This is a genomic window from Paenibacillus woosongensis, from assembly GCF_030122845.1.
GTDB classification, from domain to species: domain Bacteria; phylum Bacillota; class Bacilli; order Paenibacillales; family Paenibacillaceae; genus Fontibacillus; species Fontibacillus woosongensis_A.
The window spans coordinates 633681-864366 of the sequence record NZ_CP126084.1 but is presented as its reverse complement, the minus strand read 5'-3'; the positions used below and the strand labels follow the sequence as shown (position 1 = coordinate 864366).

Sequence of the window (230686 nt, the reverse complement as noted above, 5' to 3'; positions counted from 1 at the left end):
AAATTTTATTGCGGCCTTCTAACGTTGCCTTCTCCGGTTCATGGGGGAGCTTGTTTGTAGCTTGCTCTGCATGAAGAGTGGTCATGCTTCTGCCCCCTTCCCATCGATTTCTTCTGGTTCAATATGCCATCCCGCATCGTCGTACAGGGAATGAACGATCATCGAGCCGAAGGTGATACCTAAACCGATAATAACTACGATGTAGTTGTTGAACAAGAAATTCAGGAAGCTATTGCCGAAATCATCCGTCGTAAACATGAAGCCAAGGCCGGCAATGAACAGACCTACGGACATGACAAACGGAATAATCGTCGGCGATGGCATATGAATCGAACCTACCGGTTCAGCAGGAGTCATCTCCTTATGTCCAGCCATCTTCTCTTTCCAATATGCATCAATACCGCGGACAAGCGGAAGCTGCTTGAAGTTGTACTCCGGCGGCGGCGACGGAATGGCCCATTCCAGGGTACGGCCGTCTCCCCAAGGATCATTTTCAACTCCGACAGGCTTTCTTGCCGTAATCACGACATTGACCAGGAATAGGATAACCCCTACACCCATCAGGAACGCACCAACTGTACTCAGCATGTTCATCAGATCAAAGCCCTGGTTAGGCAAGTATGTGAATACGCGGCGCTGCATTCCGACCAAGCCTAGGAAATGCTGCAGGAAGAAGGTCAAGTGGAACCCGATAATAAACGTCCAGAATTCGATTTTTCCAAGCGTTTCGTTCAATACCCGACCAAACATTTTCGGCCACCAGTAATGCAGGCCAGAGAACAATCCTAGAACAAGTCCCCCTACGATAACGTAGTGGAAATGCGCTACGACAAAATAAGTATCGTGGAACTGATAATCCGCTGGCGCAGAACCAAGCATAACCCCGGTTACTCCACCCATGACGAAGGTTGGAACAAATCCGATGGCGAACAAGCTCGCCGTGTTGAACGTAATTTGTCCGCCCCACATCGTAAACAGCCAGTTAAAGATCTTGATTCCTGTAGGAACCGCGATCAGCATCGTCGCAATAGCGAACAATGCGTTAGCTACCGGTCCCATACCTGTCGTAAACATATGGTGCGCCCATACCATGAAGCCCAGGAAGGCAATCAGGATGGTCGCGAATACCATCGAGCTGTATCCGAACAGGCGCTTGCGCGAAAATGTACTCACGACTTCAGAAATAATCCCGAACGCAGGCAGAATGAGGATATAAACCTCAGGGTGCCCGAAGATCCAGAATATATGCTGCCAGAGAACAGGGTTACCCCCGCCTGCAACGTTAAAGAAGTTAGCTCCCAAAATCCGGTCGAAGCTGAGAAGTACTAAACCGACTGCAATCGCCGGGAAAGCAAACAAAATCATTGCCGATGTAACGAATGTCGTCCAGGTAAACATCGGCATGCGCATGAAGGACATGCCTGGCGCACGCATGGTAATGATCGTTGCGAGGAAGTTAATCCCCCCGATCAGCGTACCGAGACCGGCAATTTGCAGACCAATGGTATAGAAGTCGACGCCGTGCGTTGTACTGTATGTCGTTGAGGATAGAGGGGCATAAGCCGTCCATCCTCCGTCCGGAGCGCCTCCCATAAACCAGCTGAGGTTAAGCAGCAATCCCCCGAACAGGAATGTCCAAAAGCCGAGCGAGTTCAAGAATGGGAACGCGACGTCGCGAGCCCCGATTTGCAGCGGGATTACCGCATTCATGATCGCAAAAATAATCGGCATTACCCCAAGGAAAATCATTGTTGTTCCGTGCATCGTGATCAATTCGTTGAACTGCTGAGCAGTTACAAACGTATTCATTGGCTTCCATAACTGGACGCGGATCAATAGCGCTTCGATCCCGCCTATTCCAAAGAAGAAGCCCCCTGCAATCAAATACAGAATGGCTATTTTCTTATGGTCAACCGTTGTCAACCAATCCATCAAACCCTTGTGCCGCTTGACACTGTGAGCGTGAGCCAAGGTTTGTACCCCCTTTAAAGTCCTGTGCATCAATGCCGTCTGATAATCTGAAAATTAGTAATTCAGCTTAACGTTAGCCAAATACTCCGCAATTCCTTCAATTTCTTCGTCCGTCAGCCCAAGGTCTTCCTTCGGAGAAGGCATATGGTTGCCCGGCTTGACTTCTTGCGGGTTGGTCAACCATTCGATCAAATTGTCTTTGACCGGCTTGCCCGGGAACGGTTTGTTCGAACCTTCTTCGTTGATCAGGATGCCCGCGACCGTCTCGCGGTTTCCGATACCCGTCAAGTTCGGCCCCATCGGCCCGCCTTGATCCCCTACCGCATGGCAGCTCAGACATTGCGTCTTGAACACTTCTGCAAGCGCAGGATCCTGGATCGGCTCGACCGGCTGCTTAATTGCGGCTACCCAATTATCAAACGATTCCTGGCTTACCGCCTTCACCTTAAATTCCATCAAGGCATGGGACGGTCCGCACAGCTCCGCACACTTCCCGAGGTAAACGCCTTCTTTCTCAGCCTCTAGCCAAGCTGTGTTAATCGTTCCCTCGGTATTCGTATCCGTCTTTCCTCCAAGTGAAGGTACCCAGAAGGAGTGAATGACGTCTGCCGTTTTCAATTGAAATGCGATTTTCTTATTCGTAGGAATAATCAAATCCTGAGCCGTCGTAATGTCGTAATCCGGATAATTGAACTCCCACCAGAACAGATGCGAGGTTACCTTTACCCGAATGGCATCCTTATCCTCCCAATAGTTCTCCCCATAAGCGAACACTTTCTGAACCGTCGCTACAGCAAGGACGAGAACCAGAATCAGCGGAATCCCTGTCCAGATGATCTCCAGCAGGTGATTTCCTTCCACTTGCTTCGGCATCTCCTTATCCCCTGGCTTGCGACGGAACTTAATCAGTACATAGGCCGCAATACCGAATACAATTACGAGCACGGAGAGCATGATCGTAATCGCCAGCTTCATCAAATCGAATTGTCCTTGTGCTACCGGGCCTTGTGGTCTGAGTGCAGACAAGTCTTCGCGACCGCAAGCGGACAGTAAGAACGTCAGCCCAACAAACAAAGGAACAAGCCTTTTCCCAGCCTTCCACCGTTTCATCATTGATCTACCCCACTTTTACGTATTCTTCCGATGATTACAGGCTTTTTCCCTTGCCCGGGGAAAAACTTTCCTGCCCTAGCACGGAAACTGCAATCCTGTCAATTAAAACAATCACTTATTAAATATAAGAGTGAACCCCTCTTTTGTCAATGAGATCAAGGGAGTTCACAAATTGTTCAAATGTCTGAAAAAGCCCGCCATAACAAGGTTTGCGAGCGTTTCCACCCTTCTGTTTCCCCCTGCGCCTCGTTTCTTGCCGCTAGACTGTGAGAGGCGCTTTCCCATTTTGCCCTCGGCCAAATCATTTTGAATCATTTTCGACATTTCAGCGAATTTCTTGTCACAATTGATCAGAAAAACTCCAAGCCTCTGGCTAGCGAACAATTACCGCTGGCAGCAAGTGGAAAACTGCGCTGCCGAACCTCCGTGCTCCCGTGATTGTGGCTAGACGGGGGATTTGACCGAGATCGGGATGTGAAGCGGAATGCGGGATCTAGATCGGGATTCGGGATCGGGGCTCGAGAGCGCGATCGGGATGGGATCAGGATGGGACACGCGGCACGGGCTCAGGTCGTGAATCGAGAACAAGACACGAACGAAAGTGCGATCGGAACGAGAACGTAAGGCCTTGAACGAGGCACGGGACACGAACGATAGTCGACCGGAACGAGATGAGGCGTGCGGTCGGGTCACCGGACATGCAGCGCTAAGCCGGAGTGTGAGATCGGACACGAGGTACCCGGCCGGTCGTGAGATCGGAATACGAAACACGAGGTGCTATGTCTGAAATACGGGACGTGGCATTCTAACGAATCTCACGAGCACTATTTACCTAAAAAGAGCCACCGTTAAAATGTAACGAAGCTATGTAACGTTATTTCATGCTTAACCACCTCAATAAGAAAATAAACCGCAAATAAGGTGACTGAGATTCGTTAGATTTAAATTAATAGCTAATATGTACAAATAAAGCTAATGAGATTCGTTAGATTCGGGCTATCCGTCGCAGGTCTCTTTCGAAGTACATGATGGGTCCGAATGGGCTCATCACCCGACCTTATCACTGCAGCACTTAGCAAATGATCGAATAAGGATCAGCGACGAAAAGTAACAGCCACAAATCAAAAAAAAACGACATCTCTGCCGTTTGGGTTAGATTGTTGTGATATCCAGGAGATATTCTAATCTGCAATCCCATTCTATTTGCTACTGATGGCGACTCGACGAGAGGACAATTTTAGTTGTATCTATGCCTGTACTTGTCTCCACACTTGAAACTGTACTTGAGACTTCCCCGTACTTGTATCCATCTCCGCCAACATCTCCATCACAATCCCCTTCGCTCCCTGCGTGCGGTCCGCCCCCTGGATTCCGCCTTCCCTCCCATTTTGCCTGAGGCCTGTTGGCCTTCGGGAAGCCAACATATAAGGCAAACATTCTCGACGTAAATTCAAGGAAGACAGACCGCAAACCACTGTTTGACGCTAGTTTATCTTCGCGTAAAGGGTAATGAGGAACCGAATTGGATACGGAGACCTAGTTATACTTGAGAAAAAAGCCCCGCCATCGCACGTCCTCTTCACAAGGAAGTAAGGACGACGGGCTCTCCTTTTGTTATCGCTATTGTATGTTCATAATGCCCGCCCAAGCTTCCGTCGGCCGTACGGATCGTCCACCCGTCATCGTCCCACAGGACGGCACCCGTGTCGCCGGAGGTCAGGATCGGTTCTACCGTGATGACCATCCCCTCCCGCAGGAGCGGTCCGGTATGGGCGCGCCCAAAGTTTGGCACATCCGGCGGCTCGTGCATGGACCGGCCGATGCCATGCCCGATCAGCGGCTTTACGATGCCGATGCCTGCTTCTCTCGCTACCCCTTGGACCGCCGCGCTGATGTCTCCCACACGATTGCCCGCCACGGCCTGCGCGATGCCTTTCTCCAGGGCTTTATGCGTGATGGTCAGCAGCCGGTCGGCTTCTTCGCTAACCTCTCCGATGCGGTAAGACCAGGCGGAATCGGCGAGCCAGCCATTCTTATTCACGACGATGTCAATGGTGACGATATCGCCGTTCTGGAGCTGGCGATGGTTCGGGAAGCCATGGCAGACGACATTGTTCACCGAAGCACAGGTTGCAAACGGATACCCCCGGTACCCCTTTTGCTCCGGCGTTGCTTTTCTGCCAGCCAAGTACTGCTCCACCCATTCGTCGATTTCCAGTGTCGTCATTCCCGGGCGGATCCGGCTGGCAAGCTCGCCGTGGCACTCGGCAAGGATTTTGCCGGCTTCCCGGATTTTTAATATTTCTTCCTTCGTCTTCAGGTTGATTTTCAATATTTCCGTCCCCTCTCGAGAGCTTTAACACCCCGTTAATAAGCGTTGTTATAATATATGTAGGAACAAGCAGAAAAAAACCGCCCTGCGGCATGACGCTGCAAGACGGATATCCATTGTTCCTCATTAAATGAACGAATGCAAGTGCTTGACACACGGCAGGAAGGGTCAAGATACGGACGAGTTGACTGAATTTAGCTTGCCCATTTCATGTTCAACCAGGTCCGTTAATTCCTCTTCATAGCCGCCCATGATACGATATTTCCGGACGTATTCCTTTACGAATTTTTTCGGGTCTTTCGGCTTATATATCCGGGTCATCTCCCGCAGACTTTCCTTTACTTCATTGTGACCTTTCGTTGCCATACATATTCCCTCCCAGAACGCTTGTAATTAATGCTCCGATTTCGAGAACGCCGAAAAGTGATGTTGATTCATGAAGTCTTAGGCTGCATTACGCCTTCTCGGCAGGCACCTGACACTATTACATACCCATAGAAATTCCTGTTTAATCAAGCTGGCAACCACACATGTCCGAGTAGTCCGGACAAACCGCAGACTTGATGGAATAACCTCCTATCTCTTATATTGTAACATATTCAGCTCGGGCCTTACAGCTTTCTTCCATACGCACACTTTTTTTGAAAAATATCAGAACCCTGCTACTTATACAATCGGCAAAATTATTGCTCATCCTTAATTCTGGTTACATTAAATATATAAGACTGAGTAAAGGAGAAAATGACATGCAGTCCATCCGCAGCATTACCGCTCCTTCTGCCAAGGCTCACACCGCAGGCTTACATTGCACTCCCCCTGCTCCAAGCAAGGAGGCTGCCAGCCTGTTTCGTGCCGCGGACGAAGAAATCATCCAACGGTTCCCTAAAATGAACAGCTTCATCGTAGCCCGGCAGGATGCCGTCCTCACCGAGCGTTATTATAACGGATTTGAGACGAACGACCTTCATGATTTAAGGTCGGCCACCAAATCGATCCTTTCGCTTCTGCTGGGCGTTGCCAGTTACCGGGGAGACCTTCCGCAGCTGGATGAACCCATCGCCGCACATTTGCGGAAATACGCTGACCGGAAGCTGGACCCGCTTTGGGAACAATTAACCTTGCGTCATTTGCTCACAATGACCTCTGGATTTCATTGGAAAACCGGTGTTAAAATGGGAGAAGCGCTCATCCACCGCTTGCACCAGAGCCGAAATTGGACAAAATACATTATGCAGCTCCCCATCGAGCAGCATAAAATCGGGACCTTTCAATACTGTAGTGTAGATAGCCATCTTCTCTCCGTATTGCTGACGGAATGGACAGGGCTAAGCGCGGCGGAGTACGCCGGGAAATACTTGTTCGGTCCGCTCGGCATTGAAGATGTTTCGTGGAGCGCCAGTCCCGAAGGCCATTCGATGGGTCATATCGGACTTCATTTAACGGCACGGGACATGGCGAAGATCGGCCTGCTCTGCCTGCAGGGCGGCGTATGGGAAAACGAGCGGCTTCTCTCCGCAGAGTGGCTGACCCGCTCAATGACTCCTTTAGCCCCGGAGAGTCCCGGCTATGGCCGTTACGGCTATCATTGGTGGACGACCAAAGCAAACGGGATTCCATTCGCCTATGCCCATGGGCATGGAGGACAGCAAATCAATGTGATTCCTTCGCTCGATGCCGTTGTCGTATTTACGGCGGCCAGCGATCTGAACCGCTGGAAGAACCCCAGGCCGCTGCTGGAAAAGTTCATTATGCCTGCATTGAAGCACAGCTAACCGCAATAACTAGAATTCTTTATTTTCTGAATAACCAATTCTTAAGTTCATCGGGAGGGATTTAGCTATGCTCTCAGGCTCGCCCAAAGTATTGATTATGTATGCCAGCTATGGCGAGGGTCATTATCAGGCTTCCAAAGCCCTTGAAGCAAGCTTTCATCGGTCGGGGATTACGGATGTCGAACTGCTGGACTTGATGGCAGAGGCGCATCCTCTGCTGAACGAAATGACCAAGTTCGTATATATACAGAGCTTCAAAACGATGCCAATGCTCTATGGCTGGGTCTACAATGCCACAAAGGACCTGCAGCCGGATACATCTTTGTTGAGCGTACTCAATTCCCTCGGTATGAGGAAGCTTGAGCAGGCCATCTCCAGCATCGAGCCAGACCTTATCATTCATACTTTTCCCCAGTTGGCCATGCCGAAATTGCTGAAAAAAACGGGACTGAAGCTCCCCCTAATCAACATCGTTACCGATTTTGACCTGCACGGACGCTGGGTTCACCCTGGCGTGGATCGTTATTACGTAGCTACGGAGGAATTGCTGCAGGATCTCGTAAGACGCGGCATTCCGGCGGAACGGGTGCTGGTCAGCGGGATTCCGCTAAAGCCTGATTTCGGTCGAAGTCCCAGCATGGCAACAGAGCAGTTCTGCCGGCTCGATCCCTCTAGGCGAACGATTCTGATCATGGCCGGGGCGTTCGGCGTCATGCAGGGCATCCGCGATATTTGCGAGACGCTGCTCGCTAAAGACAACTATCAGGTCATCGCCGTCTGCGGAAGGAACAAAGAGCTCCACCGCAAGCTGGATCAGGAGCTGGGACAGCACCCGCACTTCCACCTGTTCGGCTATATTAGCGAAATAGCCCAGCTCATGCAGCTGAGCCATTGTATTGTGACGAAGCCGGGCGGAATTACGCTCTCAGAAGCGCTTGTCAGCCGTCTTCCCATTTTCGTGTACCGCCCTGTACCAGGCCAGGAGCTGAATAACGCCCTGTATTTGGAGAGCAAAGGAATCGCCCATATTGCGAACGATCCGGGCACCCTGATCCGCCAAATCGATGGGCTTCTCTTAAACGAGGAGCGGTTAGCCCATGTTTACGGGGAGATCGATCTTGTGCGCAGACCCGAGGCGGCCAAAACGATCGTCAGCGACATTATCGAGCAGTGGTTCACACCTGCCTCCTCGCTGGCCGGCAGCACGTCGATCTCCCTGCTGTAAGCAAAACAACCATATCGTTAATATCATCAATTGTTTCGCATGAAAATAAACTTCTGGCCGATAAGGCCAACGATGAACAACCCCAGGCTTACCCATGGCGCTGCTTCAATAACAGGCAGCTTATCGTGCAAATAGACTGCCGCTAATATGACTGCCGCCAGATAGACGCCATAAATCGCGGCAATCTTCAGGCTGAAGCCTCGCCCTTTGCCGACCGGTTTGACGCTATCGCGCTTCAGCACCCTCAACACCAATTCAATTACAGCAATCGAGGCAAAGACTAGCATTAACACAGAAAACAGGCTGATCCGGTTGAAGGCACCCGTCTTGTTCCCAAATCCCATGGCGATGAAGCCGAACAAGGCCTGCACCGCAAACATCCAGGTTAAGGCGATCCACGGGATCATCGCATACTCCGATACCGCCTCCCGCAGGCTTCTCTTAGGCAAGTGTTCCAGCAGCTCTCGGAAGTACTGCTCCGGATCCTCTCCAAATACCTCCGCAGCAGTCTTCCCATGCCGCTGGGCCTCGAGCATGTGCTGAGCCGTCTCTAGAAGCAGCTCTTCTGCCTTAGCCTGATCGACTCGGCTTGAGCGTAAATAAACAACCATATTATCAAAATAGGCCTCATTCTCTTGTGTCATTTGCGCTCTCAGCCGGTTATTCTCCTCTGCCATCTGATTAATCTTCATGTCCGCCAGCTCCTTTCGTCAGTACGTGATCCACGCTTTGCCGCAGCCCATTCCAGGACTTCCGAAACTGCCGCAGCGACTGCACGCCTTCATCCGTTAATCGGTAATATTTCCGGGGCGGTCCGCCGGACACCCCGTCCTGCCGCAGCTCACCGCAGATCAGCCCTTCCTTCTGCATCCGCAGCAGCAGCGGGTAGATGCTCCCTTCACTTACAAACGACAAGCCCGATTGCTCCAGCAATGTCGTAAGCTCATACCCATAAACCTCTTTACTCTCCATCAAGGCCAATATGCAGCCCTCTAGAATGCCCTTTAGCATTTGGCTGTAGGTCGTCATGTATCATTTCTCCATTCCGGTTAGCTCAACCATTCCAGTCAGCTTGACTTTATAATTCGGCAGTTCGGCAGCTCGGCAATTTTTTAGAAATCCAACTAACTTGTTAAGCAAGATAGTTGAGAATAACGTACTATGCTGCAAGGTAAGTCATTGAGTTCAAGTTCATAACATGTCTCGAACTATCTTGCATTGTAATATAGTATATGCCAATCCTATTTTTAATGTCAATCCGTTCTGTGAACAGCAGGCTCGTCATACAATGTCTATTGAGACAGGGAACAAGTCCCATTCCCTTTATTTGACTGACAGAAAGAAGGTAGATGCTCATGTCCCCTTTCAAATCCTCAACGGGTCTGTATGAAAATGTAGCAGCCTTTTTCTGCTATCTGTTCGCTTTTGTCGGCGGCGTCGTATTCCTGGCGGTAGAGAAAAGAAGCCGCTTCGTTCTTTTTCACGCGCTTCAATCCGTGATGCTGTTCGCCGGGCTCATGATCGCCCATGCCGCTGCCGGTTTCCTGCCGTTGATCGGCATCGTAGTGGGGCTGCTGCTAAGCGCGCTTGGAATCGCGCTCTGGCTCCTGCTGATGCTGACGTCTCTGCAAGGCAAGTGGCTTAAGCTGCCGTGGATCGGCGAGCTTGCCGAGAAGCAGTTGAACCGGATGTAGGAGCAGCGCCGAACTGTTTTAAGATCATGACCGAGATCAAAAAATGACCAAGCCTTCACAGGCTTGGTCATTCTCTTACATTTGCCGGAACAAACATGCCCCGTGCTAATAGGCGTTATAATGCCGACCCGGAAGCAGCTTCATCAGCCGCCGTCGGCTGCTGTCCTGGTGCAGATGCCGATTTGGCTTGATGCCCCCGGAAGCCGTTAAACAACAGATTCAGCACGATGGCGGTGAAGCTGCCGGCGACAATACCGTTGTCGACAAGAATGCGAAGCCAATCCGGCACGCGCTGGAAAATTTCCGGCACGACGGTAACACCGAGGCCCATGCCTACAGAACAGGCGATGATGAGCAAATTCTCATGACGGTTAAGATCCACCTGATCCCCCAGCATGCGTACGCCCGAGGACAGCACCAGTCCAAACAACGCGATCATCGCTCCGCCAAGAACGGAAGACGGAACAAGCTGGGTCAATGCGGCGATTTTCGGCACGAAGCCGATCAAGACGAGCAAACCGCCGGCAACCACGATCACATCGCGTGTTTTGACCCGGCTCATTTGAATGAGACCAACGTTCTGGGAATATGTCGTGTATGGGAAGGAGTTGAACAATCCGCCCAGAACGATCGCCAATCCCTCGGCCCGGTAACCGCGGGCCAAATCCTTCGATGTAATATCTTTATCCACGATTTTGCCAAGCGCCATAAATACGCCGGTCGATTCGGCAACGCTAACGATCGCAACCAGAACCATCGTCAGAATGGCTGACGCGTGAAATGTCGGCGCCCCGAAATAGAACATTTGGGGCATATGGAACCAGCTCGCTTCTTGAAGCGGCTTGAGATTCACACCGCCCGCAAGCGCGGAAACAATCGTGCCGGCAATGAGGCCGAGCAGGACGGAAATGGAACGCAGAAACCCTTTGGCAAAGCGGTTCATCAGAATAATGAATAGCAGCACGCCAAAGCCCAGCGACAGGTTCAGGGGGCTTCCAAATTCGGGATTCGTCCCCGGATTGCCGCCTCCCAGGTCCGTCAATGCTACCGGAATCAAGGTCACCCCGATAATCGTCACCACGGAGCCTGTAACCACTGGAGGGAACAAGGCGATCAATTTACCGAACAATCCGGAAAACAGGAACACGAACAGCCCGGAAGCGATAATCGCCCCATAGATGGCCGATACGCCCATCCCGTCGGTCAAACCGATGGCGATCATCGGCGACACGGCCTGAAACGCACAGCCTAGCATAACCGGCAGCCCGATCCCGAAGATGCGGTTGCCCCACACCTGGAGAAGCGTAGCTACGCCGCAGGCCAGAAGATCGATAGCGATCAAATACGTAAGCTGTTCATGGCTGAGCTGCAGCGCATTGCCGACAATCAGCGGCACGATAACCGCACCCGCATACATCGCCAGCACATGCTGAATGCCTAGCGATAGGGTTTTGAATGGATGTCTATTTCTTTGAAAAATGGCTTCCCGCTCCATAAAAATATCTTTTCCTCCCCATATCGTATCTGGTCTATTTATTTAATCCACAAAAGAAACGGCACCGTTCTCCAATGACGCGATGCGCACCAGGGACTCAACCCGGTATCCAGCCTTATTGAGCAGTCCTGCCCCAGGCTGGAACGATTTCTCAATGACGATGCCAATACCGACTACGCTGGCGCCAACCTGCTCCACAATCCGGGCAAGGCCAAAGGCGGCCTCCCCATTAGCCAGGAAATCATCAATAATGAGCACGCGGTCCTCCGAGCTCAGAAACTTCTTCGACACGGTAATCTCGTTGCTCTCTTTTTTCGTAAAAGAGTAGACCTTCTCGACCAGAATATTGTCCCGCAGCGTAAGGGATTTATGTTTGCGGGCAAAGATCATCGGCACCCCCAGCTCCAGAGATGTCATAATCGCTGGCGCAATGCCCGAGGATTCAATCGTCAGCACCTTCGTAATCCGTTCATCACCAAATCTCCGTGTAAACTCGGCGCCAACCTCCTTCATCAGCACCGGATCCATCTGATGATTCAGAAAAGAATCCACCTTCAGCACCTGATCGCTCAGGACGATCCCTTCCGCCATCACCTTATCTTTGAGCAGCTTCATCTCTCTTCCTCCTTAAGTTATCTTGGCTTCCTATCCTCTTCATCATGTCGTTACCGTTAACCGGAATAAAAAAAAGCCCAGTTCCCAAAGGCTGGGAAATGGACCTCCTGGCAGAATTCGCCCTAATGCAGGGATGACATACCAGACTGCGGTCAAAGTATGGGTCAGGAACACCTCAAATAACCGCCCTTGGCACGGCAATACGAATTCTCCCCGTAGTCCGATCATTTCCGGTGATCGGGTAGAAACATGCAGGCCGATTCCTGCACATATACGAGAAGCTAATGAAGAATCTTGTCGAAAACTATCTCTACAATGATTAGTAGTATAACTCATACAATCGATAGAAATAAAGAGGTATTTCGTGGATTGGTCAAATATTTTACAGATAAGCCGCTTTCGAGACGCTTGGCGCCGCTTAGATGGGGCGCGTATCCTTTGGAAGCAGATTCGATATGATCGATTTCAGCTCTCCGTCCGTCTGATAGTTCTCTTCTCCGGTATCCAGCCGGCGGATCCTGATTTTCTGGTATTCCGCACTCGGCTCGGTCGGCAAAAATACCAAGTTCTCTTGGTCGGCAAGCCGAAGCCTGTACCCCATATCCCCGAACATCGATATAAAATCCTGCTCCGTTGGCGTTTTGCCCTTATCGAGGAAAATAAGTCCGCGAAGCTCTTTGGTCTTTTGCTTGTATTCCACTTCAAAATGAACGATACATTCCATGGTGTCCACACTCCTAAAAGTATCATAGTAAACGAAAGGCGCAGTTACAGCTTTCCCTGCAGCTGCCGTCCCCATCCGGACTGGCGCTTACTATTTACTACGGTTCAAATGTCCCTGCAGCAGGCATCATTTATAACAACTCGGTGAACTTTTGGCCAGACGGCCAGTCCCGGATTGCTTAAATTTGCTCTGAGCCGCAGTGCGGACACCATTTCGTTCCCTTTACCAGCGTCGCCGAACATATTTGGCAGCTCGCCTCGCCTCGCAGAGATTCCTTCGCCGCCGAGACATGCTCCGTCAGCTTCACATTCTCTTTCCATGTTCTGATCCGGCGATCCAGCTCCTCCTGGCGCTCGCGCTCCCGCTCCAGCTCCCGCAGCCGCCGTTCTTCCTCCTCGGGATCAATCGGCTCGGCCTCTTCATACCGGGCAGGTTCTTCTTGACCGAGATGACGACTGAACAGCGCACCCTCTTCCAGCAGGGCGAGCGGATCGCTGAGCCGCTCGCTTTTGGCCTCAGACTCCTCCTCGTCCGCTTCCATACGAACCTGCGCCGGCTTATTCGCCTTCCCCAGTTTATGTCCGCAGTATTGGCAGAATAGCGCCTCTTCCGTAACCACTTTGCCGCAGGAAGAGCACAGGCGCTCGTTTCTGAGCTCGGCGATTTTGCCCCGGATCTCATCCCGTTCTTCGGCGAGCAGATCGCAGGTTTTCGCTAGATCCATCATTTCCTTCTCCGCTAACGACATGTCTTTATTACGGTATCCTTCGTAGAAGACTTCGCCCATTCTTTGAAAATATAAGCCCATTTCACGCTCAATATTATTGATCTGCGTGTTAAAGCGTCCGATTTCGACCGCGTTCTGCGCCTTATCGGTTACCTTGCCCGCACCATCTTTAATCCGCTGTAAAAATTTCATGACATACTCCTCCTGTGTTCCCCGACTCCTTGATGTAGTTGTGCTATATTGTCCCGTTCGCCGGGAATGCTTGGATGTTTCTTCTCAGTAATTAAACAGCTTGCTGACTGCGCAATCTGTGAAATCGTAATTATCATAACAGATTTGGCGGCCCAGTGAAAATCCCAACCCTCCTTTTGATTCAGCTGCAGAACCGTTGTGTATAAAGACATTAATTGAATGAAAAATGAGGTTGGAGGGGAATTTCGGATGAAAACAGGAAGAAAGCCCTATGATGTGTCCGTCGCTCACCGCAGCATCCAGGAAGCGCCTAACCAGGACTCCACGGAATTCAGAGTGCTGCTGGACGAAGAAGATTTCGCCAAGCTAAGCGACAAAATTGCGGAGCTGTCTGAAGAGGATATTTATACGTTCAGGCGCGCACCGGCCCCTTATAAATCCGCGGATCATGACGATGCTACAGAACAATTTAACGCTCGGATGATAGAGGTCTATACGCTGCTATACCAGTACGGCGATGAACAAACCCGTCGGTCCATCATCGGTTTGGGCGTCCTTGGCAAGCTGCACAACTCTGATTATGACGATCCCGGCTATCACGGAAAAAGTCCCCTAAACAAATGATTCGCTTTGATTTTGCCAGGGCGTTCAAGGTACAATAAGGGAGCAGTACGAAACGTACGAAACCATTTTTTAGCTTAGGAGTAGATTATCCTGGACAGAGTAGATGCAAACGATAAAGGCGCCCTGTTAAATCAGCTGGATTTACGGGAGTTGTATCAATGGGAAATCGGAGACGACCAGCTGCGCAAGCTGGAGGAGTGGAAGAAGCTTCCTACGCTGTATCAGCTCGCACTGGATGAATTGAAGAACAAGATCAAGCTGATTCAGACCGAGTGGAAAATTTTGAACGGGTACAGCCCGATCGAACATATCAAGACGCGGATCAAGGAACCGAAGAGCATACTCGACAAGCTGGAACGCAAGGGTCTCGAAATGACCGTTGATAATATGGTGAACAAAATTCACGATATCGCCGGCATGCGTATCGTCTTTTCGTTCGTGAAGGACATTTACAAGCTGCTGGATCATCTGCGCCATCGCGACGATCTTACGATCATTGAGATCAAGGACTATATCGCTAAGCCGAAGCCGAACGGATACCAGAGCCTCCATGTGATCGTTGCTGTACCGCTAACGCTGTTCGAGGGACAGCGCTGGATGAAGGTGGAGATTCAAATGCGCACGCTGGCTATGGATTTCTGGGCCAGCATGGAGCATATTCTGTTCTACAAATACGACAAGCAGGTGCCGCCGCACGTCGTTCAAGAGCTGACGGAAGCGGCCAAAGCCGCCGATGCGCTCGACAAGAAGATGCACGGCCTGCGCAGGGAGATCATGGGCGCCGCCGAAGCGTCTCTTCCCGAGCCCGGGGTAAGCCGGGATATATAACAGGACAGCCGTCAAGGAGTGGAACCTTGACGGCTGTCCTGTTTTGCTGGCGCGTAAGGGGGCTTGCGGCCAGCCTTGGCTATGGCTAGCGAGGCTTATGCCGCAGCTGGCGCGCCAGCTCCTCGGCCCGCTGCATGACGCCCTCGCGCACAAGGCCGAGGCCTTTAGCTGCGCCCCGCACGCCAGGGAGCAGCTTGGCCAGGGCCTCGGCATCCGCGTCCGGGGGCGGGGCTTCCGCGGCGTCCAGCTGGATCTGGACGTCGTGGAACTGCGGGCCGGGGGCATGCAGGCCGCCCTGCTCCGCCATGTCCGCGAGCCACTCGGCGATGCTCGGCCCGCCCGCACGGGCGCGGGCCTCCTCCTGCTGAGGCCCCAGCGCCGCGCGCAGGGCCTCGGCGGCATCGGGCAGGGGCTCCGCCTCCGCCCACGCCGCCAGCACCGCCGCGAGCAGCGTCTCGCGCGTCCAGCCGAGCAGCGTTAGCCGCTGCTCGGGCGTGGCCGCGCGCCATGCTGCCGCGCCCGCGCGTGCGGCCTGCGCAGCATGGCCGCACGGCTCTTCCGCGCAGCAGCTGCAGCTGCTGCGCGGGGGCCCTCCGCCGGCTGCCACGGCGGAGTCTTGGGCAGGAGGCCGGCGATCGCCGTTGCGCCGGCCTCCTGCAGCGCAGCCAGCTTGAGCGGCTGCTGCGCGAGAGCCTGGAGCAGACGCCGGCCTGGGCCGGGCGCGTCTGCTTCCAGCAGCAGCACAGAACAAGCGGGCTGTTCTGTGCCTTCCCCGGCGGCTGGAATCGTGATTCTCCAGCCGCCCGGCTCCGGCTCGATCTGCACATCGGCCGCCACAACCTTGTTGTCCATAGGCTGTTCCATCGTCCTGCACGCCCCTCCTCGCAGATTTAATGCTGCAGCTCAATCAGATGCTGCAGCTCCCCGTTCGACATCTCCGTCAGCCACTGCTCGCCGGAGCCGACGACCTGCTCTGACAGCGATTTTTTGCGCTCGATCAGCTCGTCAATCCGCTCCTCCAGCGTCCCTTGGCAAATCAGCTTATGAACCTCGACATTCCGCTTCTGTCCGATGCGGAACACCCGGTCGGTCGCCTGATTCTCCACAGCCGGGTTCCACCAGCGGTCATAATGAATCACATGATTGGCCCGCGTCAGATTCAGGCCAACCCCTCCAGCCTTGAGCGACAGTACGAAGAACGGGGAACCGCCTCCCTGCTGGAAATCCTCTACCATGCGGTCCCGCTCCGCCTTGCTGATTCCGCCGTGAAGAAAAGCGGGAGCCATGCCGTACTTCTGTTCAAGCGCCTCGCACAGCAGCTTGCCCATTTGCACATACTGCGTAAAAATAAGCGCGGCCTCGTTATTGTCGATAATCAAATCCAGCAGCTCGAGCAGGCGCTCCATTTTGCCGGATGCCTCTGCCTTTGGCCTTGTTTCCTTTGCGCCGGTCACCAGCAGCGGATGATCGCAAATTTGCTTCAGACGGGTAAGCGTAGACAGCACGATCCCTTTGCGGGCTATGCCGGTGCTGCCCGCGATCCGCCCAAGCAAGTCCTCCGTCGCTTCCCGGTACAGCTCGGCTTGCGCCGGCATAAGCGGGCAATAGGACTTCAATTCAATTTTATCCGGCAAATCCTTGCGGATGTCCGGATCACTCTTCAGCCGGCGCAGCAGAAACGGCGCAATCAGCTGGCGAAGCCTCGCCAGCTCTGCTGGCTGCTGCTCGCTGCTCCCGGCATATTTCGACTTGAAAGAGGAATGGCCGCCCAGATAGCCGGGATTCAGGAACTGAAAGATGGACCACAGCTCGCTGAGCCGATTCTCAACCGGCGTTCCCGTCATTGCAATCCGATGCGGGGCGTTCAGCTTCATTACGCTCTGTGCCTGCTTGGTACCGTAATTTTTAATGTACTGCGCCTCATCAAGCACAATCGACGCCCATTCAACCGACTGCAGCTCCTTCATATCCCGCCCGGCCAGCGGGTAAGTCGTCAGCACAACCTGCTGCCTGGCGCATTCCTCCCGGAATTCCTCTCCGTGCAGCCGGCCGCTGCCATGGTGAATGTGCAGCTTCAGCTCCGGCGCGAACCTCGACAGCTCCTTCTGCCAGTTGCCCAGCAGCGACGTCGGACAGATGATCAGCACCGTTCCAGCCTCGATTCCATCAAGCAGCGCCGCAATGACCTGTACCGTCTTGCCCAGTCCCATATCATCGGCGAGCAGAGCCCCGAAGCCGAGCTGCCGCATCATGACCAGCCAGCGATAGCCCCGCTCCTGATAGGGCCGCAAGGTCCCTCGCAGCAAGCGGGGGACCGGCCTGTCATCCATGCCGCGCACCGAATGCCCCTCCAGCAGCAGCGACAGCAGGCCTGCGGTCTCCACCTGCTCAATCGGCAGGCCGTCCCAATAGCTGCCTTCTTCCTGCACGGTCAGATGCATCAGCTCACGGAAGCTCATCTCTCCGGTCTTATAGCGCTTCATGAATTTCAGCACCTGGCGGATTTCCTTCACATCGATCTCAACCCATTCCCCGCGAAAAAAAACGAGAGGCGACTTGGACGCAGCCAGTTCGTTAAGCTCCTCTTCGGACAAGGGGCTTCCGCCGAATACCACCTCCGCCTCGTAAGCAACAAGCTGCTCGACTCCCAGCCGCGGCGTACTACCTGCCCCTTGCCCGGATTCCGAAGGCGTTCCCCACTGTTCCGTCCGCAGTCTGATCCCGGCAGTCCGGCGCCCCTCCTTCGTCCAGCGGGAGGGCATCTGCACCGTAATGCCATGCCTGCGAAGCTGGGCTACCTCCTTGCTTAGCAAGGAGAATACCTCTTCCGGCTGAAGCAGCGTGCCCTCCGGGCGCGGGCATTCCATCGCTTTCCTTACTCCCCGGGAGAGCCTGGCTGCCTTGCCAAGCCGGTGCAAAAGCTGCTCGCCGGCACCATGATATACCCTGCCGCGAATCTCGATATCCCGCTCCGGATAGCTCCATATCAGCCCATAGGGCAGCAGAACGCCAGGATCCTCCACGCCTTCAGCCCACAATGACAGGCGCCAGGCGGGCATTGCCGCCTCCTCTTCTTCCGGTTCGAGCCGCAAGCATAAACGGAATGTTCCCGGGCTCCGCCCTTCATCATCCTCGTGCTGAACTTTCGGCTCGCCTCCGCCAGTATCCCTGATGCCCTCAGCGAGCTCCGCCAGCTCCGAGACCGTACCCTGCATGTCCCCGTGCGGCACGGCGGCGAGCAGGCCGTTCCACCATAGCTCCGCCAGCGGAGAGGTGCCCCGGCGATAATCAGCCCGGCTCGCATTCAGCTTTCTTCCCAATCCGCCGACAGCTTTGCGAACCTCATGGTCAAGAACAGCGCTCATAAATGAGTAGAGCACGGCAATTTGCCTTGCCTCGACGTCCTCCTCCTGCATTCCCCCAAACTGGACGGCAGCCAGGCAGATCGGCGGCATGCTTCCAGCCAACAGCCTGAACCGTTCTTCATCCACAGGATCGCCAAGCTTTGGCCCCCATAGCGCTTTTGCCGAAGCTTGGCCTTTCGGCCGCCGGTTCCCGGTCAGAAGAACCTCTGCCATGCCGGGGGCTATCCGCCCTTTCATCATGAGTTCAAGCGCAAATTTTGCCGCCTTGCTCCAATAATCCAGCTCTTGCCCAGGCAAAAATCCCTGCGCCTCTATCTGGGCTTCGTTCCAGCCCAGCAGCAGCGGCCATGCGTCTTGAACAGGCAGAGCGAGCCCTTCCAGCGTTCGCCCTATCAGTCCCCTCCGTTCGCCGGATTTAAAGGCGCTTCTTCCAGCGGAAGCTGGATAACGCACTTCGGCGAGCCGAAGCGCGGCCTGCTGAAATGGCCGCTTCCCTTCTGCCGTCTCCAGTCTGCGCAGCGAGGCTGCCCAGGCATCAATCTTAGATTCGGATGTTTCACCCGAGAAACAGAACAATACCTCTCCCAGCCATATCGCATAAAGACGTTGATTCATGGTGATCTCCCGTCGTTTCTATTCCATTTTCCTCTGATCCATTTTGCCCATAACCCGGCCATTCTCAAACGCTTCACCAGGTGATCGGCATCCAATGAATATGATAACACACCGCCTGATATCATTCGCTCTAATTGGGTATATTCATATCATAAACACTACTTGGTTACATCCTTGGTTCATTTCTAAATCAAGCATCGCAGGAGGTATATATATGTTTCGTAACAATGCCTTCCGCTGGTGGAATGCGCTGTTCTATGCGGCCGTCCTCGGCGTCAATTATTTGGCCATGGCGATTCCGATGGGCGGGATGACCACCGGGCAATTGTCCGACAAGTATCATACCCCCATCACGCCGGCCGGATACGCGTTTATGATCTGGGCGCTAATCTATCTATTGCTCGCCGGATATATCGTATATCAGCTGCGAAGAAATACCGGAAGTCAGGATTCCGTGCTGGCCATTTCCTATTGGTTCATCCTGTCCTGTATTTTTAATATGGCCTGGGTATTCTTATGGCAGTATCAATATATCGCATTGTCCTTTGCCGCCATGATCGCCCTGCTTCTATCGCTTGCCGTCATCTATGCCAAGACTCGCTACGTCTATACGCCAACTTCCGGAGAGACTTGGCTGCTCCGGCTGCCATTCAGCATTTATTTTGGATGGATTTGCGTGGCCACGCTGGTTAATCTCGCTGTTATTCTCTTACATGAAGGTCTCGGGATAAGCCTGAATCCCAAAACAGCAGGGATTATCCTGCTATCCGCAGGTACCGCTGCTGCTATCGGAATAACCCTCCGCCCCCGCGATGGTGTGCTGCCGCTGGTATTCGTCTGGGCTTATGCGGCCATTGCCATTGAACAGAAAAGCATCCCTGGACTCAGCATGACCGCTGCCGTCCTCGCCTTCATTTTATTGCTGTATGCGCTATGGATTGGACTTATGCGTTCGCGAGAGCGGGATTGACCGGCATTTTTCAAAAAAGGCCACTTACATCCCTTGCGATAACCCAGGTAATGTACGTGACCTTTGGACAGGCGACGGTATCCGGCCTGCCTGTTTCAGTATTACTTCAGTGCAATAACTTCGATCTCGACCAAGCCGTCCTTCGGAAGACGGGCAACCTCAACCGCGCTGCGTGCCGGATAAGGCTCGGCAAAAAACGAGCCGTAGATTTCATTTACTTTTACGAAATCATTCATATCTTTTAAGAATACCGTCGTTTTCACGACCTTGTCCAGGCCGCTTCCCGCCGCCTCAAGAATCGCCTTCACATTGTTCAGCGCTTGAGCCGTCTGAGCTTCCACGCCCTCTGCGAATTGTCCGGTCTCCGGAACGAGGCCAAGCTGCCCGGAGGTATATATGACATCGCCGATGACTATTCCCTGCGAATACGGCCCGATCGCTCCAGGTGCTGCCGTTGTCGATAACACTTGCTTTTCCATCATCTATTCCAACCTTTCTCATTGATCTAGTATAAATATTAACCGGATATGCCGCGTCCGGCAAACATCGCTTTTTCCTCGGCAGCTGGAGGCAAACCGGATGCTTGCACATGCGGAGACATAGGCAGGTAGAGTATAAAGGCGCTTCCTTCGCCTTCTTGGCTCTCCACATCGATCCATCCGCCCAACAGACAAGCCAAATGCTTGCTGATCGGCAAACCAAGCCCTGTCCCCCCATACTTGCGGCTGATGGAGCCGTCCCCCTGATGGAACGGTTCAAAGATGACCTTCCGCTTGTCCGGCGGAATCCCGATCCCGGTGTCCTTCACAGCAAACGCGATATATTCGCCTCTGCTCCGTGCATTCGCTTGTACCTTGTATATCTCCATCCTGACATTGCCTTCATCCGTAAATTTAAAAGCGTTGGAGAGCAGGTTGCGTAATATTTGCCCGATTCGTTGGGGATCAGAGATGATCATAGCCGGCAAATCGGAAGCTGTGCTGATGTCGAAGCCTACTCCCTTCTGCCGGGCCGTCTGTTCGAACTGTAAATAGAGCAGCTGCGGCAGCTCCTTGACGTTTACTTCCTCCTGGACGATTTCCAGCCGTCCCGCCTCCACCTTCGACAAATCAAGAATATCATTAATAATCTGCAGCAGCTCCTGCCCCGATCTGTAGATGATTCGTCCATAATCCGCAGAGCCTGAATCTTTCTCAGGATAATTCTCCGAGATCATCTGCGCCAAGTTGATAATACTGTTGAGCGGTGTCCTTAACTCATGGGACATGTTCGCCAGAAATTCCGACTTATATTGGGAAGCGAGTGCAAGCTGCTGTGCCCGTTCCTCCAGCGCCAGCTTCGCTTTCTGCAGCTCCTCCGTCTGGCTCTGCAGCAGTTCGTTCGCATGCTTAAGCTCAATCGAGCGGCGGCGGTCCAGCTGGAAATCACGCAGCATCATGGCGAATACGATGCTTAATACGATGCCGAGCGGCAGTACGACGGGCATAATTTCCAGCATGTACTTTCGGAATGGAATTACGCCGAATACAGCTATGTTAATCGTATTTACCGCATTGACGATCAGTATGGCGATCGCGCCTTTAATAACGAAGCGAAAATGGCTTCTCTGCATCCATATGTTGATTCCGGCGCACAAGATACCCAGAATCGTCAAATTTAAAAATCCGGCGAGGGCAGCCTCAGTCACGCCAAACGTGAACCGGACCAAGCCGATTCCAAAGCCGATGACCACCAGTGTAAGTGGCTGCTAATATACGGCCGTAGCGATCAGGAGGGGCACGAACCTCAGATCGAAGATGACATTGTCGCTTAGCTTGAAGCCAAACCTCATGCAAATCCAACCGGAAAAAATCATAAGCAGCACGGATAATACGTAATTCATCCTGCGCGGCGTTTTCAAAAACCAATACTTATATAAAACATTCGCTAAATAAGCGACAGTAACCAGCATAGCCAAATTCATCAAGAACGAATTTCCAAGACCCATCTGATTTCCACCCGCTTTGTTCAAAGTTAAAAGGTATTGGAACTTTCTGCATTTCTATGTTCATACCATATTAACATGAAGCGGCATCAGGAATCATCAAGACGTTTGCTTCTCGTAATACGCCTGTACGAATAATCCGACAAAATAAGGGTCCCATTGCGTTCCCTTGCCCTTCTCCAGAATGCAAATCGCCGTTGCTGCATCCATGCCTTTGCGGTAAGGGCGGTCAGAGGTCATCGCATCAAAGGCATCGGCAACGGCAATAATTCTGCCGAAGAGCGGAATCTCTTCTCCCTTTAAGCCATCCGGGTAGCCCGCGCCATCATAGCGTTCATGATGGGAGCGGACGCCCGGCAGAAATGCCGCCATCTCATCGGCTGGCTCAATCTGCTTCAGGATGGCCTCCCCCAATACGGGATGAGCCTTGATCTGTTCCCATTCCTCCTCGCTGAGCTGTCCTTCCTTCAGCAATACGGCGTCAGGTATGCCGATCTTTCCAATGTCATGGAGCAGAGCCGCTTTGCGGAGCTGATCGACCACATGCTTCGGGAGCCTGGCCAAATTGCCGATCTGGACCGCATATTCGGCGACCCTTAAGGAATGTCCGGCCGTATATGGATCGCGGGCATCCAACGCTGCGGCGAGCGTCGCAAAATAGCTCTCCACCAGCTGATCATTGCGTGCCGTCTGGATTCGTACTCCTCGCAGCATATGATTGAAGCCGGAGACGAGCCGGGAGAACTCGTCGGAGAACAGATCGCTGGCCTCCGTCCGCAGGTATCCGACCTTGACCTCGGCCATTCTTTCGTACAAATGCTGAATCGGCGTCTCCAGTTCCCGGGTCAGCAGCCGCGATCCGAAGAAGGCAAAGCCAAGCCCGATCAGAAGAACAATGCCAGCCCATTTCCAATAGGCGGAATGGTCGACATTCCAATCTCCCAGCCTGAATTGAACAGCGAGATTGTATAACAGAAGCGGAAAAGCCCCGATCAGAAAAAAACTCCATCTTAACTTGCGTTTGATTGAGATAAGCACACGGCCGCCGAGCGTCAACTCCCTGCCGAACAGCTGCAAGGATTGGAACTGCATCTCTTCCAGTACGGGCCGGATAAAATGAGAGGTGAGATAGAATTCAATCAGTGCATGCATGCCGGCTAGAAAAGCACCTCCAAGCAACGCCAGCAGCACATAATAAGGCGGAATTGATAGTTGTCCCGCGGACACGAGCCATAGCGACAAGCTGGCCGCAGGAACGGCCAGCCCGAATAAATGGGGCCCGATAATTCTTTTGACGGTCAGCGCGGGCAGACGGTGGGTCTTTAAATATATCGACTGCATATCAGTGAAGGTGCCGACAGGTTCATGGAACGCCTGGCGGATCGGCCTGATTTGCCTGGAGAATACCGCCCACTCCAACCCAAGCATGGCGGCAATGGAGACGAACATGACTGCAAGCATCCAGGCATACTCGTTCCTCGGGCTCTCCTTAAAGGCGAAGATGATAAGACTGGCGATGGAAATGACGGCGGCAAGCGAGCCTGCGATATAGTTCAGCAATAAGCGTGAATAAAACGTCTTATACACCGACAATGAAATGCTCATTCCTTCCGTTTAGCACAAATAATGGATGTTGCCTTGTATATACATTATCGGTTCAAAAGTATGAAGAATTGACACCTTTTTCCGTTTTAACCGGAGCTTGAGAACTATAAATCATCAGAAAGATTTCGCAATATATTTTAAAAAATAAATTCTAAAATATAAGTAACCGCTTTTATTCGCTCTGCATCAGGCCTCCTGCCTCTTGCTGGTCTAGGGAAGATGTTTTTTATCACATGATAAGTGATTTATTTCACATATATGCTTTTTTTTATATGCTAAACTTTCCTCAAACAAAGGATTTCCAGCCTTTTTCAACATTCAATTCCATAGTTCAACTTGTATAAATGGATTTATTGCAGCTAGTTTCGGCGACAAGGAAGGGAAGGCAGATTTAAATGTATTTCATGTCATTAAAAGAGGGGAGATGGCCATCCTGGGCTGGATTCTTGATTTTAGGTGCATAAAATCCATTTAATCCCTTGAAACATGCGTTTTGGGCTGAGTTAGATACATGAATTCCATCTATTATATGACACCGCTTAATGGCTCACTGCTTAGTGGCACGCAGCTTATATAAGCTGAACTATAGATTGGTACAGGCGAACCTAAATCATCCAAAAAATCTGGGAACAGCCGCGTTCATAGGTATTTGCTTGCTTGTTTGTCCTGGACACCTGAATTTCCTTATTAAATATCCCCCATGTTATTAAAATGGTTCACATTTTAATATATACAATTTTATTATTTGGAGGTCATTTAACATGAAAAAAGCATCCATTCTACTATGCAGCGCTTTACTGCTAGGACTTCTTGCAGGGTGCGGGGCCAAAAATGAAGCTAATACGGCGGAGCCGGCCAACAACGCTCCAGCTGCCGAGAACAGCTCTACTAACACTGCTGCCGAGGCTCCTGCTGCGGAAGGCAAGTATCAAGACGGTCTGTACTTCGCACTAGACAAAGAAGATCCAAAAACCGGCTGGCAATATTTCGTGAAGCTGCAGGTTGAAGGCGGCAAAATCACCGATGTGGAATGGAACGGCACCAACGCAACCGTTCCGGTAGACAAAGTCACTTACTCCGAGCAAGGCAAATATGGCATGAAGGAAAAAGGGAATGCACAAGCAGAATGGCACGAGCAAGCAGCCAAAGCGATCGCTTTCCTCATTGAAAAGCAGGATACAAAAGCTGTAACGCTTGACGATGAAGGCAGAACAGACGCTATTTCCGGCGTATCCATCCATGTTAACGAATTGTTCGATCTGGCCGACAAGGCACTTGCTGCTGGTCCAATCCAGCCAGGACCTTATAAAGACGGCAACTACCACGCTGAAGCTGACAAGTTCGCCGAGAAATCCGGCTGGAAAGAAACCGTTGATGTCATCGTATCCGCTGGGAACATCGTCCGAGTGAACTTCAGCGGTGTGAACGAAGCTGGTGAAGACAAAAGACAAAACTCCATCGACGGCAAATACGGTATGGTAGCTAACGGCGGCGCGCAAGCGGAATGGCACGAGCAAGCAGCCAAAGCCGAGCAATACCTGGTTGAGAAACAAGATCCAGCTGCGGTTAGCTTCAATGACGAAGGCAAAACAGATGCCATCTCCGGCGTATCGATCAGCTTGAAATCGTACTACGATCTTGCTGCAAAAGCACTGGAACAAGCGAAATAATACTAATTCATTCGCTATATAAGATGAACTAAAGAATGAGATGCGGGCAAGGGAGAAAAATGAACATTTTACGTACTTGCCCCACATCGAATTCAACAGTTCAACTTATATAGCAACACATCTCCACGATTACCAGCCTAAAGTAAGAAGGTGAATATGTTGAAGAAAATAGTCGTTCTTGGCGGCGGTTACGGTGGTGTCGTCACGTCGAAGCACCTAGCCAAATTGTTCAAAAAAGACAAAGACGTCGAAATCCAGCTGATTGACAAGAACCCGTACCATACGCTGCTGACGGAATTGCACGAAGTCGCGGCAAACCGGGCACCCGAGGATTCCATTCAAATTGATTTGAAGAAGATTTTCGCGGGACAGAAAGTGGATGTCGTCCTGGACTACATCGACAACATTGATTTTAAAGCGAAAGAGCTTCGCTCCAAAAAACAAACTTACAAGTACGATTATCTCGTTATCGGTTCCGGCTGTAAGCCAACGTTCTTCGGCATTCCAGGCGCCGAGGAGCATGCGATGACCTTATGGTCCTATGAGGACGCCGTTAAATTGAAAATACAGGTTCGCCGCATGTTCAGCGAAGCTGCCAAGGAAACGGATCCGGCGATCCGCAAGAAGAAGCTTTCCTTCGTCGTCGTCGGAGCAGGCTTTACCGGCGTAGAGCTCGTTGGCGAGCTTGCCGAATTCCGCGATGAGCTGTGCAAGGAATTCTACATCGATCCGAGCGAGGTTCGCCTCGTCGTGGCGGATATGGCGCCAAAAATTCTGCCGATTCTCCCTGACAAACTGATCGGCAAGGCGGTCAAACGCCTGAACAAAATGAACGTCGAAATCGTAACGAGCGCCAAAATTACCGGCGTTACCAAATCGAGCGTCCTGCTCGGAGAGAAGGAGCTTGAAGCGGCGACAATCGTCTGGACGGCGGGTGTTGAAGGCTCCGACCTCGTCGGCAAGCTCGACGTGCAGCAGGAAGGCCGCAAGCGGATCGTAACCAACGATAAGCTGCAAAGCGTGGATCATGAGGATGTGTACATCGTTGGGGACAACATTTTCTACATCCCTGAAGGCGAGACGCGTCCAGTTCCGCAAATGGTTGAGAACGCCGAGCAAGCGGGTCCGCTCATTGCCCATAACATCTATGCTGACGTCAAGGGCAAGCCGAAAAAATCCTACAAGCCGGGCTTCCACGGTACGATGGTCTGCATCGGCAGCCGCTACGGCGTAGCGAATGTCGGATTGCCGAATAAGATGTTCATGGTCAGCGGATTCATGGCGATGCTCTTCAAGCACTTGATTAATATGTACTATCTGTTTACGGTGGTAGGCTTCAATAAAGTATGGACTTATATGATGCATGAATTTTTCCACGTGAACAATCGCCGAAGCTTCGTAGGCGGCCATTTCTCTAAGCGTTCGCCTAACTTCTGGCTGCTGCCGCTCCGGGTATTCGTCGGCTACAAATGGCTGCAGGAAGGTCTCGACAAGCTGCCTAAAGTGCTCAAGAACCCTTCCGATATCTTCCTGATCCCGGCAGCTCCAAATGCCGGCGACGCGATCTCGGCAGCAAGCGAAGCGGCTCAGGCCGTAACAACAACCGTTGACGCTCAAACGGCCGCATCCGCAGTAGAAAGTGCATCCACCGCTGTTACGGCACTTCCGGTACCCGGATTTGTCACGAATACGGTGAACTGGTTTATGGGTCTCTTCTTCTATACTTCCGACGGCGGATATACCGGACTTGCGACCGTATTCCAGACCGGGATGGTATTTGCAGAAATCATTATCGGTCTCCTGCTCATTGTCGGCCTGTTCACCGCAGTGTCCTCCATTGTCACGGTTGGACTGGGCATCATGATCTGGTCCTCAAGCATGGCATCGGGCGAAATGCTCTGGTACATGACGGCTGGCGTAGCGCTGATCGGCGGATCGGGCAGCATGTTTGGACTTGACTACTACGTACTGCCTTGGCTCAAGAAGCATTGGAAGAGAATACCGCTCGTTCGCAGATGGTATCTTTATACGGATTAAGCATTACAACTGCACACAGTTATGCCCCTTATTCCAGAGTAATGTGCGGTTGCCGCGCATTACTCTGATTTTTAACCAAGAACTTTCGTTAGTGGATATGAAACCGCCGATATCGGTGCGAAATCCCCTGCAAACCCTACCTGCTTGTTAAGGAGTGTTTCTTATGATTACTGCTCTCGTTCAAGATGCTTGTCATTTATTGCAGGGCGACATCTCGCCCGACACCGGCATTATCCTTGATTTGAGACGTGAGGATGCGCTGCCTGTTGCCCATCTTCTCATACAATATGATTTGCCGGCAGAGCGGCAAATTCGCTTGCTCTCCATTTACATCGCAATTAAGCTCGCACTCCAGCGCCATCGGGATTGCAATTTGCTTGAGCCCGGCGACGAGCTCACCCGCAAAGTGCTGGACGGCGATTATTTATACAGCTTCTATGTGCAGCAATGCCTGCGCTATGAGGAATTCAATCTCCTCACCCATTTGGCCCCTACGGTCAAACAAATTCAAATCAAGCGCGTCGAGGAACGTCCGGAAGATGAACGGTTGGCGACAGCCTTTGAAGTATTCCTCCGCCTGGAGCATCATCGCAACACTACCCGAAAGGCGATTTAGCGATTTAACGGTTGGGCGACTATGTTATTTTAGCGGTGACTTACAACGAGGAGGGGAACAGGATGAACCTGCATGAACAGCTCGGCATCTCCCTTAGAGCGGTAGATAAGGAAATCGAGAATATGGTGAAGTTTGACAAGGATGTTCCCCGCTCCTCGGAGCTGGCCCGCAGCATCCTCGAACTAATCCGCTCGGGCGGCAAGCGTGTACGTCCTCTAATGGTGATCGTAGGAAGCCGCTTCGGCCCCGCGCCTGACGAACGCAAGACATGGCGATTGGCCGCTGCCGCCGAATTCATTCATGCCGCTTCTCTGATCCATGACGACGTCATCGACGACTCTCCTGTTCGGCGGGGCGACAAAGCGATGCATATCAAGCTTGGGATCAACCGCGCGATCCACGTCGGCAATTATATGTCGGCCCGGGTAATCGAGCTGATCTCCGCCTATTCCGCAGAACGCGAACGCTATGCTTACGAACTGTCTTCCCTGGTTACGACGCAGCTCTGCCTGGGTGAATATCAGCAATTATCCCATCTGTTTGATTACGACGTAACGATTGAGCAATACTTGGAAAAATCAAAAAATAAAACCGCCCAGCTCATGGCCGCCTGCCTGCGGATCGGAGCGCTGTCTGCCAGTGCAGACGAGGAAACGGCTGGCCTGCTGTACAGCTTCGGGGAGAAGCTGGGCATGTCCTTCCAAATTCGCGACGATATTCTGGATTTCACCCAGTCCTCGGCGAAGCTGGGCAAACCTGCGGGCAGCGACCTGCGCAGCGGCCAAGTGACGCTCCCCGTCCTGTTCGCACTGCAAAATGAAGGGCTTGCACCTAGAATCCGGGCGATTGGCGCTCATACGCCGGCCGAGTATACGAACGAAGTCATTGCCGCAATTCAAAGCTGCGGGGCGCTCCAGCAAACCGAGGCGTTAAGCCAGCAGTATTTGGACGAGGCGCAGCAAATCATCGATCAATTAAGCAGCTATCCGGCCCACCGGGATTTACAGGCGCTGCTCAGCTTCTTTGGGGGCCGGGATAAATAAGTCGCAGGTTCTGTTATATTCAATAGAAGACACCTCTCGTCATCATTGAGGTGTCTTCTTCTATTTTTCTTCTTCTATTTTCTATGAACTATTGAAATGAATGTGGGGCAATTACGTAAATATTCCTTATATCGCTGCGTGCACTAAGCTGTGTCTCACACTAGATGGAATTCATGTAGCTAATTATGCTCTATGCGCATGTTTCAGGGGATTAGATGGATCTTATGCACCTAAAATCAAGAATCCAGTCCATAATGGCTATCTTCCTTATTAATGACATGAAATACATTTAAATCTACTTCCCCTTTCTTGACGCAGTAACTAACTGCTAAAAATCCATTTAAATTAAGGTGAACCTATGGAATGAATGCGGACAAATGCGTAAAATGCTGCTGCAATCCCAGCTGTTCCCAAATTTTCTGGACGATATAGGTTCGAAGCTTTGCTCTCCTTGCCTGCAGCCGCCTTTAGTTCATCAGTATAGTTTCTATTTTTCTATCTTTTTATCGTGATCTCCCAAAAATTTAACGGCAGCTTAACCCCACGTTGATGCCATGTTAATTCCCCCTGTCTAAACTAGGGATGATCTTTGTACGCTAGTCAAGGAGGGAACCGCTATGAACACCACCGTCCGAAACGCACCAGCTCCTGCTGCAGTCGCCGCTCGCTCCTATAAGTCTGCTCATCGGAGAGGGTTAACGGCAAGCTTGAAGGAGCATGCGCTGGCTTATCTTTTTCTCGCTCCGTCCATCGTAATTTTCGGCCTTTTTCTCTTATATCCCCTCGTTAAATCGGTATACCTCAGCTTCTTCCTGACCGATCCGCGGGGCAAGATCGCGGCTTACGTCGGACTGGACAATTTCAGGCAGCTCCTGGGCTCGGCCCAGTTCTGGAACAGCCTGGAGGTTACTGGAAAGTTTGTGCTGCTCACCGTTCCGGGCGGGCTTGCCCTCGGCCTGATCATGGCTGCGCTCGCCCATTCCCGCCTCAAAGGGATGCGCCTGTTTCAGTTTATATTCTCTCTTCCTCTCGCCGTCTCGGTCAGCACCTCGGCGGTCATCTGGATGATGCTGTTCCATCCTACGCTGGGGATGTTCAATTATTTCCTCGATCTGGCGGGGCTTCCCGCGGTACAATGGCTGACCGATTCGCGCTGGGCGCTGATATCGATTTCCGTCATGACAATCTGGATGAATTCCGGCTTTAATTTCATCGTATTGCTCAGCGGCCTGCAAGGCATTCCTGAGGATATGTACGACAGCGCCAAGGTAGACGGAGCGGGATCCATTCGCACGTTTATCCGCATCATTTTGCCTTTATTGTCGCCTACGCTCTTCTTTCTGCTGATCGTCTCGGTCATCGGTTCATTTCAGGCGTTTGGGCAAATGCATATTTTGACGAAAGGCGGCCCTGCAGGCTCAACTGAAGTGTTCGTCTATTCCATTTACAAGGAAGCCTTCGTCAATTACCAATTCGGTACGGGCAGCGCCATGGCCATCATCCTGTTTCTGCTTATTCTGGCCTTGACGCTCATTCAGTTCACCATTTTGGAAAAGAAGGTGCATTATCAATGACACTGTTCCGTCCGCTGCTGCGCCACGGCACAGTATATTTCTTCCTGTGCTTGCTGTCGCTGTTCATTATCTATCCGCTGCTGTACACCTTTCTCTCGGTTTTCATGACGCCGGAAGAGACGAGCCAGTTCCCTCCGGCCCTCTTCCCGTCCAGTTTGTATTGGGGCAGCCTGGAAGCCGTGGTCCGGATGATCCCGGTGTTTCGCTTCATCGCGAACAGCTTCCTCGTCTCGACGCTCGTCATGCTGGGGCAGCTCGTTACGGCCAGCCTGGCCGCCTATGCCTTCGCTTTCATCACTTTTCGCGGCAAGGCGTTCTGGTTCGCGGTCTTTCTATCAACGATGATGATTCCTTGGGAAGTGACGATGATCCCGAATTTCCTCTTGATCAAATCATGGAACTGGCTCGATTCTTATCCCGGGCTCGCCTTCCCTTTCCTTGCATCCGCTTTTGGCGTATTCCTGCTGCGGCAATTTTTTCTGCAGCTGCCCCGGGAGCTGTTCGAAGCGGCACGCATCGACGGTTGCGGTCATACGCGCTACTTCGCCGGCATCGTTCTGCCGCTGGCCAGGCCGGGCCTCGCGACGCTGGCCGTATACGTGTTCCTGAACACCTGGAATAGTTATTTATGGCCGCTGCTCATTACGAACACCGCCAATATGCGCACCGTGCAAATCGGCATCAGCATGCTGCAGTTTGAGGAAATGACCGCCTGGAACGTTGTTCTTGCCGGAGTTGCACTCGTGCTGCTGCCTTCCCTGCTGCTCATCGTCCTCGGGCTAAAGCAGCTTGTTCGCGGGTTAACGGCCGGGGCGATCAAGGGATAGCTTTTCTATACAGCAACTCCCGTCCTGACGGGCGGATGATTATAAATGATTCTAATGCAGATCAAAAGGGAGAGAAGAAACCAAATGAAACCGAAACCGTTCAAGCTTAAGCGCTCATTTTTGCTGATCACGATTTTGCTGCTGTCCATGCTCGCATCCGCCTGCGGCGGAGCCGGGGGAAATTCAGGAACCGGCACGGGCGGAGAAGCCTCGGCCAGCAATGCGGCTGGTTCCGGCAGCGCAAAAAGCGGCGGTAATGCGGCACCAGCGGGCAAAACGAAGGTCGTATGGTGGCACTCGATGGGCGGCGAGCTTGGCACTGCCGCAGATCAGCTAGTGGCTGATTTCAATGCTTCCCAGGACAAGGTGGAGGTTGAAGCGATCTTCCAGGGCACTTACGACGAGAGCTTGAATAAAATGAAAGCCTCGATGGATTCCAAATCGGGCCCGTCCCTCATCCAGGTGTATGAGATCGGCTCCCGCTTCATGATCGATTCCGGTGCCATTACCCCGGTACAGCAATTCATCGATGCAGAGAATTACGATCTCAGCCATTTGGAAGAAAATATTATGAATTACTATACGTTCGATGGCAAGCAGTATTCCATGCCCTTTAATACTTCGAACCCGATTCTGTACTACAACAAGGACTTGTTCAAAGCCGCAGGCCTTGATCCCGACAAAGCACCAGCCACTTATGAGGAGTTGAAAAAAGCAGCCGAAGCGCTGAGCAAAAACGGAGCCCCCGCCTCCTTTGCCATTTACGGCTGGTTTATGGAGCAGTTTTTCGCGAATCAAGGGGCTGAGTACGTCGACAACGGCAACGGCCGCAGCGCTGCGGCAACCCAGTCTCTCGTCAACGAAGAGGCCGGCGTAAAAACACTGGAATGGTGGAAGAGCCTCATCGACAGCCAGGCCGCTATTAATCTTGGACGTAAAACCGATGACACAAAGAAAGCCTTTGTTGCCGGACAGGTCAGCATGACGCTCGACTCCACGGCAGGGCTGCGGGGTATCGTAGACAGCGTAGGCGACAAGTTCGAGGTAGGCACTGCGTTCCTTCCTAAGCCGGACGGCAGCTCTGATGGAGGCGTCATTATCGGCGGAGCAAGCTTATGGGTATTAAATAATAAGCCGGAAGAAGAGCAGCAGGCTGCCTGGGAGTTCATCAAGTTCCTCGCCGAGCCGCAGACGCAAGCCAAATGGCACATCGCGACTGGATACTTCCCGATCACAAAGAAGGCTTACGACGAGCAGATCGTGAAGGACAATCTGGCCAAATATCCGCAATTCCAGACGGCGGTCGACCAGCTTCATGCCAGCAAGCCTAGCCTGGCCACACAGGGTGCGGTCATGGGCGTATTCCCGGAGGCCCGCCAAATCGTAGAAAGCGCCATCGAAGAAGCGCTCGACGGCAGCAAATCCACCAAGCAGGCGCTGGACGACGCCGCCAAAGCGATTACAGATAAGATTGGCAACTATAATAAAACGGTGAAAAAATAGTTGCATACAGCGGCAGCTCCCCTTCGGTATTGGAGGGGAGCTGTTGTTATGGCAGGCGATTTTTTTTATCCCAGATAAAAATCAATTAATGTCATGAATAAAATCACCATGCTAATCACCTGATTCAGATTGTAAGAGGCAATCTTCATGACTTGCCGGTTGCCCGGCTTAATGATGCGATGTTCCGTGAGCAGGAGAACGACGGCGACGCCGATGCCAATGCCATACGTCCAGCCGAGCCCCCGCAGCGGGATCAGGGCGAGCAGCAGCAGGACCATCAGCAGATGGAGCGCCGCGGCGATGCGCAGGCCGTTCTTCAGGCCAAAATAGCTGGGAATCGACCATAATCCGTGCTTGCGGTCGAATTCGATGTCCTGCGAGCCGTAGATGATGTCAAAGCCCGCGATCCACAGCATGACGATCGTTCCGAGCACAAATGGCGTAAACGCGAATTTGCCGGTCACCGCAAACCAGGCGCCGATCGGCGCGGAAGCAATCGTAAATCCCAGATACAAGTGGCTCAAATAGGTAAACCGCTTTGTATAGGAGTACGACGAGATCAGGAAAATCGCCACCGGAGACAGCAGGAAGCATAGCGGATTCAGCATCGCCGAGGCGGCGATAAAGATGCCGTAGTTAATAACGACGAACAGCAGCACCTCCTTCGCCTCCAGCAATTGCTGTGGCAAATGGCGGTGTGCCGTGCGCGGGTTCTGAGCATCGTATATCCGATCCACGACCCGGTTAAAGGCGTTGGCTCCATTGCGCGCAGCCACCAGGGCCATCAGGCCCCAGATCATCACATGCGCGGACGGCAGTCCGTTCGCCGCCCAGACCATCGAAATGATGGCGAAGGGCAGCGAGAACAGCGTATGCGAGAACATGACCAGCTCGCTATACAGCTTGATTTTGGACCCGACTTTGCGGGCGTATTCCATAGCTTCCACACTCCTTGGCACAGTAGGCAGCGGACGCTATTCCGCCCACGAGACGGGTTGCTTCCGCCCTATTCTATTGATAATGACGCAATATATTGAGAAAAATCGTTCATTTCATTTGGGCTCATATTAAGGAGCGCAGCGTCTCCTCCAAGGCGGTGAGCATGCCCGCAATATCCTCCTCCGTGATGACTAGCGGCGGTTGAAAGGCCAGGACGTTGCGATCCACACCGTTTTTGCCGATAATGAATCCTCTGTCCTTCATCTGTTCCAATACGTCGTCTACCAGTACTGCACCACGCGGCGGATCTTCTCCGCACAGCTCGGCGCCGATCATCAGACCCGCTCCGCGTACCTCCGTGATGGCTTGCGGGTAACGAGCGGCCAGACTCCGCAGGCCTTCCTGCAGGATGCCCCCAAGCTGCTTGGATCGCTGCACCAGCCGGTGGGATTCGATGTAGTCCAGCACCGCCAGGGCGGTCACGGCCGATACCGGGTTGCCGCCAAACGTGGACGCCGAAGGCCGATTGAAGCTGGCGGCGATCTCGTCGGTCGTGGCGAATGCGGCAACCGGCACGCCGTTGCCGAGCGCTTTCGCCATCGTGACGATGTCCGGCTGCACGCCGTAGTGCTCGATCGCGAACATCTCCCCCGTCCGGCCGAAGCCGGTCTGGATTTCGTCCGCGATGAAGAGCACATCGTGCTGCGCCAGCAGCGCCTTCACTTCGGCGAAATACCCCGCTGGCGGCACGATGATGCCCGCATTGCCCTGTATCGGCTCGGCGATCATGGCGGCGATTTCGCCGCCCTTCTCTTCGAGCACCTTCCTCAGGGTAGCGAGGGAGCGCTGTGCCGCCTCGTCATCGCTCATTCCCCGTTCATAAGGCCGGGGAATGAACGTCACGTCCCGATCCGCCTCCAGCTGCGGATCGGTCCGCCACATGCGCAGGCCCGTCACGCTCATCGTCAAATAGGTGCGGCCGTGCAGGCCTTGCTCCAGCGCGATGAAGCCTCTTTTTCCCGTATGCAGACGGGCCAGCAGCAGAGCACCTTCATTGGCCTCTGAACCACTGTTCACGAAGAAGCTACGCTTCAATGTTCCTGGCAGCACCTCCGCCATACGCTGCGCCAAGTCGGCGTTCGGCTGGGTCAAATATATGGTGCACGTATGCTGGAGTGTTCTCAGCTGCTCCTCCGTGCGTCTAACGATGTCGGGGTTGCAATGGCCGCAAGCAACGACGGATACCCCCGCAAAAAAATCCGTATACCTCCGGTTCTCGTGATCGTACAGGTATTGCATCTCCCCTTTGACGATTTGCGGCGGAGTCCGGTAAAAATGACTCGTGCACGGGTAAAAATGCTGCTGCCGTTGTTGTAGGATGTGATCTGGTCCGCTGTATTGCGCCATTTTCGTTTCCGCTCCTTTTTATTGACGATAGAGTGGGATGTAAAAATACTAACTGTATTTTAGGTATCTAAAGATGGGCTATTTCGCATGTTCGCCTCACTAAGTGGATTTCTTGAAGTTAAAAACCGGGCTCCCGCTAGATAGGAATGATATATCCCGGTTTAAATGCAGGAAATCCAGTTAATCTCGCCTAAATCGTAGAAGTTTCATAAATAACTGCATGAAATGCAGTTATTTTATCGTGTCTGGGGCCAGACAGCTTTTGCCCGTTCCTGTCTTTACACCTACTCTTACACTTGTACTTGTACCTGTACCTGTACTTGTACTTGCTTCTACTTCTACTTCTACTTCTACTTCTACTCTTGCGCTTGCACCTGCATTTACACTTGCTTGCAACTCGTTCCTACTCTACTCCTCCTGCTACTCTTACTCTTTACTCTGCACTACACCCACTATCTACACCTTCACCTAAACCTGTATATTGCACTTCCACCTACATCCGCACCTGCACTCGTTCTTTCTCCTGCTTCCCTTCACAAGCTCCGTCCACTGCTTCGACTTGACCCGGCGCACCGCCGTCGAACTGCAGCGCTCCCAGCGTATATCCCGCGTAGACTGGGGTCATTCCGGCAAACAGCTCACCGGCAGTTTCTGGTCTCTCTATCGCCGCCTTATACGTACTAACAATCGACCGCAACTGCTCTGGCTGATAGGTCGCGCCTTCGATCCGGCAGACAGACAGTCCGGCATCCTGCAGCTGATTCATTACGGGCAGCAGACACAGCTCCTTGGCCAGCATCAAATGGCAGCGGCCATGGGCGTCGCGGTAGACCGGGTTCTCTCCCTTGTCGGTCATCAGCACCAGAATGCGGTTATCGACGTACCGGTTCTCCTCTTCGGCTATCGGCTCAAAAACTTCTGTGTTCTCGTACAAATCATGCTCCATGTACATCAGGGCAGGCGAGCCATGCACCACGACCTCCATAGGTACTGCCGCATTCCCCAGCAGCTTGGCCAAATCATGGAGCGGCAGCTCGATGGAAGCCGTAAACCGCTCTACACCAAGCTTTGCATACATACCTGCCGCCAAATGATTAAATATATTTAAATTGATGTCGCCCACGAGCGGATACCCCTTAGAGGCGAATTTATGGATCGCGCCGAGGTTCGTCACGAGTATGCCGTCGATTGGCAGGCGCTCACCTGACAGCAGCCCGTCGTATATTTCGAAGTGCAGCTCGTTCATCATGCGCGGCAAACCTAAATACAGCTTGGCGTTCCCTTTGATCGCTGCCAGCTGTTTAATTTCCTGCTTCGTGAATGGACGATCCGGCTCGAACACATCGCCCGACAGGTAAACATGATCCGCCCCAGCCTCAAACGCTGCTTGCGCTTGGGCCGCATTGTTCACATGCACGGACAGTTCCATTCGGTTGTTTTGGTTTCCTCGTTCGGTCTGTTCACCTGGATCGGTTGGTTTGTTCCAATTGTTCCGCTCGCCCTCTTGCCCCCCCGCTTTGCTGCTTGCTGCAGCCTCGGCGAGATAAGCCGCAACCTCACCCAACCGTTTCTCCCCGAGTCTCCGCTCTTCCGTCGGCGTGCTGAACACCTTGCCTGTACTATAAAATTTGCCTGTCCCCTCATAACGTTTATTAATATAGGACAGCCCCGGACGGCCAAACGCATAACCGGTGGACAAATCGCGCTTGCGGTTGTCGTACAGCAGCTGGGTATCCCGGCTCCGTTCAAAGCCCACAGGATCATCGATATACCGGTCAATCGCGTCTCCATACGCATTGACCAGCATCAGCACAAACTCGGTGTCGCGCATGCGTCCTTCGATTTTAAAAGACGTCACTCCGCCATGAATCAGCTCGGGAATATGCTCGTACATGAACATATCCTTCACAGCCAGCGGATATTCGGAAGGATATACGAAGCCGCCCTTCTTCACCCGGTAGTCCCAGCGGCATGGCTTCAGGCATTTACCCCGATTGCTGCTCATTCCGAACACAAGGGAGCTGAAATAGCAATTCGCCCCATGCACCGAGCACATATCGCCGTGAATGAAGTATTCCAGCTCCATGCCGGTCGTCTCCCGCAAATACCGCGTGGTCAGCAAATCCATCTCCCGGGATGTCACGACCCGAGTGACACCCATCTGGCTTAGCGCCTCGATCATCTCACGGTTATGCACATTCATCATGACCGAGGAGTGCACGGGAAGCTTCAAGCCCATGTCCTGAATGAGCGCCAGCACAGCGAAATCCTGCACGATGATGGCATCCGGCCCCGCCTGCTCCAGAAAGCGCAAATATTCCCGCGCCTCTTCGATCTCCCCTTCGTTAAGCAGGTTGTTTACCGTGACGTAGACTTTTTTGTCCAAGCTATGGGCTAGCTGGATCGCCTCCACCATCTCCGGCCGGCTGAAATTATATCCTTTGCGCATCATGCGCATATTGAGGCTCGGTCCCCCGAAATAAACAGCATCGCAATTGGCGCGGATCACTTTCTTGAAGATTTCAAACGTTCCCGCTGGCGCAAGCAGCTCCACTTCTTTTCCATTAAAATAACGTGCCACAGCGTTTCTCCCCTTCCTGCCTCAATCAACTAAGCTGTACTAGCAGTCTATATTGATAAAGTTAAGTTTATTGTGATATTCTTCACTGTGCATTTGTCATTCCAAACAGCCCTGTGTTGCCGTGCACGCGATGAATCCCTCGTCCCCATGCTTTTTTTACATCAAAATCCTATACGTCAGCACGCTGGCAGCCAGGATTGCAAATGATAAAATGAACCAGGTGTCCCGGCGCTTCCAGACGAGCAAGTGATATTCCGAGCGCGGCGCACCGATCCGATAGCCTCTCGATTCCATAGACAGCACCAGCTCCTCCGCCCGGCGAAAAGCCCCTACCGTCACCGGAACGAGCAAAGATACCAGCATCTTCCCTTTCTCTTTCCACGGCAGCTCGCGCAAATCGGCGCCCCGGGCGGCCTGCGCCTTCACGATCTTCTGCGACTCGTCGAGAATCGTCGGGATGAACCGCAGGGCAATGCTCATCATTAAGGTCAGGCGCTGCGCGGATAATCCAATGGCTTCAAACGGCTTCAACACACCGGCCATTCCTTGATTCAGCAGCCCGGGCGTTGTCGTGAAGGTCAGTATCGCGGTAAAAGATACGAGCAGCGCCATCCGCGAAGCCGAGATCAGCCCGAGGCTGACTCCTCCGGAATACAGCGTCCATGAACCGATCTGCCACAGCGCCGTTCCCTCGGTCACCGTAAAGCACTGGACGGCGAAGATAAACACCATCAACACCCAGAGAGGCTTCGCCGCCTTGACGTAATACTTGAGCGGAATCTTCGTTGCCGTCATATAAGTGAGGGAAAAAACGGCGGCAACGCCAAGCGCAGGCCATGAGCCCACGGCGACTATTGCAATGAGATACAGCACCATAGCCGTCAGCTTCGCCCGCGGGTCGAGGCCGTGAACCCATGAACCGGTATCGATGCTCCGGCCAATCAGCAGTTTTCCCCGCATGCCCATCTCCCCTCTCTGTCTCTTAATGTTCCTCCCCCCGAGAACACCTCGGCGAGACGTTCAGCCAATGATTCCGGCGTTAAGCACGGCTTCTCCGCCTCCAGCCCGTACTCGGCCGCCAGCCTATTCCAGAGCATGATGCAATCCGGAAGGGCCAGCCCCTCCTGTTCCAGGAAGGCGGCTTCTCTGACCATGGCATCCGTCGGCCCCTGAAACAGCGTCCGGCCGCCCTTCATCACGATCCAGCCGTCCACATAGGGCAGCAGTTCCTCCATCCGGTGCGTCACGACGATGACCGTCTTCCCTTGCTCCCGGTGCAGCTTCGACAGCAGCGCAGCCAGCTCGGCCCGGCTCTGTGGATCAAGGGTCGCTGTCGGCTCGTCTAGGGCAATGACCTCCGGGTCCATGGCCAGAACGGAAGCAATGGCTACCTTGCGCATTTGGCCGCCGCTGAGCTGGAAAGGATTCCTCTGCAGAATCGATTCATCCAGCCCAAGCAGGGACAAGGCCCATTTCGCCCGCTCCTTCGCTTCCGCGAGAGACATTCCGAAGTTGAGCGGTCCGAAGCAAATATCCTTCTCCACCGTATCCTCGAACAGCTGCTGTTCAGGAAATTGAAACACGAGTCCGACCCGCCTGCGCAGCTCGCGCATTTTTGGTGCCTTCTCCTGGGCGCCTATCAGCACATCTAAGACCCGCACACGCCCTGCGGTCGGCTTCAGGATGCCGTTGAAATGCTGCAGCAGCGTCGACTTGCCGGAGCCCGTCGTCCCGGCAATTCCCGTGAATGTTCCAGGCTGTATATGGAGATTGACACCCTCCAGCGCCCCGCTCCGCCATAAGCTGCGGTCATCGTATGCATAGCTGACTTCCTCGAATGTAATAGCCATAGTGTCACCGCCTCCTCGTTTGCCAGCCAGGGAGAATGCCTTCTCCACACAGCCCCCGCTTCCGCAATTCCTGCACCAGCCTGACCCGGTAAGGCGCGATCAAGCGGCAAGCCTGCAGCAGCTCCTCATCCTCGAACAGCTCCGCCGGAGCTGCATCAGCAGCAATGGCCCCGCCCCGGAGCACGATCGCCCGGTCCGAAGCCATAATCTCTTCTGCGTCATGCGTAATCGAGATGAGCGTGTAATCACCGCTGCTGCGCATGTCCTGCCAGATATGCAGCAGTTCGCCGCGCGCCTTCTCATCCAGCATGGAGGAGGCTTCATCGAAAATCACGATGCCCGGCTCCATCGCCAGGATCGCAGCGATCGCTACCCGCTGCTTCTGCCCCCCGGACAGCACCGCCGGGTGCTTGTTTAGCAGATGGCTAATTTCCAGCTTCTCGGCGTAACGCGTTACCCGATCGATCATTTCCTCGCGGGAGAGGCAGCGCCCTTCCAATCCAAAGGCGATATCCTCCTCCACCGTGGAGCCGATAAACTGGTTATCCGGATTCTGGAACACCATGCCGATCCGTGGACGGATCTCCCAAACCGAATCCTGGGTCAGCTCGCGGCCTTCTACCATGATCGTACCGCTATTCGCGGCCAGCAATCCGCCCAGCAGCTTGGCAAGGGTCGATTTGCCGCAGCCATTAGGGCCGACGATCGAGACCCAGCTTCCGGAAGCTATGCGAAGCGTTACCTCATCCAGAACCGGGGCATCCGGCGCATATGCGAAGGAAACGCCGTTCAATTCGTAAGCGAATGTTGCTGCAGCCATCTCCTCACCCCCTTAATCCGCCAAAAAAGATTCAAACAACGACAACCTGGAAAGCGCAGGAATCAAATAGCGAACCGCAATCCCGACCGCAATCCCCGTCAGCACCCCTGTAATAAGCAGCATCGGCAAGTAATAGAATATTTTCGTCGTCAGAAAATACAGCGATGCCGCAGTAAGCTGTCCGATGTTATGGGCAATCCCCCCGACGATGCTAATGCCGATCATACTTAGTCTCTTGCGTCCTGCCAGGAGCAGGAACCACATTGCCGCAAAGCTGAACAGCGCGCCCATAATGCTGAAGAGGAAGCTGGAGAATGTACCGAAAATAAAAGCAGTAAGCAGTGTTTTCAGCAGCACCATCATCAAGGCGTCCCTCGCCCGCAGAAAATAAAGGCAGGTCAGCACCATAATATTCGCCAGCCCCAGCTTGGCGCCAGGCACGCCCATATTGATCGGTATCAGCGATTCAATCAGGCTCAGCACGACCGCAACCGCAGCGAAAATCGCGACGATGACCGTTCTTTTCAATATGAGAGTGGATGACTCTCCCCCAAGCGTTCTCGGTGTGACTGGTTTATTTAACGACGGCATCGATCTCATCTCCTTCCCCGGAAGCTCCTTCAATTTCTACGATCATTTTGTGCGGGAGACAGACGATCGTGCCTCCGTTGCGCTGCACAAACCCGAAGGTCAGGCACAGCTGGTCGGGACAATCCGCCTCAATCATTTCTATGCCATAATCATGCACCTTCAAAATGTTGAGGCCGTCCTCCGTTTTGATTTCAATAATTTGCTCCTCTTCCGTGAGCTCCACGGATCGGACCAGCTTTCCATCGACCTTGATATTTGCGACAAGCGGATTGTCATTGTGATTGTTTTCACTTAAATTGTCAAAAAACCACCTTGGAACCAGAAATGCCAGAGCAATGACGACAATCAAGCCGGTCAGCAGGATATCTCCACGTTTCATAGAGAAAACTCCCTTATTTTTTGATTATATAAATCTTAGATGATCTCATTATACCCCCTGTTCAATGACTAACCTGTGCGATTTCTCTCATTTTCCTAGTTGTCACAAATCCCTCACTTTAAAAGGATTTTAATGGAATAATCATTACTTTGTGAAAAAAAGTACTTTAAACGTTTTCCCACTCTTGATACAATAAATTTGAATGAATCAATTTAGAAGCAAATGAAATGAGGCGGCGTAAAATGAAGCACAATAGACTAATTACCCTAGGAATAACGCTACTACTATCAACGGCTTTATTGGCTGGCTGCGGCACAGATCCGGGCCTGTCCCAGGACTCCGGAGCATCCAGCGATAAGACGGCAAATTCGCATGAGACCGCGAAGCCGATGGGAGAAACGTTCTTCATATTCGACACCGTCGTCAACGTAAAAATATACGATGATCGCGCCTCACGTCAGCATTTTAACGAAATTGAAGCCTTGCTAAATGACATCGATGGCAAAATTAGCCGCACACTGGAAAGCAGCGAAATCTACCAGGTGAACAGCCAATCCGGCAAGTCGCCCGTAAAGGTCTCCCTTGAGACGTTCGAGCTGGTTGAAAAAGCTCTCGACTACGCGAAGCGGACGGATGGAAAGTTCAATCCCGCCATCGGCAACCTGGTCACGCTGTGGAACATCGGCCATGAAGGCGCCAAGGTGCCGGACGCCGATCTGATCGAAGCCGCCAAAGCGCTTAGCGATTATCAGCTTATAGATATGAATAAGGATACGCACGAAATCTATTTGCAAAAAGAAGGCATGGCCATTGACCTCGGCTCCATCGGTAAAGGTTATGCGGCAGACGCGATCTACGAGTATCTGGAGGCGCAAGGCTTCAGCAGTGCGATCATCGATCTCGGCGGCAACATTTATGCTATGGGCAATAAGCCGGGCGGCAAGCTGTGGAACATCGGCATCCAGGACCCGGGCAAAGAACGCGGCAATGCCATCGGCACAATTCAGGTGGCCGACAAGACGGTCGTCACCTCCGGTATTTATGAGCGCTTTTTTATTGAGGACGGCAAGCTCTATCAGCATATTCTCGATCCCGGAACCGGTTATCCGGTAGATAACGGCATCAGCAGCGTCACCATCGTGACGAAGCATTCTACCGATGCGGATGCCCTGTCCACGTCGCTGTTCGTACTCGGCATCGAGGACGGATTGAAGTTCATCGAGGATACACCGGACACAGAGGCCTTGTTCATTTCCAAAGAGCAGAAGCTGTACGCTACTTCTGGATTCAAGGACATGTTGAGTAAAACGAACGACAGCTATACCTTTGCCAACTAGGCGTGAGTGCCTCGATGATAGACTCGCAATACCCATGCTCAGTCTGCGGCGTCGACAGACCATCGTCATACAGCATACGCAGTCTACAGTGACCGGGGAGCGGAATGCCTGCACCCCACTTCCCGCTTCAGTCATGCACTGGAGCGGGATTTTATTTTCACGAAACACTCTTGCTTAAACGATCGAACTATAGTATAATGTTAATTTGAGTTGCAAACCGCTTTAAAATGTAGTTCCTCACAAGATTATAGCCCTCCTATACCTGACCAGGTATGAAAATTCCTATTTGAATGACCCAAGAGTAAGAATTTAATGTATTTCTGATTCACACTGGCGCGGTCATCGGAGCCGCAAGGACAAAAGAGAGGCAGGGCTTTTGTTGTTTTAGAAAATGATTGTGGTTGTAGTCTGAGCAGGAACCAAAATTGTTCTTCCCGTGTACAGGAGAACAGTAAATATATAAAGCACAAACGCCCGTTTCCACATTAGCCGTGGTAACGGGCGTTTTGGTTGTGTAAATTTCTCATTAAGCCTGGTTCATCATCCTATGACTAATCTCCTCCCTCGTGCCACAGCTCCAACGGCAGGCCGACCAGCGCTTTTCCGATCCATTCCCTTGCAATGTTATTGGAGGGCCCCATCGCGATTCCCGCCCGCGCGTCCCGGAACAATCTTTCGAAGATGCCTCTTTTGTAACCGTAGCCTCCCGTCACGTCAAGAGCAGCCTTCGTCGCTTTGTTGGCTACCTCAGCCGCATGGATTTTGAATTCCACCAAGGGGAGGAGCAGTTCCACCTGCGGACGTCCCTGCACCTGCAGCTCATCCAGCTTCTTCGCGAGCGAAATTTGCCACGGCTTCAAGCTTTCGACCAGTACTTTTACTTCCGCCAGCTGCTGGCGAATAATCTGATAGTCCGCCAGCCGCTTGTTGAAATCACGGTGAACCATTCCTTTTACGTAGTTGACCGAGGCTTCGAGTGCGGCTTCCGCGACCCCAAGCCAAGTCGAGCCCAGCCCGATCAGGTATACCGGAGAGACGCCGCTTTCCAAAATTTCGCGGCCCTGCCCTTCCGTTCCAAGCTTATCCTCGGGAGAGACCCGAACCCCTTCGTACGTAATCGGTCCGCTGTGGTTGCCGCGCACGCCGAGCGCTTCCCAAACCCCCGGCTTAATTCCCGGAAGCTTGCTATCGACGATAAAAAAACTGACATCCGTCGGTGTTTTCGCCCCCGGAGATCTCGTTTGAAATACATAGAAATCCGCCTGACCGGAACTGGTCGTGAACGACTTTTCCGCATTCAGAATATAGTCTTCACCGTCCCGCGAAGCTTCGCTGAAATTAAACCACCAATGTCCGCCCGAAGCTCGTTCGCTGGTCGAATAAGTACCGATCGAGCCTGCCCGGACAGGCCCCAGCCAGCGTTCTTTCTGGTCTTCATTGCCGTATAAGGCTATGGTTTGCACGGCCCCGACATGCATGACATAGACCAGCGAAGTCGAGGGGCAGCCTTTGCCGATTTCCTCCGCGGCGATCGCAAAGGCAACATGATCCAGACCTCTTCCCCCAAAACGCACGGGAATGAGGACACCGTTCCAGCCGGCCTCCGCCAGCGCCTCCAGATTTTCTCTCGGGAATTTCCCCTCCCGGTCGATTTCCTCCGCGCGAGGCTTGATGACCCCGTCTACGATCGTTCGGATTTCACCGCGAAGCTGTTCATAATCCGGCTGAATGCCGCTTGCGCCGGTTTGACGAAGATGCGTGCTCATACATTAACTCCTCCTAATCATTTATTTTTGCTAAAAAGCTCAGGTAGCCGACGCACTAAGCAAAGCCGCTTCCTTCTCCCTCACGAGTGGAAGGACCTTTTCTCCAAACGCCTTGATATCTTCATCGTAGTGCAGGAAGGCGGTAAGAATGAGATCGACGCCGGCCTTTTTAAGCTCGATGATGCGGTCCGCCACCTGTTCAGCCGTTCCGATCAGCCCGGTCTTGAACCCGTCATTGTACTGGACCAGATCATCGAAATTCGAGTTCGCCCACATGCCCTCCCTTTCCGGGGAAGCTTTGCCCGCGAATTGCACCTGACTGCGGAAGCCCTCGACCGCCTCGGGATCGGCATGGGCGATAATTTCGCGCAAAACCTGACGCGCTTCCTCCTCCGTATCCCTAACGATGACGAAGGCGTTCGCGCCGAAATTCAGCTTGCGATTTCGTGCGGCAGCCAAACGATTCACCTCCTCCATCTGGCTGCGGAATCCTTCAAGCGTGTTGCCGTTCATGAAGTACCAGTCCGACACACTGGCCGCCATCTGGCGGGCCGCTGCGGAATTTCCGCCCTGAAACACCGGGGGGACGACATGCGGTTTGGGCTTGTGAGGAGCCGACCTGATCCGGTAAAAATCTCCCTGAAAGTTCGTTTCCTCCTCGGTCCACAGCTCTTTCAGCACGCGGATAAATTCCTCCGACCTGCGGTACCGCTCATCGTGATCAAGCCAAGGCTCGCCGAAACCATGGAATTCGCCTTTGAACCAGCCGCTGACGATATTCACGGCCGCTCTTCCTTTACTGATCTGGTCGATCGTAGATATCGCCTTGGCAATCGTTCCGGGATGCCATAGGCCCGGCAGGACGGCCGCAATCAGCTTCAGCTTCGTCGTGACCGGAGCCAGCGCCGACGCGAGTGCGATGGCTTCCAGCTGGTTCTCTGCCCCATAGCTGGCGATAAATCGGGTCTGAAGCAGCGCATATTCAAAACCCGCCTGCTCGGCCAACTGCGCGTACCTCGCATTGTCTTCGAAGGACCAGCCCGTTTTTTGCGGAATTTTAGAAATGACCAAGCCCCCGCTTACGTTCGGTACCCAATAAGCAAACTTTAAAGACATGACGAATCACCTCTCCTTTGGATTAAAAATGATAGACAAGGGCACCGGCCCTGTTCTAACAAAGTGGAAAAGAATAAGAAAAGACACCTGACCGTCTTGCTTCAGGTGCCTTTAGTGGACTAATCGGCATAGGATATTACTAGATCATCAAACTGCCCTTGCTGTTGGCTTTCAGCAGCTTCCAGATCGGATCGGTCAACGCCTCCTTGTCGAAGCGGTTGTAATGATTGGCCAAGCCCCGAACCGGATCTCCGGCATAAAACTTTTCGTACAAAAGATGCCTCGTCCCGAGCGGACTGCCGATCAGATCCCAAGCCAGCTTGAACAGCTCGACCTTTTTCTCCGCACTCACGCTCGCTCCTTCGAAGTAAAGATGCATCAGCTCCGAGATCGGGCCGTAAAAATCTTCGATCCCCGACGGAGTTTGGACAAAGCCGCCGCCTCCCACTTGCTGCAGAATTTCGATCGCTCTCGGATAATACTTGGTCCCCAGGCTTCTGGCGGTTTCGATATAGGACAAATCCGGTACCAATACCCCTGATTCATCCGGCACCGCCTTCGCTTCAGACGCAATAGTCAGCGCCTTGATCGCATCGATCTGCGTGAGCAGTTCCCCCAGCTTCTCCTGGATATGGAGAAATCCCGTAACCCCGATGGCTTCCGCGATTGCGAACGTGATGCCGGTGACAAACTCCAGCTTGGCGACAAAACGCACGACATTTTGGTGAAAAGCCAGTCCGTTAGCCGTCCGATTGGCCCGAAGGGCAAGCACTTTCTCCGGGTCACCGTACAGCAGCACCCTTTCCCATGGAATGAGCACATCGTCGAAAAATAGCACCGCATCCATTTCATCGTACCGATAGCTAAGCGGATGATTTTGTTCGCGCTCATCGGCGAAGGATTCCCGGCAGACGATATGCAATCCCGGCGAGTTCGCCGGCACGATCAAGACATGGGCATGTTGCTGGTGCTCGGCTTGAAACTGCAGGAAGGAAAAGATGACGAAATCATGTGTATATGGCGCTCCCGTTGCGATCATCTTGGCTCCCCGGACCACGATGCCTTCCGAAGTTTCCCGGACGACATGCAGGAATCTCTCGGCAATGCGGTGATCGTCGAGCCCGCTTGAGCGGTCGATCTGCGGATCGATGATCGCCGTCGTCAAAAACAAATCACGGTCCCTCGCTCCCTCGTAGTACGCCGAAATTTTCACCGCGAACGCCGGGTCCAACGCGGAAAGCTGTTCCCGTGCCGCGTACCATCCCGTAACAAGAGACCGCGCATAATCGGACAATCGGCTCATCATGCCGTTCGTTTCCGCCGACCAGCAAGAGAAGGAACGGCTTCTCTGCTGCAGTTCCTGCTGCGTATACGGAACGAGGAACGCACTGTGGGCATACCGCTCTTTTTCAGGGACCCAATAACCTACTTTATCCCGCTGTGAAGGATCATCCAGCATATTAAACAAGGTTTTAATGGTGGACAACGTCCCTTTGAAGGCCGAGTGCTCGGGAACGTGAGCGATTTGCTTGCCCTCCAGCCACACGCTGCGTCCGTCATAGAGGCTCTCTATAAACTGATCTCCCCGCAAATGAACCCTCCTTTCTTTTTTAAACTTAATTATTCCGATTGATTTTTACGTATTTATTGATTATTATAGCTATCATCCAATTTCTATCAATAATCAGTATTTCTGGATTTGACGGTTACCGAACAGATATCGGCATTCCGTCGGTTTTCGCCCCAATAATCCACAATTCGGTGCAAAGTGGGGCCGCGGGTCAAAAAAAACTAAACTGTTGTCTATGAGGTGATTGGGATGAGTAGTCTTCGGGCGGGGGATCGGAGGATTATCCGTACAAGGATGATGATTTATGAGGCGTTCTTGCGTTTGCTGCATAGGAAGGCGTATGAGGAAATCAGTGTGATCGATATTGCGGAAAAAGCGGATATCAACCGGTCGACGTTCTACTCCCACTTCGTTGACAAAGCGGACCTGCTGCAAAAAATGATAGCGGATAAGCTGGATCGGCTCACCGAATCCATTAGAAGCTGCGCGGCTCCTTCCGCAATTGCTCCGTCGTTTCATGCGCCCGATCCGATTTTCTTGACTCTTTTCGAGCACGTATCCGAACATGACTACTTCTATCGGGTCATGCTGTCGAAATCTCCCGCTGGCGATTTTCGGAGCAAATTCATCGAAACTATCCGCGAAGGTTTTTTTGAGCGGCTGTCGAAGCTGGATCTGGATCAGAAGCTGCAGGTGCCGCTTGATCTTTTGCTCGATTATATCAGCCTGTCCACCGGCGGCATTATGGAAAAATGGTTATCGGACGATAAAATCTACTCACCGCACCATATGGCGCTTCAGCTCACCCGAATGGGCGCGCTTGGCATTTATAAATCGATGGGATTGCCAGAATCCCAGCGCTCTTGAGGGGCAAATTTACGGCAAAAAGCCTGTCCCAAGTTCGACTCTTGGGGCAGGCTTTTCGCTCGCATCAGTATTATTCTTTTGAAGTACTCACAACAACCGTGTTTGCTGATGAATCCCGTGATAAACATCGCCAAGCTGATAGTTCTATCTTGCTAGAATGCATTTTTAAGAGCTAATCCAATACCAATGCTCATTCATTTGTATAATATTACTGTAATCGTCTAAAACTTCTTCAATGTTGTTCACATTTTTATCAACTACAAATATAAAACCATTATAATTATCAAGAATTCCCCTATAAGAATAAAAGAAAAATATCGTTTTTGATGGATTAATAATAATCTCTCCACCATCTGAAAGATAACGAAACTTTGGCGGTAATAACAATAATTCACCATCTGTTTTTTCGGTACTCTTTTTCCAGATCGCCTTGCTTAATTATATTAATAACTTCATTACGTTTAGATTCATACATCTTAAATTAAATCCATGCCTGGATCCGATATGGGAAGACAACGGAGTAAGCCTTCTATCAGTGAACTGAGTTTGCGAAGCTCAATCGTGATGCATGTTTGCGCAGAGAAATCATCCTTGAAGCTTTTTGGAAGTGGTTAAAAATGGACATATAACTTAGGGAAAACAATATATAAACGGTGGGGGTATCAGGAGCACACCCCTGACAAGCAAATTTGGAAGGCCAAATTCAGTGCTTTCTACAACGAGACAGTTGTCCCGTGTTGCTTTTAACATTCACCTGGCCGAGAAAAAGGGGAGCGAATGGCAGCTCACCTTCAGCGTTACCCATCTTTCGGAAGATGGACTGAAAGCTCCCCCTGCATTCGTTCCCCATAATCAAAATATCACTTAGTTACCATACATCATCATTTCTCTAGCAATCGCCCGAGCAAAGGACTTGTCTTGGAAGTGAACAGTAAGCTGTTCCTCCAAGTCGCTTTGCTGCTTTACTCTGGTGTATCCCTTGGCAAATTGCCTCATATCGCGTTGAAAGACAAGCTCAGCAAATGCATATGGTTCAATTTCCTTTAACCATCTTAGACGGGAACGCGCCGCTGTGTGCATTTCCATTGAGTTTTCAATTTCATAGCAATGATAGCGGTAGATTATCCCGTCTGAATCAACAACTGTTAATATGTCGCTATTGTCATCATAATGACATGCTCGAAGCTGAATTAGGAACTAGTTCCTCTCTGTTGCTCATTACCTCGATGAGCAAGTTCGCTCCAAGCTTGAATCCATGGAGAAAGGCAGCTTCTACATGCATACTATCTACACTGTCGCACAGGTCAAAATATTCCTCTAGCTCACGAAATACTTCCTCACCTAATCGCTCACGCCATTGCTCCGTCTGTGCAGCCACCTGATGGCTTACAGTACGGTATTCCGGCTGAGACGGAACAATCACCTCATCGGGGTGAATTTGACCACGGTACATGGCTTCCAAAATGGTTTTCATGTTCATCCTCCCATTAATTCATCGCATCGCTTGAATGAGATTCCTGCACATGGTAGGATATTTATGCAGTCTGCTTATTTAAGCGGTTGCGGGATAGGAAGTAGCGGTGTTCTTCTCGGGATGCTCGCTGCTTCCTTCTTTATTTTTGGAGCTCGTCATACACCTTTTCAATCCCTTTGCGGACAATTGCAGATCGTGACGTATTCAACTTTTCGGCAGAAGCATCAAGCTTGCTCATAGTTTCCTGATCGACACGTATCTCAATCGTTTTGTTTTTGGGTTTGTCAGATGGAGGACGCCCCATCTTTTTGGAGGACATCGCTTCACCTCACTTTTTGTCCTGACAATAATATATTATTGTCAGGACAAAAAGTCAACGTAATCATTCTCGTTAACCGTTTTTTTTTCGGCAAGTTAAGTATTTGCTATATAGCACTGTTTTCTCGTATTGTAGCAAGCACTGAATATGGCTGGCCATATTCGTTTTTTGGGGGCCTGCCCCTAAGTCCATTGTTTAGAGTTTGTAGTTGCTGCTCGTAAAAAACTGAAAATTGGTATTCAGCAGATTAATCTCATAACTGGCAGTAGAAGCAAACTTCGTAACAAAGCTAAACACATGAAAAAAACATTTGAAAAGTGCAACTAGTTTAATAAATTTCTTCAGTGCTTCTCCTATTCAATTATGTCAAAACTACAAAATTATTTAAATTAAATTCACTCTGTCCAATAGCATCTTACAAACTCCTCCACTTTTGGTTCCTCCCACTCGGAAATGGCTTGATTCAATTCTGTCCAAGAAGCCCTTTCATAACGTGGAAGCAAGGTATTATTAGAATGATCCAAAGGGGTACTTAACTCCAAGCCAAAGGCTGACTTAATAATGTCGATTAGTCCGAGAGGTAACTCACCAATTGATTTAGGATTTATGTATTCATAAGCTGAGAATGATTTTGAAGAACCTTTCTCATAATCGTGTGGCATTTCGGCTTCAAAAGTATGTTGAAATACAAATCGACCATTATTTCTTAACCCCGCTAAATATTCCAGCTTGTGATTGATAGTTAGAACAGCTTTCAGCGCAGCAGGACTTCTTCTATCTCCTTTTGCATTTACTTCAGTAATGTCAAAATCATGTATGACGGTATACTTAACTCCAAAATTATTAAGTACATTCATTACTACATACATTGTTGGTTTTCCAGAGCAATTTACTACGGTTGTTCTATTAAATACATCTAAGTCTAAATATCCTTCTTGTGCAAGTTTCTCTCCAATAAGCCGTAGCGTCACAACTTCAGTATCGCCTTCAACTAAAATAACTTGATCAGCAAAAAATGCTTCATTCACATGTGGGTTAAATTTTAAAAGCGCTTGAAATCTTGATTTTTCATCATCTGGCAAACCATAAATGTCTGAATCCACTTGATGAATACAAACTATCTTGTCACTATTTAGCGATACTTTAGCTAAAGTTCTATTAGGCTTAGAAAGATCAATAAAATTGGGAGAGTGTGAAGTAGCGATAACCTGGAAGTAATTATCATCGGCTAATGAATATAGAGTATCTTTAAAAATCCTTGCAATCTGGGGATGCAAATATAACTCAGGTTCTTCAATCGCAATAATTAATTGCCGTCTGAACAAGGCCTGTTCTTTAGTCTCAGTAGCATATTTGCTTTTGTATTTACGAAAACCCTTCAAAATCGAAACAATAAAAGTTCTTTGGACTCCATTACCTTGAAAATCAAGTTCCGTCTCAATTCCATTATAATTAAATAATGGATTGACAGATGTACTGACAAACTCAGCAAGAGGCTGAACGTTGACTTTGAAATTTACCTTAGTTGACGTAACATCTGTTAAAAAACTTTGGATTTCGGACTCGAAATAATTTATTTTCTCATTATCATGCTGATTGATCTTGTCTTGTAGCGCCTTTGTTTTTGTTTCTGCTTCTGTGTACTCCTCTAATGAATGAATAACCTCTTTATAGAGTGTGGTTAATGTTTTAATATTATCTGATGTGGCTTTTATTTCATCGCTAGCATTTTTTACAGCAGGAATGTAAATTACCTCAGGGAAAGCTGAGTGGAAAGGCCACCTTCGTTTTTTTACTTTCGAAGGTGGCCTTTCATGCCAATTGCTGATCCCCATGTTTTTAAGTTTACCTCGTAAAAAAACATAATACCGGATTATTCCCTACATAAGTATACAAGTTCTGGCTTAACGGGTTAGTAATGTGCCTCTCATAGCTATCCTTTGACGAATCTTATCCCATTCGGGTCATACCAACGGAACGAAGGTATTGCAAATCCGTTAATTATCCCAATACTCTCCGATTAGCGGAATGTTCGGTACCAAATCTTACTGAAGCTCCGGGTTGCCCCAAATACCGTAGCCAACCAATAGAATAGCCTATACGGGCTATTCTATTGGTTTGAATATTTTATCAATTTTATCTCTATCAAATTCTAATATCCATTCATTGTGGATCGTGTAAATATCCTTTAATATTTTTAAATCATTTGAGATTATATCCATACCTCTAATATCATACGGATGAATTATAACTTTCTTTGTTTCATTGATTATAAAAAAATCTCCTAATGCTGTTTGCTCCCCAGTTCCAGAAAATACAGAAATAAATTTTTTTACATCAAAATCAATATTCATTACTTTGATGCAATAACGAAAGGTTTTAACTTCATCCGTGTCATCTGGATCAGGATATCTGTAATCTTGTTTCAATAAAGATACATTATCAGTATCTTTATTAAATAGTGTATTATACAATTCTGCTATATCTTTTTCAAAAGCCGATTGAGGATTGCCTTTCCAGCAATCAATAAACACTATAAAATAAATCAAATCTGATGATTTATTAATAGCTTCCCAAATTTTAAGAAATCTATGTTCAATTTGTGTAGTCCGTAGTACTTTATCTTCAATATCTGAGGCTAGGTCAAATCTTATACCAGTTGGATAATTATAGAAAAGCGGACTTTTTAAGTCAACATTTTCAAAGAAGGTATTTAAAAAATTATTTAGTTGTTCATTAGAATCCATTTTTACTCCTTTCTTTAACAAAGAAAATGTTATTATTTAATTTTAATAGTAGTTCCCGATTGGCCTTTATGCTTATCTGTTATAAAATTCCCATATTTATCTGCATCCGATATCCAATGGAGCTCATTCCCCTTTTTTTCAAAAACTTTAAAAGCTGAATTCCCATGGCCCGTTAAGTCTTTAGCCCACCAATATCCATTACTATCCTGGTATGCTGTAACTTTTTGATTGTTGAATGTGTACGTAAGTTTGGCTACTGCATTAGTCTTTATATCCCACAAAATTGTTTGATTTTTTGTGTTCGTACCAGATATAGCACCCGAACTCATACTGCCAATAGTAGCTGCGATGGCAATAGTTTTATCATTAGCTCCATAATAGAAATAATCATCTAATTGAACAATAGCCCATTTTGAAACTTGATAATTGCTTCTGTCATTATCTGTTGCTAATTTAAATAAATACTCAAATTGATTTCTAGTCATGCCCCCCGAATCATTTCCAAAAAAACCATACTTATATTCCCTGATTAACTGTTTTAATAATTTATCTTTTGTTTCCTTATCGGCAGATCTGGCTGCAATAATTTGATCAGTAGCATTTGTGAATGAAAGATTATATAACGGATTTCCTCCGCCTCCACCACCGGCCTCCATTCGATGCCCACTCGGGTCAACATATATCAAAGGATTATTATGCACATACGTATACAAGTTCTGGCTTAGCGGGTTAGTAATGTCCCCTTCATAGCTATCCTTCGACACGAATCTTCCCGCGTTCGGGTCATACCAGCGGGCTCGGAGATACTGCAAATCCGTCGTTGCGTCCCAATACTCGCCGGAGTAGCGGAAGATATTTGGAACGGTCTCTTCCTCATGCTCCGGGTTGCCCCAAATGTCGTAAGTGTAGCTGTTCAGCTGGTTCCCCGCGCTATCGACCAGACCTACTACATCGCCATGTCCGTTAAATTGATAATACTGGACTTCTCCGGTTGCTTGATCCACCCGGGACCATAGCCGGCCGGCTAAATCGTAGATATAGGTGTAGGTTATACTTGGTGAACCATTGCTTACGTCCGCTTCTGCAATCAGTTTCGCTTGTTCGTCATAGTAATAGCGGGTTCGCTCGGATCCTTCAGCCCGCTCGTACAGCAAGCCGTCGCCGTTATAGCTGTAGCTGACTGTTGTACCGTCTTCACCTGTAGAAAAAGCTGATTTACAAAAATAAAAATGCTCCGATCTTTGGGAGATAGTATTTACATACACAATATCTCCAAAAGAAGGGGAGCACTTTTAAATCAAGATTATTTGTAAACCTCATCTTTAAGTCTAATAAACCTCAATAATTTTAAATTCCTCAAATTCGTTCCTGTTATGCAAGGGAGGGAGAACGCCTATTGTGCATATCGCTCTCCTAAAAGCATAAACTCCCTCTATAAGTTTATATTTTAGCTATCTCAATCATTTTATTACTAAAATGTATGAGTATTTTAGAGCCTGAAGAAAAAAGAATTTCGTGAGATAGAATATCCTCGTTTACATCTAGTATTTCCTCATACCCCCAATCTCCAAAGCCTTGAGATCTAAATAGAGTATCATCCTCAGAATAATCAACTTGAAGTTTGATAATCTTCTTATAAATAATGCGCCAACAATACTCTCCGTCCGTAAATGTTATTTCTACATTCATCGGTCTATTAATGCTTGTATCTAGTTGATTAATTTTAACTTCAATCAGATTTGAATCATGAAAACTCCTAGAGTTATATAAATCAAATACTTGCCCAGGCAATTTATCTTTCAACTTTTGAAATCGCTGGTGGTATAGAGCTTCGTTTTTATCCCATTTGCGGTTCGCTTCGTTTCGCTCTTCTTCATCTTCACTGTTTATCTTAGACCACAATTCGTCTGTAAAATACTGCATCTTAATCACCTCTGTTATCAGATAGGCTGTAGAGTTTTTGAGCCTTATAAAATAATTTTTCTTTCAGCTTTCTATCATTTTCTTGAGTGCTTGGTTTGTGAATTTTAAGTAAGCCATCATTAGAAACTGCATGCTGATCTATCGCAAATTCAAGCGATGTATGCGCACGGTACTTTAATAGTGTTACGACCTGTTCCTTGTCAAGGATTCCTCCATTTCGGACAATTTCTCTATGCTTAAAAGCAACCGTTTACGGGAGTGATCTCTTTGATCCACCTGTTTCTATTTTTCTTCATACGGATAAGCGAAGCCACAAATACAAAAATGAACATAACACCTATCGACCCATTAACCATCATCCAACCAAACAAAGTAATGTGATTGATCAATAAAAAACCAAACAGATTAAAAAGTAGATATAAGATCCATTTTTCGTTGAAAATTTGCAGTTGATCCAAAAATGAAACGCCCGATACAATCGGCACTAAGTGGGGATAAAATGCCTTGAAAATTGCCGCTCTCAAGGTCTTAACCTTATTGAAAAACAATATAAAACAAGAATGCTTTTTTGCTTACAGTTGAAGAGAGTAGATAGTATACGAATGAATCTTTTTTATCTTCTCTCACATAGAATGTCGAATTATACTCTATAAATCTTACTAAAGAGACGAAAATGATTTTACACGCATTTAAGTTAAACTCTTTTAATTTAATCACAATATTATAGTGATCATCATTATAATTAATAGATGAGTCTACGATATTATCCTGTCCTTCAAAGAAATCCGTTGTCTCTAACTCCAACAATTGGATCCTGCTTAAGTAAGGCCTGTTCTAATTTTTCATGATGTTCATTCCCGTGTATTCTCGATAGTATTTAAAACACAAAAACCCGTAAGTGGTCACTTTTTTCAAAGTATCCATCTTACGGGTTACAGTCCACACCCACATGTGGCACTATTAGTTTTGAATACTATTTATTCCAGTTTTCTCGAAGTTCTTGTTGCAATATCAATTTCAAACTTTTCCTCTGGTATGCCAAGTTCTTTTGTAGTAATAAGGATATAATGAGATACATTATCCGTTGGCTCAAGTTTTATCCAATGATTAACCTCACCAATCGCAAGGGTTTTAATTTTGCGAACCTGAATTTCAGTTGAGATATATGTTTCCTCTCCTGTGCTAACATTTTTAAGATATAATCGTGCAGAACCGTTTCTTTGGAACACATTAATTAAATCTACTCGATATTCATATTTTCCATCTGCTGATATTTTTAATGCGTCACTCCTTATCTTTTCATTCGCCCAACCGTGGGTATTAACACTTTGAATCAGCGCAGCAGAGAGTAGTATTGATAACCCCATCCCTACACAAATTCCAACATAATCTACTCCACTTGTTGGAGTCCATTCTTTAATTAGTAATATAGTAAACACTACAGCGAACAATAGAACTGGAACACCTGCTCCCCATAAATAGGTTGTTCCAATAATATCCATACCCCTTTGAAAATATGCTGTTGAACCAAAAAGAAACCATACAAATGAGAAAACACTAAATATTACTATTCCTATCAATAAAAGCCTAGACCATATCGGCATATTCGCCCCCCTTTAAATTGATTAAACTTTTATTATCTCAACTAAAATGATCCTCTAGCACCTGAACTCGAACGAGGGCCTAATTTTAATATCGGCTCAATGTATTTTTTCCAAATGTCCACATTGCTGTGCATGGTTGAATGAGCTTGAATTCTTGTGCCTGTCTCTCCATCTTTCGCTCGCACATTATCTGCACCTTTAAATTTCCTTGTAAATGTAGACCCTGCCCACCACCAACTCCCTCCCATATCGCCTTGGACAATATCTCTATTATTATACATATGAATATGTTGTCCGACCTCTGTCTCCAACTTATATTCCCTAACGGGAGTCGCTACTGTAATTAATGTCTCCACTTTCATCCCTTTTTCCTCCAGAAGGTTAGCTAACATGATTGCCACATTTCCTCCATGACTATGCCCTACTAATCTAATAGGTTCGTCAGGATTCTTACTGTGCCATTCATATACTGTGTTTACAAAACCCTTAGCCGCATCAGAACGTGCACCTTTGCTATTTTCGCCTGTCCACTCTAGCGCTGTACTTGATTCATTAAACAGACCCTCCACATATTTCACAAAATCCGGAGTCCATGTAGTCGGATCTGAGAAAGTACCATGAATCAACCATACTTTATGCCCACTAGGATCCATATATATCAAAGGATTATTATGCACATACGTATACAAGTTCTGGCTCAGCGGGTTAGTAATGTCCCCTTCATACGTATCTTTCGATACGAATCTTCCCGCGTTCGGGTCATACCAGCGGGCTCGGAGATACTGCAAATCCGTCGTTTTGTCCCAGTACTCTCCAGAGTAGCGGAAGATATTCGGAACGGTCTCTTCCTCATGCTCCGGGTTGCCCCAAATGTCGTAAGTGTAGCTGTTCAGCTGGTTCCCTGCGCTATCGACCAGACCTACTACATCGCCATGACCGTTAAATTGATAATACTGGACTGCTCCGGTTGCTTGATCCACCCGGGACCATAGCCGGCCGGCTAAATCGTAGATGTAGGTGTAGGTTAAGCTTGGTGTGCCATTGCTTACGTTCGCTTCTGCAATCAGTTGCGCTTGTTCGTTATAGTAATAGCGGGTACGCTTGGTTCCTTCAGCCCGCTCGTATAGCAAGCCGTCGCCGTTATAGCTATAGCTGACTTCTGAACCTCCTTCGCCTGTTACCTTTGTTAAACGGTTGAGGCTATCGAAGGTGAATTCGGCATTCGTCATGCCCCGAACCTGCTGGCCCTCTACTTCGAGGCGATTGCCACGCTCATCGTAGACGTACTTCTTGCTGATGTCCTGCCCATTCTCCTCTTGGATTCGATTCAACGAATCATAAGCAAAGGTATCGGCAGCTCCGTCCTGGCTGCGGGAAATGATGTTCTTGTTGTCGTCGTATTGATAAGTAAACTGTAAGCCCGCAGCACGTTGTACTTCTGCATTCTCACTCATCTCGCTCATAAGAGCTGCTGAGCCGCTTCTGAGCGTTCTGCCTGCCGCCCCAGGCGCGAGCGTCATCGCCGTCAAATCATAGCCTTCATACGTGTATGAGGTGCTTAGTCCATTACTGGAAGACTGGATCTGCAGCAGTCCGTTCGCTTGGTAGTCAAAGGTCATCCGATCGACGGGCGACCCGGACCCGGCAGCAAAAGCCGCCATTCTTCCATTGCCTGAGGCATCATGGACTACATCCAGAGCGCTAACCCGGTTCATGGCATCCAATGTATACTGAGCGCCTGTCGTTTTACCGGAAGCATCCTTCAGTGTGTATCCCGTCCGCATCTGCTTGTTATAGGAATATTCGATTTGAATGCCGTCAGGATAGGCGATCTTCGTTAGCAACCCGCTTTGCGGATCATAGGTATACGTCGTATTCCCTATAGCATCGGTCATTCCCGTGCGGCGCCCCATCGCATCGTAACTATATTTTATCTGCTGGCCAGGCGCTTTGATCAGGGTAAGCAAGTTATCGCTATTATACTCGTATTCCGTAAATTGACTCGCGTGATCCAGCGACCTGATCAGGTTGCCCCGTGAATCGTAAAAGAAAGCCTCAACGAGCCGTTCCTCATTCATTTGCCGGATCAGGTTGCCTGCCTGGTTGTATTCCTTCTCCACATACGTATTATCCGGATATTGAATTTTGGTCAGATCGCCTGCCAAGCTGTACGTATAACGCGTCGAACGCTGCTCAGGATCGGTGACTGATATCATCCGTCCAAGCGCATCATATTCATATCGGGTCTGTCCGCCATTTCCGTCCGTGACGATCACCGGATGGCCTTCCAAATCGTAGACCGTCTGCTCCAGAGGAATATAAACCCCGTTTCTCGATTCCTCGAACGACAATACATTTCCAAGCAGATCCGTCTTCTCCTGATGCTTCACGCCAGCAGGGTCGGTGTAAGTCGTCGTGCGGCCAACCATATCATACTCGACTCTGTCCTGAGAACCGTCTGCAAAGATAGTGCCCGTAAGGCGATTGAAGCCGTCATAGACATAACTGGTTTTATTTCGCTCGGCGTCTATAGACTCCTTCATATTCCCTTCTTGGTCATATACGTATTGGAAAAGAGCGTCATCTACCTTCTCCTGAACGAGCAGTCCAAGCGGGTTAAATTTTTCGACGATGACGATGCCTTCCGTGCCCGTAGTCGTGACCGTGTTCAGCTCATCCTCATATCTCACCGTCTTCTTGGTCCGATCACTGTAAAGTGTTTCGATCAGGCGGCCAATTGCATCATAAGTATATGAGGTCACCGCTCCCGACGCATCTTCTGCCGATTTTATTTCACCCGCTGAAGTATATTCATAACGTTGGCTAACTTCAGTATAAAAACCATCCACGGAATGAACGACCATCGAGCGTTTTGTCGGCAAATGTTTCCCATAAGGAGATTGGTACGCATAGTTCACCGTATTCGTTCTTTTATCATCCTTAACATTAGAGGAGGCGATATTTCCATAAGCATCGTATGTGAAATCGGTTTGCGCCAATAGCTTGCCGCTTGCGCTATTCTCTCTAACGCTGGATTGCAGCACGCTCCCCTGGTTATTGTACTGATATTGCTCCACCCTTGACTGATTACTGCTGAGCTTGGTGCTGATTTTGCTTGGCAGCACCCAGTAGAACGGAGCAGCAGATACAGCATATTCATAGGTGATCTCCTGTCCCGTACTCCAATTTTCCGCCGTCACCAGTCCCTCATCATTGTATTGATAATTAACAGAAAAAGGATCTGAAGCACTGCCTCCCTGCATGTAACTTTCGGCGATCTGAACAGGAGCATTCCAGCCCTTCGTTTCATCGTAAGTGAATTGCTGCTTGTACTGCGTGCTCCCTTCTTCGCTGCGCTGCTCGCTTAAGTAATGGATATCCGGCTTGCTGCTCGATTGAAAAATTTTATTAAAAACTCGCGTATCCTTGGAACGCGAAGCTTCCATCGTCGTCGTCCAGGCTGCAGCTTCTCCGTAGCTGTTCAAATCCTCACCGGAATATCGGAATGTTACCGGGTGTAGAACTTCGTCGCCAGCCGTAGTAGAGTATGAGTCCTGGCGAGAACTGACTTTAAATACAAAGTCAGTGGCGAAATCCCCGATCTGCTTCCGTACCGGAGTGTAATCGAAGTCGGTCATCCCGGAACCCGGACGAACAATCCTGAGCAGCAGCGCAGATGATTTGACTGGCTGAAGTTCCTCCTGGTGGGTTAGCCAGGGCAAAAAATTAAATCGGGACTCCGGGTAGGAATAGTAATATTTCGTGCTGCGTCCGGCGGCGTCTTTTGCCTCGCTGAGAACCTTCTGGCCGTACTCTTCCTTTTGAAAATATTCCATTTTTCGATTCGTACCGGATTGGGTTACTGTCACTTGGTCTCCCAAATAAGAGAAGACCAATTCATTGCCGTCGCTATTGACGATTCGTGACAAAACTGTACCGTCGCCCTGCGCAGCGTAGTGAAAATATACTTTATTCCCGTAATTGTCCGCAGTCAGGATTAGATGCCCTGAAGAATTGAAAAAATATTGATTTCCATTGCGGACAGACAGCTTTATTTCGCTTGTAGAGTTTCCAACTGTTTGCGTGAGGTCTGTTGTCAATCTAAGATCGTTCCATAAGTAGCCTTCCAGCTGCATATCTTCAGACAGCTTGTAACGGCCTACTCCGGGGAAATCCAGAATCCGTGAACCGCCATAGGTATCAATATACGGAATTTCCCATCTCCATCCTCGGCCAATAGCCGTGTCCAGCTCATCCCTGCGAATGCGGGTTTCATTGATGTAGGCCCCATTCTCGAGCCTAACGCCGATTTCATCATTAGCTCTGGCACTGTCATATACACGAACCAATGGAAAGGACAGAGCTCCCGGCAGCGAGAAGTCCAAATAACGAAGCTTCATTTCCCCGGTCGCCGTAGAAATTGAATCCGTCCCATACCCTACTTCATATAAAGAGGAATCATCCTGCAAGGAATAATGCTCAACTGCCGCTTGATCATACTCCTGGGATTGGGCAGCCGCTGAAAAATCATGGACTAGCGCAGAGTAAGTATGGTTGGCGCTTACCTCCGTTTGCGGCGCAAGTAGGTCTGCTTCCTCAATCCCACGCGTTACGTCATAACGGGAAATAGCCGTCTCATAACCCGCTTTTCCCCCTTGCAAAGCCGTGTAAATTTGGTACAGCGTATAACCTTTAGACAACTGTTCATCCAGCCAATCCTCGCTGACATCAAATTGCCGGAGAATCCCGGAAACCGTCAATATACTTCCACTAGCGGACTCGACTTCAACTGCAGATATATTGCTTGGTTCCCATGCTCCATATACGACAGTTTCCAGCAGACTCGCGCTGATCAAGGTCAAGCACAGAACGAAACATATTATTCTTTTCATGATTTCACCTCAGTTTTTCTCTTAAAAGGCCTTAAACCTTAAAACGGATATATTTTCTTCGTTCTTTGCTTCAAATTGCCCTTGGAATCGTAGTCGTAAAGAAGAATATCCCCTGACGGATAAATGATTTGAGTCAGCCGTCCATCCGGTCTATATCGAAAAGACGCCTCAGGTTTGATCTCCATCAGAGCCACCATGATTTGAAATTCGAATGGCTGCGAATTTTTCTCAGTTAGCTTCAAGTAGTAGGGCTTCCCACCCTCTAAGTCGAATTCCCATACCGTGTAATCCACTCCAAATTCCTGTTCGCTATCCTCTAGCGGCAATATCGGCGTTGTCAGCTCTGGCTGATCATATAATGTCAATTCCGGCTGCTGGGAGAAGTTCCGCAATTCCTTGGTGGCGAAGCGATATTGTCCTGTTTCGGGTGCGACAAAACGGTAATAGCCGTTTTGGCCGGCTGCTTTGTACACGTATGCCACTTGCCGATGCAGAAGTTCTTCAAAGTGATACTCCTGTACGTCGACCGTTTCAAACGTCCGGTAAGGAGCCGCAAAGGTAACCGGGTTCCCGAGTGCCGTCTTCACCTGAATGGTTCCGCCAGCAGGGATCGGATAAGATACGGTCGCCTTCTCACCCTCCCTGATCACCGTCCCGTTTGAATCTAAGATCGTATAATCAAAGGAACGATTTCCCGATGTACTCGCATTTGTAGTCAACTTCGCGGCAAAGCTGCCTATATTCTTAAATCCTGCGCTCTGATTTGTGGACAATGTGCTTTTCAGTAACGCTTGCTCCAGACTTGGCACTGCCTGGAAGGATTGCCCGTACGTAAACGTGACGGATTGATCCGTTACTACCGTTACGACCACTTCTGCCCCGCCAGGAACGGAAAGGCTGCCTTGCTGATCGAACTCAGCATCCAGCGGCTCTCCATTTGCAGCGTATATAGCGTAATCAAACATAGACAGCCTGTTATTAGATGCGTCGCTGGTTAGGGTTTGCGATGATGACTGCAAATTCACAAATAAGTAGCTTTCATTTTTAGATAGGGTCACTTTGTTGACCGCAGGGTTTTCCCCAGGCACTCCCGTAAAGGACGTATAGACCCCTCCAAAGGTGATGGCCTCCGTTAATGGTGCAACTGTAATAGAATGCTCTGCAGGAACTGAGACGGGAGTGTAGCGGCTTGGATTGTCTCCCCGAATCGTTCCATCTGGCCGTCTTAGGACATATGCAAATTCCTTTGAAGAGGTTGCATCGCTGTACAAGTATTCCGACTGACCGCTAATGTTCACATAAGTATAGGAATTACCTGGCAGTACAGTAGCCCGCAGCATCGCAGGATATGCCGACGGATCGGATGTAAAAGAGTCGGTGTAAGAGAATGTTACCGGGTTCACAGATTGCCCTGTGACAATCGCATAACCTCCGGCAGGTATCAATACGCTGCCTTTTTCATCAAAACCTCCCCGGTCTACGCTTCCGTCATTGTTGTATATCGCGACGTCAAATTTTCCGCCGCTTTGAGCCGTATCACTAGTAATCGCTCTTGACCTGGATCCGATATTTGTGAACAGGTACGACTCCCCGTTATGCACGATTTGCTTGGAAATGGCCACGCCTTCCTTGTCCTTCCAATCAAACAAGCGGTATATGGCGCCAAACGTAACCGGAATATCGGACACCGCGGTCACAACGATACTGTTACCTTTTGCAACCTGCGGATTAGTATAGGTGTTAGCTCTCCTCCCTTGCTGCGTGCCATCCGGGTAGTATTCCGCCCAGTCGAAGCGGCTGCTGGAAGAAGCAATGCTGTACAAATATCTGGCAGTGGAGCTGATATTTCTAAACTCAAAGCTCTCTCCCCTGGATAGAGTCACCCTGAAGTGTGAAGGCTCATCGCTAACTTCTGCCGAGAAATCATCGGCGTACTCGAAGGTAACCGGAGCGCTGTCCCGAACCGTAAAAATGACGATAGATCCGGGAGAAAGGGTTGGTGTACCCAAAGAGTTAAAGCCTTGAGAAACATAATCTCCATTGACGTCGTATACGACGTAATCGTATCGGCCTTTCACTGCTCTAGCATCATTCTTAACGCCATTCCGCAGCGTACCGTTATTCGTGAAGATATAAGAGTCCCCTGGCGATACAGTAACCCTGCTGAGCGCCTCATCTCTGCGATTTTCTCTCATAAAGGAGCGATATGGAGCGCCGACGCGAACCGGGTTCTCCGTAACCAAAGTAATAGCTACACGTCTTCCTACCGCTACCAACGGTAAAGTGGTCGTATTCGTGCCCCTGGAAACTTCTGAGCCATCCGGCGAGTAGACGACATAATCAAATTTATCTTTGGAGGTTCCCGCATGCTCCGGACGATCGGACTTCGTCCCAACATTGGTAAACTCATGGCTTTCTCCGGGATATAATAAGAGGCTATCGTATGCCGACTCGTCCGTTTCATAACCATAGAAGCCTTCGTACGGAACGGCTACGGTAACCGGTATGTCAGAAGCTCCCGTAAGTACAATCGTATCTCCTACACTAAAAGAAGGCTTGGAATAGGCATCAAAACTTGACTTTTCTAAAGAACCATCGCTTTTATAGACGGCAAAGTCATAGCGCATCCCGTTGGAGGAAGTTGCGTCGCTTATGATGCTTCTCGCAGCAAGCGATTCGTTAGAGAATAAATAACTCTCACCACGGTGCAATGTTGTTTTAAGCAAAGCGGGAACCGGTACGTAAGAATAAGTAAGTACGTCATTAAAGGTTACCGTTACCGGGTAACCGTAATCCGCAGAAACGACAGTATATCCCCCTTTAGAGTAAACAAGCGGATTACCCGTGTACGCCATGTCATCCGACACGACCTTCCCATCCGCATTATAGGAAACATAATCAACGCGAATATTATTCGTTGACTTGGCATCTGTCGTTAAGGTCGTTGTGGTGGATGTCTCATTCGTAAACTGGACGCTTTCCCCGGGATATATGACCAAGCTAACCTTTGCAGCAGCGAGCATAAACATATAGGTGCTGTCCGTCACCGTTAGTTCTTCCGGGGACAGTGGCGTATCATCAATTTCTATAGTGTCGATATCAGGCACCCATTCATCTAAAGATGGGGAAGCGTCATTTATCCGCTGGTGACCTCGCACCTCTACAGGCAGTACTTCTCCTTCGGCAAATGTTGATACAGGCCCAAAACTTCCTAGAAGCAGCAGGACAGTCAAGGCAAGCAAAACTAATTTTCTAAGATTCAACTCATTTCCTCCATTTCCCAAATTTATGAATATGTATCATCTTTATCGGCTAACTTACATTTGATCCTGTATAGTCATAAAGTCCCTTATCTGGTTGAATTAACAAAAAAAACCACCCCCAACATCACGTTGAAGGCAGCTTTCAGCTTGTAGTTTCTATTCATTTTCCAGCCTAAGCCACGCTCATATTATCCCAGCTCGGCTGAATTGGGTCGTATATCTCGGCTTCGTGATTTTGTCGCTCACTGCCTGAATTCCTCTTACCCTTTCACAGCTCCGCCAACGATCCCCTCTACGATTTGCTTCTGCATGGCGATAAAGAATACAAACACAGGAGCAAGGGTAATGACCGTCATCGTCATGAACATGGGCCAATTGACCGCGAACTCTCCTTTAGCTTTATAAATCTCCAGAACGAGCGTTGTATTCTCCCGGGAGCTAAGGAACAGCATCGGGGACAGGAAATCGTTCCAAATCCACATCGTTTGCAGCACAGCACAGGTTACGGTAATCGGCTGCAGCAAAGGCAGGATGATCTTCCAGAATATGCCCCAGATGGAGCAGCCATCGATAATGGCTGCCTCCGACAGATCCTTCGGAATGGTCTTCATATACCCCAGGATCAGGAAGAAGACAAACACCGAGCCCCCTAAGTACATGGTCGTTAATCCATACAGCTTATCCACCAGCTTCAAGTTGGTCATCAACTGGAACAGCGGCACCAGCAGCGTCTGAAATGGAACCATGAACCCGAGCAGCAAATATCCCATAATGACCCGGTTTACGCGAGTCCGGTTATACACGATTGGATACGCTGCCATGGCTCCGATCAGCACCATCAGGATAACGGCTGTTACGGTCAGAAACAAGCTGTTGCCGAAGCTGCGCAGTATCGGCGTCTCCTCAAAGACTCTGGCATAATTCGAGAAGTTCCAGCTTGTAGGCAAGCTGACCGGCTTCGTTGCCGTCTCGAATTCGCTTTTAAATGTGTTGACGATAATAATGTAAAAAGGGAAAAAGGTGAGCAGTCCGAAAGGAAGCATAAGAACATCCAGTATCCATAATTTCCGTTTGGATCCTATCATTGCATGCGTTCCTCCCTTTTCTGCATCAGGTTGAATTGGACGAAGCCAATCACTAGCACGATAAGGAAGAAGATGACCGAAATCGCAGACGCGAGTCCGAACTGAGCTTCGGAAATCCCCCGGAGCACGATCACCTGCGTAATCGTATGCGTCTCAAAACCAGGTCCGCCGTTCGTTAATGCAAACGGGATCTCATAAACCTTCAAGCCGTTAGTGATTAAGAGCAGCACGCTCACCGTCATCGCCGGAGCCAGCAGCGGAATGGTAATGTAGCGGATCTGCTGCCACTTGTTGGCGCCATCGATCGCCGCTGCCTCGAAGAAGTCCTTGGAAATCGACTGAAGGAAGGCCAGATAAATGACTGCGTGCCAACCGGTCGTGGCCCAAACAGCGACGACAATCGTCGAAATCTTGGCCAGCACAGGATCGGATAACCATGGCTGTGCCGACATCCCGAACAGTTCGCGCAGGAATGTGTTCAGAATCCCCGACGGGATCGGCGCGAAGATAAAGCCCCAGATAAAGGCCAACAGCAGGCCGCTCGGAATGGACGGGAAGAAAAAGACCGCCCGCAGTACATTTTTGCTGAAAAAATTCTGATCCAGAACAAGCGCTAGCGGAATCGCAAGTAAAGTGACCAGCACCGTTGTTGCGACCGCAAACAATATCGTAAATGATATTCCCGATACGATCGCATTGTCGGCGAACAAGCGCACATAATTTTTCAAGCCGATAAAGTCATAGTTCGTTGAATACCCGTTAAAATTAGTCAGGCTGAGCATAAATGAGCGAATTAACGGGTAAATCGTAAACAAGGTATAGATGATCAGAATCGGAATCAGAAACACCTGGTATTGCAGCTGTCGCATAAATTTACCCAAGATTGATCTTCCTTTCAGTGAGCTAGACCTTAGTAACTCTCCATCTCAATGAATTTCTTATCAATGGCTTGAACAGCTTCCTCCGGCGTAATCTTACCTACAGCCATATCCTGGGTCGAAACCACGAATTGGTTTCTGAGCGCTTCCTGGTATCTTGGCCAAGTTACCATAGGTAAATAGATTCTGCCTTGCATCAGGCCTTCCTCATATGCGTTTTGCAGGGCAGGATGCACTTCCGCCTCGAAGCCTTTAGCCGTCATGATTAAATTCGTGCCCTCATAGAACAGCTGCAGGCCTTCTTCACTGCTCAGGTACTCCAGGAACAGCAGCGCTTCCTCTTTGTTTTTCGTCTTGCTATTCACCGCAAACCCTACGCCTGGCGCCCCGACATAGTAGCTCTGGCCCTTCTCGAATCCAGGCAGACCCATCACTCCGAAATCCAGATCCGGCACCTGCGTCAATTTATCCATCACCCACGGGCCGCTGAAGAACATCGCGACATTGCCAAGTGCAAACTCGCTTTCGACTTGATCTCCAGTCAGGCCAATCATGTCGGAGGTCAAAATTTTCGTATCGATCAAATCTCTTTTCCACACTTTAAACACTTCTGTCCATCCATCGGCAAATGTTTTTTCGCCCGCAAAGATCTTCTCGTCAAAATCAGGGTCTTGGGACAGCACCATGTTCCCATATAGAGCAGAATGGATTTGCGTCAAATCCTGCATGGTATCATAAATCGGGACAATTCCTGCCTCTTTCAGCTTCAAGCACACGGCGATGAATTCATCCCAGGTTTCAGGGAGCTCCGTAATACCTGCTTTCTCAAATAGCGCCTTATTGTAGAACCAACCGCCTACCCAGCCGTTTTGCGTAAAGGCGTAGGTTCTTCCATCCTTGCTCAGCATCGGTTTATTGCTATCGAGCATCACATCCATGAACGGATAGTCCGTCAGATCGATCGCGTGTCCGCCGTCGATAATTTCATTGCGGTTCTCGGCAGCGATCATAAAAATATCCGTCGCAGAATCCGACAGCAGCATCGTCTGCAATTTCGAAATATAGTCTTTGACTGGCGGAGCAAATTGGAAATCGAAAGAAATATGCGGGTATTTCTTCTGGAAACCTTCCAGCACCGGCTTCATTTCGGACTCATTGTTCCAGGCTAGAATGCTCAGCTTCACCTTTTGCTTGCTTTGCCCGCCCTCGGCGCCGCTGACTGCGCTTTCAGAACTGTCTTTGCCTCCGCAGGCGCTCAGCACCATCGTGACGATCATAACCATAACCAACAGCAGTGACTTCCTTTTCACGTTTAGTTCCCCCTTATTTCAACATTGTAAGCACTTACACTCATTTCAAAGCTTACTCCGGTTCCTTTCGCGGCGGAATTCATATTGTTGCGCAACTTCTTGTATTTCGTTGCACGGCTTAATGTTTCTCGCCTCGATGGAGCTGACGGTATTGCTTGGGGGACACGTCATAGTATTTTTTAAACGTCCTGCTGAAGTGACTCTCATCCACAAATCCGGTCACGGAAGCGATCACACTGTTCTTCTCCTCCGTGCGGAGCAACAATTCGGCGGCCTTCTCCATCCTAATCTGAATCACATAATTCCAATAGTTCACATTCATTTCCTGTTTGAACAGCCTGCTTAACTGAAAGCGGTCTACGCCAAACCGGTCCGCCACCATCTGCAGAGACAAATCCTCCCCATAGTTGAGGTCGACATATTGCTTCACTCTCATAACCATATCCTCCGTCAGGTTCGGGCCTTTCATGATGCTGGCGATATGATCGATTAAGCTCATAAATAAGAGCTCCAGCTCCCGGATATTACGATAGCTCCTAAGGTCATCCATGGTGATGTTATCGAGCTTCGTACTTGACCTGCCCATAGACGGAATCGACTGGGCAATGACGTATAGAAAATGAAGAACTAGAGAATAGACATCCTCCGGCGGAATCCGCGAGCTGCGGAAATAATCGAACATTTCTGCGGTCAGCTTCCTGGCAGCCTCCGGAGCGAATTCGCGGACAACCATTTCCCGATAGGCCTGCTCGTAGCTCTGAAAATGCTGCATGCCCCATGCATCGTTAAATGCTTCCTCCTGGTAAGCATTCACGGGTTCACAGGTATAGAAGCTCAGCCTGCCGGCTTCCTCGCTCTGCTCCAGCAGCTCCGGCAGCTTGTCAGCATGGCATCCGTTCATCATGCGGCTTGCTCCAATGCTCACTGCAGATTCAGGTATATGGGCTTGGATACGGGATAACGTCTCCTGGCACAGCTCCAGCAACCTGGCTTCCGGCATTGAAGCGGTTATTCCCAGCAGGCAGCTGTATTTATCCCGGCTCTTTCGGTAAACTACCGGAATCAGCGACGGCTCTGCCTGCAGCAGCCATTCCGCAAGCATCGGCTCGCTCAGGCTCTCTCCTTCGATCTGGAGGACGGCGCATTGCTGGAGCTTCAGCAAGACGCAGGCCCGCTCGACGACGACGAGGCTATTGGCATACGCAGACCTGGAGTGCACCAGCTTCCCGAATTCATGAGCCAGAACGGATTGCTGCTCTGCATGTATGGCGGATGTAAGCTCAAGAATGGTTTTCTTCAGCAATACGACATCCACGGGCTTCAGCAAATACTGATAGACATCTAGACGCAGCGCTTCCCGCGCATAGGTGAATTCATCGTGAGCGCTTACAATGACCGTTTTCGGCTTCTTTATGGAATGATCCAACTGCTGCAAGGTTTCGATCCCGCTCATAAATGGCATCTGAATGTCCAGTAAGACGATATCCGGCAGGAACTCGCCAAGCTGCTGCAGCGTTTCCCGGCCGTCATAAGCATGTTTGATTTCCGTAATCCCTAAGGCTGTCCAGTCCATCGTTTTATCCAAAAAAGTGTGCAGGGAAGTTTGGTCATCCGCTATTAGCAATTTCATGGCATGTCCCCCTCGTAAAGGCGAGCTTATTCGATCCTCGGCACAACTAAATATACGCAAGTGCCGGCATTTTTTGTGCTGCGAACCCGGATTCCGAAATCCTGCCCGAAGTTCAGCTTAATCCTGTGATTGATATTATAAAGTCCGATATTGCCGTTTTTCTCATCCGGCTTGTCCAGCTGCCGTCTCAGCCGTTTGAGCTCATCTGCCTCCATCCCTTTGCCGCTGTCACAAATGGCGATAAGCAGACCTCTCTTCACTGTGGTGACGCTGATGCGGATCGCACCCTCCCGCCGATCCTCGCCGAATCCATGCCGGATACAGTTCTCCACGACAGGCTGCAGCAATAGCTTAGGTATTCTGCACGGCAATACGCGCTGATCTGGAATGTACTCGTCGACCTGCAAGCGGTCATCGTATTTTTTATTCATAATATAAAGATAATTCCGTACGTGCTCCAGCTCCGTTCTAAGCTCCACCAGCTCACCCGACTGTCTCATCGAATAACGGAACATGTGGCTTAAGGAAAGCACGATGTGATTGGAGGACTCGATGTTACCGCATACAATTTCCGTCTGCAGCAGCTGCAGCGTATTGAACAGAAAATGAGGATTGATCTGGGCCTGCAGCGCCTTCAGCTCTTCTTCTTTCAGCGCGATCTGAGTCAAATAGTTTTGCTGAATGAGCAGGTCGATCCGGTCCATAAGCTCTTTGAACTTCATGCCGATCTGATTGATTTCGTGATACTGGTAGTTTTTATCGCGAATGTACAGCATGTCGTCCGTCCCGATTTTGTCCAGCGTCTTCAGCAGGCCCTGCATCGGCCGGGAAATGCGAAAGGTGACCGCCAGGCTGATCAGCACATTTAGAATCAGGCACAGGTAAAGAATTCGCGCCAGGTTCGACTTTAGCGGGGCCGATTGGCTCGTGATTTCACTCATCGGCACGGCGGAGATCATCATCCAGCCTTCAACCGCCGTTGGCTGATAAATAATCAAATGCTCCTCCCCGTACAATGGCGTGCGGAAATTGCCCGACTTCTGTTCGTATATCTCGTCGATTCCGTCAATGTCCATGATCTGGCCGATTTCTTCGTTGTTCTGGTGAACGATGATTCTCCTATTCTCGTCGATCAGAAAGATGCTCCCTTTGTTCTGATAGTTGTTGCGCTCGAACATGCTGTTTACTTTCTGCAAATCCAGGTTGGCAATGACCGAGCCGATGACCTCGCGGCGAAAGCCTTTGACCTGCATCGCTACGGACAAGGTAGGACGTCCATATCGAGAAATGTCTGAGCTCAAATAATAATCCTGATGATGTATGCCCAGGCTAAAAAAATAATCTCCTTGCCGGGGCTGAAAGGATTCCTGTGCCCACGGCTGCGCCCCGAAGGAATATTCCCACCAAAGCGAGCTCCGCCCGTTCAAATTGTTGATATACCCGTTTTTTCCCAGAATGAGAACATCGCTGATTAACGACTGATACGTATTGATGCTCTGCGTAATTTCGGAAATATTTCGTTCATGCTGCAGCAAATAGGCCATGTCAGGCACTTCAGCATGCCGCATGATTGCGCCGACGGATTGATTGCTTGCCAGCACGAGCAGCGAACGCTTCGTCTCCTCCAGGTTGAAGCTTAAGCCTTGAGCAGCCTGCTCCATCACCTTGTTGCTTGACCGGATCACCTCTTCCGTAATCATCCGGGTCGAATCGCGAATGGATAACATCCCAAGCAGCACGAGCAGCAGCAGGTTACCGAGCAAATAGTAAACGAGGAATGTCCGATAAATCGTTTTTTGCAGCATGAAACGGCGTAAAAATCGCAGTATTCTGTTCATACATAGCTCCCTCAATAGCTGATCATTCTCCCTATTCATCCTAATGCATTTTAGCAAAAGAACAAAGCAGATGGATAGACTCCCCTCATTTTTGCCCCAAAAAAAGAAGCGTTGATAGATTGCCATCAACGCTTCTGAGCCTGCCTATTCCACGCTCAAATTGTCCCAGTTCTGCTGGAACTGCTCGTACATCTCGGGTTTCGTGATTTTGCCGCCGATGTAGGCCTGAATGCTGCTGGCGAATTCGCCCGACATGCCGCTTGGGAACCGGAACCAGTTCCAGGTCAGCGCTTGGCCTGCATCGGTGTATTTCAGCACCTCGATGCCGAGCGCCCCGAGATCCTCTTCTTTGCCTTCGATGCTGTCAAAGGCCGGAATGAACTGAAATTCCTCGGTAATATACCTCCTACCTGTCTCGGAGGAAACCAGCCAATTGAGGAAGGTCTTCGCTTCCTCTTTGACAGGAGAATTCTTGTTGATGACCCAGTTGTTCGGCACCCCGGCGAACAGTACGTCATTATCCTCGGACGTATCGTCGATCGGCATGGGCAGTAGGCCTAGGTCAAGATCCGGATCGATCCCATCGAGCTGCCCCTGCGTCCAGTTGCCCTGCTGCATCATCGCGGCCTGGCCGCTGGCAAACAGGATCACCTGGGTGTTGTAATCCGTGGTGAGCGGGTTAGGATTGCTGTATTCCAGCGTCAGCTCCAAGAGATCGGACCACTGCTGTACGACCGGGTCAGCCGCGAACTTCGCCGACCCTTCGTTTAACTGCTGGATGAATGCCGCAGGGTCTTGCTGACAGGCAAATGCGGCATTAATGTTATGCGCTGTCTCCATCACATCTCCACCTCCTTGCGCTTTGTGGCCCATACTTGAAGCATGGAGATGACCGCCACAATAAGGAAGAACAGGATCGCTTTCGCGGAGCCCATGCCGAACCGGCTGATGTTGAAGGCTTCATTATTAAACTGCCAGATAAAACCGAGCAGCAAGTAGGCGAGGATAAATGCTGTAATGTTCGTTAGAAGGAGGCTGCTATTCCAATGCTGCCCGCACCTATGCGGATGTCTCGCCCGCCTGCCCTTTGCCCTGTCTCCGGTGATGCAGCGCATAGTACAGCAAGGTGGTGAAAGCGACAACCATCGCACCGACGAAATACATCGTGCCGTAGCTGGTCAACGCGGCTACCACGCCAAGGACATAGGAACCCACGCCATAGCCTGCGTCAAAAAAGACAAAGTAGGTGCTCGTAGCCAGCCCGCTGCGCTGGATCGGCGCCGACTTGATCGCAACCGCCTGAAAACTGGGCAACAAAGCGCCGTACCCGAGACCGATTACGCCGCCAGCCGCAAGGAAGGCAAAGGTGCTATCGGCCTGACTGAGCCAGATCATGCCGACAACGAAGAAGAGCAGGCCTGGATATACCAGCACATGCTCGCCTCTACGGTCGAACAATCTCCCGGTGAAAGGCCGAGAAATGAGAATAAGGGCAGCGAACACGATAAAGAAATAGCTGGCGAATGGCTCCATCCCCAGGCTTTTGGCATAAACCGAAATGAACGTAGAAATCGCGCCGTAGGAGAAAGCGAGCATAAAGCCGGAAATGGAAATCGGAATCGCCTTCGTCTCGATGAAGTTGCTCCAATGCCAGGATGAGGCAGCGCCAGACTTCTTGGGTTCCGGCTCGCCAGGGATTTGCAGCAGCAGACCGCAGGCCAAAGAGAGCGCCGAGAATATAAGACACATGATGAATAGCAAGGGGAAACTAAAGTGGGTAATGATGGTCAGTCCAAGAAACGGCCCGAAGACCATCGCCAGGCTCATGAAGAGCGTAAAGTAGCCGATCCCCTCTCCTTTGCGCTTCTCCGGGATAAGCTTGACTGCAATCGCCGAGGTGGTCGTCGCCGCAACGCCAAAGGCCGCCCCGTGAATGACGCGCAGGACGAGCAGTGGCGCAAAGCCGTGCACAATCAAATATAAGGCGCTGCAGACCGCAAACAGAATGAGTGAGACATTCATGATTTTGCGGTTGTCCAGCTCATTCAGCCACTTGCCGGCTAACGGGCGGAAAATGACCGCCGCGATAACGAACACTGTTGTTACGAGGCCGATTCCCTTCTGGCTGCCATGCAGCGATTCCAGCACAAAGGTCGGCAGCGTTACCGCCAAAATATAAAAGGTCATAAACACAAAAAAACTGCTGAAGCAAATCAGCAAGAAGTTCTTATTCCATAAGCTGGTTTCTCTCAAATCGTATTCCTGCTTTCTATGTTGAATTTGGAGAATAGACGCTCCGCAGGGTCTATAGACGTTCATTTATTTTTTGAAAAACCTGGCGCAGCAGCGCAAGCTCTTCTACGGTCAAATCCTTTAAGTACGACTGCGTAAACTCTGCCTCGATCGGCAGAAGCTTCTGACTTAAGCTTCTACCGCTCTCTGTGACATGGATCAGATAGGATCGCCGATCCTCCTTGTTGGCTCCTCTGCGTATGAATTCCTTCCTCTCCAATTGGTCAAGAATACGAGTGACGTTGGTTGGGTCTTTCTCGGTGCGCCGGGACAGCTCTGCTTGCGTGATGCCTTCTTCCTCCGCCAGTGTCTGCAGCACGCCCCACTGCTCGGATGTGATGCCAAATTCATGGAATCTCTGGGTTAAATGCTGGGTGATTTTACGTCCGGTGTTCGTAATGATATAGCCAAGGGAATCCTTGATCCGCAACGCTGAACGCCTCCTCGCGCGATTAATTGTATGTATAACAATTATAGATATAGCAACTATATATTGTCAATCCTATGCATAATTTGCATCTGGACGAATCAGAATAACGTTGTCTTTCCAACTGAATCCAAAGGAGTGTTATGCATGCGTGAAGGTCTGATTCCTACTGTTCTTGGAGCCGTAGTATCCGCTTCAGCCGTCTCACTGCTTCGGAGCAAGTATAAGCTTGCCGCCACCGGCGCTCTTGGCTTTGGCCTGGCCCACATCGTGCTCGGAGCCATCGACCTCGTCGAGCATCGGTAGCTGATCAGGAAAGATCGCCCGGGGAGTAAACCTTCCCGGGTTTTAGTTTTCGCTCCTTTCGATGGGCTAACGCCCATACGGCGAACTAGTCATTCGCATAGAATGCCGTATCATTTGAAATGGGAGTGAATCACTTGAATCATTATTATCCAATGCATCATCATCATCACATGCCACATCACGGGGGTCATGGGCATCATCATCCTCTGGCGGTAACTCTGGTCGACCCGTGCGTAGTCGATGCACTGAAAGCCAATATCGGCAACTATGTAGTGCTGGAGACGACCCGCGGAGGAATCGACGGCTGTATAGCAGACGTCAAACCGGATCATGTCGTGCTGGATGCACGCGGTAAAAAATTCTTGGTTCGTATCTGCGAAATCGTCTGGATTATGCCCAAATAACAGGGATAAAGAAAGGGATACTTGGAAGGCTGCGACTTCGCAGTCTTCTTTGCTATTACAAACGTCCTTTACAAACAACGTCTGCCGTGCTAATATAGACCCTGATTTAAATATTCAAAATTTCAGATATATGAATATATGAAACCAAGGAGATATTTTTCGATATGGACAAAGGCATACAGCAGTTCAAGGCCGATTTTTTTAAGGCGCTTGCTCACCCGATGAGAATCCGCATTTTGGAAATACTGAGCCAGGGAGCACGCAACGTGAACGAGCTACAGACGATGCTGGAATCGGAAGGCTCGGCGGTATCTCAGCAGTTGGCCGTGCTCCGCGCCAAGAACCTGGTTAACACGGTTAAGGAAGGAACCACCGTCATTTACTCGCTTCGCGATCCGTTGATCAGCGACCTGCTCGCGGTAGCCAGGCAAATATTCAATAACCATTTAGTAGAATCCATCTCTCTGCTGGAGGATATCCATAAACAAATTTAACTCATTAGAAAAGAAGGGCAAAGAAAATGAACTGGATAGGACGATTTAATGGTTACTCGGCACATGCGTTTCGCAAGGATTTAGTATCGGGCTGTATCGTCGGAATTGTCGCCATTCCTTTAGGGATGGCTTTTGCCATTGCTTCGGGGGTCAAGCCCGAGTATGGGCTGTACACGACGATCATTGCGGGAATTCTGATTTCCCTGCTCGGCGGATCTAAATTTCAAATCGGCGGTCCGACCGGAGCATTCATTCCGATTCTGCTGGCAATCGTGATGCAGTACGGATACGAAAATCTGTTAATCGCTGGATTTCTTGCAGGCGTATTCCTTGTCCTGATAGGGCTGCTCCGGCTAGGATCGCTAATTAAGTTCATTCCAAAGCCGGTCACCATCGGGTTTACCTCCGGGATCGCCGTCATTATTTTCAGTGGACAAATCGCTAATTTTCTCGGGCTTCAAGGCGTAGAGCGTCATGAGTATTTTTTCTATAACATGAAGGAATTATTCTTGCGGATATCCTCTTTGAACGGATACAGCGTACTCATTGCCGGCATATGCTTGGCTTGTCTTATTCTGACTCCTAAATTTCTGCCGAAGGTTCCCGGCTCTCTCGTAGGTATCATTATCTCCACCTTGATTGCTGCCTGGCTGTTTCCCGGCAAAGTAACGACGATTGGCTCCGCCTATGGGCCTATTCCTGCAGGCTTGCCGAACTTTGCTCCGCTCGATTTCACTTGGGATCGCATCCTCCTGATGCTGCAGCCCGCTTTGATCATCGCTATGCTGGGGAGCATTGAATCGCTGTTGTCCGCCGTCGTCGCCGATGAAATGACCGGAACCCGGCATAACAGCAACCGGGAATTGATCGGTCAAGGGGTAGCCAATATGGCGGCGCCGCTATTCGGAGGCATCCCCGCTACTGGCGCAATTGCCCGGACAGCAACGAACATCAAGAACGGTGCGGCTTCCCCGCTATCCGGGGTCATTCATGGTATCGTCGTTCTGCTGATCGTTGTCTTGTTCGCGCCTTACGCTTCCAGCATTCCGCTGGCCAGCATGGCTCCTATATTAATGGTCGTAGCCTGGAACATGAGCGAATACAAGAACTTTACCCATATGCTCAAAATGCGGACAGGGGATTCGCTGATCCTGCTCGTTACTTTTGTGCTGACGGTATTTACGACCTTGACAGTCGCTGTTCAAGCGGGACTGGCCCTGGCGGTCATTCTATTCATCAAGCGGATGAGCGGTATGGCTACGGTGAATAAAATGCTGCCTGACCACACCTCGGGCAAAGAGAAGGTGCAGGCGCATGTGGTAGCCGAAGAGAGAAATTGTCCACAACTCGGCATTTATACCGTCGAAGGAACGCTTTTCTTCGGGGCCACCCATGTCCTGGAGAAATTGGAGGAGAAGCTGCTCGGTGACCCCGACCTGCGGGTTGTGCTGCTGCGTATGGGCAGAGTCCCCTTCATGGACACCACGGGGGAGACCAATTTTATCAGCCTGATTCAGCGTCTGATGCAGCGCGGGGTTGTTGTCATCGTTTCCGGGATGAAGCCGCAGCCCCAAGAGCTTCTTGTTAAGACAGGCGGCTATGAGATGATCGGAGAGGACCGTTTCTTCGAGCATACGGGAGAGGCGCTGAATTATGCCCTGGAACATCTGCAGTTCCATAAATGCCTCGGCTGTAAGCAGTTCGCCTTTCGGGAATGCACCACGCTCAGCAGCACCGGCAGCCTGCGCCAGCATATTTCTTGAACTAAAAAGACAAAGCCTCGGTCGTTTTAACCGAGGCTTTGTTATTATCTCCTTAGTAAGCCGTCCAGCCAGCGTCAGCCGAGATCACCGTACCGTTTACGAAGCTGGAATCCTCAGAAGCAAGGAACAAAGCTACCTTGGCAATTTCCTCGGCTTTTCCCGTACGCGGATTGATGGGCATGCCAAGCTGCTGCCTTGAAGCTCCAAATTGATTGATGCCGGTCATCGAAGCGCCGATATTCGTTTCTACTCCGCCTGGAGCAATCGCGTTGCAGCGAATCCCTTGCGTTGCGTACATGAAGCCCGTATTTTTGGTAAACCCAATGACCGCATGCTTGGAGGCCGTATACGCTACCCCTGCCCGCGCTCCCTGCAGCCCGCCAACCGAAGCCACGTTGACGATGACTCCCTTCCGCTTTTCAAGGAAAACCGGCAGCACCTTACGAGTCGAGCGCATGACGCTAGTTGTGTTTACGGCAAAAATCCGGTCCCACTGCTCGTCTGTTACATCGCCTGCGGGCTCCATATTGTCCATAATTCCCGCATTATTAACCAGTACATCGACCGTTCCATAGGTTTTGACCGTAGTATCGACCAGATTTTGAATATCCTCTTCCACAGCAACATTCGTTTTAATCGCAAAAGCGGTCCCGCCCTGTGAAGTAATTTCTTCGACCGTAGCGTTTGCCCCATCTAAATTCAAATCAGACACGGCCACTTTCGCGCCCTCTTTCGCGAATAGCAATGCGATTTGTTTTCCCATCCCCGACGCTGCCCCGGTTACGATCGCTACTTGATTCTGAAGCTTCACCATAATCCCTCCCGAATGTTCATACCCTGATAGATTGCGACTATAGCTGCGGCAATATTCATGATTTCGTTTCGATTAATGGTATTTCTATGTCACGGGCGGAATCAAAATATCGATAAAATCCCGGGTTTAGCTCCAATGTTTCCGATATATTCAGATTTTCGTACCGTTCAACTTTTTTGCCCGAGCCGTTCGGGCCGGAAGCAGCCATTTTAGGATAGATTTCTTCCCCTGCTGTACGCAGCATCGTCTGGCTGATTCCTTTAAATTGAGGGTCGTCCGATTTCGATTCCACAATAAGATCTTTACCGTCCATATAATATGTGAATTGAACATGGAAATCCTCGACTTTTATCTCCACATACTGCTTTTCCTTGTTCGGTTGAGGCAGCCTAACCCAGTTCCGGGATGTATCACGCTTTGTAACGACCGCATCCTGAAGAATCAATTTTAGCGAAGCGTCAGACCAATCTTTATACCACTCTGGCGAATTGAATTGGTAAACATGCTGATAATTGTTCGGATCGTCCCCCAGAAGATTGAAGCTGCCGTCGATTTCTTTGCCGTCCACCATAAGCCGAACCGAGTCATACCAAACCGAGCCCTCTTTCATACGGTCCATCGACTGATCTTCCTGATAAGCGATTCTAATTTCCAACGGCGTAATCACTAACTGCTGCAAAGTTTTTCCTGTTATGCGTTCAAATTCAGCATTGTTTAGGAGCTTGCGGGATAAGAGAGCCTCCGCCGCCTTCTTGCCATCCGCCTCAAAATCAATTTGCCAGCTGCCCTGGACTCGGCTCGCCTCGCGCAAATAGCTGAAATCGAACTCCGCTTCTGCCCATTCCTGCTCAGAAAGCTCAAACTCCTGCTGGATCAGTAATCCGGAACCCTCATGAGGAAGAATCGTCCGTACGCCCTGGTCAGCTCCTCCCTTGTTGGTTTTAAGAATCAGATGCGGATCCCAGCGCTCCGCGTTCGCTTCAGAAGCCTTAACATTGTAGCGGACAATGAATTGTCCATCCGATCGCTGTACTGATTCGAAGCCGAGACTTGGATAACGACTTGTATCCGTAACAATTGTCTGTCCCGTCTGAGGGATGGCTTTTAGAGGAACCTCTGCATATTGATAAAAAACGAGATTATCAGCCGATAGCACATATTGTTTTCGCCCTTTTAGCTCATTCGGCGCTTCATAAATGCCAAGCAGTTTGCCGCTTTGCTCATCATATTGGAGATGGCCCTGCAGCGGCACCTCTTTGCCGGAGGCCTCAGCAAGTTGGATATGTTCAAATCCAACCGTATCGAATACCGTACCATTTGGATCTGGATCCATCGAAACAAGAAGCTTCATTTTTTTATCGTCCGCCACGACGCCATGAAGGCCCATGGTTACCCCTTCGCTTAGCGCCTGCTTGTCATATTGCTGGCCATACCCCTGGTTTAAAGCTGCCGTTATGCTTTTCCCGCCGCTTAAACCGTCCCAACTGAGCGCCACGCTTGCAAACACGGGCACCCCAATGATCAGGAAACAACTAGCCATGACGGCTGCAGAAATCCATTGCTTCCTTGATCTCCCTGAGCTATTCGGCGTTTGCTCCAATTTCCGTTTGTAAACTTCCTGCTCGATCCCCGTCCACATCGCATCGTAATTCGGCCGCGGTTCTTCCTGCAAATGCTGCTTTATTTGGCGTTCACGGAATTGCTCCATTCCAAATCCTCTCCTTTTCTCTTTTGCTTTTCAATCGGCCCCAGCTTGTTTCGCAGCAATCCCAATCCCCGATTGAGTCTGGATTTGACGGTTCCTTCCGGGATTTCGATCACCTTGGAGATTTCCGGGACCGTCAGCTCGTTGGCAAAACGCAGAATGACGACGATTCGGATTTTATCCGGCAGACTGCTGATCAGCCCATGGAAGGCTGTCCTGGTTTCCCGTTGATCATAGCTCTCTTCGACGGGATTGAAGATTTGCGGACGGGAGAGAATATATGCTAACGTTTCTTTGGTCCAGCCTTTCCTGCGTCTTCTTAGCAGACTGTTGCACTCGTTTGCGGCTATTCTGAGGAGCCATGGCCTGAGCTCGCGAATTTGCGACCTGTCCGCAAGGATCGCTTTCACGAAAACTTCCTGGCAAACATCCTCAGCATCCCCGCGATTTTGCAGCATGTAGTAGCAGAGACGATACACTTGTTCCTTGAAAGCCTCAAACAGCTCGCGGTCATTCACCTTCATACACACCTCCTTGCTTAGCTTTCGATAACTATGACTGTTATGAGACCCAAATCGTTCATTATATCGCCCATTTGATTTCATTTTTCAAATATTTTGAAATATCCTGTCCACCAAAAATATAGTATAATGGACTAGAAACAAACGTTCTCTATTTTTTCTGAAAAGATGGGGATAAAAATTAGTGAGGTGCGAGCTCATGATTGACCAGAAGCTAGATCTCATCTTAGGTGAACTTAAGGAAATCAAAGCAGTACAAGCCAGCCAAGCCGAGCAGCTAAAAAGCCAAAGCAAGCAGCTCAAGGAAATTCGAGGAAAGCTCAATGAGCACGACCAACAATTCAAAGAAATCCGAGGACAGTTACAAAGCCACAATGAGCAACTAAACAGTCATGGCGAGCACATTCAACAATTAATTCATATCGTTGCTGCCACAAATACAAAGGTAGAAGAACTAACGGATCACATGAATCAAGTCCGTGAGGATGTATCTGTACTTAAAACTAACCAGCAAACCGTTCTCCAAACCCAGCAGGAGCATGAGAAATTACTCGAAAGATTGTCCATCCGCTCCGTTTCACATGAAGCCGATATTGCCGAACTGAGACGAGCTAAATAAATTTGCTAATGCTTCGAATATATTTCCTTAAACGCAACAAAGCCCCGGTCAGCTGGCCGGGGCTTCATTTCTGTATATTCGAAGTAATTGCTTCCAACTAAGGCCATACCAAATTAGGCAGTATATCGGTCCTTTTTGACAAACTCGCTTATGAAGCCGTGCCCGTCACCGTCGAACCGCTCTTTTTAATCGTGTAGTTGACGATCTCCCCGCTCCAGAAGTGGAACCTGAGAGTGACTGTGGCATCGTTCACTTCATTAAAGAACGCCTGCTGCAGTTTGATTTTCCCGTCGCTATAGGCCGGGCTGAACGTCGTTTCGAATTCCTTAAAGGAAGTCCAGTTATGCGGGCCGGCATTGCCGCCGTTTACATAGACCGCTTCCATCGTAGCAAGCTGATCCCCGTTGAAAGCCGTTGGAATCGCAAAGGAAGAAGTAGTCCCCGTCGTACTGCTAAGCTTAGGCGTATTGTACAGGACTACGTTGAATTTCCAGTCGGCGCCTCTATTAAATTTAGCCACGATCGTCGTGTTGACCCCCAATTTGCCTGAGGAGGTCAGCTTGGTCAACTGGCTCGCTTTAATAGTTAATGTGCTACCGTTTAATGTGTAATCTGTGCCTGATTTCAGTGTCGTTCCATTTACGGAAAGGGAAGTTAGCGTATTCCCGTTAAGATTGAGCTGAACCGAAGTATCTTTTACCGCCGTGCCCTGCTTGACATGGATCAGATCGCTGGAAGCCGTGGATGAGCGTCCGGTCCAACTGGCCTTGATCATATTGAATAAATCCGGGTCAGACCACTTGAAGCTCGTGCGGTTGAAGTGCTGTCCGTTATCCCACAGCATAGTGGAAATGCTTTTTTGCTTCACATACTGGGCAAAGAACTCGAAAAATTTCAATTTCTCACCCTGTTCAATGACACCGGTATTCTTATCGAATCCAAGCAGGCCATATTCGCCGACTACCACCGGGATTCCCTTTGCTACAAATGTGTTATACACGTTATCGAAGGTCGTTGTAATATCATTTTGCGTCTCCGCATCAAATTTCGTATATCCTGCGATATTTACGCTAAACGGCCAGAATCCATAAAAATGAACGGTTGCGATCAGATTTTTGTCGTTCAGTTTGGTGATCGTATTATAAAGTGCCGTCATTCTCTCTTGGGTTGGAGAGGCCTCCAACGTAGAAAGAACTAGCGGGCGAGTCGCGTTCTGGCCGCCGGAATTTCTGACGATGTGGAAAAAGGATACATTCAGCTCGTCCAGCATTTTTTGCTGCTTGGCTTCATCCGTAGTTCCGCCATCCGTAAAGCGAGGCTCATTCACGCTCTCGAACATCAGCTTGCTCGGGCTGTTCTTGAACTTGTTGGCAATTTGCGTCCAAATCGCATTATAACGGGCCAGTACTTGATCGTGCTGCGACTCCATTTTGCTGATCCATAGCCAGGAATCATGATGGACATTAATCATCACATAGAGGTTCGCATCCAAAGCCCACTGTACGACCTCCTGCACCCGATTGAGGTATGCTGCTTCAATTTGATAATTTGGGGCCGCGCCGATATGGGAATCCCAGGTCACCGGAATCCGTATGCTTTTATAGCCTTGCGCCGCGATGTTCTGAATGAGCTCTTTCGTGATACGCGGATTGCCCCATGCCGTCTCATCCGCACCGACAGCATCCAGAGAATTGCCAAGGTTCCAGCCAGGCTGCATCGCTTCAACATAGGACTGCATGGCACTTGGTGCAGCCGCTGCTAAAGCGGCATTAGGAACGACGGCTGCCAATAATGCAACAACGATGGCCAACGAAAGAATAACTTTACTGCTTCTACGTTTTTTCATCTGAATTCTCCTTTACTCTTTTTTAAAAATTACATATCTTGGCATGAAAGCGGTTTCGATGACTAATTTATCACATTTTCCACATGGCATGCACCATAATAATTAGAGAATAAATCATGTGTAAATTAGCGATGCTCTAGTTTCTCCTACAATTCACAAAAAACCCCGGTCGGGTGGACCGGGGCTCGTCTGTATTACAACTTTCAGGTTTAAGGAAGCGAATTCAAGAAAGGCTTGACTGTATTGGCTAAACTATAATTCGTCGTCGCATCCCAATTGATCGACCATGTCATCGCTCCCCGGATATCCGGGTATTTGGCAACCGGTTTATAGCTCCCGCAGCCATTGCCGGTCGCCAGGCAGTTCAGCGCATTGTTCACGACCGTCGGGGAGACATATCCCCCGCCTGCCGCTGACGGCGTAGCCGGAACGCCGATGCCTAATTGGGAGGGCGCTACCCATTGCAAGGTTAAATCGGAAAGAGCCGTTAAGAAGTCTACCGTGCCTTGCGAGTAACATTTACCGTCGCGCCCCAGCATGCAGCCTGAATTATAATACTGGACATTAATGACGGATGTAATATCTTTCAGATTATTATATAGCTGCATATAAGATGTATTCTGATTCTGCATGTCAATCGTCTGCGGAGCCATCGTTAAAATAAAGTTGCTGCCCACTCTTTGCTGCAGCTGACGAATGGCGCTGGTTAAATTCGCAACATTCATGCCATGCTCCAAATCGATATCCACGCCATCCAGGCCGAATTGAGTGATGATGCCATACATGCTTTCCACAAAATTCGTGACATTAGGCGAAGCGTTATTCAAATTAATATTGCCCTGCTCACCGCCAATGGATATGATGACCTTCTTTCCTTGCGCGCGTTTTGCCTGGATATCTGCAATCAGATCCGCATTCGAATATCCTCCCAGGGCCGACGACAACGAAGGATTTACACTAAACGTAACTCCGCCCGGCTTAGAAGGATCCATATCCGCAAACGATAATACAATGATATCGTATTGGCTTGGCACATCTCTTACTCTTAAATTGCTAGAGTTATTAATAAAATTATGCCAATACCCTGTTAGGGTATGCTTTGGAAGCTGGCCGCCTCCGCCTCCGCCGCCATTTCCTGCGGCCGTTGTCGCATTTACGGTCGCACTTGCCGGGGAGCGATTTCCGGCTGCATCCTTCGCCACGACCTTAAAGGAATAAGCTGTACTGGCTGCAAGTCCTGTAACCGTAGCTGTAGTTCCTGTTACGGAGAGAACCACAGATGATCCTTGATATACATCATATCCGGTTACCCCTACGTTATCCGAAGATGCCGACCAGGTTAAGGTTACGCTGGATGAAGTGACACCGCTCACCTTCAAATTCGCGGGAGCTGTTGGTGCCGCGGTATCGCCTCCACCACCTCCGCCGCCTTGAACCAACTGCCATAAAGCAGGCACATTAGGCGGCTCCCACCCTACCAAAGAGGTATGGGACTGAATATTCCGATAGGTATTTCCACCATACGTCACGGTATCGTTGATTGCATAGGACACATTAGGCGCCCAAGCACCACGGTCGGCCGCCGAAGCCGCCAGCGGCAGCAAACTGATCAGCATCGTAAAGACCAGCAACAACGGCAGCACTCTTCCCGGCTTGCCCAGCATGCCAAATAATCCCTTCTTCATTTACTAAACCCCTCCCCATGAAATGATCAGCAAGGTTTCTGTCTCTCCACGCGAAACGGAAACATCACCTCCCTTCACTTGCGTGACAGCGCTTTTATACCGGTAATGATCTCCCCAAAACATTATAACGTTATATACACATAATCTATATGATATGTAAATATTTCTCAATAGATCGGAAGGATTATTTTTAGCCCAATTTCTTTAGGTCAAGTATCATGAATCCATTGCCGTCCATAAGATGAACTAATTACTCACCGAAAGGAGAAAGAACAATGAATAAGGAATTCTTTAGTGTTCAAGAATCTCAACAAAGAGACCCTCAGCCATACCACGCTGGTTATTGGCACGGGCATCATCATCCTCACTTCCATGGCCATGGTCATCATGGGCCTCACTTCATCCATCATCATCATCATTTTCATCATCACCACTACTACCGTACGGATCGGACAGAGCAAACTTCACGATGATCATTTAAAAAAGAGGTCAAAAACTAAGGCGAGAACAGTTACGCCCGGATTTATATGTGAATATATATCCGCAAGCGTTACATTCTCGCCTTTTTATATAGAGCAAGCTTCAGAGGACAAACCCGTAAATTCCCCAGACCACGATGCTGAGTAAATGACACAGTTTAGAAATCATCCGTTCGGCAGCTCCTCCGTTATCGAATAAACGTAGAGCTATTTTAAACTTCGGAACAAATAAGGAACGTATCCCGTCACTCCCAAAAATATCTCCAAATAAATGAGACCACCAGCCCGCAATAAACCCTAGACAACTTGCCATAACCCATCCTGAGTACTGACTGCCAAAGACGAAGAGTCCCAAACTTAGGACGATTGCAAACTCAGGCGAATGAATAATCCAACGGTGTTTTACGAACGGCATGATGAGCAGAGCAATTCCCGCAAAAAGGACCATCCAGTGCCAGTCGTAAACGAAATACCCCATCAGCATCAAAGTACCGCTAGCGATAAGTATGATCGTCCGAAGCCTTGCCAAGCAGCCAGCCATAATACCAGCGCCAATCCAAATCGCCCCGGCTTGTATGGAGTAACCTAGTAGAATCAACACGAATCCTATGAATAGAAATATCCCTGACAATGCCCGCATGAGCTTTCTCTTCCCCGATGACAGCTGAATCTTCTGGCTCGCCGTACTCGTTTTATGATCCAAATCCGGGGCAAGGCCCCCCACGATCGAAGCTGCGCATATCACTCCTGCGAAGCCAATAACCTCCAAAGTGGTACTCATTCGGGAAGCCGTTAGGGCAGCTACAGAAGTAGCCGATCCCGCAAGTAAGGCTAATGCAGAGTGTCCCTGTCTATTCAATTGTCATCACATCCCTTCCGGCTGAGAACTTCTGTTGCTGACTGTATCCTGCTGTCGTTGAAATACCGCGGGATGATAGCACAAACAAGAACGTACGTTTCTATATTAACTCAGACATATCACCTTATTCAAGGTAAAAAAAGTCGTTACCTGCGGAAAACTGGCCCTATCAAATGGGGGCGGCGTATTCGTAGGAGACGAAGATAATCCGTTGCCAAGCAGATTAGGAACAATAATGAAATATTCTCGCGGATCCAGTGCCATGCCGTTTCCAATCAGCCATTCATTCTGAACATGCGTGTCGCCAAACGCAGTTGGATAGACGATGACATTATCTTTCTGTTCATTCAGCCTGCCATAAGTCTTATACGCAAGAAAAGCGCTCGGTAACGTCACTCCGGATTGCAAGGTTACGTCGCCTAAGTCAAAAATCTCATAATCCATCGTAGTATCTCTCCCTTCATGATGGAACTGCGCCAACTGATTACGTTCCGCACGGTGGCATCCACTTTAAATTTCAGCCGGGCTGCGGAAGTGCTGAGTTACGTCCCCTCCAACATCACGATGCAAATTAAAGCATTGGAGGATGAGCTTGGGGTTCGTCTCTTTGACCGATTGGGCAAGCAGCTCGTTCTCACAACGGCGGGGAAACGCTTTTTAACACATATCCAAGGGGTTTTAGACAAATTGGACGAAGCTCGCGGCGTCGTTCATGACAATGAAAATCTAACCGGTACCCTAACGATAAGTGCCAATGAGGTTATTTGCGTCTATCGGCTTCCAGCTGTCTTTCAACGGTTTCGTTCGCGCCATCCGGGAGTTCGTTTGATCTTCCGCTCCGTTCCCAATCAAGAGCTCAAGCAGATACTCTTTGAGGGGACCGCGGATGTCGTCTTCATATTGGACGAACCCATCCGCTCGAGCGGACTTGCTGTGGAGCCGCTGATGGAAGAATCCTTCCGACTTTTCGCTGCTCCGGATCACCCGCTCGCGAAGCGTACTGTGCTGCAGCTGGAAGATTTTCACGGACAAGTATTCCTGACGAATGAGAAGGGTTGCCCCTATCGAACCATGTTTGACCGGTCATTTGAGAAAGAGGGCATTGATAGCATTACTTATTTAGAGTTTCAAAGTGCCGAAGCTATTAAACAATGTGCCATTTCGGGAATCGGTATTGCCTTTCTTCCAGAAATCGTAGTGAAAGCTGAAGTGGAGCGAGGCGAGCTTGTTGCCCTTCCATGGCAAATTCCTGACCTGCACGTGTATACTCAGATGTCATGGCATAAAGATAAGTGGCTTTCACCCATCATCTTATCTTTCATAGAAGCAGCAAGGGAGGTTCTCGCTATAGAGGAGGATAAAAACGTTTAGAACGATGCTAGCGAAGGGAATACAACCCCGGCTTACACATTAAGCGAGGGCTTGCTGGATGAGCGTTCCATGATGTTAGGAATGCCGTGCCTCCTCACTTCGCTTCCAACCCCATAAAATGGAACTCCCAGGTTGAGGTATAATTATGCTTCTGCTATGATAAAAATAGTTAAGGAGCCGTGCAGCAACACGGCTCCCCGTACACTTACCGCTTTAAAGAGCGGTCGGCTGTAGGATTTCATGCAATCGAAATAGACCGCAATCCTAATCCCTAAGGCGGTCTATTTCTTTGTGTTTTGATTAATTGCTACAACGATAGCCACAACCAGCGTCAACAGCAATAATAAGCCCTCCAAAGCTGATCATCATCGTCAAAGCGTCACTCCTTTAATTGTAAATTCATGTGCTAGAATATAAGTCGATAGATATTAGAATAATAAGGAGTAAATGTAAGTTGAGTAGACCCGAAATGTATATAAGTTTAGTTGTGGGACCAAATTGTGAAATGGAATCGTATGCTATAAGATCAGCACTTGAGTATTTTGGAGCAAGGATTAATATTCATTGGATAGGTAGGCCCAATGATCTTATTGATGTTCTATCAGGTGAAGGACTTGATCATAAAGTGGACTACTTAATTTTAAATTTTCATGGAGATGAAGGTAGATTTTGTATGCCTGAACTTGGTGAGGATGTTTATGATAGTAATGAGCCAAGAGGAGAGTTCTTTGGGGATCAGGAGGTTAAAAAATATACGAATTTAAAAGACATAAAAGTTATAGGTTCTGGTTGTACATTAGGCATAGAACAGTTAGCCAACGCTTTTCTGGAATGTGGTTGTCATTCTTATATAGGTCCTGATGATTACATAGATGGAAATGCTAATTTAATGTTCGTAATAAGGTTTATGTATGAAATTATAAATAATCATAAAAGCCAGGAGGAAGCTTTTAAATTAGCTAGATCAATTGATAAAGAAACTTCTATGTACAAATTGTATATGTCAAAATAAAGCTCGTCATTTTATTTTCCTCAACTAAAGGGTAGAACAATGGTTAGAAGAATAGGTTTTTCCACAAAAAAAGCGCGGCCCCGAAAACCTCGGAAGCCGCGCTGCGCCTGACTTTAGCAAGATGCTGGTGAAGGGACTCGAACCCCCGACCTACGCATTACGAATGCGTTGCTCTACCAACTGAGCTACACCAGCACATTCACTAATTAAGTGGAAACAAAAAATATTATAACTCGATCTGAAAATTTTGCAAGTCCTCAAAATCAGGAATTTATTGCAGCTTCGCCTGCACCGAACGCAGCTTCTGCTCAGAGGAGCTCTCTTTGTCGCGCCGGTCATCGATTTTGATCGAAGTGGACACCCGCTGGGCACCGGATTGGAACGGCGACTCATGAATCGCGCGAATCGCAGCGAATACGCTATCCAGCGGCCCTTCGATAATTGTGCTCATCGAGGTGAGCGTATATTGGATGCCCTCCTGCTTCTCCAATACCCGCTGCAGCTCGGCTACGTACGGGCTTAAGCTGGTCGACCCCGTCCCGATAGGGATCACCGTTACCTCTGCAATCGTCATACTGCTCTCTCCTTCTTATAATGAAGTTCCATACTTTTTGAATAACATTCATACTGCCTCTTATTGTAACAATTTCCACCCCTTCATTTCAAATAAACTCGGCACGCCCTTATACCCAGTACCGTATCATGATCTGCATGGAGGAATGAAGTACAGGCCTCTCCCGCACCTGGAAGAGGCCCTGCACCTTGCCTTTAAAGTGATCTTCGCCCGCTTACGCCATTTCCCCGAGCTCCCGCAAATCCCCACTGTTCTCTTCGGAGACAGCCAGCTCCTTCTCCAACAGCGCCTTGATCACATTCGCTGACTTCACCTTCGCATGCAGGCATGGCAAAATTTCAATCTGATACGCCCCGATGCCGGGAAACACCTTCATCCCCTCGGCCAAGTAGTAGCCTTGCTCATAGGGATAATGCCGGTCCAGCACTTCATAAATATCCTCATACCGCCAGGTGTTGAAATGCTCCGTCATGGCGACGGCATCCAGCCCGTTCTTTCCCGCCTCGGCCATCATTTCCTTGAAATAAGCGTGGCTGAAGACTGTTTTCTTGGCAAGCTTGACATGGGTATGCAAATCTATTCTCATCGGATTCTCCTTCGTATTTGATAATAAACTATCCACATAATTCATTTATATGGAGATTTGAGCTGCAAGAACATGAAGCAGTACGACGTACAATCCTGATCGTTGCCGCCGGGATGAGAAACCAGGAGCAGCAGCTGCGCAAATTAGAGCAGCTGAACCAGCTGCGCAAATTAGAGCAGCTGAACCAGCTGCGCAAAAAATACGATCATGAACTGCCGCGATAAATGTTCACAATTTCTCTTCATCTCCCACTCGCCGCATCAGGGTTGCTTTCACCTGTTTTTTCATGATTTTTCATCCTTCAGCTAGTGAAGATGACTGTTTACAAACACTACATATTGGGGTAATGTAAGTTGCAGACAACCAAATATAGTGGAATCGGGTGATCCAGCCCTCTATTTCTCGGCTGGGGCTTAAAAGGGAAGTGCGGTGCAATTCCGCTGCGGTCCCGCCACTGTGACCGGGTGCATGCAAGAGCTTACCAAGGCTCCTTGCAGCGCTTCACTGATAGAATGCCACTGCAGATATTAACCAACTGCGGGAAGGCGTCAGTGAAGAAGTCCGGAAGCCAGGAGACCTGCCCGCTTCTGTAATTTGACACCAAATACCAGATGAACCTGCGAGGAACAGGTAGGTGTCCGCTTGCAGCTTACATACGCATTCATCCTGCATTTCATAGGATGATCCAGGCATTTCTTCAAACACGCATTCGGGCATTTCCAACCTTGCATGATCGGAAATGCCTTTTTATATGGTTGTAATGTGTAGTTTTTCGGGAGGGAAACTTTGTTATGGCGATGATGAACCCGGTTTATACAAGCCGCCAAGACATGCTGGATGAAGTGATTACATTAGGAGAAGAGATCGTTGCAAGCAGCAATCTTGAGGTGCTGCGGGAGAACGCCAACTTGAACGGCGAAAGCTTCTCTGGCAAAATGAGCAAATTCGGCAGCGAGTACGCGAAATGGTATGCGAACCATTTTGTCATGCCAAAGCCGCTCGTTCAGGCCATTCAAGACAATATCGTCTATGTGCACGATCTGGATCAATACGCGATCGGAACGACGAACTGCATCTTCATTCCGTTCGACAAGCTGCTGCGCGAAGGGTTCAACACCGGCAACGGCAGCGTAAGGCCGCCGAATTCGATCATGACGGCGATGGCGCTTGTGGCGATCATTTTTCAGTCCCAGCAAAATGCGCAATACGGCGGCGTATCCGCCAATAAGCTGGACCACGACCTGGCGCCTTACGTAACCAAATCCTTCGTCAAATATTTCCGCAAAGGATTGGACTACTTCGAAGAAGGAGACAGCGCAGCGGACTACGGCTTGATCACAATGGCTCGCTCTGATCTGCAGGTGCAGTATCCAAGGGCCTTCAAATATGCGGTTAAAGAGACCGAAAGCGAAACACTGCAGGCCGCCGAGAGCCTCATTCATAATCTCAATACGATGTCGAGCCGGGCGGGTGGACAAATTCCTTTTACGAGCATCAACTACGGCACATGCACGTCGATAGAAGGGCAGCTCGTCATCAGTTCACTGCTTGCCGCAACGATGCGCGGACTTGGCAGCGGCGAAACGCCGATTTTTCCGATTCAGATTTTTAAATGCAAGCAGGGCGTGAACCAGCAGCCGGGCGAACCCAATTACGAACTGTTCCTGAAAGCAGCGGAATGCTCGGCCAAACGGCTGTATCCGAATTTCGCCAATCTGGACGCCCCGCTCAATCTGATGTATTACGATCCGGCGAACCCGGATACCGAATTTGCCACGATGGGCTGCCGCACGCGGGTGCTGAGCGACCGCTTCGGCCGCAACCATCTGTCCGGCAAAGGAAATTTGTCCTTCAACACCCTGAACCTGGTCAAGTTGGGCCTGGAGCATGGCATAGCGTTAGGACTGCGGCAGACCGCAGATGAGCAAGGCTTCTACCGGGAACTGGAGCATTATATGGATATCGCGCTGGACGGACTGCTGCACCGCTTCCGGATTCAATCGTCCCAGAAAGCCAAGGCTTCCGACTTCATGATGCGCGAAGGTGTATGGGAGGGCGGCGAGCATCTGAACCCCGAGGATACGGTGGGAGAGCTGCTCAAGCACGGCAGCCTGTCGATCGGCTTCATCGGGCTCGCAGAATGCATGAAAGCCATGTATGGTAAACATCACGGCGAAGATACCGATGTATATAGGAAGGCCTATAATTTGATCGCCTTCATGCGCGACTATTGCGACCGTCAGAGCGAAAGACACAACCTGAACATTACCCTGTTCGCCACTCCGGCGGAAGGGCTGTCGGGGAAATTCACCAAACGGGACCGCGCTGACTACGGGGAAATTCCTGGCGTCGTTGACCGGGAATATTACACGAACTCTTTTCACATACCGGTATACTACCACATCAGCGCAGCTAAAAAAATCGAGCTGGAAGCACCGTTCCACGGACTGTGCAATGCGGGAGCCATCTCCTACATTGAGCTGAACGGCAACGCCCGCAGCAATCCGGCCGCATTCCTGCGCATCATTCAGTACGCGCTGTCGCAGCAGGTAAGCTATTTCAGCATCAACCATCCGATCGACCGCTGCTCGGGCTGCGGCTACGAAGGAATCATTGGCGCATCCTGCCCATCCTGCAACGCTAGCGAGCAGGACGTCCATATCCGCCGGCTGCGCCGCGTAACCGGATATTTGACCGGGGATTTCCAGACCCGCTTCAACGCTGCCAAACAGGCCGAGGTTCGTGATCGCCTCAAGCATTCGACATGAATATTTGCGGCTATTACCCGGAATCTATAAATGAAGGCGAGGGATTGCGGGCAGCGCTCTTTATAAGCGGCTGTCGCCATCATTGCAAAGGCTGCTTCAGTCCGGCCACCTGGAATTTCCATTACGGCGAGCCGTTTACTCCCGAACGGGAACAGGAAATCATTCGGGACATCGCCGGCAACCCGCTGCTTAGCGGAGTGTCGATTCTTGGCGGAGACCCCTTTTTCTCGGCAGCAGAGGTCAGCGCATTTCTCGATCGTCTGCGCGAGGCGGCAGGCGCTATATCCGCCTGGATTTACAGCGGTTATACGTTCGAGGAATTAACCAGAGACGCAAAGTCCCCGGAATACGGACTTCTAAGCCGCTGCCAAGTGTTAGTAGACGGACGCTACGTTGATGAGCTACGGGACCCCTCCCTGCTCTATCGCGGCAGCTCCAATCAGAGGCTGATTGACATTCCTGCAAGCCTGGCCCAGCACGGCATTGTCGAATGGCGTCCAACTTTCTCTTTCTAGCTGACTGCCTTTCTAGTATAATTATGATTTGTGTTCACTTTATTGACGTCACCGGCGCCCAGTCATATTGTGGTTGTTCAAAGCTCTTCTAGGGATCGCTTGAGTATAGCTGCAGATCTTTGGAGACCGCATATGCAGCGCCACTTTTTTTTGACGAATACTTGCAATTTAAGAATTAAAGATTTGAACATCCAAGATTCGACAATGAATTGGAAGATAGAATAACCCATTTCAAGAAAGCGAGGAATTTTCATATGCCTTCACTCGTAACGAAACCCAACAACCGCCAGCTTGCGTTCGACAATGACCGTCTCGGCATTTACGCCGATCGTATTCTGGATGGATTATATACACTGAGCAAGGAGCGCCTGCTGCGTGGCGTTACCGCTAAGCTGAGACATGATGTCGTTACCGGCGAGGAAATCAGCAGCGCCTTTACGATGTCCGCCCTAGAGCTCGTTACCAAGGACGAACCGGACTGGAAGTTTGCCGCAGCCCGCGCCCTGCTCACGACCTTATACAAAAAAGCAGCGGTCAACCGCCGTTACAAAGCGTATCCGGAAGAGCCCTACGGTTCGTTCTACCATCTCATTACCGAGCTGGTCAAAGCGGGCATCTACCGCCAAGAATTGCTCGATTGCTATACGAAAGAGCAAATCGATGAGCTGGGCGAGCTGATCGACCCGACCCGCGACCTGCTGTTCGATTATATCGGCCTGCTGACGCTCGCCGAGCGCTACCTGGCGACTGATTTTGACGGACGCACGATGGAGCTGCCTCAGGAACGCTACATGGTCATCGCGATGTACCTCATGCACCAAGAGCCTGCGGACAAGCGTCTGGACTATGTAAAAGAAGCTTACTGGGCGATGAGCAACATCTATATGACCGCCGCTACGCCGACGATGTCCAATGCCGGTAAAAAAGTCGCTGGACAGCTGTCCAGCTGCTTCATCGATACGGTGGACGACTCGCTGGAAGGCATTTTCGATTCTAATACGGACGTGGCCCGCCTCAGCAAAATGGGCGGCGGCATCGGCGTCTATCTCGGCAAGGTTCGCGCCCGCGGCTCGGACATTCGCGGCCACAAGAACACCAGCTCCGGCGTAATCCCGTGGATTCGCCAGCTGAACAACACCGCCGTCAGCGTAGACCAGCTCGGCACACGCAAAGGAGCCATCGCGGTATATCTGGACGTGTTCCACAAGGATATCCTTGCTTTCCTTGACCTGAAGCTAAACAACGGCGATGAGCGGATGCGCGCGCATGACGTATTCCACGGCGTCTGCCTCCCTGACCTCTTCATGGAAGCCGTCGAGGCTCGCGGCGAATGGAACCTGTTCTGCCCGCACGAAGTGAAGAAAACGATGGGCTGGAAAGACGAAAACGGCCGTCCGCTAGGCCTGGAGGATTTCTACGACAAAGAGGTTGGCAGCGGCGAGTTCCGTGAGAAATACGAGGAAGCGGTCAATCATCCGACACTGTCGAGAATTACAATGCCAGCAATCGATATTATGAAGCGGATCATGAAGTCACAGCTGGAGACAGGCACCCCGTACATGTTCTACAGAGACACGGTTAACCGCGCCAACCCGAACCGGGCGCACGGCATGATCTACTCTTCGAACCTGTGCACGGAAATCATGCAGAACCAGTCGCCAACCGTTGTAGAACAAGAGGAGCTGGTAACGAAGGACGGACAAACCCGTATCGTCGTTTCCAAAATCCCTGGCGATTTCGTCGTCTGCAACCTGAACTCGATCCACCTTGCCCGTGCCATACCAGCTGGCGTATTGGATCGACTCGTACCCATTCAGACGCGTATGCTCGATAACGTCATCGACATCAACAACATTGAGGTACTGCAAGCTCAATACACGAACAGCCAATACCGGGCGATCGGGCTGGGTACCTTCGGGCTGCATCATTTGCTTGCTCTGGAAGGCATCCGCTGGGAATCCGAGGAAGCCGTTAAATATAACGACGATCTCTACGAAAAAATCAACTACCTGCTAGTCAAATCCAGTATGGAGCTAGCTAAAGAGAAAGGCCGCTATCCGAAGTTCGCCGGCTCCGATTGGGAGAACGGCAACTACTTCACGTACCGGAATTACACCGACGGCACTCGTGAAGGCAAGTTCGTAACAACCGAGCAATGGCGCGAGCTGGCGGAGGAAGTCAGCAAGAACGGCGTGCGCAACGCCTGGATGTTCGCGATTGCGCCGAACGGCTCGACTTCGATCATCGCTGGTTCTACTGCGAGCATCGATCCGCTGTACGAACTGCTCTCCTACGAGGAGAAGACGACGTACAAAATCGCCAACCCGGCGCCGGATCTGTCCGAGAAGACGATCTGGTACTACAAAACGGCTTTCCTGATTGACCAGCACTGGTCGATCGATATGGCTGGAGCACGCCAGCGTCACGTCGACCAAGCGCAAAGCTTCAACCTGTACGTGCGCCCGGACATCAAGGCGACGGAGTTCCTGGATCTGCATCTGCATGCCTGGAAGGCCGGCTTGAAATCGACTTACTATGTTCGCAGCCGCGCGCTGACGATTGAAGAGTGTGAGAGCTGCGCCAGTTAAGGGATCCCAACCCACCCAAACCCTCCCTTGTCGTAAGGGAGGGCCCCCAGGGCCTGCTGCCCTCGGGACTCCCGCAAAGGGGAGTAACGTTGGAGTTGTAGAGGCGCTCCTGCTCGCTGTTCCCTTCGGGAAGGCGCTATGGGCTGGTGGGTGGAACGCTTTTCCCCCTTCGGGTACGTCTTACTTTAGGCGCACCCGGGTTACCTGGAAACACGCTGCGGAGGACTGCTGCTGTCGAGCGCACCCGGAGTAGTACGTGCAACTGGGCCGCTTGCCGCCCTGACGGGCCCGCTCAACGGTGGCGCTCCTGCATGGGAGCGGACTGCTGCTGTGGGAGGTTCGTTGTGAGGCTGCGTGCTGGGGGGCGCTGTCCCCTGCGGGGATTCGCTTGGGCTGGTGCAGGGCCTGTGGGTAATGCTTCGATGACTTACTTGTAGGTTAGTGCTTCGATGAGATCTGGAGCAGACTGCTGCTGTGGGCGGTTCGTTGTGAGGCTGCGTGCTGGGGGGCGCTGTCCCCTCCGGGGATTCGCTTGGGCTGGTGCGGAGCGTGAAGGTAAAGCTTCGTAGATCTCTGGGCGATTGCTACGAGGAACTTAGGGGCTCAAACTTACCACTACTATTGTGCATTTTTAAAATAACATCAAATCTTTGAGGAGATGAGATCATTGCAACTGCAAACGATTTTTAACACGGAGGCACCGAACAAATCAACTCGCATCATTAACGGTGAGTGCTCCGGTATCCTGAACTGGAACGACATCCGCATGCCGCATATGTACAAGCTGTACAAAGTACTGCTGCTCAACCACTGGATTGCGGACGAGATTCCAATGAGCAAGGATGCACAGCAATTTCCGCTACTGGATCCCGAAGAGCAGCGCACGTTCAAAATCAATATTTCGCTGCTGGCGGTTCTGGATTCGATGCAAACGATGTTCGTTGGGGACGTAAAACGTTATTTCACGGATTCTTCGCTTGAGGCGATTTCCGCCATTATTGCTCAGCAAGAGGTCGTGCATAACCAATCGTACTCCTACGTGCTGTCCTCGATCGTATCGGAGCAGGAGCAGAAAGAGATTTTTGAATATTGGAAACATGATCCCGTGCTGCTGGACCGGAACAAGTTCATCTCGGAAATTTACCAGAACTTCCGCAATGAGCAATCGCCGCAGACATTCTTTGAAGCGCTCGTAGCGGATCTCATTCTCGAAGGGATTTTCTTCTACAGTACGTTCGCCTTCTTCTACAATCTGGCGCGCGATCAGAAGATGATGGGGACGAGCCAGATGATTTCCTACATCCAGCGTGACGAGAATCAGCACTGCTACTTCTTTGCTGAGGTGTTCAAACAGCTGCTGCTCGACTATCCGGAGCTAAATACGAAGGAAAACATCGACTATGTATACCGTACGATCGACCGGGCAGTAGAGCTGGAGACGAACTGGGCGCACTATACGCTCAAGGAAGTCCGCGGCATCGACTTGAACGAATTGTCCGATTACATCAAGTACATTGCCAACAAGCGCCTGGGCCTGATGGGACTTGAGAAAGCATACGAAGGCGTGGATGTCAACTGCATGCCATGGATCAAGCCGTTCTCGGACGAAGCGCTGAACGCCACGAAGACGGACTTCTTCGAAGCCAAATCCCGCAACTATGGCAAGGTCGGCGACGACAACGGATTCGACGATCTGTAAAATAAAGTTGTAAAATAATATAGCACCCTGCGAACCAACATTGGCCGCTTCCCCTACAAGGGAATTCCAATAGAGTTTCGCTGGGGTGCTTTTTGGTTGCTGCGGTCGAATTCTTCTTCCCAACCAGACTATCTCAGCTCATCAGGCCTCCTCGTTGCCCGTATTCCCGCGGTAGTGATGCCGATGCGGCGTGCTTCCGTCTACCGTCGTGTGGCCTTCAAAGTAATGGTAGTGTCCACCCCCAGGAAATGGGATCGCTGGTCCTGTCGTCCCTCTAATTTTATGAGTGTGTCCTGCGTTGAAGGATGTCACTGCAAAATAATTATGAACGTGCTGAACCCCGCTTGGAGCCGGTTCCGTTCTTCCGGCGTAATGATGCCTGTGTCCAACATCATAGGATGTCTCCCCTGCAAAAGGATGAACATGGACAGGTTTTCCATTCCAAGACGTAATATACAGCTTATGCGAGTGCTCAGAATCGGAACCATCCTCCCGATGGACAACAAAGCCAGTCACAGGTATCTCCAACAAAAACTCCCCTTTTCATTGTGATACTGAATTGTATGCCGGGGAGCAGCGGAGAGTTCGATGGTCTAAAGCTCTTAATATGGCGGACTTCAACGGTATGGGGATGGCAGAAGAAGATTGCACAAACGATAAGACTTGCTCTTACCTCAGATGAAGTTATGGTTATTCCACAGAAACTGGCACGCAACTTGTACCCGAATGCATTTTCTTCGTCTTCCACAAGCTCAGGTAACCATTCAATGGAGATTTTTGAGAAACTAAATGTATTTTATACATCTAGTTAAGCTCTTTTATCAAAAATACATACGCTAAATGCAAAACATGCAGTTAGTTTGCCTGAATGGAGCGAATTCGCCGAAATAGCTTAAAACTAAATGTAGGTTTTGCAGTTAGTTCTTACTAAAACGGCTAAAACCGCTGAACTAACTGCATGAAATACATCTAGTTACCTGATCCTAGCCATCTAGGTACAGTCAGTTCCAGTCATAATCTGTGTCCTGACCATCTGGTTCAGTCAGTTCCAGTCATAATCTATGTCTCCCTGGGCAGTCAGGGTTAGCACCGCGTGCCGGCCGTACGGTTATAAATCCGTCAAGTCGTTTAATTTGTTGGAGAGATAGCCCCGAGTTCAATTAAGGGACCGCGGAGAAAATACATCAGTATCAAGACAGTTCCGCACTTTAACAAGAAAACTTCTGCACTTTTGCAGCTTTCCTCTTCAATCAACCAATAGCGATGAAAATCAGTTCCCTGACCCTAAGTATCCATACGAACATGATCCCATGATTCATCTCCGCAGCCAATCAGCCAGAACAGCGCCCTGCGCCGCTCCATGACGATGCTTTCGTTCATCCCGGCCGGTGCGCTCTCCCCTTTGACTCTGCTGTTCACACAGGCCCAATGCAGACGGTAGATCCGATCCGCTTCATCCAAAATTTCCTCTGGACGGCGGAGCGACGTTCTTTCCACAAACTCCTCCAAGCTATCGCAGCTGGACACCGCCTGAATCGCAAAATCGCAATCACAGGTCTGGCTGGGCAAATCGAGCTGCTCCACCAGCCCCAAAGCCCAGATCAGCGCCCAGTAGGCCTCGTACTGCCAGGAGATATTCACTGCATCCTGATGCTCGGGCTCCTCCTGCTGGAGCAGCTCCGCTTCATTTTCCGTCAGGGCAGCCGTTACCCCATACTTATCCAGCATCCCTGTCACAAACTGCCTGGATTGCTCCAGATCCTCATCCTGCAGGACATCGCAGGCATACTGGATCACAAGCAGCAGAGCAACCGCTCTGCGGGCGATTTCCTCCCGGGATTTAAAGCGTAAGTCCCCTATAGGAGGAAGCTGAGGCAGCCCTTCATGCCAGGGGATATTCCTCTCCTGCAAATAAGCGATCGTCGCTTGCTTCCGCTGCTCGCCTTCGGAGGAGACTCGTTCCTCGCCTCTAATTTTTCGCGTGCAAGCCCTTGGCCTGAACTCGGCATTCCCCGACCTTCCGTCAGGATGCACAATGACACGCCCGTCGTGATCGGCCAGCGTCCCGTCCGGGAAGAAGCCGATGCCATCCACGCCGCGAAGAAGCCCCTGGAACAACGTCAAGTAAGCCTCATCGTAGTCCTTCTCCGTCTCAATCGCCAGCATGGTGTTAATCACGGAAATCTGCGTAAGCACAAGCCGCTTAAGCTGCTCGTCCTCAAACGGAATACGATCGTAGAACCCCATCATGCCCGGAACATTGTTCGCAAAATAATCCGGATCAGTATCCTCGGTGGCAACCCGGATGACCATCTTGTTCTTGTTAAACCATTTTCGCGGCTGAACCACATATTCCCCGGGACCGCTGTCTATTTTGTAGCCATCTGCAAATATTTCCGCAATTAAGCCCGGAACATCTCCGGTATCATTCCTTGAAGCAAATATCGTAAAATGCCGCACGATAAAAACACGCCTCCTTTTAAAAACGGGGCTGCAATAGCCCCGCTGATAGAATTATCTATATGATCTATATCGGTTTGCGAGCCACGATGAAAAAGCGGTGCTCCCGGCTCTCCACACAGCCGTCCTGCTCCAGCTTCTTCTGCAGCTCACACAGCTTCTCAAAGCACCGGTCCACAGAAAAACCGGCAAACTCCCATTCGATGACTCTCGCAAAATACACCAGCGCCCCGATATCCAAAAACCGGAGACGGGGAAAACACTCATGCCGCTCCATGACCGTAAATCCAGCCAGCGTTAACTCGCGAGCCGCCTGCTCCAGGCCGAACCCGGAATCTGTGGTCATCCCTTCTTCCCCAAGCAGCCAGCGGGACAGCTCCCGGTTGTTCTGTCCGCCTACCTGCTGGGTAATAAACCAGCCGCCCGGCTTCAGGACTCTAACCAGTTCCTGCACCGAATAGGCTTCATGACGATTGATCACCAAATCGAAGAACCCGTCGTCAAAAGGCAGGCTCGCATCATCGAACACCTGTCTGACCTCAATCCCATAAGCGGGCAAAACAGCCCGGCAGAGCTCGTAATTCGGCGGATACGCCTCTGTCGCAAACGTTCTCCCTCTTGGAGGCTGGAGCGACCGCAGAAACTCACCGCCCCCGGTCCCCATATCGAGCATCACGCGTTCTTCGCTCATCTGGGCCAGCACCGCAGCTTTATAATCCCATGGTAGATCCTCCTCCGCGATTCGCCCGGTCAAGGAGGAGAAACCCCACCCCTGAAAGCTCTTTTCTTCTTCCTTTTTCCATAACTCTCTTAATCTCTCACGATTCATCTGGCATCCCTCTCTCTTGAATTTCACTAGGAAACAAAATGTCAATCTAGCCTAAACCACAGAGAGGTACAGCTGCCGGATAACAATAGCAAGCCCTTATAGCCCGGTACAATCGGTTATCCGCTACATGGCAGCTGCACCGGGCAAATACCGTATTTTCTCACCATCCCCAAAGTCATCGATTACTCACCCCATGAATTTTTATGTATTAAATAGTTAACTGCCATGATTCAAGCCGGCATCTATACTGGGAATAACAAATTATACAAAAAGCGGGAGTGGCTTAATTGAAAAAAGACATGCTCATTAGATCCTTATTAACGATCCTTTTCCTATTGATGACTATTTCCTTCTTCTATAACCAATACCAGCTGCGCTATGGCCAAGCAGTATATACCTTCGATATAGAGACCGAGGATTTATACATCAGGGACATCGAAATTGTTGCTGTTTCCCCGTACGCTTTGTTTATTACCGGACACTTCTTGGAGATGAATGGTGATAATAAATCATTTGACGGAATCAGCTACGGTTTCTCTATGGACGGCACTATGATCCTATCGCGAAGTCAAGCCGGCGACCCATTTACTTTCCCGGATGCCGCTAACGGCAAAACATACTCCGGCACTGGCAGTTTGATCAAAGATATCCGCGTTCATAAACAAGACTCCCTTCAGGTAGAGATTCACTACATCGTAAACGGCGAACCGAAAGATATTGCGGGAGATATCAAATTAGCAGATGTAATTAAGCCTTTCAGCTACAATAACCATAAAGTCGTACATTTACGATAAAATCTATCAGCCAGAAACTATAAAGGAGCCGCCGCAGTTTCTCACTCCAGCAGCTCCCTCAGCATACGTTCCCGGCCGTTCATGAACTCTTTCATGATGACGAAGTGATCCGTCTCCTCCAGCGTCGCCTCGCGAATCCCCTCCGGGGTCAGCTGGTAAATCACACTGTCCGGGTAGGCCATGATGATCGGCGAATGCGTGGAAATAATCAGCTGCGAATAATCGTTCACGAGCTGATGAATCCGCGACAGCATTGCCATTTGGCGGTACGGGGACAAGGCGGCCTCGGGCTCGTCCATAATATACAGGCCCCGCCCGCGAAACCGATTCATGAACGCCGCAAAAAACGACTCGCCGTGCGACATCATATGCAGCGGCCTGCCGCCGTAAGAGCCGACTACCGAAGGTCCGCCCACTCCCTCATCCAGCCGCCCGATCTCCGTAGCCAGATTATAGTAGCTCTCCGCCCGGAAGAAGAAGCCGTCCCTCGGCTTGCGTACGCCTCTCACCAGACGAATATATTCATGCAGCTCGGAATGCGTCTCGGCGGTCGAGAAGTTGAAATTCAGCGTCCCGCCCTCCGGGTTGAAGCCAAGAGCGACCGCGATCGCCTCCAGCAGCGTCGATTTGCCCATGCCGTTCTCGCCGACGATATAAGTCACTCTCGGGTGGAATTCAAGCTGCTCCAGGTCAGCAACCACCGGCAGATGAAAAGGGTACTCCCGAAAGGACGGCACCTCCTCCCGCCGCAGCGCGATCCTCCGTAAATAGGCATCCATTGCTGTCAATCCGCCCATAGCCTACACGTCCTCTCCTTGCAGAGTCCCATGATACAGTTCACTGTAAAAGCCCTCCTGCTGAAGCAGCTCCCCGTGAGAGCCCTGCTCGATCAGCCGGCCGTCCTTCAGCACGAGGATTTTATCGGCCTGACGGATCGTATTGAGCCGGTGGGCGATGACGAAGCTTGTTCTGCCCTTCATCAGCCGCTGCAGGCCCTCCTGGATTTTGAGCTCGGTCACCGTGTCGATGCTGCTGGTCGCTTCGTCCAGCACGAGGATCGACGGATTGGCGAGGATTGCCCGCGCGATCGCCAGCAGCTGCCGCTGGCCCTGGCTGATGCCGCTGCCGTCCGCATCGAGCATTTTATCGTAGCCGTCCTGCAGACGCATAATGAAGGAATGCGCATTCGCCAGGCGCGATGCCTCCTCTACCTCCTCATCGGTCGCATCGAGCCGCCCAAAGCGGATATTTTCCCGGATCGTCCCCTTAAACAGGAAGGAATCCTGCAGCACGAACGCCATATGGGAACGCAGACTCTCCCGCCGGATCGACGTAATATCCCTTCCATCGACCGTAATGATCCCTTTAGACGGATTGTAGAAACGGGACAGCAGTTGGATCAGCGTCGTTTTTCCCGCTCCCGTAGGGCCCACCAAGGCGATCATCTCCCCCGGCTTCGCCTCGAAGCTGATGCCCTCCAGTGTATCGCCGCCCTCTTCATAAGAGAACGATACGTCCGCGAACCGGACAGCGCCCTCCACCTGCTGCAGCGTGACCGCCGCTCCTTCGTCCCGCTCCTCGACCTCTTCGTCCATCACCTCGAACACCCGCTCCGCCCCCGCAATGGCCGACAGCAGCGTATTCCACTGGTTCGCCAAATCGTTCAGCGGCCGGGTGAACTGCCGCGAATACTCCACGAAGACGATGATCACACCTACGGTAATCGCCCCGCGGATCGCCAGAATGCCGCCGACCCCGGCGACCAGCGCAAAACCCAGATTATTCAGCGCGTTCATCAGCTTCGGAATAAAACCCGAAATCGTCTGCGCCCAAAATCCCGATTGCCGGATCGCATCGTTCCGCTCCCTGAATTCACGCATCACCCGCTCCTCCTGCGAGAAGGCCTTGATGATCCGCTGCCCGGACAGCGTCTCCTCGATATAACCGTTCAGCTCGCCCAGATTTTTCTGGCGCTCCTTATAGAGCGGACCCGTCCGCCGCGTAATCCAGCGCATCCCAAGCATCATCAGCGGCACGATCATGAACGTCAGCAGCGTCAGCAGCGGGCTGAGATACAGCATGACCGCCAGCGTCCCGATCAGCGTCAGCACACTGGAGAAAATCTGAATCGCCGAGCTGTTCAGCGTCGAGCTGACATTGTCGATATCATTCGTCAACCGGCTCATAATCTCGCCCTGCTGCCTGGTTCCAAAGAACGGAATGGGCAGCCGGTGAAGCTGGCGGAACAGATCGATCCGCATGCGGTACACCGTCTCCTGGGCGATCTCGATCATCCAAATGTTTTGCAGCCAGGAGCTCAGCGAGAATCCAACATACACACCCCCTAGTCCTGTTAAAAATAACACCCACGGCGCTCCCCCACCCCCTGCGAGGAAATCATCCACGGCAACGCCGATCAAATACGGTCCCAGCAGCGCCAGCCCCGAGCTGGCCACCACCATCAGCAGGACGAGCGCCAGCTTCGCCTTGCGCCGGGCCAGATACTGCCAGATGCGCCCCAGCGTCCCCGACCAGTTCTTGGCCTTGGCCTTTGGCTTGCGCCCCGCGGCAGAACCCGCGGTGTTAACATCCAGCTTCGGATAAGGATGCCGGAACGGTTCAACGAAGGTTTTGAGCATGCTGCGACGCCTCCCCGTACTGAGATTCGTAAATCCGCCGATACAGCGAAGATTCGGCCATTAATTCCTCATGGCTGCCCTTGGCGATAAGACGCCCCTCATCGAGCAGCATAATGAGGTCAGCCGACGTGGTGGAGCTGATTTTTTGCGTAATAAGAAAAGTAGTGCAGGATAACCGCGTCAGCTCCTCCAGTAAAGCCGCCTCTGTCCTTACGTCCAGCGCGCTCGTGCTATCGTCCAGAATAAGGATCGCAGGCCGGCGCACCAGCGCCCGGGCGATCGACAGCCGCTGCTTCTGCCCGCCGGACAAATTCACGCCGCGCTGCCCGAGCATTGTGTCGTATCCATGGGGCAGCCGCTTGATCGTCTCGTGAATCTGTGCCTGCTTGGCCGCCTTCACGATTTGCTCCATGCTCGCATCCTCGCGGCCCCAGGCGATATTGTCCCGTACCGAGCCCGAGAACAGCATGACCTCCTGTGGAACGTAGCCGATTGCCCCGCGCAGCTGCTCCGGCTCCATCTGCCGGATGTCGCGGCCGTCAATGCGGATCGTTCCTCCCGTCGCCTCATGCAGGCGGGGAATCAGTTGAACGAGTGAGGACTTGCCCGATCCAGTCGCGCCCATGATCGCGATCCGCTGCCCAGGCTTGGCTTCAAAAGAGATCTCCTGCAGCACCCGAATATCGCTGGCCGGGTAGCTGAAGCTCACCTCGTCAAACTGCACCTCGCCCTGGATCGGAAGGAGATTCTTATCGGCAGCACCAGCCTGCTGGGAGGGTCTCCGTGCCCCATGAGCTTCACGATCTTCACGGGCATGTCCAGCCTTGTCTGTCACCATAGCTTCGGCTACGGCCGATCCTTCCTCCTCCTCCGTGCGGAGCACCTCCACGACCCGCTGGCCGGAAGCAGCCGCCCGTGAATACGAGCTGATGATCCAGGACAGCGCGGACAACGCCCCGATCGTGCGCAGCGAGTAGTTCAGCACGGCCACCACCTCGCCCGTCGTGGCCAGTCCCGATGCAATATCCAAGCGGCCGAACCACAGGATCGCAATAATGCCGCCGTTCATCATCAGCAGCATGAGCGGCATTGTCGTCTCCGTCAGCCGTAGGGCAGAGACGGTGCCCTGCATCAGCTCACGGCTCCGCTGCTCGAACCGCTTCATTTCATGAGCGACGCGAACGAACACGCGGATCAGCCGCATGCCGGTCAGATTCTCCTGAATGACCCCGTTCACCGTATCCATCCGCTGCTGCACGGCGCGAAAGAGAAGGGATGTCTTTTTCATCATCCACATAATGAAGACCGCCAGCACCGGCGCCGTTACCGTCAGCAACAGGCCCAGCTTTACATTTACGACCAGAGCCATAATGACGCTCCCCGTCACGACCAGCGGGACACGCGTCGCAAAGCGCAGGCTCATGAACACCATTTCCTGCAGCTGTGTAATATCCCCGGTCAGTCGCGTAATGAGCGATGAAGTCGGGAATCTGCTGAACACCGCATACGAGAAGGACTGAACTTTGTCATACAGCTTGTCGCGCAGATCATATCCAAACCCCTGGCTGGCATGGGATGCAAAGAAGGAGCTGGCCAACCCCGCCGCAAAAGCAAGGAGCGCGCTCACGACGAGCACGCCTCCCCACAGCCAGACGACGGACAGATCCTGCTTGCTGATCCCGTCATCGATAATGCGGGAGATGAGCAGCGGCTGGATCAGCTCCACAAACAGCTCGATCAGCATCATGCAAATTGCCGACATGGCGGCAATCCGGTATTTTTTGATAAAAGATAATATTGTAGCCATTCTGCTTACCTCCGGATGATTTCCGCCTGGCTTAGCACTCTAGCTTGTCATTCCTGCTGCGCTCGCCTAATTTGCTGTTTTTGTATCATTCGACAAAACCAGCTGTATGTTATATTCCGGTTTTTTGCCGAAATTCCTTCATCATACGACGCAGTCATGTAAACGAAATGTATCGCATCGTGGGCCACCTGCATCTTGAAGTAGAATTGGTACACAATCCGACGTCATGCGGCGATACCCCGTCAGCTCCTTGCTGCTGAACTTGGCAATGTCCTTCCCGTCGACGAGCACCTCGCCTTCGTCCGCCGTATCCATCCCCCAAGTATATTGAGCACCGTAGATTTCCCTGCCCCGATCGGCCCCACGATAATCACGAATTCACCCTGATAAAAAATATAGAGTTTTCCCTGTGCTGCTCACGTTTTATTGCCTTTGTCCCTAGTGTAACACAACAAAAAAAGCAAGCAAAAAAACCTCATTAGATCTATGGCATCACCGCAAATAAATACAAATCACATTTAGTTTACGATCCCCAGTCGCCTGATAGAACAAAGCGTTTTCAAGCAATTTTCTGACGCAATACTATATATTAAATGCGAAAAAGTGCATGTAATCCCAAGGCTCCTCCCGTTTATAATTTCATTAACCTTTTTAGGGAAATAGTAACTATGACTTGGAGGAGTGGGTAACATGATGGAAATTGGATTCAACTCGCTGTTCGTGTTCCTGGCCGCGATGCTGGTCTTTTTTATGCAGGCCGGGTTTGCTTTGCTGGAAGCAGGGAATGTACGAATGAAGAACGCCGGACATGTTGCCGGCAAGACGGTGCTGACGCTGGGCGTGGCCATCCTGTCCTGGTGGGCCTTGGGTTTTGGTTTCGCTTTTGGCGACGGAAACAGCTTTTGGGGAACGGCAGGTTTTTTATTCGGGGGAGAAGGAGATAGCGGTTCGTTTAGCGTGCTGGCCGACATCGGTGTACCGCTGAATTTAATGTTTCTGTTCCAGATGGCTTTTGCCGCGGTTTCACTGGCTATTGCCTGCGGCGGGATGGCGGAGCGGGCGAAGCTCAGCGTGTATATCGTGTTCGGGATCATTTTCTCAGTGGTTATTTACCCTATGGTCACCCACTGGGTATGGGGCGGTGGCTGGCTAGGCAGCCTTGGGATGCAGGACTATGCTGGATCTACCGTGGTTCACCTAACAGGAGCGACCGCCGCGCTGGCCGCGACGATTCTGCTGAAGCCCCGACTGCGCAAATACAGCAAAGACGGGAAGCCCAACAGCATTCCGGGGCATAACCAGGTCATCACCGTACTAGGGGTCATTATTCTGTGGATCGGCTGGTTTGGCTTTAACCCCGGAAGCGCGTTAACTCCGTTAAATGATGGATTTTTCGGGTACGTCCTAATGACTACAAATTTGGCTGCCGCAGCTGGCGGTGTTACTGCTCTCCTCATTTCTTGGCTAGTTCGGGGTAAATCCGATATCCCGAGTATGTTGAACGGCGTATTGGGCGCACTCGTTGCCATTACAGGGTCCTGCGCCTTCGTCGACACCTGGGCTTCCATCCTGGTCGGTGCCGTGGCAGGGATCATCACCTTTTTTGCAGGACGATGGATTGAACGGGCAGGTATTGACGATCCGATCGCTGCCGCCTCGGTTCACGGCATTGCTGGAGTGTGGGGAGCCATCTCCACTGGTCTGTTCGCCACACCGAAACTGGTAGAATTGACCGGGGTCGGCCAAGCGGGTTTGTTCTACGGCGGCGGCCTAGGGCAACTGGGCGTGCAAATCCTCGGCGTCCTCGGCACGTTCGCCTTCGTCTTCATCCTCTCCTTCTCCATTCTATGGGTGATGAAGCAGCTGATGGGCCTGCGCGTCTCGCAGGAAGAAGAGGCCATGGGCCTCGATCTGAGCGAGCATGGAAGCTATGGTTATCCTGAGCATATGAAATGGAGAATGAAGACGGCAGGCGGATCGCCCGTGAAGGATAGAGAGAACGATGGGAATGCGGGCCAGGATATCCTAGTAGCGCGACCTGCGGCGATGGAGTGAGTGATGGGATTTGCGAGAGGGCTGCGGCCCTCTTTTTATTGGAAGAGAATGTCCTCACACTATGTAAGCATTATGATCACAAGCAATACGGATACTTGCATAACCACCCTCATATACCAAAAAATCAAATTGGATGCATCTCAGAGATGTATCCCTTATTCAGCAATAAAATATTTATTCGTTAGATCTAATTTATAAAACGTAATGTCTGCATTTTCTTCAGATGTACCAGCTGAAATACCAGGTACTACCTTTAAAAATTCATTCTCATTAACCGGTAATTGATCGTTAGCGTAATTTAATGTATCGGTTGTAGTATCATTTTTAATAAATTTAAGAGATATAGCTTCTCCATTACTTTTATTTACGGCAATTGCATAGGCATTTAACCCATGACCTGATGTATATTGTGGGGTTAGGAAGTAAACGTCAGCATCGTTAAAACTTACCTTATCGAAATTGACTACTCTATCAGATTGTTGAATAAAAGTGATTTCTTTTAATTCCATTACTTCATGCTTCTTTCCATCAATTATATTTATCACGGTATAGTTACCTTGGAATGTCAAATCCCCTTCTAACCCTGCGACACTTGGGGCATTGAGATGACCAACTTCTTCCTTTCCATTCGCTACTACAATAAGTTCTCCAAAGTCAGTGTTTGTTTGGGCTCTGAGAGTACCATCTTTATTCACTGAATCCAACGTAATTATGTTGGAGAACTCGGTGTTTAGAAATTGAGTTTTAAACTTCGAAGATTCTTTAATTGGTATATTAGAATCAATATAACTATTAGATGTATTTAGATTTTCATAATTGGCTCGGTTATCATTTTCACAGCCCAAAAGAAGAGTTAGCAGGAAGAATGAAAGTAACAAATTAGCGGCCTTGATTTTAACTCACCTCATTTGTTTTGTTTCCATTAGGTGGAGCTATCCCCCCCGAATTTTATATATAGAAAAGGCTGCCCCAAGGTCATTATAGATAGTTGAGTGGCCGCCCCACTTCTTTCAGAAAGTATTTCGTTATTTCTAAGTCACTTTTCTCTCCTCCTGCCTGATCCCATTTTTTATAAATAAGTTGTCGGACACTAAATGGAATTCATGTATCTAAATTATGCTCTAAACGCTTGATCCTGGAAATTAGGTGGATAATATGTTGCTAAAATCAAGAAACCAGTCCATATTGGCCAGTTACCCTTCTTCTAACGACATGAAATACATTTAAATCTACTTCCCCTTCTTTAACACAAAAACTAACTACTATAAATCCATTTATATCAGTTGAACTATTAAAAGGAGTTTGGGACAAGTACGTAATGTTCCCGCGACAACTGTTATTCCTGACTTCCTAAATGATGTAGGTTCACCAAAGGCAGAAATCCAGTTGCAGAGGGGAGCATACTTATGCTCTAGAAGCGGGGCTGCCCCCTTCTTATGTAATTTACCCTACTAAAAATCTTAGTAGTTGGATTAGTAATAGATCACTTATTTCCGGGAACCTCCTGAATGATATCGGAATAAAAAGTAATTGGAGTTATAAAGTCATGTGGCTCATCTCCTTCGTAGTATCCGGTAATAGATGTTCCATCTCCCAATGCAACAAAAGATACAGGATTGCTAAACGGAGGGCCATAATACTGCTGCATCAGAGGCTCCCCAAAGATTTTAATGTTACCTGCCTTATGCAAAAAAGTTGAACGTGGTCCAGATACATATTGTGCAATAAGCTTCGCCTCTCCATCTTTAATCTCCACAAATGAAGTAGTGTACTGATCATCGAATTTATACATATCTGCTCTTCCTGCAATAAAAACATACGCATGGTTAGGCCTTGTTGGAAAGCCCAATACTTTGAAATCGGACTTGATCGGCAAGGCAATGGCTGCTTTGCGTGCAGCCTGCAAATTCTCCTGAACGATTAAAGACTGGTCAAACTCATACCCCGGCGAGGAGATGAAAACCATTTTGCGAATCGTTTCATACTGTACCTTGTAGTCGAAAGCTTCTGAAATGAAACGAAGGGGAACCATTATACGACCATTTCGGTTTTGAGCCGGAATTGTCATTTCGAGAGTTTTTCCGTCCCTATGTGCGGTTCGGCTGTCTTGGGTAATTTCCAAAAAAACACCTTGCAAATGATCGTAAATCCTCACCTTACCTGTCGAAGGATGCCATTCATAAGATAAACCCAGAGAAGAAAGAGCACGAATTGGAACCAATAAATACGAGTTATCAAAAACAGGTGATGCATCAATAGAAATAAATTCCCCATTTACAACAATTTCTACGGGTGTATTAAGATCTTCGGTATTTTCCGCAGCAAAGCTATTGGACGCCCCAATCACTCCTAGTATAAATACAAGAAATGACAACATTAGTTTACTTCTTGACGGCTTAACCATCTCATGACTTTTCATGAGTACCTGCGTTGATTTTTTGACAACAGTATACAAACAAAAAAAACTCCCTAAATTTATTTAACAAACAAAAATATTTCTCTAGTTCTTATACGCTTAATAACAACCAGTTGTTTCTAATTAAATCAATTTTATTTATCTTTTGGTAATTATGTCTTGAAATCATCATTAATCAAGAGGATAACACAACGGCTTGCACGTCTCGCAAAAAGAAGAGGCCATGCGGCGAAGTAAGTAAAGGTGTGCGAGAGGGCTGCAGCCCTCTTTTTTGTATTTTAGAGTATAATGTTATAAAATGGTTTGAAATCCCATTTAAGAACCAACGAAGAGGTGTACTGTTGAAAAAGAGCATTTGGCTGATTGTTTCAGCAGCTATTTCCCTACTTTCCATTTTTGCTTCTTTTCATATGAGATTATCTACATTTGATTTGCGTAGACAGGTATTAGAGTCCAGCATTGAGTTCGATAATGCCGCAGCCCTGGGTTTAGACCTTATACTTTTTCCGATTGCTATATTTATCGTTCATCTTGTACTACACCTTGCCATCATGCCAATCACTGTATTCTCGGATAAATATCGTCATCAGCGCATAGTAATACGGGAGCTCTTCTCTTTTACGAAAAATAAGATGATTAATTTTATAATGGTATTACTATATCTAGCGTTTCTGTATCACATATTCCTCATATTTACAAATGCCTATTATCCTTTTTGGAGCAAGCTGGTCGTTTGCACCGCTGTTTTTATGTACTTCATTTGGCTGCTCCAGATCATTCAGGAGAGAACAGTTCTTCCCTTTCCAGATTCCTGATCTTAGATATCAAGCGCATAGAAGAAACAGTAAGGTGAAAGGAATTTGATATGAATAAAAAAATGCTAACATTCTGGGGAATCGTCTTTATTGGTGTAGTCATAATTGCAACGATCTTTGTAAACAGGGCGCATATTAAGAACCAAGCGTTTGCAGATAAACTGGCAATGGACTGTAAAGAAGCCGGTGGAGTTCCGGAAATGCAAAACACTTGGACTGGTATTGGAGTTAAAGTGACTTGTAAACATAAATAATGTGAAAGCCCACTCTTCCAGCAATTTGAGGTAGATGGGCTTTCATCTCTTTTTTGTAAATATTGGTAAATATACTGCTTATCTCCTACCCCGACAAAAAAACGCCACCCCTAGGGGCAGCGTTATCCTGCTTTACTTAACGGCTAGTAGCCTTCACAAACTCATACACGGAATCAACTTTTTCTTGGGTCAAGTCGCCGCTATTGTCAAATACAAGCACAGACGATTTCGGGATGTCCCAGTTAATCTCAGGAACAAATTGAACACGATGCTTGAAGTCGTCCCAGTGCTCCAGCTTCCAGGTGTCGCGCTCGGTTTGACGGTCGATGATGCGTTGCTTCTGGGTTTCCATGTCACTTAGCGTGACGACGATAACCTTCACGTCAACTTCGTTTTTCGTCAGACCCGCTGCGGAGATGACGTCTTCGATCCACTGCTTGTTCTTCAATTCAGCCGTAAAGGGAGAGATCATGAACACGTTCTGCCCTGCGGCCAGATTCTCGATGCAAATATCCTTGGTGGTGTCATACTCCAGATCGCGGAGATGCTTCTTATAGAAATCGGAGTCACGGTCGTTCACGTCCAGCCCGTTCATCTCCAAAATTTTCTCAACGAATCTTCCGCCTACGGTATCCCGATCCAGGAAAGCCGCCGGAATCCGGTCAGCGATCTTGCGGGCAACTGTAGTTTTCCCTGTACCAGCTACTCCTACAAAAAAAACAAGCTTCTGCACTCCAAGTCCCCCTAACTTTTAGATAAAAACAGTGTACCATTGCTCGGTTATGGAGACAACGGCTTCAAGCACTGTATTTGTCCTTTTGACATTATTCCTAGGTCGCTGTTTGCGAATTCTTCACTCCATTACGTTAGGCTGATTTGCTTCATCTATATGACGGATTTACCAAGATTAAGGCTGAACTGTTTCAGACTGCGGCTGTGCTGGTTCCATCTGGCTGCTCTGTCCCGCCCTGGCCTCCGCTTCCTCGCGGGTAATGACCGTATATTGCTGGTCGCCTACTTTAATTAGACTGCCCACAGGAACGTTTACATTCTGGCCTAAAGAGACTGTAACTCGGGAAGAGTATACGAGCTTCGTCTCGCCATTTGGAGTACCGCTAGTAGTTCCACCTGGTTGCGTTACATTAGGGTCACCAGTCTGGCCGTTCCCCGATGCATCCGTTCCCGATGTCCCGGCTTGACCGCTTGTTCCAGCTCCCTGATCAGATTGAACACCTGAGCCACCTTGGCCATTCTGCGGAGTCACGGCTCCTTGTCCTCCAGCGTTCCCAGCAGAGCCATCCGTTGTTCCCGCCGAATCTCCGGAGCCTGCCGCACCATGGCTTGTCACAGTATTGTCCGCAGTATCATTGCCAACTCCGCCATTACCCACTGCGTCATCACCGCCCCCGGTACTGTCTGCTCCACCATTCGCAGCTGTACCGGCGCCTGCTCCCCCATTCGTCGCCGAGCCAACATTGCCTGCTACCGAACCGTTAGTGCTGCCAGCGCCGTCAGAGCCACTAGTCCCGGCCCCTTCACTTCCATCACCACTGCCGCCCGATTCCGCACCAACAGCCCCGCTGCTCGCACCATTCCCAGCCGAGTCTCCGGCAGCGCCGGTTCCATCCACACAGTAAGCGTCAAATTTCAAATTCGCAAACTGCTGAACGGTCTGATCCGGCGCTTCAATCGACAATGCCGCAGGATCGAACGTCTTGCACTTCTCTGCCCCGGCGAACAAGAAGACGAGCGAGGTCGTCTCCGCGCCGTCGGTGCCTGTCACCTGGTCGGCATAGACAAGCACTTCGGGCTCAACCGGAGCTGGCGGAGGGGTGGCCTCGGTCGGCGGTTTGGCGCCGCCAAGCATGCCCTGCTGCTGCATGACGATTAAAATCCCTGCAATGACCACTAGACCAGCCAGCAGAATCATCGCGCTCATTCTCACTTTTTTCCCGTTCTGTGCCAGAAATCGCTTGAACGGCGAGGACAGCTCCAGGCGTATTTTGGCAAATACGGCGGCCAGCGGCGCTCCCGCTTTATCGAAATAGCGGGTCCGGTAGTCCCTGTTCTTGAAGGCGTTCCGGTCATGGGTTTTAAAATAATTCAGCAGCGCCGCCGTGTAGCCAGTAACGATGCCGCGGCCATGGGCAAACTGCGGCTGTCCCTGCGACCAGAGCATGAACTCGTAAATCCGCTCCGGGTCCGTCGCATTCCGCTGCAGGTAATCCAGCAGTGCCTTGTAATCGACCTGCCCGGCCTTGGTGTCATAAAAGGCCAGTACGATTTTGCCGAACTGGGCCAGCTCAACCGTGGATTGCAGCCATTTTTTGCCCAGCTGCTGCAGCCGCTCCACGTCCGCTGCAGGCAATCCTTCAAAAATATCCTCCGCAGCCTCTCGCTGGGCAAACCATTCATACAACGCCTGCAGCATATCGACATGATTGCGCTGCCTGCCCTCAAGCAGCAGCCCGGCAAAGGCATCCGGCCGGGCCAGAAACTCCGCTCCGGCAACCTGCTCCCGGGTCAGCTGATCCAGCTCCAGCTCATCCAGCAGCACCCGTTTGGCCGCAAGCGACAGTTCCTCCGCCAGCTCGGAATCGGCCAATGTCATGCCGCGATCCGTCACCGGGGTTCTTCCCCACTTGCGGATATGCTCCAGCGCCATATGTACCGCCGGCAGCAGCGGCTGCTCCTGCTTCAGCTTGTCCGCCAGAGCCGCAACCGCGTATTCCTTGAAGGCCCCGTTCCGCAGCACGCCCGGATGGGCGACGGCCCAGCCGTGCACCACGTTCAGCACTTCCCGCGACCCGGGCGCTTCCTCGAACTTGGCGCGAATGTAAGGCTCGAATAGTGAGCTTTCCAGATCGCTATTTTTAAGAACATGGTCAAAAAAGGTCTTGCTCATCTCCGGCTGGCTCTCCACCAGAGCGTACAGCGAACGGGCCAGGTCGGGCTTGTCCCCCATAACCGCATTGCCGATCGCATAGATCAAATAATTGATCAGCTTGATGCCGTAGCTTCTGCTCTCCAGGCGATAATAGTCCCTGAAGCATTCCACGACGGCCAGGTCGGGCATGCTCCGCAGCTTCACCGCATCGAATTCCCGGTCAAACGCAGCCAGGAAAATATCGTTCAGCTGGATACGCGATTCCAGAGCGCCTGCAGGCTCCAAATAACTCAGCAAGCCCCGCAGCACGGTGATTTTATGAGCCTCGTATAAGTCCCAATTTCCGGCCTCGATCTGGTAGAACACAGCCAGCTCATGATAGCTGGACAGCAGCAGGCGCCGCTGCGGCTCCATGCCCGCCAGCATCTCATCCGCGAAGCGGTGGAACGCCTGAAGCCGCTCCAAATCGCCGATCGCCTTCCAGACCATTTCGAGATACGGCTGTCTTCCTTCCTCCAGCTCATCCTGCGGCGCGCGGCCGGTGGCGAGATCAAACACATAGTCCTTCTCGATCTCCCGGTCGTTCGGCCGAATGCTGCCGCGCTCCACAAATTGCAGATGGATGAACTTGCGGCTCTGCGGCTCCTTCGCATACGTGATGAAGCCGAGGCGGCGGCGCTGCTCAAACGGCAGGCAGGCGTACAGCACCTGAACGAGCGCGGAGGCCGCTGCCGAAATTTGCTCCGCCGGCACGTCCAGCGCGACATAAACCTTTTTCCGGCCCTCGCCTACCGCGGTCATGACCGCGAACAACAGCCGCTTGAAGGTTTTCTCGTCCAGCTTCAGCTCATGCAGCAGCTGCTCGGCCATCAGGCGCGAAAGACCCTCCTGCGCATAACGCGGGTTCTGCGGAATGTGCTCAAGCTCCGGCAGCTGCCGGCCGATCTCCGGGACGTATCTCTCCGCGAACGCTGCTTCAACATAGTCGCGGTAATGAGTGACGATTTCATCCTGCCGCGCGGCCGGAATGATGTAGTTATGCGTCAGGAAGGCGCTGCGCAGCCCGGTGAAATCCGCCGACTGATACACGCTGCGCCCCAGCACCGTATCGCCGCTCTCCGTATGGAACAGATGGATTGCGGGCGGATAGCTGGCATCGTCCTTCTCGCCCCGGGAGACGAGCTCCGCGGGCGCATCGTAGCCGCAGAACGGATGCAGCTGTTTTTTGATAAAGACCGCATCCAGTCCGTCCGAAGCCGCTACCGTGTCAAACCCTTCCGTCGCCCGAAAAATCCCGCTGCGTTCACGGGTATAAATCTGCTGCTGAATCAAATCGGGAGATAATCGCTTCATACTCAAGACATTTCTCTCCCCTCAATATACTTCAGCTTATACAGCAGCCAAATGAATGGTTCATCCACGCGGATCGGCTGCACCACGTCCTGCAGCTTCTGATCCACTGGATTGCTGCCCAGCGCCGATACCGCAAAATAGCCCGTGTCCTTGAAATACACGTCCATCGTACCCTTGAACGGCCGATCGACCTTCTCAATGAAGCGGCGAATTTCCCCGTCGATGTTCTCGAACTCGGTCAAATTGAAATATTTGCGATGCACCGCATTGTTAAAAATATTGCTGTTGGACTTGATATACTCGCCCTCTTCATCCTTCAAGGCGTGCAGCATGTCGCTTTTTGTAAGCACGACGGCGGTCGGAATATCCGTCTTGCCCTGATCCTCGTAAGCGATGAAATCCCCGAACATCGTCAGCACAACGTCCCGCGGTTCATCATATTGCGATACCCATTCGCCCGGCTTGTCGCCGACATTGATACGGATTTTCTCGCGAATCGAACGGATCTGCAGCGGATCGACCATAAACAGCAGCGCTGAGGAATTTTTAATATGCTGTCCCTGCAGGCCCAGATAGTCCTGATCCACCATCCCTTCCCCGGCGACGTCGAAGAAGACCAGCGTCAGCGGCGGCTTCGACTCATCCTTGAACACGAATTGGAAAATAAACGGCTCCTGCATTTTCTCCTTCTGCGTGGAGGCCAGCAGGTCGCCGCGCTCGAACAGCGGCTCCTCGTACATCGTGCGGAACTTGCGGCTGATCTCCGCATTCAGCGGCATGCAGGCCGCGTCGAAATGGTCAGCCGTCGTATTTTGCAGCGTATGGATCAATGCGGTCATATATACGGATTTCCCCACCTGGGAGGCGCCGACGATCGAAATGATGTTGCTCGGCACTTTGCCCGCCGTCACCGGCAGCTCGTTATGGCAGCTCGGGCACAGCCTGCGCCGGGTCACCTCGCCATAACGGTCGTTCAGTCCGATCAGGACATGATCGGAATAAATCAGATGCTCCGGCGGAACGTCCTGGGGACGCAGCACGGCCTCCATGTCATAGACGATGTCCAGCCCGAACCGCTCCCGGTATCTGTTCAGCACTTCGTCCTCGCGCAGCGCATAATCCTCGTCATCCTCGCGGTAATGGGTTGCCCGGAAGACAACATCGTCCGGCGCGAACTTGCTGAAGCAGTAAGGGCAGACAATATCGTAAAACAACGGCCGCGGCTCGGCCTGCGGTTTTCTCTTGAACAAATCAAACAAGCCCATCGTTCATTCCTCCTCTCTTGCAGTGCTTATTCGGGAATCAGCTCGAAGAACCGGCCGTACTTGCGGCCGTCTGTGAAGAACAGCCGCACGTAATCGTTCTTGCCGACCTCGATAACGGGCAGCGTGGATCTGCCCGCCGGGAAATCCCGGAGAAAAGGGTACACTGTCCCGTCCTCGATGCTGGCCGGATAGCTGTCCTGCTTTTTCACATAACATAACGCTTCCTTAGGAACCTCTACCTCGGCGAGCACCGAAATTTGCACCGTCTTGTATTTGCGCAGCAGGCTGCTCTTCTGCCGGATCGAATAACGGATTTTCGCCCGCCCGGTACTGATCTCCACCGTATTTTCCGCTCCCGGCTGGCGAATGAGCAGCTTCTCCCCGTGCTCCATGATGCAGGCATACACGGTATAGCGCACCGGACCAACCTGGTCGATCCGGTCGCGGTACCCGCCTGCCGCCTTGTACTCCTCGCGGGTATACAGCCTCAATCCCTCAGGCTGCGGAGCATGATCGCTCTCCCCGTACATGCCCCGGTCCGCCGCTCTCTCGTCGATATAGACCGCCTGCAGGCCTTCGGGCCATTGCCAGCGGAGCAGGCATTGATCCTCATCGAGCTTGTAGCTCAGCTGCGTGATCAGCGGCAAGCCTTCCTCTGCTTCAATAAAACGCATTGCTATGCCCCCTTATGCCTTTAAAATCCCTTAGAATCCTCTGCTGCGCCGATCCCGCGCCGGCTCCGTATACCCCGCAGCCGCATCCCGGACAGCGGCGCCTCTCCGGCGAATGCCGGTGCGTGCTCCGTTCTCGCTCATCGGCACGACGACCGTAAACACCGTCATCACCGCAGCCAGGATCAGGCAGGCCAGCAGCCGCAGCATCGCGTCGCCGACAGGCGAGCCGTCCAGGCCGAACTCCAGCAGCAGACCGGCAAGCAGGCCAGCCACAGCCCCGCCGATCGTGAAGCTTTTGGCTAAATAACGGTTATCGAACATGAGGCCCAGCGACAAGCCCAGCAGCGCTCCGAGCGCCAGGATCAGCACGATTCTCAGGATCATGTAATAGGTGCTATGGGCCATCAACCCGGTGCGTTCTGTCACCAGCGTGCGTTCGTCCAAATTGTCGTAAATTTGCTGGAAGACGAAAGAAAGGTTGGCCGCATCCGCTTCGTCATAATACCGGCCGCCGGTTTGACTCGCGATCTCTTTGAGCAGGGTTGCACCTTGGGAATTGCCATATCGGCTTAATCCCAGGCCCACTGTATTCACCGCGACTCCCCGGCTCCGGTAATCGGCCAGCACTTTCGCCGTATTCACGTCGCTGAAGCCGTCGGACAGCAGAACCGCCATCGCCCCGCTGGAGCTATTCAGCCCTTTGATCTGCTCCATCCCCGATTCCAGAGCCAGAGCAATATCCGTACCGAAATTCGTCGGCTCCAGTGCGTCGATCGCGGCGTGCACCTCGTTCTTCACCCCTTGGTCGCGAACGCGGACAAAAGGCTGGATCAGCTCGGGCTGGTCATTGAACACAAGAACCGCCACCTGCTTGCTGCTGTCCATCTGATCCACGAACGATTTAGCCGCCTCGTAGCGCAGATCGTCCGGGTCCGTCTCCATCATGCTTCCGGAGTTGTCGATGATGAGCACGATGTCTTTTACCGTCTTAGCGCGGCCCACATTCAGCTCATAAATGAATTCGAACGCCGTACCTGCCAGAAGCAGCATCACGAGCGTAGCCGGAACGAGCAGCTTCCAGGAGGTGCCCATATATCTTTGCCGCCAGGATGCTCCGTTCAGCCGCGGCGATATCATTTCCGCAATCAGGCAGAACAGGCCGATCGAAAGGGCGAGAATGCCAAAATAGAGTCCAATGAGCAGAATTCCCGGCATCCGGCCGGACAGCTGGCCCAGCAGCACCTCGCCAATCACGAATCCGACGGCCCCGCCAATGAGGCTGAACAGCACCAACAGCCAGTTCATTTTACGCTGCATACACGTACTTCCTTCCCACAATTTTATAATATGCCAGCCCCCCCTACGGCATGGCGTTAACGCCATCCGAGGGAGCACAGCAATTCTACGCAGGCGATTAACGCAGCTTGGGCAGCAAAGCCCGGTCTATTCCGTGAAATTCATAACCGTTCTGCGAATAAGTTTCATAATAGACTTTTCCATTTAGGTAATACATCAAGTCCTCAATGTGGAAGCCGCCCATCAAATTGAGCTTCTCCAGGCCGCTGCTTCTTTGTTCGTGCACACAGCCCAGCTTGTAAATTCGCGACGTCTCGTCTGCCTGGAAAATATGGCGCACGAGCTCGCTCGTATAGTCGCCGAACACGTACTTCTCCTCGTAGCGGTGCTCCTGCGTGTAATCGTACAAGCGAACCTGGATCGCGGCGTTGTCCTCCAGAATGCGGTACAGCTTCTTGAACAGCTCCTCCTTGGTCAGAACCGTCTTGTTGCCGTACTCGACCGTCACATTGGCCCGCTGCAGCAGCTCTTCCTCGAACGTCCGCTTGAACAGCGGCGAGGCCAGAATCGTCTGCTTGCAGACCTCGATCAGCCGATCCGCCAGCCCTTCCGGACCGTTCTCCATCAAGCGGCGCGAATCGCCGAGTGCTCCCTCGGCAAAAAACGCATGGCGTCCCCGCTTCGCTTCCCACTGCTCCATCAAATCGGCAGTCACCCGCTCGTAATACTCCATGATGTTCTGGCCGATATAATCGTCCGCCGTCCTGATGCTGCCCAGCGCCGTATCGCGCAGCTCACGCTCCAGCGACTCCAGCTGCGCAATCTCGGCGCGGTATCGGCCGTGCAGCTCCTGCAGCACATCCTCCAGCTTCGCGATGAGCTTCAGCCGCGTCTCCAGCAGCAGAATATCCCGCTTGCGCGAATACACATTGTCGAACAAATAGCGGATCAGGCTGCGTAAATTATGCCGGTCCATGAGCGGAACGCGCGGAAAAGACTGCTCCTCCACCCGGCCCTGGCGGAACTGCTCCAATTCGGCCTTTGCCGATGCCAGCAGCAGCTCCGCTTCACGGCGGCTGCCTAGCAGGTGGGCGGCAACGCCCGCATCTCCGTCCCCGTCGCCCGTCCAGGCGGCCAAAGCATAGATTTGCACATCCGGCCGCTGTTCAAGCGAACGCGTCACTGCCTGATCGAGCCATTTGGCCGCCTCAAATTCCTTCAAATGGCGAGCGGCTTCCTCCTCGAAGTTGCGGCGGAAGAACGCCTCACCGCCGCCGCCGAACAGCGTCTCCTCCGCCTCCTTCAGCGACAGCTTGCGCACGGCCCCGTAGCTGACATCGTTCGTCATCAGGCCATGCATCTCACTCAAGCCTTCCTCAGGAGGCAGCATACCGGCCGTTGCCCGCTCCAGAGCGGCCCCATCCAGACCGAAGAAGCTCAGCTTCTCGGCGGCAGTCAGCGGCGGCTCCTGCTTCATCCGCTCCAGCAAACCGCGGTAGAAGTGATAGAGTACGGCAAGGGCGATGGACTGGTTCGGCCGTTTCACTCGGGATAACCCGGCGGAAACTAAGCCCTGACGCCCCGATTCCGTCATGATATTGTTCTTGAACGAAGTATTATTGTAAGCCGGGTTGTTCGCACCCCAGGCCTGTTCCTTCTGATGCCTGTTCTTCAGCAGACTGATATGCGAGATGATCTCGTAGCAGCTCTGCATGCCGTTCAACGAAGCGATTCCCCGCTCATCCCGGTCCGACAGCACGTAGACAAGATCGAACAGCGGGGACGGCGAATGGGTAACCGGAATCGAAATCCCGTCCTCTGTTACGTGAAGCGGTGCGCTGAACTCGTAATTCGAATCCTGCATCAGCTCCAGCTCGCGGAGAAACGCCACGCCCAACGAGCTGCTGTAGCCAAAAGCCTCCGCGCTCTCGCGCTCGCTGATCAAGGCGTAAAGATCAAGCTGCACCGCCTTGAACGACTGCCGGAAAATCGCTTCAGCCAGAAGCGAGATTTCCGGGACAAACACATTAAGCGGGTCATCGACCCGCGTAATGATCGAGAGGCGGACCCGGTCAAAGGACGGGTACAGCCTCCCATACTCGGCGAGAGCGCCGCTGGCCTGCCGCAGCACCCGGTTCAGCGCCGGCAGGCTTCCGGCCTCCTCATAGAACTGCCGATAAATGTCGCGGCGCGCGGCAGGCGCTGCCGCGCCCTCCTCTACCGTGACCGGAACGCGATAATGCAGCATACGTGGTGAGGAAGGAGCAGCGGACTTGTTTAAGCCGGCCCCACCCGGTATCCCCGCCGGGCCAGCGGCAGGACCATCCTTCGCCCCGACGTGAATGTAGATCAGGCCCTCGCTGTTCTCCCATTTTTTCTCGTTCATCTGCATGATCGGTTCAACGGCTTCTTTGCTCTTGTCGCCTATAAACAGAAATACTGCGGGATAATGAATGCTGCTCTGGTCGTCGCCCTGGCCCGTGCTGCACTCCTCCGCCCGGTCATAGTCAGCGGCGAACTGCTCCAGCTTCTGCCTGATCATTATTTCAACCTTCTGCGAATGTCGTTCAGCTTCGCGGCGACCTGTCTGTAGAACTGGTACATCTCTTCCCCGTTAGCCAGCTCTACCTTCTCGTATTCCAGCGAGTCCCGCCCCTCCTGGAATCGTTCGGCCAGCTCATCCAGCGTCTGCAGCAGCGGCTGGATATCCTCGCTCGCCGTCAGCTCCGCGTCGCGGCGCGATGCCTTGCGCATCAAGGCGCTGCGGCTCTTCTCGTCCAAGCCGCGGAAATGCGTGAACACTTCGTATTCCACGTAATTGCGGCTCTTCATCAAGTTGGCGAACGGCTCCCACGCCTCTTCCTCCGGATCGCGGTCGTAGACGTAGAGCGCGCCTTTTTTCGTTATCGTTTCGGTATAGAGCGCCTCAATGAACTGCTCCAGCCACTTCTCCTCGTCCTGGTGCTGCTCCAGCACCGCATCGAGCTTCGCCGCCATCGCCGCAATTTCGTCGTACTTGGCGATCTCCTGCCGCACGCGCGCGATCAGCTCCGGCGTACGGATCAGGTTTTCCTTGGCCAGCTCCTCATTGATGCTGCCAAAAATGTCCTTGTCGCCCTCCTGCGGAAGTCCTTCGGCCAGCAGGCGTCTGAGTTCAACCGCCGCCCGCTTCACCTCGCCCAAATTCGGCTTCGGCGCGTCCAGGCGCATGTCATAGGCAGCCAGCTTGCTCTCCAAATCGAACGGCTTCGTGAACACCACCGTATAGCGGTTGCTCGTATTGTGGTCGGCGTCTTTTTCCACGATGACCTTCAGCTCAAGCGCTTTGGCAAACTCCTCACGTACGCGCGAGTTATAACTCTGCACCCGCGAGTTGACGTACGTGTCGCCCCAGGATTTCTCCGGGATTGGCGAAGGCAGATACGTCCAGTTGTTCTTGTCCGTCTGCACCAGGTGGCGTCCGATTCCTTCCTTATCGAGAATCGTCCGTTCATAGCTCTCCTCGTACACCTTCAGCGGCGTGTAAACAAACAGCGGCACCCCGTTCCGCGTGTTCAGCCAGAAGATCCGGTTCTTCACTTCGCTTTCCTTGACCGTGAAATGGGATTTGCCGACCGCATTGTTCTGGTAATTGCGAATCCCTTTGAGGATGCTCGGCGCCTGCACCGGAACGGAAACGAAGCCCCAGGAAGGGAAATGCAGATTGCCCGTGCTGTTCGACAGATGGAAGACCGGAACGGCCTCCTCATCCAGCTTGCTGGCAATGAAGCGCTCGACGAATTTCTCGATCGACTCGTCCTGCCCGTATTTAATGACCAGGAAATCCTCCATCGACTTCGTAATCAGATCACCAAATTTCTCGCTCAGGAAGTCGGAGATGGAGCTGACGATATCGATCTCCTGCTCCTTCACCCATTGGTTTGAATTATTCAGCAGCTCCAGGGAGAAATCGCGAATCAGATCGTCGACATCTTTCTTGTCCATGATGCCGCTGACGACACTGGAAATATCCGGCACGCTGACGATATTCCAGTAGTACGTTTTGTTGCCTTTATGGTCGACCTGCTCCTCGCCGCTTGTCAGGATGTCCCCGTTTTTAGCAAAAATCGAGCTCAGTGCGTTCAGAATTTCCGTAAACACGCTGTAAATCCGGTTGTTCTCCTGGTTCAGCAGCTGATACAGATCCTCATAAAATTCGATCATTTGCTCCGTGCGCTCAACGTCCGCATGCAGCCAATATTCATGAATTTTTGCTTCGATATAAGCGTTCTTCTTCTTCTCCTTGGAGACGAATGCGCTCTTGGCGTCGCCCAGCTTCTCGTGCGCCTGATCCTGCGCCGCCTCGATGTCGCGCGGTATGCGCAGCAGGTTCTCACGCAGCGTCTCGATGTAGGACAGCAGCATTTTCAGCAGGCAGAAGCCTTTTTCCGTGTAGATCAAACGGGACACATAGAACGGACCTTGCTCCGGATGAAGGAACAGACGGCGGATCTGCTCGCTGAACTGCTCCAGCACCTCGCCAGGCAGCTGCTTCTTCGCCTTGATATATTCCTCTCTCGCCCGGGCCAGGAAGGTCTGCTCCAGCTCCGTGTCCATGTTCACGATCTGGGATTTCACCACGTTGGCGAAGCTCAGCCGTTCGCTGTTCTCGTAGCCGGGCAGCGGTTCGGGAACGCGGGACTCAAATGTCTTGATCATGCTCTCAAGGTCGATGCCCAGCTTGCGGGCAAACTTCTCGACGTCCTCCTGGCTCGGCGCATGCTGGAACATTTTCTCCATTTTGCCGAACAGACGGTATGCCAAATACGTGGTCATTTCCTCGATCGGCAGCACCGCGGAGGACGCCCCGATAATGTTGTATTCATAGTTCGCCGGGTACATCTTGTTCATTTGCGCGATGTTCGTGCGAATATTACTGATATAGTCGTGGATCGCAAACTCCTCGCCAGACTGCTTCTCTTCGCTCGCCATGAAGTTCGTAATGTTCTCGGCGGTGACGTTCATGCAGTAGTCATAAGCGTTCTCCAGCAGCTTGCCCTCGGTATTCGTCGCCGAAATAAGATGGCACAGATTGAACGGCGGCAATGGAGAGTTAACCGTCAGAATGTTGCCGTACTGCTGCTTGAACCGCTCGCCGCGGCTGTCCACGTTCATCCAGTAGTCCAGCTCTTTCAGCGCCGCGTAGCCGTTCTTCTTGATGTACTCGCGCGTATGCTCGCTCAGACTCTTGTTGGACAGGTTGATGTCCGGCGTGAACAAATAGCCGAGCGTATTCACCCGGTCGATCCCGGCCGAGCCGTGATCGCGCTCAATGATGCCGCGCACGATATAGGCGATGTCGAGGAAGCAGCCGCTTCCCGTTCCGCCAGACAAGCCGGTCAGCAGAAATACCATCAGCTTCTTGTTGGTGCCTACCGACAGCGTTTTGATTTTCTTGTCGATCGCCTGTACGACCTGATTGATCTTCGTGAACAGCAGCAGCCGTCCGGCCTGCCGCACGCCCGCCGCCCCGTTCATGCCGTCGGTGATGCTGAGCTCCGGGGACAGCCAATCGGTAATATACGGCTCCAAAATGCTCCGGTTCTGCAGCAGCCCGCCAATTTCCGGGTTGGACAGCAGGACGAATTCATTGATCGGGTCAAGCCCGATTCCTTTGTAGCGCTTCGTGCGATCCTGCTCGTTCGTCTCGAACGCCAGAAACTCCACGTTGTCGGGCTTCTCGCGCTTCTTCTTGGACAACGGGTCCTCCGGCAGCTTGAAGCGGCGGTTGATCTGATATTTCAAGCGAAGCAATGCATCGATCCCCGTGCCGCCCAGGCCGATGATGAGGATCGGATTGTCGATCGTATCGACGCGGATTTTGTCGCTGACGATGCCTCCGCCTAGCGATACGTCCAGTTGCTGGATATGCTCTCTGACTACCGGTTTCATATACGTTTCCTCCTCAAATTTATACCAGGTACTCTATGAAAATCGTCTTATCGATATGCTGCAGCGGCAGCGTAATCCGGTCTCCGCTCTTCAGCTCCAGTCCCGCGCTTGCATCCACAACCCGTCCGGACTTCTCGACCGGGGCGGCTGAACCGTTGCGAAGCGTGATCCGGTCTCCCTTCGCCGGGGTAAAGACGACTTTCTCCGTCTCTTTCAGCTCCGGCGCAAGCTGCAGCAGCTGGTGCAAATTGAACTTGCCCTTGAAGGCGGTCAATTTCTTATATTGCGGGAATGACTTCTCATGCGTATTCTCGTCGCGGATTTCGATCACGATTTGCCCGACGAAGCCGCGGTTCGCTTTCTTCACGGCTGCAGTAATGAAGTAAGCGGCTGCCGCAAGAACAGCTGCGGCTATGGCCGAGATGACGACGGTAAGCCACGGAAACGGCTTTTCTTCTTCAGGTGCCGCTGGCGTTGCCGGCTTCGCCGCCGCTCCTCCGGAAGCAGCTTTGGCGCTGATCGTTACCGGCTCGGACTCCCGGTAGAAGCTGCGTTCCTCGGCGCGCACCTTCAGCTCATACTCATGGGCTTCGGGAATTTCGAACGTTCCCTCGAATTTATCGCCCGTGTTGTTCAGCTTGATTTCCTCCGTCTTGCCGCTGTCCAGATCCTTCGCGAGCAGCACGGCATTCATGTTCTTGTACAGCTCGGCGGTTTGCAGCTTCTGGCCGTTACTCGTCAGATACGCCCCGATCTGCACCTTGTCGCCGGGTTTATGGCTTCCCGCCGCTATTGGCTCCATCTCCAGCTCCAGGTCGTAGTTGAAGACGAGGTTAATGTCGATTTTATCCTTGGACGCTCCCTTGACCCGCAGCTTCCAATCGCCCTCGGCCGGACTCAGCAGCTTAATGAGGGAATAGCTCTTCGACTTCGACAGCAGCACATCGTCCGACGGCACCGCTATTTTATCCCCGGCAGGGTTCACCAGTTCCGTCTCGACCGGCTGCGCCGACATGATCGATATGTTCGCTTCGAGCACGTTCGCATTCGGCACGTTGACCGTAACCTCCTGGAAGCTGCCGGTCCCCGTCATGCTCTGGATCGGCACGATCTTCAGCTTCAGATGGCTGGCGAAAATTTCACTAAGGATGCGCGGAAGATCATCCGCCGTGCTGGTCGAGAAGGACTTGGCGGCTGTCTGGTTCGCAAGGTCCTCCAAGGGCGCCTTGTTCAGCTTGCCGTCGGCATTCAGCCCGATCGTATAGATCGGAATGCCGGCTGCCTTCGCTTCCTCGACCGCTTGATTCAGCTCCTGGTCGGATGCGCTCTGCGTACGCCCGGAGCTTTTGTTGAAATCATTGTTGCCGTCCGCAAGCAGGACGATCATTGGCTCGTGGTTCGGATCGGAGCCTTTTTGCAGCACCTTGACCGCTTCCTTGATCCCCACTGCGATATCGGTGTATGGCCCCCTGTCGAGGCCATCGATGAAATCCTTCAGATCCTGCTTATCCTCGGGGGTCTTGATCTCAAGCAGCGCCTTCTCCCGCTGGACTTTGTCCGTATAGGCGATAATGCCTACCTTATCCCCCTGCGCGGACAGCATATCGATGAACATCTTCATCGCTTCATTGCCGACTTTATTCGAGTCGCTCGTCTTCATAGAGTTGCTGACGTCGATGACGAGCACCGCGTCGATTCGCGAGCCGGGCTGGCTCCCCTGCGCGGCCGGCGCCGCTCCGTATATCTCGGAGCCCAGCGTAGAAACGAGTAACCAAAAGACCATAAAAGCCGTTAATATACGTAAAGACTGCTTATTACGCTTCTGCATAATCGTGCTCCTTTATTCTGGTTTCAGGTAGTATAATTGTACTAGAGCTTTATCCAAGATGTATAGTTTTCAAGCGAAGCTGAATAATTCTATAATCGCAAGAAAAATTACCGCTAATCGCGGTCTGGCTACTTTGGATTGCTTCGATGAGTTTTTCTAATTGTAATCAATATTCCTTAAAAAAAGGTTAAGAGGTTGAAATTATTCATCCCTATGTTTCGTCAAAATCTACCAAGCCGATCGCTGTCCATATGATATAATTAATACCTTCATAATTCAATTACGAAAGGAAGCCGCATATGGTTACATACGGATGCCTGACCCTTTTGTTTCTGTTTGCCATTGTAAAGTCCGTGCTCTATTACACGCGCAGAGATCGTATCGTCGCTCCCCAGGAGCTTGACGCCCAATTGCTGCAGCTTATCAACCATGAAGAGAGAGTGCCATGAAAAAGAAAAATATTGTACTGCGCCCTCCAATAAAAACGAAATATGCCTATGAAAAGTTAAGATGCTGCAAAAATTGCCATAACTATACCGTACTTATGGAGGAGAACTGCACGACCTGCGGCAAACCGGCGCTGCTTCCCGTTCAGGAGCTGGCGCTGCGCGCGGCGAAGCGCTCCTTGAGCAATGATCTGCTGCTCACTCTGCTGCTGACGCTGATTGCAGTCGCATTCAGCCCGACCTTTCAGTTTATCGCCATTTCGGCGGTCTCCGGGGCTGCGCTGATGACTCTTCTCTTATTTGTAAGGCGCAAGGCGCTGCCGAGCCGGACCTCTATCGAGCTGAGCAAAATGTTCGTCCGCGACCGGGACCGCATCGCAAACGGCCTCGTACGCAATCTGGACATCGCTGCCGCGCAGGAGAACGAGGCCCGTTCCTATGAATTGATGCGCGAAGTCGCCGTTATCATTCGCAACGATCATATTCGCAAGCTGCAAATTCTCCTCCTGCAATCCCTTGTGCTGCGCAAGGATATGGATCTGGAGCTGGAGCCGCTGCTGCTCGAGGATTTCGACCCCGAGCTGGCTTCCTATATCGGCGAGCTGGCCAAAATCAAGCGGGAGCTCATCAAAGACCGTACCTTCCAATATGTCATTAAATACGAGCAGCAAATTACGGCGATGAGGGACGGGGATGACATTCTTGCCGGAGTAGCTGGCGCAGCAGTACGAATGAAACGCTATGTGCTGGCCTATTCCGGATTCCTGGCCCGTTATGCCCGCAAGCTGCCCAAGGACCGGTTCCTCCGGCTGTACCGCATCGTCACCGAGAATCCTGACTTGAACTGGGGCGCTCTCCAAGCGGAGACGGCGCGGATCTATGAGGAGAAATACCAGTGGGATGCCGATTTTCAACAAATAAAGCCGAGGTCTAACATCCATGACGTATAAAAAATGGTTAACCCTGCATCATCTGCTCATTGTATTATGTGTATTAATGATTCCGCTGCTGATATACAAAGGAATAGGAATTTCCCAGAAGCTCAGCACGATCGATCAAGCGGAAGCCTTATATGAGGAGCAAAATCTGATCGACGCCGAGACTTTATTCCAGAAAGCGCGGAGTAACAAGACCATTCAGTATAAAGAGGAACTCGTCTCCTCCCGGCTGGAGGAGCTGGCGCCGATCACCGCTATGAAGGAAAACCTGTCCGGCGTCCTGGACCAGGCATCCGCTGCAGCCGGGAGAGGCGACTTCGAGCGCCTGATGGACGCCTATGCTGGCCTTCAAGAGATCCGCAGCAGCTACATGACGCCCGAAGGGCCGTACAGCGAGTACTACAAGCAGATCTCTGAGCACTACGGCATTTCGCAAAGCTTCATGGATTATTTCAAACAATTCCGCACCGTCCTGCTGGAGGAGCCAAAGCGCAATTTAGAGAAAGGCCATTATGACGATGAGTCGTTCAAATGGAAGCTGCTGCGCATGCCCGCCCACTTCTTCGGAACGGAGCAGGAATGGCTCGATCAGCTGAATGCGGTATTCCAGCAATATGATGAAACCAAGCTGGAGCGGATCATTGCCAGCGGATATGTCGAGGCCATGCTGCAGAACGCTTCATCCATGGTGAAGCAATACGAAGCCCATGAACACGACGCGCCATGGGTGATCGCCAAGACGAACGAATTAATGGATTCCCTGCTGAAACAAGATTGGGACAACAAGGACTACGCCGCCTTTGCCCTGCATTCCCGCCAATTCGAGACGTTCGCCAGCTCCGCAAGCCCGCGTTCCAAGGTGTTGGCCTACGCCAAAGACGGAATCGCCAAGCTGCTCCGCTCCGCCAAAAGAAGCACGGCCAGCGGAAATTATCAGGAAGCGATCGACCTGTATAGGGCGCTCGGCAATTACCAGGATACGAAAGCGGAAATCCGCGCAACCGAGCTGGCCTGGGTAGCCGCCGATCCTGTACGGCTTCTGCCGGTTTACGGCGACGGGGAGAGCTATAGGCATGTCGCGGGCGGCACGAAAAAATTCGGCTCGAGCGTTTACGTCGCCGCGATCGACGCAGGCAACCAGCTGCTTTTCGGGCGGATGAACAGCGAGGAAGGTGTGCAGATTTTATCGAATCGCGACTTGGACGTCCATGCGCAAATCCACAGTCTGCGCATTGACCCGGTTCTGAGCACCTCGAGCATCCCTGTGGTGGTCATCGAGGCAGATTCGGCTGCGCGTGAGGCGTCGTATATGGCCTTCGAAGTGCTGGAGGATCGCATCCAGCTATTGTTTTCGTTTGAAGCAGACGACTTGATTGTTGAAAATGACGACACGCTGCATGTCGTGAATCCGCACGGTGAAGGCGAAGGTGAGACGGCCATCTATGTCCGTTACGGCGATCACTTTGAGTTTACCGGAGTCAAGCAGACCTACGTAGATATTTCCGCCGATGACGTCGCCTTTTATCCCGGCACCCTGGTCCGTTTCACCAGCACCATCACTTCCCCGGGGACCGGAGAAGTGCTCGCCTTCGGCCAGAATAGCTATATCATGCTGCAGGGCGATTTCACCTTCTACGAAGGAAAAGCCACGGTCACGGGGCGCTTTACGCATTACACCGAGCATTATATGGAATCCCAGGAAAGCGGGACAACCGAAGAGCAGTACACCAGCTCGCCTGATGATTCTATCATCGTAGGCCAGCCTGCGGGACGATTCATACGCATCCCTGTCGTCAAGGTGGAGTCCGTGAATCAATAAAATACTGGATAATCTCACGGTTCCTTAGATGAATGGTGCGGTAGCCTCAGTAGCCCCTTAATTGAACTGGAGTCTTTCTCTCCAGTAAATTAAACTACTGATTTTCGACTGTCCTCGATGGTCCGGCACTGATTATGACTGTATGACTGCTCCTAGGATGGTCCGGCACTGATTGTGACTGTACCTAGATGGCAAGGATCAGCAGGTAACTAGATGTAATTCATGCAGTTAGTTCATCGGTTTTAGCCGTGTTAAAGGGAACTAGCTGCAAAACCTACATTTAGTTTTAAGTGATTTCGACGAAATCGCTCCATTCTGGCAAACTAACTGCATGTTTTGCATTTAGCGCATGTTTTTTCGATAAAAGAGCTTAACTAGATGTATAAAATACATTTAGATTTTGATTTTCCAGTGAATGATTACTTGAACTCCTCGTGGAAGGCGAAGAAAATGTATACGGTACAAGTTACTTGCCCAGTTTCTTTGGAATCACCCTGAATTCAGTGGTTTCCAAGAAACCGGATCATGGGCGGCCCTAAATAAAAAAATCTTGCACTATTGCATCATTTTTGCGGTTCCAACAAACTCAAAAAAGCTCTAAATCGTTCATTACGAATGATTTAGAGCTTTTTAACTTTAGTTTGCTGAGATTACTTTAGGGCCGCATATTGGATGCGCCGTTTGGTCTCCTCGACCAGTTCGGCCACGTTATCCTCCAGCCGCGTAACCAGTTCCTCACTGACGTCGAAGCCGCCTTGTTCTGTACGGGCAATATTGGCATCTACCGCGTATACCCCGCCCAGAATATGGCGCGCCCCAAGCGATGATAACACCGGCTTAAGCGAATAATCGATCGACAGCAGATGCGCAAGGCTTCCGCCGATAAAGAGCGGCAGGATGATTTTGCCTGCCAGGCCTTTTTGCGGGACAAGATCCAGGAAGGTCTTCAACACTCCCGTGTAGGAGGCCTTGTACACCGGACTGGCGATAATGACGGCATCCGCTTCGGCCACAAGACCGTTCGCCTTCACGATCGCCTCGCTCTCAAACTTCGTATGGATGAGATCCTCCGGAGGAAGCTCGCCCACATTCACATGATTCACTTCGAAATCCTGCTTCCGCAGCAGCTCATCCGCCAGCTCGATCATCGCCGTCAGACGGGAGCCGGGCGTAGGAGTGCCATTAATAATCGTTACCTTTGGCATATCTATATTCTCCTTTCCTTAGGTTCATTGTCGTTCGCTACTTACTATCATAGCTAGTTTCTATCATAGCTAATTTATCCGTTGTGATCTAATCCTGCGTTCGCAGTGTGAGCTTCCATCGATTTAATTCCGACCAATCAACTCTACTTTACTAAAAATGCTATCAATATTTTCGTCCAAAGTCAATCATCGGCACCCTTGCCTAGGCATACGCATACTCATACTCCAGAAGAATTATTATGATTAATTTTTGGAGGTTTTGCTGTTGAACCCGATGAATCCAATGAGTTCCATACACTCAGCGCACTCAACACATTCAATGCCCCCAATGCACTTAATGCACTTAATGCACCCAATGAATTCAATAAATCCCATAAGCCCGGTAACCCCGATAACTCCGGCTTTACCGATGCATCTGAATGCCCCAATAGCGGCGCACGGCCACAAGCACATGGCACATCCCGCGGATCATGAGCTTCCCATGACGGCAGGGCAGCACATGCATCCTTATCCAGGAGACAGCGGCAACCCCGTTTACCCGTATTATGCCAAGACAACCGTATGCAAAGAACAGCCCATCGCCTTCCCGCCCCAGCATCAGCCGCATCAGCCTGGCCTGGAAAGCTTGATGCATCCCCGTCCGATCTCGGAAAATCCAAACTATCGCGGCAGCTGCAAGCTGAAAGGCAAGGTCGCCATTATCACTGGCGGAGACAGCGGCATCGGCCGGGCGGTTGCAATCGCTTTTGCCAAAGAAGGAGCGGACGTCGTGATCCCCTATTTGTGGGAAACATCGGACGCCCTGGAGACCAAAGCCCGTGTTGAAGAGCTTGGCCAATGCTGCCTCCCTATCAAAATCGATCTGCGGTTCAAGCAAAACTGCGAAGCCGTCGTCCGCAAAACGATCTCCACCTTTGGCAGACTCGACATTCTGGTCAACAATCACGGCGTACAATATCCTCAGCAAAGCATTGCTGATATTTCAGAGCAGCAGCTTTATCAGACTTTTCAAACGAATATTTTTCCGTTTTTCTTTATGGTTCAGGCCGCATTGCCCCATTTATGCCGAGGCAGCTCGATTATTAACACCGCCTCCATCACGGCCTATCAAGGACATAAGACATTGATCGATTATTCATCGACCAAAGGGGCGATCGTCTCGTTCACCCGGTCTCTGTCGCTCTCGCTGATCGACTACGGCATTCGCGTCAACGCCGTGGCGCCGGGCTCGACCTGGACGCCGCTTATTGCCTCCAGTTTCAGCGCAGAGGAGGTTGCCGTCTTCGGTACGGATGCGCCTATCGGACGTGCGGCTCAGCCGTATGAGCTGGCTCCCGCCTATGTATACCTCGCCAGCAGCGATTCCAGCTTCGTTACCGGAGAAGTCGTCCATGTAAACGGTGGAGCAATGGTTACGACATAGAGCAGCGGCATTCCCCTGGTTGACCGCTTTAACGGCCTGCCGCGGGTGGCTAGCTTTTCCTGCGTGCCGGGAGCCGGGACTACCGCTTATGGCGGCAGATTACCAGCGATGGGCTGCAAGCGTTGCAATGCCTATCGCCCTGCAACTCAAGCGCTACAGCGCCTCGATGATGTCTCCGGCAAGCAGGGAGCCGGATGTCCATCGCGCCGAGGCGGCGCGCTCTCCGGCCAGGCCGTGCAGGTAAACGCCCATCGCAGCGGCTTGAATCGCGCTCAGGCCTTGGGCCAGCAGCGAGGCGATGATGCCAGTGAGCACATCGCCGCTTCCTCCGGTCGCCATCCCGGGGTGACCGGTGGTGTTGACGTAGACGCTGCCGTCAGGGTCCGCAACGACCGTGCGGGCCCCTTTGAGCACCAGCGTCACGCCATGCTGCACGGCGAAGCGGCGCGCCAGGCCGAGGCGGTCCCGCTGGACCTCGGCCGTGCTCAGCCCGGCGAGCCGGGCCATTTCGCCGGGATGCGGCGTCAGCACCGTCGCCGCGTCCCGGCGCTGCCACGCTGCCAGGCCTCCGGCCGCAGCGAGGATGTTCAGGGCATCCGCGTCCACGACAAGCGGACGCGGGATGCCCTCCCACAGGGCGCGCAGGAAGCCCGCCTCGCCCGGGAAGCGGCCAAGCCCCGGGCCGATGGCGAGCACATCGCGCGCCTGCATGAGCCGCAGCACTTCGCCTGCGGCGGCCTCGCTCCACGCCCCGTTCCCGTCGTCGGGAACCGGGGCGGTCATGAGCTCGGGCACGGCGCCTGCCGTGTGCGGCAGCAGCGCTGCGGGCAGCGCCCACGTGGCCAGCCCGCAGCCGGCACGCAGCGCGGCCTTGGCCGAGAGCAGCGCCGCGCCGCTCATCGGCAGGCTGCCCGCGGCCAGCAGCACGTGCCCGTACGTGCCCTTATGGCCGTCCGCCTGGCGGATACGGTCCACGCTGACGCCGAGCCCGCTCTGCAGCGAGGCCTCGGTCAGCAGCTGCCCTGCCCCGGGCACATGCGGAGGCAATGCAGCCGGGATGCCGATATAGCGCACCACGACCTCCCCAGCCGCCTCCGCTCCCGGATATTGGGTCAGCCCCGCCTTCATAAAGGCCAGGCTAACCGTCTTCCGGGCCCGGATGCACGGGTCGTGCAGGCTGCCCGTATCGGCGTCAAGGCCGCTCGGGATGTCTGCCGCGATGATCGGCAGACCACTTCCATTCGCTTCGCGGATCAGGGAAGCGTAAGCCCCTCGCGGTGCCCCTTTCGCGCCCGTGCCGAGTAGCGCGTCCACGATCCCGGTGCAGCCGGAGAAAGTCCCGGCCTCACCGGGCGTGTATACCGATCGCGGCAGGCCCAGCCTTTCCGCGATCGCATGCTGCGCCGCCGCATCCCCGCGAAGCGATTCCGGCGGCTCCACATAGAGCAGGCGGACACCAAGACCCGCGTCCGCCAAATGACGGGCACAGACCAGCCCGTCGCCCCCGTTGTTGCCTTTGCCAATCAGGATTAGCCAACATTCCCCGGCCAGCGCCTCTCTATCGCCTGCATCCGAGCGGATCACCTCCCGGGTCGCTTGGATAGCTTGCCAGGCACCATCCTTGGCGTCCGCCGGGTGCTTCTGCCCCTTCCATCCCCATTCGGAATGCTCCGCCGATTGGCGGCCATCGGTTGTACGCAGGCTGTTGGCCCGGCAATAAGCCAGCACCTCCTCAGCGATGGCCCGTCCGGCGTTTTCCATTAAAACCATCGCCGGAATGCCCAGCATTTTTATCGTGTAATGATCGATCTCCCTCATCTGTTCCGAAGTTACCAGCTGCATTGTTACCCCCCTGCCTGCTAACCTGCCTTATTGCTTTTGATCATAACCAAGCCAGCAACATTATTGCTATTCATCATAGCCATGCCAGCAACATCCTGCTTTATTGCTGTTCATCGTAGGCCTGTCCGCAATATCCGGCTTTGTTACTGTTCATCCAGGTCTGCCCTCAACAACCTGCATTATTGCAGCATCCTGATTGAGTGCTTACATCATAAGTATGCCAACGCCTTCCTGCCCATCCCGAACATCTCACATCAGCAGACGCTTTAAATAATAGAACTAATTTTACACCGCTACTAATCTGAACTAATATGCAACCGTAAATCTCGCCTCAGGGAACTGCGGGTCTTCGGCTTCATCCAGCAAAGCCACCGCATAATCCTCTACGGAAATATGGCTCTGATCCCTTTCGTCCGTAACTAAACGGTTCAGGCCAATCCGGAATTGCCCTGTGCGTTTGCCCGGCTCAATGACAGCTGCTGGACTTAATACCGTCCACAGCAAATCGGAGGCTTTGTAGACGTGATAGGCTTCCTCATGCGCTCTCGCCAAAGGCCGGATTTCCTCCGGAAATTCCGGGGTATCCATCAATTGAACGCCCGATTCTGTTTCCAATCCCCCTGCTCCGCCCACGACGATCAAACGGCGGACGCCTCCCCGCTTTACCCCCTCCACCAAGGAACGGGCTGCTTCCGGGAGCTCGTCCTCCTCTCCAAACTGCGGGCCGTATGCGCTAATGACGAGGTCCTTCCCCTCCACGGCCTGTGCAATCGATTCTGGCATCAAAATATCTCCGGTCAGCAAATGAAGCCGCTCCTGCCCCGCCTCAGCCTCAAGCTTGGATGTATTGCGAACGACGGCTGTCACTTCATGTCCGCGCCGCAGCGCTTCCGTCAAAATGGCCTTGCCGATCGTGCCCGTACCGCCGTAAATGACGATTTTCATTTCGAACGCCTTCTCTCTTCTGGTTTTGATGATGCTTTCTATTATAATTATCACAAACCGCCTCGGCTCAAACGTCGCAGGCAACCCCGGACAACAAAAAGGGCCTCTTCCAGGTGCATAGGAGCTGACCACGCCCTCGATTGCGGAAAAAAGTCAGTCTCCTGCTTAGCGGAAGAGGCTTTGTGCATAAAGCGGATGTGTGTAAAGCGGGTGGGCATGAAGCAAAAGCTGTGCTGCACCATCAAATTAAACTGCTTTCGGTTTAAAGTAAGCCGTGCTGGATCAAGAAGCTAAACTGCTCCAGGCCAACATGTGCAGCCATGCTAGATCAAGTAGTTAAGCTGTGCTAACCAAAAGTTAAGCCCTGCGCTAGATCAAGTTGTTAAGCTGCTCCAGCCCAAACTAGGCTCCAACCTTGCCGAGCGCAAAACTGAGGGCCAGGATGACCAGCACGAGAATCGATATCAGCACGAAGCTGTAGTCCTTCTCATGGATAAACGCGAACATGGAGACGAAGACGCGGAATACCGGGGTCAGGATGAGCAGGATCAAGCCGGCCTCGATAATGGCTACGGACTTCAGCTCCACGATACCACGCCAAATTTCCGGCAGGCTCGTCGGGAAGGTATCCCCGGGATAACCGCTGTCCCCGGTAACGAGAAACAGGACTAGGCCGACGACGATCACGAGGCCGGCCAGCACGATGCCGATCCGCAGCATTTTGCTGATGGCGATTTCGACCTCCGCCGCCCGGTCCTGACGGCTTGCTTGTTGTTGCTCTGCCATAGGTTACGCCCCCCATCCTTGGTAGATCATTTGACAGGCTACGTAGATCATGATCGGAATGAATAGCTTGCGAATCGTTTTGCTTTTCAGCCGCTGCATGATCCTGGCTCCGATTGTCGCCCCGATCAACACACCGAGAGCCACCGGGGCCGAAATGACAGGAATGATGTCGCCGCGCAGAAAATAGATTCCCGCACTAGCCGCGGCAGTAACGCCCATCATGAAGTTGCTCGTCGCCGTCGATACTTTGAGCGGCATTTTCATAAAAACGTCCATCGCCATCACCTTGAAGCTTCCGCTGCCGATGCCGAGCAGTCCGGATACTACGCCGGCGCCGTACATGACGCCAAAACCTTCGTACACCCGATCCACGTTATAGGCAATATTTTTGCCAAGCGCTTTATCATAGTACTCTCCGCCAAGCCCCAGCTTCTCTGCCACGGGATGCTGCGGGACGTTCACGGGGATTTCCTCCTTGCCCTTCTTCACCATCGCATAAGCCGAATACAATAGCAGCAGGGCAAAAATGTAATACAAGAAATTCGGCGCAATTAACGCCGCGAGGAACGCTCCCGTAATCGCCCCTACCGTCGTGGCAATTTCCAGGAACATGCCTACCCTCACATTCGTGATTCGGTCTCTTATGTAGGCTACGGCCGAGCCGCTGGAAGTCGCGATAACCGAAATCAGACTGGCTCCGATCGCATGGTTAATTTCCACTCCGAACAGCAGTGTCAGTGCCGGAGTAACGACGATTCCACCGCCAAGACCGAGAATAGAGCCTACAATTCCGGCCAGGATGGCAATCAACAAAATTTCAATGACAGTGGCAGTCAAACAGACATCTCCTTTATTCATCAGTTCAGGGGATCATGCAACAAGCTCAGCTCATGCTGCGCTATTGTGATATCCTCAAATACATCCCGAGAGACGCCGGTGCCGTGTACTGGAAGCCATATTTCAAATACAGCCTGTCTGCCGGCTGATCGGCGATGAGGCTGACATAGGCTTCCGGCAGCGCCTCTCTAGCCAGATAGGCCATGATTTCGTCCATGACGAGCCTTCCAAGCCCTTGCCCCTGATAATCCGGACGCACGGCGATATCCACGATTTGCAGAAAACAGCCCCCATCGCCTACAACTCTCCCCATGCCGATGAGCTCATTTCCAGCATACAAACATACCGCAAAAAGAGAGTTGCCCAAGCCGACCCTGATTCCCTGCTCGCTCCGCGGGCTTAAACCCGCTTGGCTTCTTAGGGCCGCATAATCTCCAGCATCCGGAATCTCCCTTACTACACGAACTTGCTCCCGCTCCACTCTAATTCTCCCTTCTGTTCCGCTGCTGCGGCACCACGTAAAGGTCCTCGTCTTCCTTCCACTCCGCATAGGCCACGTCCTCCAGCCGCTCATAACCGCTCTTCTCCAGCAGCCGCTGCAGCCAGGCTTCGTCTTTGCCGATCATTTGCAGGCTTGTGCGGTCGACCACGCCGTTCTCTACCAGGCAGTAAGACAGGCACGCCTTCTCATTGAAGGTGTCCAAGCCGAGGTCCTTACGCTTGATTGCTTCCTCCTGCGGCCTCTTCATCACGCTAAGCGTTCCGTTAGGTTCAAATATAGCATAAGCGACCTCGCTTATGAAGAAGACTTCATGCTGTCTAAGCAGCATGCGCAGCTGATCGAAGTCCAGTCCGTTTTGGCGCATATGCCGAAGATCCACCTTGCCGTCGCGGATGATGATGGACGGCTTCCCGTCCAGAAAGCCGCGGGTCCGCTTCAGCTTCTGCGATATTTTTTCAGGAAATTTCCTTTTTCCCGAGCAGGCGTGTCAGTACCCACAGCCCGACGAAGCCGATAAATATTTTCAGCGCGATTTTTCCAATAACCATGAGAATCCCCCCCCAAAAGTAAGGTAGTGCTCTCTATATACCCCTTTAGGAGGATCTTGATTTGCAAAAAAATTGCGCTTCGTTGTTTTCAATTCTGGCGCTTGAAAAACGCACCTGACGTATGCAATAGTGGAATGAGGAATATCGAAAGGGTGGTACGGGTGTTTCTCTGGGATTGGATCGCGTGGCTTCAATTGTATACCCCGGCAGCCATAATTATAGCCCCGGCGGTCGTCATATTTGCGTGGCAATATGGCGCTTCCAAGCGAAGAACGGCCTACCGGATTAATGTTCGGCTTGACCGCTTGCACCGCAGCTTGGAGCTGTACACCGCAGCCACGGGGATGCTCCTCCGGGAAGCAGGCAGCCAGCGCGGACTGTCCTCAGCCGAGCATGCCGCGCTGGTCGATAAGCTGCTGGCCTGCAAAGCCGCGCCCTACGTCACCGAAGATTTACTCGCACAAATCGCGGCTTATATGATGGAGGAACGCGACAGCACGCGCCTCTCGCTGCTGCTTAGAACGATTGAGCGCGAGACCGAACGCCTGATGGACGAGCGCAGCGCGCTGCTGGGCCGCGCGGAGAAGCCGGGCTGGGGCTGGACGGTCTGGCAGCAGATCCAGCATGCGCTGCCGTTCGCTTTTACCTTAAGCCTCTTTATCTTGATCCTGTGGTTCCTAGGCTCGCTGGACCTGGCGAGTCAGATGCAAGAAGAACGCTGGGCTGGGCTGTATGTCTGGTCTCGCTTCCTCTCCTGCCTGTTCTCGCTGATCGTGGTGTATCCATTTCTCCGAGGCGGACGCAGGGAGACGTCCAGTTCTTTGCTGCAGCGCTGGCTAGCCGTGGCGATCGGTTTGGCTGCTTTGCTCCATTTCATAGGTTTAGCCTGGGCACCGTATGTTCTTACACTTCAGCTGCTGCTATTCCTGTCTGGGTTTCGTTTTAGCCGCAGCAAGCCGCGCAAGTCGCGCCCCTTCGTGGGCCATTATTTTGAAGAGGACGAACTAGCCTTGCTCCAGGAGCAAATTACGGATTTGCCCGGCCTTGAGATGGATTCCGCAGCGAAGTCCAAAAACTCTCCGCCGGAATGATGCATCCGTTTCGCGAACGCAGGCAAAATAACCCCGATATCTGCTGTCCTCCGAGGTCTGCCGACCTCGAAGCCACCGGAATCGGGGTTGTCTCTTTTTCATATCGCTATAATTTATTTATCTAGTTCCTGACTGACGCAAGGGCCGGGCCGCGTTACGCTGGCTCCCGGAGGACTTGGCAGCGCCGGAGGTTCCCATTTCGTACCGTTTACGCTCTGTACGCTCTACCTGGACAATCTGTCCTTCATGAACGACAATGTTGAGCGACCCGAATTCCATCTCGTCTAACAACCCTGCAATCCGATCCAACCATACATCGTCAACCTTCAATGGTTTTGCCATACTTACTGCCTCCCTCTCCTCGGCAATTCAGCCTGTAATTATTTCGTTTCATGAAAAACAACATTAATGCTGACTTTTTCGTGTGAACCAGCTTTTGAATATCAGGGTCACGAGCGCCAATAACAGCAGCAAGGAAGCTACGGCAAACGACGCCGAGAACTGATACTCGTTATACAAAATTTCCACATGCAGGGGAAGCGTGTTGGTCTCGCCCCGGATATGCCCGGAGACGACGGATACGGCGCCAAATTCCCCCATCGCTCTTGCATTACACAATATGATGCCGTACAGCAGACCCCATTTGATGTTCGGCAGCGTTACTTTCCAGAAGATCTTGAAGCCCCGTGCCCCCAGCATTACCGCCGCCTCTTCCTCCTGCTGTCCTTGATCCTCCATTAACGGGATAAGCTCGCGGGCAACGAAGGGAAAGGTCACGAATAAGGTGGCCAAAATGATTCCCGGCAGCGCGAAAATAATTTTCAAATTATGCTCCTCGAGCCATGGGCCAAACCAGCCGTTGGCACCGTAGACCAGAACGTAGATCAAACCGCCGATTACCGGAGATACAGCAAAAGGTAAATCGATCAGCGTGACGAGCAGCTGCTTCCCGCGGAATTTGAACTTCGTCACGGCCCAGGCCGCGGCGACGCCAAAAATCGTATTCAGCGGCACGGTGATAACGGCGACGAGAAGCGTGAGCTTCAAGGCCGACAGCGCATCCGGGTCGCGGATGGCCTCAATATATACTTCCCAGCCCTTCTTCAGGGCTTCGCTAAGAACGACAACCAATGGCAGAACGATAAGCCACAGCAGCACCAAAACTGCCGCCCCAATCAGAATCCACTTGACAGTGTTTGATTCATTCACCTTGCGCTGCCTGACCGTGGATGGCTTCTTGGCAGATAGCGGTACAGAGCCAGCCATTTCCTGATACCTCCCCGAATACTAATACTGGATGCTTGATGATCGCTTGAATGCCAAATCGTTGGATTGCTTCATCACCGGAATGCTTCATCGCTTGATCATCAAATCGATATTTCCTGTTTCATATGCCTTGCCGTCTAACATCGCCATACATCCCTTACATGACCCGTATCATGGCATCACGTTTTGGACAGTAAAAGCGATGAGACATTGGAGGCGGGCGGTTATGCCCCTGCTATTTTGCCGTCTTGCGTACTCTCCGCTGCAAAGAGTTGATGAGCAGCAGCAGTACAAAAGAAATGATCAGGAGCATGAGAGCCACGGCTGTAGCCCCCGCGTAATCGAACTGCTCCAGCTTCGACATGATGAGCAGCGGGGCGATCTCGGTCTTCATCGGCATGTTGCCGGAAATGAAGACGACTGAGCCATACTCCCCGATCCCCCGGGCGAAAGCTAGGGCAAACCCCGTCATCAGCGGCGGAATCAGCTCCGGCAGAACGACGGAGCGGAACGTCCGGAACCGGCTGGCGCCTAACGTGGAGGCCGCCTCCTCAACCTCGGCATCCAGCTCCTGGAGCACCGGTTGAACGGTTCTGACGACAAAGGGAATCCCTATGAACATCAGCGCCAGGGTGATGCCGATCGGGGTAAAGGCGATTCTGATCCCCAAGGGTTCAAACAGGGAGCCGATCCAGCCGTTCGCCGAATAAATCGCCGTCAGCGATACTCCAGCAACCGCAGTAGGCAGGGCAAAAGGAAGATCAATCATCGCATCGAACAATCCTTTGCCGGGAAATTCATATCGAACAAGCACCCACGCGATCAGCAGACCGAGTGCGGTATCAATCAGTCCAGCCGCTGCCGCGGTGAGGAAGCTGACCTTATATGAAGCAAGTACGCGCGAATCTGTCGCAACATCCCAGAACTTCTCCCAGGTTAGACCCGTAGAGTTTAGCAGCAGCGCAGATAACGGAATCAATACGACCAAACTGATATATAGTACGCTGTAACCCATCGTGATCCCGAAGCCGGGAAGCACCCCGCGCTTTGAAGTGCTACTGTGCATGCAGGTTCATCCTTTCCATCCGTTGCATCCCGCTCGATCACCGCAGGAATGCCCCTCCGTTTGTGCGGTCGGTTTATTTCGGCGCATAAATTTGCGTGAATATGCCGCCATCGCTAAAATGCTTCTGTTGTGCCTCAGCCCATCCGCCAAATTCATCATCTATCGTAAACAGCTTGATTTCCGGGAAAGCATCTTTGTATTTGCTCTTTACACTATCCAGCGTAGGACGGTAATAATTCTCCGCTGCAATCGTCTGGCCTTCCTCCGAATACAGGTACTGCAAATATGCCTCGGCCACTTCGCGGGTGCCTTTTTTATCGGCATTTTTATCAACTACCGCTACAGGCGGTTCAGCCAAAATACTTTCCGACGGGTAGACGATGTCGAACTTATCCGGGCCAAGCTCCTCTACGGACAGCCAAGCCTCGTTCTCCCAAGCCAGCAGCACATCCCCGAGTCCGCGCTCCACAAATGTCGTGGTTGCTCCGCGGGCACCGCTGTCCAGTACCGGAACATGCTCATACAGCTTCTTTACAAACTCTTGAGCTTTGGCCTCGTCATTGTTGTTCTGGTGCAGGGCATAGCCCCATGCCGCAAGGTAATTCCAGCGCGCTCCGCCAGAGGTTTGCGGGTTAGGCGTAATGACCTCGATCCCGTCCTTGACCAGATCATCCCAATCCTTGATACCTTTCGGATTGCCCTTGCGAACGAGGAACACGATCGTCGAAGTATATGGCGAGCTGTTATGCTCGTATTTCTGCTGCCAGCCTTCATCGATTAATCCGGCCTGCTGGATCGCGTCGATGTCATAACCAAGAGCCAGCGTCACGACATCCGCATCGAGACCGTCGATCACCGCCCGGCCCTGCTTGCCTGATCCGCCATGCGACTGCTTGATCGATACCTTCTCGCCCTTCTCCTTCTCCCAATGAGCAGCAAATGCTTTGTTGAACTCGGTATACAGCTCCCGGGTCGGATCGTAGGATACGTTAAGAAGGTTGACCTCTTTGGCCCCGCTTCCCGAATTTCCGCAAGCCGCGGCAACCAGCGATACCGCCAATACGAGACCTGCGATCAACCCTTGCTTCAACACCTTTTTCATAACCACTCACTCTCCCCATCTCTCTTTAAGAAACCTGTCATTATTTCTGCAGAAATGCTCGATGTGCCTCAACTGCTTCTCATGTCAACTGCCTAGCAAAATAGAAAGAGAAACGCCCTATCCCTACGGTCAGACCGAACTGCTACCGTGTCTGCCAAGGCAAGTAGAGCGTTCCTCCGTCCGTACGGTGAGAACATTATTTTATTTATTATTCCTACCTGTTTAGTATGCTATGATTGTATTCTATATGCGCTGGGTTTTCTTGTCAAACACTTTTATTGGAAATGCATTAAAAAACTATAAGAGAAGCTTATATTCCCTTGTGAAGCACATTTTGGGGGGCATTAGTTAATTTAGGTATGCAAAAAAGGACAAGGCCGGATGGCCTTGTCTTTAAATCTTCAGCGGGGGGGGGTGGGGGCGTAGCTTCATGAGGTTTAGAGATTGGTGGGTTGATGGAAACGGTGGGGCTAGTGAGTTTGATGTGTTTGATGTGTTTGATGTGTTTGATGTGTTTGATGTGTTTGATGTGTTTGGTGTGTTTGGTGTGTTTGGTGTGTTTGGTGTGCTGATGAGTCTAATGAGCCAATGACTGAGGGGACTGATGAGACTGATGGGCTCGGCGGTAATTGATGCCGCGGCCCCCTCGGAATTGGATGCTTCCTAACGGACAGGAGATCCGCTATTTGTTGAAATAGCCCTCTTTCATCGGTGCTTGCGGACCCTGGTTCCGTTATTTGGCCAAATGGACTGCCAGAAACATGCTTTTGGGAGCAATAGCGGAACACAGGTCCGTTAGCCCTCTAAATTTCCCGTTATTTCGCAAATAGCGCCCCCTGTGTCCGTTAGGTTCACATATGCCCAGCCACTGCATACTAGCTAACCACTGCTCGCACACCAACCAACTCACTACTTACTACTAGCTAAGCCACTACCCACACTAGTCCACTACTGCTACCTGCCACCAACTTACATCTCACTTCACAGATACCTGTACCCCAATCAAGCCACAGATCAGCGTGCTACCGCGGAACAATCGCGATACAGGAAGGCTCTTTCACCTCCAGCACGCTGTCGGCAGGCGATAGGCTGCCGGTGGCCCGGTCGCGGCCGAGTAAGGTGATGCTGTTGCTAAACTGGTTCGCCACGAGCACATAGTCGTCCAGGACAGCAAAGTTGCGCGGCCACTTTCCGCCAACGCTAGTCCACTCCGGGGCGCTGAGCTGTCCGGTCGAAGCGTCCAGCCTGAAACGGACGATACTGTCATGGCCACGGTTCGATGCGTATATATATTTGCCATCCGGCGACAGATGAATGTCCGCCGCATAGCTCTCTTCGGCAAAGTCCTCGGGCAAAGTGCTTATATGCTGAATAATTTCCAAAATACCATGGGTTGGGTTGTACGCAAACACGGTCACTGTATTGTTCAGCTCATTGATGCCGTAAGCGAATGTGTCGGACGGGTGGATAATGAAATGCCTTGGCCCCGCTCCAGGCGGCAGCGCCACCTCGCGGTGCGTAACGAGCTTGCCGTCTTCCACTCTGTAAACGACGATCTGGTCCAGACCCAGGTCGGACACGAAGGCATATTTGCCATCCTTGGATGGGATTACGCTGTGGGCATGAGCTGCCTCCTGGCGATCCTGGCGAAAGCCGCTGCCGACATGCTGAACAGCCGCCGCCATTTGGGCCAGGCTCCCCTCCCCATCCAATTCAAAGCTGTTGACATGGCCGCTGGAATAGTTGGCGACAAGCAGATGCCCGGAAGGAGACAGCGACAAATGACACGGGCTTGCACCCTCCGTACGCACCGTTTCAAGCAGATTCAGCTTGCCATCCTGCGGATTAATGCCATAGGCAGCGACCTTGCCTTCCTCGCATTCCAAAGCAGCATATAGCCGCATTGTTCCCGTTCCCTCAGCTGCCGGGCTAACAGGGTTGGCCGAATCTTCCGCGGTATCGCTTTCATGTTTCTGCATGATGTGTGCAGCCGCCTGACGCCCTGCATGTTGTTTATCCGCTACGATAAGAAAAGACGGGTTCTCGATGTCTGAGGTGCCGTGAAGGAGACGAAGCTCTCCGCTGTCCGTATTTAAGCTGCAAAGATGGATCCCCGCTTCTTCTCGGGAAGAGTAACCCCCAACATAGAAATACTGTTCCTCTGGCTTAAAGATACTCATAGACTTTCTCCCCCTATTGGTTGGTTGATTTACGAACCTGCCTCAGCCCGCAGCTCCTGAAGCAATCCCTTTACGCGGGATACTTTGATTTCGTCAAAATACCGTTCAAGCTGATCCTCACCTCCGGCAAAAATCCGGTCCATGACCTCACGCATCTTCGAGGATACCTGACAGGGCGATTCCTGGCTGCCCGAGCACCAGCCTGGCTGAAGGGTGCCTCTCGCAAACAGGCGGTACAAGTCGCCAAGGCTGATGGCATTCAAATCGGCGCTGAGCAAGTAGCCGCCGCCCACTCCTTCTTTCGTCGACACATACCCTTGCTTCTTTAGCAGGCTCAGCACCTTGCGGACACGGGCAGGATGCGTAGCCACGCTCGCCGCAATTTTCTCGCTGTTAGCAATGCAATGGGCATTCATATGCAAAAAAAGAAGGCAATGCAGAGCAACTGTAAACTCGCTGTTCATATTCCTTTCCCCTTTCCGTCATATCCTTGAAACACGGGCGCGCCGATGATTTCGCGAGCCTTGGGCTCATTTTTATTTTCCGTATGTGATTTATGTTATAATGGTCTCGCCAACTACACATGTTCAAGAAAGGGACATTCTATGAATATCACCATTCCTTCTTATATGCAGGTTTTTGTAACCGTCGGAGCCATCGTTATGGCTGCACTCGCGTTGCTTATCCGGTTAAAAGCCAGCCGCAGGCCCGTAACGGTCAAGAAGATCATTATTCCGCCGCTAGGCATGACTACCGGCTTCGGGATGTTCATCGTTCCTGAATTCCATATCCCGATTCTTTGGGGCGCCGTCGCCTTTGCCGTAGGTTGGTTATTCTTCTCTTACCCGCTGAATCGCAGCACACAATTCGAACTGATTGACGGCGAGGTATACGCCAGACGCACCCGCGGCTTTGCCTATATCCTGATCGGCTTGCTTGCACTGAGACTCGTCCTGCATGAAGTCGTAGAGCAGTATATCTCCGTGCTTCAGACGGGCTCCGTATTTTTCCTGCTGGCCTACGGAATGATTCTCCGCTGGCGGCTGTTCATGCTTAAGGAATACCGCCGCATTACAGGACAGCTTCATGCCGGTTGACCGATCCAAGCTTCTTTCCAACATATTAAATTTTATATAGGGATGCAATCTTTTTCCACTACATTTTCTCTGCCGCGTCCTTGAACGGCAAACAGGTTATCCGGATGACGCCGACCGTCAACGGGATAACCTGTTTTTGTGATGCCGTAATATACACCCTCATCCTTATGCCCTTGCCTGCCCCTCACTGGGGCGAAGGATCGCCGAACCGATGATCAGCAGCACGAACGCCATGAGCACCAGGATGAGCAGCGGAGTAACGACTCCCTTCAGGCTGCTTCCTGAGGAGAGCAGCTCGATGGCCTCGATCGTCCATTTCTGCGGCACGAAATTAGCTGCCTTCTGCATGTATTCCGGCATGAAGGAAATCGGCCAGAAGCAGCCCCCAATCATGCAGGTCGGGGTAATGATCAGATTATTCAGCATCCCGGCGTTCTGCGGATTGCGAATCAATCCGGCGGCCGCACTTGCGATGCCCATCGCTACGAGCATAAACGCGGCCAGTACGATAAAGTGCAAATGCAGCGGGATGCCGGCATCATATCGCAGCACCCAGCGGCTGAGCATCAATACGACCGTAATCTGGATCAGGCCGACAAAGAAGCTGCCAAGGAAGTTGCCCGCAGCGATCTCCCACGCTCTGACCGGTGCGCTATATATGCGGGCCATCGTCCGCTTGCTGCGGTCCTCCACAATTTGCGTCACCGAGCTGCTGATTAAGCTCATCAGGAACAACAGCGTAAAGCCGGTGACCGTGCTAAGCCCCTCCTTCGGGTAGAGCCGAAGTCCCTGATCGATGGCGGTTACGCGGTGTTTTCCCGTCTCCCGGAACACATCGGCCAGCGCTGCGCTGTCCTGTCCGCCCTCGCCGGCCGCAGTCCTAACCATCCCTGCGGAAGCCACCATCCCCCGTACAAGCCCATCCAGGTTGATTCTGAGGGTAAAGGTCGCCTCGCTTGTTGCCAGATCATATACCTGGAGCTTGGGGAGGCGTCCGGAACGGACTCCTTCGGTGAACCCAGCCGGGATGGCAAAGCCTATCGCGGCTTGTTTGGACAGCAGCGCATCCTTCATCGCCGCATCATCCTCATATTCCTTTAAGGCATAGCCGGGCTTGTCAGCCAGCTCCTCCAGCAGGAACGCGCTGGCCAACCCCTGATCGTGGTCCACGTACGCGATTTGCGACAGCGTCATTTCTTCCTGCCCCAGCAGGGCGATGACGAGAGAGATAACGACGCACGGCAGCAAGATGTAGCCGAGCAGCCCTTTTTTGGTGCCGATCGTTCGTCTTATGACATTCCAGGCAATCGTCAAGCTACTCATGATAACCCACCTTCCGATATGAAACGATGCCAGCGGCAAGCAGCAGGCCGCAGAATAAGCCCAGCATCATCAAGTAATGCATCACTTCGCCCGGATCCGCCCCGAGCATCAAACGCAGTATGGTCTGCATTGCCCAGTGGTTCACCGTAAATTCGCCCATCCGTTGAATGATCTCCATCGGCAGCGGCTGGAACCCCCCGCTCAGAAAAGTCATGACGACGATGACCGTCACGACGGCCGAACGGGCAGCCGCGGATGATTTGGTTAACAAGGTAATGATCACGGCCAGCATCATGGAGGCGATCACTATGAGCAGACAGGTCAGCGCCAGCATCCACAGATGACGGCCCCAGTCCACACCGTAGAACCATGACGTTCCGCAAATAATGACGGCAGCCTGTAAAAAAGCGACCAGGCTGTTCCCGGCGATTTTTCCCATAAATATCTCCAGCGTGCTTACGGGCATCGAATTTAAACGGTACAGCGTCTTCTTGCGCTTCTCTTCGGATAAGCTGATGCTGGCCGACAGTCCCGAGTACAGGAGGAACATGATCAGCATCGCGGCAGCGTAGTATTGAAAAGCGGAATACGTCTCGCCCCCTTCATTCAACGAGGCGGTCTCCACATACGTCGCCTCCAGCCCGCTCATCGTTCCCATGGCCTCTCCAATGCCCTGCGGGCCTAGGGCGATGATCGCTGCCTGCATCCGGTTGACCTCATCCAAATAGGCATGGAAGATCATCTGGGCGACGTAATTTTTCATGCTGTCTTTTCCGGGAATGAACTCCCACTGCGCTTCCTTCCCCGCTGTTACCCGCTCCTCGAAATCAGACGGAATGACGACGCCGAAATCTGCTTCGCCCCGGGTCAAGGCTTCAACCGCTTCTTCGCGGCTCACGGTCTTTTCAATCCGCATTCTTTGTTTAATTTCCGGACTGTTCAAAAACTCGCGAAGCCCTAATCCCACCTCAAGCTCTCCTTGTACAGCTCCCCCGGTATTCGGCTCTACGATCAAGACCCTGGCCTGCTCCACCGAAGCTTCTGCCTCGTCTTTAAAATTGCTGGAGAGGGCGTTGCCCAGAATGAATATAAGCACCATCGGCAGCAAAAATAAGTTCAGTAATACGGCGCGCGTCCGCGTAAGCATCCGCAGCTCGAACCAGGCGATTGTCCATAGCTTCACAGCGTATCCCCCCTAGCCCTAATCCCGCAGCGTACGCCCGGTCAGATTGAGGAACAGCGTCTCTAGCGTCGGCTGCTCGCATACTACAGAATGAATCACGGCGTCATGCTTGGCGCAAATGTACAGAATGTCCTGCAGCTCGTTCTGCGAAGAAGACGTGTACAGTTCCAGAGCATTCTCATTTTCCAGAATCCGGGTGATCCGCGGGTGCTGCTTCAGCTCGGACAATACCGCCTCCCCTAAACCGGAGGCCGTCATAACGATTTTCTCCTCGCCGGCGACCCGTTCCCGGAGCTCCTGCTCCGTCCCGCAGGCAATGACATGGCCTTGATCGACAATCGCTACCCTGTCGCATAAGGAGGCGACTTCCTCCATGTAATGGCTTGTATAGATTACTGTCGAACCCATGCGGTTCAATTCCCGTACCGATTCCAGAATATGATTCCGTGACTGGGGGTCGATCCCCACGGTTGGCTCATCCATAATGATCAGCTTCGGGCGGTGGACGATCGAGCAGGCGATATTGAGCCTCCGCTTCATCCCTCCGGAGAACGTATGCGGCAGCTGCTTGGCCCGCTCCTCCAGACCGACAAACCGCAGCGCTTCCTTCACCCGCTCCTTCAGCTCCCCTCCCCGCAGGCCGTACAATCGGCCAAAAAACGTTACATTGTCCGCCGCAGACATATTTTCATATAAAGCCAGGTCCTGGGGAACGAGCCCGATTCTGCGCTTTACATCGAGCGGCCGCTCCTTGACAGGGATTCCGTCAACCGTAATGCTGCCTTGATCCATCGGCAGCAGCCCGACGATCATGTTCATGGTCGTGCTCTTCCCTGCTCCGTTTGGGCCGAGGAGCCCGAATATTTCCCCGGCTTCGATGGTCATATTCAAGTGATCGACGGACAATTTGTCTCCGTATCTTTTTACGACATTGTTTACTTCTACGAATGCCATCCTGCTTTCGCCCTCCCACGCATCTTTGACTCTGTAGTCATTGTATCAGGCCTCGCTTCCCGCGTAAGGTATCGATGGTCACCAATATAAAATGACGAAAGTCACCATTTGCCGCACCCGAACTCTCAGAGGAATGCTATAATAATTGCATCTTATTTCGATGCAAAGGGTTGAGAACGATGAAGAAGCCTTCGCTTCTTCCTTTTCTGTACGGGATGATTCTGCTCCCGGGATTTTTACATATTTTCCTGCTGCCAAACCCTCCTTATGACCGGTACGTCATCCATATGCTGGCCTTGTTCGCGTTGGCCGTACTGGGGCGTTTCGCGAAGGAGAGCATCCATTTAACGGCTTGGTGCCTTATGCTCATCGCCTATTCAGCGTGGCTTTGCTACATTTATGGCGGACTGGCCAGCCTGTCGGCTCTGGCACCGGTGTTCATCTATTCGACCATGCCCGGCAGGTTCGTGCGACTCAGTCTGTTTGGACTTCATTCCGGCGCAATCTTCTTCACAATGCTGTCCGAGCCGCTGTTCTGGAGGTTCGGCGTGCTGCTGTTTCTATCGTTGCTGGCAGGCATTCTCGCCTATCTCCAGCTGTTCATGGCCAAGCAGGGCGAGCTCCAGCAAAAATACGATGACCTCCGCAGACGGCATTACGAGCTCAATGAGACCCATCGCCGTTTAATGCTGTTCAGCAAGCAGGTGGAAGGCGCGGCCCAGGCCGAGGAGCGGACGCGGATTTCCAGAGAGCTTCACGATGATCTGGGGCACCGCCTGATCCGTGTCAAAATGATGATGGAAGCCGCACTGCATGTCGTTCCTGCTGATCCTGACAAAGGAATGTCCCTGCTTGGGCAAATTCGGGATCAGCTCTCTGCCGGTCTCGACCAGCTGCGTGCCACGGTGCGCCGACTGAAGCCGCCTTCCGAGACGACGGGAATTCAGGCGCTGAGCCTGATGCTGGAGGAAATCGGCCGGGAGAACGGCATCCGGACGACGCTGTCCGTAGAGGGACAGCCTTACCCGTTATATCCAAGCCTGGAGATCATTCTGTATAAAAATGCGCGTGAAGCCCTGACCAATGCGTTAAAGCACGGTCAGCCCGGCGCAGTCGAAATCCGGCTGGCCTACGGGGAGGACGAGGTCCGCATGGCCGTCAGCAATGACGGAGCGGTGTCTCCGCCCCACTGGAATAACAGCAGAACGGCTGGCCTAGGGATGTCGGGAATGCGGGAGCGATGCCAGGTCGCGGGAGGAAGGCTGGAGGTCGAGGTAGAGCCTTGCTTTACCGTAACGACCCGGCTTCCCGTGACGCATCAAGGAGATATTTTATAATCGGGAGTGTGAATAGGCTGCCATGACAAACACAACAACGAACGCAAACGCAGCTGCAGGAGTGCATTTATCCGTATTAATCGTGGACGACGATCCATTCATTCGGGAGAGCTTGTCCCTGCTAATAGGCATGGACCCCCAAATTGAAGTCCTTGGCACGGCGTGCCATGGCCTGGAGGCCGTAAATCAGCTGGAGAGCGGCGGGATGCCTGTGCCGGACGTGGTGCTCATGGATATCCGGATGCCGGAATGCGACGGCGTGGAGGGAACGAAGCGGATCAAGGCGCTTTTTCCGCAAACCTCGGTGCTCATCCTGACCACCTTCGATGATGATGAGTTCATTATCGAAGCCTTGCAAAGCGGTGCCAGCGGGTATCTGCTCAAAAATATCCCGCCCAGCCGGATTATCGAGGGGATCAAAACTGTACATAGCGGCAGCATGCTCATTCATCCAGACATCGCCCGCAAGCTGACCGGAATGCTCCGGGCTGATGCGCACAAAGCTGCGGCTGGGGCTGAACAAAGTGCTGGAAATGCGGCAGGACGGTCCGAGCAGCGTCCGGGTTCGGCTTCTTCCGGCAAGGCTTCTTCCAGTTCGGCTCCTTCCGGCAAGGCTTCTTCCGGTTCAGCTTCTTCCGGCGGGGCTTCTTCCGGATCAGCCTCTTCCAGCTCGGATTCCGCCGCTCCAGCCGACTCCGTGCAGAGCAAATTGCGGGCAGCAGGACTAACCCCAGCCGAGCAAAATGTCGTAGCCTTGATTGCGGACGGCATGTCCAACAAGGAGATTGCCCAAAAGCTGTTCCTTAGCGAGGGTACCGTCAAAAACTACATTACCGACATTCTCGCCAAGCTGCAGGTTCGCGACCGGACGCAACTCGCCATTTTGTATTGGAAAAGCTACAACCAGCTGGGGTGAGCAGATGGTTAGGCTCGGGTAACTAGATGGGCAAGATCAGGTGACTAGATGCATTCATACCAGGGTAACTAGATGTATTTCATGCAGTTAGTTCATCCGTTTTGGGCGGGTCAGAGGGAACTAGCTGCAAAACCTGCATTTAGTTTTAAGGTTTTTCGGCGAATTCGCTCCATTTAGGCAAACTAACTGCATGTTTTACATTTAGCACATGGTTTTTTGAACAAACAGCTTAACTAGCTGTATAAAATACATTTACCAAGCAAAACCAGAGGCTCGATGACCGCCACCAGCGATCTAACCATCTCGCTCCTCAGCCCTCTATAGTATGCAAAAAAGCAGCTGCGCTCCGTTGTTTGGAGCTGCAGCTGCTTTTGCTTGTCGATCAGTGACTAGCTATTCGATTCTTACGCCTTTAGGCAGCGACTTCTGATCCAAGTTTGTGTTCACCAATTGAGGAAGCATACGCATCCCCTTCTCCATTTCCGAGGAACACAGAGGACATGCCGGAGTGTAATCAAACGCAAAATTATCCCTCATCCATCCGTTGCAGCTCTCGCTCGTACAAGACCAGACCGGCGTGTTCTCCTCAGGAATTTCTTCTAACGTTTTTTTACGGTAATTCATGTTCATCCTCCTTGGACGTAATTTCACTATAGACAAACCACGATCAACATCTTCAACAGAACTGCCCTTAACGAGTTCGTTAAGAGCAGCTGAGCCTGCATTAAAGTTTGACTACGTTTTCGGCTTGTGGTCCGCGGTTGCCTTGAACAACGTTAAATTGCACTTGTTGGCCTTCGTCCAGCGTTTTGAAGCCTTCGCCTGTAATCGCGCTGAAATGTACGAATACGTCGTTTCCGCCTTCTACTTCGATAAAGCCGAAGCCTTTCTCAGCGTTAAACCATTTTACTGTTCCAGTTTCCATGAGGATACCTCCTAAAAATATTAACATGTTCATTTTTACAAAAAAAATTCACACATTGAAAAAAGCTCCATCTCACAAGGTGACACTCTTTTCAAAGGGTGAATTTCAGGTATGCCTCACTTGAATCGACCATTTTTAATTATATCCTGACGTCAGGAAAAAAGCAAATGAACTGTAAAAATACGGCAGGGGGCATTTCACCATCTGCATCAATTCAAGGCTTTCGGGGGCAGCCGAACAAATATCCTTGCGCAAGTACAGCGCCGCTGCCGAGGCAAAACTCAACTCATCCCGCCGCTCTGCGCCCTCCCCAGGGGCGATGCTGTGGTTTATTGGGTGAACAGATATAATAATGAGGTAAGCGAAGTCATACCAACGAATGGGGAGGGAATTCAGAGGATGATTGATGCCCATATTCATCTGGATCAGTATAGCGATGCCGATATCAAGCGTATTGTGAAAAATATGCAGTTCAGCGGTATCGAGGGGCTTGTGTGCGTATCCACAAATCTGGAGTCCTCGATGGCTAACCTGGCTCTTGCCGAGCGGTACCCGGGAATCATTCATCCCGCCTTCGGCTATCATCCGGAGAACCCCCTCCCAGATGAGGAGGAGGTCAGCCAACTTTTATCCTGGATGGAGCGCGAGGCCTGCCGCATGATCGCTGTAGGAGAAATTGGCCTGCCTTACTATCTTCGCCGTCAGATGGCCAAGGAAGGCCGCTCCCTCGACCTGGACGCATATGTACAGCTGCTGGAGCGGTTCCTTAGCTTTGCCGGGCAGTATGGCAAACCCGTCGTGCTTCATGCCGTGTACGAGGATGCCGATCTCGCGTGCGATCTATTGGAGCGCTACCGCATTCGCAAGGCTCACTTCCACTGGTTCAAAGGCGCAAAGCATACGCTGCGAACAATGTTCGATCGCGGCTATTACATTTCATTTACCCCAGATCTGCTCTATGAATTAGAAATCATGGAGCTCGCCCGCAGCTATCCCCCTGATCAGGTGATGGCGGAGACGGATGGCCCCTGGCTTTTCGAAGGGCCGTTTGCGGGGCAGCTTACCCAGCCCGCCATGGTGCTGAAGGTCGCCGAAGCTTGGGCCGCCATTCAAGGCATCGCCCCAGAAGAGGCGCGCTGCCGGCTGCGCGAGAATACGAAGCGTTTTTACGGTATATAAACGTAGTTGAAGAGTTTCTTTACTTTGTGCCAAACCCCCGTTCACGCAAAAAGGAAGCCATATGCATTCGCGAAGGCTGTGCGAGCTTATCCGCCATCAGCTCCGACCACGGCGTGTCTTTGGCTCCCCCGGTTCTTTCGCGCAAATACGACGACATGATCTCGTCATACCGTGCAACGTGCTTCTCCGAACCGGATGCGTCATAGCCGTTCCAATGCAGAACCGCCTGCTGCGGCAGCCTTGGACGAAGCACAGGCTGTTGATCCGGGTAGCCGACGCACATCCCGAACACGGGATAGACGAGCTCTGGCAAACCTAGCAGGCTGGCGACCTCGGCGATTTGATTGCGGATGCCGCCGATATACACAATGCCAAGGCCCAATGACTCAGCGGCAACGGCCGCGTTCTGGGCCGCCAATGCGGTATCTACGGTCGCTACGATCAGATTTTCCATGGAGCCTTCGTAGGTTTCCTGATCGGCCCGGTGTTGTTGCGCCGCCATCTTCAATCTCGACAAATCGGCACACCACACCAAAAATACGGGACAGCTGTACACGTACGCTTGATTGCCGCTAAGCCGGGCCAGCTCTGCTTTAAGCGGCTCCTCGGTCACGGCGATCACGCTGTAAGCTTGAACATTGCTGGAGGACGAAGCCGCTTGTCCGGCAGCAATGATCGTTTCGACCTGCTCCCGCGTCAACGCCTGATCCGTAAATTTACGGATGGAGCGGTGGTTAAGCAGCAAGGCCATCGTTTCGTTCATAGACTCCATCGCATCGGTAATATTTTCGTTATTCATCGCATGGCTCTCTCCTTTTCAATCCATTCATGCTTTCTACTCAAAATAACTGAATCACAATATACCCTGCCATGGCCCAGACGATGAGCGCCGACAGCTTATTGATATGACGCAGCAGCCTCCTGCTTGGATCCATGCCGCCAATCAGGCGTCCCATCCAGCACAGCCCCAGAAACCAGACCCACGATACCGCAATGGCTGCGCCGGCAAACAGTGCTTTATCCAATCCCTCGAAGCGAAGCGAGCTCGTGCCGATTACGCCGATTGTATCCAGGATAGCATGGGGATTGAGCAGCGACACGGAAAGTGCGAATACAATTTGTTTACCCGCCGGAAGGCTGGCTTCACCAGCCGCAGGCAAATCCGGACGGCTGTGCCAAATCGACCAGCCCATGTATATCATGAACAGGGCGCCGACAATGAACAGCAATATTTTCAGCCAGGATATCGTTAGAACGATCAGGGAGACCCCGGCAACCGCTAGCACTATCAATAGCGTATCACATAAAGCCGCCGTAATGACCGCAGGCAGGGCGTGGCGAAACTTGCGGTGCCCCGCTCCCTGGTTAAATACGAATACATTCTGCACGCCAAGCGGCAGTATCAGTCCAAATGCCAGGACCAGGCCATAAATCGTCGCTTCCCACATACAATGATTCCTCCGTTTTCTGCAAAAGTTGCTGTTCTCATTGTAAGCAGTAAGAGACGGGTTTGGCTCCAGCCATTTGGATGGATAGCGAACCAACCAAATTATATAATAGGACTAAATAAAACTTGGCATGGTGCCACTGCGCACCTGCACATCGCGACGAAGGAGGATGGTTATGGAGCAATCCCACTGGCAGCCCAGCCGGCAATCGGCTCCCCCGCTGCATATGCAAATCACACAGTATATCCGGGACAAAATCGTCGGCGGCGAGTGGCCGGTAGGCACCCGCATCCCTTCGCAGCGCAAATTGGCCGAGGCCTTCAAGGTGAACCGCAGCACGGTTGTGACTGCCTTGGACGAGCTCACGGCCGCCGGGATGCTGGAGGGCTGCAAAGGCGGCGGAACTCGGGTAGTCAACCATACGTGGGGCGCGCTCGCTGCTACGCCGCCGACAAATTGGAACGACTACGTCAAATCCGGCATCCATCGGCCCAACCTGCCCGCCGTCCAGGAGATCAACCGCGCCGAGTTCCATCCCGGTGTGATCCGGCTCGGCACGGGAGAGCTGTCGCCCGAGCTGCTTCCGCACCTGGAGATGAGCAGTGTGCTGCGCCGCATGGCGGATCGGACTCCCCCTCTGGGATATGGGGAGCCGATGGGAGACCTGCGGCTTCGCGAGCTGCTTGCAGCCCGGTTCCAGCAGCTCGGCATCGCGGCCTCTCCCGCTTCCGTGCTTATCGTCTCCGGGGCGCTGCAGGCGCTGCAGCTCATCTCCGTTGGATTGCTCGAGCCGGGTTCGGCCGTACTTGTAGAACGTCCCTCCTACCTGTACTCCGTTCCCGTGTTTCAATCCGCGGGCATGAAGCTGCGCGGCGTCCCGATGGACGAGAACGGCCTGCGGGCCGATTTGGTCGGCGCATACGCCAGGCAGTACAACGCTTCATTGCTGTATACGATCCCAACCTTCCATAACCCGTCGGGTACGACAATGAGCGAGGTACGCCGCGGGCAGCTGATGGAGGTTACCGAAGCCGGGGGCCTGCCGGTGATCGAAGACGATGTATATCGAGACCTATGGCTGGACGCCCCCCCTCCCCGCCCGCTTAAAGCCCGGGATGCCAGCGGGAACGTCCTTTATCTAGGCAGCTTGTCCAAGACGGTCAGCCCCGGCCTGCGCATCGGCTGGATCGCCGGTCCTCAGCCCGTGCTGGAGCGGCTCGCCGACATCAAGATGCAAAGCGACTACGGCTCCAGCACATTGTCCCAGCAGGCGGCGGCCGAGTGGCTGGGCAGCGGAATGTACGAGCAGCATATGGAGCGGATTCGCGAACGGCTGAGGGAGCGCCGTGCCGTCATGCTGAACAGCCTAGACAGGCATTTCGCTGGTATCGCAAGCTGGAAAGTGCCTACGGGCGGCTTTTATGTCTGGCTCAAGCTGCATGCCCCGCTCCCCGCGAGAACCCTGTTCGACCAGGCGCTGCGCCGGAACATTCTCATCAATCCCGGCCATCTGTACGACCGGGACGCGAACCAGCATATCCGCCTGTCATATGCCTTTGCTTCCCTGGATGATATGGAGCGCAGTCTTGTCCAGTTGGCGGAGATCATCGAGTCTATTTTGTCCTAATGTATAATCCCTATCATATTTTGCTAAAATACCCCAACCCAAGGCAACTATTGTGACCCTGGTACCGTTTAATTAAATGGGAGGGGTCATACCATGCGTACTATGCGTTTTGTGCTGCTTGTTGCCTGCGTCATTGCGATATTCCTGCTCATTGCAGGCTGTAAAAATACAAAGGAGCTTAACAGCGAGCCAGTCGTTCCGCAGCCCGCCGCCTTCGAGCAGCGCCCTGAACCTGTCAGTGCCGGCGCCGATGGCGGGATCGATTCGGCAGCTGCTGCAGGGTACCTCGAAGCGGAAGCCGGGGAACCTGGGAGCCTGAGAATGATCAGGACACAACTGCAAATCCCGAAGCCGATGGGAGCGCGGGACAGCTGTACGGTCTGGCTTTTGAAGCGATGATGCCGATCGACGAAGCCTTGAATGCTGACATGAAATACATCGCGATCGATTTCAGCGTGCTGACGCACTTAGCAGCGGAAGATAAGCAGTACATTGAGGAGTACATCGGCAGCAGGTTTGCCGCCCCGGTCAGAGACGCGACCTTCGAGCAGCTGAAGGAAAGCGAGGGTGACGATTTTACCGATAACGGGATGGTACTGAGCGGCGTGCTGCTCCAAATCGATAAGGTGGAAATCAGCGAGCACGGGGCCGTCATTGAAGGCATGAAGTACCGATCCGGTAACGGAGCCGTCGGAATAGCCATCCAGCTGGAATTGAAGGACGGGGCCTGGAAAGTGATTGAGGCGGCTAATAATTGGATTAGCTGATGGGAATATCTGATTTTCATAAAAAAGCTGCCCGGGATCACAAGGCTTCTTGTACTCCCGGGCAGCTCTGTATTGCGTTATACCACGTCGTAGCCCTGATCTTCGATCGCTTCCTTGATCGTCTCTACACTTAGCTTGCTCTCGTCATAGCTGACCGTGACGTTTTTGGCCGACAAATCGACCTTGGCGCTCGCTCCAAGCTTGGATACCGCGCCCTCGATGGAGTTCACACAGTGATTGCAGGACATTCCTTCCACGTTCAAGGTAACTGTTTGCATTTCCATTCCTCCTCTAATTCATCCGGTTATATGGTTAGCATTCCTTCCAGCCTTTATTTCATCAGCTTATTCACCGTAACCAGGAGCTCTTCCACCACTTCGGTCTCCCCGGCCTGGATGCGTTCAATGACGCAGCTCTTCATATGGCCTTCAAGCAGCAGCCTGCCAACACTGTTCAGAGCCGACTGTACAGCCGCAATTTGGTTGAGAACGTCGTCGCAGTACGTATCCTTGTCGATCATCCCCTTAATTCCCCGAATTTGCCCTTCAATCCGGTTAAGACGCCGGCTCAGATTGCTCTTCAGCTCATCGGAATGATGACTGCGCCTCTCATCTGCGGACGAATCTGCTGAGGGATCCGCACAATGATGTTCCGTTTCCCTAGGTTCTGTCATACGGCTATCACTCCTTTCCTTAAGAATCATTATATTATACCCCTGAGGGGTATGTAAAGATGTATTGAATGTAAAGCAGCCTTAAACTCAAAAGTGTATGCTCACTCCGCTCATTGCACCTTTTTTAAGAATATAAAGGTATATTGTTCTGCCGAGGCATCACTAACCTTATGAGAAAGCCGACACAATAGTTCGTCTACTTTGCGTATAAGCCGCTGAAGATGTTCGGCGCTCATCTTCTGTAATGCAAATGTACTTGGATAATTCGCAAGATATTTTACAGATTGAATTAAACTCACAGAGTCTAAATCCATTCCCCTGAGGTGTAACCATGTCAGAAACCTTAATGTTAGTCGGTACTAGAATTAGAGATATTCGAAAATCAAAGGGCCTATCACAAGAGGCATCAGCTGAAAAGGCAGGCTTTAATGCCAGTTATATTGGATTTATCGAAAGAGCTGAGAGGAATATTTCATTAAAAAACTTGGATAAAATAGCTGCTGCATTAAATGTTGGAATACATCAACTTTTTACATACATCGAAGAACAGGAACCTCTTACAGAAGAGGATTCGACGATAAAGGAAATCATATCCATGCTGAGATTTCAAATGCACATCGAAGTTGGACGCTTCTCTTGCAGCTGCGCTTTGCTCTACATTAGTCTTAACTTTCGTGCGTAATGCTTCTCGTCCTTTACTTACCCACTCAACTGCATTTTTCCCGTATTTAGACTGTAAAAACTCATTCCAATCTTAATAACGTCGCCGCCTTGAACTTGCACATTCCCTGGACTGCTGATGGTAACGCCGCTAGTCTCATGAAGCGTAATAGATACTTTGCCTGAGGAGTGAATTAAGTTCGACCGTTTCATCACTATAATCAAAAAAGCTCATTCCCACCTATAAACAGGTAGAAATAAGCTTTTAATGATTTATTTGCAACCGCTAGTATGTCATATGAATTAATATAAAAAGGCTACCTCAATCACCTACGATCTCATTTCGTGCTGATATACTTCTGTAATCATTAGTGCGCCAAGTTGAAATCCCCGAATAAAAGAAGCAGTAGAGTGCATTGATCCTGACTTACTTCGCAAATTAAGCAATTCTTCAAGCTGACTGAATTCCTGTGCTGATAACTTCTTCTCCCATATTTTCATGGCTTCAGATATTTTTCGGTTTAGGGCACGGTATTCAGGATCAATTGGCATAATCGTTTCTTCAGGGCGAATATCTCCACAATATAATGCTTCTAAAATACTTCTCATTTCCCTCTTCCCTTCAACTGGATTCCTGCTCCTTGAAAGAAAGACTGACACATGATAAAGTAATTTGTGCAGTCTGTCCACCGGGCAGTTGCGCGGTGGAAGTGGCGAATTCTTTTGCGGGAGTGCGCCACTTCCTTTTGTTTATTCATCATCATTTAGCCTCTCGATTCCACGCCTTACAGCCTCATTTTTGGTCACTTTATTCTGCTTAGCGTATTTTTCGAGAATCTCATTATGCTTCTTATCTAGCCGTACTGTAAGTCGTATTTCTTTAGGATTCTCCGAGAAGGGCCGACCAATCTTTTTGGCGATTCGTTTCACCTCCTAGCATAATTATTGGCTGACAATAATAACATATTAAACGTCTGCCAAAAAGTCAAGTTAACTATCATTTGGATATATTTACTCAAGGCTGGGATGTAATTCCGTTTTCAAGCAAAAAAAGGCCTATTCCTAGCTCATAATTAAGTGGAATGGCCGCGTAACTAATATTACTATGTGATGTATGTATCATTGGTTGAATCCTAAGATGCACCCATACCGGGAAGCACCCCAAAAGGTGTTATTGCTTGAATGATAGATTGATTCGGCACTTGGTACCCCTAAGCCAACCCGTTTACTCATCAAGTTCTGCTTTTAAATTTCCCTTTAATCGTAGGCTTGCTCCGATTTCTATGCTAATTTTTTCTTCAAATTCCACCAATACGTTACTTCCTAAATCTTGAATATCACAAATGAGCGTATAATCATCCTCTTTTTCCATTACTGTAGCCACAGCAATAATATGAGATGATTCGCTTATAGGCTGTAGCACTCCTTTAATAAGCTCTGGTTGTTTAGTAATAACTGAATAATCATTTACCAAATCAATTCCAATATTTAAAGTTATATTTTGATTTACGTGAAGGAATTGTGATTGACCGCCTTTTTCCAGATACTCGTTGTGTTGGATTAAGTGACACCACAGTTTTTTTTGTCTGGTAATAACGTTTAAATAGATAAGGCGTTCATAACCATCTATGATTATTTTTTCAATTATACCTCCAAGTTTCATAACCTACTCCTTATTGCAATTTTCCAAATGATTTTGGATCACTTGGCATCATCGATTGAATTTTCCCATCCTTAACGATAACCACTACACCTTTTTTAGGATTTTCTGCTCCTTCTAAATAGTATATCTTCTTCCCGTTCACCTCTCTAATCTGCCCCTTTTCAATTACTCTTTCTACCTGAGCAGTAAAGTTTTCAAAGCCTTTAACCGAATTCTCAAATTTTGATTCATCCACTCCAAGCCTTTTAGCAAGAGACGGAATGCGATCCGGATACCTTTCCCAATAGTCAGCAAAATGTTTTACACCTTGATTTGTTCCGTCCTCAAGTACACCCCATTTTTCACTAGACGGACTATTTAACATTCCCTGTTTAAGATCGCCCGACCCCTTATTCTTGATCCTTTCAAGAATTTCCTTCTCTTTTTTCAAATGCACATCGAAGTTGGACGCTTCTCTTGCAGCTGCGCTTTGCTCTACATTAGTCTTAACTTTCGTGCGTAATTCTTCTCGTCCTTTACTTATCCACTCAACTGCATTTTTCCCGTATTTAGACTGTAAAAACTCATTCCAATCCGCCCCTAACACAGGATTCTTATTACTCATATTCGGCGGATTCGGAGGTTTCGGAGTCTCCTTAGGCATCTCCGTATTCATATTGTTAAGTCCAGGCTTTTTTAAACCCAAGCTAGGGCCTATGAATCCGCCGCCCTTTACTGTCGGAACATCTATCGGGCTGCCCCAGTAGAGTTCATTTATAGACATCCCAGCGTCTTCTCCATTGTAACTCGTATAAATCGGAGCTAAGCCAAAGAGCACATTTGTTTTGTGCTTCCGCTTCATTTCTCTTACAATTTCATCTGTACTGCGTTTCTGTAAAACACCCATTGCCACATCTTCTGTTAATCGATCCGACCAATTGTACTGTTCTTGTATTAGGAGAGTTAATTGGTTCGTCTCTTCATATTCCTCAGGAAAATACCTAGGAGGTTCCCAGCGCCTTCTCACATCCTCAGGAACCTCGTGGTAGGCTTGATAGATGTGGTTCGACTCATTCAATAAGTGATAAATCAATTCCAATTTACTATTGGAATGAGACACTTGACGCGCACTCGTTACCATCTTGCCTAAGATCCACTTGGTGTAGTAAGCCTGTCTTTCTTCTTCATACATTCGCTGATCGATCAGTCCCTGCAAGAATAGACCTGCTAATTGCTTTAGCGGATGCAAAGGGTTATTAGCAGGCACATCACGCGCTTTCCCATCACTTCGCAAAGGAACTCCCGCCGTTGCCAGCAGCGCCACGCCTACCGCCTTATTCGCTGGCCCTCCCAGCGCACCTATTAAAATTCCCGCCATCGCTGGAATCGAACCCACCAGCTTCGACTCCGTAGCCAGCATGCTATTGGCCGCGGCTTCCGCAGCCGGACTCGTAATTTTGGCTGTAGGAGAATTTCCACTACCCGATGAAGTATGGGACGCGGCAGATGATTGGGATGCTTCATACGCCTCCACACTCACTATCTCAGGCTCCCATACCGGAGGCAGGTCAGTGACAAATACCGGGGCCTTTACCGTCCCTTCCTGCTCGATCACCGGGGCTTTGAGGTCTGTCTCGCCATCCAGCACCATGCTGCTGGCTCCGCCTTTGAGATACAGCGCTGTACCAGCTTGTAGCGATAGTCCCTTCCCTGCCTCCAGCCTTACATCGCCACCTTGGATTTGTACATTCCCCGGACTGCTGATAGTAACGCCGTTAGTCTCATGAAGCGTAATAGACAGCTTCCCTGAGGAATGAAGCGTCAACTCGTGCTCAGATAGCTCTACACCGCTTCCCTTCGCATGCTGCCACACCTTGGCGCCAGGTTGTCCATGCGCACGCTGCTGGCGTAATGCCTCGGTGACATAGGCATCCTGCTCGCGGTTTGTAGGCATATACAGCTCCACCTGATCCCCGATTTCCGGCATATTATACCACCCGCTGTAGTCTTCCGCCACATAACGGGTGGCTACGGGAAACCAGCATTCGGCAGGATGCTGCTCGGGGTCAATCTTCAGTTGAAGCTGTACACGATCCTGTTCTACACGCAGCACCTTTCCTAGTAATGAAACTCCCGTAATCTGCTCATTCTCAACCCGCGCATAGCGAATTTCCTGTTCGGCTTGAAGATCATATCGCGTACGGAGCATCCCATCCTCAAGACGTGTCTCAGCCCGAACGACGATAAGCTCTTTACCTTGTCCCATGGGGAGTTCAATCACATCTCCTAAGGCATAGTACTCCAGGCTTTCAATCGTATAGGTGATATACGAGCCAGTCCGCTCACCCGGGTTCCCGGCAGCCAATTCATGGAACGTTTTCCGCACCCGGTAGAATACATCCCGCTCCAGCTGATGCAGCTTGCCGATCGGCAGCCCAAAAAAGATCTTAGGCGATGCCGCCGTTACTTCAGGTACGAGTACCGAACCAAATCGGGAAGCGAGTCGCTTTAAAAATGCCCAATCCGTCTCCTGATACTGCAGCAGGAAGGTCTCCAGTTTGGCGCCGTCCGTAACGGTATCTATCGCATCCCCGTACTTATACTTCCGCACCAGCGCCGTGACCAGATCATCATAAGTGCGCTGCGGCTCTTGGTAAGAACGATTTTTTAGTTTCACATCCAATTGATAGGAATGCGAGGCAGCCTCCAGCTCAAAAGTATAGACCCCCCTTATACAGTGTATGGACAGGCGGGTGGTCATCCCGTGGAATAACCTTCTTACGGATTGCCCCTGCTCGTCGATCTGGCGAATAATGATAGGTTCTTGATCCATCGTTTGCCCGATCCATGCAGCCCCTTGTTCTTCGGGAAGAATGCCTGTCATCTGTAAGCGCGCATGGTCGTTGATCGCTCTATGAATATGTAACTGCTGAATATGCTGCGGCTGAAAGGGACCGTAGAAACGTATGCTCTCATAACCGATCCCCTCTATATGTAAACCCAAGGTTGTACTTCCTCCCTCCTGACTTGATCACGGCTCTGGCCGTTAGTCCAGCTCCTGACCGTCATCTTCTATGCGAATATGCCCGCAATATAAGCAGTGATGCGTGCAGTCCTGCGTCAGAGCGGGCTGGCCCTCGATCAGCATATCGCTTTTCCCATTGAGCCATGGCATCGTAAGGACAGGGACGCACGGAGCCTTTTTCACCCCGTAAATATCAACCATTTCACTGGTCTGCACAGCAGGATTGTGGGGGCTGGAGCAGTTGCCAAAGGAAGAAATATTCTCTCCGGGCACGTAATCCGCGATATTCATCACGGCTTTATTTTTGACGTATACCCCATGGCTGAAAGGACGCTTTAGCCGGGTTGGCTGAGTTCCGTAGCTGCAGCTCAGAATCGCGCCTGCGACGACATAGCTTTTGGCCCCGCCGGCTCCTGGCTGCACCTGCACCTGCTGTCCCTTTGCCGCCTCCTTCATGAACCTGTTCCCTCCTTGCTATCCATTTCTACTCGTTCAAGTCTGATTCCTATAAATGGACGACGCAGCAGACTCTCTGCCAGCGCCAGATTGATAAATATGTAAGGCTCCATCAAACCCGCTATTTGGAAAATAGGAGACATGGCCTTCCCGTGCTGCAGTACCAAATGCTTCAATGTTTGATCGGGATACCGTTCGGTGCTATCAGACAAGCATTCCTCCTTAGGAGGGCGAAGCACCCAGTACACCTCTTGCCTGGCTACCTTAAAATCTGTAAGTATGGCTGCTCTCCATTCCATGCCAGGCCTGTATTTCTCCAATAACGCCTTCATGCGATTGGATACCAGCGGCACGGGATATTCCAGAAAGTCCGGAAACATGGATTGCGAATGAAGCTGTATTGCTAAAAATAAAGGTGCATCTTCCTCTTGAGACAGGGTCATCTGCATGCCGCTCTTTATGGATAATGAGGATAGCGGTACAGGCTCAATCCGATGCTTGATCCGGTCATCCATTCTAAGCCGATAATATCTCACGTAAGTTGCCTCCTAACATCACGGAGCTGATCCTCCGTCAATTTCACGCCTTGCAGCTTGGCGCCTGTAAAATCAGTTCCACTCAACCGCGCGCCATCAAAAGACACGCCCGTCAGATCAGCACCAGCAAAGCTAGCACCTGTCAGATCGGCATTCTCGAAGCAAGCCGACGCTAGATCCGCATGGATAAATGAAGCTTGCTGCAGCAAGGCATCCTTGAATACCGCGCCTTGAAGCTGAGCTGCTCTGAAGGAAGCCCCCTGCAGACTCACCGCTGTAAAATTCACTCCGCTAAATCCTAGCGGCTCCCACTCCAGCCATGAATCGGAATCGTTTACGCTGCCCATTACCCTGTCCAACACGGCATTTCTTAGAGAGCAGCCGCTAAAATCAGCTCCATGGATCAGGCTGAAGGTGAAGTCAGCACCTTGAAGCAGACTATCCCGCCACTCGGTACCCACCAGCACGCAATATTGCAGTCGGCTATTTTCCATCTGCATACGACGGAAGGCCGTATAACGAAAATCCAGACGGCTATAATCCCCCTCCGCTAGGTCAAGCTCCGTCAAGGCTTGATAGCCGTACTCGTGCGCTTCTTTTGATGCCAGCCATGCTTTAACCTCTCGATTGTCTCGCTCTCGGCGATCTTCCTTATATACGGAGATGCTCTGATCCAAATACTCTCCGGCCCGAATCTCAAATGTTTCTGCACGATCCAGCGCTTGGAACTCGGGAGTATGCACCGCACGTTTCATCGCGAGACGTAGCATATTCACCATCAATGTATGGAATTCCGCCGCTGCGTCCAGCATCATCTGCTCTAATCCAGCCTCCGAAAGAGGGAGTTGCTGCTCTATGGCTTCAGCCTGGCGCTGCTGCTGCAGGTCATTCCAATAGGAGAAGGCCCAGCTAATATCCCATTCAAATTGAACCTGATCCGCATCAAACACCCAATACTCATCGGCGGCCTCGACTAGATAGACCGGATGCCGCTCCAGCCACGATGTTCGCAGCATAGAGTAAGTGATGTAGCTTATGCTGCCTTTTTGTCCCTGAACCTGCTTTTGCCGAATGTCGCGGCAATATTCTCTAAATTTTTGTATGCACTCCTCAATACGTTGTTCTAACGTCGCCTTAAGCGTCTCCGCCCAATCTTTACGACTAAACCACTTTGCTTCATTAAAATTTACCTCCTGCTTCAGCCCATCCAAAGGCTTGTCCATTTCGTCTACACCACCTGGTACGCTTATGCTAATTAGATTTCACTTCGCTGCCCTTCATCTTGGCTGAACCGCTAAGTTCAATAGAACTGCCGTTGCAATCCATACGCAGCTCGCTGCCTGCGGAGAGTGACATCGTTGTCCCAGCCGTCAGGCTCAGATCTCCCCCCGCCGAGATGCTTACGGCATTGCTGCTTACAATATGTATGCCATCCTTATCGTTCAGCTGGATATAAATAGCCCCTTCTTTCCCCGTGATGACCAGCTCATCCGGTCCCAGGCAAATTTCCTTGCCATGAGGGGTTCGCCATATTTTCCTCTGAGGATCCAAAATTTTATTACGGGCGCTTCCTTGCGTATTTCGTCTGACGGCACTCCCCGCAATTCCATCTTCTTCTCGGCTGCCCGGAAAATATAGCGAAACGGGATCGCCGATTTCAGGCATCACATACCAGCCCGTATGTCCCTCAGCACTATAAGCCGTAGAGTAGTTGAACCAGTATGCCTCATCTACCTTCTGCTGCTCATCGCAGTCCAAATGAATGCGCACCTGATCCTGGCGCACGTCGATAACGACGCCGCTTAACGAAGCGCCGGCCAGTTTTTCCTGATAGTAGCTTTTTTGCCGGAAGCCTTGGTAAGATCCCAATACATATTGGTGTCTCAACTGTCCCTGCCTCATTTCGGTATAAGCTTCCATCACAAACAGGCTGTGCCCCTGAAAGTTCAACTGCGCTCCTAAATCCAGCACCTCATCCGTCTCCACTTCATAAAAAATGAAGTCGTTCTCCGTCAGCCTGGCCTGGTCATTCTCCTGAAAATAACGAAAAGGCAGCATTTGCTTGCGTACGGCGTAACGGCTATGATCCAGCACCACATGTGCAGGAATATCCTCAATGCCAAAATAAAACTTCGGACTATCAAAACGGGCGGCGGGCATCAAGCTTGTATGATAGCGGGAGGCCAACCGTCTTAAGAAAGCCCAATCCGTCTCCTGGTACTGGATGGCAATACGCCCGATCTTGGCCCCGTCAGTAGCCCCGTCAATCACATCAAGCCCCTCGTAATCCTCGCCAATCTGTTCCAGCAATTGAGGAATCGTCATATTAATATTCTGAAAAGAGCGCGTGCGCTGCTTGATGTCCATTCGGTAGGTATGCGAGATAGCCTCTACCTCCAGATAGTAGACATCACGCACAACTTTCACCTCAACCGAGAGTGCAATCCCGCTGAATAATGGTGTAGTGCCGCCTGCCTCATCCTTTTGGCTCACTTCAATGACCGTATAGCTATGCGTTGTTTCTACGCAGCTATCCCGCATATCTTCTGGAATCACGCCTGTAAAATACAGCCGGGTATGCTCATTTATTTTCTTCGTTAAGGTGAGCTGTTCTAGGTTAATTCTCTCAAATGGGTGAATTAGAATGTTATCGTATCCTAGACTCATCTTGAAGCATCTCCTTCCTCGTACAGCAACTCGGAGGAATCAGAGACACCTCTAAGCGACTGGACTATAACTTTAGCTACAGGCAGCCATGCATCCCTATCGGATTCCAGACAGTTGAAAGCACCGATGATCACGTATCCTTCCAGAATAAACAGCAGCATTTCGTTATATAGGTTTCCGTCTACTCCTGCTGTTACAAAGCGAATACACCCCATAGAAAGGCCGGATGGATTAACGATCAACTCCGTCCCCATCCAATTGCGGATCGGTTGTACCGATCGCAGCACATCTGCCATTCGCTCCATAAAATCAGGAAGCTCCTCCAGCTCCAAAGCCGTGTCTGTCGGATTAAAGGTCATATTGATGGTCCCTTCAGAAGAAGTGTAAATAACCTTCGGGCGATGCTCCGAAGGATATTTGAATTTGGCTTGCTCCAGGGGCATGAGATGAAAGGATTTGGGAATTTTTACCTCGATTTTTCCATCCAGTACGATCACAGGGGCGAAGGTTATAACCTCATCCTTGATGCGCAGCACCATATTCTTGTCTGAAACTAAGCTTTCTTTCTCTGAATCTGTTAATTGGGATTGGCTCGTTTTTGCCTCATCATGCTTATGTATTAATTCCTGTTTCATTCTAAGAATCTGTTCATCTAAGTAATTCATCGTATGCAGTTTCTTCTTCCTCCGAATCTTATTTTTGTAAATGTAACCCATTCATACCTATATTTCGGACATACACTCATAAAAGTTAACCCATACTCCGCAGATTCCCTTATTTCACCAGAAGGGCATCCACCCGACAATTTGCTGCAAAAAAAATCACTCTGACCCCAGGCATTCGCCTTTGGATCAGAGTGATTGTCATTTCTATATAAATCTAGCTCTTTATTAAACTCAAACTTGCCTATTCGCTTATTGATATCCCCAGATCATCGTAAACAGTGTACCGAAAACCGTCACCAGACCTACGAACAGCGCATACGCGATATTCGTATAAAGCGATGTCTTCGAACCCGTCTCGCCGATGTGCATGAAGACGAACAGCTGAACTGACATTTGAATGACCGCGCAAACGAGCAGAACCGTCATTTGCATCCCGTAGGACATATCGAAGAACAGAACGGTCAGTGCAACGATCGAAAGGATCAGCGAAGAGACATATCCCATGACGTGTTGAAGCGGGAACAGTTTTTTCATGTCACATCAATCCTTTCAAGTATACAAAGCTGAAGATGAAAATCCAGACGACATCCAGGAAGTGCCAGTACAGCGAGAAGATGAATGACTTGTTCGCCGTATCCGGCGTGAAGCCCTCACGCTTCATTTGCAGCATCAATCCGCCGCCCCACACCAATCCAAGCGTTACGTGCGCCCCGTGGAGCCCAAGCAACGTGAATAGGCTGGACATGAACGCGTTCGTTTGCAGCGTTGCGCCTTCGTTTACGTACGTCACGAATTCAATGATCTCGACGCCCAAGAAACCTAGGCCAAGCAGCAGCGTTACCGCAAAAAATCCCATCGTCGCTTTCATCAAACCCTGCCGCATACTGTTGATCGCCAGACCGATCGTGAAGCTGCTCGTCAGGAGCAGGAAGGTCTCGATAAGCACCGGTCCGATTTCAAAAATCTCTTTCGCCGTAGGACCGTTGCCGGTCCGGTTCCACAAGGTGAAATATACGGCGAAGAGCGTGGAGAACATCACGATCTCTGCTCCGAGAAATACCCAGAAGCCGAAGATGCGGTTTTTGTTCTCTTCCGTGCTATATTCCAGCGGTACTGCATGATCTATTTTCATACCTGTTCACCCCGCAATCGTTGTTCGGTCGCCACAACTTCCTTCACAGGAATATAATGTCCGTGATCGCGTTCAAAGGATCTGATAATCATCATAACGAAAATACCTATGGCTCCAATCACAGCCCCTACCCACCAGTTAAAGACCATGAAGAATCCGAAGATCATAAAGATCACACCCAGAACAAACGGCTGGCCGCTGTTGTTAGGCATATGAATATCGCTGTATTCCTCGGTATACAGAGATTTACCGGACTTCTTCGCAAACCAGAACGCATCGCGTTCCTTAATTTCAGGCATACGCGCAAAGTTGTAGTGAGGAATCGGGCTTGGCGTGCTCCATTCCAAGGTCCTTGCATTCCATGGATCGCCGTTTGTCTCTCTCGGCGCATAGCGGAAGCTCCAGTAAATGTTGTATACGAGTACCGCAAAGCCAATAGCCAGACCGACCGCACCGATCGACGCAATAAGATTCAGCAGCCCGAAGCCTGTTTCTGCAGAATACGTGTACATCCGCCGCGTCATCCCATTCAATCCAAGGGCGAAGAGCGGCAGGAACGTTACGTTGAAGCTTATTACAATAATCCAGAAAGCCAGTTTGCCTTGCTTGTCGTTCAGGCGGAAGCCGAACAGTTTCGGGAACCAGTAGTACATTCCCGCAAGAACCCCGAAGACTGTCCCCGGAATCAATACGTAGTGGAAGTGGGCAACCAGGAACATCGTGTTGTGGTACTGGTAATCCGCACTTGCCATGGCCAGCATAACGCCGGTCACGCCACCAATCGTAAAGATCGGAATAAAGCCAAGAGCATACAGCATTGGCGTCGTAAATTCGATGCGTCCTTTATGCATCGTAAAGAGCCAGTTAAAGATTTTGATCCCGGTCGGAATGGCTATCGCCATCGTGGTCACGGAGAAGACGCCGTTAACCATCGCGCCGTGTCCCATCGTATAGAAGTGGTGAGCCCACACGACAAAAGACAGGAGCGAGATGATAACCATACTGAACACCATTGATTTGTAACCGTACAGATTTTTGCGTGAAAACGTCGAGATAACTTCACTAAAGATACCGAATGCGGGCAGAATAACGATGTATACCTCTGGATGCCCCCATACCCAGAACAGGTTGGCCCAGAGCATATCCATCCCACCATTGGCCATGGTGAAGAATTGCGAACCGAACTGCCGGTCCAGCATCATGAGCAGCAGCGCGATCGTCAATACCGGGAACGCGAATACGATGATGACGGAAGTGACCAGAATCGACCATGTGAACATCGGCATACGCATTAGCGTCATGCCCGGCGCGCGCATCTTGAGAATGGTCACGATGAAGTTCACCCCGGTCATGAGCGTACCCAGCCCGGAAATTTGCAGCGCAATGGAGTAATAGTTATTGCCAACCGTCGGACTGAACTCGATGCTCGACAGCGGGAAGTAAGCTGTCCATCCGGCATCCGGCGATCCGCCGATGACGAATGAAATGTTGAACAGCATCGCTCCGGCGAAGAACAGCCAGAAGCTGACGGCATTCAGGCGCGGGAACGCAACGTCCCGTGCTCCGATTTGCAGAGGAACGACGACGTTCATCAAACCAATAATGAATGGCATCGCCATGAAGAGGATCATGATGACCCCGTGCGTCGTAAAGATTTCGTTATAGTGCTGGCTGTCCAGTAATCCGTTCTCTGGGACAGCAAGCTGCGCACGCATCAGGAGGCCGTCTACGCCGCCCCGAAATAGCATGATGAGTGCAGAAATGATATACATGATACCGATTTTTTTATGATCAACGGTCGTTAACCATTCGCGCCACAGGTAGCCCCATTTCTTAAAATAGGTGAGCCCGGCAACAATCGCGATTGACACAATAACAATACTGACCATCGCACCGTAAATCATCGGTTCGCCCGTGACGAAAAATTCGTCCCATTTCATTTAGCTTACTCCTTTCCAGTTCTTAGTTGCCTTATGAGCCTATTGCTCTTTGTTCTTTCAACCTAATTACTGATTGTGATTGTGCCCGGAGTGATCCGAATCTCCGCCTCCGCTATTTTCTGAACCGATTTGGTCGATCTGGAACTGATCGAGCTCGGATTTCGCGGCGGAGTCACCGTGATTATGCCCGGCGTGCTCACCCTCAGGCGGCGGTAAGAACGTCAGGTGCGTGGAGGAGTAAGTTCTTCTGCCGACATGCTTCGTATCCAGCAGACTTTGGAATTCTTCCGGCGTCAGTTCGGAAGCCGTACTCTTTACTTCATCCACCCATTTGTCGTACTCTGTCTGATTCATCGCCAGCACTTCAAATTCCATGTGGGCAAAGCCTTCACCGGAGAAGTTCGCATTCTTGCCCATTAAAGAGCCCTCATGCTCGGCAACGAGATTCAGCTTCGTAACCATATCGCTCATCGCATATTTCTGGCCGCCCAACTGAGGGACCCAGAAGCTCGTAATCGGTCCGTACGCATACAGGCGGAATTCGATAGGGCGATGAGTCGGAATATTTACGTAGTTGACCGTTTCGATCCCTTCCTCTGGATAACTGAAATGCCATTTCCAGTTGGAGGAGCTTGCGTAAATAACTATTGGCTTTTGATCTTGATAATCCTTAGGTACAGCCTCAACCTCGTTCGTACTGCGAATCGTAACAACGGATAGCATAATGACGATCGCTAGCGGAATCGCAGTCCAGGTAATTTCGAGCCATGTCTTTCCTTCATCATGCGGTGGCTCGTAATCCGGAGCAGCTTTGGAAGCCCGGTATTTGGTCAGCATGTAAACATAAAGCACATATACGACGAGCAGGATTAACGCCATCGTGATGATGGAGAAAATAATGACGTCGGATTGAGTCTTGGCTACAGGTCCTTTCGGATCCAATACCGTCAAAGTATTGCAGCCGGACAGGAAGACAAGCAGCGCTGAAAATGCGATTAACAGCAGCCCTCTTCTTTTCATAGATTCCGTTACCCCTTTCTAAGCAGTAAGTTCCACGGTGTGATACAGGCTGATAAACAGTCACGTGAACTTAATGTATTACAACTAAGAACAATGTTAGGATTCGTTAAAAGTAAAAACAAACCATAGAGAAAGGTAATTATGTAATATATTTACATTAGAATGCCTGTCCGCCGCTCACCTCCCCACCCCAAAAGTCGAAATTCAGCCGTATTCCCCCGAAAAACGCCAAATTCGGCGATTTTGATAATTGTTCACAATGAACATCCAGAAGGCCCGAGTTCGCAGAATTGTCATAATGAAACGCGGACTTTGTAACTAAAATCACATACATTTGAGCTTTCTTAGGCGCTTCTCACTGCGGTAATGCTTGCTAAATTGCTAAATCTGCGGGGTATTCCGCTGACAATTTAGGTCGCGTCAGAATGAGCCATCGGAGATTGTGCGAGTGGAAAATGAGTGGGTATTGGAGGTCGGGGATGTGAAGATGTGATAGATGGAGGCGGGGAGGTGTAGGTGAGGATGTGTAGGTGAGGATGTGTAGGTGAGGATGTGTAGGTGGGTGACCAGGTTCGCCGTTTGTAGATGGAAGCTCTGGGTTAGCTCGCCTGACAAAATGAGTGGCTTTTCGCACCGCGCGAAACTCCCAGCGCGCGGTGGCCGGCGTAACATGACTGTTATGGGGGAGTCGTAGATTGTTTAATACAAAGAGTCGTATGAGGTTAAAGTTGCTGGGACGGCGCATATAGTCACTTCGAGGGCGAAATAGTTGGGGCTGCGCACACTGGTACTTCGAGAGGTAGGTAGTTGGGGCGGCGCGCACTGGTACTTCGTGGGGGAGGGTAGCCGGGGTGGCGCACAATGTCACTTCGTGGGGGAGGGTAGCCGGGGTGGCGCACAATGTCACTTCGTGGGGGAGGGTAGCCGGGGTGGCGCACAATGTCACTTCGAAGAGGAGGTTGCTTACGGACAACAGGTCCGCTATTTCGCGATTTACTCGATATTTCTTATTCTTACGGACACAGAAGACGTTATTTGCCCCTAAACGCCTCTTTTCAGTCGCTTATAGGGGCAATAGCGGAACCAGGGTCCGTTAGCACAACAATTTCGGCGTTTTTGGACAAATAGCGGAACTACGGTCCGTTAGCCATTCCACTCTGCCCTACTCGCTCAACTCCACCCCGCCCTACTCCATTCCACTCTGCCCTACTCGCTCAACTCCACCCCGCCCTACTCCATTCCACTCTGCCCTACTCGCTCAACTCCACCCCGCCCTACTCTACTCCGCTCTACCCTACTCTACTCCGCTCTACCCTGCTCTACTCCGCTCTACTCCGCTCTACTCTACTCTACTCTACTCTACTCTACTCTACTCTACTCTACTCTACTCCACCCCACCCTACCCTACTCATTCCTACTCCAATCCGCCCGCACCCTCCGCTCCCCTTCCAACCCGAATTTCGCCCGCACCTTCACGTTTTATTTAGCAACCATAGGGCTGCTGGCACCAACAGCCTAACAAATAAAAAGCCGCCCGGGAGATCCACTCTCCCAGGCGGCCATAAAGGCATAGCCTTACAGCAATTCTTTGCGAAGCTGTTCTGGCGATTTAGGCGACAGCAGGCCAAACGGAATGTCAAATACCGTTCTTGCCCCGGACTCGCCAGCTTGGGACAGCTTGTAAGCTGCGCGCGCGTAAGCTACAAGCACGCTTGCCGTAAATTCGGGATTGCTGTCGAGCTTCAACCCGAATTCGATAATTTGCGTGTTGTTCTCTCCCGTGCGGCCGCTTCTCAGCACGTTGCCGCCGTGCGGCATAGCGGAGTGGTTCGCCTTCAGCTCCTCTTCGCTGATGAAATGTACCGTCGTATCATAATCCGCAAAATAGTTCGGCATTTCCTTGATTTCACGTTCGATCCGTGCGAGATCGGCACCCTCTTCGGCAACTACATAGCATTCCCGCGCATGCTTCTCTCTCGTGGACAGCTCTGGGTTTTCCCCTTTGCGCACACGGTCTACAGCGGACTCTACCGGAATCGTATACTGCACGCCGCCCTTCACACCGTCAACGCGGCGAATCGCGTCGGAGTGGCCCTGGCTAACGCCTTTGCCCCAGAAGGTATACTCGTTGCCCTCAGGAAGAATAGCTTGTCCAAGCAAGCGGTTCAAAGAGAACAAGCCTGGATCCCAGCCGGTCGAGATCACGCTCACATTTCCCCCTTGAGAAGCCGATGCGTTAACTTTGTCGAAATACTCAGGAATTTTCGCATGTGTGTCAAAGCTGTCCACCGTATTGAACATAGCGGCCAGCTCAGGCCCTTGCTGCGGAAGATCCGTGGCCGAACCTCCACAAAGAATCAACACGTCGATATCGCCCTTATACTTCTCCAACTCGGAAATATGCACGACGCCGCTGGCTGCCGCTACCTCATCCGGGTTTCTTCTCGAAAAAATTGCGCGGAGCTCTAGATCCGGATTTTGCTTGATTGCTTTTTCCACGCCGCGTCCTAAATTCCCATAACCTACGATACCCACTTTGATGTTCGATGCCACTTTACGTATCCTCCTTCAAAATTAGATCGTAATTATTTTATCTTACTATGGGTCATTTTTAAATCTTTAGCCTCATAAGTTAGGCATTACTTCACCCGTTATAACGGACCTCGCCCAAAAGATTTCACAAAAATGTCAATTTTTCCGTTTTTAGTCCCTCTAATATAGCCCGATAAGGTCATATTCTCCCCAAAAAAATAACTGTAAAATGAAGTGCATTGTGAAATATGTTACTGCAAGTTAGTAAAAAGGAGTGATCCCTGCATTGAAAAAACGGCACGCAGCCAAGGCGCTAATTTCACTCACGCTTTACTGCCTTCTGTTCTCCCTTCCTGCATCCGTTTCCGCCCATGCCTATGTTGTAGCATCCTCTCCCGGAGAGAACGAAGTACTCAAGGAAGCTCCCGCTCAGGTCAGCATTACCTTTAACGAGCCGATCGAACAGGCGTTTCACTCGATTCAAGTCACCGATCCATCCGGCCAGCAAGCCACCGCAGGAGAATCCCGAATGGATGACGCCAATTCGGCCAGATTAATCGCGGATCTGAGGCCTGAGCTGCCGGACGGGATTTATACCGTAAATTACAAAGTGCTGTCCAGCGATGGCCATACGGTCACCGGAACATTCCCTTTTATCATCGGGGATGCCGCAGCAGCCGCCCACAACCCTGCGGCAGCGAATCAACCCGGCAGCAGCCAAGGACAGGATTGGCCCAAGCTTAGCCTCCTTCTTCTTCGTTGGCTCCAATATAGCGGCTTAGCGATATATATTGGCGTGCTTCTCTTTCATTTGCTGCTCTGGCCGTACCGCAGATCCAATGCCGAGTCTGCTGCCCGACGACGCCAGAATCATCCTTATGCTTTGGCAAAATCGCCGGTGTGGCAGCGAAGCAAACAGCTTCTCATTCTATCTCTCCTCCTGGCTGCGGCCGGAATCGGGCTGAGCTTGCCGCAGCAGACGGCGAGCGATGCCGGAGTTCCGTGGAGCCAAGCTTGGAATCCGGCTTGGATCAAGGATACGCTCAGCCTTACTTCGTTCGGCAAAGCCTGGATTGCCGAGATGATACTGCTGCTCATACTGGCCGGACTGACCACCATACTTATCATTTTTACGAAAAAACAAAACCGCTTGGCAGCGGATCTAACCGCGGCGGCCGCACTCCTGGCCACCCTTGGCATTCTGCTCGCCAAATCGTTTATCGGCCACGCCGCAGCCGCGAACGGAAGAAGTATAGCAATCACCATGAACTTCCTGCACCAGGCTTCCTCCTTCCTATGGCTGGGAGGGCTGCTCTCGCTCGCTTTACTATTGCCTGCTGCCGCAGGAGCAACGCGAAGCTCATCCGGCTCCAGGAGTCAAATATATTGGGAGGCCATCCGCCGCTTCTCTATTCTAGCTGCAGGCTGCGTTGCTATACTGCTCTGTTCCGGGGTCTACGCCGGTTTGCTCCATATACCTACATGGTATGCGCTGCTGCACAGTAATTACGGGCTCATCCTCCTTGCGAAAAGCGGACTGACGCTGGTTATGCTGGCTCTTGGCCTTTCCGCGTTCATGCGCGGCCGCAGGCAGACCCGGCCCCTGGGCCGTGGGGTGTGGATCGAATTCGTGACCGGATTGATCGTGCTCATTCTGGCTGCAGTTCTATCGAATATGCCGACGGCTCTGTCCAGCCCGGGTCCGATTCAGTTGAAAGCCGTAACCGCGGACGGCTACCACATCTCTGTACAAGTATCGCCGAATACCGTCGGCGAGAACCGCTTTGAGGTGACCGCCCTGGATCGCGAGCAGGAACCGCTAAACGGCATCGAGCAAATCACGCTAACACTAGCCTCCCTCGACATGGACATGGGAACGATCGAACTTGTAATCCCAGGAAAGAACGGTTCTATCCCACTAAGCGGAAATACGATCGTGACAATGGGCGGCAGTTGGAGGCTTCACGTTCATATTCTGCTGTCATCGCTGGATACGGTTGATAGCAGCTTCACCTTTCAAGTCGGCAACAAGTGATTTCTAACTTCACTATAAATAAAAAATTGCAAAGGAGATTTTCAGCGTTATGAAACAAAAAGTTCAATCCTTTTCCGCCATGCTTACAAAAGCAATAGCTCTGGCTCCAGCCATGGCCGCATGCCTGCTGCTGTTTGCCAGCATCGCCAGCGCGCACGTCACCGTCAAACCGGGCACCACAGCTCCCGGAGCCTGGGAGACTTACACGATCAAGGTTCCCGTTGAGAAAGACATTCCTACGGTCAAAGTATCCCTGAAAATTCCCGAAGGCCTGGATTTCAAGCAATACCGCGCCATTCCGGACTGGAAGGTAGAGCTAACGAAAGACAGCTCGGATAAAGTTACTGTCGTCACCTGGACATCAGAGGGCGAAGGCATTAAGCCTGGCGAGTTCCAGCAGTTCGATTTCGTCGCCAAAAATCCGGACAGCGATGCCGAATTGGCATGGGATGCTTACCAATACTATAGCGATGGCAGCATTGTCGAGTGGACGGGGGATGAAGGCAGCGAGAAGCCGCATTCCATCACCGCAGTCTCTTCAAGCCCAGATGCCGGTTCCGCCGCAGACAGCGCAAACCACTCGCACAGCCACGATCACGACCAAAATCAAGCCACCAGCGGCAACGCCGGGCAAGCAGAAAATGCCGCTGAAAATACAGCGACACACAGCAGCACCGACGCTGCCGAGACTAGCGCTGCACCTGTGACGGAAGCTGCAGAAAGCGCAAGCTCTGCAAGCACATGGACTATCGTGCTGGCGTCAGCCGCCCTGTTGATCTCGTTAATTGCCTTAGGCCTTGCGATTAGCGGCAGGAAGAAATCCGCCTAAATCTCCAAATGCCAAAAACTCAAAAACTCGGACGCTTACGTCAAATGACGCTAGCGCCGAGTTTTTTATGTCCTAAAAGCTATTGAATCGCCGGAGGAGCCTGATCGATAGCTCCCGTGCCTGCGGAGCGATTGTCGTTCCTTGCGCCAATCAAGCAGAGAGCGGCCAGCAGCATCCCGAGCGAAGCGCTTGCGAATAGCGCCGAATATCCGAACATATCGATGATCCAGCCGAGCACAGGCGGGGAACTGATGGCTGCCAGCGAGGAAACGAAGTAATAAATCCCGGTTCGTGTCCCGATGCTCTCCTCCCGCCCCGTCGCAACGATCCACGGGTACGAGTTAATGTTGATACAGGCCCAGAACAACCCGCCGACGACCAGCAGCACACGAAGGAGGAGCACAGACTTCACGAAGACGAGCGAGCCGAAAATGACGAACAAGCCCAGCACGCCAAGCGCAATGATTCTCTTCTTGCCGTATTTGGCGCCAAGCCATCCGCTGGGCAGCGCAAATGCCAGAAATGCCAGGGAGAAGAACGTTAGTGAGAAGGCCGCGTCGTTGTCGCTCATGCCGATATATTTTGTCCCATAGAGCGTAAACAGCGCTTCCACCCCTTGATAAGCAACGAACCAGAAAAAGATCGCTCCTAAAATGAACAATGTCGTGCGGTCGAACTGGTCTTTGATTCGTATCGGGGTGCGGGTCTCCCTCTCGGCCCGGAACGGATTGCTGCTGCCATCGCCATAACCCGTCAGAACTATGGGCTCCTTAATGAAGCTCTTCAGGATGACTAGAGAAAACAGCATAACCAGCCCGGCGCACAGAAACGGCAAATACGGTGCCTGCTTGTATAGCGGCGCGCCAAGGCCAAAAGCTAGAATCGAGCCGAGACCGCCCATGAAATTAATAATTCCATTAGCTTGGGTACGGCTGTTCTCTGGCGTAATGTCCGGCATGAGCGCCACCGTAGGAGAACGGAAGATGCTCATGGAAAGGTTCATCAGCACCATAAACAGCACCAAGGCCACAAAACCGGTATGTAGCGGGATCAACGTGGCAAACACGGCGCCAAGCGGCATGCCGATCAGCAAATAAGGCATCCGCCTCCCATACTTGCTGCGCGTCTTGTCGCTGCGGTGACCGATCCACGGCTGCAGGAACATGGCAAAATAATTATCGATCGTCATCATGAAGCCGATCATGGCAGCGCTTTTTAAATAGTTGGCCAAGAAAAGCGGCACAAACGCATTATACAGCGCCCACGTCATGCTGATGCTGAGGAAGCCGAGACCGAGCAGCCACGTTTTTCTCATCCCATTAACCCCCTTCAGCCGTCAGAAGCTCGGCCAAACGGTCGGGATAATCCGTAATGATCCCGCCAACGCCTGCACGGATCAACGCTTGCATTTCGGCCTTCTCATTAACCGTGAACGGATGATACGATATGCCCTGCTCCGAAGCCGCGGCGACAAGCTCGGGAATGACGGCGTACTGGAAGGCGTGCAAGGCGTCCGCACCGATGCGCTTCGCATAATCCCATGGCTCGTACAGCCCCTCCATATACAAAATCCCCGTGCGAATTTCTGGAGCGATCCGCTTGCACTCCACAAGCGAATAGTGATTGAAGCTGGAAATAATCACGCGCTCGGACAATCCAAAACGGCGAACCATGTCTATTACTTTGCTCTCAAGTTCTGGATATTGGACAACCCCATTTTTCAGTTCCAAATTAATGATCGTGTCGCGCGGCTCAACAAGCTCAAGCAGCTGCTCCAGCGTCGGGATTCTCTCTCCGCGGTAATCTTCATGAAACCATGAACCCGCCTCCTTCGCTGACAGCTCCGCCAGCGTGACATCCTTGACCCACTCCGGCGAACCTGCCGTGCGATGCAGCGTCTCGTCGTGAATCAGCACCGGATGCCCGTCCTTCGTCATTTGTACATCCGTCTCGATCCCAGTCGCCCCTAGCTCCAAAGCACGTTTGAAAGCGATCATCGTATTCTCGGGACAATGGCCCGCCGCGCCCCGATGCGCAAAATTAATCACTTTGGTCATGTTATACCCGTCCTCCCTGCGTTCTCCCTGTTATGCTTGCACTTGCCCCTTGTAAGCTTCTCTTCTGTGTACTTTCACAAAATATAATTAACCATACGCTTATCATAATCCTGCAATGTTAAAACTGTATAATGCGCGAACACCAATCGGCCGAATTTCGGAAGGCCAAGCACCGCGCGCCGGGAGACTCGCGCGGTGCTAAAAACCGCCGGCCCAAGCGCTTCTACCCCACTGGAGCCCAATTTGCAAGAGTTAAACCCATAATCGCTTGCTTTCCTTTAACAACCGGCCTCTTTCTTCAACTCGCGGTTTAACCATTGCGCCTCCGCAAGCGCCCGTGAATCGCCTTTAATATCGCCAGGCCGGCTGGCTTTACCGATGACATAACCTTCCAGCGGCATGCCCACGAAATCGAAAGTGTATTTAAGCATCTGAATGAGCGGCAGCGCCTTGATCCGCGGATTGTCTCCCCCCACGACGATAACATAGGCCTTCTTCTTCGCCATGGCTTCTTTGAAATTATACCGGGTGTCGCGAAGGCTCTGCGACCAGCGGTCGATGAAGTTTTTTAATATCCCCGAGGGTCCGTACCAATACACCGGTGTAGTGAACACGAGAATATCGTGCTCCAGCACATCCTGAACGATACCGTCATAATCGTCGTCGACAGGGTCGAATCCGCCCTCCTCATGCCTCTGGTCATGAATCGGCCTTATCGTTTTTCCCCTGAGATAAATATCCGTTCGCTCCAGCCCATCCAGCACAATCTCCGTCAGCGCTTCCGTATTGCCCTCTTCTCTCGTACTTCCATGCAGAACTGCGATCCTCATGCGGTCCACTCCTTCACTTATATATTTGTTGCTGCTTGCCCCCCCACCTTCTGGCGAGGAACCAACCCGACTATGGTCGGGGTCAAAAACCGTCCCCAGCCGGTTATGCCACTCCCGAAAAATCGATAAAATAAAGTCATAAACAACGGATTGCACCATCCCGATGACAATATATGAAAGTGAGTGAAGTATGATGAAGAAATTGTACCGTTCGAGAACAGATAAGCAAATCTCCGGTCTTTGCGGAGGTATTGCCCGCTATTTCAACATAGATTCGACCGTAGTTCGTCTAATTGCCCTGGTCGCAGCGATTTGCAGCTTCGGCACCGTCGTGGCCATCTACCTTATCGCCAGCCTGATCGTTCCTAAAGAACCTGCCGGCCTGCACTACGATTACAACGATTACGGTTATGATGAGCATTACTCGAAATTCTAACATTTTTTAACCCCATTCATGATTTAAGCTGTTAAAAATATACAATAAAAAGGAGTCCTGAACATGAGCATATTGAACAGACTATCCAACTTGACGAAAGCAACGATTCACGAGGTACTGAACAAACTGGAGGATCCGATCCTGATGACAGGACAGTACTTAAGAAACCTGGAAGAGGATATTGCCGCAAAAGAGAATTTGCTTCGCGAGCGCAAAACCGCCGCTAAAGTGAGTGAGCAGAAGAGCCTTGAAGCCGCGCGCAATGCCCAGCTGCAGGAACAAAAGGCGCTGGAAGCATTAACTGCCGGTAATGAAGAGGCTGCCCGCCGCGCTGCCGTAGCCAAAATCCATTATCAAGACGAGGCCGAGCAATTCGCGGCTAACGCCAAGCAGGCCGAGAGCCAAGTGTTCGAATTGGAGCTGCGTTTGAAGGAAGCAAAGGAAGAGCTGGCCCGCTTAAAAGAAAAACGCAAAGAGCTGGCAGAACGCGCACGCAAGGTGGAGCAATCCAGCAGCGCGGAAAGCCCGAATTCCAGCTACGGCACCTTTAGCGGGGCAGCAGCAAAAGGCTTCGAGCGCATGGAGGAGAAAATTTCCGAATGGGAGGCCGCCATGGCCAAATCCGGCTATAGCCCCTTCTCCGCAGACACGGCGAACCCTGACAATGACCCGGCTGTAAGCGAGGAACTGCAGCGTTTGAAGGATCAGCTGTCCTCCGATAAAAACAAATAATCGCTCCATCGCATCAACAAGCGAAATAGTCCCTTTGAGTTAAATAGACTAAGCTAATAAGAGGATATATGTTCACTACATGAACATATATCCTCTTTTCTCGCCTAATTGTCGGCATATTCATAAGTTTGATATGATCAATGGGATGTTAATGAAAGGAGCATTAGATATGTGCTGCTCATGTTGCCCCGTAGTAGATATGCAAAATTCCCTTTAATTATTTAAAAATTGGGAGGTTATTTTGTATATGCTATTCCAGGAAAAATTAATTAGTGTAGTTAAAGAAAAGTGTGAGACTGATCCACGTATTTCTGCATGCATGATGTATGGATCGTTTACAAAAGGTGAAGGGGACAAATACTCGGATGTTGAGTTTTATATCTATTTAAAAAATACGGAGATGGGGCAGTTTGAGTCTTCTGACTGGATGAAGGATATTGCCCCTTATGATTTACTCTTTTTTAATGAATTTGGAACTGAGGTTGTCGTGTTTTCCAATTTAATTAGAGGAGAGTTTCATTTCCAGCCAGAATCTGAGATTGAAGTTATTAAGACATTTAAAGAGACAGGTGTGTTCCCTGACACAGAATCCATGTTTATTTATGATGCTACAGGCAAATTAAAAGCATGTTTAGATGATCTAAAGGGTGACGGGCCAGAAAGAATGACAAATGAAAATGTCAATTTTGCTTTTAATAACTTAGTGAACGTATGGATCATGGGCATCAATGTTTTAAAAAGAGGGGAAACTGCACGTTCGCTGGAATGTCTGACATATGTTCAAAAGTACGTTTTACAATTAATCAGGATTCGTGAAAAGACGTAGAACGTTGGCTTAACGCTACAAAAAACTTAGAAGCTGATCTTTCAGAAAAGGCGTATGGTGAGTATGCTTCAATGACCTCAAGGTTAGATAAAGAAGATTTATATCATGCCTATGCGAATGCACTGCATGTAGTTGAAGGGCTAGTCCTTATCCTTGCTGATGATTATCAATTTGATATTCATCTAATGTTCTTAGAAAAATTACATGCTCATTTGCGGAACGACCGGTTGCCCTTAATGTGACCAGCGCTCTCTACCTCCCATTTACGCCGAGCATGAACCACGGCTTTTCTCGTTCTAAATGGATTTATGGTAGTTAGATTCTGCGGCAAAGAAAGGAAAGTAGATTTAAATGGATATCATGCCGTTAGAAGAAGAGAACTGTCCATCATAGGCTGGATTCTTGATTTTAAGAGCATAAAATCCATCTAATTCCCTGAAACATTCGTTTAGAGCATACTTAGATACATGAATTCCATTTAATGTTCGACAGCTTAGTGTACGACAGCTTAACGTTCGAGTCCGTAAGCTTATATAAGATGAGCTATAGAACGAAATGCAGGCAAGGGAGAAATTGATTCCGCAGAAACGGACAGCTTTCTAAAAAAAAGGGGCGCCCCTCCGTCATCTATGATGACTTCTGGGACAGCCCCTTTCATCTATAATTTAGATTATTTCTTGCCTTCTTTGTTCTTGAACATTTCGCCAATCGCGCCAATGCTGCCCAGCGTTTCGATCGCATTGGAAGGAATGAACACTTTGTTCGCAGGTCCTTTGGACACTTCGGTTAATGCCTCGAAGGAACGGTATGCAAGCACCTGCTCATCCAGGCCAGCTTCACGCAGCATCTGGATTCTGGACTTCTCAGCTGCGGCAACCGCTTCAATCGCCTTGGCTTCCCCGAGCGCTTCCAGCTCTTGAGCTTGACGCAAACCTTCCGCTTCGCGAATCCGCGCTTCCTTGTCCCCCTCGGCTTTAAGGATTTTACTCTGCTTATCCCCTTCAGCGCGAAGAATCATATCTTGCTTCGCTGCTTCCGCCTCGAGAACGATCGCACGCTTGTTCCGCTCAGCCTTCATTTGCTTATCCATCGCATCCTGGATATCCAGCGGAGGCTTAATATCGATAACCTCTACGCGTTCGATGCGCACGCCCCACTTCTCGGTTGCTTCGTCAAGGGCAATCCGGATGTCCGAGGAGATCTTCTCCCGTCCAGACAGCGTCTCGTCGAGCTCCATCTTACCGATGATTTGACGCATCGTTGCCGTCGTGATGTTGCGCACGCCGTATACATAATCAGAAATGCCGTACGTCGCTTGCTCCGGTCCGACGACCTGATAGAAAATAATCGTATCGATTTGAACCTGTACGTTATCTTTCGTAATTACGGTTTGCGGAGGCACGTTGGCCTGTTGGATCCGCAGGTCGTGATAGACCCGGACATGGTCGATGACCGGGATCAGGATGTTGAGGCCCGGCGTCAGCAAGCGGTGGAATTTACCGAGGCGTTCCACGACTCCGACACGCTGTTGAGGCACGATTTTGACTGTAAGTGAAATAAAGACAAATACGACGACGACAATAACGACAATAATCGCCCATTCCATTAAATGAATTCCTCCCATCGTTCTACTTCAATTATGCTGCTTCCACGTTTCATTACCCGTACCAGCTCATCCTTGCCAATCTGCTGTGTAGATGTGGCGCTCCACGTATCTCCACCAATTTTTACGATGCCATACTGGCCCGGTTCTATCGCTTCCACCACGACTCCCTGTTTTCCTACAAGTTCCGTACCGGCATCCTCATAACCTTTGGACGCCCGCAGTCTCTTCGCCAGCGGTTTCGTAAATGCCGTCAGCACGAGAGCGATGACACAGCCTGTGATGACCTGGAGCAGGAAAGCATCCGGGGCAATCCAGGCAACCAAAGCAGCCGCCCCCGCCCCGACACTTATCCAAAGGAGATAAAAGGTCAAGGTCATCATTTCAAGCACTAACAATATTCCGGCGGCAATCAGCCAAATAACCCATGCATGCATCTACCGATACACCACCTTTCCGCAATGATAATATTATATACGGCGTTCCAGGCAAAAAGTATCAAGAATTAAAACCCTATTGTGCAAATACTTAGCAAGCAATAAGATAACGTTCTCTCCATTTACCCTTATTTTCAAGAATACCAAAATCAAGCCGATTTCACAGTTAATTTCTTCCTGTTTGTCTCTGACTTGTTCATAAAAAAACAGCCTGAGGAGATTATCCCCAGGCTGCCTTATCTAAATTCAATTGTTCTTATCCAGTCAAGCATTATGCCTGGGCAACATCAATATCGACATTGCGTTTGAAGGCCTCCAGATCGTTCTCGCCAAGCACTTTACCGGTAATGACGCCGGCCGTAATGGAGTCATTCACGTTCAGCGCCGTGCGTCCCATGTCGATCAGCGGTTCGACGGAGATCAGAAGCCCAGCCAGAGCCACCGGCAGGTTCATCGTCGACAGGACGATCAAGGATGCGAAGGTCGCTCCACCACCGACGCCAGCTACACCGAAGGAACTGATCATGACGACAAGGATCAGCGTCAGAATGAAATCCCAGCTTGCCGGATTAATACCTACCGTCGGTGCGATCATGACGGCCAGCATAGCTGGATAAACGCCGGCGCAGCCGTTCTGGCCGATCGTCGCCCCGAAGGAAGCTGACAAGTTAGCGATACCGTCTGGTACCCCAAGCCGCTTCGTTTGCGTCTCAACGTTCAATGGGATCGAAGCAGCACTCGAACGCGATGTGAAGGCGAACACAAGCGTCGGCAGTACTTTTCTAACATACTGCACTGGATTGTATCCGAAGATGGCCAGCAGGATCAGATGAATAATGAACATGACGATCAACGCTACATAGGATGCGCCTACGAATTTGATCAGCTTCAAAATTTCCTGCGGATTCGTTGTTGCGATTGTATTCGTAATTAGCGCAAGAATTCCATATGGCGTCAGCCTTAAGACTATCGTTACAATACGCATGACCACGGCATACAATGCATCGATTATTTTACGGAACGTCTCTGCTTGCTCCGGCTTTTTACGATCCAGCCCAAGCACGGCGACTCCAATAAATGCAGAGAAGATAACGACAGCCAGGGTTGAGGTACTGCGCGCCCCCGTCATATCCGCAAATGGATTCTTCGGAACGAAATCAAGAATTTGCTGCGGAATCGTCTTATCCGCGACGTCCCCTAGACGCTGCTCCAGCGTCTCCCCACGGGCAATTTCACGATCCCCTGCCGGAATCTCCAGCGCCTGCAGATCGAAGCTAAGGGTAGTGACGATACTGACTGATGCGGCAATCGCTGTCGTGATGAGCAGTACGGCGATAATAAGACCGCTAATTTTACCCAGATTTTGTTTCCCCTTCAATTTCATAATGGCTGAAATAATAGATACCATAATGAGCGGGATAACAATCATTTGCAGCAAGCCAACATAACCGCGTCCAACGATGTTGAACCAGTCCGTCGATTTTCCGATGACCGCTGATTCGGACGGGAAGAGCAACTGCAGGGCAACACCGAACAGTATGCCCAGCCCCAGCCCGGTGAACACCCGTTTTGTGAAAGAAATATGCTTCTTCTGCATCCAGAAGAGAAGACCAAGCAGTACGAGCATAACCGCTATGTTAAGTATGATTTGCAAAGTTTCCATGGTTAAACTCCCCTTTTTACTTAATATTTGACCACTGGTTGTCAGTATTAAGTTTCATTTACAGACGTAATATTATCACAAACTCGACTAAATGGGTAGGATTAATTTATTATAAGATCATAGTCTATTTTCTCCCATATTTCCTTTGTGGAACAAGACATAACCCACTTATTCCCTCTGCTGTAAAGCGAATATTGCACAACCAATTCACGGTTAATATCTCATGGAGGGACTAGTCCGATTCAAGAAATAATTTGGGAATGGTATCCATTTCATTGAAGCTATGCCTTTCCAACGTTTTAACCAGTCCGGAAGAGCCTGACACAATTATGATATGCGCAGCCCATTTAAATCATCAGCCCCGTACTCGCTTATTCCAAGCAGCAAAAAGGCCAGGCAACGAATGGCCTGACCTGATTTACAAAACGATAATTAGACCGCTCCATCAGAATCAATCTGAAAAGAACTCAGCGATTGCTTCAGCGTTTCCGATAGCCCTTCCAACCGATTGGCCAGCTTGACGAGTTCCTCGCTGATTTTGAACTGCTCCGAAGACATGGAGGCGACCTCCTCCGTAGATGCCGTCGTTTGCTGAACGACAGAGCTTACGCTGGCAATGAATTCGGACAGCACCTGCTGAGATGACCTTAGCTCATGCACGGAGGCTGAAGAGCTCTGGATATCGGTCACGAACCGCTCCATTTCCTGCGCAACATTCTGAAAAATCGACGAGGCTTCCTTCACCGACAGCAGCTGCTCCCCAAACATGGGAGTTACCTGTATCAAGACGTTGACCGTATCCTCAATTGCCGTCTGAATTTCCTCCGTCATAGCCGACACGGTCTGAACGGCTTCATTGGACTCCGCCGTAAGCTTGCGGATTTCCTCGGCGATGACCACGAAGCCCTTGCCTGCCACACCAGCTCTGGAAGCTTCAATGGATGCGTTCAGGGAGAGAATATTTGTCTGCTTCGTCATTTCCACCATCGGCGCAAGTATGCTCCGGATCGAATGGGTGCTCCGGCTCAGCTTCGCAGAATTCTCTTCGATCAGCCCGGTCATTCGGGTGACCGATTCCGTCTTCTCGACGAGATTGTCCATATATTCCCGACCCTTCCGGCTGACTTCACTAACTCTTCCGGCGGATGCATCCATGGACGCGTTCAGGCTCATGACGTAATCCATCTGCTGCCCGATTTCGCCCCGGCTCTTGAAGTTCGTCCGTACCCGCAGGTTGCCCCGCTCTCCTTCCTCCATCAAACGGCACAGCTTCATGAGCGGTTTGCCGACCATCCGGAACAAATAATACCCGATAGCCAAAGCGACCAATACGGCGAAGCATAAAACAAACACCGTCACCCAGATCAGCTTGTCCGCTGCACTGAGAAAGTCGCTTTCTGGGGCGTACCCGACGATACGCCAATCCACGGATTGGAGCTGCCTGTACACAACCAGCTGCTTAACTCCGTTAGCATCCTCCATCGTAAAGGAGGCCTCCCCGATCTGCAGCTGCCGTTCATCCAGGCCGATATCGGATGTTGTCTCGATGAGCTCCGGATCTGCTGCATGAACGATAACGTTATCGGCGGTCAGAATGCGGACCTCGCCGGAGCGGCCCATTTTTAAATTGGAAAGGGTATGCCTCAATGCCTCATCTTTAATTTCAATGAGCAGTATGTATTCCGCCTCCGGATGCTTCAAGTTTTGCAGCACCCTCCCCATCGTCACCGACGGCTTCGCGAAAGTCTCGAAGAAGCCTTGTTTCTGTCCGGGAATCCATAGCGGCTTTCCTTGCGCATCCTGTATCGCCTTAATCTTTGTCTGCACCGCATCCTCGTTGCTCGGTGGACTGGCGCCTGAGCTGGCATATGTATTCGAGAAATCCCCCGGCGAAATCAGCCTGATGCCTACCAGACGTTCGTCCGATCCCCGCATGGCGTCCAGCTTATTGCGAATCCGCGTCTCCGCCTCGGTCTTCCTGACAATGTCAACATTCTGATTGGTGACGGTCTCCAAATCCGTCCGCAGCACTTGGTCGACGGCAAGCTGCCGCGAGATCGCTTCATACTCCGCAAATAAAAAGTCCAGCTTGTCCGCTGCCTGCTCGATCGCTTGCGACGACGCGAGTCCTACTTGCCCCCGAATAATCTGTTTAGACATTAGATAAGAACTAATGCCAAGCACGGCGGATACAATCACAACTGCAGCAAATACAACGATAAATATTTTCACGCCTACCGACTCAAGCTGAATCCGGCCCCCACGCTTCATGATGCTGTCACCCTTTCATAAAGAACACAATTCGGAAAACTCATATCCATTGTCGGATTCTCAAAAAAGGTATAGTCTCCAAATAAACGAGTCTATACCTTCTGTCTGATATATATGCTATTCGCACCGTAACGGCAGCATCAGCCTTTGCTCGCCCCTGAAGTAAGTCCGTCCACAAGCAGCCGCTGCATGAACATGAACAGAATTGTAATCGGCACGGCAATAAACACCGCTCCGGCAGCGAACATCGTAAAGTTGGAGTTCTGATTCGCCTGAACCATATCCCACATCCCGACCGCGACCGTCCATTTATCCTTGCTCCGCAATATCAGTCTGGCAAAAATAAAGTCCACCCATGGACCGACAAACTGCAGCAAGGCCATATAGGTCAAAATCGGCTTGGAAAGCGGCAGGATAATCGATGTAAATATCCGGAAATTGCTTGCACCATCAATCCGGGCCGCCTCATCCAGCGAACGCGGAATGGTGTCGAAGAAGCCCTTGGCAATCAGCGTCATCCCTAGCGGAGCCCCTGCCGCATATACCAGGATCAGAGCCAGATGCGTATCGAGCAGCTGCATTTCCTTCAGCAGCAGAAAGATGGCAATCATGCTCATAAAGCCCGGGAACATCCCGAGTACCAAAACAACGGATAACGCATTTTGCCGCCCTTTAAAACGAAAGCGCGATACGGCATAGCTCGTTAGCAGCGTCAGCGCTACGCCGAGCAGCATGGAGAATACGGACACCTTCAGCGTATTCATGTACCATTGCGGGAACAGAATCGTCCTGGAGTTGAATAACTCCACATAATGCTTGAGGGTAAGGGTCTCTGGCAGCAAGGTCTTGCTGTAGAGCGATGTCCCTGGACGCAGCGAGCCGAACACGATCCAGAGGGCGGGATAAATGGCGCAGATGGCCAGAATCGCCAGCGTGATATAACTAGCTGTCAATCGTATGTAATTACGAATTTTTCGCCTGCTCATTGGATCATGTCCTCCTCTTTAAACGATTTCGTTCTACGATAGTTATAGATCGAGAATGAGGCGATGATCAGGAAAATGATAATGCCGACTGCGGAAGCCATATTGTATCTGTTCTGGTTCAAAGTCAATTTGTAGAGCCAGGTAACGAGCAAATCGGTAGCACCCGCATATTGGTAGTCCCCTTTGACCGGATCTCCTCCCGTTAGCAGGAAAATCATATTGAAGTTATTGATATTTCCGGCAAACTGCGCAATCAGTGTGGGAGCCGTCGTAAACAGGATCATCGGCAAAGTGATGATGCGGAACTTCTGATAGCCGCTCGCTCCATCTACCTCCGCGGCTTCGTACATATCGCGCGGGATCGTTGTCAGCACGCCCATGATCAAGAGCATCGATACCGGAATACCGACCCACATATTAACGATAATAACCGTTACCTTAGCCCAGAACGGGTCCGTAAGCCACGGCAATCCGGATAAGCCGAAATAACCGAGATACTGATTAATCGGGCCGAACTCACCGTTAAACATGTTTCTCATCACCAGCAGTGAAATCAGCTGCGGAATCGCGTACGGTAGGATCAGAATCGTTCTCCAGAAGCCTTTGAAACGAATGCCCTTCTGATTAATCAGGAGTGCAACAAGCAGGCCGCCGAAATAAGTCGTCACCGTGGATAAAATCGCCCAGATGATCGTCCAGGTCAGCACGCCGTAAAAGGTATGGCTCCAGGTTTTGAGAGCAAGCAGATTTTTGAACGTTTCGAAGCCTACCCAATCGACCAGCTTCCCTGGCGGTATGTGGTTTGGCGCGGAATAGTTCGTAAAGGCGATCATGACCATGAAGATGATCGGCATGATCGTAAAGAACAGTATACCCATCGCGGGAATACTCAGGAACGCCTGCGCAAATTTATAATCGAGAACATAGCGGACCGATTGCCGGAAGTTATGAACCGGTCTGCCTTCATCGCGCTGCGCGCCTATTTTTCTCGCGTCCCGAATGTTGAAGTAATATACGACGAGGAATACGATGAGATACAGAATCGTAATCAAGCTTTGAATCAGAATAAAGATGGAGTGATCATATTGCCCGGGCTGCATATTCGCAGCGGTTCGCGGCGTTTCGCCCAGAGTGACGATTCCCCAAAACGCATATCCCAGGTTAAGGATAAAATACATGACGGACGCAGCTTCGAACGCCATCATTAGCGCGCCCTTCATATATTGTTTGTTATAGATTTGGCCAAGGCCCATCAAGAGTGACGACAGTACTGTTGCCCGTGTGCGGTGTCGGCTCATTTCTCCTCCTTCTCCTCTCCCTTGATCATCAAAGGAATTACCCGCCGCAGACCGCGACGGGTGAATTCATTTCCGTTGTAGGCCCTATAATTACTCCGCAGCCAGTCCGTTGTTCAGATCTTTGATTTGCGTGATCGCTTTCTCCATGGCAGCCTTAGGGTCAGTTTTATTGTCCCAAATGTCGGCCATGGCCGCATTTACAGGCGCCCATACGTTGGCCATTTCCGGAATGGAAGGCATCGGCTCCGAGTTTTTGGCCTGCTCGGCGAAACCGGATACGATCGGATCGTTCTTGATTTGGTCGGTCTCCAGCGCTTCCAGGTTCGTAGGCACCGAGCCGATCTTCTCATTCAGCAGCAGCTGAGCTTCTTTGGTCGTTGCAAACTGCGCGTACAATTTAGCCGCATTCGGATATTTCGCAAAGGAGCTTACGGTGTAGATTTTAATGCCCGAGAAGGTAATTGCCGGCTTACCATTCACTGTAGGTACCGGAGCGATCGCCAGGTTGTCGCCAAGAGCCTCTTTGTAGCCGGCAACCTCCCATGGACCGTTGATATCCATGGCTACATCGCCTGCACCGAACAGGCCGCGTTTGATATCCGGGTTAATGTCTCCGCTCTTGATCGGCAAAATTTCGGCCAGGCTTTGATACACCTTCATACTCTCGGCTACGCCTTCATGAGCAAGGCCAATATCATCCTTATTCGTGCCGTTGTCGCCATAGAGGTAACCGCCTCCGCTAGCGATAAACGGATAGTTGAAGTACATATTTCCAGCTTCCCACATCAGGGCATATTTCTTTTTGGATTTATCCGTAAACGTTTTGCCGAATTCAATCAAATCCTCAAAGGATTCTGGCGCTTCAGGAACGAGTGATTTGTTGTAGAAAAGAGCTGTCGTTTCAGCCGCTCTCGGATAACCGTAAAGCGTCTCCTCGAACGTAGCGCCAATAATCGAAGCTTCGGTGTTGTTCTTCTTCGTGTCCTCTGCAAAGACGTCATTGGCCAGAATCAATCCCGATGCCGCAGCGTTCCCCAGATGGTCATGCGGAATGATAATCACGTCCGCACCTAATCCCGAAGGTCCGTCCGTCGTTAATTTACCCACTTGATCAGTAGTGGCCACTTCTTCAATTTTCACCTTAACGCCGTACTTCTCCTCGAACTGCCTGGCGATTTCCTCAGTAAAGGGAACCTCTTCTCTACTCTCCCAAACGAGGAGCTCCGCCCCTTCCTCCGGCACCAGTTCTCCGTCCTGTACCGCGGTAGTATTTTCTTTGTTATTTGCTGCATTTGACGGCGCCGGAGTATTCGCGCCTTCACCCCCGCCAGTACTGCTCTTGGTGCCGCAGGCGGTCATGGAAGCTGTCAGTGTCAGTACAGCGACCAGCAGCAGCGCTTTTCTAAATGACTTTTTGAAATTCATAAAGCTAACCCCTCCTAAAAATTATTACGCTTACAAATGCGGAAGTTGCGCAAACGATTTCAAAAAATGCGATTATTCTGGTTGTTTAGTATGTATACATTTGAAATCCTGACCAAATCCCCACTCAGAAAGCGCTTTATCCTCGCCCACATCATACAACACATCAATTCCTATGTAAAAACGTTTGCACTTATCGTTTTTGCCATATAAAATTCTATTTAGTCTAAATATCTTCGGATAACTCACGTTTTCACACAATATCTCAAAATTATCCAGCTTGCTCGGGGTTACAGCCCGGACGGATTAATCTATAAATCTATGTATATTGCGGTTTTACGGGTTTATTACGCGTAATAATCATTAGGATTATCTTCTAAATTTTAGGTGGTGTTTTTCCGACTTGTGCAACGGTTTGAACAATGCTATAATCCACCATGAATGCGGTTAACTCTTTGCTGGTGCTGGGCTTTACGCATATAAACTGAAGGCGCTGTTATCGTTAAGGTACATCCTCGGCTGCTGCTTTTTGGCCTTGATGTGCCTTTTTTAGCTGCTCCGCCTTCCCGTCACTCATTCATAAACCAGCTTGATAGGAGAATCATCCGCCTGCGAGTATAGAATTGCCGTATTTCGATCCATACTTAAGCCAGTAATTCCATGCGATTTCTGTACTCATATCACTCATTGTTTAGGAGGAATCATGCATGCTGCTCGAAGCTGTCTATCACCGTCCCAAACTGAACTGGTCCTATGCCTACGACCGGGAGACGATCCACCTTCGCCTCCGGGCCAAAAAAGATGACCTTACCCATGTCTATGCCTTTACCGGCGACAAATACATATGGGATCAAAGCAAAGAATTGATTCCGATGTCCATAATGGCCTCCGACGAGTTGTTCGACTACTGGGCTTGCGTCGTCAAGCCGCCATACCGCCGATTGAAATACGGGTTCCTGCTGCAAAAGGGCGAGGAGCAAATCTGGATGACAGAAAGCGAGTTCTCACAGGAGCGTCCGGCTGTTCCGGACCGGCTGTTCGATTACCCTTACATCAATCCGGCGGACATATTTACCGTACCGGAATGGGTGAAGGACGCGGTGTTCTATCAAATTTTTCCCGAACGCTTCGCCAATGGCGATCCCAGCCTGGATCCGGCTAATGTCCTCCCTTGGGGCGGCAAGCCGGAGCGGCATAATTTTTTTGGCGGTGATCTGCAAGGGGTCATCGATCACCTCGATCATTTAAGCGAGCTGGGGATTAACGCCATTTATTTCACGCCTATTTTTGAGGCGACTACCAATCATAAATACGACACGGCCGATTACATGAAGATCGATCCCCATTTCGGGGATGCGGAGACGCTGAAGAAGCTCGTCAAAGCATGCCATGAGCGCGGGATTCGCGTCCTGCTTGACGCGGTCTTCAATCATTCGGGGAAGACGTTTGCCCCTTTCGTCGACGTTCTGGAGAAAGGCGAGCAATCCCGCTACAAGGATTGGTTCGTCGTCCGCGAATTCCCGCTGCAGGTTAAGGATGGAGTGCCGACCTATGATACGTTTTCCTTTGAGCCGCATATGCCGAAGCTGAATACGGAGAACCCCGAGGTGAAGGAATATTTGCTGGGCGTGGCAGAGTACTGGATCAAGGAGGTCGGGATCGACGGCTGGCGCCTGGATGTCGCTAATGAGGTCGATCACCAGTTCTGGCGGGATTTCCGAAAGGTTGTGAAAAAAGCCAACCCGGACGCGTACATTCTGGGCGAAATTTGGCATGAATCGTCCGGCTGGCTGCAGGGCGACCAATTCGACGCCGTCATGAACTATCCGTTCACCGAGGCGGTGCTGGACTTTATCGTCCGCCGTTCCTTGGACTCCGCCGGATATGCGAATGCGATCGGCAAGCAGTTGTCCCGCTACCCGCAGCAGGCAAGCGAGGTGGCCTTCAACCTGCTGGACAGCCACGACACGCCGCGCCTTCTCACGCTCTGCGAGGGCAACAAGGATCTGATGAAGCTGGCCGCGATTTTACTGTTCACTTACAGCGGTACGCCGTGCATCTACTATGGCGACGAGATCGGCCTCGACGGCGACCAGGATCCCGACTGCCGTAAATGCATGGAATGGGACCCTGCCAAGCAGGATCGTGATCTGTTCGCCTTCTACCAGAAGCTCATTGCCATTCGGAAGGATCTGCCAGCGCTTCGTACCGGCTCCATCCACTTCCGCGTTGCGGAAGCGAAGGGAAGCAAGCTGGCCTATGAGCGCCGCCTAGGCGAGCAATCGGTGCTCGTGCTGCTGAACAACGACAGCGTCGGCCAGACGATCCAGGTTGAAGCCGCTGGCGAGAAGTGGATCGACACCTTTGCCGGCCGCGAATGGCCGGTGCAGCACGGCACGCTCTCCGTCAAGCTGCCAGCCTACGGCTATGCGATCTTGACGAGAGCGTAGCAGGCGCGCAGCGCGCCCTGCGGGCGCGGCGGCGGAGCCCTGCGGGCCGCAGGGCGGGGCGGCGCTGGCGGCGGCGCTGCTGCGAGCGCGGCCGCGAGGCACGGGGTTGGCCGAGCGGCAAGCGCGCTAGGCGAGGCCTGCAGGGGCCCTTCGAGATGCGCGCTAAACACGGCCTGTGGTAACCGGTCGAGATGCACGCTAGTCGAGGCCTGCAAGGGCCCTTCGAGATGCGCGCTAGGATTTAACGGACAGAGGTTCCGCTATTCGCAGCATATTGTCCCTTTTTTAATGTTAACGGACCTACAAGCCCTTATTGGGCTTTTTTTCATGCCTTTGGACGCCTTTTTACTACAATAGCGGAACGAGGGTCCGTTAGCCCTTCAAAAAACCACATTTCAGGCAAAATAGCGGCTTCTCGGTCCGTAAAGAAACACAACCAAACTTCCCAGGGCAAGCTTATGCATCAAACGGGTGAAACTTTGAGTTGAGTAACATTGGTACGGTGAGTGACTTGACATACATTGAGTAACATTTGGTTCGGTGTAGTGACTTGATATACATTGAGTAACATTTGGTGCGGTGTAGTGACTTGACATGCATTGAGTAACATTTGGTGCGGTGTAGTGACTTGACATACATTGAGTAACATTTAGCGTGGGGAAGTGACTTGACATAGCATTGAGTAACATTAGGCGTGGTGTAGTAACTTGGCGTACGTTGAGTAACATTTGGTACGGTGTAGTGACTTGGCATACATTGAGTAACATTGGTACGGTGAGTAACTTGGCGTACATTGAGTAACATTTGGTTCGGTGTAGTGACTTGACATACATTGAGTAACATTTGGTGCGGTGTAGTGACTTGACATACATTGAGTAACATTTAGCGTGGGGAAGTGACTTGACATACATTGAGTAACATTTAGCGTGGGGAAGTGACTTGACATAGCATTGAGTAACATTTGGTGCGGTGTAGTGACTTGGCGTACATTGAGTAACATTTGGTGCGGTGTAGTGACTTGACATACATTGAGTAACATTTAGCGTGGGGAAGTGACTTGACATAGCATTGAGTAACATTAGGCGTGGTGTAGTGACTTGGCGTACATTGAGTAACATTTGGTGCGGTGAGTAACTTGGCGTACGATTGAGTAACATTTGGTGCGGTGAGTAACTTGGCGTACGATTGAGTAACATTTGGTGCGGTGAGTAACTTGGCATACGATTGAGTTACATTTGGTGCGGTGTAGTGACTTGACATACATTGAGTAACATCAGGTGCGGGGAAGTGACTTCCATAAGATGAAAAAGACCCTTGAGCGGAACAATCCACGCCCAAGGGTCTCTTGTATTGCTTTTAATATTGCTGCAGCAGCTTCCATATCACTTGTGCGCTTTCCGCACGGGTTAACTGTTCCTTCGGTGCAAAAAGACCGTTCCCCTTGCCATTCAGCATACCCAAAGCTGTTGTTTCCAAAACTGCCTGCTGCGCCCAAGGAGCAACGCTATTGCCGTCCTTGAATGCAGCCCGTACTGTGCGGGTAGATTCCCGGGCCGGATCGTGCCCCTCTCCAATACTATTTTCCACATCAGCAGCACTAGAATCCTCGGTACCGTATTCGTTGCGCCCGCCCTTGACATCGTTCATCACGTCGTAGGCTCTAATGAGCATTACCGCCATTTCCTCGCGGGTAATAACGTCGTCGCCGCCAAACGTGCCGTCCGCGCGGCCCTTAATGATACCTGCTGCACTGGCGATCGCAACTGCATCTGCATACCATGCCGAGGCGGAAACGTCACGATAACTCATGTTAGCGGTAGGCTCCAGTCCATGCGGCGTCAGCATGGCTTCAACTCCAGACGACTGCTTTTGCTCCAGCTCTAGCTGCTGTCCACGCCGCTGCTTTGGGTGCATTTGCTGTTGTTCCTGCTGCGTTTGCCCCTGCCCTTGCCCCTGCCCCTGCCCTTGCTCTTGCCCTTGCACTTGCTCTTGCACTTGCTCTTGTCCTTGCCCCTGCCCTGGCCCTGACCCTTGCCGCTCTAGCTGTTCCGCCTTCAGTGGCTGCTCCGATGCCAACGCTCTGGTCAGCATTGCGGTAAATTCCGCTCATGTTACGCTTTTTGAGGGTGCGAACGCCTCCTCCGATACCCCCATGACAATCTGCCGGGCGGCCAACTGCTTGATTGCATCATTAGCCCAATGCTCCAGGAGAACGTCGCTGAACGTTCTGTTATAGCTTACGAGCGCAAGCTTCCCAAGTGCATTAAGCTTAGCCGACAATCCTGTCCCCGACCAGCGGGCTCCTGCATACTGGAGCAGACCGTTATCCGCAAAACGGTAAATGCCCAATACTCCGTGTAGTCCTGATGTGGAGCCCAATGATGCATCATCCGTATTAAAGTGGATATGCAGCGGGGCGGTGAACCTATCGAGCGCCAGCATTTTCCCGTCCCCTGTCACAACAAACAGCTCCACTTCACACACTTTTCCTTGTATCTTCAGAACAACACTTCCTTGCCCTCGCTGGGCAGTTACCAGAAGTCTCCGCCCTTCCTCATCCGCTAAAGGCTGGAACGAGAAAACGATTTGGGCACTATCCAAAATACGATCCAAAGAACCATTCAAAGTACCACTTAAAGTACCACTTAAAGTACCACTTAAAGTACCATCCAAATCACCATCCAGATCACCATTCAGATCACCATTCAAAGCACCACTCACAGCGCTTACCAAAGAACCATCCGCTGCCCCATTCGCTGCATCGTTCTGCGTGCCTGCCGAAATCAAGTCGATCAGTTGCTTCACGACAGAGGCTGGTACGTCTAGCGTGAACGGTTCCGTCTTAAATCTCAACGCGTTGCTGCCGTCTAGCGCGGTGGCGTTTGCGGGCAGCCGGATTATGCGTTTGCCCGGTTCGGCAACAATCGTGACTACACCCTTCTCCGCAACCGGATCACTTACAAACTGCACGTCCGCAGGCTGGCCTGCACTATCTTGGCTACCCTTGTCGTTATCGGCACCATCTCCTGCTCCCCTCCCGCTGCTGCCGCTGCTGCCCGGCGTCGAAGGAGATGGCGCAGAACCAGGATCCCCGTTTCCAGGCTCTTGCGGCTTTCCTTTGTCCGGAGCGGACAGCACGATGGTTCCGCCCTGATTCTTGCCAGGAATGACCACGGACACTTTGCCGCCATTTGCCACCTTATACTTGGCCTGGCTGTATTCATCCGTTAGGATCGTTCCTGCGGCAAAAGGAACCTTAAACTCGGCCGCAGCCTCCTCCGCTCTCGTATTCACCCCCACAATCACCGCCTCTTCTCCAAGCGTCCTGGAGAATACAACATACCGCTTGCGTCCGATCCGCCGAGCTTCGCCCGTGTTCCCTTGGAGAACACCTTCGAATGCTTCGCGCGAATTTGCAGCAGCTTCGTGTAGTGAGTATGGATATCCATCGCCGCGGCATCAAGGCCGTCTATTTTTTCCCAAGGCATGTCATCCCGATTGTTGTTAAACTCGCCAAGATCCATGTCGCCCGCCGTTCCGCCCGATTGCCCCAATTCCTCACCGTAGTAGATTACCGGCTGGCCCTTGCTGGTCATTTGCAGCGCTGCCGCCACTTTCAGCTTGCCGATGTCGCCGTCCACATAATGCGACAGGAAGCCGCTCTCATCGTGGCTGCTCAAAAATTGCCCAAACGTCTTAACGCTCGTCAGCAATCCGTTCCGCAGCTGCAAGTAAGATTCCACGCTGTCGATCTGGCCGTTCACGAAATCTCTAGCCTTGTCTTTAAATTGAAAATCCAATAATGAATCCATCATGCCGTTCCCCAAAAATCCGCCGGTATTGCCCGGGAATGCCCCGAAATATTCGCCGATCAGTTTGAAATCGGGCTTAGTCTTCGTCAGCTCGTTCTTGAAAGCCATCCATGTCGTCTCATCGACATGCTTCACCGTATCCACGCGAAAATAGTCAATCGTGTCACCGCGATCGGTACGCGCCTTGCTGAGCCAATCGACCTGCCATTCGATCAGCTTATTCCTGACCTCGGCCTCCTCCGTCTTAAAGTCCGGCAGGCCGGCGAGTTCCCCGCGAACCGTGTCCGTTCCGCCGTCGCGCAGCATGCCCGCGAAGCGCTCCTGGTCCTCCGCTGCCGGATAACCCGGAACTCCTGCGGCCTGATCGCCTTGCTTCATGCCGTAACCGGCATGGTTCAGCACCACGTCGACCATGATTTTCATGCCGCGGTCATGAGCTTTGTCGATCAGCTCCTTGAAATCACTGATATCGCCAAGATGCTCATCCATCGTCTCGAAGTTTTTGGCCCAATAACCGTGATAGCCGAATTGCGATCCACTTTTGCCCTGACGGACATCAAAATCGACATTATCCACGATCGGCGTAATCCAGATCGTATTGATCCCCAGCTTCTCCAGGTAATCGAGCTTTTCGATGATTCCGCGGATATCTCCGCCATGATAGGCTTCCGGTTGAGCCGGGTCATAGCTTCCTGGGATATGATTTGGGTTATCATTGCTTGGGTCGCCGTTATAGAAGCGGTCCGTCAGGAGAAAATAAATCCTCGCCTCATCCCAGTCGAAATCCAGCGGCGAGCTCCCCGTTCTCGCTTTCACTGTAATTTCTGCTTGACCCTGATGCTTGTTGCCATATTCATCAATGACCGTAAGCCCGATTGTCTTAGTACCAGCTGCTATATGATCGGCCACAGAGATCGTCCGTTCGAGCAGCAGCGGGTCAATGGCTTCTTTCGCCCCGCCCCCGAGCTGCCGCAAATCCGCATAGGCTTCACGCAGCCTGACGCCTTCATCCCCGGTTACTTTCAGCGTCAATACTGCATTCTCATGGTAAGCGATGGCTCCGTTCAAGCTGGCCGGGAATATCCCTGCCTGAATATCCAGCTCCGGCTTCAGGAACTCGATGACAGAACGGCCGCCTTCACGCTGCGGGTTTTTGTCATCCAAAACGATGGTGTCCTGGCCATTGCGCGTGACCGTGAAATCGTAAAAATATTTGCCCTGCTCTACATTTTTCAGCGTATAGACAAAATATTCGTTTTTCGGATCATAGACCATGTCATAGCTCTGGACATCATGGGTACCATGCCCCGAAGACACATTCAGCTTCACGGCGGATATCGTATGCATGGCATCCTGCCGATACAGATCGTCATCCCGGAAATAGAAAATAATGTCCCCTTCGTTCAACGCCGGCCCGCTCACCTCCGGCACAATTTCAATCTCCATGACCATACTCTGCACATTCACCTTCACGAAGGTCTGTCCGGTTCCGAGCGGAATGCTCCGGTCATCGGGAATATCCTGCTTCGCCGTGCTCCAGTCCGTGCCTTTGCGGACAACAAATCCGACGGAGCCGCTGTCTGGCGCGGTCTCGATATTCGCGACTGCAACGCCGTCCCGGACCGTGAAGTTCACCTGACCGTCGCTCACACCGCCGGTTCCCCAAATCCACAGGTTCCAGTCCTCATAATTCTGATCGGGGCGTGTATAACGGAGCTGTACCGTTTTCTTTTCAAAAGGCAGAACTTTGATTTGCTTCTCAGCCTGAAGTCCGCCGATCCGGGCGGTGATCGTAACGGTTCCCGGTTTCAGCCCCTTGACTTCCCCGGTCCCGCTTACGGTTGCGATGGACGTATCCGAGCTGCCCCAAGCTAAAGTCTTGCCTTTCAAAATCTGGCCAAATTGATCCAACAGCGTCGCGTTTACAACCGTTGACTGGGTAGCATAAACCTCGCCCGCCCCGGTCAATGTCAGCGCTGTAGGCTGCAATTTGCCAATTTGCACCGTAGCGGCAGCCTGTATCTGGCCGATAGCGGCGGTAATCGTTGCCGTCCCCTCCGCCTTGGCGCTGATCAGACCTCTGTCGCTCACGGTAGCTACCTTGTTATCCGAGGTGCTCCAGACAAGGCCTGCCCCGGCCATGGGGTTGCCCTTCTGGTCGCGGACGATGGCCGTCAGCGAGCGGTTCATGCCTGGTTCCAGCCCTAAGGCAGCAGGAGTCAGCTCAATTTTGCTTACCTCCGGCGTGTACAGCGTCTCTTCGTCGTACAGCACCATCATCGACAACCCGGCAACCTTTACACTGCCGTTTACAGGAGCCCCCAGTTTTGCCGTTCCTGCAGACCGGTCATCGACAACGATGTTCCAGGCTGACCCACTGGGAAGCTTGACGGTCTGGGCCGTTTTGTTGGCATTGTAAATGACGATGATGTTGTTCCAGGTGTCACCGTTTGCATAATCCTTCAATTGAAACGACACGATGCTGCCATCGCTTTTCGTCACCTGCAAATGCTTAGCAATGGCTTCCTTCGAGTTCATCCGGAAGGCCGGATGGCTCTTGCGCAGCTCGATCAAGCCCTGATAGTAATCAAATACCCGGCTGAAATTATCCTTGTTGTCCCAGCGGATCTGATTGACCGCATCCGGACTCCGATAGCTGTTATGGTCGCCGTATTTGGAGCGCAGCAGCTCATCGCCCGCATGCAGGAACGGCAAACCCTGCGAGGTAAGTACAATTCCGTTTGCCAGCAGCGAGCGTCTTACCGTCTCGTTGTCGAACACGTCCTCTCCCGTGCCAACATACTTATGCGGCTGCGCAGCGGCTACCGCGTCCTCGACGCTGCCTCCGCCCTCCAGCACGCCGTCTCGAATGTTCAACATGCCCAGGTCGGTGTCCAGCCCCTGTGTTCTGACGATTTTGTCCCACAGATTCAAATTGTCATGGGCGGTAACGTAATTGATCGCTTCCGAAGGCTTAGCCGCAAAAGAATCCGTCGCCCCCTTAACTCCGGTGACAACGGCGGCCTCCTGGCCGGGCTCGCCCGTAGCGAAGCCTTTGCCCGTGCCGTCGCTATCCCCTTTGATCGCGCCGCGGACATCATCGTTAAACACCGCAAAGCCTTGATTTCGCTGCGAGCCCTTAATCGTCTTCAAGCTCTGCCGCAGCGGCGTGGGCCCCATATCCCATGGCTCTCCATACACGATCAGGCTGGGGTCTACCTCCTGATGCAGCTCGCTTGTTACGTCCTTCATCGTATCGATATCGATCAGACCCATAAGATCGAACCGGAAGCCGTCTACGGCGTACTCCTCGGCCCAATATTTCACGGACTCGCGAATATATTTACTGACCATCGGGCGCTCCGAGGCAATTTCATTGCCGACTCCCGTGGCATTGGAATACGTCCCAGCGTCCGTCGTCCGATAATAGTAGCCTGGGACGATTTTGTTGAAAGGACCGTCTTCAATGGAGAAGGTATGGTTGTATACAACGTCCATCACGACCCCGATGCCTTCGTCATGCAGACTCTGCACCATCTCCTTGAATTCTCGAATTCTCGCTGCAGGATCGCTGGGATCGCTAGAATAAGATCCTTCGGGGACGTTATAGTTCTGCGGATCGTAGCCCCAATTGTATTTCGGAGCATCGGAGGACGGATCGTCCACCGCCAGCTCGTTCACTGTCTTGAAGTCATAGGCCGGCAGCAGATGTACATGCGTGACTCCGAGCGCTTTTAAGTGATCGATCCCCGTAGGAAGCCCCTGGGAAGTCTTCGTTCCTCTCTCCGTAAAAGCTTGGTATTTACCCTTATGCGTCATTCCCGAATCCGGACTGATCGAGAAATCGCGAATATGCAGCTCATACAGCACCGCATCGGCAGGCTCCACCAGCTGCGGCTTCTTCTCTGGCGTCCATCCCGCGGGGTTCGTATCTTGAAGATCAATGATGGCGCTGCGCTGCCCGTTCGCCGACACGGCCACCGCATACGGATCTACCGCATAATTGACCGTTCCATCCGCAAACTCGACCTTGTACATATAAAATTGCCCTTTCAAATCGCCGGACACCGCGCCCGACCAGACGCCGTTTGCCGAACGGTTTAGCAAGTGCTCCGAACCGCCCCCATGATCGGTGACAAGGCCGTTCCCGTTATAATTACCAGCGCCGCTGTACAGCGATACGCTGACTTTGGCTGCGGTAGGCGCCCATATCTTGAACGTGCTGCCTGATTGCGTGTAGGTTAACCCGAGGTCGTTGCCGTCGTAGTAGAACGACGGATCGTCCAGAATTTTGCGCATCGTCACCAAAGTTGGCGCCAAGTGTGCCGTCTCTAGTGTATATTGATGCGTCACGTCGAATTCCTGCGCATCGTTCAATGTAATTTTAAGCTTACGGCCGCTAAGCTTAGCGGTGCTTACGGACAGCTTACGGCTGCCACTCGTAATGTCCGTCAGCTGAACCGTACTCAGGTCCGCCTCGGCGATTTCGCTGCTGGCTTCAGCAATCAATGTATCCACGGTGTCAGCCATAACTGCACTGAACTTCGGCGAGGTATCCGGCTTAGCAAAATACACCTTCGGGTCGTTCTCCACCAGGTACACGTCAACAGCGGTCTGGCCAGCAGGCATTTCCACCTTCCGGTCCATCTCCTGCGCGCTCCAGTCATTACCCGGAACACTCAGGCGCGTCAGAACGCCGATTTTGGGTGAGACGGAGGCATACGTTCCGACCGCAAATCCGTCCGCATCTACACCGGTAAAGGAATAGCCGCTGCCATCCTTGCCCTCCGGCCAAATCCACATATTCCAGTCGTTTTGCTTGCCGTCGTAACGGAAGTAATGCAAGTTGAAGGTGTACAGTCCAGAAGCTACAGTAACCTCCTTCTCGCTGCGGTTTCCCGCATGCTCGGCAACGATCGTAAAACTAGTCCCCACCGCATCGTCCGCGATGACCAGCCTGCTCCCGGAAATCGAGATCCCGGCCAATCCGCTCTCCTTCAAGGACCATTGCGGGGACACGTGTTCCGTTGTCCCAGAGGGCTGGACAAGCGCAGCCTTCAGCTCCAGGGAACTTCCCTTGGCGACGGTATCCGGTCCCCCGATTTGAATGCCGGGAACATGAACAACAGAGTTGCCGTCAAGCTGGAGAGGATTTAGCAGATCGGCAAAATTATCCGCCCACTGCAGGCGGCTCGAATTGAATTTATAAGAATACGAGCCTGGCGCCAAGGCCATCGTGGCCGAGAATACCCCTGCCCCATCCAGCGTCATGACCTCACTCTGCTCCGGGGACCAGCCGTTCATCGAATCCGATGACATACAGCTCGTTTCCTGTATAGGTATTGTTATTAAAGGTCACGGTTCCGTCCCCGTTAATGACTGGGCTGGCCACAATCCGATCGACAACCTTCAGGTCAAGTTGAGTTACGATATCCTCATACACGGCCGATATGACCGTGCTCGCTCCAGCCGCGGCGTGATCGGCAACCTGCACTTTGCCGCCGGCAACCGAAATCTCACCCGGCTGGCTGGACGACCAGACAGCATAGTCCGTGAAATCCAGTGGTGTGCCATCCGCGAGAATTCTAACCGCCCGCAGGTCAAGGGATTGCCCTGTGACCACTTCTTTTCCTGGCGGATGCCCTGCATGATCCCGAACGCTTAAGCTATGAATGGCAGAATTTACGCTGATCCTGGAGACGTTGCGAGGATCGGCGTAGGAAGCGTTCCAATCTCCATCTGCAGTTGAAAATTTATATTCGACGACACCTTTATTCGCGATAAAATCCGTTTTCGGGATAGTGTATGAATACACATTCATTCGGGTTCCATTCTCGGTGTAAGTGCTTACTGCTGTCATTTCTATAAAATGAGTCCAACCCGATGCCGCAAAGTCCCCCACCACGTACAGCTTGCCCGCTTCCGTGATTCCGGTTATGGTTACAGCCCCGTCCGGATGGAACATCAGGCTTGGCTCCTGGTTCTGTACTCCTTGCTGTGAGGCCGTCCATAACTGCGAATTAGCTTGACCGGACGCTTGACTCATTCCAAGCAGGTTAACCAACAACAGCACGGCTAAGCTTAATGCAACGACACGAAATGGCTTTTTATAATCCATAAGCAATAGACTCCCTTCCCTGACCATAGAATTTTGTGGACCAGATGATTGCCTCGAAGCTTCAGCTGGATGAACGCCCCCTTTCCGCGCCATGTCTCACACCGCTATCCAAAATTTCAATGCGCAAACGTTACCATGAACGATCGAAAATTTCCTGTATGGCTCCCGAATTTTATGTAAGCGCTATATCTGCATTAACAATATAACTTAAGCGCTTAACTCAATTAAAACGTTTGCATAAGTCGTTTACTACAGCATTTATGTATTTTTCTTGATTTTTCTCCGGTTTTCTTTAATTTTCCTTCATATCTAAAACCAGCACTTCTTTTTATCCGGATTTCTGAAAAACAGAACTTTTTTAATAAATATGCCGCTGAACATGGTATTTTGTCGGGGATTATCTATTTACTTTCACTAGCCTTTAGATTAAGATTACAGTGTAAAGCAAACGGTTCCACAGGAGGTCATTATGGCTGTAACCATTAAAGACGTTGCAAGAAAGGCCGGAGTATCTCCCTCCACCGTGTCCCGGGTGCTGTCCAATCATCCAAGAATCAGCACGGAGACTTCCCAGAAAGTAAGAGCCATTATGGAGCAGCTTGGCTACCATCCCAACATTATGGCGAAGAGTCTGGTATCGAAGACAACGAACAGCATATGCATCATGCTTCCGAAATCGGCTGAAGAATTGTTCTCGAATTATTTCTTTATGGAATTGATCCGCGGCATCGTCACCCAGGCAAGCCGTTTGGGATATGATGTACTCATCAGCTCGGGAGCCAATGAGAAGGAGGAAGTCGAAGGCGTCTCCAGATTGCTTAACGGACGCAGAGTCGATGGGGTCATTCTGCTCTACTCCAGAACGGACGATCCGGTCATCGATTTCCTGAAAGAGCATGGCCATCCCTTCGTCCTAATCGGGCGGAGCGACAAATATCCCGACATTCTGTCCGTAGACACCGACAACGTTCAGGCATCCTATGATGCAACGAAGCACCTGATTTCGCTTGGACATGAACGGATCGGCTTTGTCAGCGGCCCGCCGGAGCTTGTCGTCTCGAAGGACCGGCTGAAAGGCTACATGAAAGCCCTTGCTGACGCTGGACTGGAATCCCGCCCCGAATGGATCGTTGAAGGAGAATTTCTGCAGGAAAGCGGCTACCGGGCCATGTCGTTCTTCATGAATCTTCCGAATCGGCCGACTGCCCTCGTCTTGATCGATGATGTCGTCGCCTTCGGTATTTTGCGCGGCCTGCATGAGCTTAACTATAAAGTGCCCGAAGATTTGTGCCTGGTGAGCTTTAACAATATACCTTTGTCCGAATTATCGACCCCGCCGCTGAGCAGTGTGGATATCGGCATCTACAACTTGGGATATACCGCTTCCCAGATACTTATCCAGTCGATCAAGAATAATCAGGACGCCTCCTACCAGAAGCGTCAGATCATTCCGCATCGATTGATGATCCGTGAATCGTCCATCCATTCCGTCCGCCCGTAAGCGGGGAATGATGAAGAAATAATTGAAGCCCTGCTGCTTCATTTATTTTTTATTCTTTTGTTCAAACGTTTGCGCTAAAGGAGGAGAGGTTGTGACCTCAATCAAAGCATGTCTTTTCGACCTGGACGGCGTCCTCGTCGATACTGCCAAGTACCATTACCTGGCCTGGAAACGGCTCGCGGAAGAGCTCGGATTCACGTTCACCGAACAGGATAACGAGAAACTGAAGGGCGTCAGCCGTATGGCATCCCTGGACATTCTGCTCAGCGTTGGCGGCCTGCAGTTCGATAACGCCAAGAAATACGAGCTTGCCGAGCGGAAAAATAACTGGTACTTCGAATCCATTTCCAAAATGGATCATACGGAAATATTGCCGGGGGCGCTGGATTTTCTTAAAGCCTGCCAGGAGAACGGGCTGAAGACGGCACTCGGGTCGGCCAGCAAGAATGCCATGACCATTCTTGACAATACCGGCCTTACCCCGTATTTCGATGCAATCATCGATGGAACACACACGACGAATGCCAAACCCGATCCGGAGGTATTCCTGCTTGGAGCGGCGGCCCTCTCCGTCCCACCGGAGCAATGTATTGTCTTTGAAGATGCCGAAGCCGGGGTGGAAGCAGCGCATAGGGCCGGGATGAGCTGCGTTGGCATCGGCTCGCCCGCAACGCTGGGCCAGGCCGAGCTGGTCGTATCTTCGCTGCAGGAAATGACAATAGAACGCCTTAAGGAGCTGAGCCTCGCCCGTTAGATCAGCCTGCTTCAGCTGCCTTACTCGTCCGTATGTAAGTGTAATTGTTACTTCATCATATGATTAAAGGAGTCTGGTTATCGTGAGACAATATCTGAAAATCAATGGATGGTCGATTATCGAGGAGTCCTTCGATCCATCGACGCATGAAATATCCGAAAGCATATTCAGCATCGGCAACGGATTTATGGGCCAACGCGCCAACTTCGAAGAGAAATACAGCGGCTCATCCCTGCAAGGCAGCTACATGGCCGGGGTCTATTACCCGGACAAGACGCGTGTCGGCTGGTGGAAAAATGGATATCCCGAATATTTTGCCAAAGTGCTGAATAGTACGAACTGGATCGGAATCAACGTTTTCCTTGAAGGCATCGAACTCGATCTTGCTAAATGCAAAGTCAGCGATTTCGTTCGCGAGTTGAACATGAAGGAAGGCACCTTATCCCGCCGCTTCAATGCGGAGCTTGAGGATGGCAAGCAAGTTCAGGTAGAGGCGCTGCGTTTTGTCAGCATGGCCCGCCATGAAATCGGAGCGATTCGCTATGCGATTACACCGCTGAACTTCAGCGGTACGATCCGCCTCGTGCCTTACCTCGACGGGGATGTGCAGAATAAAGACTCGAACTACGACGAGAAATTTTGGCTGGAAGTAGAAAAAGCGGCGGCAGCGGACATTTCCTACCTGACGCTGAAGACGAAGAAGCTCGATTTCCATGTCACCTCGGTGATGGCGTTTGATGTTTTCAAAGACGGAAACAAGCTGGATTTCACCCCGTCCCTCAAGGAACGCGAGAAATTCGTTTCCAGTGAAGTGGCCGTTGAGGCGGCCGCTGGTGAACAGATCACTTTGTACAAATATGTAGCTAACGTTACTTCCCGCAACCATGGTCTAGGCCAGCTGGCAGAGGCCGGTACGAAATCGCTAACCGAGGCGAAAGAAGCTGGATTCGACACGCTGCTTCGCGAACAGGTCGATACCTGGGCCGCGAAATGGAGCGAAAGCGACATTATTATCGAAGGCGACGAGTCCGCGCAGCAGGCGATTCGCTTCAATATTTTCCAATTGAATCAGACCTATACCGGCGATGACGACCGTCTGAACATCGGGCCTAAAGGCTTTACAGGTGAAAAATACGGCGGCAGCACCTACTGGGATACGGAAGCCTACTGCCTGCCGTTCTATCTCAGCACCGCGGATTCCAGCATTGCCCGCAACCTGCTCATCTACCGCTACAAGCATCTGGAGAAGGCGAAGGAGAACGCCCGCAAGCTCGGCTTTGCCAAAGGCGCCCTCTATCCGATGGTAACGATGAACGGTGAGGAATGTCATAACGAGTGGGAAATTACGTTCGAGGAAATCCACCGCAACGGAGCAATCGCGTACGCGATTTACAACTACGTCAACTATACTGGGGATAAATCGTATCTCGGCCAATACGGCCTGGAGGTGCTCGTGGAAATTTCCCGCTTCTGGGAAGAGCGCGTCAATTTCTCCAAGGACAAGGGTAAGTATGTCATGCTCGGCGTTACGGGGCCAAACGAATACGAGAACAACGTCAACAACAACTGGTACACGAACCGGATTGCTGTCTGGACGCTGGAATATACCCAGGAAGTCATGAACTATCTGAAGGAGCATGAACAGGCCCGTTATGCAGAGCTTGTCGGCAAGCTGGAGCTGAAGGACGAGGAGATCGCCAAGTGGAACGAAATTATCGATAATATGTACTATCCATACGATGAGGAGCGCGGCGTCTTCCTGCAGCAGGACGGCTTCCTCGATAAGGACATTATCCCGGTCAAAGACCTGAATCCAGAGGACCTGCCGCTGAACCAGAACTGGTCCTGGGACCGGATTCTCCGCTCCTGCTTCATCAAGCAAGCCGATGTGCTGCAGGGGGTTTATTTCCTGGGCGACCAGTTCGACCTGGAGACAAAGAAGCGTAATTTCGATTTCTATGAGCCGCTGACAGTGCACGAGTCTTCCCTATCACCATGCCTTCATGCCATCATTGCCTGCGAGTTGGGCTACCAGGAGAAGGCTTACGAAATGTACCTTCGCACCGCGCGCCTGGATCTCGATAATTACAATAACGATACCGAGGACGGTCTGCATATCACGAGCATGGCTGGCACATGGATGTCCGTCGTTCAAGGATTCGGCGGCTTGAAGGTAAAAGACGGAGCGCTGCAGCTGCATCCATTCGTCCCTTCCCATTGGACCGCCTTCTCGTTCAAGGTCATGTTCCGGGGAGCCCGCCTGAACGTCAGCGTAACCGAAGACAGCATCACGGTCACCAACGAAACCGAGACGCCGGCAGCGATTGTCATTTACGACCGGAGCTACACGATCGGCGGCCTGGGCGAAGTCCAGTATGCAAGATCGTCTGTGAGAGTTTAAGCTATCATGAAGCCAAAAAGCGTCCCCGCAGCCATAGCGGCTAGGGACGCTTTTTTCGTGTTTGTGCGCGTGTAGATGCGCAGGATTCAAGACTCGCTATTCCCCGCCGCAGCTCTTTCATCACCTTCAAAACGGCTTAAACGAGTTCCTTCCACTTTTTCTCCAGCACCTGCGGCTGGTAGGATTCCATCAACTGCAATAATTCGGCTGGGTCCGGGGAGATGTTGATCAAACTCAGGTGAGAAGAATTGGAGAAGCCCTCTTGAATGCTGTGCTCGACCATTTGAAGCAGCGGGTCGTAGAAGCCGCGAACATTCAGGAGGCCAACCGGCTTCTTATGGATGCCGATTTGGGACCAGCACAGCACCTCGAACAATTCCTCGTAGGTTCCAAAGCCGCCGGGCAGCGCGATGAAGCCGTCGGCCAGCTCCCCCATTTTCGCTTTTCGGGCATGCATGCCGTCCACTTCAATCAGCTCAGTCAGTTCTCTATGCACCATCTCGCCTGCAAACAATCCCGATGGCATGACGCCGATCACTTCTCCGCCGGCAGCCATTGCCGCATTGGCCGCTTCTCCCATCAGCCCGATCCTCGATCCGCCATACACCAGACGGTACTGCTGCTTGGCCAAGTGGCGCCCCAGCTGTCCAGCAGCCTGCTTATAGTCTTCATGCGCACCTAAATTCGAGCCTGCAAAGACACAGATCGTTTTCATCCCATCATCTCCTAATTTCTGAATGTGCAATTTATATGAATTGCAGTCATCTTTGTTACTATATTTTGCACAACAATTATTTTCAATATGATGCCGGGTTGATAACGGACTGTTAATGTTTGTTTCATTCATTAAGCACTTTGATTGCTGGGCCGGTGGTTTGTTAGAATTGTTTGAGATTGCTATATCGTTGATGGGTGGCGGCCATCCAGCTCCTGGTTTAGTTTTACTAGGCTATTTAGAAACTAAATGTATTTTATACAGCTAGTTAAGCTTTTTTTTCAAAAAGACATGCGCTAAATGTAATACATGCAGTTAGTTTGCCTAGTTACCTGATCTTGACCATCAAGGAACAGTCATAAATCAGCCGTCTAATTTACTTGGAAGGAAAAATTCCAGTTCAATTAAGAGCCGTAAGGAAAGTGCAGTATTTCCTTGTAACTTCATCAAAATTGGCTGGGTACCGCTGCACTTTCGCATTCAATTCGGACATCAGCATCTTTAAAGAGAAGGTATTCTTAGCCAAAGAAGCTTTCGACGATGCTTTACCTGCTTTATCCACAACTACTCCGTAACCATAAGAACAACCATGCCGAGGCCGTGCACCTCTAAGCGTTGGCCCTCCAGCGCGGCGACATGCTCGCCCCCGAAGCGAACCGCCCAGCTCCCAAGCTCGGGCAAGCTGAACAGAACGGATTCCTCCATGCCCTTGTACAACACATAAATATGCTTGGCAGCATCCCCGCCCGCATGATTGCGCAGCGTATAGGCTACACAATGCTCCGGCACCGGCTCAAAACGCAAATGCTCGCGAATTTGATCCGCACTACGCAGACGAAACGCCGGATGGCTCTTGCGCAGGGCAATCAACTCCCTCATATAGGCTACGTCATTTTGCCGTGCGGCGCAGCGTTCCCAGTCCAGCCAGTTCACCTCGATCGGGGATTTGTAGCTATTCTCTTCCCCGTCCTTCGTTCTCATGAATTCCTGTCCCGCATGCAGGAATGGAATGCCTTGGCTTGTCAGGATCATTGCCGAAGCCAGCCGATGCATGCCACGGTGGCGTTCTTCGGGCTCGCCTGCGGCCGAGAGGACGATTTTATCCCATAATGTATGGTTATCATGACATTCTACATAATTCACCGCCTGATTCGGTTCGCAGGCAAAATTGCCAATATTCCCGTCATAGCCGATCGCACCGGCAATCCCCTGGCAAATTCGCTGCTCGTAACCGGCACCGCCGCTGACAAAACCTTTCTGGTCAGCATAGAAAATGCTTCCCTTGATTGCATCGCGGTAATCATCGTTGAAGTGTCCGATTCCCGGGAGCTTGGCGGCATTGTTCTGATGAGCCCTGTGCTCATCCGGCAGCACCGTGTCCATCACCCAGCCCTCCCCGATCGTGATGATCGCAGGATCGAGCTCATCCAGCCGCCTCCGAATCTCGTTCATCGTCTCGATGTCCATCAAACCCATAAGATCGAACCGGAAGCCGTCCATATGATACTCCTTCGCCCAGTGCAGTACCGAATCAACGATGAATTTCCGCATCATCGGCCGTTCCGAAGCGCATTCGTTGCCGCAGAACGAGCCGTCCGACAGCGTGCCATCCTCCTTGTAGCGCAAATAGTATCCCGGCACAAGCTTGGTGAAATTGATCAAATACCAATCGTAGACATGATTGTAGACGACATCCATAATGACCCGAAGTCCGCGCTCATGCAGGGCTTGAATGGTCCGCTTCAGCTCGGTGATGCGCAAGCCCGGCACATAGGGATCAGTAGCATAAGAGCCCTCGGGAACGTTGTAGTTCTTAGGGTCATATCCCCAGTTGTACTGCGGCTGATCGAGTCTCGTCTCGTCCACACTTTCGGTGGCATAATCATAGACAGGCAGGAGCTGAACATGTGTCACGCCAAGCGCAGCAATATGATCCAAGCCTGTCAAAATGCCATTCGGCCCCCGTGTCCCGCTCTCCGCAAGTCCAAGGAATTTTCCTTTATGCTCAATCCCGCTGTCAGGATGACTGGACAGATCCTTGACATGCAGCTCGTAAATCACCGCATCGACCGCAGCCTCGAAAGGCGGTTTACGGTCATCTTCCCAACGCTCCGGGTTGGTGCGATACAAATCCACTACCACCGCCCGGTCCCCGTTCACACCAACGGCCTTGGTATATGGATCAGCCGCTTCGTTCCAATCCTGCCCGACCTTGACGCGGTACGTATAGTAACGCCCCAGATAATCTCCCTGCGCGATCAGCAGCCAGGTGCCCTGAATATCGCGCTTCATAGGGAGGATCTGCGCGGGCTTCTCCTCATTCCATGATTCATAGAAAACGACCTCCGCCTCCGAAGCCGTCGGCGCCCATAGCCGGAACCTGGTCTCCCTAGACGTGTACACGGCACCCAGGTCATCTCCGCCGTAATAGAACTTTTCATCGAACCGTTTATCGAAGACGGATATTCCTTCAGTTACGGCAAGATCGCCATAATCGACGACTACGTCATGCTCCCGTTGTACCGCCAATTGATTCACTCCAATCGCAATATATCATGTCTAAACTTAAGCGCTTAAGTGGCTATTTGAGCGGGATTATATCACCGTTCATTCACGAGTGTCAATCCGCTGGTGAATTCGCTCATCAGGAGGTACATAACTATAATCTTCAATTTCATCATATTCCTTGCGCAGCAGCTTCTCCATAACGGCAATTGACATTTGGGCTTTAACCCCGTTATCGAACACGATGCGCCGGACTCCGCTTGGCAGCAAATACTCCGCCCCCGCATTGGCAAGCACGATCATATCCTCAGCCCGCATATAGGGCGCTGCCATGACCGCCAATAACTCATTTGCAAAAATTCCCGGCAACCCTGGACGGGCTAGAACGTACTGCTCCAATCCTTTCCGTGTATCCATCTGATATACATGATCCGGGCGAAACGTTTCCGTTAAGGTCTGTTCCATTCCGGAATTATTAAACTTCCCTGTCACGAGAAAAGGCTCCAGGCGTCCGCCTAGCATTTCCCTGGCCAGCCGGATCGCGGATCGATAATCAGGGACTACCTTCCGGAACATCGTATCCTCGATATAGCTGTCGATAACGATAATCGGCACGGTAAATTTACGTGAAATGTTGAAAAATCGCTCCTCCGGCACATCGATCAGGAATAACGCATCGAGTGTTCTTTTTAGAATGATGTCCAGCTCTACCTGAGCGGTATCCGTAACTGCCACGATCACGTCATAGCCCCGCTCATTGAGCAGCTCCTGAAGCCGCATTGTCAAATCGTGATACCTGCTCTTGCGCCACGGCTGATCATCGTTATCTTTAAGCGTGACGATGGCGACGAGCTTGGAAGACGTATTCCCGACCAGGCTGCGAGCGGCCATGTTGGGAACATATTGAAGCTGCTGGGCAATGGCGAGAATCCGCTGCCGGGTTTCCTCGCTTATTTTTTGCTTCGTATTATTGTTGAGCACATAGGAAACTGTGGCCAAGGAGACCTTGGCCGCCTCGGCGATATCCTTCATCGTTACCTTGTTCATTTCTCGTTCCCCCACCAGATTACTGTTGGCTGTTGTTTATAATTCCATCATATCCGAATGGCGCACCAGGCACAAAGCGGGAAGAAACCGCCTCCCGGCAGCAATGGAAAATAAGAGCAGCCCTTAGCAGGGCTGCCCATTGCTTGCCATATTCAGCTTCAAATTCACGTATATTCATGTATTCACGGAAATGTTCACTTATGAACGTTACGCCGCATGCAGTGCAGTATGGCCAAGCAAACGATCGAGCAATACTGACCGATGCGCGGCAACCACCGGCTCGTTGAGCGGAAGGATTCTCGCCTGAGGGAGCGGCTGCGCACTTACGTTAGCGATCGTTACCGTCTTCGTGAGTACGTTGGCGCTACCCTGCTTCAAGCGCAGGTTCGCAGCACCCGCCTGGTTCGGTTTAAGCTGGACGATCAGGTCCTTCGAAGCCTTGCCCTGCGCATTGGCCGTCAGGGAAAAGCCCGGGCTGTACCCGTAAGCGGACCACGAGCCATCGCTATTCTTGAACCGGGCGATCTGCTCGCCGCCGCTAAGATATATTCCCACCGCAAGACCGGTTACCGTCTGCCCCGGGTTCAGGCCATCGGCGGTCAAGCGGATTGCAAATTCCTGCGCGCTGGGCAGCTGGGATTGGTGGACGAAGGCATATACCGGCTCGGCCGCTGGCGGCTGCGAAGAGCCGTAAGAACCCGGCTTGAAGGTGGATGGATCATACCATTTGTAACCGGCGGCCGGCGCGGACCAAGGCTCGGGCAGCGGTTCCGTCGAAGCCGCTGGCATCTCGTCCGCACGCAGCACTGTCGGCGTATCAAGGACAAGTCCGGATACCTCGCTTAGGGAAGTGTAGTTTTCCTTATGGGCGAGCCATTTCACGGTCTGGACGAGAAACAGCCCGTCATCCACTTCCTTGAAGCCGTCATACGTCGTCTTCTTCGCTCCATTCTCCTCGCGGACATATTTTGGCGTAGCATCCTCAACGGGCGAGGAATCGCCGATGAACGCCGCTTTGCCAAGTCCAATTTTGGCGATGGCCGCATACGGTCCTTCGGCCCGGCCGCCGCCGTTATAGACGCCGCTGTCCACGGCGCTTCCCCACTTCGGCACACCGGACGGAACGTATACGATTCCCTTGGCCTTCGCGGGATCGATAATCGCCAGCGTTGAACCGGCATGCATGGCGACTGCGCTTACGCCCGATGTAATCCCGAATGACTGGGACGGAGCGACAATATCAGTTGCATTCACGTCGCCAAGCGCATTATAGCGGAAGCGCACGCCAAAATGATTGGCAAGCCAGTCCGAGCTTGTCACGTTCTGCATCGCCGGGGAGGACGCTTCTTCCGCGCTCATGCCCTTGGTCGGCAGCCCGTAGGCGCCCCGGCGGTAGCCGTTGAATACCTCGGAGGAATCCCAGCGGTTCTTGTTGCGGTCGGCATTATAGTGGTCTGCGATGAAGAACACGGCGCCTCCACCTTGAACGAACTGAACGATTGCATCCTGCTCCGCGGTCTTGAAAGGGATATTCGCTTCAGGAATGACGAAGACGTCATAATCTTTAAGACGGTTGTACGTAATGGCCGGAGTATCGAATCGATGAGGAGCCGTGCGCTCCAGCGACTCTACTGCAAACCCTGCCGCACGCAGCCCATCGGCGAAATCGGAGAACGCCCCGTCGATAATCCAATCGGCAGCCCCTGCCGTCTGGGCGTGAGCGTTGTCGAAGAGCACTCTTTTGCCCGTGCCGTCCGGCAGCGCCGGATTCGCTCCGCCCCCAGGCTGGCCTGGCTGTGTTTCGCCTGGATTTGGCTGCCCTTCAGCATCCGCCAGCTGAATTGTGGACACGCTCTTAAGTCCGGCAAAGTTGTTATAAGCCGCAAGAATACCCGTTACATTTACGCGTTGCCCGATCAGTCCCGGATTGCTCTGCAGCCCGAACTGGTCTCTAAGGCCGGCGGGGATTTGCACATCAATCAGCTTGGCGGAACTGCGCTCAGCCGGACTATCGGCAATCAAAAAATTGTAATCATTCGCGAAAGGACTCTGGAACTTCGCTGTCAGCGAGCCGGTAGCATGTCCAACAATATAGCCGGAGACCTGCACAGATTCCCCGTTATTTCCTTTAGCAATCGCGTCAGCTACAGCAAGAGGCACAGCTGCTGCTTGAATATCAGCGCTAGCAGTGTCTGCCGCATTCCAAGCACTTGTCTCCTGGCTGGCCTGAAGCAGAATTTCCTGTGCGTTTTCTTGTGCGCTTGCTCCTGCAAACGGAGCTAAGCCCACCAGCATGGTTGCCGCAATCGCACCTGTCACTATCCGATTCAGCCACTTTCTTGCCCATTTTTTCCTCATCCGTAATCGATTCCTCCTTCGCCTTCATTTCTTGGACTACATTTCCATCTTACATACGAAGGAATTCCTCACAATGGGTTTATTGTAAAGTTATTGTAAAATATCGCTGTTAGTCAACTTGTGGCTAAAATGTGTCATATATTAGCTTTCCAATTGAGCATGCTATATAATTAATAGTATTTCATATATTTTATTTCATGAAGGAGTAGATGAATCGAATGGATAGTGACAGGCTTTTGGTACTAGACTTGGTGCTGGTCGCCATACTAATCGGGTTTACAGCGTTTTTCGTAGCCGTGGAGTTTGCCATCGTGCGGGTACGGGCAAGCCGGGTGGATCAAATGATAGCCGAAGGAAGCAAGAATGCTCTCTCGGTCAAACAAGTGACTAGCAATCTGGATGGTTACTTGTCGGCTTGCCAATTGGGAATTACGATTACAGCGCTCGGACTTGGATGGTTAGGAGAACCAACAGTGGAGAAAATACTTCACCCACTGCTCCATAGTTTAAATGTACCTGAAGCAGTAAGCAGCGTTATTTCATTTATCATCGCTTTTGCCGTAATTACTTATCTTCACGTTGTTGTCGGGGAATTGGCTCCGAAGACGATCGCCATCCGCAAAGCCGAGCAGGTTGCTTTGCTTACAGCAAAGCCACTGATTATTTTCACCAAGATTATGCACCCTTTCATTTGGGCGCTCAACGGATCTGCGCTTCAGCTTGTACGCCTTTTTGGAATCAAGCCTGCCAGCGAGCATGAAGAAGCTCACTCGGAGGAAGAACTGCAGATCATCATTAACGAAAGCTTCGAAAGCGGTAAAATCAATCAAAGCGAATACGGGTATGTGAACCGGATATTTGCTTTTGATAATATGCTGGCCAAAGAAATTATGGTTCCGCGCACCGATATGGTGTGCTTATATACAGACAAGACCCGGGAAGAGAATCTGGAGATCATCAAAGAACAGCAGTATACCCGCTTTCCTGTTGTCGAGGGACATAAGGATAATATTGTAGGGATCATCAATACGAAGCAATTTTTCCTATCGTACGAGGATAACCCGAATCTGGAGATTTCCTCGATTCTGCAGCCGGTTATGGCGGTATCCGAGGTAACGCCGGTGAATGAGCTGTTAAAAAGAATGCAGCATGAAGGTACCCATATCGCGATATTAATCGATGAGTACGGCGGCACGGCCGGGCTGATCACCATTGAGGATATCCTCGAGGAAATCGTCGGAGAAATCCGCGACGAATTCGATAAGGAAGAAGAACAGCCCATCATCCATCTGGATGAACACCACGTGGTCGTCGACGGCAAGGTAACGATTAATCAGATTAACGACATCATGCTGACCGAGCTAAATACCGAGGATGTCGATACGATCGGCGGCTGGCTGTACGGCATGAATCCGGAAATGAATGAAGACGAGACGTTCGAGCACCAGGGGCTGATCTTCAAGCTGCTGGAGAAGGAGCCGCACCGCTTCAGAAAGCTGGAAATCATCAAGCAGGTCCCCGAGCCTCAGGAAATCGAAGAGTAAGAAAAAGAACCTCAATCCCGAGAGGAGCCTTTCGGAGATTGAGGTTCTTTCATGTATGCAAATGAGCAGAAGGGGGATGCCTCTCCTCCCTCACCTACTCTTCATCGCCGATCCAGACGGTTTTGCTGCGGAAGTCCTCTCTTTTCCCTTTCAGCTCGCCCATATCGGAAACGCCGAGATAAATGAAACCCAGCATTTTGTCCTGCTCTCGGAGACCAAAGACTTCGTTCACGATGCGGTGGTAACAAGGTTCGCCGGTTCTCCATACCGCTCCCAGCCCTAAACTGTGCGCCGCGAGCAGCATGTTCTGTATTGCGGCAAATACGGCTCCGTATTCCTCCAGCTCGATCACGCCCGGCTTATCGGTTGGAGTTACGGCTGCGGCAATGATGACAGGGGCGCGAAATGCCTTGGCAAAAGCTTTACCCAACGCCTCCTGCGATTCAGGCGAATCGGGATTCTCCATGCCCTCCCGCATGATGTCGGCCAGCGCCTGGCCCAGCTGCTCCCGACCCTTGCCTCTGAGCACGAAAAATTTCCACGGCTCGGTATGTCTATGATTTGGCGCCCAGACTCCAGCCTCTAAAATTTGCTCGATCGTCTCTACAGGAATTTTGTCCTGCTTGACCTTTCCAATACTTCTTCGCGTATGAATAGCCTCTATTACGTCCATTGCTCGTTTCCCTCCTCCTTTTAATTTCCATTCTAACATTGTAGACCGCCAGGGAACATCTTTACGCCTCGCTCCTATATAAAAAATCTATCCATTCTCGCAAATGATCGTATAATAGATTGTTGTGGAACTACGCTCAACGAAGCTAGCGACTCCAGCCATACCTGCCACCATGACGCATCTTAGAAGGGAGTTAAATACATGTCTGGCCGTCATCGTGCCGGGGGAGCCTATGAAATCTTCTTTATCCTCGGCATCATTGCTATCTCTTTCTCGGCCATCTTTATTCGCTGGTCGAATGCAGAGGCATCCGTTGTCGCGATGTACCGCTTGTTCATTACCAATTTAATCCTGCTGCCTTTCGCCTGGCGACACAGGCATGAAATGCTGCGGCTGAAGCCGAAACAATGGGGACTGCTTGCCGCTTCGGGCCTGCTGCTGGGACTTCATTTTCTGCTGTGGATGAATTCACTGCGGTATACCAGCGTGGCAAGCTCTACGGTTATCCTTACGCTGCAGCCCGTGCTCGTCATGCTCGGCTCCATCTGGCTGTTCAAGGACAAAATCAACCGAATGATGCTGCTCGGCATGGGCATAGCGGTCGTCGGCTCCATCCTCATTGGCTCGGGCGACTTCCGTCTGTCGGGATCAGCCCTGTACGGGGATATTCTCTCGCTGCTGGGCACGCTGACGATCTCCGTTAATATGCTGGTCGGCCAGCACTTGCGTAAGGATCTGGCTGCCCTGCCGTATAATTTCTGGATGTTCTTCATGGCCGCTTGTTCCTTGGGCTGCTACAATCTCGCAATGGATTATCCATTTACCGGTTATCCTATGAAAGAGTGGGGATTTTTCTTCCTATTATCCGTCGTGTCCACCCTGTTTGGCCACTACCTGTTTAACTGGCTGCTGAAGTATATGAATGCCACCACAGTTTCCATGGCCATTCTGGGCGAACCGATCTGCGCCTCCCTGCTCGCTCTGGTGCTCCTGGGTGAAATGCTGACAGGATTGCAGCTATTTTCCGGATTGATTATCATAGCCGGCGTCTGGGTCTTCATGCGCCATCGGCAAGCAAGGTGACATAACCTCGCTAGCGAGGTGCCGCCAAATTAAGCATTCATATCTCATCCGTCCCGGTTCTAGCACACTCGCTTCTAAGATCGGGACGCATGTTTTGATGTAAAAGACTCTGTTATTCATTTCTTGCGCTTCCTTAATCCAATCAGCCTCGTTCGCAACATGTAGTAGGCCATTGCTATGAGCAACAAACCGCCTATCTCTAAAACCAGGGTTAATCCGTCCGTACGAGCTATGGTTCCAAATGCCACCTGTTGCTGTAAATGCTCTACTGATGCATAGTTATTAATGACATCTGGGACGTAATTTCTGGTCAACAGCGCCCCTTGCACGACCTGGAAGCCGACCACACCTGCCAAGATGAGGACGATAAAAATTATAGATTCAATGAGTGCCCGCTTGTTTAGCTTGTTTAGGTTCATTTCTGCTCCTCGTTTCATGATTTTAAATCTTCTTAGAGACTAACATGTAAATTAAAATGGCCTTTATTTCGCCGAAGCTATCCAAATTTCTATCGCCAACAACTGCCGATAATTCTGGGAACGAAATTCTTGCTCCAAACCAAAAAATCACAACGAAACTTCAAATAAACTTATACAAAACTGCTAAATCAACTAACCGTTGTACATGCCAATAATCGCCGTCGCTTCGGCTCGTACCCGGTCACGAAGCTCCAGCGGCTCCAGTATCTTGACAAGCGATCCATAGCCAAGCAGAATTTCACATGCCGACTCCAGCGTATTGAACTCAGCAGCGGCTTCGATCCATCCTTGTTCTGCGGGCATCGTATGGATTAGCTTGAGATATCGCTGCTGGGCTAGGCGCGGTAAAGCTGCTTCCTGAAATCTGAGCCGGGCGGGATAACGCGGAAGATTCGCTTTGAACTCTTCTGTCGAGCGCTCCCAATATAGTGCCAGGTCAAAAGAATCCGGACGCTGAAATGATTTCTCCAGCACTTGAGCATTCCTGATCCGGGAGATTCGGTAAGTGCGCATTTCCCCTTCCACTCTGGCTACAAGATACCAGATGCTGCCCTTGGCGACCAGCCCCAGCGGCTCGGCGATGCGCTCCACGGCTGAATCTTCCCGCCGGTAATCGAAGCGGAGCATGCGGTCCTGCCAGACCGCTTCCTGGATCGTCGGCAAATCGGGCAGCCGATCAGCGGACTGATGCCAGCCGGCACCGTCGATATGAATGCGCTGACGCACTCTTTCGGCTTCGCCTCGAAGCCGTTCGGGAAATGCAGCCAGCATTTTCTGAAAAGCATGCTCAAACACGCCTCCAAGTCCCAGGTCTCCTAAGAGTGAAGATGAATGGGCCAGGAGCAGCGCCTGCATCTCTTCGGGCTTCATTCCCGTCAGATCAGTGCGGTAGCCCTCCGACAATACCCACCCCCCGCCTGTTCCCCGTTCCGCATACACCGGAATTCCCGAGGCGCTTAGGGCCTCCATATCGCGGTGTATTGTCCGCTCGGATACCTCCAGCCTAGCCGCCAGTTCCCGCGTCGTGAGCCGTCCGTGATTTTGCAATAGCAGCAATATCGAAATGAGCCGATCCGCCCGCAAGCTGACCCCCTCCTTTGTACGTTTCCCTAGTTGCACTAGGCTTCATTGTAGCATGGATATATGACAAGGATTGTCATATATCGCAACGCGCGAAGCTCACTGCGCACGGTGGTCGGCGTCCCATAACGGTGGTCAACCACATTACGCAAGAAGCAGCCCCAGATCCAGGTATCCGTGTGCCAATTGTCGAGCATGCCAGCCAAAATGGGATTCTAACGGACATACAGGGCGCTATTCCGTATTTTTAACTAAATTTGATATGCGAACGGACCCTGGTTCCGCTATTCGCTCTAGATGAGCATGGTTTGCCCCACTTTTCGCCCAATAGCGGAACTACGGTCCGTTGGCTTAGAAATTTGCGCGCATTTGGAGAAATAGCGGATCTAGGGTCCGCTAGATTGCCGGAGACATCTCAAGTCACAGGAAGTAATTCACCGTGTGCTTGGATCAACAGTGCGCTTGGGAAACAGGTACTTAAATCAACAGGCGCTTGGATCAACAATACGGCTTGGATGAATAGGCCAGGATGAATGTGCTTGGACACGGTGGACTTGCAGGACATTGTGCGCTTCACCTGCAGTGTACATGGCCAGACATCACGCTTGACCTACGGCGTACTTAGCCAACAGCGTGCCCGATCCAACAATATACTGGCCTGACAATAGACTTGACTTAACAATAGACTTGACCTGACGGCCTGCTTGAACCTACAGTGCATTTGCTCGACAATGAGCTTGGATTGAACGTCCATGAGTCGACATACCAAATGGATCGGCGTCCACTTGATCTATGTCCTGCTCAGTCCCCACACCAACCTTACTGCCAAAGGAAGGCGCTCCCTTCACGTACACAAAGCTACCGAAGGAAGGCACTGCCCTTCACATACACAAACCGCTCGCCGCGAGCCATGACATGGCATTTCTGCTCAGGGAAGTGCTCATAGAGATAGTCCACGAAGTAGCCGGGCTTCTCCGCATTCCCCGCAAACACGTCATAATGCAGCGGAATAACCGTCTCCGCGCCGATTCTTACCGCGAACTCGGCCGCTTCCCTATAGTTCATGTTGCCGACAATTCCCCGCTCCCGGCGGAAAAAATCAGCTCCATTGATCGGAAGCAGGGCAACATCTGGCTGAATTGCGCTCAATCGCTCGACCAATTCAGGGAACAGCACCGTGTCACCGGCATGATACAGCGTGACTCCATTCAACTCGATGACATATCCCACGTAGCGTGGCTTCCCGGCCGAGTCCTTCTCCAACTGCTCATGGGCTGCAGGAATCGTCGTGATTTTGACTTTTGAAAACAGCTCTGCCTGCTGGCTGTCGTCTGCCTCCAATATTTGCGAAGCGTCTACGCCCATTTCGATCAAGTCCGGTTTACAGCAAGCTGGAGCCATGATGAGCGCCTCTTTGTTTTGCCGATGAAAAATAGGCAGCGTGCCTGCATCCATATGATCTACGTGCTCATGCGTAATCAAGCAAAGGTCAGCCCCGATAATATCCTCAGGGGTGATCGGCGCAGGGTAAGTACGAGGTAAATCCAGGTGATCCGATACATAAGGATCGACATACACCGTTACTCCGTCACCCTTGATAATTACGCTCTCTTGCCCAAGAAACCAAATGGCCAGCGTCCCGAAGGGAACCTCGGTGCGGTTGACCTCTTGAATCAATGTTGCTCCTCGTCTGTGATGCTTAGCCATAATTAATCCTCCTGTCAATCTGATGATTGTCCATGATCTTCGTTCATCCTCTATTTAACGCATATGAATTAGACTGCTCAACAAAAGAACGCCATCTTGTGGAATGTTTATTCAACAAGCTCAAACATTATCGCAGACTAGCTACTCGTTACGATAAACTAACATGTACATTTGCTGCCTTTTTATCACTGGCTGCTATTTTGATATGGCTAAATTAGGTTGAAAACACGCTCTAGTAGAGATAGAAATCCGTGGACAAAGGCGAGCGCTTCGCTTCTCCAGAACATGTCACACTCTGGCCAGTCACTGCTGCTTCTTTAGTTCAACTTATATATAGTATAAACCAGACAGCTACCTGCCAGGTTCGTCTGAAATAAATGGAGCGCCCCGGCACTTATTGCAGGGCGACCGTATCGCCTTCCTTCAAGCCTTCCAACACTTCGGTTTTGTCCATCGTCTCCAGGCCTGTCTTGATATCTCTGCGTTCGTATTGACCCGATCCTTTATCCAGCATGACATAGGCGGAGGTCTCATCGCGCATGACGGCGATCGACGGAAGAGCCAACACATTTTCCTTGCGGCTGGTCTCGATATCGCCGGTGAGCGATAGCCCAGCAATCAGATACTCGCTTGGTTCAAGAGAGATGGTAACTTCGAATTGCGCCGCTTTATTCAAGCTGTCCTGGTCGGTTCCCGTCTTGGCAAATTTGGAGACATGCTTCACAGTTCCAGTCAACGGCACGTCCTTCATCGCGCTCATTGTCACTTTCACATTCATATCCGGCTTGATCCGGAATACGTCCTGCTCCCCGACGAGGGCGGTAAATTGCAGCTTGTTCAGATCGACAATTTTGCCAATGTATTGATTGTCGCTAAGCACCTGCGGCTTCTTCTCTGCCGAATCGAATAGGAAGATGCCCGCAGCCGGAGCGCGGAATTCGGAATCCTGCAGCTTCAGCTTTTTCTGCTGCAGCTCCTGACGCTGAATCGATCTGCGCACGTCCTCCAGCTCCTTCGTCAGCCGCTCACTCTCCCGGTTAGCGAGCAATTTTTTGCGGTTCTCGTCGCTCAGTTCGCCTCCTGCCGCCTCCATGTCTAACTCTGCAACAAAGGACTGCAGCCTGGTTTCCAGCTCGGCTTTGCGAAGCTCCGCTTCCTCACGTGTAATCTGGTTCTTCAGCTCGGTCTGATCCAGCCTGAACAGCACCTCGTCTTTATTGACCTGCTGGCCGTCCTCGATCTTCCATTCCGTTACTTTGGAGCTGAACGGAGCATAGACCGGCGTCTCCTGCTCATACAGCGATTTTCCCTTGACCCGTATCGTGTGAACCAGTGTCTCTTTCGTTACCTGGAATGTGATGGCTTGAGACTCCATTCCCGGATCGGCGACCTGGGCAGGCTTCGACATGGAATACAGCAAGTAGCTGATTCCGGCAAGAATGATGGCGATCATGATCCATTTTATTTTTTTCTTCACTTTCCTGCTCTCCTTCTCTCATACCGCTTAGAATTGGCAGCGGCGAGGCCGTATATGACTCTGTATGCAGCCCCGTGCCCCTCTGTTGCACCGTCTTAGCGTAGCTTCTTATGTCGTGCGGAACGGATATCGAATCTCTAGTCCCGCTTGATTGCGGTTAAAGCATCCGTCCGCGATGCGCTGACCGCCGGATAAATGCCCGATATAATGCCTGTCATGATCGCAAAGGCCAACCCAACCGGAATGGCTGTATACGGGATAAAAATCGACATATCCGACTCGCCGCTATTTAATGACAAAATGAGTGCGTTAATTCCCCATACGATCCAGTAGGAAAACATAATGCCCAGCAGCCCCCCCAAGAGGCCAAGCAAGGCCGCCTCAGCAATGAACATATTGCGAATCTGGGACAGATTGGCCCCCAGCACCTTCATAATGCCGATCTGCCGGCGGCGCTGATAGGTCGACATCGTCATGGCGACAATAATGGAGATCGAAGCGATGATCAAAATAAAGACACCCGCACCGATCGCAATCGCCTTGAACACGGCGAATTGCTCCTCCAGCTGCTCCTTCTGCAGCAGATTCGACTGTGTCGATACGGTAAGCCGCTGCAGCTGCTCCTCGACCTGCTTTACGTTCTGCTCCGCGTCCACCTTCACCTTAACCGAGTTATAGGTAGTTATGCCGTTTTGCACCGCGGAAGGCATCAGCTCTTTTCGCAGCTGCTCGGCCGTTTCGATCGAGATGTAAATCTTGGCGTCTTGGGAGATGGAAATATCGCTGCGGCCCTTGGGCTTCTTCAGCACACCAACGACCTGCAAGGGAGTGCTCGTTAGCTGTTTGCCATTTTCGTCATACTTCACGAGCTGAATTTGCGTCTGGTACATGGCTGTCGGTATGACCATCATATTGCGGTATTGCTCCTGCGAGTTTCGATCATATCCTGAACGTTCCATTGCTTCATACAGTTTGTTTCTAGTCTCCTCATCCATCAAGCCCATCGTGGCCCCGTAACTGAGCACAACTGAATTAATATCAACGCTGTCGGCCTTCCCCTGTGCAAAGGTCTCGCCAAAGTCCTTAAGCCGGGTCAGATCCGTAGCGACCACTTCGGCGTAGCCCTCCTTGCTGTCCACTGTCGTCATTTCCAAATAATCGAATGTCTGATATGGCGCGACAGCCGTTACATGCTTCATATTGCGCATAACCTCGAGCTTCTGATCCGTCAGCAGCCCGCGGTTTTTCGCCTCTTCGCTAACCTGGTCGGGGTTGTCCTGGCCCGGCATGGCGCCGGAATTGGGCATGACCGTGATCTCATCCATCTTCAGAAAGCTGTTCAGCTCGGATTCGACGATCTGTTGTGTCGATTCGCCGATGCTCATCGCCAATATAATTGCGGCACAGCCTATGGACAAGCCGGCTGCGCACAGCATGGTCACGACTTTGCGCCGCCGCACCTGATCCCAAGACAGCCTTGTCAGATCGCTGATTCTCAAGCTTGTACCTCCTCTGCTTCCGCTTGCGGATCTACAGCCGGCTGTGATGTCTGAAGCTGCCCGTCCCGCAGCGTAATAATTTTCTGCGTTTGTTGCGCCACCTCTCGCTCATGCGTGACAATAATAAAGGTGGTGTTCATCGTCTGGTTAAGCCGCTTGAGGATCGCCAAAATTTCTTCCTCCGTCTTCGTATCCAGATTCCCGGTCGGCTCGTCGGCGAAGATGACCGAAGGCTCGGTAATCAGCGACCGGGCAATGCTGACCCGCTGCTGTTGTCCGCCCGACAGCTGGGACGGGAACAGTTCGGCCTTGTCCGGGATGCCGACCTGCTCGAGCAGCTGCAACGCTTTTTGCTTGCGGACGGAGGGGCGGGTAGATTGAAAGACAAGCGGCATCTCAATATTTTCACGCACCGTCAAGTTCGGCAGCAGCTCATAAGCTTGAAATATAAAACCGATATGCTCGCGGCGGAACTCGGCCAGCTTGTTCTCGTTCATCTTCACAATGTTATGATCGGCGATATAAATTTCGCCTTCGGTCGGCTTCATCAGCCCCGCCATCAGATTGAGCAGGGTCGACTTTCCTGAGCCCGAGCTGCCCAGCAGCGCAATCATCTCGCCCTTGCGGACATGAAAATTGATGTTCTGCAGAACAAGCGTGGTCTCGCCGCCATTCTTGAAAGCATGGGACAAGCCCTCTACACGAAGCAAGTTCTCCACTCCTTTTATATGAATCTCTCAAGCGTAAACGGCTGACGCCGCCCATGAACGGCACAACTACGTTTCGCATAGAAATATAAACCTTGTATGAGGGTGAAGCTTATAAATTCTTATATCTCAATAAATAGACGATGCATCAAGCGTCTGCCCCTGCATGTTATACGATAAAAATTGCCGCAAGATGCCAATCCAGTTGCCCCACTGTCTATTTAACCAGAAAAAGGAATGCCTCGGATCGATAAATATCACTTTGCCGTATCAGCGAGGGCAGATTGATGCTATGACTAACTGGATTTCTTACATTTAAAAATGAACGATTATAGGTTTTGAAGGTGAAAAGGGAGGTTTTAGATGGATGAAATACATCTAGTTCGAAAAACTACTCCCGTGGATACTAAATTAAATGCATGAAATACAGTTAGCTTCACCTTTATCCCTACTCCAACACTTGTTCCATAATTGTACAGCTGCCTGCACAAAGTATTGAAGTGTACTATTTAATTTAAACCGAATTCCACCGCTAGCCAAAAACAAAGCGGACAACGAGATGAACATGAACAGCGTGAGCACGTAATAGCATCTGATAAATCTGGCTCCATCCTCATGGCAATTCGTCAAGACGCTCGAGCAGTAACAGGACGCCAAGTGACAAATCGATGAGGTTGCTGAGCTGTGGCGTAATGACGAAGCTGCTGACCTAACCGGCCTTAAGCGCAGTGAGTTATGTTAAATAGAGCGGGAATATACCAAGGCTCCCCCCGATCCCATGATCAGCAGATGTTGGCCTGAAGGTGAAAATCCAGCTTTAATCCTGCCATCGAGTCTTTTTAAATCAATAATACTTGCATTCTTTAAATACTCATATGGATGTACATAAACATTTTCCAAGAGGACAGATGCCCTCGGCCACCAAGGATAAATAATTTCTAAGCTCCAGCCGTCCTCAGTGATATGAATACCATCTCCAGCATGAAATCCGAAAATAGAAATTTCCTGATCATTACAAGGAATTTTAAAGGTGAGATAGTCCCCGCTTATACGATCATCGGTCAGCTGTGAATCTCGATCTCTATGCATCTGCAATCCGGTTATAGGCTGAGTAATGCTATAGCCCGAGCTGCTAATCAGTACGATATTCTCATCATGATCCCATCCACAGGCATCCACGCCTGAGGCAGCTATAATGACTTCATTGACCCAAGGTTCTGGGGGCTTCGTCAGTTCCATAGCTTGTACTCTATGAAGCAAATTCAATTCAAAACGAGTTCTTATTTCTTTTTTAGGATTTTTAAAGAGGTTCATTTTCTGCTCCCTCGACTATATTCGTTATTCCAAACGGGACATGAACAGATGGCACAATTCTGGCAACACCCTCGATATGACCAACCTGATCATCGAAGAATATATGGGGTTTAAATATTCGCAATACCCTGCCTTTATCGATTCCGCCTAGAAAAAAAGCTTCGTCCACCCTAATATCCAAATTTCTCAGCGTCGTAATCACTCTCTCATGAGCAGGGGCATTCCTAGCCGTGGCAATCGCGATTCTTATTCGAGGCTTGTCTTTCGCGTTAGTTGGATACTTCTCTAAAATTCTTTTTTGCAATTTGGATATCTCTTGAAAAAACTTCAACAACGGCCCCGGAGGAAGCGACTCCCCGGCATTTAATCGTTCGTGATCATGGAACAACGCCAATTGTCCGCCCTGTTGGAAGACAGATTCCGCCGAATCATCAGCGATAACTCCATCAAAATCAAATGCGATCCTAAGCTCCCGATCCTCGTCATCGTCAATGTAGTCCGTTGGATAAATGCAGCCTGCCGGAAACCCACGTTCGACCGCTTCCTTTACGTCATCAGGATTCCCTGACAAGAAAATCGACGCATTGAAGGCTTCCATGTATTCAAAAGGATTACTGCCTGCAATGAATACTGCTCGGCTAATAGGGAGCTGGTAATGTTCTATCGATTTAAACACGCGAAGCCCGGTATCCGGATCATTACGGGACAGCAATACGACCTCGACCGGCTGATCCTCTGGTTCATCCGTATTGATGCTAAGCAGTCTTTTTATTAGAGGAAATGCGACTCCTGTTTCAAGAACGACTTGTTCATTTTCCCGCTGATATTTTCTATAGGCATCTTCTCCGTGTTCCTGAAATACGCGATCCGATTCGCTTAAATCAAACAACGCGCTCGAAGCGACTGCAATTACAAACTTGTCCTCAATATTATAGGGCATGATTCTATCCTCTCTCCTCAGCTAAAACAAGTACAGATCATAATGATATTTCCATCCGGATCTTTGAATGAAAATTCCGCCAGGTCGGGAAAGGTCTGAATTTCAGTAACGATTTCCGCGCCTAAGCCCTGTACATGCTGATAGGCCTCATGAATATTATCACAGCTTAAATTAAATAAAGGCTGATTAGATGGCGTAAATTGATATACCTCGTCCAAACAATGATTGTCCAGCGTCAAACCTGGGCGCCCTTCTCCCATAGGCAATGAATAAATCGGGCCTGGAAATTCCCCAACCTCGACTTCAACACCTATAAGCTTGCTGTACCACTGAACGGCCCTCTTTAAATCGCTTACATGAATAAAGATCGTATCTACGCGGTTATGTATTGGGTTGGCCATAGCTTTACCTCCATTTTCTATGAAATTGTCTTCAATCTTGCTCTGATCTCTAGCAATAATGCGTTTTTCTCTTCATCAGGTATCCCATCCGAAAGTCTCGCGGCAGCTACCGGCAGTATCCATGGATCTACCTCGGCATAATCTTTGTTCGCCAGCTTCAAGTAATGCCTGACATATTCATTTTTGATGCGCTTCCTAAAGAAATTGATAAGGAGGCCTTTCGTTTTTGGAGTCCCTTCTGGCAATGTGCCATAGGTCAACAGAAGTACGGACCTGGCGAGGTCACCCAGCGGGTGGCCAGCCATTCCAGTCATCCAATCAATTACGCAGCTATTATTTTGATCCGTTACTAACACATTGTCGGGATGATAATCTCCGTGGCAGAGCTTATGATCCTCGGGCAAGCCTTGCAGTTGATGAATTATCTTCGACTTTTCGGCATCGGTTAGGAGCGGGGCAGATTGAATATTATGAGCGAGTATCTCTTTATGATTCCTGCTCAAATCCGCAACAGAATGGGCATGCACATGATGATGGAGGGCGGCTAACGTCCTTGAAAACCGCCTGATCTGCAGAGGTCTCCGTGTCATCAAATGAAGCAGGGAGGTGCCTGGAACCCGTTCAAAAATAATCCCCAGCCTTCCGTCCCTCTCGATCATCTCAAAGGCCCTCGGGACATTGATGCCCAGGTCATGCACATACTGGCTAACCTCATACTCCTCATGAATCGCTTCTAACGGGAAGCCTTTCTTATAAAGCTTCAGAACCTTGTTATCATCAGCAGCGAATATATCCGCTGTTCTCCCCTGACCCATTAGCTCCAACAATGATCACCTCCATAGAACCAAATTAACCTTCCACTATTACAAAAACGCCCCAGCCTTAAGATCGCTCTTATCTTAGGCTGAGGCGTTGTTACGCGAGCTTCTATCCACGATTATACATCCGATTCTTCCATGGCGGTAGCCCTGATATGCGTAAAGACATAAGCATAGAAATTTTCTGAAATGGAGCAACTTATTTTGTAAATTATTAGGTATGAACTAAATAATATAATCATTTGCGATTTGAATAGAGTTTATATATCACGAAAAACTTATTGCCTTTCGCCCGTTAGTCTTTCCCTAGTATCCGTCTCGCTTCCTTCAAATCGCTTGGTCAGTGTCTTTCTCCAGTTGTCCGAGAGTTCCTCGACTTCAAGAATCTTGGCTATTCCTTCAAGATTATTCTTTTCGCGATGCATGATCTTGTTGGCGTAAGATACCGTAATTGCTTTCGGATGCCTGTCGATCATATGCAGCCCATCCAGCCTCGATACGACCCCTTCCTGGAGCACGCGGAAATAAAAGCCGGTATACCCGGTTTCCTGTACTTTTAACGGCATGTCAGGGGCCACGTATTTTACGGATAGTTTATAACAAGGCTGCCTTGGCTGGCTTACCTGCACCACCGCTTCTCCCAGCTGAAAAATATCGCCAATGCAAACCTCCGTCTCCAGCAAACCCCGCGTTGTTAAATTTTCGCCGAATGCACTGTACTCTAATGCCCGGCCCAATTCCATCTCCCAATAGGGATAATGCTCGTAAGGATACACACAAACGGCCTTCTCCCTGCCTCCGTGGTGAACAAGATCGGCCTGACCATCCCCCTCGAAGTTGAACCAGGACAGGAACAGCGGCTCATCGCTTGGCCTCTTGAAGATGCCTGTCGAAATTTCCTTATTGTTAAATTGCACCTGGATCGGCTTGCCTACATTGATTGAAATAATATCGCCTTGCCCCATAGGATCACCTCAAGTTTAGTTGAATCCTATTATACGGTAATCCTCAACTTCCTTAAACAAAGTTCTTCCAATCTTCACATGAAGTACTAATCATTTTCCCTTAAAAAGGCGATGTAATCCGTCATTGTTCCACTATGTCCTAAGTATCTTAAGATGGTAGTAATATTCCCCCTGTGATAGGTTCCGTGGTTTACGACATGTTGAATGATTTCTGATATCGAATTTTGGAACTCATGGCCCATGGTGTTTCTATAAGTCACCCTCTTCTCGAAATCGCTGATCGAGGTCAAATGTTGGCGAATCCGCGACTGCAGACCGGTTATGTGATTGCTGGCTTGCTCAATGCTGCTGAATGATTTTGCCGCTAGGGATGGAGTTTTTTCTTCCTTGATCCGGGCAAACCAGACTTCGTCGGCCGAAGCAAGATGCCCCAAGACTTCTGCAATCGATTTGAAGCCCAGATTCACTTCTTTTAGGAATAATTCCTCCGGCAGCGTGCGAAGATGCTGAATCACTCTCTCGTTTGCCCAAATGTTGTAATCGTACCCGTGAACAATTTGTCCGCTCATCGTGATCTCTCCTAACTAGTTTTCCAGTTCGAATTGTCCGTACCAACAAAATTATCTAACTGTGTCGTACAAGTCTGTCACAATCTCATTTATCCCTTCCTGACCCCATTCCTCCGTGACCTCCAGATGCCATGATCTAGGGAGCCTTTCAAGCTGATTGTCGGCTATCCATTGATGCAGCTTCTTATATGAGTTTCTTATTTCCGTATGAGGTCCCGTATGCCTCAGCACCGCATATTTTTGTCCGGGAAGAGCGATAGCCCAAGGAATATGTGGATAGTTTATACCCAATATGATATCATGACAATATATTACAGATTGGAGGGTCACGTGTGCTAATTTATTCCCGATTGAGAAAGCAATGCAAATAATTGCGACTGCTGTTTCTGCTCTGTCTCATGCAGAGTAATCGGGATAAGTCTGCCTTTTTTTCGTGAATCCGCCTTCCGTAATAGTTACTTTTTATGGAGTGCTTCTTTTGGCGTACCCAATCACGTCATTGCTTCTGCACGGGCGCTGAAGCGTTAAGGCATTTCTATATTCGATTACGGCTGCACGGACATCAGGATGTCTGTGTTTTTTATTTTCTGCCGAAAAGGAGAATGCCTTTATGACAAGACCATATTCAAGCGATCAGCAACATATCATCCATGAGCTCTTAAGCCAGGCCGAGCGAAACGGTTTGCGCTTAAACTCCGATCATGTCG

197 protein-coding genes, 1 tRNA gene, 7 pseudogenes and 2 riboswitches (2 of these 207 only partly in view) are annotated in these 230686 nt (G+C 51.1%); of the genes and pseudogenes, 58 read left to right on the top strand and 147 right to left on the bottom strand.

Annotated elements, in window-relative coordinates; all coding sequences use genetic code 11:
• The 5 genes from QNH46_RS03760 to QNH46_RS03740 all read right to left on the bottom strand — a co-directional run.
• Positions 1 to 85: the 5' portion of a cytochrome c oxidase subunit 3 gene (locus QNH46_RS03760; RefSeq protein ID WP_283926990.1), read on the bottom strand. Its footprint begins 545 nt before the window's first position; 85 of the gene's 630 nt are visible here — the first part of the coding sequence; the start codon lies at positions 83 to 85; its stop codon lies off the left edge, out of view.
• On the bottom strand, positions 82 to 1932 hold the full coding sequence (ctaD, locus tag QNH46_RS03755) for a cytochrome c oxidase subunit I (protein WP_283926989.1): 1851 nt from the start codon (positions 1930 to 1932) through the stop codon (positions 82 to 84). The genes QNH46_RS03760 and ctaD overlap by 4 nt, the downstream gene beginning before the upstream one ends.
• 93 nt (positions 1933 to 2025) lie before the next feature.
• Positions 2026 to 3084 (bottom strand): cytochrome c oxidase subunit II, encoded by a 1059-nt coding sequence (gene coxB / locus QNH46_RS03750; RefSeq protein ID WP_283926988.1) that lies wholly within the window; start codon positions 3082 to 3084, stop codon positions 2026 to 2028.
• 1579 nt (positions 3085 to 4663) lie between these two features.
• Complete coding sequence (map, locus tag QNH46_RS03745) at positions 4664 to 5416, bottom strand: type I methionyl aminopeptidase (RefSeq protein WP_283926987.1); 753 nt, start codon at positions 5414 to 5416, stop codon at positions 4664 to 4666.
• A 168-nt stretch (positions 5417 to 5584) separates the two neighbouring features.
• The gene (locus QNH46_RS03740; protein WP_155611864.1) at positions 5585 to 5782 is read right to left on the bottom strand and encodes a hypothetical protein; all 198 of its coding nucleotides are present in this window, start codon (positions 5780 to 5782) and stop codon (positions 5585 to 5587) included.
• Positions 5783 to 6162: 380 nt separating this feature from the next.
• Here QNH46_RS03740 and QNH46_RS03735 point away from each other — a divergent pair, with 380 nt between their 5' ends.
• Complete coding sequence (locus tag QNH46_RS03735; protein WP_283926986.1) at positions 6163 to 7188, top strand: serine hydrolase domain-containing protein; 1026 nt, start codon at positions 6163 to 6165, stop codon at positions 7186 to 7188.
• Between the two features lie 67 nt (positions 7189 to 7255).
• Positions 7256 to 8413 carry an MGDG synthase family glycosyltransferase gene (locus tag QNH46_RS03730; RefSeq protein WP_283926985.1) on the top strand — a complete coding sequence of 386 codons (1158 nt, stop codon included), beginning with the start codon at positions 7256 to 7258 and terminating at the stop codon, positions 8411 to 8413.
• Between the two features lie 26 nt (positions 8414 to 8439).
• Here the strand turns inward: QNH46_RS03730 and QNH46_RS03725 are convergent, their stop codons facing one another.
• The gene (locus tag QNH46_RS03725; RefSeq protein ID WP_283926984.1) at positions 8440 to 9105 is read right to left on the bottom strand and encodes a DUF1129 family protein; all 666 of its coding nucleotides are present in this window, start codon (positions 9103 to 9105) and stop codon (positions 8440 to 8442) included.
• On the bottom strand, positions 9095 to 9442 hold the full coding sequence (locus QNH46_RS03720) for a PadR family transcriptional regulator (protein ID WP_283926983.1): 348 nt from the start codon (positions 9440 to 9442) through the stop codon (positions 9095 to 9097). Before QNH46_RS03720 ends, QNH46_RS03725 begins: the two co-directional genes overlap by 11 nt.
• Before the next feature lie 326 nt (positions 9443 to 9768).
• Here QNH46_RS03720 and QNH46_RS03715 point away from each other — a divergent pair, with 326 nt between their 5' ends.
• Complete coding sequence (locus tag QNH46_RS03715) at positions 9769 to 10107, top strand: DUF4870 domain-containing protein (RefSeq protein WP_283926982.1); 339 nt, start codon at positions 9769 to 9771, stop codon at positions 10105 to 10107.
• A gap of 115 nt (positions 10108 to 10222) precedes the next feature.
• Here QNH46_RS03715 and QNH46_RS03710 read toward each other — a convergent pair whose 3' ends face one another.
• The 5 genes from QNH46_RS03710 to QNH46_RS03690 form a co-directional block, all read right to left on the bottom strand.
• Positions 10223 to 11602: a nucleobase:cation symporter-2 family protein gene (locus tag QNH46_RS03710; RefSeq protein WP_283926981.1), complete on the bottom strand. Its 1380-nt coding sequence runs from the start codon at positions 11600 to 11602 to the stop codon at positions 10223 to 10225.
• 42 nt (positions 11603 to 11644) lie between these two features.
• On the bottom strand, positions 11645 to 12217 hold the full coding sequence (locus tag QNH46_RS03705; protein WP_155611857.1) for a xanthine phosphoribosyltransferase: 573 nt from the start codon (positions 12215 to 12217) through the stop codon (positions 11645 to 11647).
• A gap of 42 nt (positions 12218 to 12259) precedes the next feature.
• Entirely contained in the window at positions 12260 to 12445 is a 186-nt protein-coding gene (locus QNH46_RS03700) for a hypothetical protein (RefSeq protein WP_283926980.1), read from the bottom strand.
• Positions 12414 to 12514: riboswitch (purine riboswitch) on the bottom strand. (Overlaps the previous gene by 32 nt.)
• A gap of 121 nt (positions 12515 to 12635) precedes the next feature.
• Positions 12636 to 12941, bottom strand: a complete 306-nt coding sequence (locus tag QNH46_RS03695) for a hypothetical protein (protein ID WP_283926979.1) — start codon at positions 12939 to 12941, stop codon at positions 12636 to 12638.
• A gap of 178 nt (positions 12942 to 13119) precedes the next feature.
• Positions 13120 to 13860, bottom strand: a complete 741-nt coding sequence (locus QNH46_RS03690; RefSeq protein ID WP_283926978.1) for a zinc ribbon domain-containing protein — start codon at positions 13858 to 13860, stop codon at positions 13120 to 13122.
• A 249-nt stretch (positions 13861 to 14109) separates the two neighbouring features.
• On the opposite strand from QNH46_RS03690, the gene QNH46_RS03685 reads away from it, so the two are divergent.
• Positions 14110 to 14484: a hypothetical protein gene (locus QNH46_RS03685; protein ID WP_283926977.1), complete on the top strand. Its 375-nt coding sequence runs from the start codon at positions 14110 to 14112 to the stop codon at positions 14482 to 14484.
• Positions 14485 to 14634: 150 nt separating this feature from the next.
• Positions 14635 to 15312 carry a GTP pyrophosphokinase gene (locus QNH46_RS03680; protein WP_283926976.1) on the top strand — a complete coding sequence of 226 codons (678 nt, stop codon included), beginning with the start codon at positions 14635 to 14637 and terminating at the stop codon, positions 15310 to 15312.
• A gap of 85 nt (positions 15313 to 15397) precedes the next feature.
• Here the strand turns inward: QNH46_RS03680 and QNH46_RS03675 are convergent, their stop codons facing one another.
• From QNH46_RS03675 to QNH46_RS03665, 3 genes are read right to left on the bottom strand one after another with little or no spacing between them, the layout of a single operon-like run.
• Positions 15398 to 15751, bottom strand: coding sequence for a hypothetical protein (locus tag QNH46_RS03675; protein WP_283926975.1), 354 nt, complete (start codon positions 15749 to 15751; stop codon positions 15398 to 15400).
• Positions 15752 to 15789: 38 nt separating this feature from the next.
• A complete protein-coding gene (locus QNH46_RS03670) occupies positions 15790 to 16176 on the bottom strand; it encodes a hypothetical protein (protein WP_283926974.1) in 387 nt (128 codons plus the stop codon).
• Positions 16177 to 16202: 26 nt separating this feature from the next.
• Positions 16203 to 19292 (bottom strand): DEAD/DEAH box helicase, encoded by a 3090-nt coding sequence (locus QNH46_RS03665; RefSeq protein ID WP_283926973.1) that lies wholly within the window; start codon positions 19290 to 19292, stop codon positions 16203 to 16205.
• A 214-nt stretch (positions 19293 to 19506) separates the two neighbouring features.
• On the opposite strand from QNH46_RS03665, the gene QNH46_RS03660 reads away from it, so the two are divergent.
• Positions 19507 to 20262: a TspO-related membrane protein gene (locus QNH46_RS03660; RefSeq protein WP_283926972.1), complete on the top strand. Its 756-nt coding sequence runs from the start codon at positions 19507 to 19509 to the stop codon at positions 20260 to 20262.
• A gap of 101 nt (positions 20263 to 20363) precedes the next feature.
• Here QNH46_RS03660 and QNH46_RS03655 read toward each other — a convergent pair whose 3' ends face one another.
• The 3 genes and pseudogenes from QNH46_RS03655 to QNH46_RS03645 form a co-directional block, all read right to left on the bottom strand.
• On the bottom strand, positions 20364 to 20741 hold the full coding sequence (locus QNH46_RS03655) for a RidA family protein (RefSeq protein ID WP_283926971.1): 378 nt from the start codon (positions 20739 to 20741) through the stop codon (positions 20364 to 20366).
• 38 nt (positions 20742 to 20779) lie between these two features.
• Positions 20780 to 22249 (bottom strand): annotated as a pseudogene (locus QNH46_RS03650) (ATP-binding protein).
• 96 nt (positions 22250 to 22345) lie between these two features.
• Positions 22346 to 23851 (bottom strand): HD-GYP domain-containing protein, encoded by a 1506-nt coding sequence (locus QNH46_RS03645; RefSeq protein ID WP_283926970.1) that lies wholly within the window; start codon positions 23849 to 23851, stop codon positions 22346 to 22348.
• Between the two features lie 761 nt (positions 23852 to 24612).
• Here QNH46_RS03645 and QNH46_RS03640 point away from each other — a divergent pair.
• From QNH46_RS03640 to QNH46_RS03610, 7 genes are all read left to right on the top strand, one after another.
• Positions 24613 to 25521: an FMN-binding protein gene (locus QNH46_RS03640; protein ID WP_283926969.1), complete on the top strand. Its 909-nt coding sequence runs from the start codon at positions 24613 to 24615 to the stop codon at positions 25519 to 25521.
• A 159-nt stretch (positions 25522 to 25680) separates the two neighbouring features.
• Positions 25681 to 27558 (top strand): FAD-dependent oxidoreductase, encoded by a 1878-nt coding sequence (locus tag QNH46_RS03635; RefSeq protein WP_283928340.1) that lies wholly within the window; start codon positions 25681 to 25683, stop codon positions 27556 to 27558.
• A gap of 163 nt (positions 27559 to 27721) precedes the next feature.
• On the top strand, positions 27722 to 28174 hold the full coding sequence (locus tag QNH46_RS03630) for a hypothetical protein (RefSeq protein ID WP_283926968.1): 453 nt from the start codon (positions 27722 to 27724) through the stop codon (positions 28172 to 28174).
• A gap of 62 nt (positions 28175 to 28236) precedes the next feature.
• Positions 28237 to 29217 carry a polyprenyl synthetase family protein gene (locus QNH46_RS03625; RefSeq protein WP_283926967.1) on the top strand — a complete coding sequence of 327 codons (981 nt, stop codon included), beginning with the start codon at positions 28237 to 28239 and terminating at the stop codon, positions 29215 to 29217.
• Positions 29218 to 29834: 617 nt separating this feature from the next.
• Positions 29835 to 30791: a carbohydrate ABC transporter permease gene (locus QNH46_RS03620; protein WP_283926966.1), complete on the top strand. Its 957-nt coding sequence runs from the start codon at positions 29835 to 29837 to the stop codon at positions 30789 to 30791.
• Positions 30788 to 31618 (top strand): carbohydrate ABC transporter permease, encoded by an 831-nt coding sequence (locus QNH46_RS03615; protein WP_283926965.1) that lies wholly within the window; start codon positions 30788 to 30790, stop codon positions 31616 to 31618. Before QNH46_RS03620 ends, QNH46_RS03615 begins: the two co-directional genes overlap by 4 nt.
• A gap of 84 nt (positions 31619 to 31702) precedes the next feature.
• Positions 31703 to 33121: an ABC transporter substrate-binding protein gene (locus QNH46_RS03610; RefSeq protein WP_283926964.1), complete on the top strand. Its 1419-nt coding sequence runs from the start codon at positions 31703 to 31705 to the stop codon at positions 33119 to 33121.
• Positions 33122 to 33186: 65 nt separating this feature from the next.
• Here QNH46_RS03610 and QNH46_RS03605 read toward each other — a convergent pair whose 3' ends face one another.
• The 8 genes from QNH46_RS03605 to QNH46_RS03570 form a co-directional block, all read right to left on the bottom strand.
• A complete protein-coding gene (locus QNH46_RS03605; protein WP_283926963.1) occupies positions 33187 to 34059 on the bottom strand; it encodes a UbiA-like polyprenyltransferase in 873 nt (290 codons plus the stop codon).
• A gap of 124 nt (positions 34060 to 34183) precedes the next feature.
• Entirely contained in the window at positions 34184 to 35467 is a 1284-nt protein-coding gene (locus QNH46_RS03600) for an aspartate aminotransferase family protein (RefSeq protein WP_283926962.1), read from the bottom strand.
• Positions 35468 to 35960: 493 nt separating this feature from the next.
• Entirely contained in the window at positions 35961 to 38048 is a 2088-nt protein-coding gene (locus QNH46_RS03595) for a peptidase U32 family protein (protein ID WP_283926961.1), read from the bottom strand.
• A 156-nt stretch (positions 38049 to 38204) separates the two neighbouring features.
• Positions 38205 to 39008, bottom strand: coding sequence for an energy-coupling factor transporter transmembrane component T family protein (locus tag QNH46_RS03590; protein ID WP_283926960.1), 804 nt, complete (start codon positions 39006 to 39008; stop codon positions 38205 to 38207).
• Positions 38990 to 39898, bottom strand: coding sequence for an energy-coupling factor transporter ATPase (locus QNH46_RS03585; protein ID WP_283926959.1), 909 nt, complete (start codon positions 39896 to 39898; stop codon positions 38990 to 38992). The genes QNH46_RS03590 and QNH46_RS03585 overlap by 19 nt, the downstream gene beginning before the upstream one ends.
• Positions 39899 to 39902: 4 nt before the next feature.
• Positions 39903 to 40718 (bottom strand): energy-coupling factor transporter ATPase, encoded by an 816-nt coding sequence (locus QNH46_RS03580; protein ID WP_283926958.1) that lies wholly within the window; start codon positions 40716 to 40718, stop codon positions 39903 to 39905.
• A gap of 12 nt (positions 40719 to 40730) precedes the next feature.
• On the bottom strand, positions 40731 to 41309 hold the full coding sequence (locus QNH46_RS03575; protein WP_283926957.1) for a Gx transporter family protein: 579 nt from the start codon (positions 41307 to 41309) through the stop codon (positions 40731 to 40733).
• On the bottom strand, positions 41293 to 41688 hold the full coding sequence (locus QNH46_RS03570; protein ID WP_283926956.1) for a NusG domain II-containing protein: 396 nt from the start codon (positions 41686 to 41688) through the stop codon (positions 41293 to 41295). Before QNH46_RS03570 ends, QNH46_RS03575 begins: the two co-directional genes overlap by 17 nt.
• 242 nt (positions 41689 to 41930) lie before the next feature.
• On the opposite strand from QNH46_RS03570, the gene QNH46_RS03565 reads away from it, so the two are divergent.
• A complete protein-coding gene (locus QNH46_RS03565) occupies positions 41931 to 43025 on the top strand; it encodes an FAD:protein FMN transferase (RefSeq protein ID WP_283926955.1) in 1095 nt (364 codons plus the stop codon).
• 551 nt (positions 43026 to 43576) lie between these two features.
• Here the strand turns inward: QNH46_RS03565 and QNH46_RS03560 are convergent.
• From QNH46_RS03560 to QNH46_RS03550, 3 genes are all read right to left on the bottom strand, one after another.
• Positions 43577 to 44791, bottom strand: coding sequence for an acyl-CoA dehydrogenase family protein (locus QNH46_RS03560; RefSeq protein WP_283926954.1), 1215 nt, complete (start codon positions 44789 to 44791; stop codon positions 43577 to 43579).
• Positions 44792 to 44830: 39 nt separating this feature from the next.
• Positions 44831 to 45907 carry a dimethylsulfone monooxygenase SfnG gene (gene sfnG / locus QNH46_RS03555; RefSeq protein WP_283926953.1) on the bottom strand — a complete coding sequence of 359 codons (1077 nt, stop codon included), beginning with the start codon at positions 45905 to 45907 and terminating at the stop codon, positions 44831 to 44833.
• A gap of 139 nt (positions 45908 to 46046) precedes the next feature.
• On the bottom strand, positions 46047 to 47498 hold the full coding sequence (locus QNH46_RS03550; protein ID WP_283926952.1) for a 4-hydroxyphenylacetate 3-hydroxylase family protein: 1452 nt from the start codon (positions 47496 to 47498) through the stop codon (positions 46047 to 46049).
• Positions 47499 to 47726: 228 nt separating this feature from the next.
• Here QNH46_RS03550 and QNH46_RS03545 point away from each other — a divergent pair, with 228 nt between their 5' ends.
• On the top strand, positions 47727 to 48344 hold the full coding sequence (locus QNH46_RS03545) for a TetR/AcrR family transcriptional regulator (RefSeq protein ID WP_283926951.1): 618 nt from the start codon (positions 47727 to 47729) through the stop codon (positions 48342 to 48344).
• An 864-nt stretch (positions 48345 to 49208) separates the two neighbouring features.
• On the opposite strand, the gene QNH46_RS03540 is transcribed toward QNH46_RS03545, so the two are convergent.
• From QNH46_RS03540 to QNH46_RS03450, 20 genes and pseudogenes are all read right to left on the bottom strand, one after another.
• Positions 49209 to 49340: a hypothetical protein gene (locus tag QNH46_RS03540; RefSeq protein WP_283926950.1), complete on the bottom strand. Its 132-nt coding sequence runs from the start codon at positions 49338 to 49340 to the stop codon at positions 49209 to 49211.
• 30 nt (positions 49341 to 49370) lie between these two features.
• Positions 49371 to 49496, bottom strand: a pseudogene (locus tag QNH46_RS24525) (hypothetical protein); the annotation flags it as partial.
• 13 nt (positions 49497 to 49509) lie between these two features.
• Positions 49510 to 49818, bottom strand: coding sequence for a DUF6809 family protein (locus tag QNH46_RS03535; RefSeq protein WP_125081072.1), 309 nt, complete (start codon positions 49816 to 49818; stop codon positions 49510 to 49512).
• A 139-nt stretch (positions 49819 to 49957) separates the two neighbouring features.
• Positions 49958 to 50137, bottom strand: a complete 180-nt coding sequence (locus QNH46_RS03530) for a ribbon-helix-helix protein, CopG family (RefSeq protein ID WP_125081073.1) — start codon at positions 50135 to 50137, stop codon at positions 49958 to 49960.
• Between the two features lie 395 nt (positions 50138 to 50532).
• Positions 50533 to 51972: an ATP-dependent nuclease gene (locus QNH46_RS03525; protein ID WP_283926949.1), complete on the bottom strand. Its 1440-nt coding sequence runs from the start codon at positions 51970 to 51972 to the stop codon at positions 50533 to 50535.
• A 270-nt stretch (positions 51973 to 52242) separates the two neighbouring features.
• Positions 52243 to 52884: a DUF3885 domain-containing protein gene (locus QNH46_RS03520; protein WP_283926948.1), complete on the bottom strand. Its 642-nt coding sequence runs from the start codon at positions 52882 to 52884 to the stop codon at positions 52243 to 52245.
• Positions 52885 to 52916: 32 nt separating this feature from the next.
• Positions 52917 to 54149 (bottom strand): RHS repeat-associated core domain-containing protein, encoded by a 1233-nt coding sequence (locus QNH46_RS03515; protein WP_283926947.1) that lies wholly within the window; start codon positions 54147 to 54149, stop codon positions 52917 to 52919.
• Positions 54150 to 54324: 175 nt separating this feature from the next.
• Positions 54325 to 54807: a DUF4085 family protein gene (locus tag QNH46_RS03510; RefSeq protein WP_283926946.1), complete on the bottom strand. Its 483-nt coding sequence runs from the start codon at positions 54805 to 54807 to the stop codon at positions 54325 to 54327.
• Positions 54808 to 55784: 977 nt separating this feature from the next.
• Positions 55785 to 56411: a hypothetical protein gene (locus QNH46_RS03505; protein WP_283926945.1), complete on the bottom strand. Its 627-nt coding sequence runs from the start codon at positions 56409 to 56411 to the stop codon at positions 55785 to 55787.
• A 41-nt stretch (positions 56412 to 56452) separates the two neighbouring features.
• Positions 56453 to 61303, bottom strand: a complete 4851-nt coding sequence (locus tag QNH46_RS03500) for an RHS repeat-associated core domain-containing protein (protein ID WP_283926944.1) — start codon at positions 61301 to 61303, stop codon at positions 56453 to 56455.
• 38 nt (positions 61304 to 61341) lie between these two features.
• Positions 61342 to 64566 (bottom strand): RHS repeat domain-containing protein, encoded by a 3225-nt coding sequence (locus QNH46_RS03495; RefSeq protein ID WP_283926943.1) that lies wholly within the window; start codon positions 64564 to 64566, stop codon positions 61342 to 61344.
• A gap of 260 nt (positions 64567 to 64826) precedes the next feature.
• Entirely contained in the window at positions 64827 to 65651 is an 825-nt protein-coding gene (locus QNH46_RS03490) for a carbohydrate ABC transporter permease (RefSeq protein ID WP_155611830.1), read from the bottom strand.
• On the bottom strand, positions 65648 to 66532 hold the full coding sequence (locus tag QNH46_RS03485) for a carbohydrate ABC transporter permease (RefSeq protein ID WP_283926942.1): 885 nt from the start codon (positions 66530 to 66532) through the stop codon (positions 65648 to 65650). Before QNH46_RS03485 ends, QNH46_RS03490 begins: the two co-directional genes overlap by 4 nt.
• A 29-nt stretch (positions 66533 to 66561) precedes the next feature.
• Positions 66562 to 67839, bottom strand: coding sequence for an ABC transporter substrate-binding protein (locus QNH46_RS03480; RefSeq protein WP_283926941.1), 1278 nt, complete (start codon positions 67837 to 67839; stop codon positions 66562 to 66564).
• Positions 67840 to 67957: 118 nt separating this feature from the next.
• The gene (locus QNH46_RS03475; protein WP_283926940.1) at positions 67958 to 69469 is read right to left on the bottom strand and encodes a response regulator transcription factor; all 1512 of its coding nucleotides are present in this window, start codon (positions 69467 to 69469) and stop codon (positions 67958 to 67960) included.
• A 26-nt stretch (positions 69470 to 69495) separates the two neighbouring features.
• Complete coding sequence (locus QNH46_RS03470; RefSeq protein WP_283926939.1) at positions 69496 to 71307, bottom strand: cache domain-containing sensor histidine kinase; 1812 nt, start codon at positions 71305 to 71307, stop codon at positions 69496 to 69498.
• 144 nt (positions 71308 to 71451) lie between these two features.
• Positions 71452 to 72147: an ABC transporter substrate-binding protein gene (locus QNH46_RS03465; protein WP_283926938.1), complete on the bottom strand. Its 696-nt coding sequence runs from the start codon at positions 72145 to 72147 to the stop codon at positions 71452 to 71454.
• Positions 72147 to 72272 (bottom strand): annotated as a pseudogene (locus QNH46_RS03460) (sugar ABC transporter permease); the annotation flags it as partial. The pseudogene QNH46_RS03460 and the gene QNH46_RS03465, both read right to left, overlap by 1 nt.
• Positions 72273 to 72366: 94 nt before the next feature.
• Positions 72367 to 73560 carry an MFS transporter gene (locus QNH46_RS03455; RefSeq protein WP_283926937.1) on the bottom strand — a complete coding sequence of 398 codons (1194 nt, stop codon included), beginning with the start codon at positions 73558 to 73560 and terminating at the stop codon, positions 72367 to 72369.
• Positions 73561 to 73612: 52 nt separating this feature from the next.
• Positions 73613 to 74029: a MarR family winged helix-turn-helix transcriptional regulator gene (locus QNH46_RS03450; RefSeq protein WP_283926936.1), complete on the bottom strand. Its 417-nt coding sequence runs from the start codon at positions 74027 to 74029 to the stop codon at positions 73613 to 73615.
• Between the two features lie 144 nt (positions 74030 to 74173).
• Between QNH46_RS03450 and QNH46_RS03445 the strand changes: the two genes are divergently transcribed.
• From QNH46_RS03445 to QNH46_RS03430, 4 genes are all read left to right on the top strand, one after another.
• Positions 74174 to 74332: an asparagine synthase gene (locus QNH46_RS03445; RefSeq protein ID WP_213595121.1), complete on the top strand. Its 159-nt coding sequence runs from the start codon at positions 74174 to 74176 to the stop codon at positions 74330 to 74332.
• Between the two features lie 170 nt (positions 74333 to 74502).
• Positions 74503 to 74736: a DUF2642 domain-containing protein gene (locus tag QNH46_RS03440; RefSeq protein WP_283926935.1), complete on the top strand. Its 234-nt coding sequence runs from the start codon at positions 74503 to 74505 to the stop codon at positions 74734 to 74736.
• Positions 74737 to 74900: 164 nt separating this feature from the next.
• Positions 74901 to 75230 (top strand): ArsR/SmtB family transcription factor, encoded by a 330-nt coding sequence (locus tag QNH46_RS03435; protein ID WP_283926934.1) that lies wholly within the window; start codon positions 74901 to 74903, stop codon positions 75228 to 75230.
• A gap of 26 nt (positions 75231 to 75256) precedes the next feature.
• Positions 75257 to 76993 (top strand): SulP family inorganic anion transporter, encoded by a 1737-nt coding sequence (locus QNH46_RS03430; RefSeq protein WP_283926933.1) that lies wholly within the window; start codon positions 75257 to 75259, stop codon positions 76991 to 76993.
• 52 nt (positions 76994 to 77045) lie between these two features.
• On the opposite strand, the gene QNH46_RS03425 is transcribed toward QNH46_RS03430, so the two are convergent.
• Genes QNH46_RS03425 through QNH46_RS03415 form a run of 3 tightly spaced genes read right to left on the bottom strand, consistent with a single transcriptional unit; the run spans position 77046 to position 80036 of the window.
• On the bottom strand, positions 77046 to 77804 hold the full coding sequence (locus QNH46_RS03425) for an SDR family oxidoreductase (protein WP_283926932.1): 759 nt from the start codon (positions 77802 to 77804) through the stop codon (positions 77046 to 77048).
• A gap of 58 nt (positions 77805 to 77862) precedes the next feature.
• A complete protein-coding gene (locus QNH46_RS03420) occupies positions 77863 to 79515 on the bottom strand; it encodes a DUF4179 domain-containing protein (RefSeq protein WP_283926931.1) in 1653 nt (550 codons plus the stop codon).
• The gene (locus QNH46_RS03415; RefSeq protein WP_283926930.1) at positions 79488 to 80036 is read right to left on the bottom strand and encodes an RNA polymerase sigma factor; all 549 of its coding nucleotides are present in this window, start codon (positions 80034 to 80036) and stop codon (positions 79488 to 79490) included. The genes QNH46_RS03420 and QNH46_RS03415 overlap by 28 nt, the downstream gene beginning before the upstream one ends.
• A 196-nt stretch (positions 80037 to 80232) precedes the next feature.
• Here QNH46_RS03415 and QNH46_RS03410 point away from each other — a divergent pair, with 196 nt between their 5' ends.
• Entirely contained in the window at positions 80233 to 80652 is a 420-nt protein-coding gene (locus tag QNH46_RS03410; RefSeq protein ID WP_283926929.1) for a hypothetical protein, read from the top strand.
• Positions 80653 to 80800: 148 nt separating this feature from the next.
• Here QNH46_RS03410 and QNH46_RS03405 read toward each other — a convergent pair whose 3' ends face one another.
• From QNH46_RS03405 to QNH46_RS03390, 4 genes and pseudogenes are all read right to left on the bottom strand, one after another.
• Positions 80801 to 82498, bottom strand: coding sequence for a cellulase family glycosylhydrolase (locus QNH46_RS03405; protein ID WP_283926928.1), 1698 nt, complete (start codon positions 82496 to 82498; stop codon positions 80801 to 80803).
• A gap of 209 nt (positions 82499 to 82707) precedes the next feature.
• Positions 82708 to 84183, bottom strand: a complete 1476-nt coding sequence (locus QNH46_RS03400) for a chitinase (RefSeq protein WP_283926927.1) — start codon at positions 84181 to 84183, stop codon at positions 82708 to 82710.
• A gap of 582 nt (positions 84184 to 84765) precedes the next feature.
• Positions 84766 to 85443 carry a metal-dependent hydrolase gene (locus QNH46_RS03395; RefSeq protein WP_283926926.1) on the bottom strand — a complete coding sequence of 226 codons (678 nt, stop codon included), beginning with the start codon at positions 85441 to 85443 and terminating at the stop codon, positions 84766 to 84768.
• A gap of 216 nt (positions 85444 to 85659) precedes the next feature.
• Positions 85660 to 85965, bottom strand: a pseudogene (locus QNH46_RS03390) (hypothetical protein); the annotation flags it as partial.
• 21 nt (positions 85966 to 85986) lie between these two features.
• Here QNH46_RS03390 and QNH46_RS03385 point away from each other — a divergent pair.
• A complete protein-coding gene (locus tag QNH46_RS03385; RefSeq protein WP_283928339.1) occupies positions 85987 to 86892 on the top strand; it encodes a LysR family transcriptional regulator in 906 nt (301 codons plus the stop codon).
• A 300-nt stretch (positions 86893 to 87192) separates the two neighbouring features.
• Here the strand turns inward: QNH46_RS03385 and QNH46_RS24520 are convergent, their stop codons facing one another.
• Entirely contained in the window at positions 87193 to 87258 is a 66-nt protein-coding gene (locus QNH46_RS24520; protein WP_430691916.1) for a hypothetical protein, read from the bottom strand.
• Between the two features lie 88 nt (positions 87259 to 87346).
• Between QNH46_RS24520 and QNH46_RS03380 the strand changes: the two genes are divergently transcribed.
• The gene (locus tag QNH46_RS03380) at positions 87347 to 87904 is read left to right on the top strand and encodes a delta-aminolevulinic acid dehydratase (RefSeq protein ID WP_283926925.1); all 558 of its coding nucleotides are present in this window, start codon (positions 87347 to 87349) and stop codon (positions 87902 to 87904) included.
• A 122-nt stretch (positions 87905 to 88026) separates the two neighbouring features.
• Here the strand turns inward: QNH46_RS03380 and QNH46_RS03375 are convergent.
• The 3 genes from QNH46_RS03375 to QNH46_RS03365 all read right to left on the bottom strand — a co-directional run bounded on the left by QNH46_RS03375 (position 88027) and on the right by QNH46_RS03365 (position 89064).
• Positions 88027 to 88099: transfer RNA gene (locus QNH46_RS03375), tRNA-Thr, on the bottom strand.
• 76 nt (positions 88100 to 88175) lie between these two features.
• On the bottom strand, positions 88176 to 88478 hold the full coding sequence (locus QNH46_RS03370) for an MTH1187 family thiamine-binding protein (RefSeq protein WP_283926924.1): 303 nt from the start codon (positions 88476 to 88478) through the stop codon (positions 88176 to 88178).
• A 214-nt stretch (positions 88479 to 88692) separates the two neighbouring features.
• Complete coding sequence (locus QNH46_RS03365; RefSeq protein WP_283926923.1) at positions 88693 to 89064, bottom strand: hypothetical protein; 372 nt, start codon at positions 89062 to 89064, stop codon at positions 88693 to 88695.
• A gap of 363 nt (positions 89065 to 89427) precedes the next feature.
• Positions 89428 to 89663: riboswitch (cobalamin riboswitch) on the top strand.
• Positions 89664 to 89855: 192 nt separating this feature from the next.
• Here QNH46_RS03365 and QNH46_RS03360 point away from each other — a divergent pair.
• The 4 genes from QNH46_RS03360 to QNH46_RS03345 all read left to right on the top strand — a co-directional run bounded on the left by QNH46_RS03360 (position 89856) and on the right by QNH46_RS03345 (position 96634).
• Entirely contained in the window at positions 89856 to 91832 is a 1977-nt protein-coding gene (locus QNH46_RS03360) for an anaerobic ribonucleoside triphosphate reductase (RefSeq protein WP_283926922.1), read from the top strand.
• Positions 91829 to 92347 (top strand): anaerobic ribonucleoside-triphosphate reductase activating protein, encoded by a 519-nt coding sequence (nrdG, locus tag QNH46_RS03355; protein ID WP_283926921.1) that lies wholly within the window; start codon positions 91829 to 91831, stop codon positions 92345 to 92347. The genes QNH46_RS03360 and nrdG overlap by 4 nt, the downstream gene beginning before the upstream one ends.
• Before the next feature lie 254 nt (positions 92348 to 92601).
• Entirely contained in the window at positions 92602 to 94935 is a 2334-nt protein-coding gene (locus QNH46_RS03350) for a ribonucleoside-diphosphate reductase subunit alpha (protein WP_283926920.1), read from the top strand.
• Positions 94936 to 95602: 667 nt separating this feature from the next.
• Positions 95603 to 96634 (top strand): ribonucleotide-diphosphate reductase subunit beta, encoded by a 1032-nt coding sequence (locus QNH46_RS03345; RefSeq protein ID WP_155611799.1) that lies wholly within the window; start codon positions 95603 to 95605, stop codon positions 96632 to 96634.
• A 141-nt stretch (positions 96635 to 96775) separates the two neighbouring features.
• Here QNH46_RS03345 and QNH46_RS03340 read toward each other — a convergent pair whose 3' ends face one another.
• The 3 genes from QNH46_RS03340 to QNH46_RS03330 all read right to left on the bottom strand — a co-directional run bounded on the left by QNH46_RS03340 (position 96776) and on the right by QNH46_RS03330 (position 99923).
• Positions 96776 to 97162, bottom strand: a complete 387-nt coding sequence (locus QNH46_RS03340) for a YmaF family protein (protein ID WP_283926919.1) — start codon at positions 97160 to 97162, stop codon at positions 96776 to 96778.
• A 756-nt stretch (positions 97163 to 97918) separates the two neighbouring features.
• Positions 97919 to 99094: a DUF4272 domain-containing protein gene (locus QNH46_RS03335; protein WP_283926918.1), complete on the bottom strand. Its 1176-nt coding sequence runs from the start codon at positions 99092 to 99094 to the stop codon at positions 97919 to 97921.
• Between the two features lie 67 nt (positions 99095 to 99161).
• A complete protein-coding gene (locus QNH46_RS03330) occupies positions 99162 to 99923 on the bottom strand; it encodes a class I SAM-dependent methyltransferase (RefSeq protein ID WP_283926917.1) in 762 nt (253 codons plus the stop codon).
• Between the two features lie 287 nt (positions 99924 to 100210).
• On the opposite strand from QNH46_RS03330, the gene QNH46_RS03325 reads away from it, so the two are divergent.
• A complete protein-coding gene (locus QNH46_RS03325; RefSeq protein ID WP_283926916.1) occupies positions 100211 to 100717 on the top strand; it encodes a hypothetical protein in 507 nt (168 codons plus the stop codon).
• A 41-nt stretch (positions 100718 to 100758) separates the two neighbouring features.
• Here QNH46_RS03325 and QNH46_RS03320 read toward each other — a convergent pair whose 3' ends face one another.
• The 4 genes and pseudogenes from QNH46_RS03320 to QNH46_RS03305 all read right to left on the bottom strand — a co-directional run.
• Entirely contained in the window at positions 100759 to 101514 is a 756-nt protein-coding gene (locus QNH46_RS03320; protein ID WP_283926915.1) for an AAA family ATPase, read from the bottom strand.
• A gap of 3 nt (positions 101515 to 101517) precedes the next feature.
• Positions 101518 to 103356 (bottom strand): ABC transporter ATP-binding protein, encoded by a 1839-nt coding sequence (locus tag QNH46_RS03315; RefSeq protein ID WP_283926914.1) that lies wholly within the window; start codon positions 103354 to 103356, stop codon positions 101518 to 101520.
• Positions 103337 to 105163 carry an ABC transporter ATP-binding protein gene (locus tag QNH46_RS03310; protein WP_283926913.1) on the bottom strand — a complete coding sequence of 609 codons (1827 nt, stop codon included), beginning with the start codon at positions 105161 to 105163 and terminating at the stop codon, positions 103337 to 103339. The genes QNH46_RS03315 and QNH46_RS03310 overlap by 20 nt, the downstream gene beginning before the upstream one ends.
• Positions 105164 to 105391: 228 nt before the next feature.
• Positions 105392 to 105549 (bottom strand): annotated as a pseudogene (locus tag QNH46_RS03305) (ATP-binding cassette domain-containing protein); the annotation flags it as partial.
• Between the two features lie 304 nt (positions 105550 to 105853).
• On the opposite strand from QNH46_RS03305, the gene QNH46_RS03300 reads away from it, so the two are divergent.
• Positions 105854 to 107218, top strand: a complete 1365-nt coding sequence (locus QNH46_RS03300) for an ammonium transporter (protein ID WP_283926912.1) — start codon at positions 105854 to 105856, stop codon at positions 107216 to 107218.
• A 155-nt stretch (positions 107219 to 107373) separates the two neighbouring features.
• Here the strand turns inward: QNH46_RS03300 and QNH46_RS03295 are convergent, their stop codons facing one another.
• Both QNH46_RS03295 and QNH46_RS03290 read right to left on the bottom strand, forming a co-directional pair.
• Positions 107374 to 108096, bottom strand: coding sequence for a hypothetical protein (locus QNH46_RS03295; RefSeq protein WP_283926911.1), 723 nt, complete (start codon positions 108094 to 108096; stop codon positions 107374 to 107376).
• A gap of 605 nt (positions 108097 to 108701) precedes the next feature.
• The gene (locus tag QNH46_RS03290) at positions 108702 to 109673 is read right to left on the bottom strand and encodes a copper amine oxidase N-terminal domain-containing protein (RefSeq protein WP_283926910.1); all 972 of its coding nucleotides are present in this window, start codon (positions 109671 to 109673) and stop codon (positions 108702 to 108704) included.
• Between the two features lie 302 nt (positions 109674 to 109975).
• Here QNH46_RS03290 and QNH46_RS03285 point away from each other — a divergent pair, with 302 nt between their 5' ends.
• Positions 109976 to 110449 carry a hypothetical protein gene (locus tag QNH46_RS03285; protein ID WP_283926909.1) on the top strand — a complete coding sequence of 158 codons (474 nt, stop codon included), beginning with the start codon at positions 109976 to 109978 and terminating at the stop codon, positions 110447 to 110449.
• A gap of 50 nt (positions 110450 to 110499) precedes the next feature.
• Positions 110500 to 110703 carry a hypothetical protein gene (locus tag QNH46_RS03280; protein WP_283926908.1) on the top strand — a complete coding sequence of 68 codons (204 nt, stop codon included), beginning with the start codon at positions 110500 to 110502 and terminating at the stop codon, positions 110701 to 110703.
• 136 nt (positions 110704 to 110839) lie between these two features.
• Here QNH46_RS03280 and QNH46_RS03275 read toward each other — a convergent pair whose 3' ends face one another.
• From QNH46_RS03275 to QNH46_RS03240, 8 genes are all read right to left on the bottom strand, one after another.
• Positions 110840 to 111436, bottom strand: coding sequence for a P-loop nucleotide/nucleoside kinase family protein (locus QNH46_RS03275; protein WP_283926907.1), 597 nt, complete (start codon positions 111434 to 111436; stop codon positions 110840 to 110842).
• Between the two features lie 174 nt (positions 111437 to 111610).
• On the bottom strand, positions 111611 to 114943 hold the full coding sequence (locus QNH46_RS03270) for a GAP1-N2 domain-containing protein (RefSeq protein WP_283928338.1): 3333 nt from the start codon (positions 114941 to 114943) through the stop codon (positions 111611 to 111613).
• Positions 114944 to 114945: 2 nt separating this feature from the next.
• Entirely contained in the window at positions 114946 to 116208 is a 1263-nt protein-coding gene (locus tag QNH46_RS03265; protein ID WP_155611789.1) for a TRAFAC clade GTPase domain-containing protein, read from the bottom strand.
• A gap of 26 nt (positions 116209 to 116234) precedes the next feature.
• Positions 116235 to 116882, bottom strand: a complete 648-nt coding sequence (locus QNH46_RS03260) for a beta-mannanase (RefSeq protein ID WP_283926906.1) — start codon at positions 116880 to 116882, stop codon at positions 116235 to 116237.
• A gap of 30 nt (positions 116883 to 116912) precedes the next feature.
• A complete protein-coding gene (locus tag QNH46_RS03255) occupies positions 116913 to 118199 on the bottom strand; it encodes a vWA domain-containing protein (protein ID WP_283926905.1) in 1287 nt (428 codons plus the stop codon).
• A gap of 97 nt (positions 118200 to 118296) precedes the next feature.
• Positions 118297 to 120720 (bottom strand): transcription initiation factor TFIID, encoded by a 2424-nt coding sequence (locus tag QNH46_RS03250; RefSeq protein ID WP_283926904.1) that lies wholly within the window; start codon positions 120718 to 120720, stop codon positions 118297 to 118299.
• Positions 120720 to 124109: a tubulin-like doman-containing protein gene (locus QNH46_RS03245; RefSeq protein ID WP_283926903.1), complete on the bottom strand. Its 3390-nt coding sequence runs from the start codon at positions 124107 to 124109 to the stop codon at positions 120720 to 120722. Before QNH46_RS03245 ends, QNH46_RS03250 begins: the two co-directional genes overlap by 1 nt.
• Positions 124110 to 124128: 19 nt before the next feature.
• Positions 124129 to 125937, bottom strand: coding sequence for a VWA domain-containing protein (locus QNH46_RS03240; RefSeq protein ID WP_283926902.1), 1809 nt, complete (start codon positions 125935 to 125937; stop codon positions 124129 to 124131).
• Between the two features lie 299 nt (positions 125938 to 126236).
• Here QNH46_RS03240 and QNH46_RS03235 point away from each other — a divergent pair, with 299 nt between their 5' ends.
• Genes QNH46_RS03235 through QNH46_RS03225 form a run of 3 tightly spaced genes read left to right on the top strand, consistent with a single transcriptional unit; the run spans position 126237 to position 129140 of the window.
• Entirely contained in the window at positions 126237 to 126386 is a 150-nt protein-coding gene (locus tag QNH46_RS03235) for a hypothetical protein (RefSeq protein ID WP_213591034.1), read from the top strand.
• Positions 126383 to 127333: a hypothetical protein gene (locus tag QNH46_RS03230; protein WP_283926901.1), complete on the top strand. Its 951-nt coding sequence runs from the start codon at positions 126383 to 126385 to the stop codon at positions 127331 to 127333. Before QNH46_RS03235 ends, QNH46_RS03230 begins: the two co-directional genes overlap by 4 nt.
• Before the next feature lie 46 nt (positions 127334 to 127379).
• Complete coding sequence (locus QNH46_RS03225; RefSeq protein ID WP_283926900.1) at positions 127380 to 129140, top strand: hypothetical protein; 1761 nt, start codon at positions 127380 to 127382, stop codon at positions 129138 to 129140.
• A 650-nt stretch (positions 129141 to 129790) separates the two neighbouring features.
• Here the strand turns inward: QNH46_RS03225 and ssuE are convergent.
• Together ssuE and QNH46_RS03215 are read right to left on the bottom strand one after the other, a co-directional pair.
• Positions 129791 to 130345, bottom strand: a complete 555-nt coding sequence (gene ssuE, locus QNH46_RS03220) for an NADPH-dependent FMN reductase (RefSeq protein ID WP_283926899.1) — start codon at positions 130343 to 130345, stop codon at positions 129791 to 129793.
• A gap of 218 nt (positions 130346 to 130563) precedes the next feature.
• Positions 130564 to 130773: a hypothetical protein gene (locus tag QNH46_RS03215; protein ID WP_283926898.1), complete on the bottom strand. Its 210-nt coding sequence runs from the start codon at positions 130771 to 130773 to the stop codon at positions 130564 to 130566.
• A 71-nt stretch (positions 130774 to 130844) separates the two neighbouring features.
• Here QNH46_RS03215 and QNH46_RS03210 point away from each other — a divergent pair, with 71 nt between their 5' ends.
• Positions 130845 to 131768 carry an SDR family oxidoreductase gene (locus tag QNH46_RS03210; RefSeq protein ID WP_283928337.1) on the top strand — a complete coding sequence of 308 codons (924 nt, stop codon included), beginning with the start codon at positions 130845 to 130847 and terminating at the stop codon, positions 131766 to 131768.
• A 153-nt stretch (positions 131769 to 131921) separates the two neighbouring features.
• Here the strand turns inward: QNH46_RS03210 and QNH46_RS03205 are convergent, their stop codons facing one another.
• From QNH46_RS03205 to QNH46_RS03180, 6 genes are all read right to left on the bottom strand, one after another.
• On the bottom strand, positions 131922 to 133610 hold the full coding sequence (locus QNH46_RS03205; RefSeq protein WP_283926897.1) for an NAD(P)H-hydrate dehydratase: 1689 nt from the start codon (positions 133608 to 133610) through the stop codon (positions 131922 to 131924).
• 306 nt (positions 133611 to 133916) lie between these two features.
• Positions 133917 to 134555 (bottom strand): NAD(P)-dependent oxidoreductase, encoded by a 639-nt coding sequence (locus QNH46_RS03200; protein WP_283928336.1) that lies wholly within the window; start codon positions 134553 to 134555, stop codon positions 133917 to 133919.
• A gap of 402 nt (positions 134556 to 134957) precedes the next feature.
• Positions 134958 to 135341 carry a DUF1634 domain-containing protein gene (locus QNH46_RS03195; RefSeq protein ID WP_283926896.1) on the bottom strand — a complete coding sequence of 128 codons (384 nt, stop codon included), beginning with the start codon at positions 135339 to 135341 and terminating at the stop codon, positions 134958 to 134960.
• 3 nt (positions 135342 to 135344) lie between these two features.
• Positions 135345 to 136199 (bottom strand): sulfite exporter TauE/SafE family protein, encoded by an 855-nt coding sequence (locus QNH46_RS03190; RefSeq protein WP_430691876.1) that lies wholly within the window; start codon positions 136197 to 136199, stop codon positions 135345 to 135347.
• A gap of 40 nt (positions 136200 to 136239) precedes the next feature.
• Positions 136240 to 136659: a GNAT family N-acetyltransferase gene (locus tag QNH46_RS03185; RefSeq protein WP_283926895.1), complete on the bottom strand. Its 420-nt coding sequence runs from the start codon at positions 136657 to 136659 to the stop codon at positions 136240 to 136242.
• Position 136660: 1 nt separating this feature from the next.
• Positions 136661 to 137074, bottom strand: coding sequence for a DUF421 domain-containing protein (locus tag QNH46_RS03180; protein WP_347342989.1), 414 nt, complete (start codon positions 137072 to 137074; stop codon positions 136661 to 136663).
• A 288-nt stretch (positions 137075 to 137362) separates the two neighbouring features.
• On the opposite strand from QNH46_RS03180, the gene QNH46_RS03175 reads away from it, so the two are divergent.
• Positions 137363 to 138319, top strand: coding sequence for a hypothetical protein (locus QNH46_RS03175; protein ID WP_283926893.1), 957 nt, complete (start codon positions 137363 to 137365; stop codon positions 138317 to 138319).
• Between the two features lie 117 nt (positions 138320 to 138436).
• Here QNH46_RS03175 and QNH46_RS03170 read toward each other — a convergent pair whose 3' ends face one another.
• The 4 genes from QNH46_RS03170 to QNH46_RS03155 form a co-directional block, all read right to left on the bottom strand.
• On the bottom strand, positions 138437 to 138661 hold the full coding sequence (locus tag QNH46_RS03170) for a YezD family protein (protein ID WP_213591023.1): 225 nt from the start codon (positions 138659 to 138661) through the stop codon (positions 138437 to 138439).
• A 63-nt stretch (positions 138662 to 138724) separates the two neighbouring features.
• The gene (gene cysW / locus QNH46_RS03165; RefSeq protein ID WP_283926892.1) at positions 138725 to 139585 is read right to left on the bottom strand and encodes a sulfate ABC transporter permease subunit CysW; all 861 of its coding nucleotides are present in this window, start codon (positions 139583 to 139585) and stop codon (positions 138725 to 138727) included.
• Between the two features lie 235 nt (positions 139586 to 139820).
• Complete coding sequence (gene cysT, locus QNH46_RS03160; protein ID WP_283926891.1) at positions 139821 to 140651, bottom strand: sulfate ABC transporter permease subunit CysT; 831 nt, start codon at positions 140649 to 140651, stop codon at positions 139821 to 139823.
• A 73-nt stretch (positions 140652 to 140724) separates the two neighbouring features.
• Complete coding sequence (locus tag QNH46_RS03155; RefSeq protein ID WP_283926890.1) at positions 140725 to 141753, bottom strand: sulfate ABC transporter substrate-binding protein; 1029 nt, start codon at positions 141751 to 141753, stop codon at positions 140725 to 140727.
• Between the two features lie 430 nt (positions 141754 to 142183).
• Here QNH46_RS03155 and QNH46_RS03150 point away from each other — a divergent pair, with 430 nt between their 5' ends.
• A complete protein-coding gene (locus QNH46_RS03150) occupies positions 142184 to 142345 on the top strand; it encodes a hypothetical protein (RefSeq protein WP_283926889.1) in 162 nt (53 codons plus the stop codon).
• 430 nt (positions 142346 to 142775) lie between these two features.
• Here QNH46_RS03150 and QNH46_RS03145 read toward each other — a convergent pair whose 3' ends face one another.
• Together QNH46_RS03145 and QNH46_RS03140 are read right to left on the bottom strand one after the other, a co-directional pair.
• Positions 142776 to 143933, bottom strand: coding sequence for a lactonase family protein (locus QNH46_RS03145; protein ID WP_283926888.1), 1158 nt, complete (start codon positions 143931 to 143933; stop codon positions 142776 to 142778).
• A gap of 29 nt (positions 143934 to 143962) precedes the next feature.
• On the bottom strand, positions 143963 to 144397 hold the full coding sequence (locus QNH46_RS03140) for an Rrf2 family transcriptional regulator (protein WP_213591019.1): 435 nt from the start codon (positions 144395 to 144397) through the stop codon (positions 143963 to 143965).
• Positions 144398 to 144538: 141 nt separating this feature from the next.
• Between QNH46_RS03140 and QNH46_RS03135 the strand changes: the two genes are divergently transcribed.
• A complete protein-coding gene (locus QNH46_RS03135) occupies positions 144539 to 145030 on the top strand; it encodes a CcdC family protein (RefSeq protein WP_283926887.1) in 492 nt (163 codons plus the stop codon).
• A 165-nt stretch (positions 145031 to 145195) separates the two neighbouring features.
• Here the strand turns inward: QNH46_RS03135 and QNH46_RS03130 are convergent, their stop codons facing one another.
• From QNH46_RS03130 to QNH46_RS03120, 3 genes are read right to left on the bottom strand one after another with little or no spacing between them, the layout of a single operon-like run.
• The gene (locus QNH46_RS03130; protein ID WP_283926886.1) at positions 145196 to 146353 is read right to left on the bottom strand and encodes an ABC transporter permease; all 1158 of its coding nucleotides are present in this window, start codon (positions 146351 to 146353) and stop codon (positions 145196 to 145198) included.
• A complete protein-coding gene (locus QNH46_RS03125; protein ID WP_283926885.1) occupies positions 146346 to 147536 on the bottom strand; it encodes an ABC transporter permease in 1191 nt (396 codons plus the stop codon). Before QNH46_RS03125 ends, QNH46_RS03130 begins: the two co-directional genes overlap by 8 nt.
• A gap of 18 nt (positions 147537 to 147554) precedes the next feature.
• Positions 147555 to 148490, bottom strand: a complete 936-nt coding sequence (locus QNH46_RS03120; protein ID WP_283926884.1) for an ABC transporter ATP-binding protein — start codon at positions 148488 to 148490, stop codon at positions 147555 to 147557.
• A gap of 179 nt (positions 148491 to 148669) precedes the next feature.
• Here QNH46_RS03120 and QNH46_RS03115 point away from each other — a divergent pair, with 179 nt between their 5' ends.
• Together QNH46_RS03115 and QNH46_RS03110 are read left to right on the top strand one after the other, a co-directional pair.
• Positions 148670 to 149827, top strand: coding sequence for a sensor histidine kinase (locus QNH46_RS03115; RefSeq protein ID WP_283926883.1), 1158 nt, complete (start codon positions 148670 to 148672; stop codon positions 149825 to 149827).
• A 22-nt stretch (positions 149828 to 149849) separates the two neighbouring features.
• Complete coding sequence (locus tag QNH46_RS03110) at positions 149850 to 150743, top strand: response regulator transcription factor (RefSeq protein ID WP_283926882.1); 894 nt, start codon at positions 149850 to 149852, stop codon at positions 150741 to 150743.
• Between the two features lie 393 nt (positions 150744 to 151136).
• Here QNH46_RS03110 and QNH46_RS03105 read toward each other — a convergent pair whose 3' ends face one another.
• The 3 genes from QNH46_RS03105 to QNH46_RS03095 all read right to left on the bottom strand — a co-directional run bounded on the left by QNH46_RS03105 (position 151137) and on the right by QNH46_RS03095 (position 152088).
• Entirely contained in the window at positions 151137 to 151367 is a 231-nt protein-coding gene (locus QNH46_RS03105; protein WP_019635379.1) for a cold-shock protein, read from the bottom strand.
• Positions 151368 to 151467: 100 nt separating this feature from the next.
• Positions 151468 to 151668, bottom strand: coding sequence for a cold-shock protein (locus QNH46_RS03100; RefSeq protein WP_155611761.1), 201 nt, complete (start codon positions 151666 to 151668; stop codon positions 151468 to 151470).
• A gap of 135 nt (positions 151669 to 151803) precedes the next feature.
• Complete coding sequence (locus QNH46_RS03095) at positions 151804 to 152088, bottom strand: hypothetical protein (RefSeq protein WP_283926881.1); 285 nt, start codon at positions 152086 to 152088, stop codon at positions 151804 to 151806.
• Between QNH46_RS03095 and QNH46_RS03090 the strand changes: the two genes are divergently transcribed.
• The gene (locus tag QNH46_RS03090; RefSeq protein WP_283926880.1) at positions 152068 to 152847 is read left to right on the top strand and encodes a TatD family hydrolase; all 780 of its coding nucleotides are present in this window, start codon (positions 152068 to 152070) and stop codon (positions 152845 to 152847) included. The genes QNH46_RS03095 and QNH46_RS03090 overlap by 21 nt on opposite strands.
• Before the next feature lie 19 nt (positions 152848 to 152866).
• On the opposite strand, the gene nfsA is transcribed toward QNH46_RS03090, so the two are convergent.
• Positions 152867 to 153610 (bottom strand): oxygen-insensitive NADPH nitroreductase, encoded by a 744-nt coding sequence (nfsA, locus tag QNH46_RS03085; RefSeq protein WP_283928334.1) that lies wholly within the window; start codon positions 153608 to 153610, stop codon positions 152867 to 152869.
• Between the two features lie 76 nt (positions 153611 to 153686).
• A complete protein-coding gene (locus QNH46_RS03080; RefSeq protein WP_283926879.1) occupies positions 153687 to 154295 on the bottom strand; it encodes a LysE/ArgO family amino acid transporter in 609 nt (202 codons plus the stop codon).
• A gap of 175 nt (positions 154296 to 154470) precedes the next feature.
• On the opposite strand from QNH46_RS03080, the gene QNH46_RS03075 reads away from it, so the two are divergent.
• The 3 genes from QNH46_RS03075 (at position 154471) to QNH46_RS03065 (ending at position 156689) form a co-directional block, all read left to right on the top strand.
• Positions 154471 to 155922 carry an aminotransferase-like domain-containing protein gene (locus QNH46_RS03075; protein WP_283926878.1) on the top strand — a complete coding sequence of 484 codons (1452 nt, stop codon included), beginning with the start codon at positions 154471 to 154473 and terminating at the stop codon, positions 155920 to 155922.
• A gap of 93 nt (positions 155923 to 156015) precedes the next feature.
• Positions 156016 to 156321 carry a hypothetical protein gene (locus QNH46_RS03070; RefSeq protein ID WP_283926877.1) on the top strand — a complete coding sequence of 102 codons (306 nt, stop codon included), beginning with the start codon at positions 156016 to 156018 and terminating at the stop codon, positions 156319 to 156321.
• Positions 156318 to 156689 carry a peptide ABC transporter substrate-binding protein gene (locus QNH46_RS03065; RefSeq protein WP_283926876.1) on the top strand — a complete coding sequence of 124 codons (372 nt, stop codon included), beginning with the start codon at positions 156318 to 156320 and terminating at the stop codon, positions 156687 to 156689. Before QNH46_RS03070 ends, QNH46_RS03065 begins: the two co-directional genes overlap by 4 nt.
• A 77-nt stretch (positions 156690 to 156766) precedes the next feature.
• On the opposite strand, the gene copZ is transcribed toward QNH46_RS03065, so the two are convergent.
• Together copZ and QNH46_RS03055 are read right to left on the bottom strand one after the other, a co-directional pair.
• Complete coding sequence (gene copZ / locus QNH46_RS03060; RefSeq protein WP_283926875.1) at positions 156767 to 156967, bottom strand: copper chaperone CopZ; 201 nt, start codon at positions 156965 to 156967, stop codon at positions 156767 to 156769.
• A 53-nt stretch (positions 156968 to 157020) separates the two neighbouring features.
• Complete coding sequence (locus tag QNH46_RS03055) at positions 157021 to 157362, bottom strand: metal-sensitive transcriptional regulator (RefSeq protein WP_213591008.1); 342 nt, start codon at positions 157360 to 157362, stop codon at positions 157021 to 157023.
• A gap of 331 nt (positions 157363 to 157693) precedes the next feature.
• Here QNH46_RS03055 and QNH46_RS03050 point away from each other — a divergent pair, with 331 nt between their 5' ends.
• Positions 157694 to 158044, top strand: a complete 351-nt coding sequence (locus tag QNH46_RS03050; RefSeq protein WP_283926874.1) for a helix-turn-helix domain-containing protein — start codon at positions 157694 to 157696, stop codon at positions 158042 to 158044.
• Between the two features lie 308 nt (positions 158045 to 158352).
• On the opposite strand, the gene QNH46_RS03045 is transcribed toward QNH46_RS03050, so the two are convergent.
• From QNH46_RS03045 to QNH46_RS02985, 13 genes are all read right to left on the bottom strand, one after another.
• Complete coding sequence (locus QNH46_RS03045; protein WP_283926873.1) at positions 158353 to 158631, bottom strand: DUF6809 family protein; 279 nt, start codon at positions 158629 to 158631, stop codon at positions 158353 to 158355.
• Between the two features lie 616 nt (positions 158632 to 159247).
• On the bottom strand, positions 159248 to 159685 hold the full coding sequence (locus tag QNH46_RS03040) for a hypothetical protein (protein ID WP_283926872.1): 438 nt from the start codon (positions 159683 to 159685) through the stop codon (positions 159248 to 159250).
• A 10-nt stretch (positions 159686 to 159695) separates the two neighbouring features.
• A complete protein-coding gene (locus QNH46_RS03035; RefSeq protein ID WP_283926871.1) occupies positions 159696 to 162668 on the bottom strand; it encodes a hypothetical protein in 2973 nt (990 codons plus the stop codon).
• Positions 162669 to 162710: 42 nt separating this feature from the next.
• On the bottom strand, positions 162711 to 163145 hold the full coding sequence (locus tag QNH46_RS03030) for a DUF4280 domain-containing protein (protein WP_283926870.1): 435 nt from the start codon (positions 163143 to 163145) through the stop codon (positions 162711 to 162713).
• Entirely contained in the window at positions 163142 to 163681 is a 540-nt protein-coding gene (locus QNH46_RS03025) for a hypothetical protein (RefSeq protein WP_283926869.1), read from the bottom strand. Before QNH46_RS03025 ends, QNH46_RS03030 begins: the two co-directional genes overlap by 4 nt.
• The gene (locus QNH46_RS03020) at positions 163678 to 164904 is read right to left on the bottom strand and encodes a pentapeptide repeat-containing protein (protein WP_283926868.1); all 1227 of its coding nucleotides are present in this window, start codon (positions 164902 to 164904) and stop codon (positions 163678 to 163680) included. Before QNH46_RS03020 ends, QNH46_RS03025 begins: the two co-directional genes overlap by 4 nt.
• A gap of 28 nt (positions 164905 to 164932) precedes the next feature.
• Positions 164933 to 166348 (bottom strand): contractile injection system protein, VgrG/Pvc8 family, encoded by a 1416-nt coding sequence (locus QNH46_RS03015; protein WP_283926867.1) that lies wholly within the window; start codon positions 166346 to 166348, stop codon positions 164933 to 164935.
• Complete coding sequence (locus tag QNH46_RS03010; protein WP_283926866.1) at positions 166345 to 167013, bottom strand: hypothetical protein; 669 nt, start codon at positions 167011 to 167013, stop codon at positions 166345 to 166347. Before QNH46_RS03010 ends, QNH46_RS03015 begins: the two co-directional genes overlap by 4 nt.
• A 249-nt stretch (positions 167014 to 167262) precedes the next feature.
• Positions 167263 to 167547, bottom strand: coding sequence for a cytochrome aa3 quinol oxidase subunit IV (gene qoxD, locus QNH46_RS03005; protein ID WP_283926865.1), 285 nt, complete (start codon positions 167545 to 167547; stop codon positions 167263 to 167265).
• A 1-nt stretch (position 167548) separates the two neighbouring features.
• Positions 167549 to 168145: a cytochrome c oxidase subunit 3 gene (locus QNH46_RS03000; protein WP_283926864.1), complete on the bottom strand. Its 597-nt coding sequence runs from the start codon at positions 168143 to 168145 to the stop codon at positions 167549 to 167551.
• Positions 168142 to 170085, bottom strand: coding sequence for a cytochrome aa3 quinol oxidase subunit I (gene qoxB / locus QNH46_RS02995; protein ID WP_283926863.1), 1944 nt, complete (start codon positions 170083 to 170085; stop codon positions 168142 to 168144). Before qoxB ends, QNH46_RS03000 begins: the two co-directional genes overlap by 4 nt.
• A gap of 66 nt (positions 170086 to 170151) precedes the next feature.
• Entirely contained in the window at positions 170152 to 171105 is a 954-nt protein-coding gene (gene qoxA / locus QNH46_RS02990) for a cytochrome aa3 quinol oxidase subunit II (protein ID WP_283926862.1), read from the bottom strand.
• Between the two features lie 1575 nt (positions 171106 to 172680).
• Positions 172681 to 173658: a diaminopimelate dehydrogenase gene (locus QNH46_RS02985; RefSeq protein ID WP_283926861.1), complete on the bottom strand. Its 978-nt coding sequence runs from the start codon at positions 173656 to 173658 to the stop codon at positions 172681 to 172683.
• Between the two features lie 265 nt (positions 173659 to 173923).
• Between QNH46_RS02985 and QNH46_RS02980 the strand changes: the two genes are divergently transcribed.
• Complete coding sequence (locus QNH46_RS02980) at positions 173924 to 175672, top strand: copper resistance protein CopC (RefSeq protein ID WP_283926860.1); 1749 nt, start codon at positions 173924 to 173926, stop codon at positions 175670 to 175672.
• A 49-nt stretch (positions 175673 to 175721) separates the two neighbouring features.
• Positions 175722 to 176501 (top strand): YcnI family copper-binding membrane protein, encoded by a 780-nt coding sequence (locus tag QNH46_RS02975; RefSeq protein WP_283926859.1) that lies wholly within the window; start codon positions 175722 to 175724, stop codon positions 176499 to 176501.
• A 79-nt stretch (positions 176502 to 176580) separates the two neighbouring features.
• Here the strand turns inward: QNH46_RS02975 and QNH46_RS02970 are convergent, their stop codons facing one another.
• From QNH46_RS02970 to QNH46_RS02960, 3 genes are all read right to left on the bottom strand, one after another.
• Entirely contained in the window at positions 176581 to 177816 is a 1236-nt protein-coding gene (locus QNH46_RS02970) for an SLC45 family MFS transporter (RefSeq protein WP_283926858.1), read from the bottom strand.
• Positions 177817 to 177820: 4 nt separating this feature from the next.
• Positions 177821 to 178558 carry a glycerophosphodiester phosphodiesterase gene (locus QNH46_RS02965; protein WP_283926857.1) on the bottom strand — a complete coding sequence of 246 codons (738 nt, stop codon included), beginning with the start codon at positions 178556 to 178558 and terminating at the stop codon, positions 177821 to 177823.
• Between the two features lie 278 nt (positions 178559 to 178836).
• Positions 178837 to 179388: a flavodoxin family protein gene (locus QNH46_RS02960; protein WP_283926856.1), complete on the bottom strand. Its 552-nt coding sequence runs from the start codon at positions 179386 to 179388 to the stop codon at positions 178837 to 178839.
• 190 nt (positions 179389 to 179578) lie between these two features.
• Here QNH46_RS02960 and QNH46_RS02955 point away from each other — a divergent pair, with 190 nt between their 5' ends.
• The 3 genes and pseudogenes from QNH46_RS02955 to QNH46_RS02945 all read left to right on the top strand — a co-directional run bounded on the left by QNH46_RS02955 (position 179579) and on the right by QNH46_RS02945 (position 181624).
• Positions 179579 to 179824, top strand: coding sequence for a PspC domain-containing protein (locus QNH46_RS02955; RefSeq protein WP_306422049.1), 246 nt, complete (start codon positions 179579 to 179581; stop codon positions 179822 to 179824).
• A 63-nt stretch (positions 179825 to 179887) separates the two neighbouring features.
• Entirely contained in the window at positions 179888 to 180556 is a 669-nt protein-coding gene (locus QNH46_RS02950; protein WP_283926855.1) for a PspA/IM30 family protein, read from the top strand.
• Between the two features lie 247 nt (positions 180557 to 180803).
• A pseudogene (locus tag QNH46_RS02945) lies at positions 180804 to 181624 on the top strand (nucleotidyltransferase).
• A gap of 428 nt (positions 181625 to 182052) precedes the next feature.
• Here the strand turns inward: QNH46_RS02945 and QNH46_RS02940 are convergent.
• From QNH46_RS02940 to QNH46_RS02910, 7 genes are all read right to left on the bottom strand, one after another.
• Complete coding sequence (locus tag QNH46_RS02940) at positions 182053 to 182988, bottom strand: SPFH domain-containing protein (protein WP_283926853.1); 936 nt, start codon at positions 182986 to 182988, stop codon at positions 182053 to 182055.
• On the bottom strand, positions 182988 to 183422 hold the full coding sequence (locus QNH46_RS02935) for an NfeD family protein (protein ID WP_155612984.1): 435 nt from the start codon (positions 183420 to 183422) through the stop codon (positions 182988 to 182990). Before QNH46_RS02935 ends, QNH46_RS02940 begins: the two co-directional genes overlap by 1 nt.
• 271 nt (positions 183423 to 183693) lie before the next feature.
• On the bottom strand, positions 183694 to 185085 hold the full coding sequence (locus QNH46_RS02930) for an L-cystine transporter (RefSeq protein ID WP_283926852.1): 1392 nt from the start codon (positions 185083 to 185085) through the stop codon (positions 183694 to 183696).
• Between the two features lie 432 nt (positions 185086 to 185517).
• On the bottom strand, positions 185518 to 187356 hold the full coding sequence (locus QNH46_RS02925) for a methyl-accepting chemotaxis protein (protein ID WP_283926851.1): 1839 nt from the start codon (positions 187354 to 187356) through the stop codon (positions 185518 to 185520).
• A 140-nt stretch (positions 187357 to 187496) separates the two neighbouring features.
• Positions 187497 to 188342: a sugar ABC transporter permease gene (locus tag QNH46_RS02920; RefSeq protein ID WP_283926850.1), complete on the bottom strand. Its 846-nt coding sequence runs from the start codon at positions 188340 to 188342 to the stop codon at positions 187497 to 187499.
• Positions 188339 to 189640: a sugar ABC transporter permease gene (locus QNH46_RS02915; RefSeq protein WP_283926849.1), complete on the bottom strand. Its 1302-nt coding sequence runs from the start codon at positions 189638 to 189640 to the stop codon at positions 188339 to 188341. Before QNH46_RS02915 ends, QNH46_RS02920 begins: the two co-directional genes overlap by 4 nt.
• 90 nt (positions 189641 to 189730) lie before the next feature.
• Positions 189731 to 191065 (bottom strand): sugar ABC transporter substrate-binding protein, encoded by a 1335-nt coding sequence (locus QNH46_RS02910; protein WP_283926848.1) that lies wholly within the window; start codon positions 191063 to 191065, stop codon positions 189731 to 189733.
• A 704-nt stretch (positions 191066 to 191769) separates the two neighbouring features.
• Between QNH46_RS02910 and QNH46_RS02905 the strand changes: the two genes are divergently transcribed.
• Positions 191770 to 193512, top strand: coding sequence for an alpha-glycosidase (locus QNH46_RS02905; protein ID WP_283926847.1), 1743 nt, complete (start codon positions 191770 to 191772; stop codon positions 193510 to 193512).
• 1356 nt (positions 193513 to 194868) lie between these two features.
• Here QNH46_RS02905 and QNH46_RS02900 read toward each other — a convergent pair.
• The 4 genes from QNH46_RS02900 to QNH46_RS02885 are packed head-to-tail and all read right to left on the bottom strand — an operon-like array spanning position 194869 to position 203442.
• A complete protein-coding gene (locus QNH46_RS02900; RefSeq protein ID WP_283926846.1) occupies positions 194869 to 195603 on the bottom strand; it encodes an S-layer homology domain-containing protein in 735 nt (244 codons plus the stop codon).
• A gap of 15 nt (positions 195604 to 195618) precedes the next feature.
• Positions 195619 to 196806 (bottom strand): S-layer homology domain-containing protein, encoded by a 1188-nt coding sequence (locus tag QNH46_RS02895; RefSeq protein ID WP_283926845.1) that lies wholly within the window; start codon positions 196804 to 196806, stop codon positions 195619 to 195621.
• Positions 196807 to 196814: 8 nt separating this feature from the next.
• Positions 196815 to 202643: a type I pullulanase gene (pulA, locus tag QNH46_RS02890; protein ID WP_283926844.1), complete on the bottom strand. Its 5829-nt coding sequence runs from the start codon at positions 202641 to 202643 to the stop codon at positions 196815 to 196817.
• Positions 202600 to 203442 (bottom strand): hypothetical protein, encoded by an 843-nt coding sequence (locus QNH46_RS02885; protein WP_283926843.1) that lies wholly within the window; start codon positions 203440 to 203442, stop codon positions 202600 to 202602. The genes pulA (QNH46_RS02890) and QNH46_RS02885 overlap by 44 nt, the downstream gene beginning before the upstream one ends.
• A 469-nt stretch (positions 203443 to 203911) precedes the next feature.
• Between QNH46_RS02885 and QNH46_RS02880 the strand changes: the two genes are divergently transcribed.
• From QNH46_RS02880 to QNH46_RS02870, 3 genes are all read left to right on the top strand, one after another.
• Positions 203912 to 204943: a LacI family DNA-binding transcriptional regulator gene (locus QNH46_RS02880; protein ID WP_283926842.1), complete on the top strand. Its 1032-nt coding sequence runs from the start codon at positions 203912 to 203914 to the stop codon at positions 204941 to 204943.
• Positions 204944 to 205034: 91 nt separating this feature from the next.
• Positions 205035 to 205697, top strand: coding sequence for a beta-phosphoglucomutase (gene pgmB, locus QNH46_RS02875; protein WP_283926841.1), 663 nt, complete (start codon positions 205035 to 205037; stop codon positions 205695 to 205697).
• An 82-nt stretch (positions 205698 to 205779) separates the two neighbouring features.
• Positions 205780 to 208098 (top strand): glycoside hydrolase family 65 protein, encoded by a 2319-nt coding sequence (locus QNH46_RS02870; protein WP_283926840.1) that lies wholly within the window; start codon positions 205780 to 205782, stop codon positions 208096 to 208098.
• A 136-nt stretch (positions 208099 to 208234) separates the two neighbouring features.
• On the opposite strand, the gene QNH46_RS02865 is transcribed toward QNH46_RS02870, so the two are convergent.
• The 5 genes from QNH46_RS02865 to QNH46_RS02845 form a co-directional block, all read right to left on the bottom strand.
• On the bottom strand, positions 208235 to 208813 hold the full coding sequence (locus tag QNH46_RS02865) for an LOG family protein (RefSeq protein ID WP_283926839.1): 579 nt from the start codon (positions 208811 to 208813) through the stop codon (positions 208235 to 208237).
• 564 nt (positions 208814 to 209377) lie between these two features.
• Complete coding sequence (gene pulA, locus QNH46_RS02860) at positions 209378 to 211342, bottom strand: type I pullulanase (RefSeq protein WP_283926838.1); 1965 nt, start codon at positions 211340 to 211342, stop codon at positions 209378 to 209380.
• Positions 211343 to 211420: 78 nt separating this feature from the next.
• On the bottom strand, positions 211421 to 212365 hold the full coding sequence (locus QNH46_RS02855) for a LacI family DNA-binding transcriptional regulator (protein ID WP_283926837.1): 945 nt from the start codon (positions 212363 to 212365) through the stop codon (positions 211421 to 211423).
• A gap of 19 nt (positions 212366 to 212384) precedes the next feature.
• A complete protein-coding gene (locus QNH46_RS02850; protein WP_283926836.1) occupies positions 212385 to 212543 on the bottom strand; it encodes a hypothetical protein in 159 nt (52 codons plus the stop codon).
• Between the two features lie 29 nt (positions 212544 to 212572).
• Positions 212573 to 214723, bottom strand: coding sequence for a DUF6359 domain-containing protein (locus QNH46_RS02845; RefSeq protein ID WP_283926835.1), 2151 nt, complete (start codon positions 214721 to 214723; stop codon positions 212573 to 212575).
• A 218-nt stretch (positions 214724 to 214941) separates the two neighbouring features.
• Between QNH46_RS02845 and QNH46_RS02840 the strand changes: the two genes are divergently transcribed.
• Positions 214942 to 216267 carry a hemolysin family protein gene (locus QNH46_RS02840; RefSeq protein WP_283926834.1) on the top strand — a complete coding sequence of 442 codons (1326 nt, stop codon included), beginning with the start codon at positions 214942 to 214944 and terminating at the stop codon, positions 216265 to 216267.
• Positions 216268 to 216361: 94 nt separating this feature from the next.
• Here QNH46_RS02840 and QNH46_RS02835 read toward each other — a convergent pair whose 3' ends face one another.
• On the bottom strand, positions 216362 to 216940 hold the full coding sequence (locus QNH46_RS02835; RefSeq protein WP_283926833.1) for a nitroreductase family protein: 579 nt from the start codon (positions 216938 to 216940) through the stop codon (positions 216362 to 216364).
• A gap of 201 nt (positions 216941 to 217141) precedes the next feature.
• On the opposite strand from QNH46_RS02835, the gene QNH46_RS02830 reads away from it, so the two are divergent.
• Entirely contained in the window at positions 217142 to 218023 is an 882-nt protein-coding gene (locus QNH46_RS02830) for a DMT family transporter (RefSeq protein WP_283926832.1), read from the top strand.
• A 116-nt stretch (positions 218024 to 218139) separates the two neighbouring features.
• Here QNH46_RS02830 and QNH46_RS02825 read toward each other — a convergent pair whose 3' ends face one another.
• Both QNH46_RS02825 and QNH46_RS02820 read right to left on the bottom strand, forming a co-directional pair.
• Positions 218140 to 218460, bottom strand: a complete 321-nt coding sequence (locus QNH46_RS02825; RefSeq protein ID WP_283926831.1) for a hypothetical protein — start codon at positions 218458 to 218460, stop codon at positions 218140 to 218142.
• Positions 218461 to 218634: 174 nt separating this feature from the next.
• On the bottom strand, positions 218635 to 219585 hold the full coding sequence (locus tag QNH46_RS02820) for a helix-turn-helix transcriptional regulator (protein ID WP_283926830.1): 951 nt from the start codon (positions 219583 to 219585) through the stop codon (positions 218635 to 218637).
• A gap of 536 nt (positions 219586 to 220121) precedes the next feature.
• Between QNH46_RS02820 and QNH46_RS02815 the strand changes: the two genes are divergently transcribed.
• The gene (locus QNH46_RS02815) at positions 220122 to 220244 is read left to right on the top strand and encodes a hypothetical protein (protein ID WP_283926829.1); all 123 of its coding nucleotides are present in this window, start codon (positions 220122 to 220124) and stop codon (positions 220242 to 220244) included.
• 196 nt (positions 220245 to 220440) lie between these two features.
• On the opposite strand, the gene QNH46_RS02810 is transcribed toward QNH46_RS02815, so the two are convergent.
• Positions 220441 to 221289: an MBL fold metallo-hydrolase gene (locus QNH46_RS02810; RefSeq protein WP_283926828.1), complete on the bottom strand. Its 849-nt coding sequence runs from the start codon at positions 221287 to 221289 to the stop codon at positions 220441 to 220443.
• 74 nt (positions 221290 to 221363) lie between these two features.
• Here QNH46_RS02810 and QNH46_RS02805 point away from each other — a divergent pair.
• Positions 221364 to 221507 (top strand): annotated as a pseudogene (locus QNH46_RS02805) (transposase); the annotation flags it as partial.
• A 176-nt stretch (positions 221508 to 221683) separates the two neighbouring features.
• Here QNH46_RS02805 and QNH46_RS02800 read toward each other — a convergent pair.
• The 10 genes from QNH46_RS02800 to QNH46_RS24515 form a co-directional block, all read right to left on the bottom strand.
• Positions 221684 to 222766 carry an efflux RND transporter periplasmic adaptor subunit gene (locus QNH46_RS02800; protein ID WP_283926827.1) on the bottom strand — a complete coding sequence of 361 codons (1083 nt, stop codon included), beginning with the start codon at positions 222764 to 222766 and terminating at the stop codon, positions 221684 to 221686.
• 137 nt (positions 222767 to 222903) lie between these two features.
• Positions 222904 to 224265 carry an ABC transporter permease gene (locus QNH46_RS02795; protein WP_283926826.1) on the bottom strand — a complete coding sequence of 454 codons (1362 nt, stop codon included), beginning with the start codon at positions 224263 to 224265 and terminating at the stop codon, positions 222904 to 222906.
• Positions 224262 to 224975, bottom strand: coding sequence for an ABC transporter ATP-binding protein (locus tag QNH46_RS02790; protein WP_055106749.1), 714 nt, complete (start codon positions 224973 to 224975; stop codon positions 224262 to 224264). The genes QNH46_RS02795 and QNH46_RS02790 overlap by 4 nt, the downstream gene beginning before the upstream one ends.
• Before the next feature lie 735 nt (positions 224976 to 225710).
• Positions 225711 to 226286 (bottom strand): hypothetical protein, encoded by a 576-nt coding sequence (locus QNH46_RS02785; RefSeq protein ID WP_283926825.1) that lies wholly within the window; start codon positions 226284 to 226286, stop codon positions 225711 to 225713.
• Entirely contained in the window at positions 226273 to 227226 is a 954-nt protein-coding gene (locus tag QNH46_RS02780) for a 5'-nucleotidase (RefSeq protein WP_283926824.1), read from the bottom strand. The genes QNH46_RS02785 and QNH46_RS02780 overlap by 14 nt, the downstream gene beginning before the upstream one ends.
• Before the next feature lie 17 nt (positions 227227 to 227243).
• Positions 227244 to 227627 carry a VOC family protein gene (locus tag QNH46_RS02775; protein WP_283926823.1) on the bottom strand — a complete coding sequence of 128 codons (384 nt, stop codon included), beginning with the start codon at positions 227625 to 227627 and terminating at the stop codon, positions 227244 to 227246.
• A gap of 17 nt (positions 227628 to 227644) precedes the next feature.
• Complete coding sequence (locus QNH46_RS02770; protein WP_283928333.1) at positions 227645 to 228442, bottom strand: aminoglycoside phosphotransferase family protein; 798 nt, start codon at positions 228440 to 228442, stop codon at positions 227645 to 227647.
• Positions 228443 to 228723: 281 nt separating this feature from the next.
• The gene (locus QNH46_RS02765) at positions 228724 to 229410 is read right to left on the bottom strand and encodes an MOSC domain-containing protein (protein WP_283926822.1); all 687 of its coding nucleotides are present in this window, start codon (positions 229408 to 229410) and stop codon (positions 228724 to 228726) included.
• A gap of 86 nt (positions 229411 to 229496) precedes the next feature.
• Entirely contained in the window at positions 229497 to 229979 is a 483-nt protein-coding gene (locus QNH46_RS02760; RefSeq protein ID WP_283926821.1) for a DinB family protein, read from the bottom strand.
• A 51-nt stretch (positions 229980 to 230030) separates the two neighbouring features.
• Positions 230031 to 230210, bottom strand: a complete 180-nt coding sequence (locus QNH46_RS24515; protein ID WP_283928332.1) for a hypothetical protein — start codon at positions 230208 to 230210, stop codon at positions 230031 to 230033.
• 379 nt (positions 230211 to 230589) lie between these two features.
• On the opposite strand from QNH46_RS24515, the gene QNH46_RS02750 reads away from it, so the two are divergent.
• Positions 230590 to 230686 carry the start of a macrolide 2'-phosphotransferase gene (locus QNH46_RS02750; protein WP_283926820.1) on the top strand. It continues 836 nt past the right edge of the window, so 97 of the gene's 933 nt are visible here — the first part of the coding sequence; it begins with the start codon at positions 230590 to 230592; its stop codon lies off the right edge, out of view.

Excerpts from the sequence above, each read along its gene's own strand:
- ctaD (WP_283926989.1), bottom strand. The coding sequence starts at position 1,932 with ATGGATTGGTTGACAACGGTTGACCATAAGAAAATAGCCATTCTGTAT.
- coxB (WP_283926988.1), bottom strand. The coding sequence starts at position 3,084 with ATGATGAAACGGTGGAAGGCTGGGAAAAGGCTTGTTCCTTTGTTTGTT.
- QNH46_RS03740 (WP_155611864.1), bottom strand. The coding sequence starts at position 5,782 with ATGGCAACGAAAGGTCACAATGAAGTAAAGGAAAGTCTGCGGGAGATG.
- QNH46_RS03735 (WP_283926986.1), top strand. The coding sequence starts at position 6,163 with ATGCAGTCCATCCGCAGCATTACCGCTCCTTCTGCCAAGGCTCACACC.
- QNH46_RS03730 (WP_283926985.1), top strand. The coding sequence starts at position 7,256 with ATGCTCTCAGGCTCGCCCAAAGTATTGATTATGTATGCCAGCTATGGC.
- QNH46_RS03725 (WP_283926984.1), bottom strand. The coding sequence starts at position 9,105 with ATGAAGATTAATCAGATGGCAGAGGAGAATAACCGGCTGAGAGCGCAA.
- QNH46_RS03720 (WP_283926983.1), bottom strand. The coding sequence starts at position 9,442 with ATGACGACCTACAGCCAAATGCTAAAGGGCATTCTAGAGGGCTGCATA.
- QNH46_RS03715 (WP_283926982.1), top strand. The coding sequence starts at position 9,769 with ATGTCCCCTTTCAAATCCTCAACGGGTCTGTATGAAAATGTAGCAGCC.
- QNH46_RS03710 (WP_283926981.1), bottom strand. The coding sequence starts at position 11,602 with ATGGAGCGGGAAGCCATTTTTCAAAGAAATAGACATCCATTCAAAACC.
- QNH46_RS03705 (WP_155611857.1), bottom strand. The coding sequence starts at position 12,217 with ATGAAGCTGCTCAAAGATAAGGTGATGGCGGAAGGGATCGTCCTGAGC.
- QNH46_RS03700 (WP_283926980.1), bottom strand. The coding sequence starts at position 12,445 with ATGATCGGACTACGGGGAGAATTCGTATTGCCGTGCCAAGGGCGGTTA.
- QNH46_RS03695 (WP_283926979.1), bottom strand. The coding sequence starts at position 12,941 with ATGGAATGTATCGTTCATTTTGAAGTGGAATACAAGCAAAAGACCAAA.
- QNH46_RS03690 (WP_283926978.1), bottom strand. The coding sequence starts at position 13,860 with ATGAAATTTTTACAGCGGATTAAAGATGGTGCGGGCAAGGTAACCGAT.
- QNH46_RS03685 (WP_283926977.1), top strand. The coding sequence starts at position 14,110 with ATGAAAACAGGAAGAAAGCCCTATGATGTGTCCGTCGCTCACCGCAGC.
- QNH46_RS03670 (WP_283926974.1), bottom strand. The coding sequence starts at position 16,176 with ATGGAACAGCCTATGGACAACAAGGTTGTGGCGGCCGATGTGCAGATC.
- QNH46_RS03665 (WP_283926973.1), bottom strand. The coding sequence starts at position 19,292 with ATGAATCAACGTCTTTATGCGATATGGCTGGGAGAGGTATTGTTCTGT.
- QNH46_RS03660 (WP_283926972.1), top strand. The coding sequence starts at position 19,507 with ATGTTTCGTAACAATGCCTTCCGCTGGTGGAATGCGCTGTTCTATGCG.
- QNH46_RS03655 (WP_283926971.1), bottom strand. The coding sequence starts at position 20,741 with ATGGAAAAGCAAGTGTTATCGACAACGGCAGCACCTGGAGCGATCGGG.
- QNH46_RS03645 (WP_283926970.1), bottom strand. The coding sequence starts at position 23,851 with ATGAGCATTTCATTGTCGGTGTATAAGACGTTTTATTCACGCTTATTG.
- QNH46_RS03640 (WP_283926969.1), top strand. The coding sequence starts at position 24,613 with ATGAAAAAAGCATCCATTCTACTATGCAGCGCTTTACTGCTAGGACTT.
- QNH46_RS03630 (WP_283926968.1), top strand. The coding sequence starts at position 27,722 with ATGATTACTGCTCTCGTTCAAGATGCTTGTCATTTATTGCAGGGCGAC.
- QNH46_RS03625 (WP_283926967.1), top strand. The coding sequence starts at position 28,237 with ATGAACCTGCATGAACAGCTCGGCATCTCCCTTAGAGCGGTAGATAAG.
- QNH46_RS03620 (WP_283926966.1), top strand. The coding sequence starts at position 29,835 with ATGAACACCACCGTCCGAAACGCACCAGCTCCTGCTGCAGTCGCCGCT.
- QNH46_RS03615 (WP_283926965.1), top strand. The coding sequence starts at position 30,788 with ATGACACTGTTCCGTCCGCTGCTGCGCCACGGCACAGTATATTTCTTC.
- QNH46_RS03610 (WP_283926964.1), top strand. The coding sequence starts at position 31,703 with ATGAAACCGAAACCGTTCAAGCTTAAGCGCTCATTTTTGCTGATCACG.
- QNH46_RS03605 (WP_283926963.1), bottom strand. The coding sequence starts at position 34,059 with ATGGAATACGCCCGCAAAGTCGGGTCCAAAATCAAGCTGTATAGCGAG.
- QNH46_RS03600 (WP_283926962.1), bottom strand. The coding sequence starts at position 35,467 with ATGGCGCAATACAGCGGACCAGATCACATCCTACAACAACGGCAGCAG.
- QNH46_RS03590 (WP_283926960.1), bottom strand. The coding sequence starts at position 39,008 with ATGCGGGGAAAACTGCTGATTGGCCGGAGCATCGATACCGGTTCATGG.
- QNH46_RS03585 (WP_283926959.1), bottom strand. The coding sequence starts at position 39,898 with ATGGCTATTACATTCGAGGAAGTCAGCTATGCATACGATGACCGCAGC.
- QNH46_RS03580 (WP_283926958.1), bottom strand. The coding sequence starts at position 40,718 with ATGGCTGCAGCAACATTCGCTTACGAATTGAACGGCGTTTCCTTCGCA.
- QNH46_RS03575 (WP_283926957.1), bottom strand. The coding sequence starts at position 41,309 with ATGCCGTCGTTAAATAAACCAGTCACACCGAGAACGCTTGGGGGAGAG.
- QNH46_RS03570 (WP_283926956.1), bottom strand. The coding sequence starts at position 41,688 with ATGAAACGTGGAGATATCCTGCTGACCGGCTTGATTGTCGTCATTGCT.
- QNH46_RS03565 (WP_283926955.1), top strand. The coding sequence starts at position 41,931 with ATGAAGCACAATAGACTAATTACCCTAGGAATAACGCTACTACTATCA.
- QNH46_RS03560 (WP_283926954.1), bottom strand. The coding sequence starts at position 44,791 with ATGAGCACGCATCTTCGTCAAACCGGCGCAAGCGGCATTCAGCCGGAT.
- sfnG (WP_283926953.1), bottom strand. The coding sequence starts at position 45,907 with ATGTCTTTAAAGTTTGCTTATTGGGTACCGAACGTAAGCGGGGGCTTG.
- QNH46_RS03545 (WP_283926951.1), top strand. The coding sequence starts at position 47,727 with ATGAGTAGTCTTCGGGCGGGGGATCGGAGGATTATCCGTACAAGGATG.
- QNH46_RS03540 (WP_283926950.1), bottom strand. The coding sequence starts at position 49,340 with ATGAGGCAATTTGCCAAGGGATACACCAGAGTAAAGCAGCAAAGCGAC.
- QNH46_RS03535 (WP_125081072.1), bottom strand. The coding sequence starts at position 49,818 with ATGAAAACCATTTTGGAAGCCATGTACCGTGGTCAAATTCACCCCGAT.
- QNH46_RS03530 (WP_125081073.1), bottom strand. The coding sequence starts at position 50,137 with ATGTCCTCCAAAAAGATGGGGCGTCCTCCATCTGACAAACCCAAAAAC.
- QNH46_RS03525 (WP_283926949.1), bottom strand. The coding sequence starts at position 51,972 with ATGGGGATCAGCAATTGGCATGAAAGGCCACCTTCGAAAGTAAAAAAA.
- QNH46_RS03520 (WP_283926948.1), bottom strand. The coding sequence starts at position 52,884 with ATGGATTCTAATGAACAACTAAATAATTTTTTAAATACCTTCTTTGAA.
- QNH46_RS03510 (WP_283926946.1), bottom strand. The coding sequence starts at position 54,807 with ATGCAGTATTTTACAGACGAATTGTGGTCTAAGATAAACAGTGAAGAT.
- QNH46_RS03505 (WP_283926945.1), bottom strand. The coding sequence starts at position 56,411 with ATGCCGATATGGTCTAGGCTTTTATTGATAGGAATAGTAATATTTAGT.
- QNH46_RS03500 (WP_283926944.1), bottom strand. The coding sequence starts at position 61,303 with ATGAAAAGAATAATATGTTTCGTTCTGTGCTTGACCTTGATCAGCGCG.
- QNH46_RS03490 (WP_155611830.1), bottom strand. The coding sequence starts at position 65,651 with ATGATAGGATCCAAACGGAAATTATGGATACTGGATGTTCTTATGCTT.
- QNH46_RS03475 (WP_283926940.1), bottom strand. The coding sequence starts at position 69,469 with ATGAAATTGCTAATAGCGGATGACCAAACTTCCCTGCACACTTTTTTG.
- QNH46_RS03470 (WP_283926939.1), bottom strand. The coding sequence starts at position 71,307 with ATGAACAGAATACTGCGATTTTTACGCCGTTTCATGCTGCAAAAAACG.
- QNH46_RS03465 (WP_283926938.1), bottom strand. The coding sequence starts at position 72,147 with ATGGAGACAGCGCATAACATTAATGCCGCATTTGCCTGTCAGCAAGAC.
- QNH46_RS03445 (WP_213595121.1), top strand. The coding sequence starts at position 74,174 with ATGCGTGAAGGTCTGATTCCTACTGTTCTTGGAGCCGTAGTATCCGCT.
- QNH46_RS03440 (WP_283926935.1), top strand. The coding sequence starts at position 74,503 with ATGCCACATCACGGGGGTCATGGGCATCATCATCCTCTGGCGGTAACT.
- QNH46_RS03435 (WP_283926934.1), top strand. The coding sequence starts at position 74,901 with ATGGACAAAGGCATACAGCAGTTCAAGGCCGATTTTTTTAAGGCGCTT.
- QNH46_RS03430 (WP_283926933.1), top strand. The coding sequence starts at position 75,257 with ATGAACTGGATAGGACGATTTAATGGTTACTCGGCACATGCGTTTCGC.
- QNH46_RS03420 (WP_283926931.1), bottom strand. The coding sequence starts at position 79,515 with ATGGAGCAATTCCGTGAACGCCAAATAAAGCAGCATTTGCAGGAAGAA.
- QNH46_RS03415 (WP_283926930.1), bottom strand. The coding sequence starts at position 80,036 with ATGAAGGTGAATGACCGCGAGCTGTTTGAGGCTTTCAAGGAACAAGTG.
- QNH46_RS03410 (WP_283926929.1), top strand. The coding sequence starts at position 80,233 with ATGATTGACCAGAAGCTAGATCTCATCTTAGGTGAACTTAAGGAAATC.
- QNH46_RS03405 (WP_283926928.1), bottom strand. The coding sequence starts at position 82,498 with ATGAAAAAACGTAGAAGCAGTAAAGTTATTCTTTCGTTGGCCATCGTT.
- QNH46_RS03400 (WP_283926927.1), bottom strand. The coding sequence starts at position 84,183 with ATGAAGAAGGGATTATTTGGCATGCTGGGCAAGCCGGGAAGAGTGCTG.
- QNH46_RS03395 (WP_283926926.1), bottom strand. The coding sequence starts at position 85,443 with ATGAGTACCACTTTGGAGGTTATTGGCTTCGCAGGAGTGATATGCGCA.
- QNH46_RS03385 (WP_283928339.1), top strand. The coding sequence starts at position 85,987 with ATGGAACTGCGCCAACTGATTACGTTCCGCACGGTGGCATCCACTTTA.
- QNH46_RS03370 (WP_283926924.1), bottom strand. The coding sequence starts at position 88,478 with ATGACGATTGCAGAGGTAACGGTGATCCCTATCGGGACGGGGTCGACC.
- QNH46_RS03365 (WP_283926923.1), bottom strand. The coding sequence starts at position 89,064 with ATGAGAATAGATTTGCATACCCATGTCAAGCTTGCCAAGAAAACAGTC.
- QNH46_RS03360 (WP_283926922.1), top strand. The coding sequence starts at position 89,856 with ATGGCGATGATGAACCCGGTTTATACAAGCCGCCAAGACATGCTGGAT.
- nrdG (WP_283926921.1), top strand. The coding sequence starts at position 91,829 with ATGAATATTTGCGGCTATTACCCGGAATCTATAAATGAAGGCGAGGGA.
- QNH46_RS03350 (WP_283926920.1), top strand. The coding sequence starts at position 92,602 with ATGCCTTCACTCGTAACGAAACCCAACAACCGCCAGCTTGCGTTCGAC.
- QNH46_RS03330 (WP_283926917.1), bottom strand. The coding sequence starts at position 99,923 with ATGAATCGTGAGAGATTAAGAGAGTTATGGAAAAAGGAAGAAGAAAAG.
- QNH46_RS03320 (WP_283926915.1), bottom strand. The coding sequence starts at position 101,514 with ATGGGCGGATTGACAGCAATGGATGCCTATTTACGGAGGATCGCGCTG.
- QNH46_RS03315 (WP_283926914.1), bottom strand. The coding sequence starts at position 103,356 with ATGCTCAAAACCTTCGTTGAACCGTTCCGGCATCCTTATCCGAAGCTG.
- QNH46_RS03310 (WP_283926913.1), bottom strand. The coding sequence starts at position 105,163 with ATGGCTACAATATTATCTTTTATCAAAAAATACCGGATTGCCGCCATG.
- QNH46_RS03300 (WP_283926912.1), top strand. The coding sequence starts at position 105,854 with ATGATGGAAATTGGATTCAACTCGCTGTTCGTGTTCCTGGCCGCGATG.
- QNH46_RS03280 (WP_283926908.1), top strand. The coding sequence starts at position 110,500 with ATGAATAAAAAAATGCTAACATTCTGGGGAATCGTCTTTATTGGTGTA.
- QNH46_RS03270 (WP_283928338.1), bottom strand. The coding sequence starts at position 114,943 with ATGAAGCGATTATCTCCCGATTTGATTCAGCAGCAGATTTATACCCGT.
- QNH46_RS03265 (WP_155611789.1), bottom strand. The coding sequence starts at position 116,208 with ATGGGCTTGTTTGATTTGTTCAAGAGAAAACCGCAGGCCGAGCCGCGG.
- QNH46_RS03260 (WP_283926906.1), bottom strand. The coding sequence starts at position 116,882 with ATGCGTTTTATTGAAGCAGAGGAAGGCTTGCCGCTGATCACGCAGCTG.
- QNH46_RS03255 (WP_283926905.1), bottom strand. The coding sequence starts at position 118,199 with ATGCAGCGTAAAATGAACTGGCTGTTGGTGCTGTTCAGCCTCATTGGC.
- QNH46_RS03250 (WP_283926904.1), bottom strand. The coding sequence starts at position 120,720 with ATGATCAGGCAGAAGCTGGAGCAGTTCGCCGCTGACTATGACCGGGCG.
- QNH46_RS03245 (WP_283926903.1), bottom strand. The coding sequence starts at position 124,109 with ATGAAACCGGTAGTCAGAGAGCATATCCAGCAACTGGACGTATCGCTA.
- QNH46_RS03240 (WP_283926902.1), bottom strand. The coding sequence starts at position 125,937 with ATGCAGAAGCGTAATAAGCAGTCTTTACGTATATTAACGGCTTTTATG.
- QNH46_RS03235 (WP_213591034.1), top strand. The coding sequence starts at position 126,237 with ATGGTTACATACGGATGCCTGACCCTTTTGTTTCTGTTTGCCATTGTA.
- QNH46_RS03230 (WP_283926901.1), top strand. The coding sequence starts at position 126,383 with ATGAAAAAGAAAAATATTGTACTGCGCCCTCCAATAAAAACGAAATAT.
- QNH46_RS03225 (WP_283926900.1), top strand. The coding sequence starts at position 127,380 with ATGATTCCGCTGCTGATATACAAAGGAATAGGAATTTCCCAGAAGCTC.
- ssuE (WP_283926899.1), bottom strand. The coding sequence starts at position 130,345 with ATGCCAAAGGTAACGATTATTAATGGCACTCCTACGCCCGGCTCCCGT.
- QNH46_RS03210 (WP_283928337.1), top strand. The coding sequence starts at position 130,845 with ATGCATCCTTATCCAGGAGACAGCGGCAACCCCGTTTACCCGTATTAT.
- QNH46_RS03205 (WP_283926897.1), bottom strand. The coding sequence starts at position 133,610 with ATGCAGCTGGTAACTTCGGAACAGATGAGGGAGATCGATCATTACACG.
- QNH46_RS03200 (WP_283928336.1), bottom strand. The coding sequence starts at position 134,555 with ATGAAAATCGTCATTTACGGCGGTACGGGCACGATCGGCAAGGCCATT.
- QNH46_RS03195 (WP_283926896.1), bottom strand. The coding sequence starts at position 135,341 with ATGGCAGAGCAACAACAAGCAAGCCGTCAGGACCGGGCGGCGGAGGTC.
- QNH46_RS03190 (WP_430691876.1), bottom strand. The coding sequence starts at position 136,199 with ATGAATAAAGGAGATGTCTGTTTGACTGCCACTGTCATTGAAATTTTG.
- QNH46_RS03175 (WP_283926893.1), top strand. The coding sequence starts at position 137,363 with ATGAGGAATATCGAAAGGGTGGTACGGGTGTTTCTCTGGGATTGGATC.
- QNH46_RS03170 (WP_213591023.1), bottom strand. The coding sequence starts at position 138,661 with ATGGCAAAACCATTGAAGGTTGACGATGTATGGTTGGATCGGATTGCA.
- cysW (WP_283926892.1), bottom strand. The coding sequence starts at position 139,585 with ATGGCTGGCTCTGTACCGCTATCTGCCAAGAAGCCATCCACGGTCAGG.
- cysT (WP_283926891.1), bottom strand. The coding sequence starts at position 140,651 with ATGCACAGTAGCACTTCAAAGCGCGGGGTGCTTCCCGGCTTCGGGATC.
- QNH46_RS03155 (WP_283926890.1), bottom strand. The coding sequence starts at position 141,753 with ATGAAAAAGGTGTTGAAGCAAGGGTTGATCGCAGGTCTCGTATTGGCG.
- QNH46_RS03150 (WP_283926889.1), top strand. The coding sequence starts at position 142,184 with ATGAGGTTTAGAGATTGGTGGGTTGATGGAAACGGTGGGGCTAGTGAG.
- QNH46_RS03145 (WP_283926888.1), bottom strand. The coding sequence starts at position 143,933 with ATGAGTATCTTTAAGCCAGAGGAACAGTATTTCTATGTTGGGGGTTAC.
- QNH46_RS03140 (WP_213591019.1), bottom strand. The coding sequence starts at position 144,397 with ATGAACAGCGAGTTTACAGTTGCTCTGCATTGCCTTCTTTTTTTGCAT.
- QNH46_RS03135 (WP_283926887.1), top strand. The coding sequence starts at position 144,539 with ATGAATATCACCATTCCTTCTTATATGCAGGTTTTTGTAACCGTCGGA.
- QNH46_RS03130 (WP_283926886.1), bottom strand. The coding sequence starts at position 146,353 with ATGAGTAGCTTGACGATTGCCTGGAATGTCATAAGACGAACGATCGGC.
- QNH46_RS03120 (WP_283926884.1), bottom strand. The coding sequence starts at position 148,490 with ATGGCATTCGTAGAAGTAAACAATGTCGTAAAAAGATACGGAGACAAA.
- QNH46_RS03115 (WP_283926883.1), top strand. The coding sequence starts at position 148,670 with ATGAAGAAGCCTTCGCTTCTTCCTTTTCTGTACGGGATGATTCTGCTC.
- QNH46_RS03110 (WP_283926882.1), top strand. The coding sequence starts at position 149,850 with ATGACAAACACAACAACGAACGCAAACGCAGCTGCAGGAGTGCATTTA.
- QNH46_RS03105 (WP_019635379.1), bottom strand. The coding sequence starts at position 151,367 with ATGAATTACCGTAAAAAAACGTTAGAAGAAATTCCTGAGGAGAACACG.
- QNH46_RS03100 (WP_155611761.1), bottom strand. The coding sequence starts at position 151,668 with ATGGAAACTGGAACAGTAAAATGGTTTAACGCTGAGAAAGGCTTCGGC.
- QNH46_RS03090 (WP_283926880.1), top strand. The coding sequence starts at position 152,068 with ATGATTGATGCCCATATTCATCTGGATCAGTATAGCGATGCCGATATC.
- QNH46_RS03095 (WP_283926881.1), bottom strand. The coding sequence starts at position 152,088 with ATGAATATGGGCATCAATCATCCTCTGAATTCCCTCCCCATTCGTTGG.
- nfsA (WP_283928334.1), bottom strand. The coding sequence starts at position 153,610 with ATGAACGAAACGATGGCCTTGCTGCTTAACCACCGCTCCATCCGTAAA.
- QNH46_RS03080 (WP_283926879.1), bottom strand. The coding sequence starts at position 154,295 with ATGTGGGAAGCGACGATTTATGGCCTGGTCCTGGCATTTGGACTGATA.
- QNH46_RS03075 (WP_283926878.1), top strand. The coding sequence starts at position 154,471 with ATGGAGCAATCCCACTGGCAGCCCAGCCGGCAATCGGCTCCCCCGCTG.
- QNH46_RS03070 (WP_283926877.1), top strand. The coding sequence starts at position 156,016 with ATGCGTACTATGCGTTTTGTGCTGCTTGTTGCCTGCGTCATTGCGATA.
- QNH46_RS03065 (WP_283926876.1), top strand. The coding sequence starts at position 156,318 with ATGATGCCGATCGACGAAGCCTTGAATGCTGACATGAAATACATCGCG.
- copZ (WP_283926875.1), bottom strand. The coding sequence starts at position 156,967 with ATGCAAACAGTTACCTTGAACGTGGAAGGAATGTCCTGCAATCACTGT.
- QNH46_RS03055 (WP_213591008.1), bottom strand. The coding sequence starts at position 157,362 with ATGACAGAACCTAGGGAAACGGAACATCATTGTGCGGATCCCTCAGCA.
- QNH46_RS03050 (WP_283926874.1), top strand. The coding sequence starts at position 157,694 with ATGTCAGAAACCTTAATGTTAGTCGGTACTAGAATTAGAGATATTCGA.
- QNH46_RS03045 (WP_283926873.1), bottom strand. The coding sequence starts at position 158,631 with ATGAGAAGTATTTTAGAAGCATTATATTGTGGAGATATTCGCCCTGAA.
- QNH46_RS03040 (WP_283926872.1), bottom strand. The coding sequence starts at position 159,685 with ATGAAACTTGGAGGTATAATTGAAAAAATAATCATAGATGGTTATGAA.
- QNH46_RS03030 (WP_283926870.1), bottom strand. The coding sequence starts at position 163,145 with ATGAAGGAGGCGGCAAAGGGACAGCAGGTGCAGGTGCAGCCAGGAGCC.
- QNH46_RS03020 (WP_283926868.1), bottom strand. The coding sequence starts at position 164,904 with ATGGACAAGCCTTTGGATGGGCTGAAGCAGGAGGTAAATTTTAATGAA.
- QNH46_RS03015 (WP_283926867.1), bottom strand. The coding sequence starts at position 166,348 with ATGAGTCTAGGATACGATAACATTCTAATTCACCCATTTGAGAGAATT.
- QNH46_RS03010 (WP_283926866.1), bottom strand. The coding sequence starts at position 167,013 with ATGAATTACTTAGATGAACAGATTCTTAGAATGAAACAGGAATTAATA.
- qoxD (WP_283926865.1), bottom strand. The coding sequence starts at position 167,547 with ATGAAAAAACTGTTCCCGCTTCAACACGTCATGGGATATGTCTCTTCG.
- QNH46_RS03000 (WP_283926864.1), bottom strand. The coding sequence starts at position 168,145 with ATGAAAATAGATCATGCAGTACCGCTGGAATATAGCACGGAAGAGAAC.
- qoxB (WP_283926863.1), bottom strand. The coding sequence starts at position 170,085 with ATGAAATGGGACGAATTTTTCGTCACGGGCGAACCGATGATTTACGGT.
- qoxA (WP_283926862.1), bottom strand. The coding sequence starts at position 171,105 with ATGAAAAGAAGAGGGCTGCTGTTAATCGCATTTTCAGCGCTGCTTGTC.
- QNH46_RS02975 (WP_283926859.1), top strand. The coding sequence starts at position 175,722 with ATGAAACAAAAAGTTCAATCCTTTTCCGCCATGCTTACAAAAGCAATA.
- QNH46_RS02970 (WP_283926858.1), bottom strand. The coding sequence starts at position 177,816 with ATGAGAAAAACGTGGCTGCTCGGTCTCGGCTTCCTCAGCATCAGCATG.
- QNH46_RS02965 (WP_283926857.1), bottom strand. The coding sequence starts at position 178,558 with ATGACCAAAGTGATTAATTTTGCGCATCGGGGCGCGGCGGGCCATTGT.
- QNH46_RS02960 (WP_283926856.1), bottom strand. The coding sequence starts at position 179,388 with ATGAGGATCGCAGTTCTGCATGGAAGTACGAGAGAAGAGGGCAATACG.
- QNH46_RS02955 (WP_306422049.1), top strand. The coding sequence starts at position 179,579 with ATGATGAAGAAATTGTACCGTTCGAGAACAGATAAGCAAATCTCCGGT.
- QNH46_RS02950 (WP_283926855.1), top strand. The coding sequence starts at position 179,888 with ATGAGCATATTGAACAGACTATCCAACTTGACGAAAGCAACGATTCAC.
- QNH46_RS02940 (WP_283926853.1), bottom strand. The coding sequence starts at position 182,988 with ATGGAATGGGCGATTATTGTCGTTATTGTCGTCGTCGTATTTGTCTTT.
- QNH46_RS02935 (WP_155612984.1), bottom strand. The coding sequence starts at position 183,422 with ATGCATGCATGGGTTATTTGGCTGATTGCCGCCGGAATATTGTTAGTG.
- QNH46_RS02930 (WP_283926852.1), bottom strand. The coding sequence starts at position 185,085 with ATGGAAACTTTGCAAATCATACTTAACATAGCGGTTATGCTCGTACTG.
- QNH46_RS02925 (WP_283926851.1), bottom strand. The coding sequence starts at position 187,356 with ATGAAGCGTGGGGGCCGGATTCAGCTTGAGTCGGTAGGCGTGAAAATA.
- QNH46_RS02920 (WP_283926850.1), bottom strand. The coding sequence starts at position 188,342 with ATGAGCAGGCGAAAAATTCGTAATTACATACGATTGACAGCTAGTTAT.
- QNH46_RS02915 (WP_283926849.1), bottom strand. The coding sequence starts at position 189,640 with ATGAGCCGACACCGCACACGGGCAACAGTACTGTCGTCACTCTTGATG.
- QNH46_RS02910 (WP_283926848.1), bottom strand. The coding sequence starts at position 191,065 with ATGAATTTCAAAAAGTCATTTAGAAAAGCGCTGCTGCTGGTCGCTGTA.
- QNH46_RS02905 (WP_283926847.1), top strand. The coding sequence starts at position 191,770 with ATGCTGCTCGAAGCTGTCTATCACCGTCCCAAACTGAACTGGTCCTAT.
- QNH46_RS02900 (WP_283926846.1), bottom strand. The coding sequence starts at position 195,603 with ATGCTGACCAGAGCGTTGGCATCGGAGCAGCCACTGAAGGCGGAACAG.
- pulA (WP_283926844.1), bottom strand. The coding sequence starts at position 202,643 with ATGTCATCGGATTCGATGAACGGCTGGTCCCCGGAGCAGAGTGAGGTC.
- QNH46_RS02885 (WP_283926843.1), bottom strand. The coding sequence starts at position 203,442 with ATGGATTATAAAAAGCCATTTCGTGTCGTTGCATTAAGCTTAGCCGTG.
- QNH46_RS02880 (WP_283926842.1), top strand. The coding sequence starts at position 203,912 with ATGGCTGTAACCATTAAAGACGTTGCAAGAAAGGCCGGAGTATCTCCC.
- QNH46_RS02865 (WP_283926839.1), bottom strand. The coding sequence starts at position 208,813 with ATGAAAACGATCTGTGTCTTTGCAGGCTCGAATTTAGGTGCGCATGAA.
- QNH46_RS02855 (WP_283926837.1), bottom strand. The coding sequence starts at position 212,365 with ATGAACAAGGTAACGATGAAGGATATCGCCGAGGCGGCCAAGGTCTCC.
- QNH46_RS02850 (WP_283926836.1), bottom strand. The coding sequence starts at position 212,543 with ATGAATATACGTGAATTTGAAGCTGAATATGGCAAGCAATGGGCAGCC.
- QNH46_RS02845 (WP_283926835.1), bottom strand. The coding sequence starts at position 214,723 with ATGAGGAAAAAATGGGCAAGAAAGTGGCTGAATCGGATAGTGACAGGT.
- QNH46_RS02840 (WP_283926834.1), top strand. The coding sequence starts at position 214,942 with ATGGATAGTGACAGGCTTTTGGTACTAGACTTGGTGCTGGTCGCCATA.
- QNH46_RS02835 (WP_283926833.1), bottom strand. The coding sequence starts at position 216,940 with ATGGACGTAATAGAGGCTATTCATACGCGAAGAAGTATTGGAAAGGTC.
- QNH46_RS02830 (WP_283926832.1), top strand. The coding sequence starts at position 217,142 with ATGTCTGGCCGTCATCGTGCCGGGGGAGCCTATGAAATCTTCTTTATC.
- QNH46_RS02825 (WP_283926831.1), bottom strand. The coding sequence starts at position 218,460 with ATGAAACGAGGAGCAGAAATGAACCTAAACAAGCTAAACAAGCGGGCA.
- QNH46_RS02810 (WP_283926828.1), bottom strand. The coding sequence starts at position 221,289 with ATGGCTAAGCATCACAGACGAGGAGCAACATTGATTCAAGAGGTCAAC.
- QNH46_RS02785 (WP_283926825.1), bottom strand. The coding sequence starts at position 226,286 with ATGAACCTCTTTAAAAATCCTAAAAAAGAAATAAGAACTCGTTTTGAA.
- QNH46_RS02780 (WP_283926824.1), bottom strand. The coding sequence starts at position 227,226 with ATGCCCTATAATATTGAGGACAAGTTTGTAATTGCAGTCGCTTCGAGC.
- QNH46_RS02775 (WP_283926823.1), bottom strand. The coding sequence starts at position 227,627 with ATGGCCAACCCAATACATAACCGCGTAGATACGATCTTTATTCATGTA.
- QNH46_RS02770 (WP_283928333.1), bottom strand. The coding sequence starts at position 228,442 with ATGGGTCAGGGGAGAACAGCGGATATATTCGCTGCTGATGATAACAAG.
- QNH46_RS02765 (WP_283926822.1), bottom strand. The coding sequence starts at position 229,410 with ATGGGGCAAGGCGATATTATTTCAATCAATGTAGGCAAGCCGATCCAG.
- QNH46_RS02760 (WP_283926821.1), bottom strand. The coding sequence starts at position 229,979 with ATGAGCGGACAAATTGTTCACGGGTACGATTACAACATTTGGGCAAAC.